At 68.6% G+C, this 179,421-nt stretch carries 169 protein-coding genes, 7 tRNA genes, 1 other RNA gene and 1 pseudogene (1 of these 178 cut by a window edge); 53 read left to right on the top strand and 125 right to left on the bottom strand.

What is annotated here, in order from left to right; all coding sequences use genetic code 11:
- Window positions 1-108: 108 nt before the first annotated feature.
- The 4 genes from OSC27_RS09245 to OSC27_RS09230 form a co-directional block, all read right to left on the bottom strand.
- Complete coding sequence (locus OSC27_RS09245; RefSeq protein WP_267181142.1) at window positions 109-351, bottom strand: hypothetical protein; 243 nt, start codon at window positions 349-351, stop codon at window positions 109-111.
- 151 nt (window positions 352-502) lie between these two features.
- Window positions 503-577 (bottom strand) — tRNA-Val (locus OSC27_RS09240).
- A 29-nt stretch (window positions 578-606) separates the two neighbouring features.
- Window positions 607-680, bottom strand: a tRNA-Cys gene (locus tag OSC27_RS09235).
- Between the two features lie 56 nt (window positions 681-736).
- Window positions 737-808 (bottom strand) — tRNA-Gly (locus OSC27_RS09230).
- A 228-nt stretch (window positions 809-1,036) separates the two neighbouring features.
- Here OSC27_RS09230 and OSC27_RS09225 point away from each other — a divergent pair.
- A tRNA-Val gene (locus OSC27_RS09225) sits at window positions 1,037-1,109 on the top strand.
- A gap of 96 nt (window positions 1,110-1,205) precedes the next feature.
- Here OSC27_RS09225 and OSC27_RS09220 read toward each other — a convergent pair.
- Complete coding sequence (locus OSC27_RS09220; RefSeq protein WP_267181141.1) at window positions 1,206-2,261, bottom strand: tellurite resistance/C4-dicarboxylate transporter family protein; 1,056 nt, start codon at window positions 2,259-2,261, stop codon at window positions 1,206-1,208.
- Between the two features lie 87 nt (window positions 2,262-2,348).
- Here OSC27_RS09220 and OSC27_RS09215 point away from each other — a divergent pair, with 87 nt between their 5' ends.
- Window positions 2,349-3,104 carry a hypothetical protein gene (locus tag OSC27_RS09215; RefSeq protein WP_267181140.1) on the top strand — a complete coding sequence of 252 codons (756 nt, stop codon included), beginning with the start codon at window positions 2,349-2,351 and terminating at the stop codon, window positions 3,102-3,104.
- An 83-nt stretch (window positions 3,105-3,187) separates the two neighbouring features.
- Here the strand turns inward: OSC27_RS09215 and OSC27_RS09210 are convergent, their stop codons facing one another.
- Complete coding sequence (locus OSC27_RS09210) at window positions 3,188-4,429, bottom strand: ammonium transporter (protein ID WP_267181139.1); 1,242 nt, start codon at window positions 4,427-4,429, stop codon at window positions 3,188-3,190.
- A 42-nt stretch (window positions 4,430-4,471) separates the two neighbouring features.
- Between OSC27_RS09210 and OSC27_RS14500 the strand changes: the two are divergent.
- Window positions 4,472-4,543: pseudogene (locus OSC27_RS14500) on the top strand (hypothetical protein); the annotation flags it as partial.
- Here OSC27_RS14500 and zapE read toward each other — a convergent pair.
- Window positions 4,543-5,601 carry a cell division protein ZapE gene (gene zapE / locus OSC27_RS09205; RefSeq protein ID WP_267181138.1) on the bottom strand — a complete coding sequence of 353 codons (1,059 nt, stop codon included), beginning with the start codon at window positions 5,599-5,601 and terminating at the stop codon, window positions 4,543-4,545. The pseudogene OSC27_RS14500 and the gene zapE overlap by 1 nt on opposite strands.
- A 148-nt stretch (window positions 5,602-5,749) precedes the next feature.
- Between zapE and OSC27_RS09200 the strand changes: the two genes are divergently transcribed.
- Window positions 5,750-6,649 carry a sulfurtransferase gene (locus OSC27_RS09200; RefSeq protein ID WP_267181137.1) on the top strand — a complete coding sequence of 300 codons (900 nt, stop codon included), beginning with the start codon at window positions 5,750-5,752 and terminating at the stop codon, window positions 6,647-6,649.
- 33 nt (window positions 6,650-6,682) lie between these two features.
- A complete protein-coding gene (locus tag OSC27_RS09195; protein ID WP_267181136.1) occupies window positions 6,683-7,129 on the top strand; it encodes a SufE family protein in 447 nt (148 codons plus the stop codon).
- A 58-nt stretch (window positions 7,130-7,187) separates the two neighbouring features.
- Here OSC27_RS09195 and OSC27_RS09190 read toward each other — a convergent pair whose 3' ends face one another.
- Window positions 7,188-8,375 carry an alpha/beta hydrolase family protein gene (locus tag OSC27_RS09190; RefSeq protein ID WP_267181135.1) on the bottom strand — a complete coding sequence of 396 codons (1,188 nt, stop codon included), beginning with the start codon at window positions 8,373-8,375 and terminating at the stop codon, window positions 7,188-7,190.
- Between the two features lie 103 nt (window positions 8,376-8,478).
- Between OSC27_RS09190 and OSC27_RS09185 the strand changes: the two genes are divergently transcribed.
- The 4 genes from OSC27_RS09185 to OSC27_RS09170 all read left to right on the top strand — a co-directional run bounded on the left by OSC27_RS09185 (window position 8,479) and on the right by OSC27_RS09170 (window position 13,676).
- The gene (locus tag OSC27_RS09185; RefSeq protein WP_267181134.1) at window positions 8,479-9,075 is read left to right on the top strand and encodes a DUF3000 domain-containing protein; all 597 of its coding nucleotides are present in this window, start codon (window positions 8,479-8,481) and stop codon (window positions 9,073-9,075) included.
- A complete protein-coding gene (locus OSC27_RS09180; RefSeq protein ID WP_267181133.1) occupies window positions 9,068-10,264 on the top strand; it encodes an HRDC domain-containing protein in 1,197 nt (398 codons plus the stop codon). Before OSC27_RS09185 ends, OSC27_RS09180 begins: the two co-directional genes overlap by 8 nt.
- Window positions 10,265-10,339: 75 nt before the next feature.
- Entirely contained in the window at window positions 10,340-11,536 is a 1,197-nt protein-coding gene (locus OSC27_RS09175; RefSeq protein ID WP_267181132.1) for a thiolase family protein, read from the top strand.
- Between the two features lie 4 nt (window positions 11,537-11,540).
- Entirely contained in the window at window positions 11,541-13,676 is a 2,136-nt protein-coding gene (locus OSC27_RS09170) for a 3-hydroxyacyl-CoA dehydrogenase NAD-binding domain-containing protein (protein WP_267181131.1), read from the top strand.
- Between the two features lie 93 nt (window positions 13,677-13,769).
- On the opposite strand, the gene dxs is transcribed toward OSC27_RS09170, so the two are convergent.
- The 5 genes from dxs to dut are packed head-to-tail and all read right to left on the bottom strand — an operon-like array spanning window position 13,770 to window position 20,495.
- Window positions 13,770-15,695, bottom strand: coding sequence for a 1-deoxy-D-xylulose-5-phosphate synthase (gene dxs / locus OSC27_RS09165; RefSeq protein ID WP_267181130.1), 1,926 nt, complete (start codon window positions 15,693-15,695; stop codon window positions 13,770-13,772).
- A gap of 39 nt (window positions 15,696-15,734) precedes the next feature.
- A complete protein-coding gene (gene acnA / locus OSC27_RS09160) occupies window positions 15,735-18,548 on the bottom strand; it encodes an aconitate hydratase AcnA (RefSeq protein WP_267181129.1) in 2,814 nt (937 codons plus the stop codon).
- 41 nt (window positions 18,549-18,589) lie between these two features.
- Window positions 18,590-19,408 carry a DUF3159 domain-containing protein gene (locus OSC27_RS09155; RefSeq protein ID WP_267181128.1) on the bottom strand — a complete coding sequence of 273 codons (819 nt, stop codon included), beginning with the start codon at window positions 19,406-19,408 and terminating at the stop codon, window positions 18,590-18,592.
- An 11-nt stretch (window positions 19,409-19,419) separates the two neighbouring features.
- Window positions 19,420-20,040, bottom strand: coding sequence for a DUF3710 domain-containing protein (locus OSC27_RS09150; protein ID WP_267181127.1), 621 nt, complete (start codon window positions 20,038-20,040; stop codon window positions 19,420-19,422).
- The gene (dut, locus tag OSC27_RS09145; RefSeq protein ID WP_267181126.1) at window positions 20,037-20,495 is read right to left on the bottom strand and encodes a dUTP diphosphatase; all 459 of its coding nucleotides are present in this window, start codon (window positions 20,493-20,495) and stop codon (window positions 20,037-20,039) included. The genes OSC27_RS09150 and dut overlap by 4 nt, the downstream gene beginning before the upstream one ends.
- A 39-nt stretch (window positions 20,496-20,534) precedes the next feature.
- On the opposite strand from dut, the gene OSC27_RS09140 reads away from it, so the two are divergent.
- On the top strand, window positions 20,535-20,993 hold the full coding sequence (locus tag OSC27_RS09140; RefSeq protein ID WP_267181125.1) for a DUF3093 domain-containing protein: 459 nt from the start codon (window positions 20,535-20,537) through the stop codon (window positions 20,991-20,993).
- Here OSC27_RS09140 and OSC27_RS09135 read toward each other — a convergent pair.
- Window positions 20,990-21,283 (bottom strand): DUF4193 domain-containing protein, encoded by a 294-nt coding sequence (locus tag OSC27_RS09135; RefSeq protein ID WP_267181124.1) that lies wholly within the window; start codon window positions 21,281-21,283, stop codon window positions 20,990-20,992. The two genes, OSC27_RS09140 and OSC27_RS09135, sit on opposite strands and share 4 nt — an antisense overlap.
- Window positions 21,284-21,512: 229 nt before the next feature.
- On the opposite strand from OSC27_RS09135, the gene sepH reads away from it, so the two are divergent.
- Window positions 21,513-22,634, top strand: a complete 1,122-nt coding sequence (gene sepH / locus OSC27_RS09130; RefSeq protein WP_267181123.1) for a septation protein SepH — start codon at window positions 21,513-21,515, stop codon at window positions 22,632-22,634.
- Window positions 22,635-22,652: 18 nt separating this feature from the next.
- On the opposite strand, the gene OSC27_RS09125 is transcribed toward sepH, so the two are convergent.
- The gene (locus OSC27_RS09125; protein ID WP_267181122.1) at window positions 22,653-23,798 is read right to left on the bottom strand and encodes an alkaline phosphatase family protein; all 1,146 of its coding nucleotides are present in this window, start codon (window positions 23,796-23,798) and stop codon (window positions 22,653-22,655) included.
- Window positions 23,799-23,879: 81 nt separating this feature from the next.
- Between OSC27_RS09125 and OSC27_RS09120 the strand changes: the two genes are divergently transcribed.
- Window positions 23,880-26,360 (top strand): DNA gyrase/topoisomerase IV subunit A, encoded by a 2,481-nt coding sequence (locus OSC27_RS09120; RefSeq protein ID WP_267181121.1) that lies wholly within the window; start codon window positions 23,880-23,882, stop codon window positions 26,358-26,360.
- Between the two features lie 24 nt (window positions 26,361-26,384).
- Here the strand turns inward: OSC27_RS09120 and OSC27_RS09115 are convergent, their stop codons facing one another.
- Complete coding sequence (locus tag OSC27_RS09115; protein ID WP_267181120.1) at window positions 26,385-28,466, bottom strand: DNA gyrase/topoisomerase IV subunit B; 2,082 nt, start codon at window positions 28,464-28,466, stop codon at window positions 26,385-26,387.
- Window positions 28,467-28,695: 229 nt separating this feature from the next.
- On the opposite strand from OSC27_RS09115, the gene OSC27_RS09110 reads away from it, so the two are divergent.
- Window positions 28,696-28,932, top strand: a complete 237-nt coding sequence (locus OSC27_RS09110; RefSeq protein ID WP_267181118.1) for a hypothetical protein — start codon at window positions 28,696-28,698, stop codon at window positions 28,930-28,932.
- A 64-nt stretch (window positions 28,933-28,996) separates the two neighbouring features.
- On the opposite strand, the gene OSC27_RS09105 is transcribed toward OSC27_RS09110, so the two are convergent.
- From OSC27_RS09105 to OSC27_RS09075, 7 genes are all read right to left on the bottom strand, one after another.
- Window positions 28,997-30,088 (bottom strand): alanine racemase, encoded by a 1,092-nt coding sequence (locus OSC27_RS09105; protein WP_267181117.1) that lies wholly within the window; start codon window positions 30,086-30,088, stop codon window positions 28,997-28,999.
- The gene (gene alr / locus OSC27_RS09100) at window positions 30,085-31,254 is read right to left on the bottom strand and encodes an alanine racemase (RefSeq protein WP_267181116.1); all 1,170 of its coding nucleotides are present in this window, start codon (window positions 31,252-31,254) and stop codon (window positions 30,085-30,087) included. Before alr ends, OSC27_RS09105 begins: the two co-directional genes overlap by 4 nt.
- The gene (locus OSC27_RS09095; protein ID WP_267181115.1) at window positions 31,241-31,990 is read right to left on the bottom strand and encodes a type 1 glutamine amidotransferase; all 750 of its coding nucleotides are present in this window, start codon (window positions 31,988-31,990) and stop codon (window positions 31,241-31,243) included. The genes alr and OSC27_RS09095 overlap by 14 nt, the downstream gene beginning before the upstream one ends.
- Window positions 31,987-33,291: a MurT ligase domain-containing protein gene (locus OSC27_RS09090; protein ID WP_267181114.1), complete on the bottom strand. Its 1,305-nt coding sequence runs from the start codon at window positions 33,289-33,291 to the stop codon at window positions 31,987-31,989. The genes OSC27_RS09095 and OSC27_RS09090 overlap by 4 nt, the downstream gene beginning before the upstream one ends.
- Window positions 33,284-34,621, bottom strand: a complete 1,338-nt coding sequence (locus OSC27_RS09085; protein WP_267181113.1) for an RNA polymerase sigma factor — start codon at window positions 34,619-34,621, stop codon at window positions 33,284-33,286. Before OSC27_RS09085 ends, OSC27_RS09090 begins: the two co-directional genes overlap by 8 nt.
- 200 nt (window positions 34,622-34,821) lie before the next feature.
- On the bottom strand, window positions 34,822-36,153 hold the full coding sequence (locus OSC27_RS09080; RefSeq protein ID WP_267181112.1) for an MFS transporter: 1,332 nt from the start codon (window positions 36,151-36,153) through the stop codon (window positions 34,822-34,824).
- A gap of 63 nt (window positions 36,154-36,216) precedes the next feature.
- A complete protein-coding gene (locus tag OSC27_RS09075; protein WP_267181111.1) occupies window positions 36,217-37,146 on the bottom strand; it encodes a proteasome assembly chaperone family protein in 930 nt (309 codons plus the stop codon).
- Between the two features lie 108 nt (window positions 37,147-37,254).
- Here OSC27_RS09075 and OSC27_RS09070 point away from each other — a divergent pair, with 108 nt between their 5' ends.
- From OSC27_RS09070 to sucB, 3 genes are all read left to right on the top strand, one after another.
- Window positions 37,255-38,733, top strand: a complete 1,479-nt coding sequence (locus OSC27_RS09070) for a leucyl aminopeptidase (protein WP_267181110.1) — start codon at window positions 37,255-37,257, stop codon at window positions 38,731-38,733.
- A gap of 105 nt (window positions 38,734-38,838) precedes the next feature.
- The gene (gene lpdA / locus OSC27_RS09065) at window positions 38,839-40,212 is read left to right on the top strand and encodes a dihydrolipoyl dehydrogenase (RefSeq protein WP_267181109.1); all 1,374 of its coding nucleotides are present in this window, start codon (window positions 38,839-38,841) and stop codon (window positions 40,210-40,212) included.
- A 68-nt stretch (window positions 40,213-40,280) separates the two neighbouring features.
- On the top strand, window positions 40,281-41,888 hold the full coding sequence (gene sucB / locus OSC27_RS09060; protein WP_267181108.1) for a 2-oxoglutarate dehydrogenase, E2 component, dihydrolipoamide succinyltransferase: 1,608 nt from the start codon (window positions 40,281-40,283) through the stop codon (window positions 41,886-41,888).
- A 15-nt stretch (window positions 41,889-41,903) separates the two neighbouring features.
- Here sucB and OSC27_RS09055 read toward each other — a convergent pair whose 3' ends face one another.
- The gene (locus OSC27_RS09055; RefSeq protein ID WP_267181107.1) at window positions 41,904-43,481 is read right to left on the bottom strand and encodes a protein kinase; all 1,578 of its coding nucleotides are present in this window, start codon (window positions 43,479-43,481) and stop codon (window positions 41,904-41,906) included.
- A gap of 111 nt (window positions 43,482-43,592) precedes the next feature.
- On the opposite strand from OSC27_RS09055, the gene lipB reads away from it, so the two are divergent.
- The 3 genes from lipB (at window position 43,593) to OSC27_RS09040 (ending at window position 46,160) form a co-directional block, all read left to right on the top strand.
- Window positions 43,593-44,318 (top strand): lipoyl(octanoyl) transferase LipB, encoded by a 726-nt coding sequence (gene lipB / locus OSC27_RS09050; RefSeq protein WP_267181106.1) that lies wholly within the window; start codon window positions 43,593-43,595, stop codon window positions 44,316-44,318.
- 71 nt (window positions 44,319-44,389) lie between these two features.
- Complete coding sequence (gene lipA, locus OSC27_RS09045; RefSeq protein WP_267181177.1) at window positions 44,390-45,409, top strand: lipoyl synthase; 1,020 nt, start codon at window positions 44,390-44,392, stop codon at window positions 45,407-45,409.
- A gap of 49 nt (window positions 45,410-45,458) precedes the next feature.
- Window positions 45,459-46,160 (top strand): DUF4191 domain-containing protein, encoded by a 702-nt coding sequence (locus OSC27_RS09040; protein ID WP_267181105.1) that lies wholly within the window; start codon window positions 45,459-45,461, stop codon window positions 46,158-46,160.
- 60 nt (window positions 46,161-46,220) lie between these two features.
- On the opposite strand, the gene OSC27_RS09035 is transcribed toward OSC27_RS09040, so the two are convergent.
- On the bottom strand, window positions 46,221-46,664 hold the full coding sequence (locus OSC27_RS09035; RefSeq protein ID WP_267181104.1) for an RDD family protein: 444 nt from the start codon (window positions 46,662-46,664) through the stop codon (window positions 46,221-46,223).
- Window positions 46,665-46,802: 138 nt separating this feature from the next.
- Here OSC27_RS09035 and glnA point away from each other — a divergent pair, with 138 nt between their 5' ends.
- Complete coding sequence (gene glnA / locus OSC27_RS09030) at window positions 46,803-48,227, top strand: type I glutamate--ammonia ligase (RefSeq protein WP_267181103.1); 1,425 nt, start codon at window positions 46,803-46,805, stop codon at window positions 48,225-48,227.
- A 9-nt stretch (window positions 48,228-48,236) separates the two neighbouring features.
- Here the strand turns inward: glnA and betC are convergent, their stop codons facing one another.
- Genes betC through OSC27_RS09015 form a run of 3 tightly spaced genes read right to left on the bottom strand, consistent with a single transcriptional unit; the run spans window position 48,237 to window position 54,097 of the window.
- Complete coding sequence (gene betC, locus OSC27_RS09025) at window positions 48,237-49,721, bottom strand: choline-sulfatase (RefSeq protein ID WP_267181102.1); 1,485 nt, start codon at window positions 49,719-49,721, stop codon at window positions 48,237-48,239.
- The gene (locus OSC27_RS09020) at window positions 49,718-52,726 is read right to left on the bottom strand and encodes a bifunctional [glutamine synthetase] adenylyltransferase/[glutamine synthetase]-adenylyl-L-tyrosine phosphorylase (RefSeq protein ID WP_267181101.1); all 3,009 of its coding nucleotides are present in this window, start codon (window positions 52,724-52,726) and stop codon (window positions 49,718-49,720) included. Before OSC27_RS09020 ends, betC begins: the two co-directional genes overlap by 4 nt.
- 30 nt (window positions 52,727-52,756) lie before the next feature.
- Window positions 52,757-54,097, bottom strand: coding sequence for a glutamine synthetase family protein (locus OSC27_RS09015; protein WP_267181100.1), 1,341 nt, complete (start codon window positions 54,095-54,097; stop codon window positions 52,757-52,759).
- A gap of 54 nt (window positions 54,098-54,151) precedes the next feature.
- Between OSC27_RS09015 and panB the strand changes: the two genes are divergently transcribed.
- Complete coding sequence (gene panB, locus OSC27_RS09010; RefSeq protein WP_267181099.1) at window positions 54,152-54,985, top strand: 3-methyl-2-oxobutanoate hydroxymethyltransferase; 834 nt, start codon at window positions 54,152-54,154, stop codon at window positions 54,983-54,985.
- Between the two features lie 27 nt (window positions 54,986-55,012).
- Here the strand turns inward: panB and OSC27_RS09005 are convergent, their stop codons facing one another.
- Window positions 55,013-55,201, bottom strand: a complete 189-nt coding sequence (locus OSC27_RS09005; RefSeq protein WP_267181098.1) for an SPOR domain-containing protein — start codon at window positions 55,199-55,201, stop codon at window positions 55,013-55,015.
- Between the two features lie 12 nt (window positions 55,202-55,213).
- Here OSC27_RS09005 and map point away from each other — a divergent pair, with 12 nt between their 5' ends.
- A complete protein-coding gene (map, locus tag OSC27_RS09000; protein ID WP_267181097.1) occupies window positions 55,214-56,080 on the top strand; it encodes a type I methionyl aminopeptidase in 867 nt (288 codons plus the stop codon).
- A 17-nt stretch (window positions 56,081-56,097) separates the two neighbouring features.
- Window positions 56,098-56,886, top strand: a complete 789-nt coding sequence (gene ppgK / locus OSC27_RS08995) for a polyphosphate--glucose phosphotransferase (RefSeq protein ID WP_267181096.1) — start codon at window positions 56,098-56,100, stop codon at window positions 56,884-56,886.
- Window positions 56,887-56,949: 63 nt separating this feature from the next.
- Here the strand turns inward: ppgK and dhaK are convergent, their stop codons facing one another.
- From dhaK to OSC27_RS08945, 10 genes are all read right to left on the bottom strand, one after another.
- Complete coding sequence (dhaK, locus tag OSC27_RS08990; protein WP_267181095.1) at window positions 56,950-57,945, bottom strand: dihydroxyacetone kinase subunit DhaK; 996 nt, start codon at window positions 57,943-57,945, stop codon at window positions 56,950-56,952.
- Between the two features lie 65 nt (window positions 57,946-58,010).
- Window positions 58,011-58,661, bottom strand: a complete 651-nt coding sequence (dhaL, locus tag OSC27_RS08985) for a dihydroxyacetone kinase subunit DhaL (protein ID WP_267181094.1) — start codon at window positions 58,659-58,661, stop codon at window positions 58,011-58,013.
- The gene (locus OSC27_RS08980) at window positions 58,658-59,458 is read right to left on the bottom strand and encodes an HAD-IA family hydrolase (RefSeq protein ID WP_267181093.1); all 801 of its coding nucleotides are present in this window, start codon (window positions 59,456-59,458) and stop codon (window positions 58,658-58,660) included. The genes dhaL and OSC27_RS08980 overlap by 4 nt, the downstream gene beginning before the upstream one ends.
- 2 nt (window positions 59,459-59,460) lie before the next feature.
- Window positions 59,461-60,321, bottom strand: coding sequence for a class II fructose-bisphosphate aldolase (locus tag OSC27_RS08975; RefSeq protein ID WP_267181092.1), 861 nt, complete (start codon window positions 60,319-60,321; stop codon window positions 59,461-59,463).
- 125 nt (window positions 60,322-60,446) lie between these two features.
- Complete coding sequence (locus OSC27_RS08970; protein ID WP_267181091.1) at window positions 60,447-61,976, bottom strand: LuxR C-terminal-related transcriptional regulator; 1,530 nt, start codon at window positions 61,974-61,976, stop codon at window positions 60,447-60,449.
- A gap of 12 nt (window positions 61,977-61,988) precedes the next feature.
- Window positions 61,989-62,246 carry a hypothetical protein gene (locus OSC27_RS08965; RefSeq protein WP_267181090.1) on the bottom strand — a complete coding sequence of 86 codons (258 nt, stop codon included), beginning with the start codon at window positions 62,244-62,246 and terminating at the stop codon, window positions 61,989-61,991.
- Between the two features lie 178 nt (window positions 62,247-62,424).
- Window positions 62,425-62,819: RNase P RNA component class A (gene rnpB / locus OSC27_RS08960), an RNA gene on the bottom strand.
- 29 nt (window positions 62,820-62,848) lie between these two features.
- Entirely contained in the window at window positions 62,849-63,583 is a 735-nt protein-coding gene (locus OSC27_RS08955) for a zinc ribbon domain-containing protein (protein ID WP_267181089.1), read from the bottom strand.
- 40 nt (window positions 63,584-63,623) lie between these two features.
- Window positions 63,624-64,493 (bottom strand): Nif3-like dinuclear metal center hexameric protein, encoded by an 870-nt coding sequence (locus tag OSC27_RS08950; RefSeq protein ID WP_416348840.1) that lies wholly within the window; start codon window positions 64,491-64,493, stop codon window positions 63,624-63,626.
- Between the two features lie 71 nt (window positions 64,494-64,564).
- Window positions 64,565-65,287, bottom strand: a complete 723-nt coding sequence (locus OSC27_RS08945) for a hypothetical protein (protein ID WP_267181087.1) — start codon at window positions 65,285-65,287, stop codon at window positions 64,565-64,567.
- Window positions 65,288-65,355: 68 nt separating this feature from the next.
- Between OSC27_RS08945 and OSC27_RS08940 the strand changes: the two genes are divergently transcribed.
- Window positions 65,356-66,195 carry a thymidylate synthase gene (locus tag OSC27_RS08940; protein WP_267181086.1) on the top strand — a complete coding sequence of 280 codons (840 nt, stop codon included), beginning with the start codon at window positions 65,356-65,358 and terminating at the stop codon, window positions 66,193-66,195.
- Window positions 66,196-66,247: 52 nt separating this feature from the next.
- On the top strand, window positions 66,248-66,793 hold the full coding sequence (locus OSC27_RS08935) for a dihydrofolate reductase (RefSeq protein ID WP_323374009.1): 546 nt from the start codon (window positions 66,248-66,250) through the stop codon (window positions 66,791-66,793).
- A gap of 43 nt (window positions 66,794-66,836) precedes the next feature.
- Here the strand turns inward: OSC27_RS08935 and OSC27_RS08930 are convergent, their stop codons facing one another.
- The 30 genes from OSC27_RS08930 to OSC27_RS08785 form a co-directional block, all read right to left on the bottom strand.
- Entirely contained in the window at window positions 66,837-67,082 is a 246-nt protein-coding gene (locus OSC27_RS08930; RefSeq protein ID WP_267181085.1) for a carbon storage regulator, read from the bottom strand.
- Window positions 67,083-67,107: 25 nt separating this feature from the next.
- Window positions 67,108-68,013 carry a hypothetical protein gene (locus tag OSC27_RS08925; protein ID WP_267181084.1) on the bottom strand — a complete coding sequence of 302 codons (906 nt, stop codon included), beginning with the start codon at window positions 68,011-68,013 and terminating at the stop codon, window positions 67,108-67,110.
- Window positions 67,988-70,042: a flagellar biosynthesis protein FlhA gene (locus tag OSC27_RS08920; RefSeq protein ID WP_267181083.1), complete on the bottom strand. Its 2,055-nt coding sequence runs from the start codon at window positions 70,040-70,042 to the stop codon at window positions 67,988-67,990. Before OSC27_RS08920 ends, OSC27_RS08925 begins: the two co-directional genes overlap by 26 nt.
- Window positions 70,043-70,059: 17 nt before the next feature.
- Window positions 70,060-71,142 (bottom strand): EscU/YscU/HrcU family type III secretion system export apparatus switch protein, encoded by a 1,083-nt coding sequence (locus OSC27_RS08915; RefSeq protein WP_267181082.1) that lies wholly within the window; start codon window positions 71,140-71,142, stop codon window positions 70,060-70,062.
- Window positions 71,142-71,900 (bottom strand): flagellar biosynthetic protein FliR, encoded by a 759-nt coding sequence (locus OSC27_RS08910; RefSeq protein ID WP_267181081.1) that lies wholly within the window; start codon window positions 71,898-71,900, stop codon window positions 71,142-71,144. The genes OSC27_RS08915 and OSC27_RS08910 overlap by 1 nt, the downstream gene beginning before the upstream one ends.
- Window positions 71,897-72,175, bottom strand: a complete 279-nt coding sequence (gene fliQ, locus OSC27_RS08905; protein WP_267181080.1) for a flagellar biosynthesis protein FliQ — start codon at window positions 72,173-72,175, stop codon at window positions 71,897-71,899. Before fliQ ends, OSC27_RS08910 begins: the two co-directional genes overlap by 4 nt.
- Window positions 72,175-72,927, bottom strand: coding sequence for a flagellar type III secretion system pore protein FliP (gene fliP, locus OSC27_RS08900; RefSeq protein ID WP_267181175.1), 753 nt, complete (start codon window positions 72,925-72,927; stop codon window positions 72,175-72,177). Before fliP ends, fliQ begins: the two co-directional genes overlap by 1 nt.
- 89 nt (window positions 72,928-73,016) lie before the next feature.
- Window positions 73,017-73,544 (bottom strand): flagellar biosynthetic protein FliO, encoded by a 528-nt coding sequence (gene fliO, locus OSC27_RS08895; RefSeq protein WP_267181079.1) that lies wholly within the window; start codon window positions 73,542-73,544, stop codon window positions 73,017-73,019.
- 2 nt (window positions 73,545-73,546) lie between these two features.
- Complete coding sequence (gene fliN, locus OSC27_RS08890; protein ID WP_267181078.1) at window positions 73,547-74,248, bottom strand: flagellar motor switch protein FliN; 702 nt, start codon at window positions 74,246-74,248, stop codon at window positions 73,547-73,549.
- Window positions 74,245-75,156: a flagellar motor switch protein FliM gene (locus tag OSC27_RS08885; protein WP_267181077.1), complete on the bottom strand. Its 912-nt coding sequence runs from the start codon at window positions 75,154-75,156 to the stop codon at window positions 74,245-74,247. The genes fliN and OSC27_RS08885 overlap by 4 nt, the downstream gene beginning before the upstream one ends.
- Before the next feature lie 78 nt (window positions 75,157-75,234).
- On the bottom strand, window positions 75,235-76,098 hold the full coding sequence (locus OSC27_RS08880) for an OmpA/MotB family protein (RefSeq protein ID WP_267181076.1): 864 nt from the start codon (window positions 76,096-76,098) through the stop codon (window positions 75,235-75,237).
- Window positions 76,095-76,859, bottom strand: a complete 765-nt coding sequence (locus OSC27_RS08875) for a motility protein A (RefSeq protein ID WP_267181075.1) — start codon at window positions 76,857-76,859, stop codon at window positions 76,095-76,097. Before OSC27_RS08875 ends, OSC27_RS08880 begins: the two co-directional genes overlap by 4 nt.
- The gene (locus OSC27_RS08870; protein WP_267181074.1) at window positions 76,859-77,173 is read right to left on the bottom strand and encodes a flagellar FlbD family protein; all 315 of its coding nucleotides are present in this window, start codon (window positions 77,171-77,173) and stop codon (window positions 76,859-76,861) included. The genes OSC27_RS08875 and OSC27_RS08870 overlap by 1 nt, the downstream gene beginning before the upstream one ends.
- Before the next feature lie 121 nt (window positions 77,174-77,294).
- Window positions 77,295-78,470: a flagellar hook protein FlgE gene (locus OSC27_RS08865; protein ID WP_267181073.1), complete on the bottom strand. Its 1,176-nt coding sequence runs from the start codon at window positions 78,468-78,470 to the stop codon at window positions 77,295-77,297.
- Window positions 78,471-78,482: 12 nt separating this feature from the next.
- Window positions 78,483-78,947 (bottom strand): flagellar hook assembly protein FlgD, encoded by a 465-nt coding sequence (locus OSC27_RS08860; protein ID WP_267181072.1) that lies wholly within the window; start codon window positions 78,945-78,947, stop codon window positions 78,483-78,485.
- A 15-nt stretch (window positions 78,948-78,962) separates the two neighbouring features.
- Window positions 78,963-80,654 carry a flagellar hook-length control protein FliK gene (locus OSC27_RS08855; protein WP_267181071.1) on the bottom strand — a complete coding sequence of 564 codons (1,692 nt, stop codon included), beginning with the start codon at window positions 80,652-80,654 and terminating at the stop codon, window positions 78,963-78,965.
- On the bottom strand, window positions 80,651-81,355 hold the full coding sequence (locus tag OSC27_RS08850; protein ID WP_267181070.1) for a C40 family peptidase: 705 nt from the start codon (window positions 81,353-81,355) through the stop codon (window positions 80,651-80,653). The genes OSC27_RS08855 and OSC27_RS08850 overlap by 4 nt, the downstream gene beginning before the upstream one ends.
- Window positions 81,352-81,780 (bottom strand): flagellar FliJ family protein, encoded by a 429-nt coding sequence (locus tag OSC27_RS08845; protein ID WP_267181069.1) that lies wholly within the window; start codon window positions 81,778-81,780, stop codon window positions 81,352-81,354. Before OSC27_RS08845 ends, OSC27_RS08850 begins: the two co-directional genes overlap by 4 nt.
- Complete coding sequence (locus OSC27_RS08840) at window positions 81,780-83,111, bottom strand: FliI/YscN family ATPase (RefSeq protein ID WP_267181068.1); 1,332 nt, start codon at window positions 83,109-83,111, stop codon at window positions 81,780-81,782. Before OSC27_RS08840 ends, OSC27_RS08845 begins: the two co-directional genes overlap by 1 nt.
- A complete protein-coding gene (locus OSC27_RS08835) occupies window positions 83,112-83,726 on the bottom strand; it encodes a FliH/SctL family protein (RefSeq protein ID WP_267181067.1) in 615 nt (204 codons plus the stop codon).
- On the bottom strand, window positions 83,716-84,735 hold the full coding sequence (gene fliG / locus OSC27_RS08830) for a flagellar motor switch protein FliG (protein WP_267181066.1): 1,020 nt from the start codon (window positions 84,733-84,735) through the stop codon (window positions 83,716-83,718). The genes OSC27_RS08835 and fliG overlap by 11 nt, the downstream gene beginning before the upstream one ends.
- Complete coding sequence (fliF, locus tag OSC27_RS08825) at window positions 84,732-86,336, bottom strand: flagellar basal-body MS-ring/collar protein FliF (RefSeq protein ID WP_267181065.1); 1,605 nt, start codon at window positions 86,334-86,336, stop codon at window positions 84,732-84,734. The genes fliG and fliF overlap by 4 nt, the downstream gene beginning before the upstream one ends.
- On the bottom strand, window positions 86,336-86,641 hold the full coding sequence (gene fliE, locus OSC27_RS08820; RefSeq protein ID WP_267181064.1) for a flagellar hook-basal body complex protein FliE: 306 nt from the start codon (window positions 86,639-86,641) through the stop codon (window positions 86,336-86,338). The genes fliF and fliE overlap by 1 nt, the downstream gene beginning before the upstream one ends.
- 2 nt (window positions 86,642-86,643) lie before the next feature.
- Window positions 86,644-87,033: a flagellar basal body rod protein FlgC gene (locus tag OSC27_RS08815; protein WP_267181063.1), complete on the bottom strand. Its 390-nt coding sequence runs from the start codon at window positions 87,031-87,033 to the stop codon at window positions 86,644-86,646.
- Window positions 87,033-87,374 carry a flagellar basal body rod protein FlgB gene (locus OSC27_RS08810; RefSeq protein WP_267181062.1) on the bottom strand — a complete coding sequence of 114 codons (342 nt, stop codon included), beginning with the start codon at window positions 87,372-87,374 and terminating at the stop codon, window positions 87,033-87,035. Before OSC27_RS08810 ends, OSC27_RS08815 begins: the two co-directional genes overlap by 1 nt.
- A gap of 152 nt (window positions 87,375-87,526) precedes the next feature.
- Entirely contained in the window at window positions 87,527-87,865 is a 339-nt protein-coding gene (locus OSC27_RS08805; RefSeq protein WP_267181061.1) for a hypothetical protein, read from the bottom strand.
- The gene (fliS, locus tag OSC27_RS08800; protein ID WP_267181060.1) at window positions 87,858-88,274 is read right to left on the bottom strand and encodes a flagellar export chaperone FliS; all 417 of its coding nucleotides are present in this window, start codon (window positions 88,272-88,274) and stop codon (window positions 87,858-87,860) included. The genes OSC27_RS08805 and fliS overlap by 8 nt, the downstream gene beginning before the upstream one ends.
- Before the next feature lie 11 nt (window positions 88,275-88,285).
- On the bottom strand, window positions 88,286-89,668 hold the full coding sequence (gene fliD, locus OSC27_RS08795) for a flagellar filament capping protein FliD (RefSeq protein WP_267181059.1): 1,383 nt from the start codon (window positions 89,666-89,668) through the stop codon (window positions 88,286-88,288).
- Window positions 89,669-89,925: 257 nt separating this feature from the next.
- On the bottom strand, window positions 89,926-91,077 hold the full coding sequence (locus OSC27_RS08790; RefSeq protein WP_267181058.1) for a flagellin: 1,152 nt from the start codon (window positions 91,075-91,077) through the stop codon (window positions 89,926-89,928).
- A 140-nt stretch (window positions 91,078-91,217) separates the two neighbouring features.
- Entirely contained in the window at window positions 91,218-92,057 is an 840-nt protein-coding gene (locus OSC27_RS08785) for a sigma-70 family RNA polymerase sigma factor (RefSeq protein ID WP_267181057.1), read from the bottom strand.
- Window positions 92,058-92,445: 388 nt separating this feature from the next.
- Between OSC27_RS08785 and OSC27_RS08780 the strand changes: the two genes are divergently transcribed.
- From OSC27_RS08780 to OSC27_RS08765, 4 genes are read left to right on the top strand one after another with little or no spacing between them, the layout of a single operon-like run.
- Window positions 92,446-92,931: a flagellar protein FlgN gene (locus OSC27_RS08780; protein WP_267181056.1), complete on the top strand. Its 486-nt coding sequence runs from the start codon at window positions 92,446-92,448 to the stop codon at window positions 92,929-92,931.
- 5 nt (window positions 92,932-92,936) lie between these two features.
- Window positions 92,937-94,355: a flagellar hook-associated protein FlgK gene (flgK, locus tag OSC27_RS08775; protein ID WP_267181055.1), complete on the top strand. Its 1,419-nt coding sequence runs from the start codon at window positions 92,937-92,939 to the stop codon at window positions 94,353-94,355.
- Window positions 94,356-94,359: 4 nt separating this feature from the next.
- Window positions 94,360-95,244 (top strand): flagellar hook-associated protein FlgL, encoded by an 885-nt coding sequence (gene flgL / locus OSC27_RS08770; RefSeq protein ID WP_267181054.1) that lies wholly within the window; start codon window positions 94,360-94,362, stop codon window positions 95,242-95,244.
- Window positions 95,241-95,666: a flagellar assembly protein FliW gene (locus OSC27_RS08765; protein WP_267181053.1), complete on the top strand. Its 426-nt coding sequence runs from the start codon at window positions 95,241-95,243 to the stop codon at window positions 95,664-95,666. The genes flgL and OSC27_RS08765 overlap by 4 nt, the downstream gene beginning before the upstream one ends.
- Window positions 95,667-95,873: 207 nt before the next feature.
- On the opposite strand, the gene OSC27_RS08760 is transcribed toward OSC27_RS08765, so the two are convergent.
- The 4 genes from OSC27_RS08760 to OSC27_RS08745 all read right to left on the bottom strand — a co-directional run bounded on the left by OSC27_RS08760 (window position 95,874) and on the right by OSC27_RS08745 (window position 97,351).
- Complete coding sequence (locus OSC27_RS08760) at window positions 95,874-96,287, bottom strand: CBS domain-containing protein (protein WP_267181052.1); 414 nt, start codon at window positions 96,285-96,287, stop codon at window positions 95,874-95,876.
- Between the two features lie 89 nt (window positions 96,288-96,376).
- Window positions 96,377-96,679, bottom strand: a complete 303-nt coding sequence (locus tag OSC27_RS08755) for a hypothetical protein (RefSeq protein ID WP_267181051.1) — start codon at window positions 96,677-96,679, stop codon at window positions 96,377-96,379.
- Between the two features lie 89 nt (window positions 96,680-96,768).
- Window positions 96,769-96,841 (bottom strand) — tRNA-Val (locus OSC27_RS08750).
- 39 nt (window positions 96,842-96,880) lie between these two features.
- Window positions 96,881-97,351: a peroxiredoxin gene (locus tag OSC27_RS08745; protein WP_267181050.1), complete on the bottom strand. Its 471-nt coding sequence runs from the start codon at window positions 97,349-97,351 to the stop codon at window positions 96,881-96,883.
- A gap of 194 nt (window positions 97,352-97,545) precedes the next feature.
- Between OSC27_RS08745 and aceE the strand changes: the two genes are divergently transcribed.
- The 6 genes from aceE to OSC27_RS08715 all read left to right on the top strand — a co-directional run bounded on the left by aceE (window position 97,546) and on the right by OSC27_RS08715 (window position 105,322).
- Window positions 97,546-100,272, top strand: a complete 2,727-nt coding sequence (aceE, locus tag OSC27_RS08740) for a pyruvate dehydrogenase (acetyl-transferring), homodimeric type (protein WP_267181049.1) — start codon at window positions 97,546-97,548, stop codon at window positions 100,270-100,272.
- Between the two features lie 14 nt (window positions 100,273-100,286).
- The gene (locus tag OSC27_RS08735; protein ID WP_267181048.1) at window positions 100,287-101,489 is read left to right on the top strand and encodes a PucR family transcriptional regulator; all 1,203 of its coding nucleotides are present in this window, start codon (window positions 100,287-100,289) and stop codon (window positions 101,487-101,489) included.
- 228 nt (window positions 101,490-101,717) lie between these two features.
- On the top strand, window positions 101,718-102,632 hold the full coding sequence (locus OSC27_RS08730; protein ID WP_267181047.1) for an ACP S-malonyltransferase: 915 nt from the start codon (window positions 101,718-101,720) through the stop codon (window positions 102,630-102,632).
- Between the two features lie 47 nt (window positions 102,633-102,679).
- The gene (locus OSC27_RS08725) at window positions 102,680-103,684 is read left to right on the top strand and encodes a beta-ketoacyl-ACP synthase III (RefSeq protein WP_267181046.1); all 1,005 of its coding nucleotides are present in this window, start codon (window positions 102,680-102,682) and stop codon (window positions 103,682-103,684) included.
- Between the two features lie 42 nt (window positions 103,685-103,726).
- Complete coding sequence (locus OSC27_RS08720; RefSeq protein ID WP_267181045.1) at window positions 103,727-103,975, top strand: acyl carrier protein; 249 nt, start codon at window positions 103,727-103,729, stop codon at window positions 103,973-103,975.
- 108 nt (window positions 103,976-104,083) lie between these two features.
- A complete protein-coding gene (locus tag OSC27_RS08715) occupies window positions 104,084-105,322 on the top strand; it encodes a beta-ketoacyl-[acyl-carrier-protein] synthase family protein (protein ID WP_267181044.1) in 1,239 nt (412 codons plus the stop codon).
- A gap of 268 nt (window positions 105,323-105,590) precedes the next feature.
- Here the strand turns inward: OSC27_RS08715 and OSC27_RS08710 are convergent, their stop codons facing one another.
- Window positions 105,591-106,094: a DUF3145 domain-containing protein gene (locus tag OSC27_RS08710; protein WP_267181043.1), complete on the bottom strand. Its 504-nt coding sequence runs from the start codon at window positions 106,092-106,094 to the stop codon at window positions 105,591-105,593.
- Between the two features lie 254 nt (window positions 106,095-106,348).
- Here OSC27_RS08710 and OSC27_RS08705 point away from each other — a divergent pair, with 254 nt between their 5' ends.
- The 3 genes from OSC27_RS08705 (at window position 106,349) to OSC27_RS08695 (ending at window position 110,573) form a co-directional block, all read left to right on the top strand.
- Window positions 106,349-106,972, top strand: a complete 624-nt coding sequence (locus OSC27_RS08705) for a PadR family transcriptional regulator (RefSeq protein ID WP_267181042.1) — start codon at window positions 106,349-106,351, stop codon at window positions 106,970-106,972.
- Between the two features lie 89 nt (window positions 106,973-107,061).
- On the top strand, window positions 107,062-107,751 hold the full coding sequence (locus OSC27_RS08700) for an ABC transporter ATP-binding protein (protein ID WP_267181174.1): 690 nt from the start codon (window positions 107,062-107,064) through the stop codon (window positions 107,749-107,751).
- Window positions 107,748-110,573 (top strand): FtsX-like permease family protein, encoded by a 2,826-nt coding sequence (locus OSC27_RS08695; protein ID WP_267181041.1) that lies wholly within the window; start codon window positions 107,748-107,750, stop codon window positions 110,571-110,573. Before OSC27_RS08700 ends, OSC27_RS08695 begins: the two co-directional genes overlap by 4 nt.
- A 44-nt stretch (window positions 110,574-110,617) precedes the next feature.
- On the opposite strand, the gene OSC27_RS08690 is transcribed toward OSC27_RS08695, so the two are convergent.
- Complete coding sequence (locus OSC27_RS08690; RefSeq protein ID WP_267181040.1) at window positions 110,618-111,466, bottom strand: DUF1684 domain-containing protein; 849 nt, start codon at window positions 111,464-111,466, stop codon at window positions 110,618-110,620.
- 105 nt (window positions 111,467-111,571) lie between these two features.
- Entirely contained in the window at window positions 111,572-113,266 is a 1,695-nt protein-coding gene (locus tag OSC27_RS08685) for a bifunctional 3'-5' exonuclease/DNA polymerase (protein ID WP_267181039.1), read from the bottom strand.
- A 103-nt stretch (window positions 113,267-113,369) separates the two neighbouring features.
- Here OSC27_RS08685 and OSC27_RS08680 point away from each other — a divergent pair, with 103 nt between their 5' ends.
- Both OSC27_RS08680 and OSC27_RS08675 read left to right on the top strand, forming a co-directional pair.
- Window positions 113,370-113,696, top strand: coding sequence for a 4-fold beta flower protein (locus tag OSC27_RS08680; protein ID WP_267181038.1), 327 nt, complete (start codon window positions 113,370-113,372; stop codon window positions 113,694-113,696).
- Window positions 113,697-113,788: 92 nt separating this feature from the next.
- Window positions 113,789-114,490, top strand: a complete 702-nt coding sequence (locus OSC27_RS08675) for a helix-turn-helix transcriptional regulator (protein ID WP_267181037.1) — start codon at window positions 113,789-113,791, stop codon at window positions 114,488-114,490.
- Between the two features lie 104 nt (window positions 114,491-114,594).
- On the opposite strand, the gene OSC27_RS08670 is transcribed toward OSC27_RS08675, so the two are convergent.
- The 7 genes from OSC27_RS08670 to OSC27_RS08640 form a co-directional block, all read right to left on the bottom strand.
- Window positions 114,595-116,274 carry a sensor histidine kinase gene (locus OSC27_RS08670; RefSeq protein WP_267181035.1) on the bottom strand — a complete coding sequence of 560 codons (1,680 nt, stop codon included), beginning with the start codon at window positions 116,272-116,274 and terminating at the stop codon, window positions 114,595-114,597.
- 65 nt (window positions 116,275-116,339) lie between these two features.
- The gene (locus OSC27_RS08665) at window positions 116,340-116,741 is read right to left on the bottom strand and encodes a response regulator (protein ID WP_267181034.1); all 402 of its coding nucleotides are present in this window, start codon (window positions 116,739-116,741) and stop codon (window positions 116,340-116,342) included.
- A complete protein-coding gene (locus OSC27_RS08660; RefSeq protein WP_267181033.1) occupies window positions 116,738-117,118 on the bottom strand; it encodes a response regulator in 381 nt (126 codons plus the stop codon). Before OSC27_RS08660 ends, OSC27_RS08665 begins: the two co-directional genes overlap by 4 nt.
- Window positions 117,115-118,125: a response regulator gene (locus OSC27_RS08655; protein ID WP_267181032.1), complete on the bottom strand. Its 1,011-nt coding sequence runs from the start codon at window positions 118,123-118,125 to the stop codon at window positions 117,115-117,117. Before OSC27_RS08655 ends, OSC27_RS08660 begins: the two co-directional genes overlap by 4 nt.
- 134 nt (window positions 118,126-118,259) lie before the next feature.
- Window positions 118,260-118,333, bottom strand: a tRNA-Ile gene (locus tag OSC27_RS08650).
- The gene (locus tag OSC27_RS08645) at window positions 118,324-119,568 is read right to left on the bottom strand and encodes a glycosyltransferase (protein WP_267181031.1); all 1,245 of its coding nucleotides are present in this window, start codon (window positions 119,566-119,568) and stop codon (window positions 118,324-118,326) included. Before OSC27_RS08645 ends, OSC27_RS08650 begins: the two co-directional genes overlap by 10 nt.
- A 151-nt stretch (window positions 119,569-119,719) precedes the next feature.
- Window positions 119,720-120,616 carry a DMT family transporter gene (locus OSC27_RS08640; protein ID WP_267181173.1) on the bottom strand — a complete coding sequence of 299 codons (897 nt, stop codon included), beginning with the start codon at window positions 120,614-120,616 and terminating at the stop codon, window positions 119,720-119,722.
- A 65-nt stretch (window positions 120,617-120,681) separates the two neighbouring features.
- On the opposite strand from OSC27_RS08640, the gene def reads away from it, so the two are divergent.
- Window positions 120,682-121,248, top strand: a complete 567-nt coding sequence (gene def / locus OSC27_RS08635) for a peptide deformylase (protein ID WP_267181030.1) — start codon at window positions 120,682-120,684, stop codon at window positions 121,246-121,248.
- Between the two features lie 59 nt (window positions 121,249-121,307).
- On the opposite strand, the gene OSC27_RS08630 is transcribed toward def, so the two are convergent.
- The 4 genes from OSC27_RS08630 to OSC27_RS08615 form a co-directional block, all read right to left on the bottom strand.
- A complete protein-coding gene (locus tag OSC27_RS08630) occupies window positions 121,308-122,219 on the bottom strand; it encodes a sensor histidine kinase (RefSeq protein ID WP_267181029.1) in 912 nt (303 codons plus the stop codon).
- Window positions 122,220-122,290: 71 nt separating this feature from the next.
- Window positions 122,291-122,644 (bottom strand): SHOCT domain-containing protein, encoded by a 354-nt coding sequence (locus tag OSC27_RS08625; RefSeq protein WP_267181028.1) that lies wholly within the window; start codon window positions 122,642-122,644, stop codon window positions 122,291-122,293.
- 147 nt (window positions 122,645-122,791) lie between these two features.
- A complete protein-coding gene (locus OSC27_RS08620; RefSeq protein ID WP_267181027.1) occupies window positions 122,792-123,454 on the bottom strand; it encodes a response regulator transcription factor in 663 nt (220 codons plus the stop codon).
- Window positions 123,451-124,647 carry a sensor histidine kinase gene (locus OSC27_RS08615; RefSeq protein WP_267181026.1) on the bottom strand — a complete coding sequence of 399 codons (1,197 nt, stop codon included), beginning with the start codon at window positions 124,645-124,647 and terminating at the stop codon, window positions 123,451-123,453. The genes OSC27_RS08620 and OSC27_RS08615 overlap by 4 nt, the downstream gene beginning before the upstream one ends.
- 114 nt (window positions 124,648-124,761) lie before the next feature.
- Between OSC27_RS08615 and OSC27_RS08610 the strand changes: the two genes are divergently transcribed.
- Both OSC27_RS08610 and OSC27_RS08605 read left to right on the top strand, forming a co-directional pair.
- The gene (locus tag OSC27_RS08610; protein ID WP_267181025.1) at window positions 124,762-125,085 is read left to right on the top strand and encodes an ArsR/SmtB family transcription factor; all 324 of its coding nucleotides are present in this window, start codon (window positions 124,762-124,764) and stop codon (window positions 125,083-125,085) included.
- Window positions 125,082-125,564: an SRPBCC family protein gene (locus tag OSC27_RS08605; RefSeq protein ID WP_267181024.1), complete on the top strand. Its 483-nt coding sequence runs from the start codon at window positions 125,082-125,084 to the stop codon at window positions 125,562-125,564. The genes OSC27_RS08610 and OSC27_RS08605 overlap by 4 nt, the downstream gene beginning before the upstream one ends.
- Window positions 125,565-125,615: 51 nt before the next feature.
- Here OSC27_RS08605 and OSC27_RS08600 read toward each other — a convergent pair.
- The 11 genes from OSC27_RS08600 to dusB all read right to left on the bottom strand — a co-directional run bounded on the left by OSC27_RS08600 (window position 125,616) and on the right by dusB (window position 138,345).
- Window positions 125,616-125,688, bottom strand: a tRNA-Asn gene (locus OSC27_RS08600).
- A gap of 127 nt (window positions 125,689-125,815) precedes the next feature.
- Entirely contained in the window at window positions 125,816-126,823 is a 1,008-nt protein-coding gene (locus tag OSC27_RS08595; RefSeq protein WP_267181023.1) for an NAD(P)-dependent oxidoreductase, read from the bottom strand.
- The gene (locus OSC27_RS08590; RefSeq protein WP_267181022.1) at window positions 126,820-127,677 is read right to left on the bottom strand and encodes an ATP-binding cassette domain-containing protein; all 858 of its coding nucleotides are present in this window, start codon (window positions 127,675-127,677) and stop codon (window positions 126,820-126,822) included. Before OSC27_RS08590 ends, OSC27_RS08595 begins: the two co-directional genes overlap by 4 nt.
- A complete protein-coding gene (locus OSC27_RS08585) occupies window positions 127,674-129,365 on the bottom strand; it encodes a dipeptide ABC transporter ATP-binding protein (protein ID WP_267181021.1) in 1,692 nt (563 codons plus the stop codon). Before OSC27_RS08585 ends, OSC27_RS08590 begins: the two co-directional genes overlap by 4 nt.
- Window positions 129,362-130,426 carry an ABC transporter permease gene (locus OSC27_RS08580; RefSeq protein WP_267181020.1) on the bottom strand — a complete coding sequence of 355 codons (1,065 nt, stop codon included), beginning with the start codon at window positions 130,424-130,426 and terminating at the stop codon, window positions 129,362-129,364. Before OSC27_RS08580 ends, OSC27_RS08585 begins: the two co-directional genes overlap by 4 nt.
- 2 nt (window positions 130,427-130,428) lie before the next feature.
- Window positions 130,429-131,538, bottom strand: coding sequence for an ABC transporter permease (locus OSC27_RS08575; RefSeq protein WP_267181019.1), 1,110 nt, complete (start codon window positions 131,536-131,538; stop codon window positions 130,429-130,431).
- A gap of 101 nt (window positions 131,539-131,639) precedes the next feature.
- Window positions 131,640-133,268, bottom strand: a complete 1,629-nt coding sequence (locus OSC27_RS08570) for an ABC transporter substrate-binding protein (RefSeq protein WP_267181018.1) — start codon at window positions 133,266-133,268, stop codon at window positions 131,640-131,642.
- Between the two features lie 157 nt (window positions 133,269-133,425).
- Window positions 133,426-135,336, bottom strand: coding sequence for a DNA primase (dnaG, locus tag OSC27_RS08565; protein WP_267181017.1), 1,911 nt, complete (start codon window positions 135,334-135,336; stop codon window positions 133,426-133,428).
- 56 nt (window positions 135,337-135,392) lie between these two features.
- Window positions 135,393-135,860 carry a DUF4282 domain-containing protein gene (locus OSC27_RS08560; RefSeq protein WP_267181016.1) on the bottom strand — a complete coding sequence of 156 codons (468 nt, stop codon included), beginning with the start codon at window positions 135,858-135,860 and terminating at the stop codon, window positions 135,393-135,395.
- Between the two features lie 9 nt (window positions 135,861-135,869).
- Window positions 135,870-137,165 carry a deoxyguanosinetriphosphate triphosphohydrolase gene (locus OSC27_RS08555; RefSeq protein WP_267181015.1) on the bottom strand — a complete coding sequence of 432 codons (1,296 nt, stop codon included), beginning with the start codon at window positions 137,163-137,165 and terminating at the stop codon, window positions 135,870-135,872.
- A complete protein-coding gene (dusB, locus tag OSC27_RS08550) occupies window positions 137,155-138,345 on the bottom strand; it encodes a tRNA dihydrouridine synthase DusB (RefSeq protein WP_267181014.1) in 1,191 nt (396 codons plus the stop codon). The genes OSC27_RS08555 and dusB overlap by 11 nt, the downstream gene beginning before the upstream one ends.
- 35 nt (window positions 138,346-138,380) lie before the next feature.
- Between dusB and OSC27_RS08545 the strand changes: the two genes are divergently transcribed.
- Entirely contained in the window at window positions 138,381-138,866 is a 486-nt protein-coding gene (locus OSC27_RS08545; protein ID WP_267181013.1) for an aminoacyl-tRNA deacylase, read from the top strand.
- A gap of 55 nt (window positions 138,867-138,921) precedes the next feature.
- Here the strand turns inward: OSC27_RS08545 and OSC27_RS08540 are convergent, their stop codons facing one another.
- The 5 genes from OSC27_RS08540 to leuA form a co-directional block, all read right to left on the bottom strand.
- Window positions 138,922-139,080 (bottom strand): hypothetical protein, encoded by a 159-nt coding sequence (locus tag OSC27_RS08540; protein WP_267181012.1) that lies wholly within the window; start codon window positions 139,078-139,080, stop codon window positions 138,922-138,924.
- Entirely contained in the window at window positions 139,077-139,745 is a 669-nt protein-coding gene (locus OSC27_RS08535; protein WP_267181011.1) for a DsbA family oxidoreductase, read from the bottom strand. The genes OSC27_RS08540 and OSC27_RS08535 overlap by 4 nt, the downstream gene beginning before the upstream one ends.
- A 183-nt stretch (window positions 139,746-139,928) precedes the next feature.
- Window positions 139,929-140,744 (bottom strand): isoprenyl transferase, encoded by an 816-nt coding sequence (locus tag OSC27_RS08530; protein ID WP_267181010.1) that lies wholly within the window; start codon window positions 140,742-140,744, stop codon window positions 139,929-139,931.
- Entirely contained in the window at window positions 140,741-141,484 is a 744-nt protein-coding gene (gene recO / locus OSC27_RS08525; protein ID WP_267181009.1) for a DNA repair protein RecO, read from the bottom strand. Before recO ends, OSC27_RS08530 begins: the two co-directional genes overlap by 4 nt.
- A 49-nt stretch (window positions 141,485-141,533) precedes the next feature.
- On the bottom strand, window positions 141,534-143,306 hold the full coding sequence (gene leuA / locus OSC27_RS08520) for a 2-isopropylmalate synthase (RefSeq protein ID WP_267181008.1): 1,773 nt from the start codon (window positions 143,304-143,306) through the stop codon (window positions 141,534-141,536).
- Between the two features lie 195 nt (window positions 143,307-143,501).
- Between leuA and OSC27_RS08515 the strand changes: the two genes are divergently transcribed.
- From OSC27_RS08515 to OSC27_RS08500, 4 genes are read left to right on the top strand one after another with little or no spacing between them, the layout of a single operon-like run.
- Entirely contained in the window at window positions 143,502-146,927 is a 3,426-nt protein-coding gene (locus OSC27_RS08515) for an ABC transporter permease (RefSeq protein WP_267181007.1), read from the top strand.
- Entirely contained in the window at window positions 146,924-149,662 is a 2,739-nt protein-coding gene (locus OSC27_RS08510) for an FtsX-like permease family protein (protein ID WP_267181006.1), read from the top strand. The genes OSC27_RS08515 and OSC27_RS08510 overlap by 4 nt, the downstream gene beginning before the upstream one ends.
- Window positions 149,659-150,564 carry an ABC transporter ATP-binding protein gene (locus tag OSC27_RS08505; RefSeq protein WP_267181005.1) on the top strand — a complete coding sequence of 302 codons (906 nt, stop codon included), beginning with the start codon at window positions 149,659-149,661 and terminating at the stop codon, window positions 150,562-150,564. Before OSC27_RS08510 ends, OSC27_RS08505 begins: the two co-directional genes overlap by 4 nt.
- A complete protein-coding gene (locus OSC27_RS08500; protein ID WP_267181004.1) occupies window positions 150,554-151,231 on the top strand; it encodes an ABC transporter ATP-binding protein in 678 nt (225 codons plus the stop codon). Before OSC27_RS08505 ends, OSC27_RS08500 begins: the two co-directional genes overlap by 11 nt.
- 256 nt (window positions 151,232-151,487) lie before the next feature.
- Here OSC27_RS08500 and OSC27_RS08495 read toward each other — a convergent pair whose 3' ends face one another.
- From OSC27_RS08495 to hrcA, 12 genes are all read right to left on the bottom strand, one after another.
- Window positions 151,488-152,891, bottom strand: coding sequence for an ABC transporter permease (locus tag OSC27_RS08495; RefSeq protein ID WP_267181003.1), 1,404 nt, complete (start codon window positions 152,889-152,891; stop codon window positions 151,488-151,490).
- Window positions 152,888-153,649 carry an ABC transporter ATP-binding protein gene (locus tag OSC27_RS08490; protein WP_267181002.1) on the bottom strand — a complete coding sequence of 254 codons (762 nt, stop codon included), beginning with the start codon at window positions 153,647-153,649 and terminating at the stop codon, window positions 152,888-152,890. Before OSC27_RS08490 ends, OSC27_RS08495 begins: the two co-directional genes overlap by 4 nt.
- Before the next feature lie 90 nt (window positions 153,650-153,739).
- Window positions 153,740-154,417, bottom strand: a complete 678-nt coding sequence (locus OSC27_RS08485; RefSeq protein WP_267181001.1) for a response regulator — start codon at window positions 154,415-154,417, stop codon at window positions 153,740-153,742.
- 2 nt (window positions 154,418-154,419) lie between these two features.
- A complete protein-coding gene (locus tag OSC27_RS08480; protein WP_267181000.1) occupies window positions 154,420-156,234 on the bottom strand; it encodes a sensor histidine kinase in 1,815 nt (604 codons plus the stop codon).
- 82 nt (window positions 156,235-156,316) lie between these two features.
- Complete coding sequence (gene era / locus OSC27_RS08475) at window positions 156,317-157,210, bottom strand: GTPase Era (RefSeq protein ID WP_267180999.1); 894 nt, start codon at window positions 157,208-157,210, stop codon at window positions 156,317-156,319.
- The gene (locus OSC27_RS08470) at window positions 157,207-158,475 is read right to left on the bottom strand and encodes a hemolysin family protein (protein ID WP_267180998.1); all 1,269 of its coding nucleotides are present in this window, start codon (window positions 158,473-158,475) and stop codon (window positions 157,207-157,209) included. The genes era and OSC27_RS08470 overlap by 4 nt, the downstream gene beginning before the upstream one ends.
- A gap of 46 nt (window positions 158,476-158,521) precedes the next feature.
- Window positions 158,522-158,983 (bottom strand): rRNA maturation RNase YbeY, encoded by a 462-nt coding sequence (gene ybeY / locus OSC27_RS08465; RefSeq protein WP_267180997.1) that lies wholly within the window; start codon window positions 158,981-158,983, stop codon window positions 158,522-158,524.
- 3 nt (window positions 158,984-158,986) lie between these two features.
- Window positions 158,987-159,997, bottom strand: coding sequence for a PhoH family protein (locus tag OSC27_RS08460; RefSeq protein WP_267181172.1), 1,011 nt, complete (start codon window positions 159,995-159,997; stop codon window positions 158,987-158,989).
- A gap of 49 nt (window positions 159,998-160,046) precedes the next feature.
- Window positions 160,047-160,403: an HIT domain-containing protein gene (locus OSC27_RS08455; RefSeq protein ID WP_267180996.1), complete on the bottom strand. Its 357-nt coding sequence runs from the start codon at window positions 160,401-160,403 to the stop codon at window positions 160,047-160,049.
- 21 nt (window positions 160,404-160,424) lie between these two features.
- On the bottom strand, window positions 160,425-161,150 hold the full coding sequence (locus OSC27_RS08450) for a 16S rRNA (uracil(1498)-N(3))-methyltransferase (RefSeq protein WP_267180995.1): 726 nt from the start codon (window positions 161,148-161,150) through the stop codon (window positions 160,425-160,427).
- Window position 161,151: 1 nt separating this feature from the next.
- Window positions 161,152-162,255 (bottom strand): molecular chaperone DnaJ, encoded by a 1,104-nt coding sequence (gene dnaJ / locus OSC27_RS08445; protein ID WP_267180994.1) that lies wholly within the window; start codon window positions 162,253-162,255, stop codon window positions 161,152-161,154.
- A gap of 30 nt (window positions 162,256-162,285) precedes the next feature.
- Entirely contained in the window at window positions 162,286-163,308 is a 1,023-nt protein-coding gene (gene hrcA / locus OSC27_RS08440; RefSeq protein ID WP_267180993.1) for a heat-inducible transcriptional repressor HrcA, read from the bottom strand.
- Window positions 163,309-163,457: 149 nt separating this feature from the next.
- Here hrcA and OSC27_RS08435 point away from each other — a divergent pair, with 149 nt between their 5' ends.
- Window positions 163,458-163,991, top strand: a complete 534-nt coding sequence (locus OSC27_RS08435) for a DUF4870 domain-containing protein (RefSeq protein ID WP_267180992.1) — start codon at window positions 163,458-163,460, stop codon at window positions 163,989-163,991.
- Between the two features lie 153 nt (window positions 163,992-164,144).
- Window positions 164,145-164,522: a DUF4870 domain-containing protein gene (locus OSC27_RS08430; protein WP_267180991.1), complete on the top strand. Its 378-nt coding sequence runs from the start codon at window positions 164,145-164,147 to the stop codon at window positions 164,520-164,522.
- 16 nt (window positions 164,523-164,538) lie between these two features.
- Here OSC27_RS08430 and hemW read toward each other — a convergent pair whose 3' ends face one another.
- Genes hemW through OSC27_RS08410 form a run of 4 tightly spaced genes read right to left on the bottom strand, consistent with a single transcriptional unit; the run spans window position 164,539 to window position 168,259 of the window.
- Window positions 164,539-165,759, bottom strand: a complete 1,221-nt coding sequence (hemW, locus tag OSC27_RS08425) for a radical SAM family heme chaperone HemW (RefSeq protein WP_267180990.1) — start codon at window positions 165,757-165,759, stop codon at window positions 164,539-164,541.
- Window positions 165,759-166,406 carry a DUF1990 family protein gene (locus OSC27_RS08420; RefSeq protein WP_267180989.1) on the bottom strand — a complete coding sequence of 216 codons (648 nt, stop codon included), beginning with the start codon at window positions 166,404-166,406 and terminating at the stop codon, window positions 165,759-165,761. The genes hemW and OSC27_RS08420 overlap by 1 nt, the downstream gene beginning before the upstream one ends.
- A 9-nt stretch (window positions 166,407-166,415) precedes the next feature.
- Complete coding sequence (locus OSC27_RS08415; RefSeq protein WP_267180988.1) at window positions 166,416-167,099, bottom strand: response regulator; 684 nt, start codon at window positions 167,097-167,099, stop codon at window positions 166,416-166,418.
- Entirely contained in the window at window positions 167,096-168,259 is a 1,164-nt protein-coding gene (locus tag OSC27_RS08410) for a sensor histidine kinase (protein ID WP_267180987.1), read from the bottom strand. Before OSC27_RS08410 ends, OSC27_RS08415 begins: the two co-directional genes overlap by 4 nt.
- Window positions 168,260-168,435: 176 nt before the next feature.
- Between OSC27_RS08410 and OSC27_RS08405 the strand changes: the two genes are divergently transcribed.
- Window positions 168,436-169,137 (top strand): hypothetical protein, encoded by a 702-nt coding sequence (locus tag OSC27_RS08405; protein ID WP_267180986.1) that lies wholly within the window; start codon window positions 168,436-168,438, stop codon window positions 169,135-169,137.
- Window positions 169,138-169,177: 40 nt separating this feature from the next.
- Here OSC27_RS08405 and lepA read toward each other — a convergent pair whose 3' ends face one another.
- Together lepA and OSC27_RS08395 are read right to left on the bottom strand one after the other, a co-directional pair.
- Complete coding sequence (lepA, locus tag OSC27_RS08400) at window positions 169,178-171,028, bottom strand: translation elongation factor 4 (RefSeq protein ID WP_267180985.1); 1,851 nt, start codon at window positions 171,026-171,028, stop codon at window positions 169,178-169,180.
- A 77-nt stretch (window positions 171,029-171,105) separates the two neighbouring features.
- A complete protein-coding gene (locus OSC27_RS08395; RefSeq protein WP_267180984.1) occupies window positions 171,106-172,323 on the bottom strand; it encodes an amidohydrolase in 1,218 nt (405 codons plus the stop codon).
- A 121-nt stretch (window positions 172,324-172,444) separates the two neighbouring features.
- On the opposite strand from OSC27_RS08395, the gene OSC27_RS08390 reads away from it, so the two are divergent.
- Both OSC27_RS08390 and rpsT read left to right on the top strand, forming a co-directional pair.
- Window positions 172,445-173,323 carry an NAD-dependent epimerase/dehydratase family protein gene (locus OSC27_RS08390; protein ID WP_267180983.1) on the top strand — a complete coding sequence of 293 codons (879 nt, stop codon included), beginning with the start codon at window positions 172,445-172,447 and terminating at the stop codon, window positions 173,321-173,323.
- Between the two features lie 175 nt (window positions 173,324-173,498).
- A complete protein-coding gene (gene rpsT / locus OSC27_RS08385; protein WP_267180982.1) occupies window positions 173,499-173,759 on the top strand; it encodes a 30S ribosomal protein S20 in 261 nt (86 codons plus the stop codon).
- A 111-nt stretch (window positions 173,760-173,870) separates the two neighbouring features.
- On the opposite strand, the gene holA is transcribed toward rpsT, so the two are convergent.
- From holA to leuS, 4 genes are all read right to left on the bottom strand, one after another.
- Window positions 173,871-174,851, bottom strand: a complete 981-nt coding sequence (holA, locus tag OSC27_RS08380; protein ID WP_267181171.1) for a DNA polymerase III subunit delta — start codon at window positions 174,849-174,851, stop codon at window positions 173,871-173,873.
- Window positions 174,743-177,391, bottom strand: a complete 2,649-nt coding sequence (locus tag OSC27_RS08375) for a ComEC/Rec2 family competence protein (protein WP_267180981.1) — start codon at window positions 177,389-177,391, stop codon at window positions 174,743-174,745. Before OSC27_RS08375 ends, holA begins: the two co-directional genes overlap by 109 nt.
- A 22-nt stretch (window positions 177,392-177,413) precedes the next feature.
- Complete coding sequence (locus tag OSC27_RS08370) at window positions 177,414-178,142, bottom strand: ComEA family DNA-binding protein (protein WP_267180980.1); 729 nt, start codon at window positions 178,140-178,142, stop codon at window positions 177,414-177,416.
- Between the two features lie 100 nt (window positions 178,143-178,242).
- Window positions 178,243-179,421 carry the end of a leucine--tRNA ligase gene (gene leuS, locus OSC27_RS08365; RefSeq protein ID WP_267180979.1) on the bottom strand. It continues 1,350 nt past the right edge of the window, so the window shows 1,179 of its 2,529 coding nt (coding positions 1,351-2,529); its start codon lies beyond the right edge, outside the window — the gene reads right to left on this strand; its stop codon occupies window positions 178,243-178,245.

Genomic DNA, 179,421 nt, shown 5'->3' with positions numbered 1-179,421 from the left:
CGGATACTCCGACCGGTGCTCCCGCACCAACCGGACAGCGCGCTCACGCAACGCAGAATCGATCTTCTTAGGCATGACATACATCCTTCAACTCAAAAGGATGCGGCATCAAACCCGGGACGCTTCAGCGTCCCGTGGCGAGCACGCGCGCGTGTCGATGAACACGCCCGGGTTCTCGGCCGCCTCGTGCAGGGCGTCATCGAGGGCGGCGAGCTGGTTCGCGGTCTGGCGTGCGGCCGCGGCGGCCGAGTACTCGGCCCGGGCCAGGCACAGATCGATACGAGATGCCGGATCGCAGTCCATCGGCGGGACCGCCTCGGCCTCGCTATCGAACTCCTCGATCTCGTCCATGAACCAATCCAACACCCCACCACCGACATTCCAGCCGGCAGCAGCAACCGCAGGGCACGGAAGCGTCACAAGACCCGCGAACGAGCGCGTGCGATTGGGAAAGAGCAACGCGATCGCCTGTTGGCGCTCACGCTGGTTCGGTACAAGTTTGTGGTGGGCGATACTGGGATCGAACCAGTGACCTCTTCCGTGTCAGGGAAGCGCGCTACCGCTGCGCCAATCGCCCATTTCCCGAACAGTACATGTTGCCGGGAATGGAGGTGGATACGGGATTCGAACCCGTGTATACGGCTTTGCAGGCCGCTGCCTCGCCTCTCGGCCAATCCACCGTGTTGGGTTCACCACCAAATGAAGAGAACCGCACCCGAGAGTGCGATTCCATTCGAGCGGATGACGAGATTCGAACTCGCGACCCTCACCTTGGCAAGGTGATGCGCTACCACTGCGCCACATCCGCGTTGCGCGCATTTCTGCGTGCTTTGAGACTCTAGCCGATTGCCCACGCCATATTCAAACCGACACGGGCGTCATTTCGGCAGCCTCCCAGTTTTCGCGAAGCCGCCTCTGGAACGCTCGGCCGAGGCGACCGAAGGGGCGCGCGTGAGCCCGGCATCGATGTGCGCGACGACACGAACCTCGGCTAGTATCTACACGCGCCTCGGCTCACCGAGCGGATGGCGCAGACGGGCGATTGGCGCAGTTGGTAGCGCGCTTCCTTCACACGGAAGAGGTCATCGGTTCGAGTCCGGTATCGCCCACCCTCATCATCATCATCATCATCATCATCATCATCTCCCGGGGGTACGGGCGACCATGCCGCGCCTCGTGCACCGGCCATCGGCTCGGCTGGCGCGTCATCCGACTGCCGTTGGTGCACGGAGCAGCGACCGAACGGCGCGCGCCGCCATCGCGCCGAACACCAGCAGCCAGGCGATGCCGGCGACTCCGGCGCCGACGGTGCCGAGTCCTACCATGAGCGGCAGGTGCTCCACGCGACCGAAGTGGATGCTCGCGACCGCGAACATGCCGAGCGGGAACACGATGCTCCACAGCGACGTGTCATAGCGCAGACGCACTCGCCGCACGGCGTGCCGCCAGACGCCGAACACGACGAGCAGCGGAATCCACCAGAGCCCGAACGCCCACAGCACGTAGGTGAGCCCCGAGACCACAGACCGCGTGGCGGCGACGATGGGCAGGTCGCTGGGCAGCGTGAGGATCACCGAACCAGCCAGCACGGTGATGGCTGTTGCACCCATGTAGATCCAGTACGACGGGTTCAGCGCCCCCGGTGACGCCGACGCCGCGAGCAGCCGCAGGATCACGAGCGTGGCCAGCATGAGGTACAGCATCACGCCGATGCCCCACAGGGCGACCGCGAACGCGGCGAGGAACTCCGCGTCGTCATGCACGGCCACCGTGCCGACCGCGGTCGCGACCGATTGCGTCGCCACTACCCACAGGAACCAGCTGCCGTCCGCCGATGCCACGGCCGAGCGTGTGCGCCGCTGCAGGATCAGCGTCGCCGGAACGCCGTAGCCGAGCAACAGCCAGAGAGGCACGCCGAGAAGTGTCAGGGCGATGGCGGCACCCGCGGCATCCGCCCCATGCAAACGCACCGCGACCACGTTCACGGCCGCCACGATGGTGAGGAACCCGAACGCCCGCGACGGGCTTCGCACGTCGGCTCGCAGGCGCGCCGGGGCGATCGCCGCCCGCCATGCCAACGCGATCGCCAGTGCCGCTCCCCCGACGACGGCCACCACGAGCAGCGCGATCGAGAGCACGCCGGCCCCCACCGTGTTGAGCGCCGTGGAGACGATTCCGGTGGCCATCACGAACGCGAACGAGCCCGCGGGCAGGCGCGTGACGGCCTCTCGCAGTGACGCTACGGCGGATGCTCCACTCACCTCTCGAGTATGCCAGCCGTCCCCGCACCCCTTGCGGTCGGCGCCAGAACGCCTTGACTGGAGGCAGGAACGAGAGGGGAAGATCCCATGACTACACCGGAGCAGCGTGACCCTGCGGAGCGACGGGCGGCCGACGCACGGGCGGCCGACGCACGGGCGGCCGACGCACGGGCAGCCGACGCGCGAGTGGCGGACTCGCGCGATGACGACACCGTAGACACCGTAGACACCGGAGACCACCGCCATGCCGCGGCGCCCGTGCCATCGGGGGCCGCGATTCGCGAAGACGTCGTCGCCCGCGAGGAGGCCCGCTTCGGCGGTGTCAAGGTCGGCTCGGCCTTCTTCGGCTGGCTCGCCGCCATGGGCATCGCCGTGCTGCTCGCCGCCCTCGTGGCCGCAACCGGCGTCGCGGTCGCCCTCGGTACCAACAACGGCAACAGCGACAAGGCGGGCCAAGCCGCGAGCGACAATGCCGCCTCGGTCGGCATCGGCGGCTGCATCGCCCTCATCGTCATCGCGCTGATCGCGTACTACTGCGGCGGCTACGTGGCCGGCCGCATGGCCCGCTTCAACGGCATCCGCCAGGGCTTCACGGTCTGGCTGTGGGCCGTCGCCGTGGCGATCATCGTGGCGATCATCGGCGCCATCGGCGGCGCGCAGTACAACATTCTCGGATCGGTCAACGCGTTCCCGCGTATCCCGATCGACGAGGGCACGCTCACCACGCTCGGCGTCATCACGGCCGTTCTGGTCGCCATCGCGAGCCTGGTCGGCGCTATCGTCGGCGGGCTCGCCGGCATGCGCTACCACCGCCGAGTGGACCGCGCCGGGTTCGGCGGCTGAAGCACCGAACACGGGCACGGGCACGGATGCGTGAGGGCGCCCCGCCGCGGCGGCGCGCCCTCACGGAACGTGGCAGGTCGGGATCACACCCGGTCGAGCACGTACCCCTCCTCGCCGTGAACGGCCGTGTCGACACCCGCCAGCTCGTCTTCATTGCGGATGCGGAAGCCCATCGTCTTCTGTATGACGACCCCGATCACCCACGCGATACCGAACGAGTAGATCATGACGCCGAAGGCCGCGAGGGCCTGTACCCACAGCTGCACGAGCGAGCCCGTGTAGATGAGGCCGATGCCGGTGCCGAAGATTCCGATGTAGATGGTGCCGATGAGGCCGCCGACCAGGTGGATGCCGACGACATCGAGCGAGTCGTCGAAGCCGAACCGGAACTTCAGGTCGATGGCGAGGGCGCAGACGGCACCCGCGATCACCCCGAGCACGATGGCCCATAGCGGCGTCAGGATGTTGCAGGCGGGCGTGATGGCGACGAGACCCGCCACGGCCCCTGAGGCCGCGCCGATGGAGGTCGGCTTGTCGTCGCGGATCTTCTCCACGATGAGCCAGCCCAGCGTCGCCGCGGCCGGTGCCGCGAGCGTATTGATCCAGGCGAGCGCCGCGATGCCGTCGACGGCACCCTCGGAGCCCGCGTTGAAGCCGAACCAGCCGAACCACAGCAGCGCCGCACCGAGAAGCGTGAGCGGCACGTTATGCGGCTTGTCGAAGCCCTTGCGGAACCCCACACGCTTGCCGAGCACGAGGGCGAGGGCGAGCCCCGCGGCCCCGGCGTTGATGTGCACGGCGGTACCGCCCGCGAAGTCGTTGACGCCGAGAGAGACTGCCCATCCGTCTGCCAGATTGAAGACCCAGTACGCGACCGGGAAGTAGACCACCGTCACCCAGATGCCGGCGAAGACCAGCCACGCTCCGAACTTGGCCCGGTCGGCGATGGCACCCGAGATCAGGGCGACCGCGATGATCGCGAACGTCGCCTGGAACCCGGCGAAGGCCAGCCCGTTCAGGTCGGGGCCGTTCGGCCCGCCGACCAGGTTCTGCAGCCCGATCGCCGAGAACGGATCGCCGAGCCAGTGCGGGATCAGCGGCTTGCCGAACACGAGACCGTAGCCGTAGACGACCCAGATGACGCCGACGAGCGCCATGGCGCCGAAGCTCATCATCATCATGCTGACGACGCTCTTCGCGCGCACCATGCCGCCATAGAAGAAGGCGACGCCCGGCGTCATCAGCAGCACGAACGCGGCCGAGACGAGGAGCCAAAGCGAGTCGAGACCGACCGAAGCCGTTTCGGATGCTGTGTGTAACACCATGGATCTCCCTTGCGTCTGCAGTACCGATCAATTGCTCAGCGGATGCGCCCCGCCGGTTCCGTCAGTCTGCCCGCGGCGCGTTTCGCTCCTCCTACGCCGGTGTTTCCTGCTCGTTACGAATCGTGCGGGGGAATCTCTCCGTTCGTCAAGGCGATCATGCGTGAGACGGCCCGCAGGTACTTCTTGCGATAGCCGCCCTGCAGCATCTCTGCGTCGAAGATGTCGCTGAGCGGCGTGCCGGACGCGATGAGCGGGATCTCGGCGTCGTAGACGCGGTCGATGAAGGCGACGAGCCGCAGCGCGTCGGTCTGGTCGTGCAGAACGGTGACGTCAGACAGGGCGATCACGTCGAGGCCGGTGATGAGCCCGGCGTACGCGGCGGGGTGCACGGAGGCGAGGTGTGCGATGAGGGAGGCGAACGCATCCGTGCTCACTCTCTCGCCACGCTCGGCCAGCGCGGCGACGGTGCGGTTCAGCTCGTCATCGCCGACAGCGTGCGCACCCGACTCAGTGTCGCGCCTGCGGTAGTCGAGGCCGTCGATGCGGATGGTCGTGAAGTTCGAGGAGAGCGCCTGGATCTCACGCAGGAAGTCGGCGGCCGCGAACCGGCCCTCGCCGAGCGCGTTCGGCGGCGTGTTCGAGGTCGCCGCGACACGGGTCCCCGACGCGACGAGCTCGCCGAGCATCCTGGTCATCATCATGGTGTCGCCGGGGTCGTCGAGTTCGAACTCGTCGATGCAGATGAGGGTAGAGCCGGTCAGCAGCGTGACGGCGCCCGCATACCCGAGCGCGCCGACGATGGCGGTGTACTCGATGAACGTGCCGTAGAACTTGGGGCCCGGCGCCGCATGCCACAGCGCGGCGAGCAGGTGGGTCTTGCCGACCCCGAAACCGCCATCGAGGTACACGCCCGGCAGCCGGTCGTCATCGCCCCGGCGCCGGGCCCAGCTGAAGAGCCCCGACGGCCTGGCAGGCTGCCACGACGCCGCGAATTCCTTCAGCTCCGCCACGGCGGCGGCCTGCGATGGGTAGTCACGATCGGGGCGGTAGCTCTCGAAGCTCGCGTGGGCGAACTGCGGCGGCGGCACGAGCTCCTTCGCCATCGCGGTGCCGGAGATGCGGGGAGAAATCTCGGTCAGGTGCGTCGGGCGGGCGATGGCGGCCTCGGTCATGGATGCGGCGGTACCTTTGTGTCGTAGTCTTACGGATCCATGCACGCGCGTCGGCGCGGTGCGTATGGTCGATAGTGGATCCGGGCAGTCAAAGCCTAATCCGAGACCAGCCACACACATCCGCCCCACGGGGCGCAGGAGGTAGAAGATGTCCGTTGATCGTGACCCGTCGCCGGAGTTCGCACAGTACGCGCACCCGGAACGTCTGGTGAGCGGCGACTGGCTCGAAGCGAACCTCGGCGCGCCGTCTCTGGTTGTCGTCGAGTCCGACGAAGACGTACTGCTGTATGAGACGGGGCACATTCCCGGGGCGGTCAAGATCGACTGGCACACCGACCTCAACGACCCCGTCGAGCGCGACTACGTGCAGGGTGAGGCGTTTGCGCGTCTGCTGGGATCAAAGGGCATCGCCCGCGACGCCACGGTGGTCATCTACGGAGACAAGAACAACTGGTGGGCCGCATACGCGCTGTGGGTCTTCACCCTGTTCGGCCATGAAGACGTGCGCCTGCTCGACGGCGGACGCGACAAGTGGATCGCCGACGGCCGCGCCATCACGACGGAGGCCTCCACCCCCACGCCCGTCGAATACCCCGTCGTCGAGCGCGACGACAGCGTCATCAGGGCCTTCAAGGAGGACGTGCTCGCCCACTTCGGCAAGCCGCTCATCGACGTGCGCAGCCCCGAGGAATACAGCGGCGAGCGCACCGAGATTCCCGGCTACCCGACCGAGAACGCGCTGCGCCCCGGCCACATCCCCTCCGCCGCCTCGGTTCCGTGGGCGCGGGCCGCGGCCCCCGACGCCACATTCAAGCGGCGCGAGGAGCTCGAGGGCATCTACCTCGGCGACGCTGGTCTGAAGGAGGGCGACGACGTCATCGCATACTGCCGAATCGGTGAGCGCTCGAGCCACACGTGGTTCGTGCTGACCCATCTGCTCGGCTTCGAGAACGTGCGCAATTACGACGGGTCGTGGACAGAGTGGGGCAGCGCCGTTCGTGTGCCGATCGCGCTGGGAAGCGAGCCCGGCGAGGCGCCGAGGCGCTGAGGGCTCGCGGCATCCGGTGGAATACTGGAGACGATGACTGAGAGAGACCTGCCGCCCACTCTCGCGCAGATTCGCGACGACTTTCTCGAGCTGGAACTGCAGACACGGCTGCAGTTGCTGCTCGAGTTCGCGAACGAGCTGCCCGAGCTGCCGGAGACGTACCGCGAACACCCTGACCTGCTCGAGAAGGTCGAGGAGTGCCAGTCCCCCGTGTACCTCTTCGTCGAGGTGGGCGACGACCGCGTGGTACACCTGTACGCCACCGCACCCCGTGAGTCGCCGACGACGCGCGGCTTCGCGTCCATCCTCGTGCAGGGGCTGAGCGGTCTCACGGTCGAAGAGGTTCTCGCCGTTCCCGACGACTACCCGCAGATGCTCGGCCTCGCGCAGGCGGTCTCGCCGCTGCGCGTGCGGGGCATGAGCGGCATGCTCGGCCGCACGAAGCGCCAGGTCACGGTGAAGGCCGCCGCACTCTCCTGACGCCGGCGATGCTGCGCTGTGCTGGCAGAGGTGCCGTGCCGTCAGAGGTGCCGTGCCGTCAGAGCTGCTGTGACAGCCAATCACGGATGCCGGAGCTCCATCTCTGCGCGTCGTAGTTCCACAGCCGAGTGTGCCTGGCGGTCGTGAACGTCATGAGCGTGACGATGTCGGGCCGCAGTGCTGCCAGCAGGTGCGAGGCCGTTGCCGGAACGTAGCCGTCGTCGTCGCTGTGCATGATGAGCACGGGCAGCGACAACTCGTCGGCGCGCGCGACGAAGTTGAGAACAGGCAGGTCGACGACGGCGCTCTGGCCGGTGAGCGGCCGCGCCCACGACGAGCCGATCAGCCGCATCGCTCCCCGCGTCACCGGGGCGGGAAGGCGCATCAGCTGCGCCTGGAATATGAGCGTGTCGACCCAGTCGACGACCGGCGAGTCGAGCACGACGGCACGCACGGCGTCGCGGTTCGCCGCACGCATGACGGTCTGCAGAACGATGGCGCCGCCCATCGAGAAGCCCATGAGCACGACGCCGGTGGCGCCCTGCGCGACGGCGTATTCGATCGCGGCCTCGACGTCGTGCCACTCACTCTCGCCGAGGCCGTAGCGGCCGTCCGCACTCGCGGGCGCCTCACCATCGTTGCGACACGACACGAGCAGCACGCTGCAGCCCGACTCGAGCAGCGGCTGCACGGCGCGCAGCCCTTCCTCACGCGTGGCCCCGCGGCCGTGCACGACGATCGCCCACACGTCGGCGCCGGCAGGCTGCCGGATCAACCACGCGGGCGCCTCACCGAGTTCGCCCTCGATGCGTACATCGTCATACGGATGGCCCAGCTCCGAGGGCGAGCGGTAGTAATAGCCCCACCAGTGGGCGCGGTCCCCGGCGTGGATGCGCCCGCGCTCGACGCGCTCGAGCGTGCGCGTCACCGATGACCCCGTGCTGCGCCGTACGCCACCGATGCGGGCGTATGCCGCCTCGCCCGCAGTCAGAAGCCCATAGCGGCCGGGCACGACGGTGTCGGCCGTGCGGGAAAGGGTGATCTCACCGGCATCCGTGTCGATATCGAGAACGTCGATGTCGTAGTCACGCCGCCTGGCGGGAATGGTGACCATGCGGGCGACCCGCACCATGACGGCGCCGATCGCCAGCGTCGCCGCGCCCACGATGGCGAGCGTGGAGACCAGAGCGACGAGCACACCCGGCCTCGCCGTGCCCGCCCGACCGCTTCTCGCCAGCTGCCTCACCCGCGTGTCTCCCCTCGTGCCGCATCGCCCGATGCGCACCCGCAGCGCCCCGTGGCGGCGTGGCTCAGCCGATCCGTCGCCGTAGAACTCTAGTCTTCGATACGTGCCGAATTCACCGTCAGCGCCAAACGTACCCGCGGAGTTCGCCGCCGCGCTCGAGTCGATCAGGCGAACCGAGTCGCGAGACGACCTGGCGATCACCGAGATTCCGGCGCCGGGCCAGCTCGCACCATACTCCGCGGCGCTCTCTGCCGACGTGCGCCCCTCGCACCACGGCACCGACTCCGACCTCGGCACCGGCCGCTTCGTGCTGCTCTACGACCCCGAAGGGCAGGAGGCGTGGGGCGGTCGTTTTCGCGTGGTGTGCTTCGCGCAGGCACCACTGGAGACGGAGATCGGGCTCGACCCGTTCCTTGCCGATGTCGCCTGGTCATGGCTCGTCGATGCGCTCGAGGAGCGCGGTGCCAAGTACAGCTCGGCGTCCGGCACCGCCACGAAGATCATCTCGACCGGCTTCGGTGAGTTGGCCGCCCAGGGTGACGGGGCGCAGATTGAGCTGCGCGCATCCTGGACCCCCCTTGAGGCGGATGTCTCGGCCCACGTGGCAGGCTGGGGTGAACTGCTGTGTATGCTCGCAGGCCTGCCACCCACGACCGAGGGGGTGAGTCTGATGAAGACCCGAAGGAGCGCGCGTGACTGATCGCGACGTCGTCGACACACCCGAGGCGTACGCCCTCGCGATCGAGGCTCTGGCCTCGGGTCACGGGCCGCTCGCCGTCGACGCGGAGCGCGCCTCCGGATTCCGCTACTCCCAACGCGCTTACCTCATTCAGATCTTCCGCCGAGGCTCCGGCACGTTCCTGCTCGACCCTCCCGCACTGGGCCGCCTCGACGACCTGAACGCCGTCATCGGCGGCGACGAGTGGGTTCTGCACGCCGCAAGCCAGGATCTCCCCTGCCTGCGTGAGGTCGGGCTCGACCCGCACACCATCTTCGACACCGAGCTCTCGGCTCGGCTGCTCGGCATGCCGCGCGTGGGCCTCGGCACTGTTGTGGAGGAGCTGCTCGGCATCCATCTCGCCAAGGAGCATTCGGCAGCCGACTGGTCGACACGGCCGTTGCCGCAGTCCTGGCTGACCTACGCCGCTCTCGACGTGGAACTGCTCGTTGACCTGCGCGACATCGAGGCAGAGATGCTGGATGCCGCGGGCAAGGCCGAGATCGCGGCGCAGGAGTTCCAGGCCGAGCTCGACAAGAAGCCGAAACCGGCCAGGGCGGAGCCGTGGCGCCGGCTCTCAGGCGTGCACTCGATCCGCGGGTTGCGCTCGCTCGCCGTCGCCCGCTCGCTCTGGGAGGCGCGTGACCAGCTTGCCCGCGAACTCGACGTCTCGCCGGGGCGCCTTGTGCCGGATGCCTCGCTCACCGCGGCAGCCATCGCCATGCCGGCCTCCAAGCGTGACCTTGCCGCACTGAAGGCATTCAGCGGCCGCGCCAGCCGCACGGAACTGGACCGGTGGTGGGCGGCCATCGAAGAAGGCGTATCGACTGACGACCTGCCGGTGCTGCGCCCGCACGCCGACACGATGCCGCCCCCACGGGCGTGGGCCGAGCGCAATCCCGAGGCGCACGAGCGCCTGAAGCATGCACGCGCCGCGCTTGCCGCCATCTCCGAGGAGCGGTCGATTCCGGTGGAGAACCTGTTGCTGCCGGAGGCCGTGCGCCGCCTGTGCTGGTCTCCCCCGGCCGAGCTGACGCCCGCTGCTCTCGCGGACGCGATGCGCGAGCACGACGCTCGTCCGTGGCAGATCGAGGCGTGTGCGCAACGCTTGAGCCAGGCGTTTGTCGAAGCCAGCCAAAGCGCTGCGGAGCCCGCCGAAGACGCTTCGTAGGTTCAGGCAAACGATTCCGTCTGGCCTCTCGCCCTCCTTAGGATCGAAGAAGATCCGAAACACGTAGGAGGCAGAGTGGCCGAGAGAGCTGACGTCGTCTTCGTCGACGGGGTGCGTACCCCGTTCGGCCGAGCAGGCGAAAAGGGCATGTACTGGAACACCCGGGCCGATGATCTCGCCGTCAAGGCGATCATCGGGCTCATGGAGCGCAACCCGGCCGTGCCGAAGGAGCGAATCGACGATGTCGCGATCGCGGCGACCACCCAGCAGGGCGACCAGGGCCTGACACTCGGCCGCACTGCCGCGCTTCTCGCCGGCCTCCCCAAGTCAGTGCCGGGGTTCGCCATCGACCGCATGTGCGCCGGGGCGATGACCAGCGTGACCACGATCGGCAGCGGGATCGGCTTCGGAGCGTACGACCTCGGCATCGCGGGTGGTGTGGAACACATGGGCCGTCATCCGATGGGCTTCGGCGCCGACCCGAACCCGCGATTCCTCGCCGAGAAGCTTGTGAGCGGCGACGCGCTGAACATGGGCATCACCGCCGAGCGCATCCACGACCGCTTCCCGCACCTCACCAAGGAACGTTCTGACCGATTCGGAATGCGCAGCCAGCAGAAGGTCGCCGCGGCATACGAGGCCGGCAAGTTCCAGCCGGATCTCGTTCCCGTCGCGATTCGCAGCGAGTCGGGCTGGGGCCTGGCCACGCGTGACGAGGGCATGCGGCCCGAGACCACGATGGAGGGCCTGGCGAGTCTGCGCACGCCGTTCCGCCCCCACGGCCGGGTGTCGGCTGGCAACGCCTCTCCCCTGACCGACGGCGCCACCGTGAGCCTGCTCGCCAGCGGCGATGCGGCGAAGGAGCTGGGCCTCACGCCCAAGATGCGCATGGTCGGCTTCGCATTCGCCGGCGTCGAACCCGAGATCATGGGCCTCGGCCCGGTGCCATCGACCGAGAAGGCGCTGCGCCGCGCCGGGCTCACGATCGACGACATCGGCCTGTTCGAGCTGAACGAGGCGTTCGCCGTGCAGGTGCTGTCGTTCCTCGACCACTTCGGCATCGATGATGAGGACCCCAGGGTCAACCAGTGGGGCGGTGCCATTGCGATCGGGCACCCGCTGGCGGCATCCGGTGTTCGTCTCATGATCCAGCTGGCGGCGCAGTTCGTCGAGCACCCCGAGGTGCGCTACGGGCTCACGGCCATGTGCGTCGGCCTCGGCCAGGGCGGCAGCGTGATCTGGGAGAACCCGAACTGGAACGGAAAGGCGTAGGCACGTGACGGACTACAGCACCATCGATTTCACTCCGCTCATCGAGGTCTCGAGCGACGAGGTCGTGACGCACTCCTTCGTGAAGGATGTCGCGCTGCCGAGCGGGCGCACGCTCGCGCTGATCACCCTCGACAACGGGCGGGACCACACCAGGCCGAACACGCTCGGCCCCATGACGCTGCTCGAACTGCGCGACACGCTCGGCGAGCTGCGACGGCGCGCCTCGGCTGGCGAGATCGACGGGGTCGCGCTCACGGGCAAGCCGTTCATTCTCGCGGCCGGCGCCGATCTGTCGCGGGTCAGCGACATCCCCAACCGGCAGGTGGCGGCGCTGCTGCCGCAACTCGGCCACCATGTTCTTGGCGGACTCTCCGAGCTGGGCGTTCCGTCGTTCGTGTTCATTAACGGCCTCGCGCTCGGCGGCGGCCTAGAGATCGGTCTCAACGCCGACTATCGCACGGTCGACCTGACGGCGATGGGCATCGGCCTGCCCGAGGTCTTCCTCGGCCTGATTCCCGGCTGGGGCGGCGCCTACCTGCTGCCGAACCTCATCGGTATCGAGAACGCACTGAAGGTCGTCATCGAGAACCCGCTCAAGATGAACCGAACGCTGCGCGGGCCTGACGTGCTCGAACTCGGCATCGCGGATGCCGGCTTCGCCGGAGCGCGGTTCCTCGAGGAGTCGATCCTCTGGGCCGACGCGGTGCTCGGCGGATCGATCCAGGTCAAGCGACCCAACCAGCCGGGCAAGCTCGAGCGCGCCGTGAAGTGGGATGCCGCCATCGCGATCGCCCGCAAGGCCGTCGCGTCGCGTATCGGCGAAATCGCCCTCTCGCCGTTCACGGCGCTCGACCTGCTCAAGGCGGCGAAGAGCGGCACGAAGGCCGAGGGGTTCGAGCGCGAGGATGCGGCCCTGGCGGACCTCATCTCCGGCGACCAGTTCCAGGCGAGCGTGTACGCGTTCAACCTCGTTCAGAAGCGGGCGAAGCGGCCGGCCGGCGCGCCGGACAAGTCGCTCGCCAAGCGCGTGAGCAAGGTCGGCGTGATCGGGGCGGGCCTCATGGCCAGCCAATTCGCGCTGCTGTTCGTTCGGCGCCTGCAGGTGCCGGTTGTCATCACCGACCTCGACCAAGCGCGCGTGGACAAGGGTGTCGCCTACATCCACGACGAGATCGGCACGCTTCAAGCCAAGGGGCGCATCTCGGGCGACGAGGCCAACCGGCTGCGTGCGCTCGTGACCGGCACGACCGACAAGAACCTCTTCGCGGACTGCGACTGGGTCATTGAGGCGGTCTTCGAGGAACTGGGCGTGAAGCAGCAGGTGTTCGCCGAGATCGAGAAGTACGTCTCGCCGGAGGCGATCCTCGCCACGAACACCTCGTCACTCTCTGTCGAGCAGATCGGCGCGCGGCTCGAGCACCCGGAACGTCTCGTGGGCTTCCACTTCTTCAACCCAGTCGCGGTGATGCCGCTCATCGAGGTCGTCAAGGCGCCGGCGACCGACGAGGCTACCCTGTCGACTGCCATGGTTACGGCGAAGAACCTGAAGAAGAACGCCGTGATCACCAGGGACACACCCGGCTTCGTGGTGAACCGGGTTCTCGCCAAGCTGCTGGGCGAGGCGATGCGCGCGGTCGACCTCGGTACGCCGTTCGAGTCGGTCGACAAGGCCCTCGCGCCGCTTGGACTGCCCATGTCGCCATCCGTCCTTCTCGACCTCGTCGGGCTGAAGGTCGGTGCGCACGTGCTCGACACCCACCACGCCGCGTTCCCGGATCGGTTCTACCGCTCAGAGAACCTGCATAAGCTCGCGGATCACGGCACGCTGCTCGAGAAGGACTCGAAGGGCAAGGTCAAGGGCATCGATAAGGGCGCCCTGAAGGCGATCACCGTCGGCAAGGACCCCGTGTCAGAGGACGAGCTGCTGCGGCGCGTGCAGGACGGCCTCGCGGATGAGATCCATCGGATGCTCGAGGACGATGTCGTGCACGCAGCGGAGGACATCGACCTGTGCATGATCCTCGGCGCGGGCTGGCCATTCCAGATGGGCGGAGTCACGCCCTACCTTGACCGCGTGGGCGCGAGTGAGCGGGTCTTCGGCTCGACGTTTCACACACCGCCGATCGCGGGCGTGCAGTAGGCACCGGTGGTCGAGTAGCGCGAAGCGCGTGTCGAGACCCGGCGAGGGGTCTCGACACGCTCGCGTGCACGAGCTACTCGACCGCAGAGAGGTCTACTTGCCGATGCGCGCCTCGTCGGGCAGCGGTCGGGCCTTCGGCACCCTGCTTCCGAGAACCTGGGCGACGAGATCCCGGGTGATCTGCTGGGAGGTGAGCCCGGCGTCGGCGAGGATCTCCTCGCGGGAGGCGTGCTCGAGGAACTCGTCGGGCAGGCCGAGCTCGTCGACAGCGGTGTCGACGCCGGCGGCGCGCAGATCCTGTCGCACACGGGTGCCGATGCCGCCGACCCGAATGCCGTCTTCGATGGTCGCGACGATTCGGTGCTCCCTGGCGAGGTCGATGATGCTCCGGGGAACCGGTACAACCCAACGCGGGTCGGCGACGGTGGCGCCGATGCCCTGGGCCTCAAGCCCGGCGGCGACCTCGAGGGCCAGCGGCGCCATCGCGCCGACGGGCACGATGAGCACGTCGCGTGAGGCCGCCTCGTGCAGAATGTCGACGCCGTCGTCGAGTCGGCGCAGCGCGGTGATGTCCTCACCGACCGCACCCTTCGGGAAGCGCAGCACCGTGGGAGCGTCATCGACCCGTACGGCCTCCGCGAGCTCCTCACGCAGACGCGCGTCGTCGCGCGGGGCCGCAATGCGAATGTGCGGAACGACCTGCAGGATCGCGAGATCCCAGATGCCGTGATGGCTCGCGCCATCCGGCCCCGTGACGCCGGCGCGGTCGAGCACGAATGTCACTCCGGCGCGGTGCAGGCCGACATCCATCATCATCTGGTCGAACGCCCGGTTCATGAATGTCGCGTACATGGCGACGACGGGGTGCAGGCCGCCGAAGGCGAGGCCTGCTGCGCTCGTGACGGCGTGCTGCTCGGCGATGCCGACGTCGTGCACCCTCGCGGGGAACCTCTCGGCGAAGCGATGCAGGCCGGTGGGTCGCAGCATGGCAGCGGTGATGCCCACGATGCGCTCATCCTCGCCCGCGAGCCTCAGGATCTCGTCCGAGAAGACGCTCGTCCAGGAGTGCCCGCCAGGTTTCGTCAGCGGTTCGCCCGTATCCGGGTCGATCCGGTCGACGGAGTGGAACTGGTCAGCTGTGTCGCGCAGGGCCGGCTCGTACCCGCGGCCCTTCTGGGTGATGGCGTGCACGATGACGGGTGCACCGTAGCCCTTCGCCTGACGCAGGGCCTCTTCCATGGCCTCCAGATCGTGTCCGTGCACCGGGCCGATGTACTTGATGTCAAGGTTCGAGTAGAGGGCCTCGTTGTTGCTGAACCTGCTGAGGAACCCGTGCAGGCCGCCGCGCACCCCGCGATAGAAGGCGCGGCCGGGCGAGCCGAGCCGGTCGAAGACGCGACGGCTGCCATGGTAGAGCTTGCGGTACCCCCGCTTCGTCCGCACGGTGTTGAGGAACCGGGCGATGCCGCCGATCGTCGGGGCGTAGGAGCGGCCGTTGTCATTGACGACGATGATGAGCTTGCGCGAGTTGTCGTCGGTGATGTTGTTGAGTGCCTCCCAGGTCATGCCGCCGGTGAGGGCACCGTCGCCGACCACCGCGATGACGTGGCGATCGGTCTGCCCCGTCATGGTGAACGCGCGGGAGATACCGTCGGCCCACGAGAGCGAGCTTGAGGCGTGGGAGCTCTCGACGATGTCGTGCACAGACTCGGATCGCTGCGGGTAGCCGGCGAGCCCGCCGCGACGCCGCAGGCCGCTGAAGTCCTGCCTGCCGGTGAGCAGCTTGTGCACGTAGGACTGGTGACCGGTGTCGAACACGATCGCGTCTCGCGGCGAGTCGAACACCCGGTGGATGGCGATGGTCGTCTCGACCACGCCGAGGTTCGGGCCGAGGTGCCCGCCGGTCTTCGCCACGTTGGCGACGAGATACTCCCGTATCTCGCCCGCCAACGTGGCGAGTTCCCGCTTCGAGAGCCGATCGAGGTCACGGGGACCGTGGATCGTCTCGAGAATCGTCATGCGCTCGAGTCTAGGCGCGCCGCTCGGGCGTGCCATCCGTCATGCAGCGAGCGAGCGCAGCACGTACTGCAGAATGCCGCCGTTGCGGTAGTAATCGGCTTCTCCGGGGGTGTCGATGCGCACGACGGCGTCGAACTCGATCCTCTTCGCGCCCTCGGGTGAGTTCGCACTCGGCTCGGCGACCACATGAACGGTCTTCGGCGTCGTGCCCGCATTGAGTTCCTCGAGGCCAGTGATGCTGATGACCTCGGTTCCGTCGAGCCCGAGCGACTGCCAGCTCTGCCCCTGCGGGAACTGCAGCGGAACGACGCCCATGCCGATCAGGTTCGAGCGGTGAATGCGCTCGAAGCTCTCGGCGATCACGGCGTGCACACCGAGCAGCGTGGTGCCCTTCGCCGCCCAGTCGCGCGACGAGCCGGAGCCGTACTCCTTGCCGCCGAGGATCACGAGAGGAGTGCCCTCGGCCTGGTAGTTCATCGACGCGTCGTAGATGAACGACTGCGGGCCGTCCGGCTGCGTGAAGTCACGCGTGTAGCCGCCCTCGACGTCGTCGAGGAGCAGGTTACGCAGGCGGATGTTCGCAAACGTGCCGCGGATCATGACCTCGTGATTTCCACGACGTGACCCGTATGAGTTGAAGTCCTTACGGGCGATGCCGTGCTCGGCCAGGTAGTGCCCGGCCGGGCTGTCTGCCTTGATCGCGCCCGCCGGGCTGATGTGGTCGGTCGTGACGGAGTCGCCGAGGGTGGCGAGCACGCGCGCGCCCGAGATGTCGCTCACGGGCTCGGGGTTGATCGTCATGCCCTCGAAGTACGGAGGCTTGCGCACATACGTCGAGGAGGGGTTCCACTCGAACGTCGAGCCGGTCGGCGTGGGCAGCGAGCGCCACCGCTCGTCGCCGTCGAACACGCTCGCGTACTCGTGCTCGAACATCTCCTTGTTAATCGACGAGTCGATGGTGGCCTGCACCTCACCGGCGTCGGGCCAGATGTCCTTCAGGAACACGTCGTTGCCGTCGGAATCCTTGCCGAGCGGGTCGACCTCGAAATCGAAGTTCATCGACCCGGCAAGCGCGTACGCGATGACGAGCGGCGGGCTGGCGAGGTAGTTCATCTTGACGTCGGGGTTGATGCGGCCCTCGAAGTTGCGGTTGCCCGAGAGCACCGCGGTGACCGCGAGGTCGTTCTGCTGCACCGCCTGCGAGATCTCGTCGATCAGGGGCCCCGAGTTGCCGATGCACGTCGTGCAGCCGTAGCCGACGAGGTAGAAGCCGAGATCCTCGAGGTAGTCGGTGAGGCCCGCCTTGTCGTAGTAGTCAGTGACGACCTTGGAGCCGGGCGCGAGCGTGGTCTTCACCCACGGCTTGACCTTCAGGCCCTTCTTGCTCGCGTTGCGGGCGAGCAGGCCCGCAGCGAGCATGACCGACGGGTTCGACGTGTTGGTGCACGACGTGATCGCCGCGATCGCGACGGCACCGTGGTCGATGGTGAAGTGATCCCCCGCGGCGAGCGTCACGTCGGTCGGCGTCGAGACCGATGCAGGCGCGTGGCTGCGGTGGTGGTGCTCGTGGTGGCTGTGCGCGTCTTCCGGGCTGAGTTCAGGCGAATCGGATGCCGGGAAGGACTCGGAGATCGTCAGGTCGACCAGGTCGTGGTCGACCTGCGCGTAGTTGACGAGGTCGCGCTCGAACTGCGACTTGGCCTCGGTGAGCTCGATGCGGTCCTGCGGGCGCTTCGGCCCGGCGATGGATGGCACAACGGTGGAGAGGTCGAGTTCCATGTACTCGCTGTAGTTCGGCTCTGCGGCAGGGTCGTGCCAGAGCGTCTGCTCCTTCGAGTACGCCTCGACGAGCGCGATCTGCTCTTCGGTGCGACCCGTGAGGCGCAGGTACTCGAGTGTGACGTCGTCGATCGGGAAGATGGCGGCGGTGGAACCGAACTCCGGGCTCATGTTGCCGATGGTGGCACGGTTCGCGAGCGGCACCTGGGCGACACCGTTCCCATAGAACTCGACGAACTTGCCCACAACGCCGTGCTCGCGCAGCATCTGAGTGATCGTGAGCACCACGTCGGTTGCCGTGACCCCGGAGGGAATGGAACCGGAGAGCTTGAAGCCGACGACGCGCGGGATGAGCATGGAGACAGGCTGGCCGAGCATGGCCGCCTCGGCCTCGATTCCGCCGACGCCCCAGCCGAGAACCCCCAGCCCGTTGACCATGGTGGTGTGCGAGTCTGTGCCGACGAGCGTGTCGGGGTACGCCTGCACGACGCCGTCGAGCTCGCGCGTGAACGTCACACGTGCGAGGTGCTCGATGTTGACCTGGTGCACGATTCCGGTGCCGGGCGGTACGACCTTGAAGTCCTCGAATGCGCTCTGACCCCAGCGCAGGAACTGGTATCGCTCGCCGTTGCGCTCGTACTCGATATCGACGTTGCGCTCGAAGGAATCGGCCTGGCCGAAGAGATCGGCGATGACCGAGTGGTCGATCACCAGTTCGGCCGGGGCGAGCGGGTTGATCTTGTTCGGGTCGCCACCGAGCTCGGCGACGGCCTCGCGCATGGTTGCGAGGTCGACGATGCACGGCACGCCCGTGAAGTCCTGCATGACGACGCGCGCCGGCGTGAACTGGATCTCGGTCGACGGCTCGGCGTCGCTCTCCCAATTGCCAATGGCCGAGATGTGCTCGGCCGTGATGTTGGCGCCGTCTTCGGTACGCAGAAGGTTCTCGAGCAGAATCTTGAGGCTGAACGGCAGCTTCTCGTGGCCCGGTACCGCGTCGATGCGGTAGATCTCGTAGTCGCGCGAGGCGACTTTCAGCGTGTCCTTCGCGTGGAAACTGTCTCGTGCAGCCACAATGCCCTCTCCCAAACTATCTTGACGTCGAGATAATTCTATCAGTCGCTGCCCGGCGCCTCGGTCCGTTTGCCGAAGACCGCGCGAACCGCCAGCCATGTCAGCAGCAGAAGCGGCGCGTACAACGGAATGCCCATGAGCAGCTTGGCGATCGCAAGCGCCTCGATGTTGCCGGCAAGGTACAGCGGGAACTCGACGGCCAGCCGCGCGACGAACATCAGCACCCAGACGAACGTGATCAGCTGCATGACGCGCATGGGGCCCTTGTGCTCGCGCCAGGCCGTGCCCTGATCCATCAGGAATCCAGCGACGAGGCCGATCAGGGGCCATCGCACGAGCATCGAGATGAGAAGCGCGAGCGCGAAGACCGCGTTGGTGATCAGCCCGGGCACGAAGTTGTCTTCGCCGCGCCCGGTGATCAGGGCGAGAATGGCGGATGCGCCGACGCCGATGAGGCCGGCGACGGCCTGCGTCACCGGAGTGCGGCCGATGAGCCTGACGATCGTGAACACGGCGGCGACGGCGACGGACGCGGCGAGGGAGATCGGCACGTTCTTCGTGAACGTGTACAGAACGAGAAAGACGAGGCCGGGCAGGATGGTCTCGGCCAGGCCACGCACTCCGCCGAGCGCCTGAAGCATGGCACGCCCGGTCGGGGTCTCGTCTTCGGCGAGGGTGCCGATGCCGCTTCGCCGGGCGGCGGACGCGAGCGACTGGCCGAGCGCCGCCGACAGGGACGGCTGCTCGGCTGTCGGCTGGTCGGCTGCCGGCTGGTCAGCTACGGGCTGCCCGAGCGCCGGTGTGCCGCTGTCGTCGGCCTCGTGCGTCCGGCCGTCACCGTTCCGGTATGTCTCCGTCATTCGGCGCTCAGTCAGATCTGCTCTGGGGCCGCGGGGCCGCTGCCGGAGGGCATCCGAAGCGGAATCAGGTCGCGCGGAGGCATGGGCGTGTTGCCGCGAACGACGACAATGCTGCGGAAGAGATCCTCGACGGCCGAGGCCGCGTCGGGCGAGACGGCTCCCTCACCGGCGATGACGCCGCGCAGGAACCAGCGCGGACCGTCGACACCGATGAATCGCGCGAGCCGCGCATCCGTCGCCCCTCCTGGAGCCTGTGCGACAGGGATCTCTGCCAGGAGTTCCGGGCCGAACACGCCGTCTCTCTCGGTTGCGCGGCCGCCCTGCCGCTCCACCTGGTCGGCGATTTGTGCGCGGATCTCGTGCCACAGGCCGCTGGAGCGCGGCGCCGCGAACGGCTGCACCTGCAGGCTCGAGTTCGCGTAGTCGAGGCCAACGGCAACCACGCGCTGGCTCTCCTCCTCAACCTCGAGACGCAGATGCAGTCCCTCGCGAGGCAGGATCTTCACCCCGCCGAGATCGACGTACGGCCGCACGGGATTTGCCTCGTTCTCGTCGAGCGGCCCTTCCTCGGCCCGGTCGGCGGGGGCGGACTTTTCCCAATTGGCAGCGTCGTCGCTTCCGACATCACTCACGCGTGTTCTCCTGTCTGAGAGACGGTGTAGCCGCTCGAGCCGAAGCCCGACGTGCCTCTCTGGCTGTTCTCAAGTCGTTCGACCGGCACGAATGTCGCCCGCGCCACCGGCATGACGATCAGTTGGGCGATGCGGTCGCCCACCGCAATGTCATACGACTGATTGCGATCGGTGTTCAGCACCGTCACGCGGATCTCGCCACGGTAGCCCGCGTCGACGGTTCCGGGCGAGTTGACGATCGTGAGCCCGTGCCGGGCAGCGAGGCCGCTGCGCGGGACCACGAAACCGGCGTAGCCCTCCGGCAGCGCGATGGAGACCCCCGTGGGGATCGTCGCGCGCTCGCCCGGACCCAGTTGCACGGCCTCGGCCGCACAGAGGTCGGCCCCGGCGTCGCCCGGATGCGCGTATGCGGGCGACATCGGCGCAACGATCGGCACCTTGACGGAATCGGTCACGTGTCGAGGGTAGTGCAGAATTCTGATCGAATAGGGAGTATGGACCTGTATCGAGAGCGGCTGTGGGCCGCCCCGTGGCTGTACATCGCAACCGCATTAGTCATTCCGGCGTGCCTGCTCGTCTTTCTGCCGATCAACCAGATCGTGGGCATCATCACGGCGCTCGTGCTGTACGGCGGCATCGTTGCCATGCTCATCGCCTCGTCTCCCGTCATCGAGGTCACGGAGCGGGAACTCCGTGCGGGGCGGGCACACATCGGCCTCGAATTCGTCGGCGAGGCGACGGGGTTCGACGGCGAGCACGCCGTCCTCGAACGAGGCAGACTGCTCGACGCGCGTGCCTGGCTGCTGATCCGGGGTTGGGTCAAGCCCGTCGTGAAGGTCGAGGTGCTCGACGCGGAAGATCCCGCGCCGTACTGGCTCATCTCATCAAGAAGCCCGGACAAGTTGGTCCGGGCTCTCGATGAGGGGCGTCGTCGGGTGCAGCAGCGCCTTTAGGCTGCGCACTCGTGGCAGATCGGCCCGAGCTTGGACTCGTGGTCGATCTGCGAGCGGTGCTTCACCAGGAAGCAACTCACGCACGTGAACTCGTCCGCCTGAGGCGGAAGAACGACGACGTCGAGATCGAGGTCGGAGAGGTCGCTGCCCGGCAGCTCGTAGCCACCGGGATTGTCCGCGTCGTCGACGTCGACTACACCGGACATCTTGTCCGGAACCCGCTCCTTCAGCGCCTCGATCGACTCAGAGTCGTCGTCGGTCTTACGCGGTGCGTCGTAATCGGTTGCCATGCCCATCCACTTCTCGTCCGGCTGCCGATTCTTCGCGATCGGCGGCCATAGTTTGCATCAATCCGCGACGAATAGCAAACCATTCATTCGCGGCGGCTTCGGCGGCCTCAATCGCTCACCATCGCCTGCGCACGTCAACTTGTGACGCGCCCACAGTATTCCCCGCGAAACCGGGCGTCTCATGAGACTCTTGCCTCGTACGGGAAGCAGCGGCGGAGGCGTGTCGAGCATGCAGGAATTGACGGTCATCGGGGTCGAGAACGGCGCCATACTCGCGGCGAGCGACGACGGTGAGCGCTATCGCATCGCCATCGACGAGGTTTTGCAATCGCGGCTGCGCCAGAGCAGGTCCGAGAGCGGCACGGGCGCGCCCAAGCTGTCGCCGCGCGAAGTGCAGGCGTACATCCGCTCCGGCATGTCGGCGGCCGATGTCGCAAGCCTCACCGGTGCCGACCTCGAGTACATTGCCCGATACGAGGGCCCCATTCTGGCCGAGCGGGAGCACATCGTCGCGTCGGCGCTCAGCGTGCCAGTGCGCGCGAGCGCGGATGTCGACCCCCTCGGCGAACAGGCGACGTTCGGCGAGGTGATCCGCGAACGGCTCGCCTCGCTCGCCGCCAGCGGGGAACGCTGGGCCAGCTGGAAGGAGCAGGAGGGCGGCTGGATCGTGAAGCTGGCCTTCACGGTCGACGAGATCGACCACGACGCGAGATGGTCGTACGACCCGCGTGGGCATGCGCTGACTCCCGCGAACTCCGAGGCCACCACGCTCTCCCAGCAGGGCGAGTTGCAGGGTGGGCTGATCCCGCGCCTGCGCGTCGTCACGCCCCGCCCGAGCGAGCCGGACGACTCGCGCTTCGACAGCGGCGCCTTCACGTTCGTCGAGGGCGGAGACGACACTCACCGCAGCGGGCCGATTCTCGAGAAGATCGCGTCGAGCCGGCCTGGCCAGGTCGCCAGTAACTCCATCGCCGTCACGGCGATCAAGCGCTCGACGGACGACGGACAGGGCGAGAACCACCAGACGGCAGACCTGCTCGAGGCTCTGCGGAAGAGACGCGGGGAGCGAGAGGCGGCGTCGTATTCCGACGCGGATGCTGCTGACGACACCGTGGATCGCAGCCAGACGCCTCGACTCGTCGACGTGCCGCTCGACACGTTCGACACGCACGACGAGGTCGCGGGTGGCGCCGCGTCGGGCGCCGGATCGGCACCGGGCGCGGGTCCATCGCCCGCTCAGGCGCAGCCGGCCCAGCACCCCGCATCGTCGGGGCGTCGAAAGGGCCGCGCATCGATGCCGAGCTGGGACGAGATCGTATTCGGGGCGCGCACGGACGACGACCCGGCGTAAGGGCGTGGGCCCGGGCACTCAGCGGGCGGCGGCGCCGAGGCGGATCAGGGGCACGCGAGTCTCTTCTGGCGTGAGAGAGCCGTGCTGGCCGACCATGCGGCGGCTGGTCGCATCCGCTCGGGAGTCGTAATAGGCCACGCGGCGGCGCGCGGCGACCAGCACGTCGCCGATGCGCGGCCGTACCTCGGCGTCGACGCTCTCGCCGAACCAGCCGGCGGCGATGGCCTCGTCCCGCGTGGCGATCCAGGCGTTGTCGCCCTCGTGCTCGCGCCAGGCGGCGGTCAGCCCGGCTGCATCGCTCGCCGTGGCCGACGGCTCGAGGTAGAGCTGAAGGCAGCGGGGCTCTCCGCCGACGTGGCGCACTCCGTCGATCAGCTCGGGCACGGCATCGAACAGCACATGCGCGTGCGCGGGCACATCGAGAACGCCGTGGTCGGCCGTGACGATGACGGCCTCACCCGGCCGAAGCCCGGCCTCGAGGGCGGCCAGCTCGGCGTCGAGCGTCTCGAGTGCAGTGAGCCACGCATCCGATTCGCATCCACTGGCGTGCCCGGCGACGTCGAGCTCCTGCACGTAGAGGTAGGTGAGCGAGCGGCCGCCGAGCGCGAGAACGCGCCGGGCCTGCGTGAACCGGGCCCCCATGCGGTCGGCGCCGACGTATTCGGCACCGCGCAGCACCGCGCGGGTGAAGCCGGAATCGCGGTAGCGCGTCTGACCGATCGCGAACGTCGGCACCCCGCGACCGCGCGCCGTCTCGAAGACCGTCTCGCGACGCTGCCAGACCTCCGGCACCATGTCGGCATCCCACCCCGACAGCTGGTTGACGATGCGGTCCCGAGCGATGTCCCGCACCCGGTAGCCGACAAGCCCGTGCGCGCCCGGCCTGGCACCCGTCGTGAGGCTCGCGATGCCCGCCGCCGTCGTCGTGGGGAACCCGCTCGTCATCGTCGAGGCGCGGCCAAGGCGAGGGCTGAGGAAGCGGGCGTGGCCGGCGCGGGCACGCAGCGCGGATGCGCCGAGCCCGTCGACGAGCACCACGATGGCGCGGTCGATCCCGCTCAGTGCCAGTGCGTTCGGCTCATGCTCGATGGCCGCGAGGCAACTTGGCAGAACATCGGCAAGGCTCACGGGGCCGCCATACGCCGCCGGTAGCATGGGATCCATCGGGCACAGTCTGCCACAGGCCGCGCGCCCGACCCCTTCAGCCGAACCCGTCCGCACCCCAGTGCCGCACAGAATGCCCATATGCCGAAAGACGAAAGCACCTCACTGCCGCCCACCGAACGCATCGAAGACGTCGATGTCACGGCCGAGATGCAGGGCTCGTTCCTCGAATACGCGTACTCGGTCATCTATTCGCGGGCGCTGCCGGACGCGCGCGACGGCCTGAAGCCGGTTCAGCGGCGCATCCTCTACCAGATGAGCGAGATGGGCCTGCGCCCCGACCGTGGCCACGTGAAGTCGGCGCGTGTCACAGGTGAGGTGATGGGCAAGCTGCACCCGCACGGCGACAGCGCCATCTACGATGCGCTCGTTCGCATGGCGCAGGACTTCACGCTGCGTGTGCCCCTCATCGACGGCCACGGCAACTTCGGTTCGCTCGACGACGGCCCCGCCGCTGCCCGCTACACCGAGGCGCGGCTCGCCGCACCGTCGCTCGCCATGACGGAAGACCTGGGCGAAGACGTCGTCGATTTCGTCCCGAACTACGACAACCAGCTCACCCAGCCGGAGGTTCTGCCCTCCGCGTTTCCGAACCTGCTCGTGAACGGTGCCAGCGGCATCGCGGTGGGCATGGCCACGAACATGGCGCCGCACAACCTGATCGAGGTCGTCGGCGCTGCCAGGCACCTCATCGTGCACCCCGACGCGAGCCTCGACGAACTCATGGAGTACGTGCCGGGCCCCGATCTGCCCTCCGGCGGAACGATCGTGGGTCTCTCTGGTGTGCGCGACGCCTACGAGAGCGGGCGCGGCAGCTTCAAGACGCGCGCGAAGGTGGCGATCGAGCCGATCACGGCGCGAAAAAGCGGGCTGATCGTCACCGAGCTGCCATACATGGTCGGCCCGGAGAAGGTGATCGAGAAGATCAAGGACGGCGTCACGTCGAAGAAGCTCAGCGGGATCGCCGACGTCACCGATCTGAGCGACATGACGCGGGGCCTCAGGCTCGTGATCGGCATCAAGACGGGGTTCAGCCCGCAGGCCGTGCTCGAACAGCTGTATCGCTACACCCCCCTCGAAGACGGCTTCAGCATCAACAACGTCGCCCTTGTCGAGGGCGGGCCGCAGACACTGGGGCTGAAGCAGCTGCTGCAGGTCTACGTCGACCACCGCATTCAGGTCGTGACGCGTCGCTCGCGCTACCGGCTCGAGCGGAAGAAGGAGCGCCTGCACCTCGTCGAGGGGCTGCTCGTCGCCATCCTCGACATCGACGAGGTCATTCAGGTGATCCGCTCGAGCGACGACACGGATCAGGCGAGAACACGCCTGATCGAGGTGTTCGACCTCTCCCGGGTGCAGGCCGAGTACATCCTCGAGCTTCGACTGAGGCGCCTGACCCGTTTCGAACGCATCGAGCTCGAGGCGGAGCGTGACGCGCTTCGCACGCAGATCGAGGAGCTGACCGCCCTGCTGGCGAGCGAGGCCCGCATTCGCGAAGCCGTCTCCGACGAGCTGCTCGCGGTCGCCGAGAAGTACGGCACGCCGCGACGTACACTCCTGACCGAGGCGAAGCCCTCGATCGCACAGCTCGGCAGCGCGAAGGGCCAACCGGCGCTCGAGGTCGCGGACGCGCCGTGCCGCGTGTTCCTGAGCGCCACGGGTCGCATCGCACGCGTCGACCTGCTGCGCGACGAGTCCGGCGCGCTGCAGTCGATCGCGACCCCGGGCAGGCGCAGCAAGCACGACGCGGTGCGCAGCGCGCTGACCACGACGAGCCGCACCGAGATCGGCGCCATCACGTCTCGCGGCCGGCTGTTGCGCTTCTCCCCTGTCGATCTGCCGGTCATGCCGGCAAACTCAGTGCAGCTGGGTGCCGGCGTGCGGGTCGCCGATTACGTCGGGCTCGCCGATCGCGCTGAGAAGGTGCTCGCGGTCGTCTCGCTCACGGCGGAAGCCCCGATCGTGCTCGGCACCGCCGCCGGCGTGGTCAAGCGCGTCACCCCCGGCGACTGGGCCAACAGGCCCGAGTTCGAGATCATCTCGCTCAAGCCGGGCGACGAGGTTGTCGGCGCCGCCGAGGGGCGCGACGACGACGAGCTCGTGTTCGTGTCGTCGGATGCGCAGCTTCTGCGCTTCGCGGCTTCCTCGGTGCGCCCTCAGGGCCGCGCCGCTGGCGGCATGGCCGGCATGAAGCTCTCCGCCGGTGCCCGCGCGGTGTTCTTCGGCCGAGTGCCCGCGTCGTCGGCTGACTCGACGTGCGTCGTCAGCATCGCAGCAGGGAGTCAGACCCTCGAGGGCACCGATCCGGGCAGCGCGAAGGTGAGCGACTTCAGCGAATTCCCCGCCAAGGGGCGGGCGACGGGCGGCGTTCGTGCGCAGCGCTTCCTGAAGGGAGAAGACCACCTTCAGCTCGCCTGGGTCGGGCCGATTCCTCCGCTCGCGGTGGCGCCGGACGGCGCCGGCCGGGCGCTGCCGGAGGGCGGCGCGCGGCGCGACGCATCCGGTCAGCCTCTCGACGCGGTCGTCGGCGCGGTGGGAGTGGCCGTCCCCGCGCTGGACTGACCGCGAGTGCCGCGATGGGCGACTCTATGCGTCGATGCGCTCTCGGCTCAGCTGGTCTGAGCTCTGCACCAGGAACTCCTTGCGCGGGGCAACGTCGTTTCCCATGAGCAGTTCGAACACGTTCATGGCCTGCTCGGCGTCGGAGACGCGCACGCGGCGCAGGGTTCGGTGACGGCGGTCCATCGTGGTCGCCGCCAACTGGTCCGCATCCATCTCGCCGAGGCCCTTGTAGCGCTGGATCGGCTCCTGGTAGCGCCGACCCGACTTCTTGAGCCCGGCCAGCACGGCGTTCAGTTCGGCCTCGGAGTACGTGTAAATCGTCTCGTTCGGCTTCGTGCCCGGGTTCACAACGACCACGCGGTGCAGCGGCGGAACCGCGGCGAACACCCGCCCCTCCTCGATCATGGGCCGCATGTAGCGGAAGAACAGGGTGAGAAGAAGGATGCGGATGTGCGCGCCGTCGACATCGGCGTCGCTCATGATGATGATCTTGCCGTAGCGCGCCTGGGTGATGTCGAAACTTCGCCCGCTGCCCGCGCCGATCACCTGGATGATGGAGGCGCACTCCGCGTTTCCGAGCATGTCGGAGACCGACGCCTTCTGTACGTTGAGGATCTTGCCGCGGATCGGCAGCAGCGCCTGGTGCTCGCTGTCGCGCGCACGCCTGGCCGTGCCGAGTGCCGAGTCCCCCTCGACGATGAAAAGCTCACTGTTGCCGACGTCGCTGGAGCGGCAGTCGACGAGCTTCGGCGGCAGCGACGATGTCTCGAGCGCGTTCTTGCGCCGCTGCGTCTCCTTGTGGGCTCTCGCCGAGATGCGGGACTTCATTTCAGCGACGACCTTGTCGAGCACGAGGGCCGACTGCGTCTTGTCGTCGCGCTTGCTCGAGGCGAATCGCTCTCCCATGGCCTTCGCCACGACCTGGGAGACGATCGCACGCACGGCCGGGGTGCCGAGCACCTCCTTGGTCTGGCCCTCGAACTGCGGCTCCGGGAGCCGCACCGTGAGCACCGCGGTGAGGCCGGCGAAGATGTCGTCCTTCTCGAGCTTGTCGCTTCCCGCCTTCAGTCGCCGGGCGTTCGCCTCGACCTGCTTGCGCAGGAACTTGACGAGGCCGGCGTCGAACCCGGCCTGGTGGCTGCCGCCCTTCGGCGTGGCGATGATGTTGACGAAGCTGCGCATGACGGTGTCATACCCCGTGCCCCAGCGCAGTGCGATGTCGACCTCGCAGCGCCTGCTCAGCTCGGTCGGCACCATGGCGCCGGTGGGCGAGAGAACGGGCACTGTCTCGGTGAACTCGCCCTCGCCATTCAGGCGCCACGTGTCGGTGATGGCCGTGTCTGGCGCGAGAAAATCGACGAACTCCGAGATGCCGCCGTCGTAGCCGAATTCGGTCACGCCGTGCTCGCCCGTGCGCTGGTCGCTGATCTTCAGCCGCAACCCTGGAACAAGGAAGGCGGTCTGTCGCGCCCGGCCGAGCAGATCCTCGAGCTGGAACTCGGCGCCCTTGGTGAAGATCTGGCGGTCGGCCCAGTAGCGCACGCGCGTGCCGGTCACACCCTTCTTCGTCTTGCCGACCACGCGCAATTCACTCTTCTTCTCGAAGGGTGTGAACGGCGCGTCCGGGCTCGGCTCGCCGGTGTCGGTGAAGACGCCGGGCTCGCCCCGATGAAACGACATGGCCCACGTCTTGCCGTCACGATCGACCTCGACGTCGAGCCGCTCCGAGAGCGCGTTGACGACGGAGGCGCCGACGCCGTGCAGGCCACCGGATGATGAGTACGAGCCGCTGCCGAACTTGCCGCCGGCGTGGAGCTTGGTGAAGACGACCTCGACACCGCTGAGACCGGTCTTGGGTTCGGCATCGACAGGGATGCCGCGGGCCGTGTCCCGCACCTCGACGCTGCCGTCCTCATGCAGCACCACGTCGATGTTGGTGCCGTACCCGCCGAGAGCCTCATCGACCGAGTTGTCGATGATCTCCCACAGGCAGTGCATGAGGCCGCGGGAGTCGGTGGAGCCGATGTACATGCCGGGCCGCTTTCGCACGGCCTCCAGACCTTCGAGTACGGACAGATGCCGAGCTGAATAGTCCGAGCTGGCCACTGATTCTCCTTCACGTCGGTTCGGCGCGGGACGGGGACGCGCCCGTGACGCCTCTCAAGCGTAGTTGGCTCAACGACTCGCCCCGGCTACCGACACCCGGTCGGGGGGAGGTGCCGACGCATTGCTACGCGTACAGCGAAAAAGGCGGCCGTTCGCACGTACGCAGGGCCGGAACGTGCTTGACTGAAGGTAACCGCACCGGTTGATCGAGCATTTAGGAGGAGGACTCATGTCAACGATTACCGCCAGGAACGATGCCGTCGACGAGTTCCCCACCGAGCAGCAGCTGACGGCTGCAGACCGCTGCGACGCGTGCGGAGCCCAGGCCTACGTGCGAGCCGTCGTCAACGACAGCGAGCTTCTGTTCTGCGCGCACCACGCCAAGAAGCACCAGGAGAAGCTCTCGGCCATCGCAACCAGCTGGCACGACGAGACCGCTCGACTGTTCGAGGAACAGCGCGCGTAGCCCTATTCGGGCTTGGCCCGGTTCGCGCCGTGCTCTGTAGCGGCCACGTCAGTTCGCGGCTGGGTCAGTTCGTGCCTGAGTAGATGCGCGGCACGCGCGCACCGACCCGGCTGACGATCTCGTCGCCGAGGGTGCCCGTGCGGTCGCCCCACTCGCGCACGGTCTGCTCGCTGTGCTCCCCCGTGCCGAACAGGTACACCTCATCGCCGACCGCAATGTCACTGCCCGTGACCTCGACGAGCGTCGAGCTGTGGCCGATCTCGCGATCGAGGCCGACGCGGCGACCGCGAATGGCCACGGACACCCGCCCTCGTGACTCTCGCGGAATCCCGTCGAGGAAGCCGGCCGCAATCTCGGCCAGCCGCACACCGCTGGCTCGCTCCGCCACCGCGGTGACACGACTGACAAGGGTCATCACGGGGATCAGCCCCATGTCGGCCGGCGTCACGCCGTCGAACGAAGGAATGCCCCAGCAGTGGCCGCCGATGCGTACCATGTCGTAGCGCACGTCGGCCCGACGGAACGCCGCCGAGCTCGCCGCCAGGTGGCGCACCGAGAAGTGGACCCCGTGCGTTGCTGCCACCGCGATCGCGTCGTCGAAGCGACGCATCGCGAGCGTGTCTTCATCTTCCGATGCCTCGGCGATGTGCGTCCAGACTCCTTTGACACGGATGCGGCCTGCCGCCTCCAGCACGGCCGCCCGGCTCATCAGCGCTGGCCAGGTCTCGGCCGTCGCCCCATTGCGGTTGAGCCCCGTATCGATCTTGAACTGCACCACGGGAACACGCGATGAGCGCGAGCCGGCGATGCGGTCGAGTTCGGCCACCGTCGACGCCGTGAGCTCGATGCCGGCGTCCACGGCCTCGGTGAAGTCCTGGGACGGCATGTGCAGCCAGGCGAGTACGGCGCTGTCGCTCGGCAGCCCCGCCGCCAGCACCGTGAGTGCGTTGGGGATGTCGAGTGCACCGAAGTTGCGCACCCCGCAGGCCGCGGCCGCCTGCGCAACGGGCACCGCGCCGTGGCCGTACGCATCCGCCTTCAGCACGATCATGAAGTCGGCTGGTGCCGCGCGTTCGCGCAGCACTCCGATGTTGTGCTGCAGGGCGCCGAGATCGATGTGTGCGGTCGTCAGAGCGGCCGCCGTGAGGCCGCTCATGCGATGACCCTGCGCACACGCGTCGTGAGCCGGGCCACGATGTCGAGCGAGCTGGTCTGAAGTGCCGCCGCCCAGTCTTCCGCGCTCCACGCGCCGGCGTCGGGCGAGCCGATCAGCTGCGCAGGCTCGCCGATGCTCACCGTGGCAGAGCCGGCCTCGGCGGCTGCTCCGGCGTCGACGACAAGCGCGTCCATGGCGACCCTGCCGATGATCGGGCTGTTGACGCCTCCGATGCCCGCCCTTGTGTGGTTGCCGCTGCGCCGGGGAATGCCGTCGCCGTAGCCAAGCGGCACGAGCGCAAGCGTCGTCGGCCGCTCGGTGACGTGCGTGTAGCCGTATGAGACGCCCACACCCGCTGGCGCGTGCTTCAGCCCGAGCACCGGCGCAGTCAGGGTGAGCGCGGGTTCTAGCGCCGCGACGTCATGAAGCGGATGCGCGGCCGCATGCCGGCCGACGTGCGCCTCGTATGCGCTCAGCCCGTACAGCGCAGCGCCCAGACGGACCGCCGATGCCGCGTCGTGCTCGAGCCCGCGAGCGGGCTCGTACTCGCACACGTGCACCAGCTCCGGGCGGAGGCCGGTTTCGCGAGCGCGGGCGACTGCCGCGTCGATGCGGGCGAACGCGGCGTCGTCACGCTCGGGGACGGTCGCCATGATTCCCGTGACGCTCGGGCCCCCGGCGTGCTCGCGCTCGGCGAGCTCGGCACACAGTGACGGCCACGCGTCGTCGGGGATGCCCAGCTGCTCTCCCCCGATCTCCGGGACCAGCTGGACCGCGCGCACGCCGGCGGCGGCCGCGGCGCGCGCGAGCGCAACCGAGTTCACGGCGGGCGTGACGTCCAGCCGCACCGCCTCGACGAAGTCCTCATCCGCAGCGTGCTGCCAGGTGACGATCGGGGCGGTGATGCCGGCCATGCGCAGCGGCTCGGCCTCGGCGAGCCGCGCAACCACGAGCGCCTCGGCCCCCGCCTCCAGCGCCGCCAGGGCCACCGGCACGGCACCGTGTCCGAACGCGTCGCCGGTGACGACGGCGAGAACGCGCGGCATCCCGGCGGCCTCGCGCAGCGTCAGGAGGTTGCGCGCGATGGCACGCGTGTCGACGAACGCCTCCCTGCCCCCGCTCTCGCCCGGGGACGCCGCCCCGGGCTGAGCCTCAGGCCTCGCCACGGGCCCGGGCGACCGCGCCGGACGGGTCGAGGTGGGCGCGCGTCGCGGCGGCGAGCGTGTCGAGTCGTGCGTGCGCGTCGTTCGTGACGTACTCGAGGCCGTGTGCGGCGGCGGCCACGCTCAGCATGTGGTCGGCGACCGCGGGATTCATGGCGAGCATTGGGCCGTGCATGTGCGTGCCGATCGCTTCGTGCGCCCTGGCGCCCTCGAAGCCGCCTCCGTCGTTTCCACGGCCGGTGACCGCGCGCCCGAGCGCCCGTTCGCCCGCTCCCAGCGCGGTGACGGAGCCGTGGTTCTCGATGCCGACGAGCCGGCCGAGGTCGCTGTCGACGACGAAACAGGCCGTGACGGCGCGGGAGGCCGCGGCATCCGTCACGGCATCGAAGACGCCGAGGCCTTCGATCGGCTCGGCGCCCAGGCCGGTGATGCTCGTGCCGCTGAGCTGGTAGCCGCCGCCGATCGCCAGGAATGGCACGTTCGAGTCGACCCAGCCGCGAACGGTGCCGGCGATGCGGGCGACATCGTCGGCGACGGCCCGCAGCGCAGAGGACGGGCCTGATCCCATCGTCACCAGGTCCACCTGCTCGGGCAGCTCGTCGCCCGGGTTGTAGCGGGTCACCTCCACGTCGATGCCGGCGAGGCGCGCGCGCTCGGTGAGAACGAGCGTGTTGCCCATGTCGCCGTTGATCGCGAGATGGCGCGTGTAGAGCTCGACGAGCTGAAGTGCGCCGCTCATGCTGCGCCCGCCTCGAGGTCGCGATAGCCCAGCATCCGGCGCGTCAAAATCATCTGGTCGTAATCGAGGATGAAGGTGCGCTGGCCGCTCGGCGGCACCGGCTTGTCGAGCATGAGCTTCACGGCCTTCTCGATGTCCTCTTCGACAACGTCGAACGTGACGCCCGCGTACGCCAGGCGCAGCGCGATGAACGACGCCTTCGGCCCCGAGATCACGTCGACATGACGCAGCTTCGAGAAGTCGGCCGCGTACAGCCACGACGGGTCTTTGCTGCCCTCGTCGAGCGCGAACAGAACGGAATCGGGCGTCTGCTCGAGGTAGTCGAGGTTCATCTGCAGGCTCGCGAGGTTCTTGAGCAGCAGGATCTCGATGGGCGCGTCGTCGCGCGGCAGGATCTCGCCTCGCCCGTACACCGTCTTCGACGACTGCAGGGCCTCGAGAGCGACATCGAGCCTGAAGTCACCGCCGAGCGTCTTCTCGCTCAGGCTGAGCGCGGCCGCGGTGTCGACCGCGTAGTGCAGGCCGCGGGTGGGCATGCGAAGCGGATGCTCGGCGCCATGCGTCGCGATCGTCGCATCCCGCCCGGCGAGGGCCGTGATCTCGGCGACGACGTGCGCAGGGGGCACGCCCGCGGCATCCGTCGTCTCATTTCCGTAGTCGGTGGCCGTGACCAGACCGTGAGGGGCTGCGGCAAGGATGTCGGCCGCAACCCCGAAGTACGAGACGTCGAGGCGGCCCTCCGCCTCCAGTTCGCGGCCGAGACCGCGCAGGAACTGGTCGTCCCTGTTCAGCACCATGCTGGTGCTGATCGTCGCCGCGATGTCGCGGAACATGCCCGCGACGCGCTCGGGCTCGAAGAACCGGTAGATCTGGTCGATCTGCAGGTTCAGGATCACGCCGGCGTGCGGGTGCAGTTCGTCGCAGATCACCCGGCCGAACGCCTCGTCGACCTCGATCACGCCGACGTCCGCCGCGAGACGGCCCGTGAGCGACGCCTCGGCGAGCAGTGACGACGCGATGCCCTGCGGCAGGTTGGCGCCCGACGGGTTGGTGAACACGCGCAGGCCGTGCGCCCGCATGATTCCGGTGACCATGTTGGTGGTCGTCGACTTGCCGTTCGAGCCGAGCACCACGACGATGCCGTGCGGCAACTGCGCGACGACCTCGCTGATGAAGCGGGGGCGGAGCTTGCGCACGACCCAGCCGGGGAATGCCGAGCCGCCGCCGCGCAGCCGCGTCACCAGCCGCACGAGGCGGCCGATGATGATGGGAAATACCAGTGCCCTGCCGGGCCTACTCAAGGTAGTCCCGGAGAGACTGCGAACGGGACGGGTGACGCAGCTTGGCCATGGTCTTCGACTCGATCTGGCGGATGCGCTCGCGGGTCACACCGAACGTGTCGCCGATCTGGTCGAGCGTCTTCGGCATGCCGTCGCCGAGGCCGAACCGCATGCGGATCACGCCGGCCTCGCGCTCCGAGAGCGAGTCGAGCAGGCTCTCCAGCTGCTTCTGCAGCATGGTGAAGCCCACGGCGTCGGCTGGTACGACCGCCTCGGTGTCCTCGATGAGGTCACCGAACTCGCTGTCGCCGTCTTCGCCGAGCGGGGTGTGCAGCGAGATGGGCTCGCGGCCGTACTTCTGCACCTCCACGACCTTCTCGGGCGTCATGTCGAGTTCGCGGCTCAGCTCTTCCGGGGTGGGCTCGCGGCCCAGGTCCTGCAGCATCTGGCGCTGCACGCGGGCGAGCTTGTTGATCACCTCGACCATGTGAACGGGAATGCGGATGGTGCGGGCCTGATCGGCCATGGCGCGAGTAATCGCCTGGCGGATCCACCACGTGGCGTAGGTGGAGAACTTGAAGCCCTTCGTGTAGTCGAACTTCTCGACGGCACGGATCAGGCCCAGGTTGCCCTCCTGGATGAGGTCGAGGAACTGCATGCCACGCCCCGTGTAGCGCTTCGCCAGCGAGACCACGAGACGCAGGTTCGCGCCGAGCAGGTGGCTCTTGGCGCGCTGGCCGTCGCGGGCGACCCACTTCAGCTCGCGCTGCAGCTCCTTGGTCATGTTCGGCGTGTTGGCCAGCTTGTCCTCGGCGAACAGGCCCGCCTCGATGCGCATGGCCAGCTCGACCTCTTCGGCCGCATTCAGCAGGGCGACCTTGCCGATCTGCTTCAAGTAGTCCTTGACGGGGTCGGCCGTGGCGCCGGTGATGGTGGTCGAGTAGACGGGCACGTCGTCGTCTTCGTCGACGGCGCGCAGCACGAGCGCACCGGTGGGCAGCGGCTCATCCGCACTCTTGCCCTTGGGCTGCTCTGCGTCGTCGTCGGTGTCGTCGCCCGACTCGTCCGAGGCCGTCTCGTCGACGGTCTCCGTCTCGTCTGCACCCTCTTCGAGCTCGACCTCGTCGTCGGCCTCGTCGTCAGCAGCGCCCTTCTTGTTCTTGCCACGGCCCTTCGGGGCCGCCTCGGCCACCGGCGTCTTCTTCGCGGCAGGCTTGCGCGCCGCCGTCTTCTTCGCGGCGGTCTTGCCTGCCGCGGCGCCTGCCGCCTTCTTCGCGGTGCTCGTCTTCGTCGTGGCGGTGGTCGTCTCAGCCTCCTCGGACGGTGCAGATGTGGTAGCTCGGGTTGCCATGGAAAACCTTTCGTGCCGGGCGGAAGTGGTCTCGTAACGAGTCGCCGATGCCTGGCTCAGGTTGTTTGCGGACATTACTAAGACCCATGTCAAGTCCTCAGCGGCCGCACGCGGATTCAATCGCGCCGTGCCGAGCCCAAGAGGATATGAACGGGTCCAACGTTAATTATTGCATGCTTTGAGTTCGGATGCCGTCTGGCTCACGACCGGCGCCGTCTGCGCCAACTCCCCATCAGTGCAACCCAGAGAGGGCCAACCAGAATTCCCTCGTCGTCAGAAAGCTGGCGTCTGGTTCGCCGTCTGGCCCGCACGAGGGCGATGACGCCGACCCCGATGACGACGAACTCCACGAGGAACGCAATGCGGAACGAGTCGAAGCTGTAGAGGCGGTCCGCTCCCCCGCCGGCGACATGCAGCGAGTGCACCGTGTCGAGCACCGCGCCGATGAGGAACATCATGACGAAGCTCGCGAGGAATCCGCCGACGTTCACGATTCCGTTCGCCGAGCCCAGGCTGTGCATCGGGTTGAACGTGCGCGCGTAGTCGAACCCGATGAGGGAGCCCGGTCCGCCGATGCCCATCGCGACCAGCAACACGAGGATGAGCCAGAACGGCGGGATGCCCGGCCAGGCGAGGACGACGGCCCACACCACGCCCATCACCGCGACCACGCCGAGCACCAGGTTGCTGCGACGCAGCGGGAACCGTGCCGTCAGCAGGCCGAGGATGGGTCCGATCACCACACCGGCCGCAACCATGACGATGAGCAGCGACGCCGCGTCCTGCGGCGCGTAACCGAGTGCGTAGACCATGAACGGGTAGCCCCACATGAGACTGAACACGGTGCCGGATGACTGCGTGGTGAAGTGCGACCAGAAGCCGAGCTGCGTGCCGGGGCGTTTCAGGGCGATGCCGAGCAGGCGTATGGCCTCGCGCCAGCTCGCAGGTCTGGGGCCTTCGACGGATGCCGAGGGGCGATCGGTGATGGTCAGCACGATCCCGGCCAGCGCCACGACCGACAGCCCCGCCGCCGAGAGGAAGGCCGGCGTCCATCCCGCCTCGTGCAGCAGCATGGCGAACGGCACGGCCGAGAGCACCTGGCCCAGCTGCCCGATGTTGCCGATCCACTGCGAGAGCTGAGGCACAATACGACCCGAGAACCACGAGCTCGTCAGACGCATGAGCGAGGTGAACACGGTGGCGTCTCCGGCGCCCACCAGAATCCTGCCGAGAATGGCGATGCCGATGGTCGGCGCGACGGCCACGGTGACCTGCCCGATGACCATCAGTGAGGTACCGACGGTCATGAGCCAGCGCGGCCCGATGCGGTCGATGAGCACGCCGACCGGCACCTGCATGGCCGCATAGACCACCAGCTGCAGCACGGCCAGCGTCGAGAGCACCGATGCGGAACTGTGGAACCGGTCGGTCGCCGCAACACCCGCGACCCCGATGGTGGTGCGCTGCATCACCGCGACGAGATAGCCGAACACCCCGATCGAGAAGATCAGCCAGGAGCGACGGGAGTTCACTCCTCCAACCTTAACCGCTGACGGCGAGCCGTGCCGCGCTCAGCAGCCTCCGGTCAGCCGGCCTCAGCGAGTCTGGCCGCCCTCGTCGTCACCATGTCTGCGGAACGCGAGGAAGTTCTCGAGCTCGGCCGCGATCTCGTCGGCGGACGGCAGCGACCCGTCGACATCCGCCAACGGAGAATTCAAAGGGCTGTCCTCCATATAGCTGTCGTGCCGCTCCTCGAGCGCGCCGACGAGCTTGCCGAGTTCGGCGTTCGCGGCGACCTGGGAGTCGATGTTCGCGATGAACTCCCGATCTTCGCCGCGCAGGGTCTCCGTCGGGAAGATAAGCCCGGTGGCGGCGCTGACGCTCTCGAGCGCACGCACCGCGGCGGCCGGGTACTCAGTGTCTGAGAGGTAATGCGGCACAAGCAGAACGAACGCCGCCACGGGCGATCCCTGCTGCTGCAGGCGGTATTCGATGAGGTGCAGGGCGTTCGCGGGCACCTGCGTATGCGGCCGCCACACCGACATGCGGTCGATCAGCTCCTGGCGGTTGCCACTCACAGTGACGCCGATCGGCCGCGTGTGCGGCACGGGCATGGGGATCGCGTGCACCCACGTCACGCTCTTGACGGCGAACCGGTCGATGAGCCCGAGCACCGAGGAGGCGAAGGCCTCCCAGCGGAAGTCCGGCTCGAACCCCGTGAGCAGCAGGAACGGCTGGTGCAGCTCGTCCCTCGCGAGGTAGAGCTTCAGAACCGGCGCCGAATAGTCGGTGAGGTGGTCCTGGTCGAAGTAGACAGTCGGCCTGCGCGCCCGGTAGTCGAGAAGCACGTCGGCATCGAAGGTGGCGACGACCGTGTGCGAGAGGGTGCCGAGCAGGTGCGCGCTGAGCTGGGTGACCGCGGCACCCGCGTCGGCGAACCCCGTGAGGCCGGCCACGAGATGCAGCCCCTCCGGCACATCGCCGAGGGACGGATTCAGCTCGTACAGAGCACCGCTGTCAGGCATGCCTCAACTCTAATCGCCGCACCCCGACGCATGCCGCGAGAACGGCCCGGCGCTGCCATGCCGAGAGCGAACACCGTCGAAACGGCAGCGAACAAGTAGATTCGCCTCATGAAACCTGCGCAGCTGAACCTCGGAACCGAACCCGCCGACGCCGATGTCGTGCTCGTCGCCGCGAGCGTGACGGCAGGCGAATTCACGGTGTGGGCAGGCGATGAGAACGGCGACCTAGCGCGGCAACTCGCTTCGATCGGGTTCGGTGGAAGACGGGACGAACTCGTGCGACTGCCCGGCGCCGAGGGCGCTGCAGGCGTGGCCGTGATCGGCATCTCCTCCACGCCGAGCACTGACGACATCCGCTACGCGTCCGGCTCGGCCGTGCGGCAACTCGCGGGCGTTCGCCATGTGGCGATCCGGTTCGCCCTCGACGACGACGCGGCGATCCTGGCCGCACTGGAAGGCGCGGCGCTCGGCTCGTACGCATACGAGGGGCTACGTTCCAGGCCGCGCCCTGCCGAGCTGCGGCCCGTGCAGGAGGTGACGGTGCTTGCGGCGAACGGAGCGGCATCCGCTCTCGTGGCGCGGGCCTCGGCGACCGCACAGGCCGTCGCGCTGGTGAAGGACCTCGTGAACACGCCGCCATCGCATCTCTACCCCGAGACGCTCGCGCAGGCGGCGACCGAGGAGGCGGACGGACTCCCCGTAACCGTCGAGGTCTGGGACGAGAAGCGACTGGAAGAGGACGGATTCGGCGGCATCCTCGGCGTCGGGCGCGGCTCCGTGCGGCCGCCCAGGCTCGTCAAGGTCTCGTACGAGCCCGCCGGCGCGGCGCGGCACCTCGCCCTGGTCGGAAAGGGAATCACGTTCGACACGGGCGGGATCTCGCTGAAGCCGCCGGTGCCGATGGTCGGCATGAAGTACGACATGACGGGCGCCGCCACGGTGCTCGCTGTGGCGCTCGCATGCGCACGCCTCGACCTGCCTGTGCGGGTGACCGCCTGGCTCTGCATCGCCGAGAACATGCCGTCGGGCAGCGCGATGCGGCCAAACGACGTGCTGCGCATTCATGGCGGCCGCACGGTGGAAGTGTTGAACACCGACGCGGAGGGGCGTCTCGTGCTCGCCGACGGGCTCGCCGCCGCGAGCGAAGAGAAGCCCGACGCGATCGTCGACGTCGCTACGCTGACCGGCGCCGCGATGGTGGCGCTCGGCACCCGGTACGCGGCGGTCATGGGCGAGGATGCGCTGGTCGAGCGCGTGCTCGCGGCCGCGAAGGCGTCAGGCGAGCTGCTGTGGCCCATGCCGCTGCCCGATGAGTTGCGCGCGAGCCTCAACACGGATGCCGCGGACATCGCCAATGCCACGCCGGGCAACACGGCCGGCGGCATGCTGCTGGCCGGCGTGTTCCTGAGGGAGTTCGTGGGAACGCGAAGCGACGACGAGGATTCGCCGCGCATCCCGTGGGCACATCTCGACATCGCCGGACCGGCGAAAACGCCGTCGGCTCCGTTCGGGTTCACGGGCAAGGGCCCGACGGGCGTGACGGTGCGGGCGCTGCTCGCGTTGGCCGAGGAATTCGCCCTGCGGTAGTAAGGTCTTATGGGCGGGAAAAGCCTGCCGATCATGCCGCGTTCGCGGGTAACCGAATCCTTCGAATGCGCGTGACACAACCTTTTGGGGCAAGGGAGTTGCTGGGTGTCCGAACAGAACTTTGACATTGTCGTTCTCGGCGGGGGAAGCGGGGGCTACGCGGCGGCGCTTCGGGCCACTGAGCTCGGTTTCAGCGTCGCTCTCATCGAGAAGGACAAGGTCGGCGGCACATGTCTGCACCGCGGCTGCATCCCGACGAAGGCCCTGCTGCACGCGGCAGAGGTCGCCGACTACGCCCGGGACTCCTCGAAGTTCGGTGTTTCCGCCACGTTCGAGGGCATCGACATCCAGGCGGTCACGGCGTACCGCGAGGGCGTGATCGCGAAGAAGTACAAGGGCCTGCAGGGGCTGGTGAAGGCGCGCGGCATCACGACCGTCGCCGGTGAGGGCAAGCTCGTCTCGGCGACCACCGTGCAGGTCGGCGACGACACATACGTCGGCAAGAACGTCATCCTCGCGACCGGCTCGTTCTCGAAGAGCCTCCCCGGCCTCGAGATCGGCGGCCGCGTGATCACGAGCGAGCAGGCGCTCCAGCTCGACTTCGTGCCGAAGAAGGTCGCGGTGCTCGGCGGCGGCGTGATCGGCGTCGAGTTCGCCAGCGTCTGGAAGTCGTTCGGCGCCGACGTCTCGATCATCGAGGCGCTGCCCCATCTCGTGCCGAACGAGGATGAGACGATCAGCAAGTCGCTCGAGCGTGCGTTCCGCCGCCGCGGCATCGACTTCCGTCTTGGCACGCCATTCGAGTCGGTCACGCAGGATGACAACGGCGTCGTCGTCAAGCTCACGAACGGCGAGACGGTCGAGGCTGAGCTGCTGCTCGTGGCCGTGGGCCGTGGCCCCGTGACGGCGGGCCTCGGCTATGAAGAGGCCGGGGTGAAGATGGACCGCGGATTCGTTCTCACGAACGAGCGCCTCGAGACGAGCGTGCCCGGACTCTACGCGGTCGGCGACATCGTTCCCGGCCTTCAACTCGCACACCGCGGCTTCCAGCAGGGCATTTTCGTTGCCGAGGAGATCGCCGGGCTGAACCCGATCATCGTCGAAGACGTCAACATTCCCAAGGTCACGTACTGCGACCCCGAGGTCGCCTCCGTCGGCCTCAGTGAGGCGAAGGCGGTCGAGAAGTACGGTGCAGACAAGGTGTCGAGCTACGACTACAGCCTTGCGGGCAACGGTCGCAGTGAGATTCTCGGCACGAACGGTTCCGTGAAGGTCGTGCGTGTCAACGACGGCCCCGTCGTCGGAATGCACATGATCGGCGGTCGCGTAGGAGAGCTCATCGGCGAGGCGCAGCTCGTGGTCAATTGGGAGGCGTACCCGGAGGACATCGCGCCCTTCATCCACGCTCACCCGACCCAGAACGAGGCTCTCGGCGAGGCGTTCCTATACCTCGCAGGCAAGCCGCTGCACACGCTGTAGCCGCCCGCTGAGACGACCGCACGCTGCACTAGGCTAATTGTCAAGAGATCTTTAAAGGAGACGAACTCATGAGCGAATCCGTCAGCCTCCCGGCACTCGGCGAGAGTGTCACGGAGGGCACGGTCACCCGCTGGTTGAAGAATGTCGGTGATCGCGTCGAGGTGGATGAGCCGCTGCTTGAGGTCTCGACCGACAAGGTCGACACGGAGATTCCGTCTCCCATTTCCGGAGTTCTCGAGGAGATCCTCGTGCAGGAGGACGAGACGGTAGACGTCGGAAGCGTTCTTGCTCGCATCGGCGACGGCTCGGGCGCCGGCCAGGAGGGCTCCGCGCCCGCTCAGGAGTCCGCCGCCGAGCAGGCGCCGGAGCCGCAGGCAGCCGAGCAGCAGGCACCGGAGCAGCAGGCACCAGAGCAGCAGCAGGCGCCGGTTGCCGAGCCGCAGTCGGCCGAGGTTCCCTCGACCGAGGCACCCGCGCAGCCGGCGACCGAGGCACCTGCCGCCGAGGCGCCCGCGACTCCTCCTGCGCCGGCGGCCGCGGCGCCCGCACCTGCTTCGCCGGCTGAGCCGCAGGTGCAGCAGCAGACGCAGCAGGAGGAGCAGCAGCAGGCCCCTCGTGAAGCCGCCGCGCTCGCCCCGCAGCAGTCAGAGCAGTGGGCTCCGCCCGCCCCCCCGCAGCAGCCGTCGGAGTCGGCACCGGCCCAGGCGGAGGCAGCACAGCCCGCGGCCTCGCAGCCGGATGCACAGCAGCCCGCCGCGCCCCGCGGACCCTCGCATTCCAGCGGCACCGGTTACGTGACGCCCATCGTCCGCAAGCTTGCCAATGAGCAGGGCGTGGACCTCGCCTCGATCACGGGCACGGGCGTGGGCGGTCGCATCCGCAAGGAGGACATCCTCAGTGCGAGCGCCGCATCGGCCCCCGCTGCGCAGGCTGCGCACGCGCCGGAAGCAGAAGTCTCGCCGTTGCGCGGCACGACCCAGCCGATGTCCCGCCTGCGCAAGGTCGTCGCGGAACGCGCCGTGGCCTCGATGCAGGCGTCCGCCCAGCTCACGACAGTGGTCGAGGTGGATGTGACGGCCGTGGCTGCCCTGCGCGACCGGGTCAAGGAGCAGTTCCGTGAGAAGACCGGCGCCAAGCTCTCGTTCCTGCCGTTCTTCACGCTTGCTGCCGCCGAGGCGCTCAAGACCTATCCCGTGATCAATGCGACGATCGACGGGGACTCGATCGTGTACCCGGACCACGAGAACGTCTGCATGGCCGTGGACACCGAGCGCGGTCTGCTGACGCCGGTGATCCGCGACGCGTCATCCCTCACCATCGCTGACCTCGCCACAGAGATCGCCGACCTCGCCGAGCGCACACGCGACAACCGCCTGAAGCCCGACGAGCTTTCCGGTGGCACGTTCACGGTCACGAACACGGGATCGCGGGGCGCGCTCTTCGACACGCCCGTCGTATTCCTGCCGCAGGTCGCGATTCTTGGCACTGGCGTCGTCACGAAGCGGCCGGCCATCGTGTCGGTTGACGGTACCGACGCCATCGCCGTGCGATCGACCGTGTACCTTGCGCTGTCGTACGACCATCGCATCGTCGATGGTGCGGATGCCGCCCGGTTCCTCGGCGCGGTCAAGACCAGGCTCGAGCAGGCCGCATTCGAGGAGAATCTCGGCATCTGATCACGCCTTCGCCGCTCAATCGGCGAAGATCTCTCGAAGACGCCAGCCGGTCTCGCCCTGGATCACCAGGAGCGAGGCCGGCTTTTGCGTCTGCCTGCCAGGGGCGTCGGATGCCGGTGGCGCGAGCTCGATCAGCGCCGAGCCGCCCGTGCGCTGAATGAGGGACACGGCGTAGCCGTCGTAGGTCACCGCTGAGCCGGGCTCATTGCCACGCGCGGTCTGCGCTGCTCGCGTACCCAGATAGCGGCGGTCCGACTCGAGGAGCGGTGAGAGCGCGTCGTCGACGCCGTCGAGACAGGCGAGCGCGGCGTCTTGCCTGCTCAGGCAGGCGCGCCGTTCTCCCAACAGAGCGGTGGCGGCCGCGACCGGATCGTCGGCGGCGATGGCCGGGTTCGCGGTAGGGCCGGGGCGAGGGGGCGCTGTGAGTTTCGACCCGGAGGTTCGGGCAGGTGCACCCCCGGACACCGATGGCGCAGGCGTTGCGGCGCGAGCGGATGCCGAGCCGCGTGCGCTCTCGTGCGCTGCAGACGGCGGCACGAGAGCGAGCACGAGCACCAGGAGCCCGCCGCCGAGGATCGAGGCGACGATGAGTGGACGGCGCCGTGCGGCCAGGCGTCGCAGCAGCGAGGCGCGCACTGAGGAGAGCAGCGGACGACCCTCGAGCAGCCCGTGCGCGGCGCTGGCGACACGCCGTATGCCCGACGCGATCATGCCCGGCTCGGGTTCCCGCAATGCCTTCCTCGACGGCGGCTGTTCGAGCGGTGCGGCGGGCTCACCCGCGACGGCCGTGCGGTAGCGCACGCGCTCCGGCGACGCTCTCGGTACGGCGAGTGCTGCATCGATCAGCGCACGTGGCGCCGCCGATGAGAACAGACGCTCCTCCAGCGCTGCCCGCCAGTCGCCGGGCAGTGGTACTGCCGTGCTGCTGAGTGCGCGCATCCATGCCACCGTTCGTGCAAAGTGGGCCCGATCGCCGGGCGCGAGGAACAGGGCGAGGTCGTCGACCAGTTCAGCGAGAGCGGCGAGGCAGCGGCGTTCTGCGTCGTGCTGCTCCGAGCGGCCCCGGCCGAGTGCCGCAGCATGACCAAGTCCGGCGACGACGGGTCTGCCATCGTGCGCGAGAAAGACGCAACCGAGACGAAGCGCTTCGTGGCTGAACCCGGCGTCGAGGAGGTCGCAGACGCCGCGACACACCGAGATCGCGATGGTGACCGCTTCACCGGGCAGCAGCGTGCGTGAGCCGAGCACCGCCGCCACGGGCGTCGCGTCGAGCCGCTCGAGCACAAGGCAGGTCGGCCGTTCGGGGCCGGAGTCCACGTCGATCAGTTTGACCACATGCTCGCTCTCGACGCGGTCGAGCGCCTCGAGCTCCACGTCGATGCTGCCGCGATCCGCCCGCTCGGAGAAGACTTTCAGCGCCACCTGCGCCGGCGCGGCGTCGTTCGACTCCCCCGCGTGACCGAGGTACACGGTGGCGCGGCTGCCGGCCCCGAGGCGACGCAGCACGCGATAGCCGGCCAGCCATGCGCCGTCGGCGCCATCCGTCGTCTCGCCTCGTGCCGTCTCAGGTTGCTCTCGCGGTCGTCGTCTCACAGGCGACAGTCTTGTGCGCTGACGCGGCCGCAACCCGCGCAGAGCCCGGTTTGTGGATGCGCGGACGAAACATTCCGTCGTGCAGAGTGAGCGCTCGGTTAGGCTTGCACGGTGGTCGACTTCGTCGTCACGGGGCTAAGCGCCAACTCCGTGCCGTACATCGAGGCCCTCGAGCAGCAGCGTGCCCTGCACGCCGCCGTCGCCGAGGGCCGGGCGCCAGACACCGTCATGCTCCTCGAGCACCCCAGCGTCTACACCGCGGGCAGACGCACCGAGGATTCGGAAAGACCCCGAGACGGGTCACCGGTGATCGACGTCGACCGCGGCGGCAAGATCACCTGGCACGGGCCGGGCCAACTCGTGGGCTACCCGATTCTGAAGCTGCCCGAGCCGGTCGACGTGGTCGGCTACGTGCGACTGCTTGAGCGGGTACTCATCGACGTGCTCGGCGAGTTCGGTATCGCGGGCACGCAGGTCGAGGGCAGAAGCGGCGTCTGGATCACCGGAAAGGGCCCCGACCGCAAGATCGCCGCCGTCGGCATCCGCACGGCCAGAGGCGTCACGATGCACGGCTTCGCGCTGAATTGCGACAACTCCCTCGAGCCGTACGAAAACATCGTGGCCTGCGGGATCGCGGATGCGGTCACGACCACCATGAGCGTTGAACGGGGCAGGCCCGTATCGCCCTGGGCCGTCGCACCGGTTCTCCGGCGCGTCTTCGCCAAGGCCTGGGATGCGTATACGGCCGGAGCGCTGGTGTCGGCTGGGCAGGTGGCGGCGGCTCAGGCAGCACCAGCGCAGGCAGCAACAGCGCAGGCTCGGGCGGGGCAGGCATGACCGGGGCAGGCATGACCGGGGCAGGCATGACCGGGGCAGGCATGACCGGCGCAGGCATGACCGGGGCAGGCATGACCGGCGCAGGCACGAGCAGCACGGGTGCAGGTGCCGTGGCGCACGGCCGCAAACTGTTGAGGCTCGAGATTCGCAACGCGTCGACCCCCATCGAACGCAAGCCCGAGTGGATCAAGACGCGTGCTCGCATGGGTCCGGAGTACCGGCAGCTTCAGGAGCTGGTGAGCACGGAGAACCTGCACACGGTATGCCAGGAGGCCGGCTGCCCGAACATCTTCGAGTGCTGGGAGGACAGGGAGGCCACGTTCCTGATCGGCGGCGCCCAGTGCACTCGCCGCTGTGACTTCTGCCAGATCGACACCGGCAAGCCCGCCGCGTTCGACGAAGACGAGCCTCGGCGCGTAGCGGAGTCGGTGGCCGCGATGCGGCTGCGCTACGCGACGGTCACGGGCGTGGCGCGCGATGACCTGCCCGATGAGGGCGCGTGGCTTCACGCCGAGACGGTGCGGCGCATCCATGCCCGGAATCCGGGAACGGGTGTCGAGCTGCTCGCCACCGACTTCTCCGGCAAGCCCGAGCTGCTGAATGAGGTGTTCGAGGCGCGGCCCGAGGTGTTCGCGCACAACGTGGAGACGGTGCCGAGGCTGTTCAAGCGCATTCGGCCGGCGTTCCGTTACGAACGCTCGCTCGACGTGATCGGGCAGGCGCGCGCGGCGGGGCTGATCACAAAGTCCAACCTGATTCTGGGAATGGGCGAGGAGCGGCACGAGATCAGCCAGGCGCTGCGGGATCTTCGGGACGCAGGCACCGATATCATCACCGTGACCCAGTACCTGCGACCCTCGCCGCGACACCTGCCCGTCGCCCGCTGGCTCCCGCCCGCGGAGTTCGTGGAGATCCGGACGGAGGCCGAGGAGATCGGGTTCCTCGGCGTGCTCGCCGGGCCGCTCGTGCGTTCGTCATACCGCGCCGGTCGCCTCTGGGCGCAGTCGATGGTCGCCTCGGGGCGCGAGATCCCGAGTGAGCTCCGCCCGCTCGCCGACGCCACAACCGGGTTCAACCAGGCCGTCTCCTGAGGGCGAACGTGCGACATGGGGGCCATCCGCAGCCGGTATCCTTGTGACCATGGCACGTAAGGATACGTCTGCGACGAAAGAGCCCGGCCGCCTGAAGCAGATGTGGCAGGTCTTCCAGATGACACGGCGGTACGACAACCGCGCCATCTGGTATATCGCCGCAGGATTCTTCGGGCCGGTGATCGTGGGCGTGCTGCTCGCACTCTTCTTCTCCGAGGGCAACGTGCTCAACGTGGTGCTCTGGGTGCTCGTCGGCGTCATGGCGGGAATCCTCGCTGCCCTCATCATTCTGGGCCGGCGCGCCGAGAAGGCCGCGTACTCGCAGATCGAGGGCAAGCCGGGCGCGGTGGGCGCCGTGCTGCGCAGCTCGTTGAAGCGCGGCTGGCGGGGCAGCGAAATGCCCGTCGCCGTCAACGGCAAGACACAGGACGCCGTGTACCGGGCCGTGGGCCGCGGTGGCGTGGTGCTGATCGGCGAGGGTCCGGCGAGCCGCACGAACCGCATGGTTGACGAAGAGCGACGCCGTGTCGCAAAGGTTCTGCCGAACGTGCAGGTGACGACGCTGAGCGTCGGGCCGGATGCGGACGCCGTGCCGCTGCACAAGGTCGCGCGCCGGCTCGCGAAGATCAAGCCCCAGCTCACGAAGACCGAGGTGCTCGCCGTGAGCAACCGGCTCGAGTCGCTGCCGGGCAAGCAATTGCCGATCCCGAAGGGCATCGACCCCCGTAAGGTCCGCGCCAAGCGCGCCTGAACCGGGCCCGCTGCTCGGCTCCTGCGTCCGAGAGCCTGTCTGCGCTGCGAAGCGCACAGGTCAGCCGCGGATCAGCGCCGTTCCCGCCACCTTGTCGTGGAAGCCGCGCTGGTCGGAATCCCACACGAGCGCGGGAATCACGATCGCCAGAAGCGCCGTTCGCACGACCGGCCGCCACACGCCGACCCAGCCGCCGCGCACGTTCACCACGCGAAGGCCGACGATGCGGTGCCCGATGCCACCGCCGATGGTCGGAATGAAGACGACCTGGAGCGCGGCGAAGACGAGCAGCGTCGCCCAGGAATCGAGGTCGGCCCACGACCGGTTCGAGAAGAACAGGAACGAGACGACCGTTGCGATCGCCCAGTCGATCGCGAGCGCTGCGATGCGCCTGCCCGCGCGGCCGATCGAATGGCGGCCGTGATCGGGCAGGCCCAACCGCTCCCCTGGGTAGCTGCTCGGTGCGATGGCGGCGCTGGATCTTGACGCTCTGGTACTGCTCACCCGTAGAGTCTAAGAGCAGCCACTGTACGTAACATGCCGGAAACATCGGTGATACGGTCGGGAAATTCTCGCGTCGTACGCTCAGGGGCGAGCCGCACGCCGGTCTCGAAATCAACTCAATCACTGGGAGACATGTACATGTTCCGCGATTCCTCAGAGGTGCTCGCCTTCATCAAGGAGACGGACGTCAAGTTCCTCGACATCCGCTTCACCGATCTGCCTGGCGTGCAGCAGCACTTCAACATCCCGGCCTCGACGGTCGACGAGGAGTTCTTCACGGTCGGGCAGCTGTTCGACGGCTCATCCATTCGCGGATTCGCGTCGATCCACGAGTCGGACATGCAGCTGATCCCGGATGTCTCGACGGCGTACGTCGACCCCTTCCGCGCCGAGCGCACACTCATCATGGTGTTCGACATCTACAACCCGCGCAATGGTGAGGTCTACGGCAAGGACCCGCGCCAGGTCGCGAAGAAGGCCGAGAAGTACCTGGCCTCGACCGGCATCGCCGACACCGCGTTCTTCGCGCCCGAGGCGGAGTTCTACATCTTCGACGACGTGCGCTACGAGGTCAACCAGCACTCCAGCTTCTACGCCGTCGACTCCGAGGAGGGCGCCTGGAACACCGGCCGCACCGAGGCGGGCGGAAACCTGGCGAACAAGACCCCGTACAAGGGCGGGTACTTCCCCGTGAGCCCCGTCGACAAGCAGGCCGATCTGCGTGACGACATCAGCCTCAAGCTCATCGGCGCCGGCCTGGAACTCGAGCGCGCACACCACGAGGTGGGCACGGGAGGGCAGGCCGAGATCAACTATCGGTTCGACACGATGGTGCATGCGGCTGACGACATCCTCAAATTCAAGTACATCGTGAAGAACACGGCAGAGGAATGGGGCAAGACGGCCACGTTCATGCCGAAGCCGCTGTTCGGCGACAACGGCTCGGGCATGCACACCCACCAGTCGCTGTGGAACGACGGCAAGCCGCTGTTCTACGACGAGGCGGGCTACGGCGGCCTCTCTGACCTGGCGCGCTGGTACATCGGCGGACTGCTCAAGCACGCCCCGGCGGTGCTCGCGTTCACCAACCCCAGCGTGAACTCGTTCCACCGTCTGGTGCCGGGTTTCGAGGCGCCCGTGAACCTCGTGTACTCGGCCGGCAACCGCTCGGCGTGCATCCGCATTCCCATCACCGGCACGAACCCGAAGGCGAAGCGCATCGAGTTCCGTGTTCCGGACGGCTCGAGCAACCCATACCTCGCGTTCGCGGCCCAGCTCATGGCCGGTCTCGACGGCATCAAGAACCGCATCGAGCCGCACGAGCCGGTCGACAAGGACCTGTACGAGCTTCCGCCCGAGGAGGCGAAGAACATCCCGCAGCTTCCTGGCACGCTGAGCGAGGCTCTCGACGCGCTCGAGGCAGACCACGACTTCCTGACGGCCGGCGGCGTGTTCACGCCCGAGCTGATCGAGACGTGGATCGACTACAAGCGCGAGAAGGAGATCAAACCGCTCGCGCAGCGCCCGCACCCGTTCGAGTACGAGCTCTACTACGGCGTGTAGGGCTTCGACTCAGCGCACGTATTGCCAGGTGGCGTCGGTGCGCGGCTGGTAGTCCCAGTGCGTGCCGTTCGCCGCCATCCCGTCGCGCACAATGACACGGTCACGGATGCTGGCAGCGCCTCGCGCCGCCAGTGCCTCGGGGTCGAAGCGGTCGAAAATGAGCGCACGAAGCTCCGCAACGAGGCCCGCGTGCGCCGGATCGACGGCGAGATCGTGCCACTCCCCCGGGTCGTTCTCAAGGTCGAAGAGCCGTTCGTCGTGCCCGTGGATGTAGATGTACTTGTGACGCCCTCGGCGCACCATGAAGCACGGCGCGTGCACCTTCTCGAGGTGGTATTCGGAGAAGACCGGGACGGTGTCTGGCGTGACACCGGGCTCGGCTGCGGCGCCGTCCATGAGGCCGACGAGGCTGCGGCCGTGCAGCTCCGCCCGCACCGCGGGCGCGACACCGGCGAGATCCAGCAGCGTCGGCAGCACGTCGACGAGGGAGACCGGCTGCGGCACGCGCGTTGCCGCGAGGGCGGCCTGCGGCATCCGCAAGACAAGGGGGACGCGCACCGACCACTCGTAGAACGCGCGCTTCTGCACCATGCCGCGCTCGCCCAGCATGTCGCCGTGGTCGCTTGTGAAGAGCACGACGGTGTTCTCGAGCGCGCCGGTTACCGCGAGGGTGTCGAGCAGTTCGCCGAGCTTGCGGTCCACGTAGCTGAGGGCGGCGTAGTAGGCGTGCCGAAGGTGGCGCATGCTCTGCTCATCGCGCACGTCGTACACGTCGGTCTCGTGCGCGTCGTTCGCCCAGCGGTCCATCGCCGAGTACGTCTGCTCGAGGTCGTCGGGGTACTCGGGCAGCGGCATGTCGGCGTCGTCGTACAGATCCCAGTACTCCTGCTGCACATGGAACGGGTCATGCGGGTGGTGGAAGGAGACGACCATGCCGAACGGCTGCTGGGCGTCGGTGCGGTGACGCTCGCGCAGGTATTCGAGGGCGCGGAACTGGGTCTCCTCGTCGTAGGCCATGAACATGGTCCAGTCGCGCACGCCGGGATCGGGGTCGACGTAGTGCCGCGCGTGGCCGCCCGCCGGGAAGCGGCCGTTCTCGTCGAGGGTGGGCACCCAGTCGACGCCGGCGGGGAACACGTCGGTCGTGAGCCGCCGGTCGAATCCGTGCAGCTGATCCGGACCGACGAAGTGCATCTTGCCGCTCGCGAGCGTGTCATAGCCTGCGGCCGCAAGGTAGTGCGCGAGGCAGGGCTGGTCGGCGGGGAACACCGACGCGTTATCGAAGCAGCCCATGGAGGACGGATAGCGACCGGCGACAAGCGCCGCTCGCGACGGGGAGCAGAGCGGGGCGGCCGTGTACGCGGCCTCGAACGTGACGCCCTCGTCGGCGAGCCGCTGCATGGCCGGCGTCTTCGCCACGCGGTCGCCGTACGGCGAGGTGAGGAAGGGGACCACCTGGTCTGCCATGACGATGAGAATGTTGGGTGCGGTCATGGCGTCACGACTTCCGGGTAGAAGAGGCGCTCGAAGACGGAGCGGGCGCGGCGGGTGACGGCCAGATAGTCCTCCTCGAGACGGCTGGCGGAGCCGGGCGGGTACTCCAGCAGACGGGCGACACCCTCGAGCTGCTGCCGGTCCACCGGCAGCACATCCGCTGTCTTATTGGTCCACAGGGTCATGGCGGAGCGCGCGCGTGAGGCGAAGATCCACGCCTCGCGCAGGCGGTCGGCGTCGTCGGCTCGGATCAGGCCGCTCTCGACGCACACGGCGAGGGCGTCGAGCGTCGAGGGCGTGCGCAGCGCCGGCTGCCGCCACGCGTGCTGCAGCTGCTGCAGCTGAACGAGCCATTCGACGTCGCTGAGCGATCCACGCCCGAGCTTCAGGTGGCGAGACGGGTCTGCGGCCTGCGGCAGCCGCTCGCTCTCGACACGGGCCTTGATGCGCTTGACCTCGCGCACGGCCGCATCATCGATGCCCTCCGGGTAGCGCACCGAGTCGGCGAGCAACTCGAAGTCGCGCCTGAGGTCGTCGTCGCCGGCGATGCCGCGGGCGCGCAGGAGCGCCTGGGCCTCCCACGTGAGCGACCAGCGGCTGTAGTAGGCGCGGTACGCGTCGAGCGAGCGGGAGACGGGCCCGTTCTTGCCCTCGGGGCGCAGACCCGCGTCGAGGTCGAGGGGCAACGCGGGGTCGGCCGTGAGCCGCACGAGCTCGGCGACGATCGCGTTGGCGACGGGGGCCGCCGTCTGCGCGTCGCCGTCTGACGAGCGGAAGACGTAGAGCACGTCGGCGTCGGAGCCGAGACCGAGCTCCCTGCCGCCGAGGCGCCCCATACCGATGACGGCGAACTGCAGGGCGTCGGCTCCCGGCACGGTGCGCCGGGCGACGGCGAGGGCGCCGGAGATCACGTTCTCGGCGATGTCGGTGAGGCCGCGCGCAAGTTCTTCAACGGTGCACGAGCCGAGGATGGCCGCGAACGCGAGCCGCAGCACCTCGCGGCGGCGGGCCGTGCGCAGAGCCGCGGCGGCGGCATCCGCCTCATGGTGGCGGGCGAGGAGCGCGCGCACCTCGTCGCTCAGCACCTCGCGCGCACGCGGGCGCAGGTCGGCGTCGCTCTCGAGCCAGGCGACGCCCTCAGGGATGCGGCCGAGCAGCTCGCCCACGAAACGCGAGCCCGCGAGCACCCGCGTGAGGCGTTGCGCCGCGCCGCTCGAGTCCCGCAACATGCGCAGAAACCAATGCGTCGAACCCAGGTCTTCGCTCAGGCGTCGAAACGTGACCAGCCCATAGTCGGGGTCGGCCCCGTCGGCGAACCACTGCAGCATGACGGGCAGAAGGTGCTGCTGGATCGACGCGCGACGCGAGACCCCGGTGGTCAGGGCGCGGATGTGCACCAGCGCCCCGGCCGGATCCCGGAACCCGATCGCGGCGAGTCGCGCCTCCGCCTGCGCGCTTGTGAGGTTGAACTCCTCGCTCGGGGTCGCCGCGACGGCGGAGAGCAGCGGCCGGTAGAACAGGCGCTCGTGCAGCCCTCGCACGCGCTGTTTGATACTCGACCACACCGACGTGAGGCCGGCGGCATTGACGGCCAGACCCGTCGCACGCGCGAGCACGCGCATATCCGCCTCGTCGCGCGGCATCAGGTGCGTGCGGGTCAGCGAACGCAGCTGGAGCCGGTGTTCAAGCAGCCGCAGCGTGCGGTAGTCGCGATCGAACTCGGCCGACTCGCTGCGGCCGATGTAGCCCTGGCCGGCGAGGGCGTCGAGCGCACCCAGGGTGGAGCGCTGGCGCACCGCGTCGTCGGTCTGGCCGTGCACGAGCTGCAGCAGCTGAACCGTGAACTCGATGTCGCGCAGGCCGCCGGGCCCCAGCTTCAGCTGGTAGTCGAGCTCGTCGTCGGGAATGTTGTCGGTGACGCGTTCGCGCATGCGCTGAACCTGATCGACGAAGTTCTCGCGCGACGAGCTGTCCCACACGAGCGGCGCGAGCGCGTCGACGTAACGCCGGCCGAGCTCGGCGTCCCCTGCAAAGCCGCGCGCCTTGATGAGCGCCTGGAACTCCCAGTTCTTCGCCCACCTCTCGTAGTACGCCACATGCGACTCGAGACTGCGCACGAGGGCGCCGTCCTTGCCCTCGGGTCGCAGGTTGGCATCGACCTCCCACAGCCCGGGCTCGATGGCGGCCGCGCTGAGTCCGCGCATGGTGAGCACGGCCAGTCGCGTCGCAACGTCGACCGCGCGGGCGTTGGAGAGCCCGGCCTCCTCGTCGCCCTCCGCCACGAAGATGACGTCGACGTCGCTCACGTAGTTGAGCTCGCCGGCGCCTGCCTTTCCCATGCCGATGATGGCGAATCTCGTGTGCGAGACCTCGTGCGCGCTGAAGTGGCCAGGGCCCGCTCCGATCACGTCGCCCCTGGCCACCGCAAGTGAGGCCTCCATGGCGCCGGCCGCGAGATCGGCAAGAGAACGCGCGACGAGGTCGACGCCCTCTACCTGATCGTCCTGTTCCAGGTCGAAGACCGCGAGCTGCGTGAGCAGACGCCGGTAGCGCACGCGCAGCGCCGACCACGCCTCCTCCTCGCGCAGCGCGGCCACGGGTGCGGAGGCGGCCACGTCGTCGACGCCGACCGCGTCGAGAAGCTGGGCGCGCAGGTCGGCGGCATCCGCTGTGCCGGTCAGCGGCTCGTCGAGCGCCGCCAGCTCGTCCGGGTGGCGCACGAGGAACTCGGCAAGGCCATCGGATGCGCCGAGAAGGCGCACCAGCCGGCTCGCCTGCGGCTCACGCCCCAGCCGGACGGCGACGGCGTCGTGGTCGAAGCGCAGCAACTGCAGCACCCAGTCGAGGGCTTGATCGGCGTCTGCCGCGACGCGGAACAGCTCGAGGGCGCGCTCCTGGGGCATGTCGGTGAGGCGGGTGAGCTCAGCGAGCCGCTCGCGCACCTCACTGAGCCGGGCGAAGCCGGCGGCGGCAAGCGTGCTCAGGGCTGTCTGCTCACGCGCCATGCCGTGCCTCCAAGCGGGTCGGGGCGGGCGTCAGAGCGCCTGCAGGTTGGTGCGCAGCTCGAACGGCGTCACCTGCGCCCGGTAGTCGTGCCAATCCTGACGCTTGTTGAGCAGAACGTAGTTGAACACCTGCTCCCCCAGCGTCTCGGCGACGAGCTCGGAGCCCTCCATGATCGAGACGGCGTGGTCGAGGCTCGCGGGCAGCTGGCTGTAGCCGAGGGCCCGCCGTTCGGAGTCGCTCAGCGCCCACACGTTGTTCTCGGCCTCGGGCGGCAACTCGTAGCCCTCCTCGATGCCGCGCAGCCCTGCCGCGATCATGAGCGAGAACGAGAGGTACGGATTCGCGGCAGAGTCCAGCGCCCGATACTCGACGCGCGAGCTCTGCTGCTTGTTGGGCTTGTACAGGGGCACGCGCACGAGAGCCGAGCGGTTGTTGTGGCCCCAGCACACGAAGCTGGGCGCCTCGTCGCCGCCCCACAGCCGCTTGTACGAATTGACGAACTGGTTCGTGACGGCCGTGATCTCCGGGGCGTGCCGCAGCAGACCGGCAATGAACTGCCGTCCCGTGCGCGAGAGCTGGTACTGGGCTCCCGGCTCGAAGAACGCGTTGTGGTCGCCCTCGAACAGCGACATGTGGGTGTGCATGCCGCTGCCCGGCTGGCCGGAGAGCGGCTTCGGCATGAACGTGGCGTACACGCCCTGCTCAATCGCCACCTCCTTGACGACCGTGCGGAAGGTCATGATGTTGTCTGCGGTCGTGAGCGCATCGGCGTAGCGCAGGTCGATCTCGTTTTGGCCGGGGCCGCTTTCGTGGTGGCTGAACTCCACCGAGATGCCGAGGTCTTCGAGCATGCGCACCGAACGCCGGCGGAAGTCGTGGGCCGTGCCGCCCGGCACGTTGTCGAAGTACCCCGCCGAGTCGACCGGCGTCGGATGGCCGTCGACGTCGAGCTTCGACGACTTCAAGAGGTAGAACTCGATTTCGGGATGCGTGTAGCAGGTGAATCCACGGTCGGCAGCGCGGGCGAGGGTGCGCTTGAGCACGTTACGCGGGTCTGCGACGGCCGGCTGGCCGTCGGGCGTCGTGATGTCGCAGAACATGCGGGCGGTCGGGTCGATCTCGCCACGCCACGGCAGGATCTGGAACGTCGCGGGGTCCGGGTGCAGCAGCACGTCGGCCTCGTAGGATCTCGTGAGGCCCTCGACCGACGAGCCGTCGATGCCGACGCCTTCGGCGAAGGCGCCCTCGACCTCGGCGGGGGCGATCGCCACCGATTTCAGCGTGCCGACGACGTCGGTGAACCACAGCCTGACGAACTTGACTCCGCGTTCCTCGATCGTGCGAAGAACGAAGTCCCGCTGCTTGTCCATCGGTCCCCTTTCCGGCCTTCTCTAGGCTAGTGGCTCGCGCCATAGACTGTCCGCATGTCAGACACGTCTGCCGCACCGTCGCTGCCCCAGTTGAAGAGGGTGCGAACCAGGCACTTCCAGTCGGCCAAGGATCAGGGAATCACGATCACGGGCCTCACGAGTTACGACATGCTCACGGCGCAGATCTTCGACGACGCCGGCATCGACTTCCTGCTCGTGGGAGACTCGGCCGGAAACAACGTGCTCGGCTACGACACCACGCTTCCCGTCACCGTGGACGAACTCATCCCACTGGCCCGCGCGGTCGCCGGCGCCGTCACGCGCGCCTTCGTCATCGCCGATATGCCGTTCGGTTCATACGAGACGGGGCAGGAGGAGGCGCTGCACACCGCGGTGCGCTTCATGAAGGAGACCGGCGCCCACGCGGTCAAGCTCGAGGGCGGTATTCGCAGTGCCGAACAGATCCGGCGCATCGTCGACGCCGGCATCCCCGTGATGGCGCATATCGGCTTCACCCCGCAGAGCGAGCACGGACTCGGAGGGCACATCATCCAGGGCCGCGGCGCGGGCGTCGAGCAGCTGCTCGCTGACGCGCACGCCGTCGAAGACGCCGGGGCCTTCGCTGTGGTGCTCGAAATGGTGCCGGCCGCCAGCGCGGCGCTGGTGACGAAGGAGCTGCGCATCCCGACCATCGGTGTCGGTGCCGGGCCGGATGTCGACGGGCAGCTGCTCGTGTGGACCGACTGGGCCGGGCTCACCACCGGGCGCGTGCCCAAGTTCGTGAAGAAGTACGCCGACCTTCGGCAGGTTCTCGGTGATGCCGCAGCGGCGTACAAGGCGGATGTGACGAGTGGGCAGTACCCGAGCTCTGAACACAGCTACGAGTAGCGCTGGCGCGCGGCTTCGCGGTTTCTGCTAGCGGTCTTCCGCCGCGTCGTCCTCGGCCCAGCGCCGGCTGTTCTCGCGCAGCGTGTCAAGGGCGTGTGCGGCCTCGTCACGCGTGGCGAACGGCCCGACGCGATCGATCGACGGTGACTGGAAACCCTGCTCCACCTCGCCGGTCTTCTGGTTGTACCAGTACTGATGCTCGATGTCCTCGGCCATAAGCTTGATCCTATGCCCAAGGATTCTCACGGCCACCTGGTACCCGGAACCGTCTCGCCCGAGCGGCCTGTGCCCGCCTCGATCGAGCGACCGGAATACGTCGGCCGACCGGGGCCGCGCGCCTACACCGGCGACAACATCTACCCGGCCGAGAGCATCGAGCTGATCCGCGAGGCCGGGCGCATCGCCGCGCGGGCGATCGCGCTGGTCGGCGAGGCGGCGCAGCCCGGAGCGACGACGGAGGAGCTCGACCGCATCGGTCACGACTATCTTGTCGAAAACGATGCGTATCCCTCGACCCTGGGCTACCGCGGTTACCCGAAGTCGATCTGCAGCTCGGTGAACGAGGTGATCTGCCACGGCATCCCAGACGACACCGTGCTCGAGGATGGCGACATCGTCAACATCGACATCACCGCGTACAAGAACGGGGTGCACGGCGACAGCAACCAGACCTTCGTCGTGGGACAGGCGAGCGACGAGGTCACCCAGCTCGTGGATCGCACGCGGGAGGCGCTCGCCCGCGGCATCCGTGCCGTGGCACCGGGACGTCAGGTGAACGTGATCGGGCGTGCGATCGAGTCGTACGCGAAGCGCTTCGGCTACGGCGTCGTGCGTGACTTCACCGGCCATGGTGTCGGCGAGGCGTTTCACTCCGGGCTCATCATTCCGCACTTCGACTCGGCACCCGTCTACGACACCGTCATGCAGCCCGGCATGGTCTTCACGATCGAACCCATGCTGACGCTCGGCGGCATCGAGTGGGACATGTGGGACGACGACTGGACCGTGACGACGCGCGACAAGTCGCTGACCGCGCAGTTCGAGCACACCCTCGTGGTCACCGAGCGCGGCGCGGAGATCCTCACCCTCCCGTGACGATAGATTGGGGAGCTATGACCCCTGGAACGACGGCCATCGGAATCGACATCGGCGGAACGGGCATCAAGGGGGCCGTGGTCGACCTCGCCACCGGCGAGTTGGTGAGTGAGCGCGTCAAGCTCGCGACTCCCGAGCACGGCGAGCCGGACGACATCGTCGAGGTGACGAGCCAGATTCTCGCGACGCTCTCAGACATCGCCACCAATGTGCCGGTCGGCATCTGCTTTCCTGCCGTCGTGCGGAACGGGCGCACCATGTCGGCCGCGAACGTGTCCGACGCCTGGATCGGGCTGGAGGCCGAGAAGCTCTTCGAGAAGGCGCTCGGCGTCGACATCCAGTTTGTCAACGATGCGGATGCTGCCGGTTACGCCGAGTCACGATTCGGCGCCGCGTCCAACCAGCCGGGCGTCGTCATGGTGACGACTCTCGGCACGGGCATCGGAACCGCGCTGCTCTACAACGGTGTGCTGGTGCCGAACACGGAGTTCGGCCACATCGAGCTCGACGGCCACGACGCTGAGCGCAAGGCGGCGTACTCGGCGAAGGAGCGCGACGACCTCAGCTGGTCGAAGTGGGCCAAGCGCCTGCAGAAGTACTACACCGCTCTCGAGAAGCTGCTCTCACCCGACCTCTTCATCGTGGGCGGCGGCGTCTCGAAGCACTCCGACCAGTTCCTGCCGCTGCTGAGCCTGAAGACCCCGATTCTGCCCGCGGTGCTGCGCAACAACGCGGGGATTCTCGGGGCGGCCGCGCTTGCCGCAAACGACGCGCCGGTACGCGGGCGCGGGGGCCATCCGCTCTGATGCGTTACATCGGCTCGGCGCTTTACATCGGCTCGGTGCTTTACATCGGCTCGGCGCTTCAGATCAGAAGATGCGCGCCCCGATCTCCGCAGGTGCGGCCAGGAGGTCTTCTATTTCGTCGTCGAGACGCACGAGCGTGAGTGATGCTCCGGCCATGTCGAGCGATGTGCAGTATTCGCCGACGTAACTGCGTGCGACGGTGATGCCCTTCGCGGCGAGCTGCTCGTGTGCGCGGCCGTACAGAATGTACAGCTCACTGATCGGAGTACCGCCAAGTCCATTGATCATGAGCGCCACCCGGTCTCCGTTTTCGAATGGCAGATCCGCGACCACCGGCTCGAGCAACTCATCGAGTAGATCGTTCGCCGGGGCGATCGTGGCGCGGCGGCGCCCTGGCTCGCCGTGGATGCCGACGCCGATCTCTATTTCGTCGTCGCCGAGTTCGAACAGCGGAGCGCCCTTCGCCGGCGGCGTGCAGGCGCTGAGGGCAAGTCCCATGGTGCGGGTGACGGAGTTGACCTTCTCGCCGATGCGCACGATCTCGTCGAGCTCCGCCCCGGCCTCGGACGCCGCGCCGACGGCCTTCATGACGAAGAAGTTGCCGGCGACGCCGCGTCGCCCGACCGTGTACGTCGAGTCCTTCACAGAGACGTCGTCGTCGATGAAGAGCGTCTTGACCTTCACGCCATCCGCCAGGCTCATCTCCTGCGCCATATCGAAGGCCATACGGTCGCCCGTGTAGTTGTTGACCAGCAGAAGCACGCCTTTCGGCGAGGCAAGCAGCTTGGTGGTCTCATAGACGTAATCCATGGGCGGCGCCGCGAAGACGTCACCCGGGCATGCTCCGTCGAGCATTCCCTTGCCCACCGTGAGCACGTGAGCGGGCTCGTGGCCGGAGCCCGAACCCTGGATGATCGACACTTTGTCGTCGTGCGGCGCGTCCGCCCGCATGATCAGGTTGTACTCGGGCACGTATCGGAGCGTGTCCGGGTTGGCCAGGGCGATGCCCTTGAGCATCTCCGGAACGTAGTTCAGCGGGTCGTTGACGAACTTCTTCATGTCTCTTGCTCTCCTCGAATTCGACGCACGGATGCGTGTCAAGCGGTCCCGACGGGCTTCCCCCGTCAGGTCGTCGCAGAGCGACTCCCCCAGCCCTCGGCGAGACGTTCCAGGATCACCGCGACCGCGACGGCGCCCGGGTCCGGTGAGCCGATGCTGCGCTCTCCCGTGTACGCGGCGCGGCCTCGACGCGCCTGCATCGAGACGGTGGCATCGGCCGCGCTTCGCGCGCTCACGGCGGCAGCGGCGATGATCGCGTTTGTATCGTCCCCTCGCGCGAGCGCCGCCTCGACGGCGTCGGCCATCGGGGCCAGCGCGTCGAGCAGGGTCTTGTCACCGAGCTCTGCGTTTCCCCGTGCCTTGATTCCCTCGATGGCGCTGCGCAGCATCCGCACGACATCGCTGCCCGAGACCGTATCGTGCCCCTTGGCGATAGCGGCCGCGCGCAAGAACGCGGTTCCCCAGATCGGCCCGGACGTGCCGCCGATGCGGCCGGTGATCACGACGGCGATCTTCTGCAGGAACGTGCCGATGTCACTGCGGTCGTAGCTCTCCCAGTCGGCGAGGACGATCTCGAACCCGCGGGCAAGCGAGAACCCGAAGTCCCCGTCACCGACGACGGAGTCCAATTCGCCGAACGCCTTCTCGTTGTCTACGGCAGTTTGCGCGATCGTTCTGACGACGAATTCGACTGCGGCGAAGCTGGGGGTCGTCATCGGTTCTCCTCGGTAGTGCTGAAAGGACGGGGCCGTTCAAGCACGGCTCGCAGGTCATCGAGCCCGACGATCGCGGCGGGATGCACGCCAAGCGGGTCTTCGATCACGGTGGCCGGCTCGCCATCGTCCCCGAGCGAACTGAGGACGAGCGAGGCCCCGGAAAAGTCGTCGCCGCCGGTGTAGGCACTCGCGGTCACCACCGTGCGGAGGCCCGCCCCGATGGCTGCCCGCACGCCAATGCCACTGTCCTCAATGACGACGCCGTCTTCCGGGCTGATGCCAAGGCGGGTCAGCGCCAGTTCGTAGATGTCCGGCGCCGGCTTCTTGTGCTCAACGATGTCGCCCGCGAACACGTCAAAATGCGCCGCCAGAGCGTCACCGACGGCGTGCTGCAGCACGGCGCGCACCGACGGAGGCGCCGATGTCGAGGCGACGGCCAGCCCCCATCCCGCTGCGTGAGCCTCCCCGGCGAGGCGGGCGATGCCGGGGCGCGGCGGCAGCGCTCCCGCGTTCACCATCTCGGTGTAGATCGCGGTCTTCCGGCGGTGCATCTCTGCGACGAACGCGCGCCGCGCCTCCGTGTCAGCCGGTAGCCCGTGCTCTGCGGCGAAGGCCGCAGTCAGCACGCTCGCCATGCGCTCCTTGCCCCCACCGATGAGCACCTTCTGCGCATAGTCAGCATCGCTCCACTGCACTGGCACGTTGTATTCGGCGAAGGTCTGGTTGAAGGCCGGCAGATGCCCGCCTCGTTCAGTGTCGGCGAGCACTCCGTCGCAGTCGAAGATGAGGTGCGGCACGGTCACCACGCTTTGCCAGCGCTGCCGAAGGTGCGGGCGAGCCCCGTCGTGAGGCCGATGATGTGCTCGCGCACCTCGGCGAAGAGCGAGGGCGGATCCCAATGGTCTCGCTCCTCAGCCCCCGTGAGGTAGCTGAGGCTTGACCGCATGAACTCAATCTTGAGGGCAGTGGAGATGTTGACCTTGGCGCAGCCGCGCGCAATCAGGTCGGCGAACTGGGCATCGGTCATTCCGCTGCCGCCGTGCAACGCGATGGGAGTACGGGTGGCCTGAACGATGTCGGTGACCCTCTGGAAGTCGAGGTCGGGGGTGCTCGAGTACACGCCGTGGGCGTTGCCGATGGAGGGGGCGAAGACGTCCACGCCGGTCTCGCGAATGAACGAGACCGCGGTGTCCAGGCTCGCCCGCACCGAAGCCGTGTCGGAACCGATGCCGTCTTCCACCCCACGGATCGCCTCAATCTCGCCCTCCACATGGGCACCGTATCGGCGTGCCTCGGCGACGACCTCCACGGTCTGGCGCTGATTCTCTGCGACGTCGAGTGTCGAGGCATCGAAGAGCACCGAGTTCCAGCCCCGCTCGAGGCATTCGGTGATCACGGAACGGTCGGGGCAGTGGTCGAGATGCAACGCAACCGGCACCGTGATGCCCGCGGTCATGCCCTGCCACATGGCGAAGAGCACACCGGAGCCGATCGAACGCACCGTCTTGACCGATGTCTGAACGATCAGCGGCGAGTTCGCCTCAACCGCACCGGCGAGAACGGCCTCGAGGGTCAGATCATTCACGATGTTGATCGCGGGAACACCGTAACGCTCGTCGAACGCGTGATCGACGATCTCCTTCAGCGACACCACCGGCACGGCAACCTCCCTGTTGACCCGAGGCAAGCCTAGGCAGGTGCGAGGCGCGACCACCATGCGCATTTCCCCCACCGCTCGGTAGGGATTCCCTCCACGTTGAGCGTCAATCGAGCGTCAGGCGAGCGTCAGTCGTGCAGCGAGGCGAGCACCGCGAGAGCCGTGCGATTGGCCGCTCCTGTCTTGCGCAGGATCGAGCCAACGTGCTTCTCGACGGTTTTGACCGATATTCCGAGAATCAGCGCGATGGCCTTATCCGGCAGCCCCTGCTCGAGCTGCGCGCGAACCTGCCGTTCACGCGCGGTCAACCCAGCTGCCGACGGCACATCGAGATCGAGCGCGTTCATGCTGCTGAACAGCTGCGACGTCATCACAGACTCGCCCCGGGCTGCGGCAATGACGGTGCGGGCAAGGCCCGCGGCATCCGTATCACTGCCTACAAAGCCCACTGCGCCACCCTGCGCCGCGTGGCGCACCCGATCGTCCGCTGGTGAGTCGACGAGGAGCACGACCGCTGCGGCGGGATCGGCGGCACGCAGGAATGACGTCAGGCGTACGCCATCGATGTGCGGCATTCCCAGGTGCACTAGCACGACATGCGGGCGCAGCAGCTGGTAGGCGTCGACGACCTGCGCCGAATCGCCGAGTTCGCCAACAACCTGCACGTCGGGTTCGGCGAGGTCCAGCATGCGAACCAGGCCCGCGCGAACGACGGCGCTCTCGTGTGCCACGAGCACCTTCCAGCGCGGCAGCTCCCGCGGGGCGAGCCCGGCCGGCACCGACGGCAGTTCGACTCGGAGCCTGGTTCCCCAGCCGACGGTCGAGTCGATGTGCACGGCACCGCCCAGGTGCTCAGCGCGAGCGATCAACCCCTGCAGGCCGAGTGGGCGAGTGGCGGGGTCGGATGCGCGCGTTCTCAATTCGGCGACGTCAAAGCCGCGGCCGTCATCCTCAATGATGGTCGTTATGCCGCGATTGCCGCTGACGAGTCCCACGCGCAGATGGCTGGCTCGCGCGTGCTCGACCACATTGACGAGCGCCTCCTGGATGATGCGGAAAAGCTGACGGGCAGCCTCAGGCTCGACCTGCTGGTGCTCGCCGAGTACGGTCAGCCTGGTCTTCACCGCTGAGGTCGACTCGACCCACGCGAGCTCCAAAGCGACTGCCTCTGTCAGCGAACGGCCGTCGAGCATGGCCGGGCCGAGGCCGAGGACGCTGCGGCGCGTCTCGCTGAGAGCCGAACGCGCGTCGGCTCTCGCAAGACAAATCGCCTCTCGAGGGTCGCGGCCAGCCTCGTGCTCCGCCTCAGCGCGGTCCAGGCGAAGCAAAAGCGCGGCAAGGCCGCGGCCCACGGAATCGTGGACGTCTCGCACCGAGCGCTCACGCTCGACCATGATCGCGGCCTCGGCCGATCGCTCCGCGGCCAAGGCGTGCAATCGTGCGTTCGTCATTGCGATCGCAGCGTGCGTGGCGAACATTTCGAGAAGGGCGGTATCGGCCGGCCCAAACCGGCGCTGCACCGACCGGGAGAAGACGACGCAACTGCCGATGATGCTGCCGTTCCACCGAATGGGCACGCCGATGACGGAATGCACCTGTTCGCGTTCGCCCTCCGGTATATGCCCACCCCGCACCTGCGAATAGTCGTCGAAGACCACCGCGCTGCGCGCTCAGACGACCTCACCCGTCACACCCTCGTCGAGCGGGAATGTCTGCCCCGAGAGGCAGCCGACTCCGAGGTCGATCTCCTTGCGGTAGGTGCCCGCCGCCTCGTCCACGGTGCAGATCGAGCCGCTGTCGCAATCGAGAAGCTCCATGCTGTGCCGCAGGATGCGTTCGAGCAGTGGCTCCAGAGAAAATTGGCCGGCGAGATCGATCGCCATCGCTCCGAGCACGTCGAGCTGAGCGCGCAGGCTCGCCGCTTCCATGCTGGGGAATGCCAACGCGGGTTCGGGTGGCGACGCTTCCATCGTTCGACCTTGAGAGAGGGGCGCAGGCGCCTGCTGATGCCTGTGAAGCCATCCTCTCGCCGAATACGTCCCCGCGCCAGCGTGCAGCCGGCGGCAGTGAGTTCGGCAGTGCGTTCGGCAGTGCGTGATGATGTAACGAATGGGCCGGCTGATACGCCGGGTTCTGTTCACGCTCGAAAGCGCTGGACGGCCATCTCTCTCGGGACTACGTTGCCGCAGCCCTCTAGCGGTCTACCCGGAAACGAGACGAGCAGCCTCATAGTTCCCTGTCTGACCTTGCTCCGGACGAGGTTTGCCGAGCCGACCGGGTCACCCCGGTCGCTGGTGGTCTCTTACACCACCGTTTCACCCTTACCTTTAGGCGCGGCCCGAAGGTCTCGCCTGAGGCGGTCTGCTTTCTGTGGCACTGTCTCGCGGGTTGCCCCGGGTGGGTGTTACCCACCGTCCTGCTCTGCGGAGCCCGGACGTTCCTCGGCGCCCGTTCCGGCTGGCGAGAGCTGAGACAGGCGACGCGACCGTCTTGCCGGCCCATTCGCGCCTCACAGTCTACTTGGGTCGCTTCAGAGCCCAGATTCCTCGTCGCGGATGAGGATGCAGCTGCTCTCCGGGCACAGCACGACGTCGTCGGGCGCGGCCTTGCGAATCGCGTCGAGGTCCGTCGGGTTGAGTGCCGTATTGCTGCCGAGCGACACGCCGCGCTGCAGCAGCGCCGCGCCGATGCCGTACCTGGCACGCTGCTTCTCGTAGAGCCCGAGAAGGTCTGCCGGCACGGTGTTCGCGATTGTCACGCGATCCGCGGCCAACGCGCGCCGCTTCGCCTCAATGCCTGTCAGCTCAGTCTGACGCGCATCCTCGAGCAGGCCGGCCTGGCCCTGCAGCTCGGCGCGACGCGCCTCGGCCTGAGCGAGCGCCGCCTCCAGCTCCTCGATGCGCTCCATGACGTTCAGCTCGATCTCCTCGAGATCGCCGCGTCGCTTGCGCAGCGACGCGAGTTCGGCCTCGAGACCCTGGATGTCCTTGACCGAGGCCGTCTGCTGCACGCGAGCGGTGTCACGAGCGATGCGGGCCTCGACCACCTCGACATCGGATTCCGCCCGCTTGAGCTCGGCCCTGGCATCCTCGAGCTCGCCCGTGCGCGCGACGTGCTGCGCCCGAGCCTCCTTCAGCTCCGGGGCGAGCGCCTTCAGCTCGCCGTTCTGCGGCAGGTTCGCCTCGGCGTGATCGAGTCGGGCGAGGCCGTTGTCGATCTCCTGCAGCCGCAGCAGTTCACTCTGATCGGCGGGCGATGCTTTCACGTGTGCTCCTGGATGGGGGTTCGAAGAATGGTGTCGGCGCTCACTGTACGACCTGGAAGTCCCAGGGGTCGGTGCGCAGCTCACTCACTGTGACCGTCACGCCCGGCAGTTCCGCCCGAAGAGCGCCGGCCGCGGTCTCCAGCCACAGCCACTCGCTCGCCCAATGCGACACGTCGATGAGGGCGGGCCCGCCATCGATGCGCGCCTGCTCGCGGGCCTCGGAGGCCGGGTGATGCCGCAGATCCGAGGTGATGTAGACATCGGATGTCGCCACCTCCGCCGTACCCAGCAACGAGTCGCCCGCCCCACCGCACAGCGCGACCGTGCGCACGGGGGCGTCGTACTCCCCCGCAACCCGCACGCCGGAGGCAGTGGGCGGCAGGATTTCTGCGAGCGTGCGGGCGAGGCGGCCGAGGGTGGTGGGTTCGGGCAGCGTACCGACGCGGCCGATGCCCTCGCCCTCGGCGCCGCCCGGTGTGATGGGGCGGGTCTCCGTGAGGCCGAGGCGGCCAGCGAGCACGCCGCTTGTTCCGTCATCGACGACGTCGGCGTTGGTGTGGGCGGCGATGAGGGCGCAGCCCGAGCGGATGAGGCGCGCAAGCAGCGCGCCCTTGTACCGGTCCTCGCCCACGGAGGTGACCCCGCGAAGCAGCAGCGGGTGGTGCACCAGCAGCAGGTCTGCGCCGACCGTTACCGCCTCGTCGACCGTATCGGCGACGGGGTCGACGGCGAGCAGGATCGAGGAGATGCGCGCCGCCGGGTCGCCGGAGAGAAGCCCGGGCGCATCCCACCCCTCTGCACCGGATAACGGCCAGAGCCGCTCGATCACGGCGCGGACTTCGGAGAGCGTGTACTGCACGCGTACGAGCCTACTTGCTGACGGATGCCGGGGCCTCACGGTCGGGCACATCACCGGCGTTGCGGGTATTGCCCTGGTTCAGTGCCCGAGTGCCGCGGGCTCAGTGCCCGAGCAGCGCCGGCTCAGTGCGCGAGCAGCCAGAAGCCTGCGGTTGCGCCGCCGCCCAGGACCACGACGAGAATAATCGACCAGGCAACAACGGCCCCCGGGGGACGCGCGCGTGCGGCAGTTTGATCGGCCCCGCGGTCGTTGCCCGGCGTGCCGTCGAACGCAGCCGCATCGACCGTGTCGACGGGTTGAGTGATGAGGCTGTCGAATGACGGTCGAGGCGCGGCCTGCCAGACAGGGAGACCCGGCTCCTCCGCTCTGGGCGCGGGCGGTTGCGGCACGGGGTGCTCGAGGACCGGCTGCTCCGGCACTTCGGGTTCGAGAACTGTCCGTTCGACCGCGGGCGGTTGCGGGATGGGCAGTGCTCCCGTTGCGGCGCGCACTGCGAGGGCCTGCTCGAAGCGCTCGATGGCGTCGAGCGTGGACGTGCGGTGTGCGAGTTCGTCGGCGAGAGCGCGGGCCAGCTCGTCGTCGCTCACGTCGGGCGCCAGTTCAGCCGCCAAGGTCAGCGGAGAGACCGGAGCAGCAGCGTCACCTGCCGGTTCAGCAGCGTCGTCCGCCGGTTCGTCAGCAGCGTCGTCCGCCGGTTCGTCAGCCACGTCCGCGCCCGCGAGCAGAAACTCGGGCAGCACGCGCGGGCCGTCGGCAGGCGGGCGGTACGTCGAGCGTCGCCGTGCGGGCAGCAACTCCTCCGCGGGTACGGCGACGCCTTCGGGCGGCGCCTCATCCGTCTGCATGCCACGAGTTTAGCGGCTCACGGGCCCGTTCGGCCCGGCGGCGCACGGTTCGTCGTAGCATCGTCTGGATGACTGAGACGACGGCGGGTGCACGCGCGGAGAGCCGCGTGATCGCCACCCCATATGAGGACTTGCTGCGCGACGTGCTCGAGAACGGCACGCCCAAGACCGATCGAACGGGCACCGGCACCCGAAGCGTCTTCGGCCGCCAGCTTCGCTTCGATCTGGCGGAGGGGTTCCCGCTGATCACGACCAAGCGGGTGCACTTCAAGTCCGTGGCATACGAGTTGTTGTGGTTCCTGCGTGGGGACGGCAACGTGCGCTGGCTGCAGGAGCACGGCGTGAAGATCTGGAACGAATGGGCAGACGAGAACGGAGATCTCGGCCCGGTTTACGGGGTGCAGTGGCGCTCCTGGCCCGCCCCTAACGGTGAGCACATCGACCAGATCTCCTCAGTGATCGACACCCTTCGCTCGAACCCCGACTCGCGACGCATGCTCGTCTCGGCATGGAATGTTGCTGATATTCCCGAGATGGCACTTGCCCCCTGCCACGCCCTGTTCCAGTTCTACGTCGCCGACGGCCGGCTGTCATGCCAGCTGTACCAGCGCAGCGCCGACCTGTTCCTAGGCGTGCCGTTCAACATCGCGAGCTACGCCCTGCTCACGCTCATGGTCGCCGATCAGGTCGGCCTCGAGCCCGGTGACTTCGTGTGGACCGGCGGCGACTGCCACATCTACGACAACCACGTGGAGCAGGTCACCGAGCAGTTGAGCCGGCAGCCGTACGCGCCGCCGACGCTCACTATCCGCACACGGCGCCCCAGCCTCTTCGACTACGAGTACGACGATTTCGTCGTCGAGGGCTACCAACACCACCCCGCCATTTCGGCACCGGTCGCGGTGTGAGCGCTGGTCCCGGTGTGAGCACTGGCCGCGCTATGCCGACCACGATGAGCGGATGGCCCGGGCCCCGCGCGTGATCGGTCTCATCTGGGCCCAGTCCCCCACCGGCGTCATCGGCGCCGGCGGCGCGATCCCATGGCGCGTGCCGGAGGACATGGCTCACTTTTCGGCGCTCACGACCGGCTCGGTAGAAGGCGCGGGTCCCGCACCGGCCCGCTCGACCGTGGTCATGGGGCGGCGCACGTGGGATTCACTGCCGGAGCGCTTTCGCCCGCTTCCCGACCGACGGAACGTGGTTCTCACCCGGCAGCGGGACTGGACGGCGACGGGCGCGGAGCGCGCGGCATCCCTCGACGACGCCCTGAGCGTGCCCGGCGATGTATGGGTCATCGGCGGGCAGCAGCTGTACGAGGCGGCAATCGGCCTGGCCGATCGGCTCGAGGTGACGGACGTGGAGGTCGCGGTGGAGGGCGACACACATGCGCCGGTGATCGGACCGGAGTGGCGTGAGGTCGAGGGCGACGGGTACGGGGTGTGGCGAGAGTCTCGCTCGGGCGTTCGCTACCGATGGCGCCGCCTCGAGAAGAGCGCGGTCGGGTAGAGGGTCTCGATACGCGCTTCGCGCTACTCGACCGGAGGGAGCGCTACTCGGTCGGCGGCGTGGCGATGCCGAGGCGCTCCTTGAGCAGGCGCTCGGCCTCGACGTCGGCGGAGGCGGCCTGGATGTTCGCCTCGGCGACCTGCCGAACGACCTCTTCGCGCTGAATGGTGATGCCTCGCGGAGCGTCGATGCCGATGCGCACACCGTCTCCGCGAGAGTCGAGCAGCGTGATCACGATGTCGTCGCCGATGAGGATCTTCTCCCCCGGCTTGCGTGTCAGCACCAGCACGTGGCTACCCTATCGCAGGCGCCTGTCACAAACGCGCCGTGGGTGACGGCAAGCCGTTCAGCCAGCCGATGGGAATCTGCAGGTCGTTCACGCTCGCCGGGCTGGCCGTCATGTCCGTTCCCTCCACGGCGAGGCCATGCACCGGTGTGGCTGCGGCGATGGCGGTGACCCAGCGTGCGGTGTCCTCGCTCTTGCGCCCGGCATCGACCGCGAGCCACAGCTGGTCGGCCCCGATGCGCGTGAGCGCGGTGATCGCCGAGCGGGAGATCCCGAGCCCGCTTCCGAGCCCGTATGCCACGATGACGCATGCCTCCAGTTGCACCCCGTGCGCTCGGGCTGCGTTCGCCGTTCGGCGATCGCAGACCGCATCCGTCTCCTTCGAAAGCGCACCGGAGAGCAACACCTCGGCGTACACCGCCGTGTTCGACATGGAGTGCGCTATGCGAGCCGCGTCGTCCGCCATGCCCGCGACGACGATGAGATCGCCTGGTCGAACGAGCGGCGGCGCGGCCGGCGTTGGAGCGGCGGGGCGAGGCGGTGCCTGCGGTGCTCCGGCCTGCTCCTGGCCGTCGGAGGTGTTGAAGATGAGGTCGTCCATGATGGCCGCGAAGTTCGGCTCCTGGGTCGACACCGACGGCTCCGGGCGCGCCTCGTTCGCGCCGGTGAAGTGGGCCTCTTCCGCATCCGCCTCGTCGAGCAGCGCGGCGAGTCCGACGCGTGCGGGCACGTCGAAGAGCACGTGGGCAGGCGGCGACGGCTCGTCGAGTTCGACGGTGGCCTCATAGTGGTGCCGGGCGAAGAACCCGCGGATGCCGCCGACGGTCACCTTCTCCGCCTGCACGACGCGGGCTCGCGGCCCGTATTCGGCCAGCACGCGCTCCCTCAGCTCGATGAGCGAGGGCGCCTCAAGCCGCAGCAATCTCGGCGACACGGACCACCCCCACCGTCTCGATGTTCACGTTCGCGCTCGTGACCTCCTGGTACGACAGCACCGGCAGCGTGCCGAGCTGGGCGGCCACGAGCTTGTGCACGGCCGCCCGCAGCGCCGGTGCGCATACGAGAACGGCCGTGAGGCCGCTCGCCTCGGTGCGCGCGACCGACTCGCGCAGCGAGGCCACGATGGCGTCGAGTCGCTCTGGGCTGAGAATGATCTGGCTGCCGTTCTCGCCCTGGCGCAGGCCCTCGAGCAGGCTCTGCTCGAGCAGAGGATCGATCATGATCACGCGCAGCACAGAATCCTCCGCATACAGGGCGCAGATCGCGGGCCCGAGCGCCTGCCGGGACGCCTCGACGAGCCCTTCCGGGTCTGCCGAAACCTTGGCGCGCAACAGCAGAGCCTCGTAGATGCGCCCGAGGTCGTTGATGGGGATCTGCTCGGCGAGCAGCCCCTGCAGCACGCGCTGCACCTCGGCGAGCGACATGACGTTCGGAACGAGCTCGTCGACCGCGGAGGGGTTCACCTGCTTCACGCCCTCGGTGAGCACGCGCACGTCTTCACGGCTCAGCAGCCGGGCCGCGTTCGTCGAGACGATCGAGGAGAGGTGGGTGACGAGCACCGACACGCGGTCGATCACGGTGGCGCCGGCCATCTCTGCCCCGTGGCGCAGCTCGCTCGGAACCCACTTGCCGCTGAGCCCGAACACGGGCTCAACGACCGCCGATCCCGGCAGCGCATCGAGGTTGTCGCCGAGCGCGAGCACCTTGCCACTCGGCGCAATGCCGCGACCTGCCTCCACCCCCGCGATACGGATGACGTAGGTGGCGGCGGGCAGCTCGACGCTGTCTCTCGTGCGCACCGGCGGCACCACGATGCCGAGTTCCATGGCGATCTTGCGCCGCAGGGCTCGCACGCGCCCGAGCAGGTCGTCGGAGGCGCCCGTGACCAGGTCGACCAGGTCCGGCGCCAGCTGGATCTCGAGCGCCTGCACGCGCATCTGCTCGATGAGATCGTCCGTCGTCTCCGAGCCCGGAGTCGCCGCACCCTGCGCCGCCAGCGCCGTCTCGCTCGCCTCCTGCGCCTTGCGGTTCGCCTTGAGCCGCTGCGCGACGAGGATCAGCGCGCCTCCGATGAGAATGAACGGAATCATCGGCATGCCCGGGATCAGTGCGAGCACGATGGCTGCGCAGCCCGCAATGGTGAGCGCCGTCTGCGACTGCGTCAGCTGAGCGGATGCGCTCGAGCCCATGTCGGTGTCGACATTCGAGCGGGTCACGATCATGCCCGTGGAGACCGCCATCAAGAGCGCCGGGATCTGGGTGACGAGGCCGTCGCCGATGGTCAGCAGCGTGTAGGTGCCGACGGCGTCGCCGATATCCATTCCGCGCTGGAGCATGCCGATGGCGATGCCGCCGACGATGTTGATGATGATGATGATGATCCCGGCGATCGCGTCGCCCTTGACGAACTTGGATGAGCCGTCCATGGCCCCGTAGAAGTCGGCCTCGGCGGCCACGGCGGCGCGGCGTTCGCGCGCCTGCGTGTCGGTGATGAGGCCGGCGTTCAGGTCGGCGTCGATGGCCATCTGTTTGCCGGGCATGGCGTCGAGCGTGAAGCGCGCTCCCACCTCGGCCACACGCTCGGCGCCCTTGGTCACGACGACGAACTGGATGACGACGAGGATCAGGAAGACGACCGCCCCGATGATCATGGAGCCGCCGACCGCGACGTGGCCGAACGAGGCGATCACCTGGCCCGCGTAGCCGTCGCCGAGCACGAGCCGGGTGGAGGCCACGTTGAGGCCAAGCCGGAAGAGGGTCGCGACGAGCAGCAACGAGGGGAATACCGAGAAGTCGAGCGGCTTCTTCACGAACATCGTCGTCAGCAGAATGACGAGCGCGAACAGGATGTTCACGATGATGAGCACGTCGAGAAGCCACGCGGGCACGGGCATGATCAGCAGCATGATGATGCCGACGACGCCGACGGGCACCGCCAGCTTCGACAGATTGCGTGTCTTCATGTCAGTTCACTCTCTTCTCACGCGGCCGCGGGGGCCATCGTGTGGGTGCCGTATGCGGCGCCGCGCGTGCGCAGCGCCATGACGAACGCCAGCACGCGGGCGACCGCGTTGTACAGCTCGACGGGAATCTCCTGGCCGATCTCGCACTGCGCGTGCAGGGCACGTGCCAGCGGAATGTCACGAACCATGGGAACACGGTCGCTTTCGGCCTGTTCACGGATGCGCGTGGCGATCGTTCCCTGCCCCTTGGCGACGACGCGGGGTGCCGACTTGCCCGGCTCGTAGACGAGCGCGACGGCGATGTGCGTGGGGTTGACCACCACGACGTCGGCGCTCGCGATGGCGGCGATCATGCGGTTGCGGCTCATGGCCATCTGACGGGATCGGCGCTGGGACTTGATGAGCGGGTCGCCGTCCGAGTTGCGATGCTCGTCCTTGACCTCGCGCTTGGTCATGCGGGTCTTCTTGCGGTTGCGACGCAGGATGACGAAGACATCGATGCCGGCAATGACGAGGCCCGCGGCGACGGCCACGCGCAGCATATTCGCAATGCCCTCCCCCGCCTCGTCGAGAACGGCGGAGACCGACATGCCGCCCGAGGCGGTGAGCACCGGGATGAGTCCCTGGACCACCGCGTAGAGCACCGCGCCGACGACAACGGTCTTCAGCAGGGCCTTCGCGCCCTCCCACAGCGCGTTCATGCCGAAGGTGCGCTTCAGGCCGCTCACAAGGTTGAAGTGCTCGAACGATGGCTTGAACTTCTTGACATGCAGTCCGCCCTGCACCACCGATCCGCCGACGACGGCGATGACCACGACGACAAGCATGGGCGTCATGGTTGCCATGACCGAGGCGAGTCCGTCACCCAAGGCGGCGAGAGCGACCCCGGTGTCGGCGGTGGCGATCGCGGAACGCACGGCCGCAAACTGCTGCTCACCGGCATCCGCTGCTGCCGTCATGGTGGTGGGGATCATGATGGCCGCCGCGCCGACGCCGAGCCACGCCGTCAGGTCCTTGGACTTGCTGAGCTGGCCCTTGGAGCGCACCTCCTTCATGCGCTTGTCGGTCGCCTGTTCGGTGCGTTCGCCCGCGTCTGACATCAGTTCACCCCCGAAACGAGGCCGACCGCCTGGCCGGTGAGGGCGGCGATGATGCCGGGCAGGGCCACAAACACCACGCCGGCGAGGCTGACCGTCAGGAGGATCTTCAGCGGGAAGCCGAGGGCGAACGCGTTGAGCGCCGGGGCGACGCGCGTGATGAGGCCGAGCCCGGCATCCGCGAGGAAGAGAACGACGATGAGCGGGCCGGCGATCTGCACGGCGGCGAGCATCATCTGCGTGACCCCGGTGAGCGCGGCCTCGGCGAGATGGCCCGTGTCGATGGCCGCACCGAGCGGCAACGCCGTGAAGCTGCGGGTCAGGCCGCCGAGCACCAGCTGGTAGCCGTCGGAAGCGAAGAGCAGCGCAAGTGCGGTCATCTGGAACAGCCGGGTGAACTGCGCGCCGTTGACCATGGCCTGCGGGTCGTAGCCCTGGGCGAGCTGGAAGCCGCCGAACTGGTCGATGAGCGTTCCCGCCGACTGGATGGCCGAGAACACCAGCATGACCAGGAAGCCGAGGGCGGCACCGGTGACGGCCTCGAGAACGAGGGCGAGAAGGAAGCCCGCCGTATCCGGTGCGTGGAAGTCGTGGGTGACCGCCGGCGAGACCGCGAGGGCGAGCCCGATCGCGACCATTGCCTTTACGCGGGCCGGAAACGCGTTGTACGAGAACGGCGGCGCGATGACCACGAACGCCGTCATGCGCACGGCCGCCAGCATGACCGCCTCGATCCACGACTGGTCGATGTCGAAGCTCATGAGCCACCGCCCAGCAGCATCGGGATCTTGTCGAACATCTCGTTCGTGAACGTGACGATCTCGGAGATCATCCAGTGGCCGGCGATCAGCAGGGCCACCGCGACGGCGACGGCCTTCGGCACGAACGACAGCGTCACCTCCTGGATCTGGGTGATCGACTGCAGGAGCGACACGGCGAAGCCGACGACGAGCGCCGTGATGAGAATGGGCGCGGCGAGCTTCGCGGCCACGATGAGCCCCTGCATGCCGATGTCCATGACCATGTTGGTATCCATCAGCCGCTCCCGTAGCTCTGGATGAGGGCGGTGATGATGATGCCCCAGCCGTCGACGAGGATGAACAGCAGCACCTTGAAGGGCAGCGAGATCATGACGGGCGGCAGCATCATCATGCCCATCGACATGAGGGCGGCCGACACGACGAGGTCGATGATGAGGAACGGCACGAAGATGACGAAGCCGATGATGAACGCGGCCCGCAGCTCCGAGATCATGAAGGCCGGGATGAGCGTGGTGATGCCGACGCTCGCCGGATCCTTGGGGTTGGGCAGGCCCGCCGCGCGCGTCATGAGCGCGAGGTCCTCCTGCCGGGTGTGCGCGATCATGAAGCCGCGCAGGGGGCCGGAGGCGGCCTGGATCGCCGCGTCGAACGTCATGTGACCGGCAAGATACGGCTGTACCGCGTGCGTGTTGATATCGGTGAGCACCGGGCCCATGATGAACAGCGACAGGAACAGCGCGAGGCCCGCCAGCACCTGGTTGGGCGGAATCGACTGCAGGCCGAGCGCATTGCGCGTCATGGCCAGCACCACGAAGATCTTCGTGAACGAGGTCATCATCATGAGCGCGGCCGGGGCCACCGACAGCAGCGTGATGCCGATGAGGGTCACGACGGCTGACGACGGCGTGCCGTCCGGCCCGTTGATGCTCACGGTCAGGTCGCCGGAGTCGGTCGGCGCGGTGGGGGTCGGCACCGGGGTGGGCGGGGTCGGGGCGGCGTGCGCGGCCGTCGTCGCGACGCAGACCATCACGACCACGGTGAGCACGCCGATGGCGGTGAGGATGGCCGGCCGCACCCAGCGGGGCGACGCCGCCGTCGCCGTGGCAGCCACTGGACTCACCGCCCCTGCCGAAGCGCCGCGCCGGTCTGCTTCCACGTCGCGGGCGAGAGGATGGATCCGCCGAGCTTGCCCTGCGGGGCGCGATCGCGCCGCGGACGCAGCATGGCGACGGGGGCGGGCTCGAGGGCGGCGTGCTGCGGGCCCTGCGATGCCGGCGCGTGCTGCGCAGCATCCGTCGCCTGCGTGCCTCTGACCTGGGTGCCCTCGAGCGCGATGCCCTCGCGACGGGCGTTCTCCAGGGTGCGCGAGAACTCGTCGGCGCGCAGCACGGTGCTGCCGATGTCTTCGCTGTGCAGCACGTTCACGGACTGCTCGGTAACGCCGAGCAGAAGACGCTTGCCGTCGCTCTCGACCATGACGACGGAAGCGCGGCGGCTGAGCGCCTGGCGACCCACGACCTGGATGCTGTTCGTGCGCGCACGCCGGCGCGGGCGACGCTCGAGCTTGCGGCGCAGAAGCCACAGAAGCGCGAGCACCGCCGCGAGCGACAGCACGACGCGAAGAGCGAGGACGAGGGTGTCCATGTTCAGGCGATGCCGTCCGCGACGTCGAGGATCTGGGTGATGCGAACCGCGTACTCCTGGTCGACGACGACGACCTCGCCGTGCGCGATCAGGCGGCCGTTGAGCAGGATGTCGGCGGGCGAGCCCGCCGAGCGGTCGAGCTCGACGACGGCGCCCGGTTCGAGCGCGAGCAGGTCGCGGACCGACATGCGAGTGCGGCCGATCTCGACCGCGAGAGCCATCTCGACGTTGCTGATGCGGCCGAGCTTGCCGACCACCGAGCGGTCGACATCGCGGTCGGCCGAGACCGTGCCGTTCTGACGGATGCGCACCGCGACCTCGCCCGCAAGGCGACCGTCGGCCTCGAGCAGCCGGAAGCGAACGGCGTCGGCGTCGGAGAAGAGCGACGAACGCTCCTCGAGCCTGCCCTCGCCGAGCACGCCGCTGCCGAGCGGGCCGGTCGCGGCCTCGAGCGCGGGCCGCAGCACGTCGACGAGTGACACCTGCGGAGCGTCTCCGCCGGCGGGCGCGAGGGCCTCGGCGTCGAGCAGCGCGATGGCGAAGTCTGCCGAGGTCGCCCCCACGAACGCCGCCACGACGGCGGCCGTCTCGGGGGCGGCAGCCCCGTCGGAGATGCGTTCGGCGTGTAGCGCCTGCGCCGTGGGAAGCTGCTCGACGAGTGCGTCGACGCTGGCGGCGTGCAGGTCTTGCGTGACGGTGGTCATGATGGGTTCTCCTCGGTGTTCACGACGACGCAGGCGAGTCGGGACCCGTTGGATCCGACCGCGGCGCGAGCCAGCTGCACTCCGTCGACAATCAGCGCGAACGGCCGGTGTGCGGGGTGCGGAAGCGGAATGAGATCGCCCGCGGCGAGCGAAAGGATGGTGCTCGGCCGCACCATGGCGGGCGTGACCTGCAGCGCGACCTCGACGGGCACCTGTGCAAGCTGGTCGTGCAGCAGTTCCCGCACGTTCGCGGCGCTCTTGGTCGGGCTGGCCGCCCCAAGCTGCGGCAGAAGCACCTCGGAGGGCATGGCGAGCGTGGCTGGTGCGATCTCGTCGCCCATGCGAATGGTGAAGGACGCGACGATCATGAGGTCGCGGGTGGCCGCGGCCTGAGCGAATTGCGAGTTGTACTGGATGCCGCTGACGCCGATTCCCGTGACTAGAAGCGGGCCGAGCGAGTACCGCAGGTCTTCGAGCGCGTCGTCGATCAGGCGTCGCACGAGCACCTGCTCGAGCGGGGTGAACTTGCGCTCAGGCAGGTCGTGAGCGGCACCGTTGCCACCCAGCATGTGCGTCACCCACGACAACGCCGCCGTCGTGGGGAACTGGATGACGGCCTTCGGCTCGGTGTCGGCGAGTTCGCATAGCACCATCGCGGTGTGTGCAGGCAGTCCGGCGGCGTACTCGTCGTACGTCACCATGGTGACCTGCTCGCAGGTCACCTGGGAGACGAGCCGCACTTTCGCGGTGAGCTGGGTGCCCCACTGGCGGGCGAACGTCTCGAACGCGAGCTCGAGCACGCGTGAGTGTTCGCGGGCGAGCGTGGTGGGTCGGCGGAAGTCATACAGCTCAACGGACTTCGCCGCCGCTGAGGGCGCGCGAGACACCGTGTGTTCCTGGACCGTCACGAAGCACACTATCGGCCGCCGTCGGCCGTGCGTTAGGCACGCCTGGGCCGGGCGCCATCACCTTTCACCGCTACATCGTCATGGTCCGCTCGAGGCCACCCCCGCGGTTGCCGCTGCCTGGCGCTCCTGGAGGATGCCCGGGATGAGGGCCCGCACCTCCTCCGGCTGCGTCGAGAGCACCACGATGTCGACGCGGCGGTTCTTGGCGAGGTCCGCCGGAGTGGTACCGGTGGAGAGCGGGCGTGTGTCTCCGAAGCCCACCGCGGAGATGCGGGTCGGCACGATTGCGTCCTGCTCCACCAGGTGCCGCAGCACCTGGGTGGCGCGTCCCGACGAGAGCTCCCAGTTTGTGGGGTACGGGTAGGCGGCGCTGCGCGCATCCGCGTGGCCCTCGACCGAGATCGAGTACGGTGTCTCGCGGAGCGGCGGCGCGACCGCGTCGAGCACACGCACGGCCTTGTTGCTCAGATCGATCTTGTTGGTCGCGAAGAACGTCTCAGACCCGATGAGCCGGATCGTGAGGCCGCGCTCGTCCAGCTTGAGGTCGACAGAGCTCGCCAGCTGCTGGGCGGCCAACGCATCGTGGATCTTCTGCTCGAGCGCGGCGAGGGAGTCGAGCTCCTGCTCGGCGAGCTCGCGATCCGTCATCGCCTTCTGCTCGACCTTCGTGAAGCCCTGGGCGTCCTTGTTCAGAAGGTCCTTGGGCAGAACGACACCCTGGGCCGAGTCGATCTTCTCGGTCTTCGTCGTGCCGAAGCCCGTGGCGAGCGAGTTCTTGAGTTCCTGGAACTTGTCCTTGTCGACCACCGACATCGAGTACAGCACGATGAACATGCACATGATGACGGTGACCATGTCCATGTACGACGCCATCCACCGTTCGCTGGTGTCGTGCTCCGGTTCGCCCTCGCCGAGATTGCGGCGACGGGGCCGGGTGCTCATGCGGCCTGCGGCAGGGCGTACGACGGCACCATCGCCCGCAGCCGCTCCCCCACCAGGCGGGGTTGGCTCCCTGCCTGAACGGCGAGGATGCCTTCCATCAGGAGCGTCATGCGCTCCACTTCCAGCTCACTGAGCCGCGCGAGCCGCGTGCCGATCGGCAGCCACAGGAAGTTGGCCGACAGCAACCCCCACAGCGTGGCGACGAACGCACTCGCAATGGCAGGGCCGAGGGTGGCCGGGCTGTCGAGGTTCTCGAGAACGTGCGTCAGCGAGACGACCGTGCCGATGATGCCGACGGTCGGGGCGTAGCCGCCCATCGCGGCGAAGAACTTGGCGGCCACCTTGTTGGTGCGTGCCTGGGTGGCGATCTTGTCCTCAAGCAGCATGCGCAGCTCGTCGGCGTCCGTGCCGTCGGCTATATTCTGCAGCGCCTCCTTCAGGAACGGGTCGTCGACCTGATCCGCCTCCTGCTCGAGCGCCAGCAGCCCTTCGCGCCTGGCCTTCTCGGCGAGGGAGACGACCTGGTCGATGATCTCCTGCGGAGGGCTCACCTTGCCCTTGAAGGCACGCGGCACTGCCTTGACGGCGAGCACCGCATCCTTCAGGGTGCCGCTCGCGATGCCGACGGCGATCGTGGCGCCGAGCACGAACACCATGGGGGCGGGAATGAGCAGGGCGGTCACGCTTGCGCCGTCCATGACGATCATGGCACCCAGGGCGCCGAACGCCATGAGGATGCCGATGATGGTAGCCGGATCCATCAGTTCTTCCCTACCCGCGGCGCGGTGGGAACCGTGTTCCGAGGCGCCTGATCGCTGGTGTCGTCCTCGCTCGTGACAAGACTGAGCCGCTGGGCGCCCGGGTGCACCGGCGCCGACGGCTGAGCGTTGGCGAGCGAGATCACATGCGCGCGATACTGAGCGATCATCTCGATGACGTCGCTCATCGACTCTGTCACGATGAAGGTGGAGCCGTCGACAAGCACGAGAGTGGTGTCGGGATGGGCGTGTATGCGCTCGATCAGGTCAGGGTTGACCGCGAACTGGCTGTCGTTAAGCCGCGTGACTACGATCATGACTCATCCCTGATGATTGCTTGCGGATCCCATCCATAGGCTCCTCACACACCACTGTCGGCCGCTCCCGGATGCGCGTTAGGCATCGGGAACGGCCGACAGGCCGAGCGATTGTGCGTTATCAGCGCTTCAGGCTAGTAAGCTCCTGCAGCACCTCGTCGCTGGTGGTGATGATGCGCGCGTTTGCCTGGAAACCACGCTGGGCGACAATCAGGTTGGTGAACTCCTGCGAGAGGTCCACGTTCGACATCTCGAGGCTGCCCGCGGTGAGCTGGCCGAGGCCGTCGGAGCCGGCGCTGCCGAGGGCGGCCGTTCCCGAGTTGACCGTGGCGCGGTACTCGGACGAGCCCGCCTTCTCGAGGCCGCCCGGGTTGATGAAGTTCGCCAGCGCGATGCGGCCGATGGGCTCGGTGTCGCCGTTGCTGAACGTACCGATGAGCGTGCCGTCCTTCGACAGGGTGAAGGTGTCGAGCGTGCCGGCGGCGCGGCCGTCCTGGTCGGCAATGCTGACGCTCGTGATGCCCGCGTATCCGGTGAGGGAATCCATGTTCACATCCACGCCGCCGATGTTGATCGGTCCAGGAGGCGTCGTGAGCGCGCCGCTGGCGAACGGAAGGCTCGCCACCGTTGCGCCGGCCTCGTCGGTCACGGTCCAGCTCTGCGCCGGCGCCGCATCCTTCGTGAAGGTCAGAGTGAGGTTGGAGGCGTTGCCCGAGGCGTCATAGATCTTGATGTCGCGCGTGAGCGCCGTGCCGTCCGCGGCGTCGTCGGGCAGGTTGCCGGTCACGGTGGCTGTGGTGGTCTGCGCGGAGGGCGAGACCGCCTTCAGCGGCAGCGACAGGTCGCCGATGGCCCCGCCGGAATTCACCACGCCGTTCACGGCTGGCCAGCCCTGCAGAATCGCGCCATCCGGGGTCACCAGACGCCCCTGCGGGTCGGGGCTGAACGATCCCGCACGCGTGTACAGCGTCTCGTTGCCGACCTTGACCGTGAAGAATCCGTCGCCCGAGATCATCATGTCGGTCGGCTTGCCGGTGGCCTGCGCCGACCCCTGAGTGAAGTTGGTGGCGATGCCCGCCACCTGCACGCCGAGCCCGACCTGCGCGGGGTTGGTGCCGCCGACCTCGGCCTGAGGCCCGCTCGCACCCTTCTGCATCTGCGAGAGCGTGTCCTGGAACTGGGTCGACGACGACTTGAATCCGATGGTGTTGACGTTGGCGATGTTGTTGCCGGTCACGTCGAGCATGGTCTGGTGCGACCGGAGGCCCGAGATGCCGGAGTACAGAGAACGAAGCATGATGCTCGCCTTTCAGTTGGTGGTTGACGTTGAAGAGGTTGAGGTGGCGGTCGGTGTGGTGCTCGCCGGGGTACGGATGCCGCTGATGGCGTCGAGGGCGACCTCGACCCCGTCCACGGTCACCTGCGGCACCGGCCCGGCGAAGGAGACGGACGAGGCGATGCCGCTGATCGCGTCTCCATCGGAGTTCGTGTAGCTCACCTGCTGGCCCACGAGGCCCGCGGCGGCAATGCGCATCTGCAGTGAGAAGTTCTCGTTGCTCGTGGTCGTCTGCTTGGTGATCTGCTCCATCATCGCCAGCTGCGTGGTCTGCGAGATCATCTGGCCCGTGTCCATGGGCGAGCTCGGGTCCTGGTTCTTCAGCTGGGCCACGAGCAGGTTCATGAACGCGTCGGCGTCGAGCGTCTGCTTGGGCGCGCGCGTCGGCGGAGTCGCGTACAGCGCTCCGGACGCGCTCGCCACGGTGTCGATCGGCATGGTGTTCTCCTTCTCTCAGACGAGCAGGTCGAGGGTCGATGTCGCCAGGTGGCGCGGTCTGGGGGTTCGCTCACTCTCGTCGCCCACCGCAAGGTCGGTGCGTGAGCCCGAGGCGCGCTCCGTTCGGGGTGCGAGCGACTGGCGGCCGTCGGCCTGCGCATCCGCGGGCTGGTTCTGCGATGACAGGTCGAGCTGAGCGTTTGCGCCGGTGGCGGAGAGGTCTCGGCGCAGGTCGCCGAGGATCGTGCGCAGGGCGTCGCGGCCGGCGTCGGTCGGGGCGAAGAGCTCCACGTGCATGCCCGCCGCGGTGACGTGCGCGCGTACCGTGACCGGTCCGAGGTTCTCTGGCGTGACGTTGAGCGTGAGCGTGTGCTCGCCCGGCTTGGCACCGGCGAGGGTGAAGATGGGCGTCGCGAGCTGGGCCGCGAGCGGCAGCGCGGGAGCCTGGGGAGCCGGCTGCGCGGCCGCGGTCGGCGCGGTAGCCTGTGCTGCGGGCGCCTGGGTCACCTGCACTGCGGCCTGGGGCATGGCCGAGCCATCGACTGGGAGGGCCTTGGCAATCGGCGCCGCAGGTGAGCCAGAAGCGGATGCGGCCGACGCCGCTGCGTCGCCCGTCACGCCCGCACCGTTCGCGTTCGCGCCGCCACCGTTCGTGGTTGTCGTGACGACGCTGCCGTTGCCCGCGGACGCTGCCGCGTGCAGCCCGCCCGCCGCCTCCCCCGCCTTCGGGGTCGCCGTCGTCGCTCCGGTCGCTGCCGTCGCGGCACCGGCAGCGCCGGCCGTGGTCGTGGCGACGGCGTTCGTGGCCGCTGTCGGCACGGTGGTTGCCCCCGCTCCGGCGGCCTGTGCGGTGCCGGGCGTTGCTGCGGTACCGGGCGTTGCTGCGGCGGCGCGTGCGCTCGAGGCGGCGGCGCCGGTCGAGGGAGCGGGACGGGGCGCGGCGGCGACGGCTGCGGCGGTCGCGGGTGCGGTCGCCCCGGCCTGTGCGCCCTGAAGTGCCGATGACGGTGTGCTGCCGCTCGCCGGGGCGGTGGCGGATTGGGCGGCGGTGGCCGCGGGCGACTGGCCGGTCGTCGGCGATGATGCGGAAGCGGCGGCGGCGTGGCCGGCGACCGTCGACGTGATCGTGGCGGACGCTCCGGTCACGGGCACGGTCGCCGCTGCGGTAGCGGCAGCAGTCGCCGTCGCGACAGGCGATCCGGTCGCCGAGACAGAGATGGCGGCGGCGGCGGCGGTGGCCGCCGAGACAGCGGCCGCGGCGCCGGTCGTCGCCTGCGAGGACGATGCGGCGGCGGCATCCGCTGTGCCGCTCTGCGCCTGGGGCGTCGTGGCGGCGCTCGTCGATGCCTGGGCGGCGTCTGTCGACGGGCCGCTCGCGTCGGTCGTGGCGCCCTGCTGGGTCGCGGCGGTCGTCGCGGCGTTCGCAGTGGAGTCGTCGTGCGTGTGCCTGTGGTCGCCGCGCGTGGCCGCGCTCGCGTGGCCTTTGGCGGTCGCTGGCGCACCGTCGGAGCGGCGCCGCTCGCCCGCATCCGCGGGTCGGTCAGCAGGCCCGTCCGCCGAGCGGTCTGACGATGGACCGCGCGGCGCGAGGCGGTCGACCGCGCCGCGCATGGCGGAATCGAACCCGCCGGCGTCAGATGAACGGTGTGCCGCTCGCCCCGGCGTGGCAGCCGGTGCCGGCGGCGGCGTGGAGATCTGCATGGTCATGACGTGGCTCCGCTCGTCAGTGCGGCGCGCAGCGCCGCGGAGAGGGTGGTGCTATTCGAACCGGCCAGCGACGACAGGCTCGCGAGGGTGGTGCTGTTCGAACCGGCGAGCGACGACAGGCCCGCAAGACCGGTGGACGCTGCCGCGTCGGACGCCGACGGCACGATGCGCCGGATCGTGGCGATCTGGCTGTCGTTCATCCAGGCGTTGGCCACCTGCACGTTGCGGCCGGCGCTCGGCGCATGGATGACTTTGCCGTCGCCCGCGTAGATGACGATGTGATCCTCGCCCTTGAGCACGATGAGGTCGCCCGGCTGCGCCTGCGCGAGGGAGGGCACTTCGACGCCCATCTTGGCCTGGTCCGGCACGACACGCGGCAGCGTGATGCCGAGGTCGGCGTAGACGCGCTGCACGAGCCCGGAGCAGTCCATGCCGCTCGCGTCCTCCCCGCCGAACACGTAGGGCACGCCCAGGTATTTGCGGGCATCGGCCACCACGTCGGCGCCGGTGGCGCCCAGCGGGTTGGCGACGCCGGTGGACGACGAGACGGCGCTCGCGCCGGCGAGGCCGTTCGCCTGTGCGAGGGCGGAGGCGAAGGTGGTGTCCGAGGTACTGTCGGTCGCACTCGTCTTAGGGCCGAAGAGCTCGGAGAGCCGGGACTGGATCTGCTGGATCGAACCGACCGCGTCGGTGACGCTCATGATTCGCCCTCCTTCCTGTGCCACGATGTCGAGGCGATCTCGTCGATCACGGCCTGCTCCTCGCGCAGCTCTTCGTGCACCACGAGCGCGTCGTGCTTCGCCTCGAGCTTCTCGAGGCCGATCGAGCGCGAGCGCGCCTCCTCGTAGGTCTCCTGCGCGTCGGCGACGGCACTCTCGTGCACCCGGCCGAGCGCACCGAGCTCCTGCACCATGCCGAGCGTCGAGGCACGCGCCGCGGCGATCGCCGAGAGCGCCGCGACACTCGTCGGGTCGCTGGCGGTGTCGCGCAGCGCGGCACGCACACGCGTGTGGCGCTCCGAGTTCTCGCGCAGCAGTGCGTGTGCGGCGCCGAGCGATGCGGCGGCCTGGTCCTGCTGCAGGTGGCGCAGGCGCAGCAGACCGGCGAGGGAGAAGCGCGGCGCCATCAGGCCACCCCCATTGCGGTCGTGAGCGCGGCGAGCGTCGCCCACGACGTCTCCGCATCGACCTGCTCATCCATGCCCTGGCGCAGGAACGCGTCGATCGCCTGCTCGTGCTCGATGGCGGCGTCGACGAGCGGGTTCGTGCCGCTCTGGTAAGCGCCGACATCAAGCAGGTCCTGGGCCGATCGGCGGGCTGAAAGCACGCGGCGAAGAGCGCTGGCGAGGGCGGTTCGCTCCCGGGGGTTCACGCGCGAGGCGACGCGCGATACCGAGCCGAGCGCGTCGACCGAGGGAAAGTGGCCGACGACGGCGAGCTTGCGGTCGAGCACGACGTGGCCGTCGAGAATGGACCGGGCGGCATCGGCCACGGGCTCGTTGTGGTCGTCGCCGTCCACGAGAACCGTGTACACGCCGGTGACAGAGCCACGCGCATCCGTGCCTGCCCGTTCGAGCAGTTTGGCGAGAACCGAGAAGGTCGAGGGCGGGTAGCCCCGCGTCGCGGGCGGCTCGCCGACCGAGAGGCCGATCTCACGCTGGGCCATGGCCACGCGCGTGAGCGAATCCATCATGAGCATCACGTCGGCGCCCTCGTCACGGAACGACTCGGCGATGCGCGTGGCGACGAAGGCGGCGCGCAGCCGCATGAGTGCGGGCTCGTCCGAGGTGGAGACGACCACGATTGAGCGCGCAAGGCCCTCCTCGCCGAGGTCGTCCTCGAGGAATTCGCGCACCTCACGGCCGCGCTCCCCCACGAGTGCGATGACCGACACCTGGGCGTCGGTGCCGCGCGCCACCATGGAGAGCAGGGAGGACTTGCCGACGCCCGAGCCCGCGAAGAGGCCCATGCGCTGCCCCTTGCCGACGGTCGTCAGCGTGTCGAGCACGCGCACGCCCAACTGCAGCGGGGTGTCGATGCGGGCGCGGTGCATGGCAGAGGGCGCGGCATGATCGAGCGGCACCATCGCGGACGTCTCGAGCGGCCCCTTGCCGTCGATCGGGCGACCGAGCCCGTCGAGCACGCGACCGAACAGCCCGTGACCGGTCGGCACGAGCACGGGGGTTCCCGTAGAGCGCGCAGGCGCCCCCGCCCGTAGTCCGCCGAGCGTACCGAGGGGCATGCAGCGGATGCCGTCGCGCGTCGCGGCGACGACCTCGGCCTCGATTCCGGGGTGCTCGCCGACGCGAACCATGTCGCCGATGGCGCAGTCGAGGCCGTCGATCTCGATGCCGAGACCCACGACGGAGGAGACGACGCCGACCCGCTGCGGGCGCGCGGCCCTCAGCGCATTGCCGAATCGGTCGGCTCGGGGCCGCGTGGCGCTCACGTTGCTCATCTACGCCCCCTCGCCGAGCGCGGCACGAACGCGTGCCAGCGAACTCGTGATGCGGGCGTCGAGATACCCCGCCGGCAGCTCGGCGATGGCGTCGCCGCGGGCAAGAGCAGGGTCGGCCTGCAACGGGATGCTGAGGGCTCCGGTCGCCTCGTCGCCGAGGGAGCGAAGATCCGCCAGGTCGGCCGGGTTCAGCCGCACGGCGATGACATCGTCGGCCTCGGCGTGGTCGAGCGCGCGACGCAGCGCCGAGCGGGCGGAGTCGGCGCCATCCGCCAATTCGCGCCCGAGAATCGCCTCGGCGATGTCGACAGCGGCGGCCGCGAGCGAGTCCTGCGCGTCGTCGAGCACCGGGATGAGGCACGAATCCAGAGCCGCCCGTGCGGCGGTGAGAGCGGCAACAGCCGCGGCGACTCGAACCTGTTCTGCCGCTCGCGCCGTGTTGAACTCGTGCTCAAGCGCAGCGCGGCGCTCGTCGAGTTGACGCTGCGCGGCCTTGAGCCCGGCGGCATAGCCGGCTGCGTGGCCCTGCACACGAGCCTGCGCTTCGATGTCGTCGCGGCGGGCGTCGTTCAGTGCGGGAAAGCTGAGGCCCGAGAAGCGAGTGTCAGTAGACATACTCCTCCTCGTCTCCGCGCTGCAGGGTGATCGTGCCCTGAGCCTCGAGGTCGCGGATGGAGCGCACGACCTCCGCGCGTGCCTCCTCCACCTGGCTGACGCGCACTGGGCCGAGCGCCTCGAGCTCCTCGTTGAGGAGTTCCCGGTTGCGCTCGGAGAGGTTGGTGCGGATGGTCTCGACGACCGTCTCGGCCGATCCCTTCATCGCGAGGGCAAGAATGGCGGCGTCGATGCCACGGAGCACCTGCTGCACGTCCTTCGCCTCGAACTTCACGATGTCGGCGAAGGTCAGCATGCGCGAGCGAACCTCTTCGGCAAGCTCGGGGTCGCGCTCGTCGAGGCCGTCGAGCAGGGCGCGCTCGGTCGCGACATCGGAGCGGTTGATAATCTCGACGAGCGGCTGCACTCCCCCGATCACCTCGCTCGACTCGCGCGCTGTCACGACCGCACCGGCGCGCGCCTTGAGCGTGTCGGCCACGACACTCACGGCCTCCGGCGTCGCCGTGCCCATGGTCGCGATGCACTGGGCGACGTCGGTGCGGAGCGGGTCTTCGAGGCTCGCCAGCACGGCGGATGCCTGGTCGGGCCGCAGGTACGCGAGCACGAGAGCGATGGTCTGCGGCAGTTCGCCGTTGAGCAGGCTGGAGATCTGGCCCGATTCCGCGCCGTCGAGAAACTCGAAGGCACGGCCCGCGATCGATGACGCGACCCTGCTCATCACGCCGGCCGCTCTCTCGGCGCCGAACGACGCCTCGAGCAGGCCGGAGGCGAAGTCGCGGCCGCCGCGCGGGCTCCAGCCGCCCTGCAGGGTGAGCTCGTGGAACTCGAGAAGGGTGGCCTCAGCGGCGTCCTTGTCCACCTTGCGCAGCCGCACGATCTCTGCCGCGATCTCCTCAGCCTCGGTCTCGCTGAACTCGCGCATGACCTGCGCGGCACGCTCGTGCGACATGTTCATGAGTACGACGGCCACCTTCTGCGTGCCGGTCAGCACGGTGGTCCCGCTGCTCATGCGTTCTGCCGTTCATCCATCATGCTGCGCAGGAAGTCGGCGGCACGCGACGGATCCTGCTCTGCGAGGGCGCCGATCTCGGCGCGGCGACGTTCGACGTCGGAGGCCTCACCCAGGCTCGGAAGAGTGGGAGCGGCAGGAACGGCGGCGGGCTGCGCGGCAGGCGCCGTGAGCGGCAGAGTCGCCGCGCCCGAGGCGAGAGACGGCACGGCCTCTGTGAGCGTCCAGTCCTCCACCGTCTCGCGGTGCTGCCTGCGCGAGCGGCGTGCGTACAGGATGAGCCCGAGTGCCAGCGTGATGAGGATGCCGAGGGTGATGATGACCGTCTTCACAATGCCGGCGAACTGGTCGGCGGCATCCTGCGCCTTCGCGGCGTCCAGGGCTTTCGCCGCCTCCTTTGCCGAGGCGTGGCTGAAGTCGACGACCTTCACGGACACCTTGTCTCCGCGTGCCGTGTCGACGCCGGCGGCGGCCGAGACGAGGGAGGTCAGGTCGGCGACGTTGATCCCCTTGGCGGCCGCCGAGTCGACCGCGACCGACACGGTCTGCCGCGCGATGGCGCCGGACGGGATGTTGCGTGTCTCCGTCACCTGGTCGATCGCGTTGTTCTTGGTCGTGCTCTCCGAGTTGTACGAGCCGTCGGAGGTCGAACCGTTCGGCACCGCGATGTTGTCGGGGCCGAGCACGCCGCTCGAGCCGGCGCCGGTTCCCGAGTATGTCTCCTTCGTCGTGGATTCGTTGATCGACGGCGCGCTCGTCGGCTGCGAGTAGCTCGTCTCGGTTCTCGTCGCCGATTCCTGGTTGACGTCGGCCGCCACCACGACGGTCGCATTTCCGGTGCCGACCACCTTGTCGAGCATGCTCTGCACCGCGGTGCGCACGCGCTCCTGGTAGTCACCCGCCTGCTGGTCGGTCGAGCCGTTGACTCCGGTGCCGACGGCCGAGAGCACGGTTCCGCGCGAGTCGATGACCGCGACATCCGTGGGCTTCATGTCGTCGATCGATGCGCTGGTGAGGTGCACGATCGCCTGCACCTGGTCGGTCGTCAGGCTCACGCCGGCCTGGGTCTCGATGAACACGGATGCCGTCGGGTCCGTCTTCTGGGACGTGAACACGGTCTCCTTCGGAATCGCCAGCTGCACGGATGCCGTCTGAACGCCCTTCATCGCCGAGATCGTCTTGGCGAGCTCGCCTTCGATGGCCCGCTTGTACGTGACCGACTGCTGGAACTCGCTCGAGGTGACACCCATCTTGTCGAGAAGCGCGTAGCCGCCCGTGCTCGACGACGGCAGGCCCGCGGCCGCCGCCTTCAGACGCTCGTCGTACACCGACGCTTCCGGCACCAGCACCGTGCCGCCGCCGTTGGCGAGCTCGTACGAGACGCCGTCGGTGCGCAGCTGCTCGACGATCGCGTTCGCGTCGGAACCGCTTAGGCCCGAGAACAGCGGCGTGTACGAGGGCTTCGCGAGCCAGCTCGTGAGCGCGATGGCGCCGAGCACGACGACCGCGATACCGATGATCGCAATGGTGCGCTGGGCAATGCTGAACCCGCGGATGGTCGCGCCGAGGCGCGACAGCACGGAGGTGACTGCAGCGGGCATCAGGCCTGCATCCTCATGATCTCGTTGAACCCGTCAACGGCCTTGTTACGAATGGCCGCGGCGAGTTCGAGGGTGACCTGCGCCCTCGTTGCCGCGATCGTGGCGTCGTGAATGTCGGTGAGGTCACCCGTGACCGCCTTGATCGCCAGGGTGTTCGAGGTCGACTGCAACTGCTGCAGGTTGTCGACCGCGCCGCCGAGCGCGGTCGCGAAGCCGGAACCGTCGGTGGAGTTCGTGGCGGTCGTGGCCTGGGTCGCGGCGGTGCCGGCGATCGACTGGATGGCTCCGAGAGCGGGAATCGGCATGATCAGCGTCCGATCTGCAGTGCGGCTTCGTAGGTGGTCTTGGCTCGGTCGACGACGGCGGCGTTGGCCTGGTATCCGCGCTGGGCCATGATGAGCTCGCCCATCTGCTCGCCCATGTCGACGTCGGGGTAGCGCACATTGCCGTCGGCGTCCGCAAGCGGGTTGTTCGGGTCGTTGACGATCACGCCCTGCGCGTCGCCGTACGCGACGCCGGCCACATAGGCGCCGGAGGTCCCCTCCCCTGCCTGCGCCACGATGTAGCGGGCCTGGAAGGCCGCGTCGCTCGTGCGTGTGGCGTTGTTGGCGTTGGCGAGGTTGTCGCTGATGGCGTCGAGCCACTTGCGGTGCAGGGTCAGGCCGGTTCCGGCGATGCCGATCGCGTCGAAGGTCATCAGGCCGTCCTCATCGCCGCGCGCACGCCGTTGAAGAGGTTGCCCTCAGCCTGGGTGGCGAACTGGTACCGCAGCACCGTGTCGATGTTCGAGAGCGTCTCGGTGTCGAGGTTGACGTTGTTGCCGTTGAGGCGGGTCGGCTCGAGTGAGTTCGCGGTGGTGGCGGCGACTGTGCCGTCTCCGGCCTTGACCGAGGCGGCAAGCGCATCCTCGAACTGCACGCGCTTGGCGTGGTAGTTCGGCGTGTTGACGTTGGCGATGTTGTCTGCGATGGTCCGCTGGCGCAGGGCGAGCGCGTCGAGCGCGCTCGTCAGTGCGGCAGACGTCACGGATTCAAGCACGACGGCCGTCCCCTCACGAAGAGTGTGATTGGCCGATCCGTGGCCTCAAGAGTCGAGCGATCCGTGCTCGCTACAACCTCTCGGCATGCTCGACGGTTTCGTTAGGCAACGCACCGTATTGGAGCGGCCGGGATACTCCTCGAAGCGATGCGTCAGCCGACGGCATCCAGATACACGGATGCGCCACGGCCACTGACCTGTGGGACCGAGCGCACAGCGGCGATATGCCGGCTGGTCGACGCCAGCGCCTGCTGCAGGTGCGTGAGGGCCTCAGTCTGTGCGTCGAGCACCCGCTGTGCGCGTGCCACGAGGTGCGCCGGAATCGGGCCGGAGACGCGGGGAAGCGCGCCGGCCGGGAAGGCGAGGCGCGCGGTCGTGGCCGCATCCGCTCCGTTGGTCTGAAGAAGCGTGAGGTCGCGCTCAAGGCCGGAGAGAATGCTCTCCCATTCGCCGAGGACCTTCTCGTCGGTCTGTGTCTCGTACTCAGGCAACGCCGAGCTCCCCTCCGCTGTTCTGCGCAGCGGCGACGGGCAGCGAGTTGGCCGCCTCGTGCCAGGCCTGGCGCAGGGGTTCGAGCAGGTCGATCGCCTCGCGGGTGCGCGCCGGATCCCGATGGATGTTCGCGTTGATCAGGGCGGTCGACAGGTACGTGTAGAGGGCCATGATGCCCTCGGCGCCGTCCCAGGCGTCGGGCCGCAGCGAGGTCTGCAACTCGGCGATGATGGCCTGCGCGTGCTGCAGGTTCTCGTTGGCGAGCGGCCAGTCTGCGCCCAACTGGGCCTCTTCTGCCCGGTTGAGGTCGAGCAGCAGCCGGTCGTAGAGCATCGTCAGCAGGCGTGCGGGACTTGCCGAGAGGACCGCATCGCGTGCGTACTGAGAGCGGAGGGTGGTGTTTGCCATGGTCATCGTCATCAGCCGCCCGTGGAGAGGCCGGCGAGCTGGCCGGTCAGCCAGTTGGATTGCGATTGCAGGTTGCTCAGGTTGACCTCGAGCGTCGCATACGTCTTCTCGAGAGCCGTGCGCTGGTCGGCGAGGCGCAGGTCCCAGTCGCTGATCTGCTTGTTGTAGTCGGTGATGAGCGACTGCTGGCCCTTGATGGTGCCGGTGAGCGTTCCGTTGTACTGGTCGGAGACGACCTTGCCGGCATCCGCTACCCGCTGTGCAATCGCCTGGAGCGTGCTCTGGGCGAACGAGGGATCCTTTGCGAGGGCCGCGGCGAACTTGTCCGAGTCGAACGCGATGGTGCCGTCCTCGGCGATGCTGATGCCGATCTCGGAGGGCGAGTGCCCGTTGATCGGCATGGTTGCCGCCGTCATCATCTTCTGGTTCACGTCGCGCACGATCGATTCACCCGAGAGCACGCCACCCGTGACGACCGTTCGGCCGGTGTCGGGATCCGTGGAGGTGGTCGTCGCCGTCTGCTGGGTGATGTAGCCGAAGATGCCGTTGAGCGAGTCGACGAGGTCGCTGGCCTTCTTCGAGACCGCGGCGGTGTCCTGCTGGATCGAGAGGGTGACCGGTGTCGCGCTCACCGAGTTCACGGTGACGGAGACGCCGGGGAAGAGGTCGGTGAACGTATTGCTTGCCGAGCTGATCTGCTGTTCGGCTGCCGTGCCGGCCCACAGCGTGACGGTGGCGTCCTGGGCACTCTTGATCGTGGCTGATCCTGCCACCGTGCTCAGGTCGGTCGCGGTACCCGCCGTGACGTCGGCCTTGGAGCCCTGATACACCGTGAACGCGGCGTCCGCGCCGGTCTCCTTCGAGCTGAACTGCAGACGGAAGAGCGGATTGCCGGCGCCGTCTGTGCCCGAGGCGACCTTCATGGCCGTCACCCCCGAGCCGGCCGCGTTGAACGCGGTGACGACGTCATCGAGAGCGGTGCTCGCGGCAGTGACCTCGGTCGTGGTGCCGTCGGCGCCGACGACCGTGAGCACGGGCGGGTCAACGGGCCAGGCGCTCATCGTCGCGGTGACGCTCACCTGGCGCTGCGCCATCTGGCCCACCGTGAGGTCGATCTGGCCGGCGCTGGCGCCCGCCGCGACGGTGACGCTCACGGCGCTTGAGCTGCTGGAGGCTTTGTAGAGGTCGAGGGCACCGGGCTTGGCTGTCGCGTCGGCGAGCGAGCCGAGCGTCGCGGCGCGGGTGTTCAGGCTCTGGAAGGCCGAGACCAGGCTTTGCGTGGTCGAGACCTTGTTCTTCAGCATGGTCTGCGGCTGCGCCTCGACCTGCATGAGGCTGTTGATCAGGCTCGTGGTGTCGAGCCCGCTGACGAGGCCGTCGATTCCCACTGTCATGATCGGTTCCTCTCGCGGGGCGTGTCAGGCGCTGAGCTGGTGTTCGGGATAGCGGTGATGCGGTTCGGGATGGTGCGGGGCGGTTATTCGGGGTGGTGCTTCGGGGTGATGCTGGGCGGTGCTTCGGGGTGGTGCTGGTTTTGCGATGGTGCTGGTTTTGCGATCGGGCGGTGAATGACCGACGGCGGCCGAGAGCGAGGTCCAGTTCCCCCTCGGCCGCCGTCGGACGGCTTTCACCGTGCGTCAGTCAGTGACGACTAGCGCAGGAGCTGCAGAACTCCCTGGTTCGACTGGTTCGCCTGAGCGAGCATCGCGGTGCCGGCCTGCGACAGGATGTTCGCGCGGGTGTAGTTCACCATCTCTGAAGCCATGTCGGTGTCGGTGATGCGCGACGACGACGCGGAGAGGTTCTCCTTGCTGACGTTCAGGTTGTTGATGGTGTGCTCGAACCGGTTCTGGTCAGCACCGAGCTGCGCACGAGCGGTCGAGACCTTCGTGATCTGCGTGTCAAGCAGCTTGATGGCTGCCTGGGCGCCCGTAGCACTGGTGAAGTCGAGACCACCCGTTGCTGCGGCCGGCTGCGTGGTCGCGGCGGTGAGGCCGGTACCAGGTGCCGCGGCGACCGAGACGGTTCCGCCGGTCAGTGACTTCACGTTGAGGTCACCGGCGGCGTTCACGGTCGCGATGAGGTTCGCCGAGAACGTCTTGTCGGCGTTCAGGGCGTCGGCGACATCGCCAGCGGTCGCGTACGTGCCACTCAGCGCAGCGGTCGTCACAGCCGTGACGGACCCGTCGCCGTTCGCGACGCTGAACGCCTGAGCTCCAGCAACGGTGGCGGGCGCAGCGGTGAAGTTGCCACCCGTGTTGCCGACTCCGAGCGCGCTAGCGATCGTGGCGACGTTCGCGCTGCTGAGGTCGACCGTGATCTGGTCTGCCGCAGTACCGTTCGCGCCGACCTGGAAGGCGAGCTTGCCGTTCGTGCCGGCGGTGCCGTCGAGCAGGTTGATGCCGTTGAAGTTGCTCGACTGCGAGATGCGCGTGAGCTCGTCGTTCAGCGCGCTGGCCTCCGTGCTGATCGCCTTGCGGGAATCCGCGTTGTTCGAGTCGTTACCGGCCTGAACAGCGAGGTCGCGCATGCGCTGCAGGATCGACTGAACCTCGGTGAGCGAACCTTCAGTCGTCTGAATGACGCTGATGCCGTCCTGAGAGTTGCGGGCGGCGACTGTGAGGCCACCGATCTGCGACTTCAGGCCCTCCGAGATGGCCAGTCCTGCTGCGTCGTCCGCCGCGCGGTTGATGCGAAGGCCGCTGGAGAGCTTCTCAAGCGACTTCGACAGGTCGTTCTGCGTGTTGGACAGGTTCCGGTACGTGTTGAGTGCCGAAATGTTGGTGTTGATTGTCATACCCATGATGAATTCCTCCGTGACTGGGTCCTAAGTCGGCCATCCATGGCCTGACACTGGTAGCTATCGGCATCCCGCATCCGTGCGTTAGGCGCCGTGACGAAAACAGGAGGCTGTGTTGCGGCCGGCGCGGGACGAGGGCAGCGTCAGCCGGCGCGGCCGACCGCGACGCCGACGCGCGGCGCCTGCGCCATCGCGGGGCGCGCCATGCGGCTGAGACCGGCGGCGGCCTGCTCGGCCACCCGGGCCAGGTACGCCTCGCGGCTCACCGGCGAAATGCGCGACTGCGGCGCGTAGTCGGCCTCGGGAACGTCTGCGTAGTGCGTGCCGAGCCCGTCGCGCAGCAGGCGGATCGCCTCGGAGCGCTGCTGGGAGACCGCGGAGTGCGTGGTGCCGAGCTCCTCGGCGATCTCCTTGACGGAACGGTCCTCGAAGTAGATCTGCTCGATGACATACCGCATCTTCTCGGGCAGTGCCGTGACGGCGGTGCGCAGGTAGCGCAGCTGCTCGCCCTCGAGCAGCGTCTCCTCCGGAAGCGGCGTGGTGGAGGCGAGGAACTCCGAGGTGGTCTCATCGAGCGTCGTGAGCGTCCTGGCAGCATCCGCTAGGGCATCGGTCGCGATGCTGCGCTCGACGCCGAGCGCGTTCGCGATCTCGTCGACCGAGGGCGTGCGACCAAGAGCGGCGGTCAGCGTCTCCTGCACCGCGAGCGTCTCCTTGATGCGCTTGCGAGCCGAGCGGGTGGCCCAGTCCTCCGCGCGCATCTCGTCGGCGAAGGCGCCGATGATGCGCTTGCGCGCATACGCGCCGAAGGGAATCCCGAGCTCGGGCTTGAATGCCTCGGCGGCAGTGATGAGGGCGATCGATCCGGCAGACGCCATGTCGTCGCGCGACAGGTGCGTGGCCCGGGCACACAGATCTGAGACGAGGTAGCCCACCAGGGGCAGGTTCTCGACGACCAGTGCATTGCGTTCGGTTCGATTCACGGCAGGACCTCTTGGACGCTCGTAGGCGGAATTACTCAGTGAGGGCAAGCTGTTTGGAACAGGTGAAACTCGGGTGGAACGCTAGGTGTTGCTCGGGTGTGGTGCGGTGGTGCTCGGGTGTTGTGAGCGAGGAGATCGGGCATCTCTGCCGCTCATGACTTACCTTTTCAAACTCTCAGCAGATATGGAGGGTAGACGCGCCCCCACTAAGGGTGTGTCCGCTCCCCCAGTACGGGGGTGCATCGTTTCAGCCCGCGCGGCCTGCACATTCTCGGGCAACGCATCGGGTGTCCCCCTAACATGGGCGGCGAGGGTGCCGACAGTGGTCTGAAGAACGACGCCGGCACTTCCGCCGTCACCGTCCCGTCAAGAATCGAGTGGAGGAGCCATGGGCGCGCAAGAGCTGTCAGCCCTGCTCTGGCGAGAGCGTGAGTTGCTCGAACTGCTGACCTTCAAACTCGAGGAGGAGCAGCTGCTCCTCACCGCCGGGCGCACGCGCTGGGTGCAGCACGCCACGCGCGAGGTCGAACAGGTCATGGAGCGCCTTCGGGTGACCGGTCTCGCTCGCACGGTCGAGGTGGCGCAGGTCGCCACCGAATGGGGCACGGATGAGGGCGCCACCCTGCGCGAGCTCGTCTCACACGCCCCCGCCGGCCCGTGGGCCGAGATCTTCAACGGACACCTCTCCGCGATGACCGGCCTGACCGCCGAGATCAAGCAGCTGCGCGATGTGAACGAGCAGTACCTGCGCGCCGCGGTGCGCTCGACGCAGGAGGCGCTCGCCGGCGCCGAGAGCGAGGCGCGCACCTATGACGCGCACGGCACGAGCGAGCTCGTCGGCGGCCGCGCCCAGTTCTTTGACGCCAGGCTGTAAACGTCATGAGTACATTCAGTGGACTCAACACGGCCTACACGGGTCTCGTTGCGGCCCGGCAGGGCCTCGACGTCGTCGGCCAGAACATCGCCAACGCGTCGACCACCGGCTACACCCGGCAGCGCGTCAACACCTCGGCGATCGGCCCGGTTGCCAGCACGGGCCTGTTCTCGGCCGGGGTGACTCCCGGCCAGGGCGTCTCGGTCGACAGCATCACACGGCTTGCCGACGGATTCCTGGATGCACGGGTGCGCACCGCAGCATCCGCCGATGGGTACTGGAGCGCCCGGTCGAGCGGCATGACGACGCTGGAGACAAGCCTCAACGAGCCCGGATCGAATGGCATCTCGACGCAGCTGCAGAACTTCTGGTCTGCCTGGAGCGACCTGTCGAACAACACCTCGCTTCCCGCGAGCGGCGGCGTCGTGCTGCAGCAGGCCTCCGTGCTCACGGCACAGATCGCGCAGGGCTACACCGCGGTGACCAACCAATGGTCCCAGACCCGCACGACGGTTTCGAGCCTCGCCGATTCGGTGAACCAGGCCGCGGCGCAGATCGCCGACCTCAACGGACGCATTCGATCGACAACGGCGGCGGGAGGCTCGGTCAACGAGCTTCTCGACCAGCGCAGCCTGCTGACCACCTCGCTTGCGAACCTCGTCGGTGGCACGGTGCGCGACGTCGGCGACGGAACCGTCGATGTGCTCGTGGGTGGCAACGCCCTCGTGTCGGGCGACCGGGCCCGCAGCATCACGGCGGTCGGCTCCCAGGAGCTGGCAGGGGCCGCAACGGACCCCGTGCACCTCGAGTGGGCGGACCGCCCCGGCACCGCCATCGAGCTCAGCGGCGGCACGATCGCCGGGAGCATTTCGCTGCTGGCGCCGGCTTCCGGCGGAAGCGGTGGCGCGTTGGCCGAGGCCGCCGAGTCGTACAACACGCTGGCGAAGACGATCGCCGACCAGGTGAACGCGGTGCACTCGACCGGCGTGACGTCCACGGGCACGGCAGGCGGCGACTTCTTCTCCTACGATCCCGCCAACGCGGCGCTCAGCTTGAGCGTCGTTCCGACCTCGGCCGACCAGATCGCCATCGCCAACCCCACCGCGGGCAATCTCGACGGCAGCATCGCCGACGCCATCTCCCAGCTCGGCGTCGCCAAAGACTCCCCCGACCACCTGTGGTCGACCATCGTCACCGGCATCGGCGTGGCGTCGAAGACCGACGGCCAGCAGGCCTCTCTCTCCGGGCTCGCCTCGACGAATGCGAGCAGCATGCAGCTCTCGAATGCGTCCGTCGACATGGACGAGGAGAACATGAACATGCTCATGTTCCAGCACGCCTACCAGGGCGCCGCCCGCGTCATGACCGCGGTCGACGAACTGCTCGACACACTCATCAACAAGACCGGACTGGTCGGAAGGTAACAACGTGATCACACGCGTGACGAACCAGATGCTGATGAGCTCGGCGCACCGCAACCTCCAGGCGAACATGGTTGCGCTGGCCAAGCTGCAGGAGCAGGCGTCGAGCCACAAGCAGATCCAGCTGCCGTCGGACGATCCGCTTGGCACGGCGGCGAGCCTCAGCATCCATTCTCAGCAGAGCGCCAACGCACAGTATGGGCGCAATATCGGGGATGCCGACTCGTGGCTCACCATGGTCGACTCAACGATCTCGGCCGGCACCACCGTGATGCACCGGGTTCGCGACCTCGTCGTGCGCGGCTCCAACGACGGTTCGATGTCGCAGAGCGCCAAGAACGACATCGCCACCGAGCTCGACAGCCTGAAGAGCGAGCTTCTCGGCCAGGCCAACACCTCGCTGCAGGGCCGCAACATCTTCGCGGGCAACTCGACGGCTGGCGCGGCATTCGCACCGGACTACACCTACACGGGCGCCTCGGGCAGCACCGTGCAGCGCCGCATCGACGCGTCGACGACGGTGCGCGTCGACGCGGACGGCTCGGCAGTCTACGGCGACGGCGACGCGTCGGTGTTCGCTCTGATCGACAAGATCACCACGGATCTGCGCGCCGGCACCAACGTGAGCGGCTATCTCACGCAGATCGACGACCGCATGAGTTCCATGCTCACGGTGCAGGCCTCGGTCGGCACGCGGCAGAATCAGGTGGATCGAGCCCAGGAGGCGAACATGCAGAAGGCAACATCGCTCGAGGCGCAGAGGTCGGGTGTCGAAGACATCGATATTGCGAAGTCGATTCTCGACCTGCAGACGCAGCAGACGACGTATCAGGCGGCGCTCGCCACGACGGCGCGTGTGCTGCAGCCGACACTGATGGACTTCCTCAGTTGAGCGCGGCGACCGTGACCGACCAGCAGAACTCTGCGCCGCTCAGCGCGACGCTCGCGTTCGTGGAACCGCCGTTCGGCCTCGAGCCGACGACGGCGTTCACCCTCACCGAGGTCTCCGGGAGCGCCGGACTGTTCTCGCTTCGGGCCGAGGATCAGGGCGGCATCCGCCTCTTCGTGCTCGATGCCGGCCAGTACCTGCCTGACTACACGCCCGAGCTGACCGACGAGCAATGCGACGCCATCGACGTGAAGGCGCCGGAGGACGTTCTGCTGCTCGTGGTGGCGAACCCCGGCGCAGACGGCATCACGGTCAATCAGCGCGCGCCCATTGTGGTCAATGTGCACACGGGCGCCGCGGCGCAGGTGATTCTCGAATCGGATGCGTGGCCGCTGCGTGCCGAGTTGGCTGCGCGCACGGCCTGAGGCTCCTGACGGACTGCTGCCGCCTGCCTACTTGTCGTCGCGGTAGGGTGCTTTGGCGAGCGCGCGCCCGGCCGCGATGAGCTCGACGCCACCGATGACGACGATCGCTCCGATGATGCTCCACATGACGATGTCCATGCCTCAAGTATGGCATCGTGCGGGCGCGCCGGCTGCCCCGGCAGCGCGCGCCAACGCGCCCGCGAGCCGTTAGAGCGACAACTTCTCCAGCAACTCGCCTACCCGGTCGTCGTCGATGTTCAAGGCGATGTCGGCCTGACTCACCATTCCCACCAGATCGTGCCCGTCGATGACCGGCAGGCGTCGCACCTGATGCTGCTTCATCGTGTCAAGCGCCTCCTCGATCTCATCGTCCGCTCCGATGGTCACGGGCTTGCCTTGTGCGAGGCTGCCCGCGCTGGTCTCGCGAGGGTCCCCGCCGTCGGCGAGGCATTTCACGACGATGTCGCGGTCGGTGAGGATGCCCGTCAACCGGTTGTCGTCTCCGCAGATGGGCAGTACGCCCACGTCGAGGTCGCGCATCTTCTTCGCTGCGGCCTCGAGACTCTCGTTCTCGCCGATGCATTCGACGCCCGGGGTCATAATGTCTTTCGCGGTGGTCATGGCGGTTCCTTCCGTGTCGCGGTTGGCCGTCACGGTAACCCTGGCCGCGAGAACCCGTAACCCCCCTGCTGGGTAGAGGAGGGGAAAGGCTACGCGTCGTCCACGGCGACCTGCTGAAGCAGGAGGAACCCTTCGGGAACGGCAGCGCGCAGTGCCGCCGCGGCCTCCGTCTGCGTGACGCCGTCGGCCTCGACGTCGCGTACGTCGCCGCTGCGTGCGATGGCACGCATCGTGACCGGCTCGCCGGGCTTCGCGCTCACGGTCGTGACGTCGACCAACTCATAGCCGTCGGGCATGCCGCTGATCGCCACCGCTCGTGCCTCGGATGCGGTCAGGCCGCTGCCCTCGTTGGTCCAGCTCTTCGTCGATCGAATTGTGCCGCGCAGTTTCACAGGCTCAAGGCTACGACGTGCGCGGCTGATGGAGCCTCCGATCATCACCGGGCGGGAGCGAGCCACCGATGCGACATCGGAGAACTAGGTGGGCCCTGCCGGGATCGAACCGACGACATCCACGGTGTAAACGTGGCGCTCTACCAGCTGAGCTAAAGGCCCATCGCGCAAGCGATGCCCTGCAATAGTAGCGGGATGCGCCTATGCCGCGGGCTGCAGGCTCTCGAGCGCGGCGCGGTATGCCGCGAACGGGCGCGGCTCCCCCGGCGCCGTGATGAAGCTCGCGCGAATCACGCCGCCGGCGTCGATGAGGAACGTGGCCCGGTTCGCGAACCCCTTGTGCTCGAGAAACACGCCGTACTCCTTCGCCACCTGGCCGTGCGGCCAGAAGTCGGCGAGCAGCGTGAAGTCGTAGCCCTCCTGCTCGGCCCAGGCGCGCAGCGTGTGCTTCGAGTCGACCGAGATGCCGATGAGCTCCACGCCGTCGGCGCGAAACAGGTCGATGTGGTCGCGCAGTTCGCACAGCTCGCTCGTGCACACGCCCGAGAAGGCCAGTGGGAAGAAGACGAGCGCGACCGCCCGCCTGCCCTGAAAGTCGCTCAGGCGAATCGTCTCGCCATGCTGGCTGAGCAGTTCGAAGTCCGGAGCCTGGGTGTCGTTCTCCAGCGCCATGAGGTGTTTCCCTTTCCTCGCCCGCGCACGGTGGCGACGCGCAGGCACGGTCACAAAGCATAGACCGGATGCGCGACAAGGCCAATGTCCGCGACGCACGTATGCACTCGCTAGGCTGACGATGGCTCGCGAGTCGCAACCCGGCGCCGGCGGCCGATGGACGACCCGTTCCCACGCACAGAAAGAGGTCGAGGGTGACCGTCAACGACCAGGACCCTTACTCGGTGGACAACATCGACGCCGATCCCGACGAGACCGCCGAGTGGAACGAGTCGCTCGACGCCCTCGTCGCCGCCCACGGGCGCCAGCGTGCGCGCGAGATCATGCTCAGCCTGCTCAAGCGCTCCAAGGAGCTGCACCTGGGCGTGCCCATGGTGCCGACCACCGACTACGTCAACACGATCGCACCCGAGAACGAGCCTGACTTTCCCGGCGACGAGGAGATCGAGCGCCGCTATCGCCGCTGGATCCGCTGGAACGCCGCCATCACCGTGCACCGCTCGCAACGCCCCGGCATCGCCGTCGGCGGGCACATCTCGACCTACGCGTCCTCCGCCGCTCTGTATGAGGTCGGCCACAACTACTTCTTCCGCGGGCCGGATGCCCCGGGCGGCGCCGATCAGGTCTTCTATCAGGGCCACGCCTCCCCCGGCATGTACGCTCGCGCCTTCCTCGAGGGCCGGCTCGGCGAAGTGGATCTCGACGGCTTTCGCCAGGAGAAGTCGCATGCGCCGCACGGCCTGCCCTCCTACCCGCACCCGCGGCTCATGCCCGAGTTCTGGCAGTTCCCCACCGTCTCCATGGGCATCGGGCCCATCAACGCCATCTACCAGGCGCAGCTCAACAAGTACCTGACCAACCGCGGAATCAAGGACGCGGGCGACCAGCACGTATGGGCGTTCCTCGGCGACGGCGAGATGGACGAGGTCGAGAGCCGCGGCCAGCTACAGGTCGCCGCCAACGAAGGCCTCGACAACCTCACGTTTGTCATCAACTGCAACCTGCAGCGTCTCGACGGCCCCGTGCGCGGCAACGGCAAGATCATCCAGGAGCTCGAAAGCTTCTTCCGCGGCGCCGGCTGGAACGTCATCAAGGTCATCTGGGGCCGCGAGTGGGATTCCCTGCTCGCCGCCGACACCGAGGGCGCCCTGCTGAACGTCATGAACATGACACCGGATGGCGACTACCAGACGTACAAGGCCGAGAGCGGCGCCTACGTCCGTGAGAACTTCTTCGGTCGCGACCCGCGCGCTCTCGAGCTCGTGAAGGACTACTCGGACGAGCAGGTCTGGAACCTCAAGCGCGGCGGCCACGACTACCGCAAGGTCTACGCGGCATTCAAGGCGGCGACCGAGCACAAGGGCCAGCCCACCGTGATCCTCGCAAAGACGGTCAAGGGCTACGGGCTCGGCCCGTCGTTCGAGGGCCGCAACGCGACGCACCAGATGAAGAAGCTCACGCTCGACAACCTGAAGACGTTCCGCGATGCCATGCGCGTGCCCATCACCGACGCTCAACTCGAAGAGAACCCGTACCTGCCGCCCTACTATCACCCGGGCCGGGACGACGAGGCGATCGAGTACCTGCACGAGCGCCGGCGTGCGCTCGGCGGCTACCTGCCCGAGCGGCGGGTGCGCTACCAGCAGCTCACCCTGCCCGAGGATTCGGCCTACGCCATCTCGAAGAAGGGGTCGGGCACGCAGGAGATCGCCACCACGATGGCGTTCGTGCGCCTGCTGAAGGATCTGCTGCGGGTGAAGGGTTTCGGCCACCGCATCGTGCCGATCATCCCGGACGAGGCGCGCACGTTCGGCATGGACGCGTTCTTCCCGAACGCCAAGATCTACAACCCGAACGGCCAGCACTACACGTCGGTCGATCGGGAGTTGCTGCTCGCGTATAAGGAGAGCGAGCAGGGGCAGATCATTCACGTCGGCATCAACGAGGCGGGGGCGACCGCCGCGTTCACCGCCGTCGGCACGTCGTATTCGACGCAGGGCGAGCCGCTCATCCCCGTCTATATCTTCTATTCCATGTTCGGCTTCCAGCGCACCGGAGACGCGCTCTGGGCCGCGGGCGACCAGATGACGCGCGGCTTCATCATGGGCGCCACCGCGGGCCGCACCACGCTCACGGGCGAGGGGCTGCAGCACGCAGACGGCCATTCGCCGCTGTTGGCGTCCACCAACCCCGCCGTCGTCGCGTACGACCCGGCGTACGGGTACGAAATCGGCCACATCGTGCGCAGTGGACTCGAGCGCATGTACGGCGGGCAGCATGCCGACCCCAACGTCATGTACTACCTCACGGTGTACAACGAGCCCATGGTGCAGCCCGCCGAGCCGGAGGGGCTCGACGTCGACGGTGTCGTGCGCGGCATCTATCGGCTCAGCGAGGGCCAGACCACCGGCCCGAAGGCGCAGCTGATGGCCTCCGGCGTCGCAGTGCCGTGGGCGCTCGAGGCGCAGCGACTGCTCGCCGACGACTGGGGTGTCTCGGCCGACGTCTGGTCGGTCACCTCGTGGTCCGAGCTGCGTCGCGACGCGCTCGACGCCGAGCAGCACAATTTCATGAACCCGGATGCCGAGGCGCGGGTGCCGTACCTGACCACGAAGCTTGCCGGCGCATCCGGTCCCTTCGTCGCAACGACCGACTACATGCATGCGGTGCCGGATCAGATCCGTGCGTGGGTGCCGGGCGACTACGCGACGCTCGGCGCCGACGGCTTCGGATTCTCGGACACGCGGCCCGCGGCACGGCGCTTCTTCACGATCGACGGCCCATCGATGGTGGTGCGCACGCTGGAGCTGCTGTCCGCTCGGGGTCAGGTTGCGGCATCCGTGCCCTCTGAGGCGATCGCGAAGTACCGGCTGCACGACGTGAACGCCGGCACGACCGGCTCCGCCGGCGGTGAGAGCTGATTCCCGCGACGACCGTGCCGAAGACCAAAGAGGAGACGCTCGCCTGGCTGCGCAAGATCTCGGGCGAGCTCGCGACAACGACCCTGAAGAGGCTCGAGGAGACGCTGCCCTGGTACGGCGACATGCCGCCGGGGCGGCGCTCGGCCGTTGGCCTGGTCGCACAGGCCGGCATTTCGTCGTTCATCTCGTGGTTCGACGACCCCCGCTCGACTCCGTGGATCGCCGCCGACGTGTTCGGTGCGGCGCCGCGAGAACTGTTGCGCAGCGTGAGCCTGCAGCAGACGCTGCAACTCATCCGCGTGGTCGTCGAAGTGGTCGAGGAGCGCGTCAAGGACGGCGGCGAGCCGCTGCGTGAAGCCATCCTGCTCTACTCTCGCGAGATCGCGTTCGCCTCGGCAGACGTGTACGCGCGCGCCGCAGAGGCACGCGGACTGTGGGATGCGCGCCTGGAGGCGCTCGTCGTCGACTCGATCCTCACCGGCGAATACGACGACGAGCTGCCGAGCCGCATCGCCGCGCTCGGCTGGCACGGCCACGGCGAGGTCAGCGTGCTCGTCGGCACGGCACCGCCCGTGCTCGACGTGGACCAGCTGCGGCGCACGGCCCGACACATGTCGGCCGACGTGCTGATCGGCGTTCAAGGCAACCGTCTCGTGCTCGTCATCGGCCGCGCCCGCCCGAGCGAGGAGGAGCCGGATGAGACGATCGGCGCCGAGCCGCTCGTGAGCTTCCTCGAGATGGCCGGACAGCTCGAGTACGGGTTCGGCCCCGGCCACCTGGTGCTCGGCCACGAGGTGCCGAACATCGTCGACGCGTCCAAGAGCGCAAAGGCCGCGTTGGCGGGCTTCGCGGTCGCACGCGCCTGGCGCAACTGTCCGCGGCCCGTGCACGCCGACGACCTGCTGCCCGAGCGGGCCCTGGCCGGCGACCCGCTCGCCCGCGGCACGCTCGTGGGACGCATCTATCGCCCGCTGCATGAGCACTCGACCGAACTCATGACCACCCTGTGGTGTTACCTCGACAACGGGCGCTCGCTCGAGGCAACTGCCCGCGAGCTCTTCGTGCACCCGAACACGGTGCGGTATCGGCTGAAGCGGGTCTCCGACGTGATCGGCTGGGATGCGACGGGGGCGCGCGAGGCGCTCATTCTGCAGACCGCGCTCATCGTCGGCTCCATCAACGACCCCGACGGCCCCGCACGCCCCCGCCGCCGCTGAGCAGGTTGAGGAGCGGCCGCAGGCCTCGTCTCGAAACCCCGTCGCCGCACTGGGTTTCGAGACGGCCGCTTCGCGGCCTCCTCAACCCGCTCACGCCGCCTTGGGTTTCGAGACGGCCGCTTCGCGGTCTCCTCAACCCGCCTCCTGTGGGGCACGAACAAACGTTCGCCGCATTCTTCGTGCAGTGTCGACACCGGCGGCATCCGATCAGTTGGCAGACTAGAGGGCGTGATCGTCATCGCCTGCCCGGGTCAGGGCTCCCAGACTCCCGGCTTCCTCTCCCCCTGGATCGCCGAAGAGAGGTTCAAAGACCAGCTCTCCTCCATATCGGATGCGGTCGGGCTCGACCTCATCGCCCATGGCACCACGAGCGACGCCGACACCATTCGCGACACCGCCGTCGCCCAGCCGCTCATCGTCGCTGCGGGCCTCCTGGCGCTCGGAGTGCTCCTCGAGGACGGCAGGCGTGAGCGCGTCGGCGGCATCGCCGGGCACTCGGTCGGCGAGCTCACGGCCGCGGCCGGAGCCGGCGTGCTCAGCGAGAACGACGCCGTCGCGTTCGTGCGCGAGCGCGGGCGCGCCATGGCACAGGCCGCCTCTCTCGAGCCCACGGGCATGAGCGCCGTGATCGGCGCCGACGAGGCCGAGCTTCTCGAGAAACTCGCGGCTCTCGGGCTCTCCCCCGCCAACTACAACGGCGGCGGCCAGATCGTGGTGGCGGGAGCGCTCAATTCGCTTGCTGCGCTGGCTGAGGAGCCGCCTGCGCGCGCCCGCGTCATCCCGCTGCAGGTTGCCGGTGCGTTCCACACCCGCTACATGAGGCCGGCCGTGGACGGGCTGCGCGACTTCGCCGCCGCCCTGCCTGTTCAGGACCCGACAGTGCGACTCTGGAGCAACCACGACGGCACCGTCGTCGATGACGGGCGCCGCTTCGTCGATCTGCTGGTCGGCCAGGTGTCTTCGCCCGTACGCTGGGATCTGTGCATGCAGTCGTTCCAGGCTGCCGGCATCACCGGGCTCATCGAGGTGACCCCGGCCGGTGCGCTCAGCGGGCTCGCCAAGCGCGGGCTGAAGGGCGTGCCGACCGTCGCCATCAAGACACCGGACGACCTGCCTGCCGCGCTCGAACTGCTCGACGCGTAGGCGTAGGCGTAGTGAGCAGCCCAGACGACAGGCACAGAGAGAAGGCCATGAACCAGCCCCAGATCCACGCGCGCGAGGGCGCTCGGCACACCCGCATCCTCGGCCTCGGCGCCGCACGTGGCGACATCGACGTGCCGAACGATGACATCATCGGCCCCATCAACTCGTCTGACGAGTGGATCCGCCAACGCACCGGCATCATCAGCCGTAAGCGGGCGAGCAAAGACGTTCTCGCGGTCGACCTCGCCACCGAGGCTTCGCTCGAGGCGATCGAGCGAAGCGGCGTGCGCCCGGAAGAGATCGACCTCGTGATCGTCGCCACCATCAGCAACTCGATGCAGACGCCGTCGATGGCGTCGCTCCTGGCCGAGCGCGTGCGTGCGGCGCCCGCGGCGGCGTACGACATCAGCGCGGCATGCGCCGGTTACGCGTACGCGACCGCGCAGGCCGACGCGCTGATCAAGGCGGGCGTCTCCAACTACGCGCTCGTGGTCGGCGCCGAGAAGCTGTCCGACATCATCGACCCCACCGACCGCAGCATCTCGTTCCTGCTCGCCGACGGCGCGGGCGCGGCGGTCATCGGCCCGAGCGAGACCCCGGGCATCTCGCAGACCGTGTGGGGCTCCGACGGCTCCAAGTGGGATGCCGTGGGCATGAACGGCACGCTGCAGGAGTTCCGGCGTGGCGAGGTCGAGTGGCCGACGCTGCGTCAGGAGGGTCAGACGGTCTTCCGCTGGGCCGTATGGGACATGGCGAAGGTCGCCGCTCAGGCGCTCGTCGTGGCCGGCATCACGAGCGACGACCTCTCCGCCTTCATCCCGCACCAGGCGAACATGCGCATCATCGATGAGCTTGCCAAGCAGCTCAAGCTGCCGGATTCTGTTGTGCGCGCGCGGGATATCGAGACGATGGGAAACACCTCAGCCGCATCCATACCGCTTGCAACCCACCGCCTGCTCGAGGAGCATCCGGAGCTGAGCGGCGGCCTCGCCCTGCAGATCGGCTTCGGCGCCGGCCTTGTGTTCGGGGCGCAGGTAGTAGTCCTCCCGTAAGATAATCAACGGTCACTCGACACCATCCAAGGAGAAAACAACATGGCATTGTCCACCGAAGAAGTTCTTGCCGGCCTGGCCGAACTCATCAACGACGAGACCGGCATTGCAACCGACACGGTTGAGCTGGACAAGTCGTTCACCGACGACCTCGACATCGACTCGATCTCGATGATGACCATCGTGGTCAACGCCGAGGACAAGTTCGACGTGAAGATTCCCGACGACGAGGTTAAGAACCTCAAGACCGTCGGTGACGCCGTCGACTTCATCGTCAAGGCCCAGGCCTAACCACCTTCGATCCGCGCCGTCCGTCCGGGCCGCCCGGGCGGACGTCGCGTGTCTTTCGCACGATCGCCATAACGTTCGCTTCTTGCTCGACCACGGAGAGTTGCCGTCATGACCCCCAAGAAAATCGTCGTCACCGGGCTGGGTGCGAGTTCTCCGCTCGGTGGGAACGTCGCCGACACCTGGAAGGCGCTGCTCGCCGGCGAGTCCGGCGTTCGCTCGCTGACGCACGACTGGATCGACCAGTACGAGCTTCCCGTCACCTTCGCCGCCGAGGCGAAGGTGCGCCCGGAGGAGGTCCTGGCCCGACCCGAGGCGAAGCGGCTCGACCCCTCATCGCAGTTCGCCGTCATCTCGGCGCGCGAGGCCTGGGCGGATGCCGGGGAGCCCGACGTGGAGCCTGAGCGACTCGGCGTCGACTACGCGACCGGCATCGGCGGCCTCTGGAGCCTCCTCGACGCCTGGGACACCCTGCGCGAGCGAGGCCCGCGTCGCGTGCTGCCCATGACGGTGCCGATGCTCATGCCCAACGCGGCCTCCGCGGCCATCTCCATGAGCTTCCACGCGCGCGCGTTTGCCCGCACGGTGGCGTCGGCCTGCGCATCCAGCACCGAGTCCATTGCGAACGCGTACGAGCACCTGCAGCTCGGTCTCGCCGACGTCATCATCGCCGGTGGCACCGAATCCGCCATCCACCCCATCACCCTCGCGGCGTTCTCGTCGATGCAGGCGCTGTCGAGGCGCAACGACTCGCCGGAGACAGCCTCACGTCCGTACAACGTCGACCGTGACGGGTTCGTCATGGGCGAGGGCGCCGCCAGCATCGTGCTGGAGACCGAGGAGCACGCGCTCGCCCGCGGGGCGCGCATCTACGCCGAACTCGCCGGTGGCGGCATCACGGCCGACTCGTACCACATCACCGCGAACGACCCCGAGGGGCTAGGCGCCTCCCGCGCTATTGCCCTCGCGCTCGACCACGCGGGAGCCAGTCCCGCCGACGTCGCACACATCAACGCGCACGCCACCAGCACGCCCGTGGGCGACGTGGCAGAGTACGCCGCGTTGAAGGTGGCCTTCGGGGATCGGCTGCACGACATCCCGGTCTCTGCGACGAAGGGTGCCACCGGCCACCTGCTCGGCGGCACGGGCGCGCTCGAGGCCATCTTCACGATCCTCGCACTCCACGAGCGCACGGCACCGCCGACGATCAACCTGACCGATCAGGATCCGGCGATCCCGCTTGATGTCGTCACGTCGCCGCGTGCGCTGCCGTCGGGCGACCTGCTCGCCATCAGCAACTCGTTCGGCTTCGGCGGCCACAACGCTGTCGCCGCGTTCCGCACAGCCTGACGCCGTCGCGGGGCCCCGCAACCCGCGCCGCCGGTTGAGGAGGCGCGCAGCGCCGTCTCGAAACCCGATGCCCCAACACAAGAGATCCCGACCGGGAAGCCACCGGTCGGGATCTCTTCTTGTTCCAAAACGACGGTGATTTCGGCTGCTCGCGGCCGGGAAGCCATCCAACTCGCGTGCTGCGCGCCATATTGCCATCGTTTTGAGTCTGTGTGTTGTTCTGAGTGTTCCTCGCGTTCCTTGGCTTTGCTGCTGAACGGGCTGAGAGTCAGCCGACCTTGTGCAGCCAGACGACCGCCGTGTCATCGCCCGCATAACGGAAGGGCTCGAGCTCGTCGTCCCAGGCCTGGCCGAGGGCGAGGCGAAGCTCTCGATGCAGTTCCAGCGCGTTCGATCCGGCGACCTCCATGGCGTAGCGCACCCGGTCCTCCGGGATCACGAGATTGCCGGCCGTGTCGGTCTGCGCGTAGAAGATGCCGAGGTCGGGCGTGTGCACCCAGCGAGCGCCGTCGGTGCCGAGCCCGGCATCCTCTGTCACCTCGTAGCGAAGGTGCTCCCACCCTCGCAAGGCGGAGGCGATGGAGGCGCCAGTTCCGGCGGGGCCCTCCCAGTAGAACTCGGTGCGCTGGGCGCCCTTCAGAACGGGCTGCTCTTCCCACGTGAAATTCACGGCACGCCCGAGAGCGCGCCCTGCAGCCCACTCAACATGTGGGCAGAGCGCGCGAGGAGAGGAGTGCACGTAAAGCACCCCTCGCGCTGTCTGTGCCGTCATGGTTTTCCTCCGTTCGATCAGGTGCGTCTTCCCCTACGACCCGATGACCGGAACCTCACGGCAACTGTTATGCAATTGTCACGACTGACGTCGTTACCTGCATTATGCCGCAGCGAGCCTTGAAATCACAACACTGTAGTGCCTCGGCGGGTCACGGCGACGACACGCGCACCGCGCATCCTTGACTCGAGTGCATGTCGGGTATATCAATTCCCTGTACCTATTTACTGGGCATTCATTTTTACGGAGGCACGATGTCGATCCGCCAGAGCCTGCTCGCCATACTGGATCAGGGCCCGTGCTACGGCTACCAGTTGCGCTCCGAGTTCGATCGGCGCACCGGCTCGACCTGGCCGCTCAACGTCGGTCAGATCTACAACACGCTTGATCGTCTCGAGCGGGACGGTCTCGTCGAGAAGGCCAACACCGACGACGCGGGCCACGTGTATTACGCGATCACGGATGCCGGCAGAGCAGATGTCGTCCGCTGGCTCGGCTCTCCCGTGGTGCGTGCCGGCAACACCCGCGACGAACTCGCCATCAAGCTCGCGATCGCGGTTACGCTGCCCGGTGTCGACATCGCGGACGTCATTCAAGTTCAGCGCGCTGCCAGCCTGCGTGTGCTGCAGGACCTGACCAAAGCGAAGAACGCCGTTACCCAGCCGGAATCGGCCGACGATCTCGCTGGCCTCCTCATCATCGACTCGCTCATCTTCCAGGCCGAGGCCGAGGTGCGCTGGCTTGACCATTCCGAGTCGACGCTGGCGCGGGCGGTCGCGGCCGGCGTCGCCGGAGCCCTGCCGCTGAGCACCGAGACGCCCAAGCGCGGGCGCCCCGTGAAATCGGTCGAGCCTCGACCGGCAGGCGGCGAGCGATGAGCGCCAGGCGAGCGACGTTCGCTCCCGCCGACGAGGCGTCGCCGCGCCCCGACGGACGTGACGAACTGCTGCGGCTTGACGGCGTCGCCATGCACTACGGCAAGGGCGAGACGTCGGTCACCGCACTCGCGGGAATCGACCTCACCGTGTCGCGGGGCGAACTCGTGGCGGTGATGGGCGCATCCGGTTCGGGAAAATCGACGCTGCTCACCATCGCCGGCGGGCTCACCACGCCCACCAGCGGCGAGGTGATCATCGAGGGGCAGTGGATCTCGGACATGCCCGCGTGGAAGATCGCGATGCTGCGTCGGCGCACCCTCGGGTTCGTGTTTCAGGACTTCAATCTGATTCCCGCCCTCACCGCGCTCGAGAATGTGACACTCCCCCTCGAGCTCGACGGATGGCCGCACCGCAAGGCCCGCTCGGCCGGCCTCGACGCACTCGCCGCAGTTGAACTCGACGACCGTGCGGATCGGTTTCCCGACGATCTCTCCGGCGGTCAGCAGCAGCGTGTCGCGATCGCCAGAGCGATCGTCGGCACGCGCCGGCTGATCCTCGCTGACGAGCCCACCGGCGCGCTGGACTCGACGACCGGCGAGATCGTGCTGCGCATGCTGCGCACGAGAGTGGATGCCGGAGCAGGCGGCATCCTCGTGACCCACGATGCACGGCACGCGGCATGGGCCGACCGCATCGTCTTCATTCGAGACGGCCGCATTGTCGACCACAGCACCGCTGACACCGCCGAGTCACTGCTCGCCGGCAAGCACACCGCATGAGTGCCGTCTCGCGCCTGCGCATCGCCCTGCGAATCGCGCGGCGGTCGAGCAGACGCGCGCCAGGCCGCAGCGCCCTGATCGTCGCACTGATCGCCCTTCCCGTCGCCGGCATGGCGGCCGTCATGCTCGTGCTACCGAGCACACATGCGACGACTGCCGAGCGCGTGCGGGTGCAGCTCGGCGAGACGCAGGCATACGTTCAGGTCGTCAGCTCGCCCGGGAGCGGCGTTGAGCAGGATCCGTTCTCTACCGGGTGGGGCAGCAGCGGGGAACAGGGCACGAGTTCAGAACAGAAGACGCTCGATGAGCTCTTCGCCCCGGGCACGCCGATGATTCCCGTGCGGCAAAGCAGCGTCACCGTGCGCACCAAGGCCGGCGTCGGGGTGATGAACGTCACCGAGGGCGAGACCTGGAGCCCCACGCTACGTGGCGCGTACAAACTCTCCACTGGCCGCGCGCCAGAAGGCGCCGACGAGATCCTCGCGACCCAGGGCGCGCTGAAGCGACTCGGCGCCACGGTGGGCGGTCGTGTCGATCTCATCGCACCTGTCGCGCGAGAGGTGACGGTTGTCGGCGTGCTGGATGACCGGGCACGACCGTCGTCGATGGAGCAACTGTTCGGCCAGCCTGCCGCATTCGGCGACCAGGCCGACCTGCTTAGCGACCCACAATCAAGCGCGTACCTTCCGAACACGGTGCTGGACTGGGATGCCGTCAAGCACTTGAATACGCAGGGCGCCGTCGCGGTCTCGCGCCATGTCGCGTTTCATCCGCCGAAGCCTGGCGAGTACAACATGTCCTCCGGCGATGGCGGCATGGGCAGCCAGTTGCTGATGGCCGCGATCATCATCGGTTTCGCTCTGCTTGAAGTGACGCTGCTCGCGGGTGCCGCGTTCATGGTCGGCGCCCGGGCGCAGGAACGCTCGCTCGCAACCGTCGCCAGCGTCGGCGCTCCCCGCTCCACCCTGCTCTCGATCATCACGAGCAATGGTCTCGTTCTCGGGGCGGTCGGCGGAGTCGTCGGCGTCGGCGCGGGAATCGGGATCGGCTCCGTGTTCATGGCCATGACCGACAACGGCAGTGCCACTCGCTACTGGGGCTACCACCTCTCGTGGCCCATCATGGCGGGCGTCGCGCTCGCCGCCGTCGCGATCGGCTGGCTGGGCGCCCTTGTTCCCGCTGTGCGTGCCTCACGCATCGACATCGTCGCTGCGCTGCGGGGCGCCAGGCGGCCGTCGCCGATTCGGCGCCGTCGCCCGATCGTCGGAGTGGTTCTCATGGCACTCGGCGTGGCCGTGTCGTTGGCCGGCGGCGGTCTCCTGCTCGTGGCCAACCGAGAGAACCAGGGCAACTCACTCCTCAGCTGGGCATCGGTCGGCGCGCTGGTGGGCGGCCCGATCATCATCCAGCTGGGGCTGATCCTCTGCTGTGGCCTCATCCTGCGTGTGCTCGCCCGCGTGTTCACCCGCGGTGCCGTCTCTGGCCGCCTCGCCGCGCGTGATGCGGCGCGCAACCCGGGGCGCAGCGTTCCCGCGCTCGCCGTCGTCATGACGACGGTATTCGTTGCCGTGTTCGCGATGGCGATGATCAGCAGCACGGAGGTCACCGGCAGAGCGAACTACGAGTACCAGGCGCAGATCGATCAGGTTCGTATGCGACTGATCTATTGGGACGAGAACACGGTGAAGCCGATCGACGCGGCTGACGCCGTTTCGGCTGTGCGCACGGGGATGGACGTGGACGCTATCGCGACGCTGAAGGCCGTCTCGGACCCCCGCACAATGGCGTCACAGGGTGAATTGCCCGAGGGAGCCACACCGAAGACTCTCGTGCCGTCGCTCGCGATCCCTGACGCGAATCAATGCGCTTTGGATTACGGCTCCGTCAACTACGACATGGCGGCTGCGGAGAACGGCACTACAGAGAATGCGAAGGCGCTCGCCGACTGGCGGTGCCAGGATCGGCACGCCCTGCAGGGGTCGTGGACCGACGGAGACGGGCAGATTTGGGTCGGCACCGCCGCAGACCTTGCCGTCGTCATCGGGGCAAAGCCGAGCGCGGAAGCCCGCGCGGCTCTCGCCGCTGGCGACGCCGTCGCATTGCACCCGCAGTACCTTGAGAATGGCCGGATCACACTCGAGTGGCGCGCCATGGCGTACTGGCAGGATCCCGAGCACCTGACAAAACATCCGGCCGCCGCGCGAACAGCGCATGTCAATGGCGTACTCCAGAAGACCGACCACTCGCTGCCGTATGGGGTCTTCATCTCGGCGAAAACCGCCGAGGCGCTCGGCCTGCACTATGAGAACGAGCTCGTGCTCGCGTCGACGGCTTCTCCCCCGACGCAGGAACAGATCGACGCGACGAACGCAGCCATGGATACCGTGACCGGCATCCCCGGCGGCTACTACACGAATGTCGAGAGGGGGCCATCGTCGATGGCGAGCGGGTTCGCTTGGGCCCTGCTCGCGCTGGCAGGAGTCGTCGCGATCGGAGCTGCCGCTGTTGCCATCGGTCTCGCGCGTGCGGACGGTCGAAAGGATCAGGCGGCGCTCACGGCAGTGGGAGCGAGTCCCTTCGTGCGGCGAGGCTTCGGCTTCTGGCAGGCGATCATTCTGACGGGGGTCGGCTCGGTGCTCGGCGCCGCGGTCGGCCTTGTTCCAGCCCTCGCGCTGACCTTGCCCGGATCGCAGACGACGTTCGCCGCGCCATGGCTGCAGATCGTGGCAACGGCGGTATTGATGCCGCTAGTAATCGGCGCCGGCACGTGGGTGTTCAGCGGGCGGGGCGGGCAGGAGTTTCGTCGGGCCGCCATCGAGTGACCGGGCGGTGGCAAATAGCCTGCGGTGGCCGCTCCTCAACCCGCTTACGGGTGCAGGAGAGCGCCCTGCGTGTTGAGCACGTTCTTCTCGCCGGCCTCGATGGGGACCGCGAAGCGGTTCTGGCGCGGGGGCATGGGGCAGTTGAAGTTGTAGCTGAAGGCGCACGGCGGCAGCACGGCGCGGTTGAAGTCGAGCGTGATCGTGCCGTCGGCGTTCGGAGCGACGAAGAGGAAGCGGCCGACCGAGTACGAGGTGTCGCCGCTCGTGGCATCCGCGAAAACCAGCTGCAGGGCCCGGCCCGCCTTGAACGCGGCGAGGTTGTAGTCGACGCCGTCTTTGCTGAACGTGATCTCGCCCGGAATCACCATCTCGCGCGTCTTGCCGTCATCTTTCAGGTGCTCGAAGCCGATGGTGGTGCCCTCGGGGTTCTGCGTGAACCGCCCTTGAATGACCCACTCGCGGTTGTAGTCGAAGGTGTCGATGCTGCCGAAGTTCTGGATGTCTTCCGATGCGGCATCCCACACACGCAGGGCATAGCCCTCGTCGCCGTGGATGACGAAGCCCGTGACCGTGTCGCTGAAGACGACGCTGCTCGGCGCCGCATCGTCTTTGCCCCGAACAACCGCCTCGCCATCGACGACCTCACCGTCGACCACGATGTTGTCTGATGCCGCAGCCGTCACCTTCAGGCCGGACCGGCCCTCCGGCAGCGGCGACCAGAGACCAGGAACGCCCCACACGGCCTGCCCCGCGACATCCGCATCGCCGGTGATCCACTGCGTGTTCACGAGCGCCAGGTTGCCCTGCGGCTGCGTGACCGCAAGCTCGCGGCGCGCTCTGTAGACCGCCAGGAGCGCGGCGGGGTCGGTGGTCGTAGCGGTGGATTCGGTCATGGGATCCATCCTCTGTCAGGCCACCGACATCGGACAACTCGACACGCATGGTCATGGCGGCACGGCCTGGGTCGTCACGGATCGCGGTCGTGCTCGAGCCAGCCGCTATTTGGCGTCGGCGTACGAATCGACGATCGCGGTAGTCACCGGGAACTCGACGGGGAAGCCACCGAAGAGCAGCCTGCCCGCCGCAGCCGCGCACTGTGAAACCGCTTCGGCCACTCGGTCGGCCAGAACCTCCGGGGTGTGCACCATGACCTCGTCGTGCAGAAAGTACACCAGATGCGGCCCCTGCTCGACGGGCGTACCGGCCGGCACCATGTCGGCCAGCCGCATGCGCAACTGCGCCATCCAGCACAGCGCCCACTCGGCCGCGCTCGACTGCACGATGAAGTTGCGGGTGAAACGCCCCCACTCCCTGGCCTGGCTGCGGGCGCGGCGCTCGTCGTCGGGCCTCGACGATTCAACGGATGCCCGAGACTGCGCCTCGACCCACTTCGCGCCGGGCCGCGGTGAACTTCGCCCCAGTCTCGAGGTCACGACGTCACCTCGCTCACCGGCGCGGGCCGCCTGCTCTACGAGGCGGATCGCCCGGGGAAACGCGCGTGTGAGCGCCGGCATGAGCCGAGCGCTCTCCCCCGTGGTCGCCCCGTACATGGCGCCGAGCATTGCCACCTTCGCGTGCGCGCGCTCGGCGACCGCCCCGCTTTCGACGATTCCCGTGTAGAGGTCGCGTCCACGCCCCGCGGCCGCCATCGCCTCGTCGCTGGCGAGCCCGGCGAGCACGCGGGGTTCGAGCTGGGCCGCGTCGGCGACCACGAGCTTCCAGCCCTCGTCGGCGACGACCGCGTGCCTCACCTGTTTGGGCAGCTGCAGCGCTCCCCCGCCCCGCGCCGCCCAGCGACCCGTGACGACGCCGCCTGGCATGTACTCCGCGTGGAAGCGACCGCCCTGCACCCACGCATCCTGCCAGGCCCACCCGTTCGCGCTGAGCAGGCGGGCACGCTTCTTGTACTCCAGCAGCGGAGCGATGGCGGGGTGTTCCAGCTTCTTCAGCTCCCATGAGCGGGTGCTGGTGGCGTTGAGCCCGGCTACGCGCAGTGCCTTCAGCACCTCGGCCGGCGAGTCGGGGTTCAGCTGCGGCGCGCCGAGCGCAGTGCGCACCTCGTTCGCGAGCGACTCCACCTTCACCGGCCTCTCACCCGCTCGCGGCCGTGGCCCGAGCGTGTCGGCGAGGAACGCCTCATGTACCTCGTGCCGCCACGGCAGCCCCGCGTGCCGCAGCTCGGCGGCGACGAGCGCACCCGCCGATTCCGCCGTGAGCAGCAGCTGCAGGCGCGCGGGCTGGGATGCGCCGGCAACGGCGGAACACTGGGCGGCGAATTCAGCGACCGGATCGAGCGTGCCCGCGGCATCCGTCATCTCGGCGGCATCGTCGACCTCGAACAGCGCCTCGTGCCCGCCGATGGGCTCGGCGCCCGCGGGCGAAAGCGCATCCCACCGACATGGGGGTGCCAGGGCCAGCTCAGAGCCTGCGCTCAGTGACGAGTGGCGCAGGATTGCGTGGCACAGCCGCAGGTCGACGCAGCGGCCGACCCGCACTCCCTGGCGCAGCAGCGCCGGGTACCACGCGGTCGTGTCGTGCCAGACCCAGCGGATGTCGCCGCGCTCCTCGTCGCGCACGTACGCCGCGAACGTGGCCGCCGGCACCCGCCGCGCCTCGCCGGTCGGCGCGCCTCGCTCACTGACGCGGGTCGCCTCAATGACGCCTCCGGGAGCCGCCGCGACACAAATGAGCACTCCCTCATTCTCACCGCACCGGCCGACATTCTTGATTTCGGCCGATAATGCGAGGATGATTCAGTTAACTGTGAGGCAGGAGATGAGAGGGCGGACCCGAACCGTGATCACACACCTCTATGACCTCGCGGGCAACTGGATTGCTTTTCGCACGACGTTCGACGGTAAATACCTGTTCGACACGAATGGCGAATGGCTCGGCTGGTTCCCGTGGGGAGATGAAGACGCCGTCGACCGTGACGGCGAATACCTCGGCACTGTCGTTGAGAACAGGCTGCTGCGTTACCGCGAGCCGCACTACCGCGTGAACCCCGGATACCCGGGGGCGCCCATCTACCCGGGCCACGTCGGGTATCCCGGCTCCGTCGGGTACTTCGGCAGCGCGTTCGACTACGTCGACGTGCCGATCGAGAACCTGGTGCCAGCCTGACCCTGAGGGCCGGGCGCAGCATCCGTCTACCTCGTCGCCGCAATGCGACGATTCGCTCGCGCGCTTTAACCGGAAGCGGCTAGTCTTAATCAATGACAACCGTGAGCAATAGCGAGAGCCAGCATGCAGCCCTCGCCTCACGCACCCGGCGCGAGATTCTCGAGGCGATCGCGGCATCGCCGACACCCCTCGGTGCGCTGGAGATCGCCGACAGCATGCGCCTGCACGTGACCACCGTGCGATTCCACCTCGACCAGCTCGAAGCCGCGAACCTCATTCGCCGCAACATCGAGCGTGAGGGCCGACGCGGTCGACCCCGCGTGGTGTATGCGGCAGCAGCGGTTCACCACGAGCGCCAGGCCAACCGTCAGCTCATCGACGTGCTCGCCGGCGCCCTCGCCTCAGACGCCGACGGCGGCAAGTCCCGCGCCATCGACGCCGGGCGCGACTGGGCCGAACACCTGCTGGCAGGCGCAGAGCAGGCAGCGCAGAGCGACGACCGCGACGCCCTGGCTCCGCTCATGGGCGTGCTCGACAGTGTGGGCTTCGAGCCCGAGCTGGACGCGCAGCCGCCTCTGCCCGCCCCGGGCGAGAGCGCGGGTCGCGCCATTCGTCTGCTCGCGTGCCCGTTCCGCGAGGCGGCTCTCGATCACCCGGCGGTAGTCTGTTCCGTGCACCGCGGTCTCATTCGGGGCACGCTTGAGCATTTCGGGAACGACGTGGATGATGCGTCGCTGAAGCCGTTCGTGCAGCCAGAGCTGTGCGCGGTGACGCTGCGCGGGGCGCTCGGATAGGGTTTCGAGACGCCGGCTTCGCCGGCTCCTCAACCCACAAGGGCACGCCTCAACCCACAAGGGCACGCCTCAACCCACAAGGGCACGCCTCAACCCACGGCAGGCTATTCGACGAGGGCGCCGACCGCGAGCGGGAGCGTCATCTCGAAGGTCGTGCCGACGCCCTCCTCGCTTCGCACCGCCATCTCCCCGCCATGGGCGTGGACGATTGCGCGCGTGATCACGAGGCCGAGGCCGACTCCCGGCACGGCGTTCTTTGTCGCAGTGGTCGCACGGAAGAACCGACCGAAGAGCTTGTCGAGCTCGTCCGCGGGAATGCCGATGCCGGTGTCGGAAACCGAGATGCAGGCGTTGCCCGCATCCGTCGAGATGCCCACGGTGACGGTGCCGCCCCGGGGGGTGAACTTGACGGCGTTCGAGATGAGGTTGTCGAGCGCCTGGCCCAGGCGCACGCTGTCGCCCGCGAGCACGATCTTCTCCGGGATTCCGTCGCCTTCAACCGTGACGCCGGCGTTCGCGGCGACCGGACGCGACGTCTCGATCGACGCGCGAATGATCGCCGACATGTCGACCTCGCTCTTGTCGACCCGGAACTTGCCGGAGTCAACCTGCGCTGTGAAGAGAAGGTCACCCACGAGGCGAAGCAGCCGGTTGGCGTTGCGCTCGGCGACGCTCAGGTACTGCAACTGGTTCGACGACAGCTCGGTCTCGTCGTCGTCGCGCATGAGTTCGAGGTAGCCGAGGATCGAGCTGAGGGGCGTTCGCAGTTCGTGCGAGATGAGCCCGATGAACTCGTCCTTCAGCCGGTTGACCTCACGCTCACGAGTCAGGTCACGGCCGATGAACAGGTACCCGACGGGAACGCCGGAGTCGTCCATGCGCGGCGTCACCGAAAGGTGCACGGGGAACGTGCTGCCGTCGGCGCGGACGTAGGTCCACTCGCCGGCGTCGGGGTCGCCCTGTCGCGCCCGGTCGATCAGGGCCGCGAAGCGGGGGTTTGCAACGGTCTCCCACAGCGGGAAATCAAGCGCCTCGGCGCGTTCGTCAAGCTCGGTCGTGAGGTGAAATTCCTCGATATACCGTGCCTCCGCGAGCGGGTCGATGTGCGCGCCGAGGATGCGTGTGGCACCGCGGTTCCACACGTCGATGAGGCCAGTAAGGTCGGTACCGACGACGATCTGCTCGGTCGCTGCCTCCCACACGTTGCGCATCAGGCCCTCGAGCTCGCGAAGATGCGCTTCACTTGCCGCGAGGGCACGGGTGTGGTCCCGGGTCTCGTCGAGCATCTCTTCGCGTTCTGCCGCGAGCTGCCTCATCGAATCGAGCCGATATCGTGCCTGACGCGACACCTCATTGACGATAGCCGCCGCGAGACCGAAGGTGACCGGGCTAATAATCGCTCGCAGCCATTCCGAGGGATCGTGCAGCAAATTCTCGCCCACGATGAGCGGGAGGAAGAGCGCGATCGCGGTGCCGATCATCGCGTAAAGCGCGTTCTGTCTGCCGTCCTCCATGGCGAACCAGATCACCGGCAGGATCACGTACGCCGCGAACGCCGATCCGGGACCTCCTGTTCCATAGCGCAGGAATCCGAGCGCGATGAAATCGACGGAGGGAACGATGAGCGCAAAATGCCAGAGCGATGGCCGAGTTGAGAAGATCGCGGCAAGAACGGTTGCGGCGGCGGCGAGAAAGCCGCTGACCACGAACGAGTACAGTTCGTGAACGACAAGGCCGCTCTCGAGCGCTCCGAGCGTGATCGCGATCACAAACATCGCGGCCATTGGCGCCTGTTTCGCGAGCGGCGAGACCTCACCCAGCGTGTAACGGTGAGTGAGAGATCCGAGGGTCACACCGACGCCTCATCCTGCCTGGCGAACTGCGACAGCCTTTCGCTCAGGCCTCGAGGGCTGAACGGCTTGATGAGGTACTCGTCGGCTCCCGCCTCGTACCCGATCGCCTGATCGCGTTCCGACACGGCAGCGGACAGCAGCAGGATGCGCGTGCGATCGAGTGTCTCGTCCGCCTTGATCAACCGGGTGACGTCGATACCTGTCATACCGGGCATCGCCACATCGAGCAGCACGATGTCCGGCTTCGCCTCGCGGATCGCCGCCCAGGCGCTCTCGCCGTCGCCGAGTGCATCGACGAGTTCGAGGCCGGCACGTTTGGTCGCAATCGAGACGAGGGCCCGGATATCCGGGTCGTCGTCGGCGATCACGATGCGCAGGGATGATTCGGGTTCATTCATGGCGCCACCCATCTTGGGACACATCGCATCAGGACATCGCGAACACTCGCTCGGCTGACCGGTTTGGGTAGCACGGCCTTCGACTGCGGGTAGTCGCGTGAATCGAGCACCGACGTGATGGCGACCGCGGTGTGCGGGCGCTCCAGACGCATGCGCTCGGTGAGTGCCCAGCCGTTCATGCCGGGCAGGATCAGGTCGATGACGGCGAGGTCGTGCTCCGCCGTCGCGTACGCCTCGATCGCGTCTTCGGCGGATGCGGCCAGCGTGACCTCGCAGCCCGCGTGCTCGAAATGCGCCTTCAGCAGAACGCGCAGGTCTTCGCTGTCATCGACGACGAGCACCTTCACCTTCTCGTCTGCAGCGGTGGCCGCGCTCATGCGACGTCGGCCGCATCGCGTATGAGCTCGAGCGGCTCGCAGAACGTTCCCGTGCCGAACCGGGACCAGTAGCGCGCCACGGCCTTCACGAACCCGCCTTCGAGATATCGAGGGCGCTTCTCCGCGGTGGCGAAGCAGTCGAGCATGGCGGCCTTCACGTCAATGTGGCCGTCAATCGACACGAATCGGCTGGGCCGGAAGTCGACGGTCGCCGTCGACGACTGGTAGCACGCAAGCGTGCGCACACTGCCGCACGCCTCGAGCGCGGCCTCGTGCACGGCGCGGTGATCGGGGCTGCGGTCGTTGCGGCTGTGCACGTACACGGTCGTGGGCGACAGCTCCTCGACGACGCGGCGGATGACGCCCAGGGTCGGCTCGGTGGGCGTGAGTGCCTTCTCCTCGCTGTCCTCGAGAACGAGCGTCGCGCCGATGATCTCGGCGGATGCCGAGCCCTCGTTCCACGCCACGCGGATGCCGCCGACGCGGTCGCCCTTGGAGAGCGTGAGGATCGTGACCTGGTCCCCGGCGGCGCGATGGGCGGCGAGGATGCCGCCGACGCCGATCTCGACGTCGTTGGGGTGCGCACCGATGGCCAGAACGACTTCGCCAGCCCCGACCCGAGCGCGCTCGGCGCGCGCGGCATCCGCGAGTCGGCTCACGTGGGCGACGAGGTCGGCCGAGGAGACGGGCTTGGTGAGGAACTCGTCTGCCTGGTTGCGTAGCGCCGTGACGGCATACTCGACGGAGACGTGTGCGGTCATGACGATGACGGGCGTGCCGGGCTGCTGCGTGCGGATCTCAGCGATGAGATCGAGGCCGGATGCGCCGGGCATCTCGATGTCGGTGATGACGACATCAGGGCGCAGTTTCTCGACGGCCGCGCGTACGAGCGACGGGTCGGAGAGCGCGAGAACCTCGCATCCGATGCGCTTCTCGAGCACCGTCTTGGTATAGAGAGCGACGTCGAGATCGTCCTCGATGACGAGGACGCGGTACGGCTCGGACATTCATACTCCCTGTGGACCTGACAGAACTACATCTGTACTGTAGAGGGCTTCAGAGCCGATGTGGAGAGGCGACGCGCCCCCAATGGTGGTGTGATGCGGGCGTTGCACCTCGCCTGCGCGAGCCTTCGAACCGGTAGGGCGGACGGGACTTGAACCCGTGACCGGCGGATTATGAGTCCGATGCTCTAACCAGCTGAGCTACCGCCCCTTGCGCCGCTCGTCGGCGGCCGTGGTGGGCGATTCCGTCTCCGGGTCCACCACCGGCTCACCACGATACAGGCTTTCGAACGTCGACAGCGTGGTCTGGATATCGTGCGCGGAGACGATGCGCAGCGACGCCCGCTTCATGGCCTCAAGCTGGTCAGCGGGCGCACGGAACACCTGCTCGAGCTTCGCCGCGAGCTCGGCCGCGTCACCCGGGGTGAACAGGTAGCCGTTCTCGCCGTCGTGCACGAGGTGCGGCAGCGCCATGGCATTTGCGGCGACGACGGGCAGCCCGCTCGCCATCGCCTCCATCGTGACGATCGACTGCAGCTCGGCGATCGAGGGCATGGCGAGCACCGTCGCCCGGGTATATGCCGCCCGAAGCTCCTGCTCGGTCACGTACCCGGCGAACGTGACCCGATCGCCGAGCCCCAGTGTCTCCGACAGGTGCTCGAGATTCTTCTTCTGGTCGCCGCCGCCCACGATCTCGAGCTTCGCGTCGAGCTCACGCGGCAGCAACGCCATGGCGTGCAGCAGCACGTCGATCTGCTTCTCGCCCGTCACCCGGCCGACGAAGATGACTCGGTTCTCGCTTCGCGGCGAGAAGTCGGCGGTGTACTTGTCTGCGTCGATGCCGCACGAGATGGCGTGCACGCCTTTCAGGCCCGTGTACTTCTCCAGGAACTCCGCCGCCTTCTTCGTCGGCGACGTGACCGCCTCGGCCCGGGCGAAGCTGCGCCGGGCCGCACGCCAGGCGAGCCCGATCGCCCATTCCTGCATGGGCTTGGGGATGCCCGTGAACTCGAGCATGTTCTCTGGCATGAAGTGGTTGGTTCCGATGATGCGGATGCCGCGCTTCTCCGCCTCGACCGAGAGCCCCCGCCCGGTGACGATGTGGGACTGGAAGTGCACCACGTCCGGCTTGACCGCGTCGAGGATGCGTGCGCTGTTCTGCTTGATGCGCCACGGGAGAGCGAAGCGAAGCCAGTCGTGCGGGTACCAGCGCCAGCTGCGCAGGCGATGCGCCGTGACCGTCTGGCCCTCGTACGTCTCCTTCCAGGTGCCGTGCTTGCGGGATGCGGCGGGCGCGACGACGTGCACGTCGTGCCCGCGTGCCGCCATCCCCGCCGCCAGCCTCTCGGCGAAGCGGGCGGCACCATTCACGTCGGGCGAGAAGGTGTCGGCGCCGATGACGATGGTCAGAGGCCTGTTGCTGTCGGGGCCGCGCGAGTCGGTCAAGAGGCGTGTTCCCTACGTGTCGTGGACGTGTGTGCCGCCGGCGTCGAATGCCCGGCTCGGTGACCTCGCTGCCACCCGATCGGGGTGTGCAGAATGTCGCGGCTCAGTCTATGCCGTGGGGCCCGAGGGGCGCTGATTGCGGCCGCGCGCGTCACTTCACCTGTGGATGGTGCTTGGCGAGCAGGAACACGCCCCAGATGGCGAGCAGGCCGGCAACGACGAAGACGATCGAGGCCCAGAGCGGGGCCTGCGTTGCCTCGTTCAGAATGACGATGCCGATGGTCACGGCCACGAGGGGGTCGATCACGGTGAGGCCCGCGATCACCAGGTCTGGTGGGCCGGAGGCGTACGCGTTCTGCACGAAGTAGGCGCCGGCGACGACGCCGAGAAGGATTCCGAGAATGCACAGCACGAGCATCCAGCTGCCGTCGCCGTGCGTGACGCGCGAGATGACGACCTTGGCGAGCGTGGCGACGAAACCATAGAGCACGCCGGCACCGACGATGTACATGACGGCCTTGAATCGGTGGCGAAGCGTGACGAAGAGCACGCCGAACAGAATGAGCACACCGAGGAGGATCAGCAGCACCTCGACGAGCGCGTCGTCGCTCACGACGACATCACGCGCCGTGAACGCCGCGGTGAAGACGAACACACCCACGCCACCGACGCAGAGGCAGATGGCGATGATGGAGTTGCGGTTGAGCCGGATGCGGCTGACGCGCGCGTTCACGATGGCCGTCAGCACCAGCGAGACCGCCCCGAGCGGCTGCACGACGATGAGCGGCGTGGGAACGAGGGCGGCGAGCTGGAACACGATGGCGAGCCCGAGCATGAGTGTGCCGATGACCCACGATGGCCTCGCGAGCAGCAGCCGCAGCTGGCCGACGTTCAGGCCGCCGTCGCTCGCCGCCGTGTTCTCGCCCACCCGCGCCACGCCGCGATGCTGCAGCTGGGCGCCGATCGAGAGGAAGACTGCGCCGATGAGCGCGATGGGGATGCCGAGGAACTGACTCGCCTCGAGCGGCTGAATGGTCAGATCGGCCAACGCCTGCCCCCATTGCCCGTTCACGTGAGAACCCTACCGAGATTCTGGCCGATATTCTTGAGCGCATGGCCGTGCTTCCGATCCTCATCTCCGGCGACCCCGTGCTGCACCAGCGTGCAGCGGAGGTCACGGAGTTCGACGACGACCTGAAGAGGCTCGTCGCCGACATGAACGACACGATGCACGCCGCCCCCGGCGTCGGGCTCGCCGGGCCGCAGGTGGGCGTGCCGCTGCGCCTGTTCGTGTACGGCTGGAGCGACGACGACGAGGTGCGGCACGAGGGTGTCGCGATCAACCCCGAACTGTGGATCAGCCCGGTACCGACCGGTGCGGCCGACGAGGAGGACGAGGCGGAAGGGTGCCTGTCGTTCCCCGGCGAAAGGTTCGCGCTGCGACGCGCGGAACGCGCCATCCTCACCGCCGTCGATGAGGACGGCGAGCCGTTCGAGGTGCACGCCGAGGGCTGGCTGGCCCGCATCTTCCAGCACGAGTACGACCACCTCGACGGCGTGATCTACGTAGACCGGCTCGAGTACCCGCTCGCCAAGGCGGCCGCGAAGGCCGCACGCAAGAACGGATGGGGCGCCGAGGGCAACAGCTGGCTGCCGGGCCGGGACCACCTGGAGGACTGAGGCACTCGAGGCTCGTCCCAGCGGCCTCGTCTTAGCGCCCTCGTCTCAGTGCCCTCGTCTCAGCGGCTCAGGTCGACCCCATGCACGCCGTTGTGGAAGCGCAGCGTGGGGAACGCCACCGACACCGTGAAGCCCACGCCGGGAACCGGGTGCGCGTCGAGCGCTCCCCCGAACAGCGCCGCGCGTTCGCGCATCTCGGTGATGCCTGCCCCGGTGATGGACTCGGTGAGCGCCTTGAAGTCGTCGTCGATCGTGTACTGCGTCTCGCGGTTGATCTCCTCGCGATCGAGGCCGCGTCGGCGCGCCGCCGACCGGATGCCGTCGTCGTCGACGCCCAACTGCAGCCCCTCCCGCGTCCACGTGAAGCCGACGCGCACACGGGTGCCGGTGCCGCCATGCTTGAGCGCGTTCTCGAGCGTGCCCTGAAGAATGCGAAACACCGCGAGCTCCGCGCCGCGGCGCAGCGTGAAGCGTTCGCCCGTCTCCTCGAAGCTGATCTCCAGCCCCGCCTCCCGCATCACCTGGAACAGGTCCTGCGCCGACTGAAGCGACGGACGCGGTGCCGAGATCTGCTCCCCCTCACGCGCCACCGTCAGCACGCGGCGCATGTCGCCGAGAGCCACCCGACCGCGCTCCACCAGGGCAGCGGATGCGCGAATCCCCGCCTCGGGGTCGCTCTCGCCGGCGTACCTGGCGCCCTCCGCCTGCGTGATCAGCCGCGAGAGCGACTGCACGGCCACATCCTGCAGCTCGCGGATGATGCGCAGCCGACCCTGCTGCTCGGCCAGGTCGAGCTCGCGGTCGATGCGCGTCCACTCCGTCTCGGTGCGGTCGTCGGCCAGGCGGCGGCGGGCGTGCCGGGCGTGCAGCCACAGCACAAGGAACAACACGGTCGTCACGAGCAGGGCGGTCGCGGCGATGACGAGACCGATCATAAGGGCGCCCGAGTTCTCCTGCAGCCAGCCGTTCACGAACGTCTCCTCCCGGGCGTGGCCAGAGGCCTGTTCCCGAGAGGAGACTCTACCGCGTGCCGCTGACGGTGCTATTCGCCCGACGGCCGGTTGGCGCGCAGCACCTCGAGCCTCGCTCGGTACTCGACCTCGTCGATGTCGCCGTGGGCGAAGCGCTCGGCGAGCGTCTGCTCTGCCGAGCGCGTGGGGTCGTGCGGCCGTCCGTCACCGCGGCCGTAGCCGACGCCCGGGCCGAAGCCGGGCCCGTACCCCGGGCCGAAGGCCCGCATCCGCCTGCGAGAAATGAAGGTGAAGAGCAGCACGAAGAACGCGATCCAGAACAGGGGGATCACGAGGAAGAGCCAGCCGAATCCGCCCGCCCAGGGACCGCCCCAGTGGGCGACGGCAACGGCCGGTGCGATGGCTGATGAGAATGCGGTGAGCATGAGGATCCTCTCGTCGGTGACGGGCGCCACTGTCGCGCCCTCAGAACGAGAATCGCGGATGCGGGGCGGCGCCGAATCTGCCGCCGGGAGTGAATGCGGCTAAGCCCGGCGGAGTAGCCGGCGCGGTGGCCGGCCGCCCGCCGTGGGCTACCGCCAGCCCGGTGTCACGAGCCCGGTCTCGTACGCGACCACGACGAGATGCACCCTGTCGCGGGCGCCCAACTTCGTCATGATGCGCGACACGTGCGTCTTGGCGGTCAGCGGGCTGAGAAACAGCGCCACGCCGATCTCCGTGTTGGTGAGGCCCTGGCCGACGAGGCGCAGCACCTCCACCTCGCGCGGCGTCAGCGCCTCGAGCACGCTCGTCTGCTGGGGCTGCCGGATGCCGTCGGAGACACGCGCCAGCAGGCGCCGGGTCACGCCAGGCGACAGCAGCGCGTCGCCCGCCGCCACGACCCGCACCGCGCGGATCAGCTCGGTCGGCTCGGTGTCCTTCACCAGGAAGCCGCTGGCGCCCGCCAGGATCGCCTGCACGACATAGTCGTCGAGCTCGAAGGTCGTGACGATCACGATGTGGGTCGCGGCGAGCTGCGGGTCGCCGACGAGCTGCTCGGTGGCCCACAGCCCGTCGCCCTCCGGCATGCGGATATCCATGAGAACGACATCCGGATGCTCGGAGCGGGTCACGGCGACCGCGGTCTCCCCTGTCGCGGCCTCCCCCACGACCTCGATGTCGGTCTCGGATTCCAGGAGCGCGCGAAAGCCAGCACGCACGAGCTGCTGGTCGTCGGCCAGTACGACGCGGATCATGCGCCGAAGCCGTCGTCGCGGGTGCGTGGTCGCGAGGGGATGCGCGCGTGCACCCGGAACCCGCCGTTGTCGCCGCGCCCGGCTTCCAGGGTTCCCCCGAAGAGCTCGGCACGCTCGCGCATGCCGAGCAACCCGCGGCCTTCTCTGCCGCCGGTCGGGGGCCCGCCGCCATGGTCGATGATGGTGGCCTCGTACCAGCCATCCGCTGCTGCCAGCACGACCTCGGCGCGGCCGGTGGCCGCGTGCCGGGCGGTGTTCGTCAGGGACTCCTGCACGATGCGGTAGAGAACGAGCTGCGCCGCGGGCGGCACGTCGTCGCCCAGTTCGTTGAGCACACTCACGGTGAGCCCGGTGGAGGCGAACGATTCCACGAGCGCCGGCAGCGATGCAAGGCCCGGCCCGGGCGTACGGGTTGGCGAGGTGCCTTCCTCGCGAAGGAAGCCGAGCACGCCGCGCACTTCGTCGAGCGCCTGTCTGCTCGTGGTCTTGATCGACTCGAGGCTCTCTTTCGCGCGCTCGGGCTGGCTGTCGAAGAGATGCAGGCCCACACCGGCCTGCACGCTGATCTGCGAGAGGGAATGCGCGAGCACGTCGTGCAGTTCTCGGGCGATGCGCACGCGCTCGGCCTCTGCTTCGCTCTGACGCTGGACGGCGATGCGGCGCGAGATCTCGCGGAAGCGCTCACGCCGTGTGCGGATCGCCTCGCCGATGCCGACGAGAAGCGAGAGGACGAGGACGATGGCCAGCACGCGCACGATCGACAGCCGGGCCCCGGAGACGGCCATCACGACGAGAGGCTCCGCCACAGCGAGCGAGGCGATGGTCACCCACACGGCCAGCCGGAGGCCGTGCACGACCGCGATCACGATGGCGATAGCCAGCGGCAATGCCGGCGCCGGCGGCCCGCCCACCAGCGCGATGGCGGGCAGGATCATGACGGCGATCGTCGCGAGCACCGTGACGGGCCTGCGCCGAACGAAGAGAAGCGCGAACGACGCCGCGAAGGCCAGCACGAGCGCGAGCACGACCGGCAGCGGGGCGTGCCGCGCTCCCGCGATCACCAGCGCCGGCAGCTGCGCCACGGCCGCGACGACCGCCGGGATCCAGCGCTGAACGCGGCGCCGCCGCTGCCGTTCCTCCGCGCCGTGCGGCTGACCGGCGCCAGCCCACGGCGGCTCGGGGTTCATCGGCATCCCCCAATGCTAGCCAGCGACGACGCGCCCGGCGTGGGCCCGGGGAACCGACGGCGGGTACTCCCGTCGGAGTAGGCCTTGACACACCTCATGGTAAGGGCTAACTTACCGTTCGTGGACACTTACCAAACCGATCGCGGCTGGGAAGCTCTGGGCGATCGAACCAGACGCAGCATTATCGAATGCCTGGCCGAGCGGCCGAGACCCGTCGGTGAACTCGCCGCTGAGCTGCCGGTCAGTCGTCCCGCTGTGTCTCAGCACCTGAAAGTGCTGAAGGATGCCGGGCTGGTCATCGAGCGTGCGGTCGGTACCCGTCGCATCTATCGGCTCAATCCGGTGGGGGTAAGCGCGCTGCGTGACCAGCTCGACACCTTCTGGGACCGGGCGCTGATCGCATACAAGAGTGTCGTCGAACAACCAACCAAGGAGAGATCATGACCAAGACAGCAACCGCGGTCGTCCGCAGGGAGATCGTGGTTGACGCACCGATCGAGCGCGCCTTTACAGTCTTCACCGAACGATTCGGCGACTTCAAACCGCCCGAGCACAACCTGCTCGACGTGCCGATCGCCGAGACCGTGTTCGACCCGAAGGTCGGCGGCTACATCTGTGATCGGGGCGTCGACGGCAGCGAGTGCCGATGGGCTCGCGTCCTCGCGTACGAACCACCTGATCGTGTCGTGTTCAGCTGGGATATCGGACCGCAATGGCAGCTCGAGACAGACCATGAGGCCACCAGCGAGGTCGAAGTGCGATTTGTCGCCGAAGCGCCGCAGCGCACCCGCGTCGAGCTGGAACACCGCAACATCGACCGGCACGGCCCCGGCTGGGAAGCCGTCAGCAACGGCATCGCGAACGACGCCGGCTGGCCGCTGTACCTCGCCCGCTTCGCCGCCCTGGCCGAGAAGGCCAGCTGACGCAGAGAACAAGAAAGCCCCCAACTTCCGCAGAAGTTGGGGGCTTTTTCGCTCCCCGACTTGGACTCGAACCAAGAACCTGCCGGTTAACAGCCGGCTGCTCTGCCAATTGAGCTATCGAGGAATGCGTGTTCAGCGTAGCAACTTTATCAAAGGATTTCGCCTCGCCAAATCGGCGGCGACCCGCCGAGCGGCGCGTCGGGCGCGCACGGTGATCAACGGGCGGACGGGGCCGCACGGCCCCGCATCCGTCAGTACCCGGCGACGGGGTCGACGATGCCGACGAACCGGCCGTCTCCGAGCAGCGCTTCGACGTTGAGTTGGATGCGCTCGGCCAGCAGAGGCGCGGTCATGTCCGGCGTGTCGGCACTGTGCGGCGTGATGATGCATGCGGGCTCACTCCACAGCGGGTGGCCGTCGGGCAGGGGCTCCGGGTCGGTGACATCGAGGCCCGCCCCGGCGATGCGGCCGTCGTCCAGCGCGCGAACGAGCGCGGCAGTGTCGACGAGGCTGCCACGGGCGATGTTGACGAGCACGGCATCCTGCCTCATTGCCGCGAGCTCGCGCTCGCCGATCAGCTGTGCCGTCGCATCGGTGGCCGCCGCCGCCACGATGACGACGTCGGCATCGGCAAGCGCCTCGCGCAGGCGGTCGACCTGGACCGTCACGTCGGCGCCGTCGACCGGCGACGCGCTGCGGCGCACCACCGTCGTCGTCACGTCGAAGGGCGTAAGCAGGCGCAGCAGCTCAAGAGCGATGCCGCCCGCGCCGATGATGGTGACATTCAGCCGGTACAGCGACCGGCCCTCGGCCACCGTGCTCCAGCTGCGGGCGCGCACGCGGGTCGGAATCACCCTCAGCAGCGCGAGGGCGAGCGTGAGCGCGTGTTCGGCGACCGGCTCGGCATACGCGCCCTTCGCGCTCGTCCACACGAGCCCGGGCCGCGCCTCGGCCGCGATGACGTCGGCGAACGCGTCGACTCCCGCCCACGGCAGCTGCACCCAGCCGATCCCGGGGTGCGAGCGCAGCGCCTCGGCGAGTTGCTCCGGATGCTTCGACGACAGCCAGATCAGCCCTCGCGTGCGCTCGGAGAGCTCCTCGACAACGCCGCCACCGGCAGCGACCGCGTCGGCGAACGCCTCCTTTGGTCTGGGCAGCAGCGCGATGGGGCCGGCCTCGGGCCGCTCGCCTTCCGGCAGAGCGACCGCCGGCGCGGAGAGCACGGCACGATGCTGGCGAGAGGATCGGTGAATCGTCATGCTTCGATCCTGCCACCGTCGTCGGCGCTCGGCCCCGGCGCGAAGGCGCGAGCGAGTGAGGCGACATACGGATGCGGCGGGTCCCGCAGCAGCTCATCGAGCGGCCCGAGCCCCACCAGGCGCCCCGCCTGCAGCACCGCGACACGCGAGGTGACCGATCGCAGCAGCGGCGCATCCTGACTCACAAGGATCGCAGAGAACCCGTTCTGACGACCGAGCGTGGCCAGCACGTCGATGACGGCCTGCCGCACCGTGACATCGATGCCGGTGGTGGGTTCGTCGGCGATGAGCAGGTCAGGGCCGAGAACCAGTGCACGGGCAAGCGCGACGCGCTGGCGCTGCCCCGCGCTCAACTCGTAGGGAAACGACGAGAGCAGGCCGAGCGGAAGCAGCACGGCCTCGAGCAGAGCCGCGACGCGCTGGCCGGCGGCCCGGCGGTTGTAGTGCCGGTCCCGCTCGAAGATCGGATCGGCGACGATCTCGCCGATCGTGCGGTCCGCGGGCAGCGTCGCGGCGGCATCCTGGGCGAGGTAACCCACATGGAAGGTGAGGCGGGCCCTCGAGCGGGCGCTGAGACGACGCAGCCGGAAGCCGCAGACGGTCGCGTCGCCGCCTGTGATGCGCGCGTTGACCGCTCGGCCTCCGCCATCGGCCCGCCCGGCGAGCAGGCGCGCAAGCGTGCTCTTGCCCGAGCCGGATTCGCCCAGAACCCCGAGCGTCTCCCCCGGCTCGAGATCGAAGCTGACTCCGTGCAGCGCGACGCAGGCCGCGCTCGCGCCGTGTGCGGCGTATTCGACAGACAGGTCGCTCACGCCGACGACGGGCTCCTGCTGCGCGGTCGTGGCGTCGGTCATGCCAACGGCGCCCTCAGCTCGTGCAGTCTCTGGCGCCGTTGCGCCTGCACTGCCGGGTCCGGTACCGGGAGCGACGCCAGCAGTCGCTGGGTGTAGCGGTCCTTCGGCGACTCCAGCACCGCCTCGCCCGTGCCCTCCTCAACGAGCCTGCCCTGATACAGCACTCCGATGCGATCGGCGAGAAGGTCGACCACCGCGAGATCGTGGCTGATGAAGAGCGCGGCGAAGCCCAGCTCGCGTTGCAACTCGGCGAAGAGCTCGAGCACGCGGGCCTGAACCGACACGTCGAGCGCCGAGGTGGGCTCGTCGGCGATCAGCAGCTGCGGGTCGAGCGCCAGGGCGCGGGCGAGGCTGGCACGCTGTCGCTGGCCGCCGCTCAGCTCGTGTGGGAACCGCTCGCCGTACGCCCGCGGCAGCTGCACGGCCTCGAGCAGCTCGTCGACCCGCGCACGTGCGGCCTGCGGATCGCGCGCGCGGCCGTGAACGATGAGCGGCTCCGCCACGCATTCCGCGATAGTGAGCAGCGGGTTGAAGCTCGACGCCGGATCCTGGAAGACGAATCCGATGTCCTTGCGAGACTTCCTGAACTCCCGTTCCCGGATTCCGTTCATCTCGTGACCGAGCACCCGAAGGGAGCCGCCGGTCACCCGGGTGAGGCCCGCAATGGCCCGCCCCGTCGTGGTCTTGCCGGATCCGCTCTCACCCACAAGCCCGAGCACCTCGCCGGGCAGAATCTGGAAGCTCACGTCGTCGACGGCGACGAAGCCGGGCCTGCCGAGGCGCCCGGGGTACTGGATGCGCAGGCCCTTCGCCTCGACGACGGGCGCCTGACCGCTCCAGCCCTCGGCACGGGTGTCCGCGCGCTCGCGCGTGATCGCCCGGCCCTGGCCGACGTGCGGCACGGCCGCAAGGAGGCGCTTGGTGTACTCCTCGCGCGGCGCGCTGAACAGGGTGCGCGAGTCGGCCTGCTCAATGACCTTGCCCTGGTACATGACGGCGACGCGGTCGGCGAGGTCCGCGACCACACCCATGTTGTGCGTGATGAGAACGATGGCGGCGCCGAACTCGTCGCGGCATCGGCGCAGCAGGTCGAGGATCTCCGCCTGCACGGTCACGTCGAGCGCCGTGGTCGGCTCGTCGGCCACGATGAGCCCGGGGTTCAGCACGAGCGCCATCGCGATGACGATGCGCTGCTTCTGGCCGCCCGAGAACTGGTGCGGATAGTACTTCACGCGCACCTCGGGCTCGGGAATGCCGACGAGCCGCATCACCTCGATCGCCCGCTCGCGCGCCTCGGAGCGGCTGTAGCTGCCGTGTGCGCGCAGCCCCTCGGCGATCTGCCAGCCCACGGGATAGACGGGGTTCAGCGCGGTCGACGGCTCCTGGAAGACCATGGCGACGTCGCGACCGCGCACCTCGCGCAGGCGTTGCTTGCTCACGGCGATGACGTCGGTGGTGGACTGGTTGTCGCGGCTGGTGAGCAGCACGGCGCCAGACGCCGTCGCCGTCTCGGGCAGCAGGCCCAGGATCGTCTTCGCCGTCACGGTCTTGCCGCTGCCGCTCTCGCCGACGATGGCGAGCACTTCGCCCTCGGCGACCGTCAGACTTACGCCGTCGACGGCCTTGACGGCGCCCGCGTCTGTGGCGAAGGAGACGCCAAGCTCTTCGATCTCGACCACGTTCGTCACGATCGCACCTCGATTCCGTCGTCACCGAGCAATCCTGCGCCCTCCAGCTCGCCGACGCCGCCGGGTGCCGCAAGCGTTCCGCCGGGCACGACGGATGTCTCGGCGACATCCCCCGACGCCTTGGCCACCGCGCGGCGACCCCGCAGGCGCGGGTCAGCGAGGTCGTTGAGGCTCTCGCCGACGAGCGTCACGCCGAGCACGACAAGGACGATGGCGAGGCCGGGGTAGAGCGCGGTCCACCAGATTCCGCTTGTCACGTCGGAGAGCGCCTTGTTCAGGTCGTAACCCCACTCGGATGCCGCGGTCGGCTCGATGCCGAAGCCGAGGAAGCCGAGCCCGGCGAGCGTGAGGATCGCCTCGGACGAGTTGAGCGTGAAGATCAGCGGAAGCGTGCGGGTCGCGTTGCGCAGCACATGCCGGAACATGATGCGCCCGTTGCCTGCCCCCACCACGCGGGCCGATTCCACATAGGCCTCCGCCTTGATGCGCACCGCTTCTGCCCTGATCACGCGGAAGTACTGCGGAATGAAGACGACCGTGATCGAGATGGCCGCCGCTAAGATGCCGCCCCACAGCTTCGACTGGCCGCCGCTGATCACGATCGACATGACGATGGCGAGCAGCAGAGACGGGAACGCGTAGACGGCGTCGCAGACGACCACGAGCACGCGATCGAGCCAGCCGCCGAAGTACCCGGAGACGAGGCCAAGGAAGATGCCGGCGAAGATCGAGAGCACGACCGAGACGACGATGACGCCGAGCGCCGTCTGCGAGCCCCAGACGACCCGCGAGAAGACGTCGTAGCCGCCGACCGTCGTTCCCCAGATGTGCGCGGGGCTGGGCGGCTGCTGGGCGCCGAACGAACCGGAGGCATCGTGCAACTGCGAGAAGCCGTACGGGGCGATCGCCGGCGCGAAGAACGCGGCGATGAGGAAGATGCCGGTGATGGCGAGGCCGGCGAGCAGCATGCCGCGCTGCAGGCCGACGCTCTGCCGCACCTGATGCACCACGGGGATGCGCGAGAGCAGCGGTCGCTTGCGGGAGACGGAGACCGTGGGCATTCTCAGTACCTCACCCTCGGGTCGATGAGCGCGGCGATGATGTCGACCACGAAGTTGGTGACGGCGACGATCACGGCGAGAAGGGCGACCATGCCCTGCACCGCGACGAAGTCGCGCGCCTGCAGGTAATGGGCGAGCTCGAAGCCGAGCCCCTTCCACTCGAAGGTCGTCTCAGTCAGCACGGCGCCGCCGAGCAGCAGCGCGATCTGCAAGCCGATCACGGTGATGATCGGGATCAGCGCCGGCCGGTAGGCGTGCTTGCGCACCAGCCGGAACTCGCCCACCCCGCGTGAGCGGGCCGCATCCACGTAGTCGGTCGACAGCGTGCCGATCACGTTGGTTCTCACGAGACGCAGGAACACGCCGGCCGTGAGCAGGCCGAGCGCCACCGCCGGCAGCACCGCGTGCTGCAGCACGTCGCCCACGACCGCCATGGAACCGGTCTGGAACGCATCGATCAGGTAGATCCCGGTCTTGTGCGGCAGCAGCTCCATCTGCAGCTCCGACCCCGTGGAGGCGCGGCCGGCCACCGGCAGCACGTCGAGCCAGATCGAGAAGATCAGCTTGAGCAGAAGGCCCGCAAAGAACACCGGCGTCGCGTAGCACAGGATCGCGAAGACGCGCAGCGCAGCATCCCTGCCGCGGTCACGGAAGTATGCGGCGACCATGCCGAGCGGAATGCCGACGATGAAGGCCACGATGAGCGAATAGAACGCCAGCTCGAGCGTGGCGCTGCCGTAGTGGGTGAGGATCTCGGTCACGGGCTGGTTGTCGCTGAGGGTCGTGCCGAAGTTGCCCGTGAAGATCTGGCCGAGGTACTCGAAGTACTGCACGAGCAGCGGCCGGTCGTAGCCTGCGGCATGGATGCGCACCGCCAGCTGGTCGGGAGTGAGCCTGCCACCCAGAGCCGCCGTGATGGGGTCGCCGGTCGACCGCATGAGAAAGAAGACCAGGCTGACAAGAATGAAGATCGTCGGCAGGATCAGAACTGCCCTGATGACGATGTATCGCGCGAGACCGCCCGACGAGCGTCGTCTGCGTCTTCTGGCGGATGCCGGAGCCGATGGCTCCGGACCCGTCGGCGCCTTCGCGCCCGTGACCGTCGTTGTCATAACTACCTAACGCTTGAAGACCCCGGGCATCGAGGGGGGCGACCCGCCGAAGCGAGCCGCCCCCTCGTGCCAGGGTGAGCCGATTCTACCGGCTCGCCTGCTTATCCCTTGGCGAGTGCCGCGTACCGGAACTTGAACGACGCGTCGAGCGTGTCCTGCGTTCCCGTCACGTCCTTGCCCGTCACGGCAACCTGCGCGCCCTGCAGGAACGGCAGCGTCGACAGGTCGGCCGCCTCCGTGTCCTGGATCTGCTCGATCAGCTTGGTGCGCGCTGCGGCGTCGGTGGTCGTGCGCTGCTGGTCGATCAGCGCCTGCACCTTCGGGTTGTCGTAGTGGTTGCCGAGGAAGTTGTCCTTGACGAAGAACGGCGACAGGTAGTTGTCGGCGTCGGAGTAGTCCGGGAACCAGCCGAGCTGGTAGGCCGGGTACACGTCGGCGACGCGATCCTTCGAGTACTGCACCCACTCGGTCTGCTGCAGGTTGACCGTGAACAGTCCGCCCTTCTCCAGCTGGTCCTTGATCAGTGCATACTCGTCAGACGACGACGGGCCGTAGTGCTCGTTGTTGTACTGCAGATCGAGCTTGACGGGCACGCTCACGCCGGCGGCCTGGAGGGTCGCCTTGGCCTTCTCGAGGCTGGGCCCGCCGTCGCCGTCGCCGTACAGCGGCTTGAGCGACTCGGTCGCGCCCGTCAGGCCCGCGGGAACATAGGAGTACAGCGGCGTGTAGGTGCCCTTGTAGACCTGCTTGGCGATGGCCTCGCGGTCGATCAGGTCGGCCGCTGCCTGGCGAACAGCAAGCGCCTTCGCCGGGTCGGCGTCGGCCGTCTTCGCGCCGAACGGCTGCGTGTTGAAGTTGAAGACGATGTAGCGGATCTCGCCGCCGGGGCCATCGACGACCTTCACGTTGTCGTCCTTGCGCAGGCTCTCGATGTCGGTCGCCGACAGGCTGCGGAACGCGACGTCGATGTCACCCTTCTGCACGTTCAGCTTCAGGTTCGACGACTCTGCGTAATACTTGACGTTGATCGTCTCGGTCTTCGCCTTGCCCAGCAGCCCCTGGTAGTTGGGGTTCGCCTTGTACGAGATCAGGTTGTTGAAGTCGTACGAGGTGATGTCGTACTGGCCGGCGAACGCGTGGCCCTTCACGATGTCCTTGTCGCTCGTGAGCTTGTCTGGCGAGAACACCTGCTCATCGACGATGGGACCGGCGGGGCTCGAGAGCACCTGCGGGAACGTCTGGTCGTTGTCGCTCTTGAGCTTGAAGACCACCGTCAGCGGGTCCGGCGCCGAGACACTGTCGAGATTGGCCAGCAACGAGGCCGGGCCGTTCTGGTCGTTGATCTTCACCTCACGGTCGAAGGTGAACTTCACGTCGGAGGAGGTCAGGTCGTGGCCGTTGGCGAACTTCAGGCCCTTCTTGAGCTTCACGGTGTACTCGTTCGGCGCGGTGAAGCTCGCGGATGTCGCGATGTCCGGTTCGACGTCGGGGCTGCCGTACGGCGTGTTCATGAGGAACGGGAACACCTGGTTCATGACGGCGAACGAGCCGTTGTCGTACGAACCTGCGGGGTCGAGCGTGGTGACCTTGTCGGTCGTGCCGATCGTCAGCGTGCCGCCTGACGTGGAACCTTTGGGGCTCGCCGAGCAGCCGGCAAGCACCAACGCGGTGGTGGCGAAGGCCACGGTGACGGCGGCAACTCGCCGGCGTGTCACGGAAACGGGTCTCATTCTTACCTCTTCCTGATGGAGAAAAACGTCGGCTGCGATCGATTCTGAGTGCAGCGCCAACGTTATTGTTCACAGTCCTAACACACGGGACCTTCTCGGCCGGGCCAGTCTGCCACGAAGTCGTGAAAGTTTATGCGAATGCAACGAAAGAGCAGCGCTACTCCTCGCGCAGCCTGCGCCGCTCGGTCTCGACCGCGAGCAGCTCCTGCTGTATTGCCCGGTAGGCGGCGGCATCCGCCGAGTCTGCCCTCTGGAGCCGGCCGAGCAGCTCGGCTTTGCGGTGCAGCAGATCCTTGTCGATGAGACCCGAGACGACGCCTCTGGCATACATCGTGAGCTCTCGCTCGCTGCGCTCCGGTATCGGCGCGACCGCCAGCTCCTGAACGAGGCCCGTGAACGGTGCCGGCGCCTCGGCGATGATTCGCGAGATCCAGTCGGCGGCCTCCAGGGCGTCGAGGGCGCCCGCCATGGCGTCTCGCACTACCGCCAGGGCCGGGTTCGTCATGCCGGAGCGCACGGCGCGCGCCGCCAGGTCACGCCCCACGAGCGTCGGATGCTGCACCAGCGCCTGCAGGGCATCGCGCTCCAGGCGCGTGGCCGGGTCCACCGGCAGCGTCACGATCGATGCAGGCGGGGGTGCGGCCACGGATGCGGCGTCACCGCCGGAGGGCGCGCCGTCGGACGAGCGGCCGCCACGCGCCTGCGCGGCGCCGTGCTCGGGGGTGCGGGTGCGCGTGCCGGCGGCATCCGCTCGCCTGGCCCCGCCCGCTACCGCGCGGGTGACCTCGGCGAGGTCGACGCCGAGCATGCGGGCGAGCTCGCGCGTGTAGCCGGGGCGCAGCGATGCGTCGCGGATCTCGGCGACGAGGGGCGCGGCGGTGCGCAACGCCGACACGCGGCCCTCGACCGTGTCGAGGTCGAAGCGGCCGAGCACCTGGCGGATCATGAACTCGAACATGGGCTTCTTGTTCTCGATCATGCTGCGAACGGCACCGTCGCCGTGCGCCAGTCGCAGGTCGCACGGGTCGAGGCCCTCCGGCCCGACGGCGACGTAGGTCTGGGCGGAGAACCGGCGCTCCTCGGCGAACGCGCGCATGGCCGCCTTCTGGCCGGCGGCGTCCGGGTCGAACGTGAAGACGACCTCGCCCTCGCCTGAGTCGTCGCCCAGCACGCGGCGCAGAACCGTGATGTGGTCGGCGCCGAAGGCTGTGCCACAGGTCGCGACCGCGGTCGTGATGCCGGCGAGGTGGCAGGCCATGACGTCGGTGTAGCCCTCGACGACGACGACGCGGTGGGTGCGGGAGATGTCCCGCTTGGCCAGGTCGAGGCCGTACAGAACCTGCGCCTTGTGATAGATGGGCGTCTCGGGCGTGTTCAGGTATTTGGGGCCCTTGTCGTCGTCGGTGAGGCGGCGGGCGCCGAAGCCGATGGTCTGGCCCGTGACATCCCTGATCGGCCAAACGAGTCGGCCGCGGAAGCGATCGTATGCGCCGCGGTCGCCCGTGGAGACAAGGCCGCTCGCCGCGAGCTCCTCTGCGCTGAAGCCGCGGCCCTTCAGGTGGTTCGTCAGGGCGTCCCAGCTTTTCGGCGCGAAGCCGACGCCGAAGCGGTCGGCGGCGTCACGGTCGAACCCGCGTTCGCCGAGGAAGCGGCGGCCGATCTCCGCCTCGCCCCCGCCGAGGGCGTCCACAAAGAACTCGGCGGCCGCGGCGTTGGCCGCGATGAGCCTGGCGCGGTTGCCGCGGTCTTCGGCGGGGCCGCCGTCTTCGTAGGTCAGCGCATAGCCGATCTTCGCCGCCAGCCGCTCGACGGCCTCGGCGAACGTGACGTGATCCATCTTCTGCAGGAACGTGTAGACGTCGCCGCTCTCGCCGCAGCCGAAGCAGTGATAGAACCCCACCTGGGGGCGCACATGGAAGCTCGGGCTGCGCTCGTCGTGGAACGGGCAGAGCCCCTTGAGCGAGCCGACGCCGGCCGAGCGCAGGCTCACATAGTCGCCGACGATGTCGCCGATGTTCGTGCGGGCCTTGACCTCTTCGACATCACTCTGACGAATACGGCCGGCCATGCCACGAGTCTAGATGGAGCCGCCGTCCAGCGACGCTTCGTCTAGCGACGCTTCGTCTAGCGACGCTTCGTCTCGCGCCTGGCGCGCGCGGGTCGCGGCCGCGTGTTCTCGGCGATGGCGACGATCGCAACGAACACTTCGATGGCGACGCGCAGCAGCAGCACCGCGAGCATCGCGCCGACGATCGTCAGCACCACACCGAAGAGGAACAGCAGGACTCCCCACGGGGTGTGCGTGGCAACGGCGGCGCCCAGGCTCACGATGAGGCCGTAGATGACGCTCAACGCGATGACGGCGAGGCCCACGATGTACACCGGGCCGGCGAGCCGGCGGGTGACGTACTTCGTGAACGTCACATCGAACAGCGCGGAGAAGAAGCCGCCCTCGTCGAGCCGGTCGGCGAAGGCCGCCGCGGGCGAAAGGGGAGCCTGGTAGGCCCCGGCCTCGTCGTCGACGGCCTCGTGATTCTTAGGGGCGCCCGCGCCCTCAGGGGCGCCGGCATCGTCGGGCGTCGTACCGCTCATGAGCCCAGCCTATCCGCGCACGAGTCGGTCGTACCATGCCAGTGCGGACTGGTCGGTGAGACTTGCGACCTGGTCGACGACGACGCGTCGCCTGCCCTCGTCGTCGTTTGCGGCGTCCCAGTCCTCGGCGAATCCGGCGTCGAGCGCGTCTGCACCGCGCGCGTACAGAACGTCGGCGAGGCCCGTGAGAACGTCCCGCTGCTCGGCGTAGATGGGCTGGCGGGTGTTGCGCGACATGACGAAGGTGGCGACGATGCCCTTCAGCACGGCGATCTCGGCGCGGATCTCCTCGGGAACGACGACGCTCGCGGCGAACCGGGTGAGGCACTCGTGCGGGTACGCCTGCCGGGTCGCCCGGGTTGCCGCGCCCGCGAAGCGGCCGATGAGCTGGCTGGTGAGGTCTTTCAACCGCGCCTGGGTTCGCCTGCCGGCATCCCATTCGGTCAGCCACACCGTCATGGCCGCGAGCCGGTCGAATGCGGCGATGAGCGCGTCGTGGTCGAACTCGCCGCCGATCCACTCGTACATCGAGTCGACGAGGTCGCCGTGGTCGATGCGGGAGCCGAGCGCCGTCACGTCGATGTAGCCCCCGACGACGGCATCCTCGAAGTCGTGCACCGAATAGGCGATGTCGTCGGAGAGGTCCATGACCTGGGCCTCGATGCAGCGAACGCGCTCGGGAGCGCCGGCGCGCAGCCAGCGGAACGCGGCTTCGTCGTCGGCGTAGAAACCGAACTTGGCGCGCCCGCTCGGGTCGGCTACAGAGTGGGAGGCCGGCCACGGGTACTTGCAGCTCGCGTCGAGGCTCGCCCGGGTGAGGTTGACCCCGTAGGTGCGGCCGTCCGGCCCGAAAACCTTCGGCTCGAGCCGGGTGAGCAGGCGCAGCGTCTGGGCGTTGCCCTCGAAGCCGCCGATGCGCTCGGCCCAGGCGTTGAGCGCGCGTTCGCCGTTGTGCCCGAAGGGCGGATGCCCGATGTCGTGCGCCAGGCACGCCGTGTCGACGACATCGGGGTCGAGGCCGAGGCTCGTGGCGAGTTCACGCCCGACCTGGGCGACCTCGAGCGAATGCGTGAGCCGGTTGCGCGCGAAGTCGATGCCGGCCGTGGGGCTCAGAACCTGCGTCTTCGCGGCGAGGCGGCGAAGCGCACTCGAGTGCAGGAGCCTGGCACGGTCGCGGGCGAAGTCGCTGCGCCTCGACGAGTGCTGCTCGCCCAGCCAGCGCTGCCTGTCGTCGTCGGTGTAGCCGGCAGTGACGGTGGCGGCCCGGCCGGAATCGGTCGCCGGCGACGCCGCCTCATCCGCCACTGGTGTCGCCCTCGCCCTCGGTGAGGTTCGAGCGCTGGTCGCCGACAAGGTCTCGGCTCGCGAGCCAGCCGTCAGGCAGCGCCGTTCGCTTCGGGCTTCCCGCACGGCCACGCGGGCCCTCGGCGCCCTCGCCGGGGTACGGCTGGTCGCCGTCGAGCGTGTCGAGCAACTCGTCGAGCTGCTCGAGCGTCTGCACCGTCGCGAGACTCGCCCGCAGGTCGCCGCCAACCGGGTACCCCTTGAAGTACCAGGCGACATGCTTGCGGATGTCGCGGCAGCCTCTCTCCTCGCTCTCGAAGAACTCGACGAGCAGTTCCGCGTGGCGGCGGAAGGCGGCGGCGACCTGGCCGAGGGTGGGCCTGGCCTGGGCTGCGGATGCGGCGTCCGCGTCGATGATGCCGGCGCGGGCGTGGAAGGCGGCGGCCAGGTCACCGAACAGCCACGGGCGCCCGAGGCAGCCGCGGCCGACGACGACGCCGTCGCAGCCTGTGGAGTCGACCATGCGAATGGCATCGTCGGCCGACCAGATGTCGCCGTTGCCGAGCACCGGTACGCTCGTGACCGTCTCTTTCAGCCGCGCGATGGCCGACCAGTCGGCCTGGCCGGAGTAGAAGTCGGCGGCCGTGCGCGCGTGCAGGGCGATCGAGGAGACACCGGCGCCTTCGGCGGCCCGGGCGGCCTCGAGGTAGGTGAGGTGGTCGCTGTCGATGCCCTTGCGCATCTTGATGGTCAGCGGCAGCGGGCCGGCCGCGTCGACGGCGGCCTCGACGATGGAGCGGAACAGCCCGAGCTTCCACGGCAGCGCGGCTCCCCCGCCCTTGCGCGTGACCTTGGGCACGGGGCAGCCGAAGTTCAGGTCGATGTGGTCGGCGCGGTCTTCGGCGACGAGCATGGTGACGGCCTCGCGCACGGTCTTCGGGTCGACTCCGTAGAGCTGGATCGAGCGGGTGGTCTCAGAGGGGTGGTGTGTGATGAGCCGCATCGACTCGCGTGTGCGCTCCACGAGAGCGCGCGAGGTGATCATCTCGCTCACGTAGAGCCCCGCACCGAACTCGCGGCACAGTCGGCGGAACGCCGTGTTGGTGATGCCGGCCATGGGCGCGAGCACCACGGGAACGTCGAGGGCCAGCGGGCCGATGGCCAGCTGGGGGGAAGGGCTTATCGTCGTCGTGGGAGTCATGTGTGTCTCAATTCTCCCAGAAAGCGGGCGCGGGCATGAATGGCACTGTGGAACCGGGCGGGCGACAGCGAGCCGTGGCCGACGCCGAACGGCGCGGCCTGAGCATCGACGTGATCTCCCGCCCGCACGCGCACGGCCTCGATGAGGCAGCGGCGGCCCTCGGTCTCACCCCCGGCGAGATCGTCAAATCGCTCGTCGTGAAGCGCCGCGACGGCAGCTTCCTGTTCGCCCTCGTGCCCGGCGGCAGACGCATTTCGTGGCCCAAGCTGCGTGCGGTCGTTGGGGTCAACAAGCTTTCCATGCCGGATGCCGCCATCGCCCTCGACGCGACCGGCTACCCGCGGGGCGCCATCACGCCGCTCGGCAGCAGCACGGCGTGGCCGGTCTTCGCGGACTCGCGCGTGCCGCCCGGCCGCGTCGGAATGGGCGCAGGCGAGGTAGGCTACAGCGCCATCGTGACCGGCGCGGCACTGCTCGAGAGTCTGGGCGCGACGATTGCCGACATCAGCGAGCCGGAGTAGCGCAGGCCGGAGCAGCGCAGGCCGGAGCAGCGCAGGCCGGAGCAGCGCAGGTTGCCTATTCGCTCGCGCCCGGCTGGGTGGCGGGGATCACGCATGCGTCGCCCTCGCAGGCGGCCGCGTCGCCGCCGAGCATGGCGAGCCCGCCGGCCCGGGGCGGGGTGAGCGGGGTGTCCGCGTCGACGGAGGCGTTCGCCGCGGCATCCGTCGCCCTCATGCGACTGCCTCGCGTTCGCTCCAGACCTGCTCGAGCACCTGCGTGAAGGTTTCAGCGGCCTGTGCGCCCGAGACACCGTACGCGCCGTCGACGACGAAGAACGGCACGCCCTGAATGCCGTACGCGGTGGCCTGCGCCTGGTCGGCGCGTACATCGGCGAGGTACTCATCTTCCTCGAGCGAGCGGATGACGTCATCCCGGTCCAGGCCGACCTGCGCCGCGAGATCCGCCAGCTCGGCGATGCGCCCCACGTGCCTGCCCTCGGTGAAGTAGGCGGAGAGCAGGCGCTCGGTCGCCTCGAGCTGCTTGCCGTGCGCCTTCGCGTAGTGCAGCAGCTGGTGCGCCTTCACGGTGTTGGTGTGCTGCAGCGCGTCGTAGTCGTAGTGCAGGCCGACGCCCTCGGCCATCTGCGTGACACGGTCGAGCATCTGCTGCACCTGGTCAGGGGCGATGCCTTTGTGGCCCGCGAGGAAGTCGGTCTCGGAGCCGTCGAAGTCGACGGGCGTGTCCGGGGAGAGCTCGAAGCTGTGGTACTCGAGCTCGACCTCGCGGCCATCGCCGCCCGCCATGAAGGCGGTGGAACCCGCCTCGAACGTGCGCTTGCCGATGTAGCACCACGGGCACGCGATATCTGACCAGACGTCGACCTTGATGGGGTTGCTCATGCTGGGTGCAACCCGCAGCGTGCGCCGGGCATTCCCGTCGTCGAGCTGGTTGAGGAGCGGCCAAAGGCCGCGTCTCGAAACCTGCGTCGGGCGATGGGTTTCGAGACGCCGCTTTGCGGCTCCTCAACCCACGCGACACCGCTTTGCGGCTCCTCAACCCACGCGACGCCGCTTTGCGGCTCCTCAACCCACGTGGGGGGCGTCGGGGGTGTCGACGGCGGCGCCGAAGCGACGGTTGCGGCCCGCGTAGAGCTCGACGGCGTGCCACAGATCTTCGCGCGTGAAATCGGGCCACAGCCGGTCGAGGAACACCATCTCGGCGTACGCGCTCTGCCACAGCATGAAGTTGCTCGTGCGCTGCTCCCCCGAGCTGCGCACGAACAGGTCGACGTCGGGCAGGTCCGGCGCATACAGGTGCTTCTGGATGGCGCGCTCCCCGACGGCTGAGGGCTTGAGCCGGCCCGCCGCGACCTCCTCGGCGATGCGGCGAACGGCATCCGCTATCTCGCCTCGCCCGCCGTAGTTGACGCACATGGTGAGCGTCATGGTGCTGTTGCCGGCCGTGAGCTGTTCGGCGTACTGCAGCTCCTTGATGACCGATGCCCACAGCTTCGGCCGGCGGCCGGCCCAGCGCACCCGCACACCCCACTCGTTCAGCTGGTCGCGGCGGCGATGCAGCACGTCGCGGTTGAAGCCCATGAGAAAGCGCACCTCGTCGGGCGAGCGGCGCCAGTTCTCGGTCGAGAAGGCGTAGACGCTCAGGTGCTTCACGCCAATCTGCACGGCACCGGCGACGACGTCGAGAAGCGACGCCTCCCCCGCCCGGTGGCCTTCGACCCTGGGCAGGCCCCGCCGGTTGGCCCAGCGCCCGTTGCCATCCATGACGATGGCGACGTGGTTCGGCACGGCACCGGCCGGCAGCGCGGGTGGGTAGAGGCCGGTCCAGTCGAGCGGGCGGAACGGCACCGCATCCCGGTGCGTGTATGGCTTGGGGCTCATGCACCGGCTCCCTGGGGCCGGCGGTCGACGTGCGCGAGCGAGCGCAGTCCCCGCTCGAGGTGCCACTGCACGTACGCGGCGACGATTCCCGTCGCCTTCGCCCGCGTCGACAGGTCGGACCCCTCGGCCTGCGCCCACGCACCAGCAAGAAGAGCGCCCAGGTAGCCGATCGTCGACGCGTCGAGCCGCGGCGCACCCGCCGGCGCGCACTCGGCGCACACCACGCCCCCGAGCTGAACCACCACCGTCTCGTGCGGGCCCGGCGTTCCGCAGCGGGCGCAGTCGAGGAAGCTCGGCGCCCACCCCGCCATCGACAGTGCCCTCAGCAGGTACGAGTCGAGCGTCATGCCCGCATCGTGCTCACCACGGGCCAGCGAGCGCAGCGCCCCGACGAGCAGCAGATACTGCTGCAGTGACCCCTCGGACTCGCTCAGACGATCCGCCGTCTCGACCATGGCGTTCGCCGCCGTGTACCTGGCATAGTCGGCCGCGATCTCGGCACCGTACGAGCCGAGCGACTCCGCCTGCGTGATGACGTCGAGGCTGCGGCCCTCGTACAGCTGCAGGTCCGCGACCATGAACGGTTCGAGCCGCGAGCCGAACTTGGAACCCGTGCGGCGCACGCCCTTCGCGACCGCGCGCACCTTGCCGTGCTGGCGCGTCAGCAGGGTGACGATGCGGTCGGCCTCGCCGAGCTTGTGCGTGCGCAGCACGACACCTTCATCACGGTAGACGGGCACCTGACGATTATCCCCTTCAGCGGATGCGCGTGGCCGCACACACGCCGACTCAGACCCCGACGGGCTGCCTCGCTGGCGCACTCGTGCCGCTCGACGCGCGCACCGCGCGGTTCACCGCCGAGATGACCGCCTTCAGCGACGCCGTCGAGATGTCGGCGTCGATGCCGACGCCCCACAGCCGGTTGCCGTCGACGTCGAGATCGACGTAGGCCGCGGCCACGGCATCGCCGCCGGCCGAGAGCGCGTGCTCGGCGTAGTCGTACAGCGTCACGGCGACGCCCCGTGCGTTGATGGCCCCCAGGAACGCGTCGATCGGGCCGTTGCCGGATGCCTCGATCACCGTGGCCTCGTCGCCGTCACGCAGGTCGACGCTCAGCGCCAGCGTGCCGTCCATCGCACTCGCGGTACGGATGCCGGTCAGCTCGAACCGACCCCACTTCTCACCGGGCTGGGCCGAGGGCAGGTACTCGTCCTGGAAGATCGCCCAGATCTCGTCGCTCGTGACCTCGCCGCCAGACGCATCCGTCTTCGCCTGAACGACGCCCGAGAACTCGATCTGCAGCTTGCGCGGCATCTCGAGCGCGTGGTCCGTCTTCAGCAGGTACGCGACGCCGCCCTTGCCCGACTGCGAGTTGACGCGGATGACCGCCTCGTAGTTGCGACCCAGATCCTTCGGGTCGACGGGCAGGTACGGGACCGCCCATTCGAGTTCGTCGACCGTGACGCCCTGCCCCGCGGCATCCGCTGCCATGGCCTCGAAGCCCTTCTTGATCGCATCCTGATGCGATCCGCTGAAGGCCGTGAAGACCAGGTCGCCCGCCCAGGGGCTGCGCTCGTGCACGGGCAGCTGGTTGCAGTACTCGGCGGTGCGCTTGACCTCGTCGATGTTGGAGAAGTCGATCTGCGGGTCGATGCCTTGCGTGAACAGGTTGATGCCCAGTGCCACCAGGTCGACGTTGCCCGTGCGCTCGCCGTTGCCGAACAGGCAGCCCTCGATGCGGTCGGCGCCGGCCATGTAGCCCAGCTCGGCGGCCGCGATGGCCGTGCCCCGGTCGTTGTGCGGGTGGAGGGAGAGAATGACGTTCTCGCGGTGGTTCAGGTGCCGGCTCATCCATTCGATGGAGTCGGCGTACACGTTGGGTGTCGCCATCTCCACCGTTGATGGCAGGTTGACGATGACGTTGCGCTCTGCCGTCGGCTCGAAGACCTCGAGCACCTGGTTGCAGATGTCGACTGCGAATTCCAGCTCGGTGCCGGTGTAACTCTCGGGCGAGTACTCGTAGTACACGGTGGTGCCGGGCACGCTCTGCTCCATGCGCTTGCAGATGCGGGCGCCGTTCAGGGCGATGTCGATGATGCCCTGCTTGTCCTGCCGGAACACCACGCGGCGCTGCAGCACGCTCGTGGAGTTGTAGAGGTGCACGATGGCCTGCTTCGCGCCCCGGATCGACTCGTAGGTGCGCTCGATCAGGTGCTCGCGCGCCTGGGTCAGCACCTGAATGGTCACGTCGTCGGGAATGGCGTTCTGCTCGATCAGGCTGCGAACGAAGTCGAAGTCAGTCTGGCTGGCACTCGGGAAGCCGACCTCGATCTCCTTGTAGCCCATTTTGACGAGCAGGTCGAACATGATGCGCTTGCGTTCGGGGCTCATCGGGTCAATGAGGGCCTGGTTGCCGTCACGCAGGTCGACGGCGCACCAGCGCGGAGCGGCAGCAATGCGCGCATCTGGCCACGTGCGATCAGGCAGCTCGACGCGCAACTGCTCGTGGTACGGCCGATACTTGTGGATCGGCAGGGAACTGGGCTGCTGGTTGTTCTTCATGGTCTTCTTCTCTCCTCCTCGCAAAAGCTTTCAGCCGACGACAAAACTCCGCGACGAGGGAGGCCTGGGATTAGGACTCGTCGCGGCAGCTAAGGAGGAGCAGACCGTGCAGCACGAATTCAGAATAGCACTCTGCCGATAGCATGCTCGAAGCACGTGCGCGACGGCTGCCGCGTGACGAACGGAGGAGCTTACGTGAGACGAGAGGCGCAGGCGGGCCATGAGGCCGCCGCGCCCCGCCTGCCGCGCTCCTGGCTCGTCGGTCTTACGCTGCGCCGCTGGCGCACGCAATGGCGGCTGATCGTGGCGGTCACGCTGGTCGCCTTGGTCGCCTGCACTCTCGTGACCGCGCTCGGATTGCTCGTCACGGCGAGCGAGCGGGCCGGGGTGCGCGGCTCGCTCGCCGCCCTCGATGCCGGTCAGAGTGCGCTCGACGTGCGCATCCTGAAGCCAAGCGGGTCGGTGGAACACACGCGAACCTCACTCGAGAAGGCGGTCGGGCGCGTGCTCGGCGATGCCGGCACCGCCGATTCACGGGCGCTCGCGTTCTCGCAACCGACCCAGGTGACGGCGCCCCTTCCCATCGCCGCCTCGAGCGGGGCAGACACGTTCGCGTACTTCGGTGAGCTCGACGACGTTACCGACCACGCCTCCCTCATCGCGGGCCGCTGGCCACGCTCGGCGGACGCGAGGGGCCCGCTTCCGGTAGCCCTGCCGCAGGCAGCGGCGCAGGTGTTCGGGCTCACCGTGGGGAAAACGGTGGCCGTCGCCAACGCCGACGGCACGACAACGACGGCGACGGTCGTCGGCGTGTACCGTGCCACCGACGCCGCAGGCGAGTACTGGTCACGCGACGTTCTGCACGGCGACGGCGAGAACCCGGTACTGCCCAGGCCTGGTTCATCGTTCGGCGACCCGATCGACGCGTTCGGGCCGCTCGTGACCGCGCCAGGCGGCCTCGACGAGGCCGGCATCGCGGCATCCGTCGTCGATGTGAGTGCCACGCCTCGGTTCCAGGCGGTCACGGTCGACCAGCTGGCGCCGCTGATGGCGAGGCTCGATTCGGCCGATGTCGACATCGCGCGGTACGCCGGCAACATCGCCTCCGGCATCTACTACAGCTCGAGCATCGACACGGCCGTCAGTGGCGTGGTTTCGGGCCTCGTCGTCACCAGGGCCACCGTGACCGTCGTGAGCCTGCTGCTCATCGTGCTCGCCGTGGCCGCAATGACACAGATGGCGCGCGTGTACACGGATGCGCGCGAGAGCGAGCGCCGCCTGATGCGCTCGCGGGGTGCGTCGACGCGCGACATCGTGGCGCTCACCGCGATCGAGGCGGGCGTGATCGGCGTCGTGACGGCTCTGGCTGCGGCGCCGCTCGCCGCACTCGTTTACCGTGCGCTCGCCGCGCAGCCGCCGATGGTCGCTGCCGGCATGCCGGCGGATGCCGCGCCCACGCCGCTCACCTGGCTCAGCGCGTTCGGGGTCGCCGCGCTATTCGTTCTCGTGCTGCTGCTCCCGCTGTTCCGTGCCCGTGGCGAGGCCGAGAGCGGCGCGGACCGACGGCAGCGTCTCTCGCCCCTCATGCGCTCGGGCCTCGACGTCGGCGTGCTCGCCCTCGCCGTGCTCGCGTACTGGCAGCTACAGCTCTACCGGTCCCCCGTGCGCGGTGAGGGCGAGCTCGGCGTCGACCCGGTACTCGCGCTCGGCCCGGCGCTGCTGCTTCTCGCCGGGGCCCTCATCGCGGCCCGGCTCATTCCGCTCGTGTCTGTGCTGGCCGACCGCCTCGGCTCTCGTGTACGGGGCGCGGTGCTGCCGCTCGCGGCGTGGGAGATCGGCCGGCGCGCCAGGCGCGCCACGGCGGCCGTGCTGCTGCTCAGCCTGACGCTCGCGGTCGGCACGTTCTGCCTCTCGTTCCTCGCCACTTGGAAGCAGTCGCAGCTCGACCAGGCGGCGCTCGCGGTCGGCGCGCCCGTTCGCGTCGCCGCCGACCCGGCCGAGGCAAGCCGTCAAGCCGCGCGGCTCGCCGTCGGTGCCGCCCGTGCCCCGCAACCGGTGATCCACGATGCGGGGCGCGTGGCCGGCTCTGATGCCGACGCGGGTGACGGCGGCTCCACCGGCGTCGCCGTGCGCGTGCTCGGGCTCACCGAGCCGGCGCGCGCGATGCTCGATCGCGGCAGGGTCGGCGCCGAGGGAGGCACCAGAATCGCCTCAACGCTGCACGCATCGAGCGAGGGATCGCGCCGCATTGCTCTGCCTTCCGATGCCAGCGCCATCACGGCGAGAGTGAGCGTTGCGCGCCTCGACGGGGTGACCGCCGACGTGCGGGCCATCGTCGAGGATGTCGATGGGCTGCTTCGGACGGTGGACTTCGGAGCGGTGGATGCCGATGGTTCGGCGTACGACGTGTCGGCGTCCCTGATTCCGGCGGGTGCCGATGACGCCGCCACGGCGACGGAGGCGGCCGGTGCGGCACGACCGCCCGCAAGCGCCATCGTCGGATTCCAGGCGGAGCTCGCGACGACGTCAGGCGAGTCGGGCGGCTCCGCGGCGAAGCTGAGCATCACGGTAGGCGACCTCGGCGTGCGCGGCGCGGGGCAGGCATCCGCTCGTGTGCTGACGGTGGGCGACGCGTCGCCCTGGTACGCGACGATGGACGGCGTGCTGAGCCGCGACGTGCGCGCGACGCCGCCGCCACCGGGATGGCAGTACGCGATCGAGGGTGAGTTGGCCGGCGGCGTCGGCGCGCGCGGGGCGACCGTGGTTCTCGCAGGCTGGGAGCCTTCCACAATGCTGAGGGCCGTCGTGCCGCACGCGTTCGCCTCGAGCCTGTCGCTGACGACGGGCGAAAGCCTCACGTTGCTCGTGCACGGCCGCGAGCTGCCGATCAGGGTGGCCGGAACTGCGGCGCACATACCCGGCGCGGCGACGCTGGCCGAACTTGCGGGCGAGACGGCGTCAGCCGGCGCTTCGTCCGGCCCCAGCGCCACCGTGGTCGTCGACGAGGTCGCCCTAGCTCGCGCGCTCGCGCAGGCCGGCGTGACCGGGACGCTGGCGAACGAATGGTGGGTGGACGTTCCCGCCGCCCACGCCACAGCGTACGTGCACGCGCACACACAGGGCACGGATGCGCCCGCCGCCGCCAGCGCCGCCGGGCTTGCACTCGCGCTGCAGCAGGCGCCCCTGCGGGTGGCGACGCAGGCTGCGCTGTGGCTCGGCGTGATCGCGAGCGCGGTGCTCGCCGCCATCGGCTTCATGGTGCACACCACGCAGTCGCTGCGCACCCGTCGGCTCGAGCTCGGGCACCTGCGGGCGCTCGGGCTCTCGCGCCGGGCGCTCACGGCCCTCGTCGCGCTCGAGGCGACACTCCTGTGCGTGCTCGGCACCGTGTTCGGCGTGGGCCTCGGCCTGCTGCTCGTGAACCTGGTGGGGCCGCTCGTCGCCGTCTCCCCCACCGGGGCGCCGACCGTTCCGTCTGTCGTGATCGCGACACCGTGGGCGCAGATCGGCATGCTCGCGCTCGAGATCGCCATCGTGCTCGCGGCGCTCGTGGCGCTCATCGCCCAGCTGCAGCGCACGGTGCGCCCCGCCGAGCTGCTGCGGGAAGGGGGCGAGCAATGAGCGGGGCGCGGATCGGCTTCCGCAGGGCCAGGCGCGATGCGGGAATGCTCGCCGCCTTCGTCGCCCTCGTCGGCTTCACGGTGTTGCTCGCCGCACTCATGCCCGCGCGTGCGCAGACGGCCATCGACGACGGCGCCGCCGAGGCGGTGTCGCACGCGGGCCGTGCGGCCGACATCGTGCTCGCCACCGACGTCGGCTCACCAAACGGATCGGTGCCGCGCGCATCCGTGGACGACCTGCTCACCCTGGCCCGCGAGCTTCCGGCGCGACTGCCGCGCATCGTGCGCGAGACCACCGGGCAGCCCGTCGTCACCGTGCTCAGCCCCGCGTTGAGCGGGGTCGCCGATACCGGCGCCGGCTCGCGCCTGTCGGTTCAGGTCGGCCTGGCGACGACGCAGCAGACGCAGCAGTTGCGGGCCCTCGAAGGGACGGCCGCGATCGGGCCGGGTGCGCCGGGCGAGGTCGACGTGGTGATGTCGGCGGCGGGGGCGCGCGCGGCATCCGCTCATGTCGGTTCGGTGATCATGCTCGAGCCGACCGCGGGCGCCGAGGAGCAAACCCCGCTCGCGCTTCGCCTCGTCGGAATCGTCGCCCGGGCGCCGGGTGCGGAACGCGCAACCGACGCCCTCTGGGCCGACATGCCCGGCATGTGGCGGCCGACGGATGCCGCGGGCTCCCGCCGTGCCCCCGAGATCACGGTGCTCACCGCGCCAGAACAGGTGGCGAGCGTCGAGGCGCTCACGTCGGAATCGCTGACGAGGCGCCTGCGGCTGCCCCTCGAGGCGGCCGCGTTCACGCAGGAGCGGGTCGACGCCCTGATGCGCGAACTGCCCGCCCTCGACCTGCACCTCAGCCTCATCACCGGCGACTTCCGCGGCCAGCTCACGGTGCGAAGCGAATTCGAAAGCGCGCTGAAGGGATACGGCGAGAAGGCGTCGGCGGCCAACGCACAGATGTCACTCATGGAGGCCGGCGTGCTGGGTGCCGGCGTCGCCGTGCTCGTGCTGCTCGCCGGCCTCGTCGTCGATGGGCGCATGCGCGAGACAACGCTCATGCGTGCTCGAGGGGCCTCGCTCCCCCGCCTCGTGGGGCTCGCGGCGGCGGAGTCGGCTCTTCTCACGGCCGTAGGGGCGGCACTCGGCGCGGGTGCGGCGCGGCTCGTCGCCCCGATCGAGCCGGCGGGAATCGGCGCCGCCTCGATCGTGGCGCTGGCGGCGTTCGTCGCGATGCCGGCGCTGGTTCTCGTTCGAACGGTGCCGCTGTGGGCCGGCCGTCGCCGCCGGCTGAGCCGGGCGGAGCGTGCCGCGGGCCGGCGCACGGCGCGTCTTCGCCGCCTCGCGCTTGAGGTGCTCGTTCTTTCTCTCGCGGCGGGAGCGGTTCTCTCGCTTCGCGTGCGCGGGCTCGGCACAGTGCCCACCGGCCGGGCCGATCCGCTCGTCTCCGCGGCGCCGCTGCTGTTCGCTCTCGCCATCGCGGTGATCCTGCTGCGCGTGTACCCGTGGCCCGTGCGTGCCGCCGCTGCCCTGGCCCGGCGATCCCGCGGCGCCCTCGGTGTGCTCGGATCCGCCCACGCGGCACGCGCCCTGAGGGTTCTGCCGGTGCTCGCGCTCACGCTGGCGGTGGCGCTCGTCGTCTCCGGCGGCCTCATCGTCGAGACCGTGCGGGCAGCCCAGGTCGACGCCTCGTGGAGCCGCGTCGGCGCCGACGCGCGCGTCGAGGCACACGTGAGCGCCGCGGACGTCGCGCGCGCCGCCGAGGCGCCCGGGGTGCGGGCGGCCGCGAGTTTCACCGCACACGACCAGGTGGATCTGAGCGATGGGCCCCTGCGCATGCTCGTCTCCGCTCTCGCGGTCGACCACCGGTACTCCAGTGTCGTCGACGCGCTGCACCACGAGGCGGGGGTCGGCAACGCGCGGGACGCCGCCGCGCTGAGGCGGCTTGCGGCGGCATCCGCTGGCGTGACGCCCACGGAGCGGCTGCCCGCGCTTCTCGACAGTCGGCTCGCGTCGCGGTTCGCCTCGCACGAGCTCGTGCTGGGACTCGGCACGCACAACGTTCGCCTGAACGTGATCGGCACGGTCTCGGGCGGGCCGAGCGGCTACCACGACGGCCCCTTCGTGTACGTCGACCTGGCGGCGCTCGCCGCTCGCAACCTGCCCGCCGAGACCACGGCAGCCACCACACTGCTGCTGGTGGGGCCGGGCGCGGCCACCGCTGGGCGCGGGGTGTCGGCCGACGACGCCGTCGTGCACGCGCGAGACGCGTGGCTGCAGGCGCAACAGCACTCGGCCCTCGTGGCCGGCGTGAACCAGATCACGACCATGGCCGTCGCCGCGGTGGCCGCGCTCGCGCTGCTCGCCCTGATCGCGTCGGTGCTCGCCTCGGCCCGTGAGCGCGGGCGGTCGCTCGCGTTGCTGCGCACGCTCGGCCTGCGCGTGCGGCACGGCTGGTGGCTGGCGCTCGCCGAGACGGCCCCTGTGCTTGCCGCGGCCCTCGTGGGCGGCATCGCGGCGGGCGTGGGCATCGTCGTGCTCGTCGCGCCGACGCTCGGCCTCGCCACGCTCGGCGGGGCGAGCGCGCCAGGCGCGGCAGGTGAGCCCGTGCTGAACGGCTGGCTGATCGCGGGCGTGGCGGCATCCGCTGTGCTGATGCTCGCGGTGGCGATGGCCGTGGAGGTGGCCGTGCACCGCCGCGACCGATTGAGTGAAGTTCTGCGAGTGGGAGGAACGCCATGACCGCATACGGCGACGAGGCGCTAATCGTCTGCGACAGCCTGGTTCGCATCTACCAGGTCGAGAAGATCGAGGTGCAGGCGTTGCAGGGGCTCGACCTGCTCGTCGACCGGGGCGAGATGGTGGCCATCGTCGGCGCTTCCGGTTCGGGCAAGTCCACGCTGCTGAACATTCTCTCGGGGCTCGATGCGCCGACCGCGGGCCGCGTGCGTGTGGGCGAATGGGACCTGCTCGACATGTCGGCGAAGCAACGCCTCGCGTACCGGCGCAGCATGGTCGGGTTCATCTGGCAGCAGACGGCCCGCAACCTTCTGCCGTACCTGAGCGTCGCCGAGAACGTGGCTCTGCCCATGTCATACGCGCGGATGCCGCGGGCCGACCGCCGTCGCCGGGTCGGCGACCTGCTCGAGGTGCTCGGCATGGGCGGCAAGGCGCACCGTCGGCCGAAGGAGCTCTCCGGCGGCGAACAGCAGCGGGCGGCGATCGCGGTCGCGCTCGCGAACGACCCGCAGGTGCTCTTCGCCGACGAGCCGACCGGCGAGCTCGACAGCCAGACCGGGGGCGCCGTGTTCGATGCGCTGCGCTCGGCGAACACCGAGCTCGGCACGACCGTGGTGATCGTGACGCACGACGCCGAGGTGTCGTCGCAGGTTCAGCGCACGGTGGCGATCCGCGACGGGCGAACCGCATCAGAGGTGCTGCGGCACGAGGAGGTCGACGAGTGGGGAGACGCGTCGGTGATCGCACGCGAGTACGCGGTGCTCGACCGGGCGGGGCGGCTGCAGCTGCCTGCGGGGTATCGATCGGCGCTCGGGCTGCGCGGGCGGGTTCGGTTGGAGCTGGAGGAGGATCACGTGGGAGTGTGGCCGGGCGAGGCCAGAGAGGCGGTCTCCGATGAACGATGACGCGATGGTCGCGGTCGACGGGCTGAGCCGCACCTACCCGTCCGCCGCGGGCGCCGTGCACGCCCTGCGTGACGTATCGTTCCGCATCGCCCCCGGTACGCTCGCGGCGCTGGTTGGCAAGTCCGGCTCGGGCAAGACGACGCTGCTCAACTGTGTCGGCGGCCTCGACCGGCCGAGTGCCGGGCGGGTGACGATCGGCGACGCGGACGTGACGGCGCTCGATGAGGCGGGGCGCACGGCGTTGCGCCGATCCACCGTGTCATTCGTCTTCCAGACCTTCGGTCTGTTGCCGATGCTCTCCGCGGCCGAGAACGTGGGCCTGCCGCTGCGTATGCGGCGGCTGCCTCATGCCGCCAGGCGTGAGCGTGTGGCACAGCTGCTCGAGCTGGTCGGTCTCACGGCGCACGCCGAGCAGCGGCCCGGCGAGCTCTCGGGCGGGCAGCAGCAGCGCGTGGCGATCGCCCGCGCCCTGGCGAACTCGCCGCGTCTGCTCATCGCCGACGAGCCGACGGGCCAACTCGACGCCGAGACCGGGGCTTCGATCATGGACCTGCTGCGCACCGTCGTGCGCACCGAGGGAACCACCGCCATCATCTCGACGCACGACACGACCCTGCACGACCTGGCCGACCAGAGGCTGCACCTGGCCGACGGCGTGCTCGTGTAGGCGTGCGCCGCTCCCCGTGCGCCGCTCGCCGCTCGCCGTGCGCCACTCGCCGCTCGCCGTGCGCCGCTCGCCGCTCGCCGTGCGCCGATTGTCGTCGCCCGGTTCATCGGTTCGGGGCAGAGTGCGTGTGCTGTTCGAGAACACCCGCAATACGCCCCGACCCGTGCATGAAGCCGCGCACGACGCCGCGCACGAAGCCGCGCACGAAGCCGTGCACGAAGCCGCGCACGAAGCGCACACGAAGCCGCGGCCGACCCTACTCGACGGCGAGGGCCGCGACGGGCGAGAGGCGCGTAGCCCGACGGGCCGGCGCCACCGAGGCGACGAGCGCGAGCGCCGCAGCCGCGAGCACGGCCGCCACGATGAGAGCCCACGGCACGCCGGGCACCACGATCCCCGGACTGCCGAGCATCGAGCCGAGGAGTGCCTGCGCCCCTGCCCAGCCGTAGAAGACGCCGAGCACGAGCCCGGTGAGCACAGCCGCGGCGGTCAGCGCGGCGCCCTCGGCGAGGATCATGCCGCGGATCTGTGCCGAGCTGAACCCGAGCGCCCGCAAAAGCCCGAGCTCGCGCGTGCGCTGCATCACGCTGAGCGACAGGTTGTTCACCAGGCCGACCGCGGCGATGACGCCGGCGAAGCCGATCAGAACGCTGAAGACCGTGACGGTGACGTTCAGAATCTCTTCCACGCCCTGGAACTCCTCCGGATGCGACTGCTGCGCCGCGGTGATCATGTCGCGATACGTCTGCGTCGCGACCGCGAACATCGTGATCAGCGTGACTCCGATGACGACGCCGATGGTCGTGCGCGACGAGCGCACCGGGTAGCGCACGGCGTTGGCCGCGGCCAGCCTGGCGGGGGCGGATGCGCCGAACAGCCGGCCGGTGAGCCTCAGTACGGGCGGCATGATCAGGTGCGCGGCCAGCACCAGCCCCGTGAACGAGACGATTCCGCCGACGAGGCCGATGAGCACTCCCAACGGGCTGACGAGGCCCGCGAGCACGCCGAGCACGAGCAGGAAGACACCGAGCGCAATGAGCGTGATGGCGACGGCGTTGCGACCGCGACGCCGCATCCCCTCGTCGAGGCTCGGCTCCTCAGCGGCGCCCGTCGCCTGCATGGGCGTGACGACGAGAACGCGGCGAGAACCCAGCCACGACGCCAGCCACGTGGTCAGGATCACGGCGATGATGGGAAGCACGATCGCGGGTGAGAAGTACGGGTAGTCGATGGCGGGCAGCACGCCGACCGCGACGAAGGAGCCTACGCCGATGAGCACGCAGGCCTCACCGATCGCCGCGCCCACGAGCGCGCCGACAATGCCGACCATGAGCCCCTCACCCGCGACCGCGCGGCGCTGGGAGGCGGCACTGGAGCCGATGAGCCGCATGAGGGCGATGGTGCGCGTGCGCCCGGCGATGATGGTGGCGAACGTGTTCGTGGTCACGATGGTACCGACGTAGATGGCGATGACGATGAAGACGACCGACACGATGGCGAGCATGATGCCGACGGAACGGTGCTCCGAGACGCTGTTGCGACCGATCGCGGCGGCCAGCACGGCGCTCGCCTCCAGCAGCGCCACACCGAACGCCGAGCTGAGACCGGCGACGAGAACGCTCGAGCGATGCTCGCGCGCCGGGAACGTGACGGAATTCATGCGCGCTGCTCCATCCCGAGCATGATCGCCGAGATCTCCTCGGCGCTCGATCGCGCGCGTTCGTCGACGACCCTGCCATCGGCGAGGAACAGGATTCGGTCTGCGAAGCCTGCGGCGATGGGGTCGTGGGTGACCATCGCGATGGACTGCCCGTAGCTGCGGCTCGCGGCCGCGAGCAGTGCCAGCACCTCGCGGCCCGAGCGCGAGTCGAGGTTGCCGGTCGGCTCGTCTGCGAAGATCAGGTCGGGGCGCGTCGCAAGGGCACGCGCAATGGCGACGCGCTGCTGCTGACCGCCCGAGAGCTCGTGCGGCCGGTGCCGCAGCCGATCCGTGAGCCCCAGGGAGCTGACGAGGTGGTCGATCCACTCGCGCTCTGCGCTGGTGGGGCGCCTGCCGTCCAGCTCGAACGGCAGCTCGATGTTGCCGCGGATGTCGAGCGTCGGCACCAGGTTGAACGCCTGAAAGACGAAGCCAACCCGGCGCCGGCGCAGCACGGTCAGTTGCCGGTCGCCGAGCGCGGTGATCTCGGTGTCGCCGAGCCAGACCCGCCCGCTCGTGACGCTGTCGAGGCCGGCCATGATGTGCATGAGCGTCGACTTGCCCGATCCGCTCGGCCCCATGATGGCGGTGAATTCGCCGGAGCGGATGCCGATGGAGACGTCGTCGAGGGCGGTGACGGCGCTCGAGCCGGCGCCGAAGGTCTTGGTGGCGTTCGCGACGCGCGCGACGAGCCCCAGGTCAGTGCTAGAGATGTCCATGCCCCAACGCTAGAAAACGCTCGCACGGCGCGAATCGGGCCCGATGATGATCGGCGTCATCCTGCCGAATGATCCGCGCGTGCCGCGCCGTCAGCCCACCAGCCCGTGCTCGAACGCGTACACCACGAGCTGCACTCGATCGCGCAGCGTCAGCTTGCTCAAAATGCGGCTGATGTGCGTCTTCACGGTCGCTTCACTCAGGTACTCCCCCGCGGCGATTTCGGCGTTGCTCATGCCGCGCGCGGCGAGCAGGAAGATGTCGCGTTCGCGGGCGGTGAGCGCTCCATAGGCGACAGGCGCGGATGCCGGGCGCTCGACGCGCCCGGGCCCGAAGTGTTCGAACAGCTCCCGTGTCGCGCCCGGAGCGATCACCGCGTTGCCCGCGTGCACCGTGCGGATCGCCGCGAGGAGGAACTCCGGCTCGGCATCCTTGAGCACGAACCCGCTCGCGCCCCCGCGGATCGCGCGTGCCGCCGCCTCATCGAGGTCGAACGTTGTCAACACGATGATGCGCGGGGCCCTCACCCCGCGCTCGGCCGCCGTGCCGAGCACGCGCTCGGTTGCCGCGATGCCGTCCATGACCGGCATGCGGATATCCATGAGCACGACGTCCGGCCAGCTGCGCTCGATGAGGTCGGCGCCGGCGAGCCCGTCGCCCGCCTCGCCGGCGAACTCCAGGTCGGGCTGAGATCCGACGAGCATGCGGATTCCGGCCCGGAACAGCGCCTGGTCGTCGACGAGTGCCACGCGGATGCGTGCTTCGCTCATTCTCATTCCCCTCGCGCCGGCGCCGCCGGCAGGTATGCGGTTATCGTGAACACGCTCTCGCCCTCGTCGATGCTGAGCCATCCGCCCGCCAGGCTCGCGCGCTCGCGCATGCCCGGCACGCCGTGCCCCGGCCGGTCGCTGCTTCGCTCGGCACCGGCCACAGCATCCGCATCGGGCGCTTTCACGGCGTTCGTCACCTCGATCTTCACACCGTCGGCGCTCCACGCCATGGCGATCGTTGCACCCTGCGTGGTGTCGCCGTGCCGCAGCGCGTTCGTGAGAGCCTCCTGCGCGATGCGATACACGGCGATCTGCGTGCCGGCGGCGAGGGCCGCGCGCTCCCCCTGCTCGGTGAAGCGGATGGGCAGACCCGCCGCTCGCAGCTGCTCCACGAGCCGCTGAAGGTCGTCGAGATCCGGCTGGGGGCCGCCGCCCTCGCTGTGGCGCAGCTCGGCCAGCAGCAGCCGCACGTCGCCGAGCGCCTCGCGCGCGGTGCTCGAGATGGTTTTGAGCGCGGCGTCGAGCGCATCCGGGTCGCTCTCGCGCGCGTAGCGGGCGCCATCCGCCTGGGCGATGACGACGGCAAGCGAGTGTGCCACCACATCGTGCATGTCGCGGGCGATGCGGTTGCGCTCCTGCTCCACGACGACGGCCTGCTCGGCGCGACGGTGCTCCTCCTCGGCCAGCATCTGCGCCTGGCGGCTCGCACGGGCGTTGCGCCAGGTGCGCGCCAGCAGGCCGAGCACCCACGACAGGCCAAGGACCGTCGCGGAGACGACGGCGAGGAACACGAATTGCAGCGCCAGCTGCCCGATGCGCGCCGAGAACGCCTGGTAGTAGAGCTCCGAGATGCCGTTTGCCAGCGTGAGATAGAGGGCGGCGACCACGGAGCCGAGACCGGCCGAGACGAGGCCCGCCCAGCGCGTGGCGCGGTCGCCATACGACGCGGTGGCGTACAGCACCGCGAGCACGGCGATGTCGGCCGGCGTCACACCCTGCAGCAGAAGCATCTGGCCGATCGCCGCGAACCAGGCGAACGCGAGTGAGATGGCAGGCGAAAGCCGGCGAAGGGCGACGGCGACGGCGAAGCCGATAATCACCAGAACGCCCGCGCCCGAGGTCAGGTTGTAGCCGGCGACCGCAACGAGCAGGAAGAAGGCGGCCGCGACGAGCATGTCGGTGGCGCGCTGGCGTGCGGTGAGCCGACGCACGAGCGGGTTCTCGGAGTCGGCGGATGCAGCGCTCTCCGGCTGGGCGAGCCACACGAGCACGGAGGGCCGGGCGAGAGTCATGTCGCGCCGCATGCGGCCGATCATGAACCCGAGCAGCCACGCCATCGTCTGCCCGATAGTCAGAACCAGCGCGACGAGCACCACGCCCACCGCACCACCCGCGCCGGCCGATCTACTCGTCGATTCGCTGAGCGGAAGGTCGCTCACCGACAGGAACGCGCCGAGCGGGCCGACAAGGATCGCGGCCGCCAGGCACAGCCACCGCGTGAGCGCGCGGCCGTGCGCCGCGATGCCGACGACCGCGAGGATCAGCAGCAGGTACGCGGGCCACTGGCCCACGCGATGCAGGCTGCTGGTGTCGAGCACGTCGAGGCCGGCGCCGATGGCGCCAAGAGCAAGGGCGGCGGCGGGCGCGATGCGGGAGAGCGCCAGGGCCGCCGCGAGAACCACCATGGTGACGACGGCGCCGCCGAGACCGATGCGGGCGCTCGTTCCGATACCCGCGGCCACGATCCAGCCGAGCAGAATGAGCACGCCGAGCGCAGGCTCGAGTACCCAGCGGTACTTCACGAGAGCCTCAGACACCCCTCAACCGTATGTGCTGGGGGCGGGTCATCCGCTCATCGCGGCGGCGAAATCATTCTGCAGGTGTATGCAGCCACATCTGTCAGAAGCCGAGGCGGCCGAGCTGCTTGGGGTCGCGCTGCCAGTCGCGCGCGACCTTGACGCGGATCGACAGGAACACGTGACGCCCCAGAAGCTGCTCGATCGGGGCGCGCGCCTTCACGCCGATCTCACGCAGCCGCCCGCCAGAGCGCCCGATCACGATGGCCTTCTGGCTGTCGCGCTCGACGAACAGGTTCACGTACACCTCGACCAGGTCTTTGTCGTCGCGCTCGATGATGTCGTCGATCGTGACCGCGAGCGAGTGCGGCAGCTCGTCCCTGACGTCTTCAAGAACCGCCTCGCGCACGTACTCGGCGATGCGATCCTCGAGCGACGCGTCCGTGATCGCGTCTGACGGGTAGAGCGGCTGGTCCGACGGCGGGAGCAGGCGCATGAGCTCCGTGCTGAGCGTGTCGAGCTGGATGCGACTGGTCGCCGACAGGGGAACGATCGCCTCCCAGTCGCGCAGGTGCGAGACCGCCAGCAGCTGCTCGGCCGTGGCCGGCCGAGACGCCGCGTCGATCTTCGTGACGATCGCCACCTTCTTCGCGCGCGGGAACGCGTCGAGCTGCTCGTTGATGAACCGGTCGCCCGGCCCCAGCCGCTCGTTCGCCGGCACGCACATGCCGATCACGTCGACATCGGCCAGAGTGGACTGCACGAGCGTGTTCAGCCGCTCGCCGAGCAGCGTACGCGGTCGGTGTATTCCCGGGGTGTCGACGAGGATGAGCTGGCCGTTCTTGGAGTGCACGATGCCACGGATCGCGCGTCTCGTCGTCTGCGGCTTCGAGCTCGTGATGGCCACCTTCTCACCGACGAGAGCGTTGGTGAGCGTGGACTTGCCCACGTTCGGACGCCCCACGAACGACACGAATCCCGCGCGATAGTCCTTCATGGCTGCTGGCGCCCCTCTCGTTCCACAATCACCGTACTGAGCCTGCCGCGCCTGCCCTCGGTGCGTTCCGCCGTGAGCGTGAGCCCGCGCGTCTGCGCGACCTGCCCTCGCTCCGGCAGGCGCCCCAGCAGCTTCGCCACGAGACCGCCGACCGAGTCGACGTCTTCGTCGTCGAGCTGCAGGTCGAACAGCTCGCCGAGTTCGTCGACAGCGAGCCGGGCGCTGACGCGGAAGCGGCCATCGCCCAGCTCCTCGACCATGGCCACCTCCCGGTCGTACTCGTCTGAGATGTCGCCCACGAGTTCCTCGATCAGATCTTCGAGGGTGACGAGGCCGGCGATACCCCCGTACTCGTCCACGACCATGGCGAGGTGGTTGGACTCCAGCTGCATCTGGCGCAGCATCTCGTCCGCCTTCTTCGACTCGGGAACGAAGAGGGCGGGCCGGGCCAGTTCCGCGGCGGTGAGGCCACCGGCATCCGCTCGTGACTCGAAGCTGCTGCGTGCCACGTCGCGCAGGTAGAGAACGCCCGTGACCTCGTCTGCGTCGCCGTCGACGACGACGGGGATACGTGACACGCCTCGCGCGAGCAGCAGCCCCATGGCGCTCTCCAGGGTCGCCGACGCGTCGATCGTGACCATGTCGGTGCGGGGAATCATGACCTCGCGAACGAGGGTGTCGTTGAACTGGAAGATCGAGTGGATGAGCTCCCTGTCGTCCTCCTCGAGCACGTCGAGCGCGGTCGCCTCGTCGACGATGCTCAGCAGCTGCTCCTCGGAGTCGACGGCAGCGGAGCGAGCACGCGAGGGCGTGACGCGGTTGCCGAGCGCCACGAGAGCGTCGGCGAGCGGGCCGAGCAGCACGCGCAGGGCGTGGATCAGGGGCGCGGATGGTCGCAGCAGCGCCCGCGCGTGGGCCCGCCCGACGCTGCGTGGGCTCGTGCCGACGAGCACGAACGAGACCGCCGTCATCATGAGGGCCGAGATGAGCAGGGCCAGCCACCACGTGTCGAGCAGCGTTGAGAACGCGAGCGTGACGAGCACCGCGGCGGTGGTCTCGGTGGTGATGCGCAGGAACGCCATGGCGTTCAGATGGGCGCCGGGATCCGCGCTGATCTCTCGAAGCGACGCCGGGAACCGCGCGCCCTGGGCGAGGTCGAGGATGTCGGCACGCGATTGCACCGTGATGGCCGCGTCGAGCGCCGTCAGCAGGCCTCCCGCTGCCACGAGCACGAGGGCGATGATGAAGAGGACGGTGACGAGCATGACGCCTAGGCGTTGACGGTCGGGGGCATGTTCTTTCTCACGCGCCCTATCGTCGTCGTTCGTTCATGGCGAAGCCGATGAGGATGTCGCGCTGAATGCCGAACATCTCCTTCTCTTCGTCGGGCTCGGCATGGTCGAAGCCGAGCAGGTGCAGCAGGCCGTGCGCCGTGAGCAGCTGAAGCTCGTCCATCATGCTGTGGCCCGCCGTCTCCGCCTGCGCTCTGGCGACCTGCGGGCACAGCACGATGTCGCCGAGCAGGCCGGCCGGGGTGGGGTCGTCTTCGGTGCCGGGCCGCAGCTCGTCCATCGGGAAGCTGAGAACGTCGGTCGGCCCCGGCTCGTCCATCCACTGCACGTGCAGCTGCTCCATGGCCGCCTCATCGACCAGCACGATCGCAAGCTCCGCGTCGGGGTGAACATGCATGATCTCGAGCGCGAAGCCGGCGAGCCGCTGCAGTGCCGCCTCGTCGACGGAGATCGCCGACTCGTTGTTGACTTCGATCGACATGGCTCAGCGCCCCCGTTTCGGCAGCCGGTCGCGCGGTGTCGCCGCTCGCCGCTCTGCCCTGTTCGCGAATTCGTGCGCCTCGGCGCGCTCGTAGTGCTGGGCCTGCCGCCTGGCGTCGTACTCCGTGTATGCGTCGACGATGCGGCCGACCAGATTGTGCCGAACCACGTCGTCGCTCGTGAGCGTGGTGAAGTGGATGTCGTCGATGTCGGCGAGCACCTTGGTGACGAGGCGAAGACCGCTTGCCGCGCTCGGCAGGTCGATCTGCGTCACGTCGCCGGTGACGACCATCTTCGAGCCGAATCCCAGACGCGTGAGGAACATCTTCATCTGTTCGGGCGTGGTGTTCTGCGCCTCGTCGAGCACGATGAACGAGCTGTTCAGCGTGCGCCCGCGCATGTAGGCGAGCGGTGCCACCTCGACGGTGCCTGCGGCCAGCAGCTTCGGCACGATCTCGGGATCCATCATCTCGTTCAAGGCGTCGTAAAGAGGCCTCAGGTAGGGGTCGATCTTGTCGGTGAGGGTGCCGGGAAGAAAGCCGAGCCGCTCGCCCGCTTCGATGGCAGGCCGGCTGAGGATGATGCGGTCGACCTCTTTGCGCTGCAGGGCCTGCACCGCCTTCGCCATGGCGAGGTAGGTCTTTCCGGTGCCCGCGGGGCCGATGCCGAAGACGATGGTGTTCTCATCGATCGCGTCGACGTACTGCTTCTGCCCGGCCGTCTTCGGCCGGATCGATCGGCCGCGGGAGGTGAGAATGGGCGCGCCGAACAGATCGGCGAGGCCCGATGCACCCGAGTCGATGAGCCGGGCCGAGGAGGCCACCTGAACCGCGTCCAGGTCTTGTCCGCCGCGCACGAGCTCCTGGAGTTCGGTCACCAGTCGTTCGGCGGCACGCACCTGCTCCGCATCGCCGATCAGGGAGATCTCGTTGCCTCGAACGTGAACCGAGACGCGGGGGTACTGCTTCTCAATCGTCGTCAGTAGCCGGTCCTGCGGCCCGAGCAACCGCACCATCTCGACCCCGTCGACATGGAGGGTGACGGTCACGTAGCCACCCGGCTGGTCATCGTCGGCCAAGTGTTCCCTCCTCGAGGCCCCCGCCGAGCACGTGGGCGTGCACGTGGAAGACGGTCTGGCCACTTGCCGCCCCCGTGTTGAAGATGAGCCGGAACTCGCCGCCGCAGTGTTCGTCGGCCAGCTGCTGCGCCACGCCGACCAGCCCGGCGAGCAGCGCCGGATCGGCTGCGGCAAGCTCGGTCACGTTGCGGTACTCGCTCGTCTTCGGCACGACGAGCAGGTGTACCGGCGCCTGCGGGTTGATGTCGCGGAACGCGATGAACCGCTCGTCGTCATAGACGACGTCAGCGGGAATCTCGCCCGCGATGATCCTCGTGAAGACCGAACGCTCGTCGTCTGCCATTCCTCTATCTTAATCGTCTGGTCACCAGCGGCCGAGTACGGCGCTGATGAGGGCAAGCGCGGCGGGTCCCGCCGTGGAGGTGCGCAGCACGGTGTCACCGAGGCGCACGGCTTCGGCGCCGGCATCCGTCAGCGCACTCAGCTCGTTCGGGGCGATGCCGCCCTCCGGGCCGACCACGAGCGTCACGTTTCGCCCGTCTGCTTCGACGGAGCTCAGCCGCGTCAGCGCCGTCGGCTCGAGAACGAGAACGCGGGATGCCCGTGAGGCGACGAGGTCGCCGGTGTGGGCAAGCGGGCCGACCGCCGGCACCCACGAGCGGATCGACTGCTTCGACGCCTCGCGCACGATCGTTGCCCAGCGCTCGCGGCCGCGTTCGACCTTCTGGCCCTCCCACCGGGAGACCGACCTCGCCGCCGCCCACGGCACGACCTCGTCGACGCCGAGCTCTGTGGCGGCCTGGATGGCGAGTTCGTCGCGCCCACCCTTGGCGAGGGCCTGCACGAGTGTGACGCGCTGGGAGGGCTGCGGCTCGGTTCGGCTGGCGGTGACCTCGAGCTCGACCACCGAGGGCGAGACGGCCGTCGCCACCGCGGTGACCAGCAGGCCGCGCCCGTTGCCGACCAGAACGCTCTCGCCACGGCGGAGGCGGTTGACGCTCGCGGCGTGCTTCGCCTCGGCCCCGGTCAGGGCAATCGTGTCGCCGATGCCCGGGGCCTCCAGATCGTCGCGCAGGTAGAGGGAACTCATCTCACACGCGAAGGAAGCGGTCGCGGAGTTTCGCAAACAGGCCCTGCTGGAACTGCGCGAGCGTGGGCTCCTGCTGCCGGCGACCCGTCGCGAACTTTGCGATGAGCTCTCGCTCCTTGTGGTCGAGCTTGGTCGGCGTGATCACCTGCACGCCGATCTTCAGGTCGCCGCGGCCGCTGCCGCGCAGGTGGGTGATGCCCCGGTCTTTCACCGTGATGATCTCTGCGCTCTGCACTCCCGGGCGCAGCTCGACGTCGATGTCGCCATCGAGGGCCTTGATCGTGGCGTTGGTGCCGAGAACGGCATCGGTCATCTCGACTTCGAGCGTGCACAGCAGGTCGTCTCCGTCTCGGCTGAAGACGTCGTGGTGACGCACCTTGATCTCGAGATAGAGGTCGCCGTTGGGGCCGCCGGCCGGGCCCGCCTCGCCGCTTCCCGGCATCTGCAGCCGCAGCCCGGTGTCGACGCCCGCGGGGATATCGACCGGAACGGTACGGCGGGCGCGCACCCGACCCTGGCCCTGGCAGGTGGCGCAGGGCGTTGCGATGACGGTTCCGTAGCCGCGGCACGTGCCGCATGGTGACGACGTCATGACGTTGCCGAGCAGGGAACGCACGGCACGCTGGATCTGGCCGGTGCCGTGACAGATGTCGCACGTGACCGGGGCGGTGCCCGGCTGGCAGCACGAACCGTTGCAGGTCTCGCACACCACGGCCGTGTCGACCTCGATGTCGCGGTGAGCGCCGAAGATGACCTCGTCGAGGTCGACCTCCACGCGCAGCAGCGCGTCCTGGCCGCGCTCGCGGCGAGAGCGGGGGCCGCGCGTGCCGCCGCCACCGCCGAAGAAGGTCTCGAAGATGTCACCGAAGCCGCCGAAGCCGGCGCCGGAGAAGCCCTGTTCTGCGCCCCCCATGTCGTAGTTGCGGCGTTGTTCGGGGTCGCTGAGCACGTCGTAGGCGTGCGTGACGTGCTTGAACCGCTCCGACGCATCCGGGCTCGGATTCACGTCGGGGTGCAGCTCGCGGGCGAGGCGTCTGTACGCCTTCTTGATCTCTTCTGCGGAGGCGTCTCGATCGACGCCGAGGACTTCGTAATGGTCGGCCACAGGCCAGGCTTCCTTCGTTCTTCGGTCAGGTCAGCTCTCGCCGAACAGGCGGGAGAGGTATCGGGCGACGGCGCGCACCGCCGCCATGTTGCTCGAATAGTCCATGCGCAGCGGGCCGAGCACGCCGACGCGGGCGGTGGAGCCCGCCTGCGAGGCGTATCCGCTCGCCAGCACGGAGGTCTCGGCGAGGCCGAACGACGCGTTCTCGCGCCCGATGCTCACCGAGACGCCGTGCTGGTCGGCCGCCATCTCGCCGAACAGGCGCAGCAGGATCACCTGCTCCTCGATCGCCTCGAGCACCGGGTAGATGCTGCCGGTGAAGTCGTGCTCGCCGCGCACCAGGTTGGCCGCGCCGGCCATGACGAGCTTGTCCTGCCGGTTGGCGGCGATCTGATCGATGAGCGTGTCGATCACCTGGCGCACCGTCTCGCGGTCAGCCGCGTGGAACCGCTGTTCGACGCCTGCGAGCGCACCCGCGGCGTCGGCCAGGGGCAGGTCGACGGTGAGCTCGTTGATGACGGTGCGCATGCGCGCGACGAGCTCGGCGTCGAGATCGTGCGAGGTGTCGAGCACTCTCTGCTCCACCGCGCCGGTCTCGGCGATGAGCACCGAGAGCATGCGGCGGGGAGCGAGGATGACGAATTCCACGTGCCGCACCCGGGAGCGGGAGATGGAGGGGTACTGCACGAGCGCCACCTGGTGCGTGAGCTGCGAGAGCAGGCGCACCGTTCGCGCGAGCACATCGTCGAGGTCGAACGACTGGCCGAGGAACGCCTCGATGGCCTGGCGCTGCGCGCTCGTGAGCGGCTTCACGTCGGCCAGGCGGTCCACGAAGAGGCGATACCCCTTGTCGGTCGGCACGCGGCCGGATGAGGTGTGCGGCGCCGCGATGAGCTCCTCCTCTTCCAGCGCAGCCATGTCGTTGCGGATCGTCGCAGCCGAGACGCCGAAGTCGTGCCGCTCCACGATGCGCTTGGATCCGACCGGTTCCTTGGAGGCCACGTAGTCGTGAACAATGACCCTCAGCACGTCGAGACCGCGTTCGGAGACCATGTGCCTGCACCTCTCCTCACCGTCGTTCACGAACAGCCCGGCACTGCCCGCTCGGCACAGGGGTTAGCACTCACTGCACCTGAGTGCTAATCATACCGTGCGACGACCAGAGACGAGCATTGCACCCGCTCGCGTGTGAGCAGTACCTTATGGGTAATTGCACGCACGGTCGCATGCAGCACTCGTCGTTCGGCGACGTGTATCTGGCGCCCGGCGCGCAGATCACCATACGTCTGAAAGGCACGATGATGACCGACCCCAACGCCCAATCGCCCTACCAGCCCACGCCGAACCAGCCCGCAGCGGCACCCGGCGCGCCCCTCACCGCCGAGCAGGACAAGCAGTGGGCCATGTGGTCCCACATCGGCGGCATCATCGGGTTCCTGCCCTCGCTCATCATCTTCCTCGTCTTCAAGGACCGCGGGCCGCGCACCGCGCAGGAGTCGAAGGAGGCGCTGAACTGGCAGATCACCTTCACTATCGGCTACATCGTGCTGTGGATCGCCGTGAGCGTGATCAACAGCGCCCTGTGGCTGACTCCGCTCTTCGGCCTGACATTCCTCATCGGTCTCGTGCCATTCGCCTGGTGGATCATCAACGTGATCTTCTCGGTCATGGGCGGCATGAAGGTCAACAGCGGGGGCAGCTACCGGTACCCGTTCACATTCAGGTTCATCAAGTAGCACGCCGCCTCGCTGCACCCGCCTCGCCGCGCTCACCCCATCCGGCGCCGCTCGCGCAACACGCGTCGGCGCCGCCTGATGACATGGGCGCACAGCGTGCTCTAAGGTTGGCTCGTCAACACACGGCCGCATGGCCCGACGTCTAGGAGAGAAATGTCGAACGCAACGCCTCCCCCACCGCCCGGCCCGTACCAGCCGAACGCGCCCCTGAACCCGTCTGACGAGAAGCTGTGGGCCACCCTGATCCACATCGGCGGCATCTTCTTCTCGTTCATTCCCGCGCTCATCGGCTACCTCGTGCTGAAGGACCGCGGCCCGTTTATCCGCCAGCACGCGGCGACGGCGCTGAACTTCCAGATCACGATGGCCATCGCATCCATCATCGGCTCCATCCTGATCATCGTGATCGTCGGCATCTTCATCGTCATCGCGGTGGGCATCGTCGTTCTGATCTTCAGTATCATCGCGGCGGTCAAGGCCAACCAGGGCCAGGCGTACACGTACCCGATGTCGATCAAGTTCGTCAGCTGAGCGCTCGCCGCTCACGTTACGTCAGCCGGCGCACCACCGCGTCGGCCAGCAGCCGCCCTCGCAGGCTCAGCACGATCGAGCCCGCGAGGGCGGCTTTCGCGTCGATGAGGCCCTCGGCAATGAGACCCGCAACCTGAAGACGAGCGGATGCGCCCAGCGCGTCGATGGCGAGCCCGTCGGCGAGGCGCGTGCCGAGCAGCACCGCCTCCATCGCCCGCGTCTGCTCGTCCAGCAGCTCGCGCCCGGCCGCCGGTGACGTGCCCTGCGCTATCCGGCCCGCGTACGCCGCCGGGTGCTTCACGTTCCACCAGCGCACGCCGCCCACGTGACTGTGCGCCCCGGGGCCGACGCCCCACCAGTCCTGCCCCTGCCAATAGGCCAGGTTGTGCCGCGAGCGATGCTCGGTGCCCCGCGCCCAGTTGCTCACCTCGTACCAGCCGAATCCGGCCGAGGCGAGCAGCTCATCGGCCAGCTCGTACTGCTCGGCGGCGAGATCGTCGTCGACCGGCGCCACCTCGCCGCGCCGGATCTGCCTGGCGAGCTTCGTGCCCTCCTCGACGATGAGGCTGTACGCGCTCAGGTGGTCGCTCTCCTGCGCGATCGCGACCTCGAGTGAGCGGCGCCAATCGTCGAGGCTCTCACCCGGAGTGCCGTAGATGAGGTCCAGGCTCACGTCGAGCCCGGCCTCCTTCGCCCACCGCACCACGAGCGGAATGCGCTCCGGATCGTGCGTGCGCTCAAGCGTCGCGAGCACATGAGGCACGGCCGACTGCATGCCGAACGAGACGCGCGTGAATCCGGCCTCCGCGAGCGAGGCGAGGTACGCGGCGTCGACCGAGTCCGGGTTGGCCTCCGTCGTGACCTCGGCCCCGTCGGCGAGGCCCCAGGCGTCGCGCACGCTGCGCAGCATCCGCTCGAGGTCGCGTGCCGGTAGCAGCGTGGGCGTTCCCCCGCCGAAGAAGACCGTCGATGCCGGGCGCGCCGGTACGCCAGAGGCGGCCAATGCGTCGGCGGCGAAGCGCACCTCGGCGCTCGCCTCGTCGGCGTAGTCGCTCTGCTTCGCGCCGCGCAGTTCCGTGGCGGTGTACGTGTTGAAGTCGCAGTAGCCGCAGCGCACCCGGCAGAAGGGCACATGCAGGTACACGCCGAAGGTGCGCTCGTTGGCCCCTTCAGAAGCGGATGCCGGCAGCCGCCCGTCTTCCGGAGCCTTCTCGCCGAGCGGAAGCGCCGACGGCATCAGGCGATGCGCGCGGGCAGGAGGGCCCGCAGGTACCGGGTGGCGATACGGCGCTGCGCGATGCGCACGAGAGGGGAGGCGAGCCGGTAGTACCAGGTCGCCGGGCGGGAGAGGGAGCGGATGACGAGCCACACGCTGTCGTCGTCACGGTGCTCGAGCACGAAGGCTTCCTCACCGCTCACGGGGTGGCCGGCCATGGTGCCGTACGCGAAGCCCACCCGACGCTCCTCGTCGATCACGTAGACGACCCGTACGGGCGCCGCGAAGCTCAGGATGCCGGTGCGCACGTGCAGCGTCGCCGACATGCCGTTCGTGATGAACGGGGTGCCGTCGTCGGCGAACACCTGCTCGCTCTCGCGGTGCTCCTGCAGCTCGGCCGGCGACCCGTCGTCGTTGAAGCGCACGCCCGCGTACTGCTCGCCCGTGCCCTCGTGCAGGTCGGTGACACGCATGCCGCTTGCACGCTGAATGCCCCACGACATGAGGGAGCGGCCGGCCGTCTCGAAGCGTTCGGAGCCGCTGCCGATGCGAATGGATCGCTCGGTGGGCCGGTAGCCCTTCGGCGGGTAGCCAAGCAGGTCGGGAGCCTGCGTCGCGCCGATCGCACCGTACGAGACGGGCCGGTCGGTGAAGGTGGATCGACGCATGCGCCAAGTCTACGGCGGGCTCATGGGCGGTCGCGGTGCGCCGCCTGGCGCGACGACGCCCGACTCGTAGGCCGCGATGACCGCCTGAACACGATCGCGCAGGCCCAGCTTCGCGAGCACGCGGCTCACGTGGGTCTTCACGGTGCCCTCGGAGACGTGCAGGCGCACGGCGATCTCGAGGTTGCTGAGACCCCGCGCGAGCTGGCCGAGCACCTCCCGCTCTCGATCGGTGAGCGCGCCGAGCGCGGCGTCGGCATCGGCAATCAGGGCGGGACGCCGTGCGAAACTCTCGACGAGCCTGCGCGTGACGCTCGGGGCGAGCAGCATCTCGCCCGCCGCGACGATTCTGATGGCGGCGATGAGCTGCTCAGGTGTGACGTCTTTGAAGAGGAACCCGCTCGCGCCCGCCCGAAGCGAGTCGTAGATGACACGATCGACATCGAAGGTGGTGAGCATGATCACCCGGGTGTGCGGGCTGTCGCCCAGCACCGAGCCCGCCGCGGCGACCCCGTCGATGCCCGGCATGCGGATATCCATCAGCATCACGTCGGGCTGCCTGTCGCGTGCGAGCGCCACCGCGGCGACGCCGTCCTCCGCCTCGCCCGCCACGCGCAGGTCCGGCTGCGATTCGACGATCATGCGCAGGCCCGCCCTGATGAGAGGCTGGTCGTCGACGATGGCAACCGAGATCATGCGAGTTCCCGCTCGAGAGGCAGCTCGACATGCAGCAGGAAGCCGGCGGCGTGCGCGCCGGCGCCGAACGTTCCGCCGGCGAGCAGCACCCGCTCCCTGATGCCCGCGAGCCCACGGCCGGCGCCGGGCAGCGGCGAGGGCGCGGCCGGCCCCGTGCTCGAGACGTCGACCGTCAGAAGCGCGGGTTCGAGGATATGCCGGATGCGCACCCCCGTCTCGGCGGAAGGCGCATGCTTCATCGCATTGGTCAGTCCCTCCTGCACGACGCGGTACGCCGTCAGTTGCAGCCCGAGCGGGAGGGCGGAGGTGTCGCCGTCGGTGACGAGCTCGACCGCGAGGCCGAGCCCGCGCATCCGCTCGCATAATGCCGTGACGTCGGCGAGCGTCGGCTGCGGTGGCATGCTCGTCGCCTCGCCGTCGGCGCGCAGCAGGGGAAGCAGCGTGCGCAGTTCGGCGAGGGATGCGCGGCCCAACTCCTCGATCTGGGCCAGCGTGGACGCCGCGATGGCGGGATCAGTGGCGGAGGCGAGCCGGGCGCCGCCCGCCTGCATGACGATGACCGTGATGGTGTGGGCGATGACGTCGTGAAGTTCCCGGGCGATGCGCGCCCGCTCGGCCTGGCTCGCCCGCTCCTCGGCGACCGCGCGCTCGGCCGCCTCGCGCAGCGAACGCTCGCGGTAGCCGGTCCAGCTGCGGGCGAGCAGGCCGATGCCGAACGCGACGGCCAGCATCAGCGAGTTGTAGAGGATATCGCCGGCGTTGCGCATGTCGGCGAACTCGAACGGCAGGATCGCCATGCCGACGGCGGCGACGCCGAGACCCACGAAGGCCCAGCCGCGTCTAAGGTGGCGGCCGCACGAGTAGACGGCGATGACCAGGGTCATGAACTCGTCCCAGTACGTGAGGCTGGTTGGCAGCACCAGGGGCGGCAGCAGCACCGCGAGCAGAATGATGACGACGGTTGTCAGGGGCCGGTAGCGCCGGATCAGCAGGGCGAGGCATGCGATCGCGCCAGGCAGGATCGCGGTGACCGCCGGCGCCGAGCCCACGACGATCGCCAGCGACTCGGTGAACACGTCGATGAGTCCGAGGGCGAGCAGCACGACCGGAGGCGCGACGTCGTACAGCAGATTCCGCCATCCCCAACGCCAGCCGCGCATGTGCTCACGGTAGTGCACCGGCGAGCCCGGCGGCATCCGTCTCACGACAGATATGCCGCCTCCCCCGTTCGACAGACCGATTCTGGCCTGACGGCAGACGCGCCCGGCCACCGCCGCGCCCTACCGTGAACGTGTTTCCACTCGGCAATCGAGCCGACCAACAAGGAGGAACCACCATGCATTGGACACGAACCGACACGGCACGACGACGGATCGTCGTGGCCGGCCTCATCGCAGGCCCGCTGCTGCTCGTGCTGTCTGTCGCGATCAACCTGACGGCGCCGGCCGACTCGATGCAGGCCGAGTTCGACGCCATGGCTACGCGCGGCACCCTGATCGTGGCAGAGGCACTGCTTGAGAGTGTCGGCTTCATGATCGTGCTCGCGTGTCTGGCGGGCACCGCCCACGCCCTGCGCCACCGCGGCGGTGCGCTCGGAACCTGGGGCGCCGCCCTCTCGATCCTGGGCATCGTCGGGTTCAGCATGTCGAACGCAAACGGCTTCACGCTTCCTGCCCTGGCCGCGCTGCCCGACCACAAGGTTGCCTACGACACCGCAAAGGCGCTCATGTCGAGCGACATCATGTCGACCATAGGCACCGTGACGATGGCCCTGGAACTCGCCGGCCAGGCTGGAATCGTTCTGGTGATCGCCGGCCTGATTCGTGCCAGGCTCATCAGCTTCTGGGTGCTCATCCCGGTCGCCCTGGGCATCGTGCTGAACTTCGTGGGCGGCATCATGCTGACCACCCTGATCGCCGACGCGCTGCTCGCGGTGACGTGCACGTGGATCGCGGTCCGCCTGGTGCGGGCCCCGAGGCAGGCCTGGCTCGGAGAGCCCGTGGTCGCAGCCCCGTCTCGAACGGCTCAGCCCGCCTGAGCCTCGCCCAGCTCGGCGGATGCGCCCGACATCCGCCGAGCTACTTCTTGTCCTTCTTCTCGACGTCGCCGGAGAGCGCCGCGATGAACGCCTCCTGCGGCACCTCGACCCGGCCGACCATCTTCATGCGCTTCTTGCCCTCTTTCTGCTTCTCGAGCAGCTTGCGCTTACGGGTGATGTCGCCGCCATAGCACTTGGCCAGCACATCTTTGCGCATGGCACGGATGGACTCGCGCGCGATGATGCGTGCGCCGATCGCGGCCTGAATGGGCACCTCGAACTGCTGCCGCGGGATCAGCTCGCGCAGCCGGCCCGTCATGAGCACTCCGTACGCATACGCCTTGTCGCGGTGCACGATGGCACTGAACGCGTCGACCTGCTCGCCCTGCAGCAGAATGTCGACCTTCACGAGGTCGGCCTCCTGCTCGCCGGCCGGCTCGTAGTCGAGCGAGGCGTAGCCGGCGGTCTTCGACTTCAGCTGGTCGAAGAAGTCGAACACGATCTCGCCGAGCGGCATCGTGTACTTGATCTCGACGCGATCCTCACCCAGGTACTCCATGCCGAGAAGGGTGCCGCGCCTGCCCTGGCAGAGCTCCATGATGACGCCGACGTAGTCCTTCGGGGCGAGCACGCCTGCGGTCACGATCGGCTCGCGCACGCTCGCGATCTTGCCGCCGGGGAACTCGCTCGGGTTGGTGACCGTGATGGTCTTCTTGTCTTCCGTGACCACCTGGTAGATCACGCTCGGCGCCGTCGTGATGAGGTCGAGGCCGAACTCGCGCTCCAGCCGCTCCGTCACGATCTCGAGGTGCAGCAGCCCGAGGAAGCCGCAGCGGAAGCCGAAGCCAAGCGCCACGGAGGTCTCGGGCTCGTAGTTGAGCGCGGCATCCGAGAGCTTGAGCTTGTCGAGCGCCTCGCGCAGTTCGGGGTAGTCGGCGCCGTCGATCGGGTACAGGCCCGAGAAGACCATGGGCAGCGGCTCGGTATAGCCGGGCAGCGCGGTCGTTGCCGGTTTCGCCGCGGTCGTGACCGTGTCGCCGACCTTGGACTGGCGCACGTCTTTCACGCCCGTGATGAGGTAGCCGACCTCGCCGACGGCGAGACCCTTGCTCGGTGAGGGCTCCGGCGAGCTGACGCCGATCTCCAGGATCTCGTGGGTCGCCTTCGTCGACATCATCTGGATGCGCTCACGCGGCGCGAGCCGGCCGTCGACCATGCGCACGTACGTGATGACGCCGCGGTAGGCGTCGTAGACGGAGTCGAAGATCATGGCGCGCGCCGGCGCGTCCGGCTCGCCGACGGGCGCCGGCACCAGGCGTGTGAGCCGGTCGAGCAGTTCCTCGACGCCCTCGCCCGTCTTGCCCGAAACGCGCAGCACGTCGTCGGGCGAGCCGCCGATGAGGCCGGCGAGTTCGGCCGCGTACTTGTCGGGGTCGGCGGCCGGCAGGTCGATCTTGTTCAGCACGGGGATGATCGCGAGGTCGTTCTCGAGCGCCAGGTAAAGGTTGGCGAGCGTCTGCGCCTCGATGCCCTGCGCGGCATCGACGAGCAGAATCGCGCCCTCGCATGCCGCGAGCGACCGGCTCACCTCGTACGTGAAGTCGACGTGGCCCGGCGTGTCGATCATGTTCAGGGCGTACGTTTCGCCGTCGACGCTCCACGGCATCCGCACCGCCTGGCTCTTGATCGTGATGCCGCGCTCGCGCTCGATGTCCATGCGGTCGAGGTACTGCGCCCGCATCTCGCGATCGCTGACCACGCCCGTGATCTGCAGCATGCGGTCGGCGAGGGTGGACTTGCCGTGGTCGATGTGCGCGATGATGCAGAAGTTGCGGATGAGCGCGGGGGCGGTCGCGGCGGGCTCGAGGGCCGTGTGAGCTCGTGGTGACATGGTTCGGCAATTCTCCCATGCTTGAGAGGGCAACGCGGCTACCCGACGCCGCGCTCACGCCATTGCGGCGGCTCGGCTCAGGCGAAGCGCTCCGAGCGCTCGACGACGACCCCGTGCCCGTCGCGCCACGTGTACACCTCGCGGCCCGAGATGAAGACGCGCTCGGCCCGCGAGGTGACATCGAGCGGATCGCCGGACCACACCACGACGTCGCCGTCGAGGCCCTCGCGCAGCGCGCCGACGCGGTCGCCGAGGCCGAGGAAGGAGGCGGGGTTGACGGTGAGCGCCTCGAGCGCGATCGTGCGGTCGAGCCCCTCCTTGACCGCGAGCGACGCCTGGTGCACGAGGAAGTTGATGGGAACCACCGGGTGATCCGTCGTGATGGCCACCCGCACGCCGGCAGCGGCGAGCACCCCCAGGTTCGCGATCGCGCGGTCGCGCAGCTCGACCTTCGAACGCGTCGTGAACATGGGGCCGAAGATCACGGGCACATCGCGCTCGGCGAGCACATCGGCGAGTTTGGCGCCATCCGTGCCGTGATTGATGACGAGCCGGTAACCGAACTCGTCGGCGAGGCGCAGCGCCGTGGCGATGTCGTCGTGGCGGTGCACGTGCTGGTCCCACGCGAGCTCGCCGCTCAGGACGCGGGCGAGCGTCTCCTTGCCGAGGTCGCGGGAGAACGCGCTGCCGTCGGCCGCCGCCTTGTCGCGAGCCACCACGTAGTCCTCCGCATCCCGGAACGCCTGCCGGATGATCATGGCGACACCGAGGCGCGTGCTCGGGGTCTGCTTCTTGTCGCCGTAGACGCGCTTCGGGTTCTCGCCAAGCGCGGACTTGACGCTCACCGCGTCGCTGATGACCTGTTCGTCAATGGTGCGGCCGCCCCACGTCTTGATCGCCACCGTCTGGCCGCCGATGGGGTTGCCGCTGCCGGGCTTGACGACCACCGAGGTGACGCCGCCGCTCAGCGCGTCGCGGAACCCCTCGTCGTCGATGTTGACCGCGTCGATCGCGCGCACCGCCGCCATGTCGGGGCCGGTCATCTCATTGGTGTCGTCGCCGGCCCAGCCCTGCGCCTCCTCGTCGATGCCGACGTGGCCGTGCGCCTCGATGAAACCGGGCAGCACCCACCTGCCGGCCGCGTCAATCACCTCGATTCCCTGGGGCGGCTCGACGCCGGGACCCACCGCAGTGATCACGCCGTTCTCGATCACGATCGTGCCGTTCTCGACGGGCGGCGACGAGACGGGAACGATGTAGGCGTTGACAAGGGCGACGGATGCGCGAGAACTCATGCTTTCGACACTACGACGGCGGCGCCCGCCGCGCGCGTGCTCGGGTGCCCGCGTGCCCGAGGGCTCGTGCTCTGCTCTGGTGCCAACGGAATAGGGTGCGCGCGCATCGGTTGAACCGATCATGAGCATTCTTCTGACCGGCGCGACCGGCTACATCGGATCATCTGTTCTCACGGCCCTGCTCGAGCAGGGGCACGCAGTGACCGCCCTCGTGCGCGACGACGCGAAGGCGGAGAGCGTACGAGCGGCCGGGGCCACGGTGCTCATCGGCGACGCGACGAATTCCGCGCTCGTCGCAGAGGCCGCCGGCACGAGCGACGGCGTGATCCACCTCGCGTCCGCGGAAGATGTCGATCCGGCGTTGATCGACGCCGTGCTGAGCGGGCTGGGTACGTCGGGCAAGCCCTTCGTGCACACCGGTGGAATCTGGTCATACGGATCGAACGACGACATCACCGAGGATGCGCCGAATCAGGCGCCGGCGCTGACCGCCTGGCGCGCTGACAACGAGGCCAGGGTTCTCGCCGCCGGCGGCGTTCGCGGCATGGTCGTCGTGCCCTCCATCGTGTATGGGCACGGCGACGGGCTGGCGAACGTGGTCACCGGGGCACCGCGCAGCGCGGACGGCGAGCTCGTTCTCATCGGTGACGGATCGCAGCATTGGGCCACCGTGCACGTGGATGATCTCGCCGCGCTCTACGTGCTCGCCCTCGAACTGGGCGATCGCGGCGGCGTGTACATCGGGGCGAGCGGGGGAAACCCGACGGTTCGCGAACTGGCCGAGGCGGCGCAGGCCGCTGTCGGCGCACGGGGCGTCACGGCGCAGAGCGTCGGCGACACCCGGGCCAGGATCGGCGAGGCGCTCGCGGATGCCCTGCTGCTCGATCAGCAGGCCCGCGGGTCGAAGGCGCGCATCGACCTCGGCTGGGAGCCGAATCAGCCGACACTCGTCGAGGAGATTTCCTCGGGAGGCTACGCGTCGCGGCAGGGTCTGGCCTGAGCCTCGGTAGTGCCTGATGTGGAACCTGGCCTGATGTGGAGTTTTGCCTGACGCCTGGCCGCTGGTAGAGTCATTTGTTGGCTTGCGTGTCGGTTCCGTCCGCACGACTGCCGCCCGGCGCCCTCTCTCGCTCGGCGGTGAATCCGAAGATCACTACAAACGAAAGCAATCACCCGTGGCAAACATCAAGTCGCAGATCAAGCGCATCGGTACGAACAAGAAGGCGCAGGAGCGCAACAAGGCCGTCAAGAGCGAGCTCAAGACCGCCATCCGCGCCACGCGCGAGGCCGTCGCCTCAGGCGACAAGGACAAGGCCGCCAGCGCGCTGACGGTTGCCGGCAAGAAGCTCGACAAGGCCGTCAGCAAGGGCGTCATCCACAAGAACCAGGCCGCGAACCGCAAGTCGTCGATCGCGAAGCAGGTCTCGAGCCTCTAGCTCGCCGCACATCGCTGGAAGGGTCCTCACCATCACGGTGAGGGCCCTTCCGGCGTGTCGGGCGGTTCCAACGTTTCGGGTGGTTACGGCCCGGCAGACGGCGCCGGCGTGTCAGACGGTGCCGTGGGCGGCGACGACGCGCACCAGGCGTTCGAGCGAGAAGACCGGGTCGCGACCCGCGCCCTTCACCTCGGCGTCGGTTGCCGCGAGCACCTCGATGCATCGGGCGAGCCCCGCCTCGTCCCACCCACGAAGGTCACGCTGAGCGCGCTCTACCTGCCAGGGTGCGAGTCCGAACCGGGAGGCGAGCTGGCCGGAACCGCCGCGGACACCCGCGATTTTCGCCATCGTACGGATCTTGCTCGCGAACGCGGCGACCATGGGCACGGGGTCCGCACCCGAGGCGAGCGCGTGGCGCAGGGTGATCAGCGCCTCGCCGTGCCGACCGGCGATGGCGGCATCGGCCACTCGGAAGGCGTTGGCCTCCACTCTGCCGCCGTAGTACTTGTCGACGGTCGCCTCGGTGATCTGTTCGCTCGAGTCGGCGATGAGCTGCTGGCAGGCCGAGGCGAGCTCAGCGAGGTCGTCCGCGAAGGCCGCCGTGATGGCGTTCAGGGCAGCGGGCGCGATCTTCTTGCCCGCGCGGGCGAACTCGGCCCTGGCGAAGTCGTACTTCTCGCTCTCGCGTTTCAGCTCGGCGCACACCACTTCGATACCGCCGCCCCGGCCGCCCCGCACCGCGTCAAGCAACTTCTTGCCGCGCACGCCGCCGCCGTGCCGAAGGAGCACGACGGCTCCGTCTGCCGGCTCCTCGAGGTAGGCCAGCATGTCGGTCATGAACGCGTCGGTGCACTTCTCCACACCCTCCACGCGGATCAGCCGAGGCTCAGCGAACAGGGACGGGCTCGCCATGGTGATCAGCTCGCCCGGTGCGTAGTCGCTCGCGCTGATATCGCTGACCTCGAGACTCGGGTCGTCACGTTTCAGGCCGTCGCGCAGCAGGCGAACGGCACGATCGGCGAGCACCTGCTCGGTGCCGGAGACCAGCACGACCGGTGCGGGACGCACCGCATCCCATGACAGCTGTGGGATCGCGACGGCGACCTTGCCTTTGCCCGCGGCGTTGGCGGCCGGCCTCGCCCTGCCGCTCGTTCGTGTTGCCACGCTCCTCCTTCGTCGCGCGATAAGCCGTCGCCGGACAAGCCTATCCGCGCGATCGTCACGCTATCGGCGACCGCCGACGGTGAGGCCGACGGTGTCGGTGAGACCGACGGTGCCGGCGAGATGGACGCCGAGCGCTGCGTCCACACTGTCAGCGCCTCGCCACTGCCACCCGAGGCCGGCGCGATCATGACCATTCCCGAAAGATCGGTGCGAAGCGCGCGCGTGCCCACCGTACGCAGAATCCCCAGCAGCCGCGGTGTCGGGTGACCGTACGTGTTGTCCGCGCCCACCGAGATGACGCCGAGCGTGGCGCGCAGCGCGGCGTACAGCCGCTCGCTCTGGTCCGCCGAGCCGTGGTGCGCGACCTTCACCACGTCGACGTGGCCGATGCCGCCCGCAGCGAGCAGCGCCTCCTGCGCCCGCTCGTCGAGGTCGCCGAGAAAGATCGAGCGGATGCCGGCACCCTCGAATGCGACCGTGACCGACCCCTCGTTGCCGGTCTGCATGAGGCGGGAGCCGGCTCGAGGCCAGAGGACTCGCCACGTCAGGGCGCCAAGTGTTCCGTGATCGCCGCGCACAGCGCCCACGACGTGTGCGCCACCATCGACGAGTGCCCGCACCTTCCTCTCGTCCTTCGCGGTCTCCGGCCGCCCCACGAGCGCCGTTCCCACGTGACCGATCACGGCCTGCAGGCCGCCGACGTGGTCCATGTCGTAGTGCGTCAGCACCAGCAGGTCGATGCGCGCGATGCCCAGCGTCTTCAGGCACGCAGCGAGTGGAACGGGGTCCGGCCCCACGTCGACGAGCGCGTGCAAAGTCCCACTTCGGACCAGCACCGCGTCGCCCTGGCCGATATCGCAGGCGGCGATCTGCCAGTCAGAAGGGATCGACCGCGCCTGGCCGATCGGGGCGCCGACGAGCGTTCCCGCGTAGACCCCCGAGAAGGCGAGAAGCATGACGGTCGACGCCGTGACGAGCGTGCGGGCCCTGGGATGATTGCGCGCAAAGACGACGATGAGCACGAGAACGGTGAGAGCCGTGAGCACCAGCACACCGGCCGCGCCGCCCAGCCAGGGCAGGTTGCTGGCGGGCAGAGAGACCGTGACGCGGGCAACTGCGGCGATCCACGCCGATGGCACCCACGCGACCTGAGCGAACGCGAACGCCACGCCGGGCAGCACGGGCATCAGCAGGCAGGCGATGAGCCCAAATCCGGTGCCGAGCGGCGCAGCGGGCTCTGCAAGCATGTTGGCGGCGACCCCGTAGAGCGGGATCGTGGCGTTCAACATGATGAGCACGGGCTGACAGAACAGCTGCGCCGCCAGTGGCACCGCGATCACCGTCGCGAGCGTGCGCGGCAACAGCCGCGCCAGAGTGCCGGCCAACGGTCGGGCGAACACGAGCAGGCCGGCGGTCGCGAGCACCGAGAGAGCGAACCCGTAGTTCCTCGACATCCAGGGATCCGCCACGAGCAGCGCGATCACCGCGGCGGCGAGCGCAGGTACCCCACGGCCAGGCCGACCGGCCGCCGCGGAGGCGACCACGATCACGGCCATCACCGCGGCTCGCAGCACGCTCGGGCCGGGTGTGACGAGAATCACGAACCCCGCAAGCGACACGAGGGCGAGCGTCACCCACACGCCCCTGCGCAGCCCAAGCGCCGCACCGCCAAGCATCACGATGCCGATGATCATGGCGCAATTGGAACCGGAGACCGCCGTGAGGTGACTCAGCGAACTGGCCTTCATGTTGGCGTCGAGCACCGGGCTCACCTGCCGCACGTCGCCGATCGCGAGCCCGGCCAGCAGGTCTCCCCCGTCGCCAGGCAGCCGTGCCGTCGCCTCGGAGAAGCGTTCGCGCAGGCCGTTCGCCCATGCCAGCCATGCGGGCGCCGCCTGAGAAACGGTGGGCGTCTCTGGCGCCATGACGAGGAATGCCGTCTCCTCCTCGTCGGCGAGGGCGACGACGGTCGCGCGCACCTCGACCACATCGCCGATCTGCAGCGCCGCTCCCCCGGTTGCCGGCACGAACACGAGCACGGGAGCCGACAGTCGGTACAGCGTGCCGGCATACTCGACCCGCCGCATGGTGCCGGTGAACTGCTCGCGCTGGGTGGCGCCGAGCGAATCGCCGTGCGACGCATGCGGGGCGGATTGCACGGCGATCTCAGCGGTCACCGTGCGGGCGCCGCGCGCCACCTGGGCTAGGGCGAGCGGATGGCGAGTAGGCGCGACAACCGCTATCGCGGCCGCACCCACTCCCGAGACGGCCAGGCACACGCACAGCAGAGCCAGGGAGCGGGCGAGGCTGCGGCGGCTGCGCAGCGCGAGCCCTGCCGCGACGACGACCACGGCCCCACCCCACATCCCGATGGCGGCCCACATGGCCGCCCCCGGAAGCGCAATGAGGATGCCGCACGCGAGCCAGCAGGCGGTGGCGACCACCGCCAGGCGCAGGTCGAGGCTCACCCGGCGGCCCCATCCTCAACCCTCACACTGTCACCTGATCCTTCAGACCGTCGAAGGTCTTCTGGCCAATCCCACTGACGTTCATGAGATCCTCGACGCTGCGAAAGCGCCCGTTGGTGGTGCGCCAGTCGAGAATGCGCTGCGCCATCGATGGCCCGATGCGCGGCAGCGACTCCAGCTGGTCGAGGGTGGCCGTGTTGAGGTTGACGACGGCAGGCGCCGCGGAACCGCCGCCCGCGACGCCCGGGGCACCGGGCGGCGCGGCGGCGGCATCCGCTGCCTCACCGATGTGCGGCACGACAAGCTGCTCGCCATCGGCCAGTTCTCGGGCGAGGTTCACGCCGCCCTGCTCTGCGTCGGCGACGAAGCCGCCCGCCGCAGCGATGGCGTCGACCACCCGGGCGCCCGAGTGGAGCCGGTAGAGACCCGGTTTCGCGACGGCGCCGAGCACGTGCACGTACAGTTGCACGCTCGCGCCCTCACCCGTCGAGCCGGAGCCGGCCGCGCCCGTCGGCCCGTGCGGCGCATCGCTCGAGGCCACGCCCGGCGCCCCCGTCGCGGCCGTGACCGCGGTCACGCGCTCGGTGCCGCCCGACGGGCTGAACGCGGTGACGGCGGCCGCGACGACGAGCGACGCGATGAGGAGCACGACGGCCGCGCCGATGCCGAGGCGAAGCCGCACCCGGGGCGAGCTCCTTCTGGCGCCGGCCGCCAGCGATGCCAGGTCATCGGGCTCGTGCTGCGCATCCACCCGGGAAGACTAGGGCGACGCCATGCGCCCGCTGCGCCGAAGCCGGCTCAGGTGGGGAGAAGCCCCCGGCGGGTGCCGGCGTGCAGGAGAGCGGCCCCTCTCACGCCCGCGGCCGGGTGGCGATGTTCACCACGCGCGGCGCCCGCACGATGACGTTCACGATCTCGCGATCCGCGACCGTGCGCTGCACCGCCTGGGATGCGCGGGCGAGCGCCTCAAGCTCTTCCGCGTCGATGCGCGGGGACACCTCGAGGCGGTCGCGCACCTTGCCGTCGACCTGGATGATCGAGGTGACCGACTGCTCCACGAGCAGCGACGCATCCGGCGCAGGCCACTGCGCGAGCGCGACCGACGGCTCGTAGCCGAGGCGCTGCCACATGTCCTCCGCCGTGTACGGGGCGAAGAGGTTGAGGGCCAGGGCGATCGTCTCGGCGGCCTCACGGACGGCCGGATCTGCCGCGCCCGCGCCGGTGTCGATGGCCTTGCGGGTCGCGTTCACGAGTTCCATGAGCCGGGCGACGACCACGTTGAATTTGAACGCCTCGACCAGCGAAGGGGCATCCGCCAGAAAATGATGCGTGACGCGTCGCAGGGCGGCGTCTCCCGTGGTCCGGTCGACGTCGGGTGCGCTCGTGACGTCGTCGCCGACGCGCCAGGCGCGCGCGAGGAACTTGGCGCTGCCGGCGGGAGACACGTCTGCCCAGTCGATGTCGTCTTCGGGCGGCCCGGCGAACGCCATCGTCAGGCGCACCGCGTCGACGCCGTGCTCGTCGAGCTGATCCGACAGCCGCACGAGATTGCCGCGTGACTTGCTCATGGCGGAGCCGTCCATGAGCACCATGCCCTGGTTGAGCAGCGCGGTGAACGGTTCGCCGAAGTCGATATACCCGAGATCGTTCAGCACCTTCGTGACGAACCGCGCGTACAGCAGGTGCAGGATCGCGTGCGTGACGCCGCCGACGTACTGGTCGACGGGCGCCCACTTCTTCGCCTCGGCGGGGTCGAACGCCTGTGTGTCATCGTGCGGCGAGAGGAACCGCAGGAAGTACCACGAGCTGTCGACGAACGTGTCCATGGTGTCGGTATCGCGCTTGGCGTCTCCCCCGCATGACGGGCACGACACGTTCACCCACTCCTCGGCGGCGCCGAGCGGGCTGGTGCCCTTCGGCTGCAGGTCGAGCCCCTCGGCCGACGGCAACTCGACCGGCAACTGGTCTTCAGGAACGGGAACCTCGCCGCACGCAGGGCAATGAATGATCGGGATGGGCGTACCCCAGTA

It is taken from the genome of Microbacterium sp. STN6 (genome assembly GCF_026410545.1).
Taxonomy (GTDB): Bacteria; Actinomycetota; Actinomycetes; order Actinomycetales; family Microbacteriaceae; genus Root112D2.
The sequence above is the reverse complement of the archived record's forward strand: the minus strand, read 5'-3'. Positions and strand labels throughout refer to the sequence as shown.

What these genes read in the sequence shown, in the direction of transcription:
- leuA (WP_267181008.1), bottom strand. Translation starts at nt 143,306, where the DNA reads ATGAAGAACAACCAGCAGCCCAGTTCCCTGCCGATCCACAAGTATCGG.
- ybeY (WP_267180997.1), bottom strand. Translation starts at nt 158,983, where the DNA reads ATGTCGATCGAAGTCAACAACGAGTCGGCGATCTCCGTCGACGAGGCG.
- OSC27_RS08690 (WP_267181040.1), bottom strand. Translation starts at nt 111,466, where the DNA reads ATGACCGAATCCACCGCTACGACCACCGACCCCGCCGCGCTCCTGGCG.
- fliQ (WP_267181080.1), bottom strand. Translation starts at nt 72,175, where the DNA reads ATGGATACCAACATGGTCATGGACATCGGCATGCAGGGGCTCATCGTG.
- hemW (WP_267180990.1), bottom strand. Translation starts at nt 165,759, where the DNA reads ATGCCGTCGGCGCTTCCGCTCGGCGAGAAGGCTCCGGAAGACGGGCGG.
- sucB (WP_267181108.1), top strand. Translation starts at nt 40,281, where the DNA reads ATGAGCGAATCCGTCAGCCTCCCGGCACTCGGCGAGAGTGTCACGGAG.
- OSC27_RS08595 (WP_267181023.1), bottom strand. Translation starts at nt 126,823, where the DNA reads ATGACGATTCACCGATCCTCTCGCCAGCATCGTGCCGTGCTCTCCGCG.
- OSC27_RS08850 (WP_267181070.1), bottom strand. Translation starts at nt 81,355, where the DNA reads ATGAGCGTCACCGACGCGGTCGGTTCGATCCAGCAGATCCAGTCCCGG.
- OSC27_RS08655 (WP_267181032.1), bottom strand. Translation starts at nt 118,125, where the DNA reads ATGTCCGAGCCGTACCGCGTCCTCGTCATCGAGGACGATCTCGACGTC.
- OSC27_RS09125 (WP_267181122.1), bottom strand. Translation starts at nt 23,798, where the DNA reads ATGGATCCCATGCTACCGGCGGCGTATGGCGGCCCCGTGAGCCTTGCC.
- OSC27_RS09075 (WP_267181111.1), bottom strand. Translation starts at nt 37,146, where the DNA reads ATGCCTGACAGCGGTGCTCTGTACGAGCTGAATCCGTCCCTCGGCGAT.
- lepA (WP_267180985.1), bottom strand. Translation starts at nt 171,028, where the DNA reads ATGTCACCACGAGCTCACACGGCCCTCGAGCCCGCCGCGACCGCCCCC.
- OSC27_RS08450 (WP_267180995.1), bottom strand. Translation starts at nt 161,150, where the DNA reads ATGAGTTCCCTCTACCTGCGCGACGATCTGGAGGCCCCGGGCATCGGC.
- OSC27_RS08620 (WP_267181027.1), bottom strand. Translation starts at nt 123,454, where the DNA reads ATGATCCGCGTCGTACTGGCCGACGACCAGCAGCTCGTGCGTGCTGGC.
- OSC27_RS08720 (WP_267181045.1), top strand. Translation starts at nt 103,727, where the DNA reads ATGGCATTGTCCACCGAAGAAGTTCTTGCCGGCCTGGCCGAACTCATC.
- OSC27_RS08625 (WP_267181028.1), bottom strand. Translation starts at nt 122,644, where the DNA reads ATGCTCACCGCATTCTCATCAGCCATCGCACCGGCCGTTGCCGTCGCC.
- OSC27_RS08865 (WP_267181073.1), bottom strand. Translation starts at nt 78,470, where the DNA reads ATGCTTCGTTCTCTGTACTCCGGCATCTCGGGCCTCCGGTCGCACCAG.
- OSC27_RS09095 (WP_267181115.1), bottom strand. Translation starts at nt 31,990, where the DNA reads ATGAGCGGCGCACTTCAGCTCGTCGAGCTCTACACGCGCCATCTCGCG.
- OSC27_RS08870 (WP_267181074.1), bottom strand. Translation starts at nt 77,173, where the DNA reads ATGATCGTAGTCACGCGGCTTAACGACAGCCAGTTCGCGGTCAACCCT.
- fliP (WP_267181175.1), bottom strand. Translation starts at nt 72,927, where the DNA reads ATGGTCTGCGTCGCGACGACGGCCGCGCACGCCGCCCCGACCCCGCCC.
- fliN (WP_267181078.1), bottom strand. Translation starts at nt 74,248, where the DNA reads ATGACCACCGTCACGCAAGACCTGCACGCCGCCAGCGTCGACGCACTC.
- OSC27_RS08790 (WP_267181058.1), bottom strand. Translation starts at nt 91,077, where the DNA reads ATGGGTATGACAATCAACACCAACATTTCGGCACTCAACACGTACCGG.
- OSC27_RS09020 (WP_267181101.1), bottom strand. Translation starts at nt 52,726, where the DNA reads ATGGCGCGTGAGCAGACAGCCCTGAGCACGCTTGCCGCCGCCGGCTTC.
- OSC27_RS08405 (WP_267180986.1), top strand. Translation starts at nt 168,436, where the DNA reads ATGCATTGGACACGAACCGACACGGCACGACGACGGATCGTCGTGGCC.
- dusB (WP_267181014.1), bottom strand. Translation starts at nt 138,345, where the DNA reads ATGACTCCCACGACGACGATAAGCCCTTCCCCCCAGCTGGCCATCGGC.
- OSC27_RS08390 (WP_267180983.1), top strand. Translation starts at nt 172,445, where the DNA reads ATGAGCATTCTTCTGACCGGCGCGACCGGCTACATCGGATCATCTGTT.
- OSC27_RS08575 (WP_267181019.1), bottom strand. Translation starts at nt 131,538, where the DNA reads ATGACAACGACGGTCACGGGCGCGAAGGCGCCGACGGGTCCGGAGCCA.
- OSC27_RS08570 (WP_267181018.1), bottom strand. Translation starts at nt 133,268, where the DNA reads ATGAGACCCGTTTCCGTGACACGCCGGCGAGTTGCCGCCGTCACCGTG.
- OSC27_RS08485 (WP_267181001.1), bottom strand. Translation starts at nt 154,417, where the DNA reads ATGAGCGAAGCACGCATCCGCGTGGCACTCGTCGACGACCAGGCGCTG.
- OSC27_RS09085 (WP_267181113.1), bottom strand. Translation starts at nt 34,621, where the DNA reads ATGGCAACCCGAGCTACCACATCTGCACCGTCCGAGGAGGCTGAGACG.
- OSC27_RS08875 (WP_267181075.1), bottom strand. Translation starts at nt 76,859, where the DNA reads ATGGATCCGGCTACCATCATCGGCATCCTCATGGCGTTCGGCGCCCTG.
- OSC27_RS08725 (WP_267181046.1), top strand. Translation starts at nt 102,680, where the DNA reads ATGAACCAGCCCCAGATCCACGCGCGCGAGGGCGCTCGGCACACCCGC.
- dhaK (WP_267181095.1), bottom strand. Translation starts at nt 57,945, where the DNA reads ATGAAGAAGTTCGTCAACGACCCGCTGAACTACGTTCCGGAGATGCTC.
- dhaL (WP_267181094.1), bottom strand. Translation starts at nt 58,661, where the DNA reads ATGACGACCCCCAGCTTCGCCGCAGTCGAATTCGTCGTCAGAACGATC.
- fliD (WP_267181059.1), bottom strand. Translation starts at nt 89,668, where the DNA reads ATGACAGTGGGAATCGACGGCCTCGTCAGCGGGCTCGACACCACGAGC.
- dxs (WP_267181130.1), bottom strand. Translation starts at nt 15,695, where the DNA reads ATGACGATTCTCGAGACGATCCACGGTCCCCGTGACCTCGATCGGCTC.
- OSC27_RS08860 (WP_267181072.1), bottom strand. Translation starts at nt 78,947, where the DNA reads ATGCCGATCGACACCGTGGCGAGCGCGTCCGGAGCGCTGTACGCGACT.
- map (WP_267181097.1), top strand. Translation starts at nt 55,214, where the DNA reads ATGCCCAAGGATTCTCACGGCCACCTGGTACCCGGAACCGTCTCGCCC.
- OSC27_RS08815 (WP_267181063.1), bottom strand. Translation starts at nt 87,033, where the DNA reads ATGACCTTCGACGCGATCGGCATCGCCGGAACCGGCCTGACCCTGCAC.
- dnaG (WP_267181017.1), bottom strand. Translation starts at nt 135,336, where the DNA reads ATGGCCGGCCGTATTCGTCAGAGTGATGTCGAAGAGGTCAAGGCCCGC.
- OSC27_RS08915 (WP_267181082.1), bottom strand. Translation starts at nt 71,142, where the DNA reads ATGTCAGACGCGGGCGAACGCACCGAACAGGCGACCGACAAGCGCATG.
- OSC27_RS08705 (WP_267181042.1), top strand. Translation starts at nt 106,349, where the DNA reads ATGTCGATCCGCCAGAGCCTGCTCGCCATACTGGATCAGGGCCCGTGC.
- OSC27_RS08945 (WP_267181087.1), bottom strand. Translation starts at nt 65,287, where the DNA reads ATGCAGACGGATGAGGCGCCGCCCGAAGGCGTCGCCGTACCCGCGGAG.
- OSC27_RS08460 (WP_267181172.1), bottom strand. Translation starts at nt 159,997, where the DNA reads ATGGTGCGGTTGCTCGGGCCGCAGGACCGGCTACTGACGACGATTGAG.
- lipA (WP_267181177.1), top strand. Translation starts at nt 44,390, where the DNA reads ATGACCGGCGCAGGCACGAGCAGCACGGGTGCAGGTGCCGTGGCGCAC.
- OSC27_RS08920 (WP_267181083.1), bottom strand. Translation starts at nt 70,042, where the DNA reads ATGAAGACACGCAATCTGTCGAAGCTGGCGGTGCCCGTCGGCGTCGTC.
- betC (WP_267181102.1), bottom strand. Translation starts at nt 49,721, where the DNA reads ATGACCGCACCCAACATTCTCATCGTCATGGCAGACCAGGTGGTCCCC.
- OSC27_RS08605 (WP_267181024.1), top strand. Translation starts at nt 125,082, where the DNA reads ATGACCAAGACAGCAACCGCGGTCGTCCGCAGGGAGATCGTGGTTGAC.
- OSC27_RS09200 (WP_267181137.1), top strand. Translation starts at nt 5,750, where the DNA reads ATGTCCGTTGATCGTGACCCGTCGCCGGAGTTCGCACAGTACGCGCAC.
- OSC27_RS08420 (WP_267180989.1), bottom strand. Translation starts at nt 166,406, where the DNA reads ATGCGTCGATCCACCTTCACCGACCGGCCCGTCTCGTACGGTGCGATC.
- OSC27_RS09215 (WP_267181140.1), top strand. Translation starts at nt 2,349, where the DNA reads ATGACTACACCGGAGCAGCGTGACCCTGCGGAGCGACGGGCGGCCGAC.
- OSC27_RS08940 (WP_267181086.1), top strand. Translation starts at nt 65,356, where the DNA reads ATGACTGAGACGACGGCGGGTGCACGCGCGGAGAGCCGCGTGATCGCC.
- OSC27_RS09135 (WP_267181124.1), bottom strand. Translation starts at nt 21,283, where the DNA reads ATGGCAACCGATTACGACGCACCGCGTAAGACCGACGACGACTCTGAG.
- hrcA (WP_267180993.1), bottom strand. Translation starts at nt 163,308, where the DNA reads ATGGTCTCCGAACGCGGTCTCGACGTGCTGAGGGTCATTGTTCACGAC.
- OSC27_RS08780 (WP_267181056.1), top strand. Translation starts at nt 92,446, where the DNA reads ATGGGCGCGCAAGAGCTGTCAGCCCTGCTCTGGCGAGAGCGTGAGTTG.
- OSC27_RS08505 (WP_267181005.1), top strand. Translation starts at nt 149,659, where the DNA reads ATGACCGCATACGGCGACGAGGCGCTAATCGTCTGCGACAGCCTGGTT.
- OSC27_RS09210 (WP_267181139.1), bottom strand. Translation starts at nt 4,429, where the DNA reads ATGGTGTTACACACAGCATCCGAAACGGCTTCGGTCGGTCTCGACTCG.
- OSC27_RS08715 (WP_267181044.1), top strand. Translation starts at nt 104,084, where the DNA reads ATGACCCCCAAGAAAATCGTCGTCACCGGGCTGGGTGCGAGTTCTCCG.
- panB (WP_267181099.1), top strand. Translation starts at nt 54,152, where the DNA reads ATGTCAGACACGTCTGCCGCACCGTCGCTGCCCCAGTTGAAGAGGGTG.
- OSC27_RS08615 (WP_267181026.1), bottom strand. Translation starts at nt 124,647, where the DNA reads ATGCCGATGAACCCCGAGCCGCCGTGGGCTGGCGCCGGTCAGCCGCAC.
- fliO (WP_267181079.1), bottom strand. Translation starts at nt 73,544, where the DNA reads ATGGACACCCTCGTCCTCGCTCTTCGCGTCGTGCTGTCGCTCGCGGCG.
- fliG (WP_267181066.1), bottom strand. Translation starts at nt 84,735, where the DNA reads ATGAGCAGCGGGACCACCGTGCTGACCGGCACGCAGAAGGTGGCCGTC.
- OSC27_RS08430 (WP_267180991.1), top strand. Translation starts at nt 164,145, where the DNA reads ATGTCGAACGCAACGCCTCCCCCACCGCCCGGCCCGTACCAGCCGAAC.
- OSC27_RS08415 (WP_267180988.1), bottom strand. Translation starts at nt 167,099, where the DNA reads ATGATCTCGGTTGCCATCGTCGACGACCAGCCTCTCATCAGGGCGGGC.
- OSC27_RS08500 (WP_267181004.1), top strand. Translation starts at nt 150,554, where the DNA reads ATGAACGATGACGCGATGGTCGCGGTCGACGGGCTGAGCCGCACCTAC.
- OSC27_RS08710 (WP_267181043.1), bottom strand. Translation starts at nt 106,094, where the DNA reads ATGACGGCACAGACAGCGCGAGGGGTGCTTTACGTGCACTCCTCTCCT.
- OSC27_RS08580 (WP_267181020.1), bottom strand. Translation starts at nt 130,426, where the DNA reads ATGCCCACGGTCTCCGTCTCCCGCAAGCGACCGCTGCTCTCGCGCATC.
- OSC27_RS09140 (WP_267181125.1), top strand. Translation starts at nt 20,535, where the DNA reads ATGGACCTGTATCGAGAGCGGCTGTGGGCCGCCCCGTGGCTGTACATC.
- flgK (WP_267181055.1), top strand. Translation starts at nt 92,937, where the DNA reads ATGAGTACATTCAGTGGACTCAACACGGCCTACACGGGTCTCGTTGCG.
- def (WP_267181030.1), top strand. Translation starts at nt 120,682, where the DNA reads ATGGCCGTGCTTCCGATCCTCATCTCCGGCGACCCCGTGCTGCACCAG.
- OSC27_RS08510 (WP_267181006.1), top strand. Translation starts at nt 146,924, where the DNA reads ATGAGCGGGGCGCGGATCGGCTTCCGCAGGGCCAGGCGCGATGCGGGA.
- OSC27_RS08935 (WP_323374009.1), top strand. Translation starts at nt 66,248, where the DNA reads ATGGCCCGGGCCCCGCGCGTGATCGGTCTCATCTGGGCCCAGTCCCCC.
- OSC27_RS08530 (WP_267181010.1), bottom strand. Translation starts at nt 140,744, where the DNA reads ATGAGCCCCAAGCCATACACGCACCGGGATGCGGTGCCGTTCCGCCCG.
- OSC27_RS08435 (WP_267180992.1), top strand. Translation starts at nt 163,458, where the DNA reads ATGGGTAATTGCACGCACGGTCGCATGCAGCACTCGTCGTTCGGCGAC.
- OSC27_RS08840 (WP_267181068.1), bottom strand. Translation starts at nt 83,111, where the DNA reads ATGAGCAACGTGAGCGCCACGCGGCCCCGAGCCGACCGATTCGGCAAT.
- OSC27_RS08845 (WP_267181069.1), bottom strand. Translation starts at nt 81,780, where the DNA reads ATGGCGCCGCGCTTCTCCCTCGCCGGTCTGCTGCGCCTGCGCCACCTG.
- OSC27_RS08670 (WP_267181035.1), bottom strand. Translation starts at nt 116,274, where the DNA reads ATGGCCGCGATGTTTGTGATCGCGATCACGCTCGGAGCGCTCGAGAGC.
- OSC27_RS09005 (WP_267181098.1), bottom strand. Translation starts at nt 55,201, where the DNA reads ATGGCCGAGGACATCGAGCATCAGTACTGGTACAACCAGAAGACCGGC.
- OSC27_RS09040 (WP_267181105.1), top strand. Translation starts at nt 45,459, where the DNA reads ATGGCACGTAAGGATACGTCTGCGACGAAAGAGCCCGGCCGCCTGAAG.
- fliE (WP_267181064.1), bottom strand. Translation starts at nt 86,641, where the DNA reads ATGCCGATTCCCGCTCTCGGAGCCATCCAGTCGATCGCCGGCACCGCC.
- fliF (WP_267181065.1), bottom strand. Translation starts at nt 86,336, where the DNA reads ATGCCCGCTGCAGTCACCTCCGTGCTGTCGCGCCTCGGCGCGACCATC.
- era (WP_267180999.1), bottom strand. Translation starts at nt 157,210, where the DNA reads ATGAAGGACTATCGCGCGGGATTCGTGTCGTTCGTGGGGCGTCCGAAC.
- OSC27_RS08965 (WP_267181090.1), bottom strand. Translation starts at nt 62,246, where the DNA reads ATGGAAGCGGCGAGCCTGCGCGCTCAGCTCGACGTGCTCGGAGCGATG.
- OSC27_RS08540 (WP_267181012.1), bottom strand. Translation starts at nt 139,080, where the DNA reads ATGAGGGCGACGGATGCCGCGGCGAACGCCTCCGTCGACGCGGACACC.
- OSC27_RS08590 (WP_267181022.1), bottom strand. Translation starts at nt 127,677, where the DNA reads ATGACCGACGCCACGACCGCGCAGCAGGAGCCCGTCGTCGGCGTGAGC.
- OSC27_RS08490 (WP_267181002.1), bottom strand. Translation starts at nt 153,649, where the DNA reads ATGGACATCTCTAGCACTGACCTGGGGCTCGTCGCGCGCGTCGCGAAC.
- OSC27_RS08470 (WP_267180998.1), bottom strand. Translation starts at nt 158,475, where the DNA reads ATGCTCGTCACCGTCCTCTTCATCATCGCCCTCGTGCTCGTGGCAGCG.
- OSC27_RS08700 (WP_267181174.1), top strand. Translation starts at nt 107,062, where the DNA reads ATGCACTACGGCAAGGGCGAGACGTCGGTCACCGCACTCGCGGGAATC.
- OSC27_RS08835 (WP_267181067.1), bottom strand. Translation starts at nt 83,726, where the DNA reads ATGTCTACTGACACTCGCTTCTCGGGCCTCAGCTTTCCCGCACTGAAC.
- OSC27_RS08535 (WP_267181011.1), bottom strand. Translation starts at nt 139,745, where the DNA reads ATGAGCAACCCCATCAAGGTCGACGTCTGGTCAGATATCGCGTGCCCG.
- OSC27_RS08495 (WP_267181003.1), bottom strand. Translation starts at nt 152,891, where the DNA reads ATGAATTCCGTCACGTTCCCGGCGCGCGAGCATCGCTCGAGCGTTCTC.
- fliS (WP_267181060.1), bottom strand. Translation starts at nt 88,274, where the DNA reads ATGGCAAACACCACCCTCCGCTCTCAGTACGCACGCGATGCGGTCCTC.
- OSC27_RS09195 (WP_267181136.1), top strand. Translation starts at nt 6,683, where the DNA reads ATGACTGAGAGAGACCTGCCGCCCACTCTCGCGCAGATTCGCGACGAC.
- OSC27_RS08560 (WP_267181016.1), bottom strand. Translation starts at nt 135,860, where the DNA reads ATGAGCGGTACGACGCCCGACGATGCCGGCGCCCCTGAGGGCGCGGGC.
- OSC27_RS09155 (WP_267181128.1), bottom strand. Translation starts at nt 19,408, where the DNA reads ATGACGGAGACATACCGGAACGGTGACGGCCGGACGCACGAGGCCGAC.
- OSC27_RS08855 (WP_267181071.1), bottom strand. Translation starts at nt 80,654, where the DNA reads ATGACCATGCAGATCTCCACGCCGCCGCCGGCACCGGCTGCCACGCCG.
- OSC27_RS08545 (WP_267181013.1), top strand. Translation starts at nt 138,381, where the DNA reads ATGAATGGCACTGTGGAACCGGGCGGGCGACAGCGAGCCGTGGCCGAC.
- OSC27_RS08695 (WP_267181041.1), top strand. Translation starts at nt 107,748, where the DNA reads ATGAGTGCCGTCTCGCGCCTGCGCATCGCCCTGCGAATCGCGCGGCGG.
- OSC27_RS09105 (WP_267181117.1), bottom strand. Translation starts at nt 30,088, where the DNA reads ATGAGCGGCCTCACGGCGGCCGCTCTGACGACCGCACACATCGATCTC.
- OSC27_RS08665 (WP_267181034.1), bottom strand. Translation starts at nt 116,741, where the DNA reads ATGAATGAACCCGAATCATCCCTGCGCATCGTGATCGCCGACGACGAC.
- OSC27_RS09015 (WP_267181100.1), bottom strand. Translation starts at nt 54,097, where the DNA reads ATGGACAAGCAGCGGGACTTCGTTCTTCGCACGATCGAGGAACGCGGA.
- OSC27_RS08455 (WP_267180996.1), bottom strand. Translation starts at nt 160,403, where the DNA reads ATGGCAGACGACGAGCGTTCGGTCTTCACGAGGATCATCGCGGGCGAG.
- OSC27_RS08675 (WP_267181037.1), top strand. Translation starts at nt 113,789, where the DNA reads ATGACAACCGTGAGCAATAGCGAGAGCCAGCATGCAGCCCTCGCCTCA.
- OSC27_RS08950 (WP_416348840.1), bottom strand. Translation starts at nt 64,493, where the DNA reads ATGTGCCCGACCGTGAGGCCCCGGCATCCGTCAGCAAGTAGGCTCGTA.
- OSC27_RS08910 (WP_267181081.1), bottom strand. Translation starts at nt 71,900, where the DNA reads ATGAGCTTCGACATCGACCAGTCGTGGATCGAGGCGGTCATGCTGGCG.
- OSC27_RS09245 (WP_267181142.1), bottom strand. Translation starts at nt 351, where the DNA reads ATGGACGAGATCGAGGAGTTCGATAGCGAGGCCGAGGCGGTCCCGCCG.
- OSC27_RS09120 (WP_267181121.1), top strand. Translation starts at nt 23,880, where the DNA reads ATGCCGAAAGACGAAAGCACCTCACTGCCGCCCACCGAACGCATCGAA.
- OSC27_RS08410 (WP_267180987.1), bottom strand. Translation starts at nt 168,259, where the DNA reads ATGCGCGGCTGGCGTTGGGGATGGCGGAATCTGCTGTACGACGTCGCG.
- OSC27_RS08880 (WP_267181076.1), bottom strand. Translation starts at nt 76,098, where the DNA reads ATGAGCACCCGGCCCCGTCGCCGCAATCTCGGCGAGGGCGAACCGGAG.
- OSC27_RS08745 (WP_267181050.1), bottom strand. Translation starts at nt 97,351, where the DNA reads ATGGCGCTGGAGAACGACACCCAGGCTCCGGACTTCGAACTGCTCAGC.
- OSC27_RS08395 (WP_267180984.1), bottom strand. Translation starts at nt 172,323, where the DNA reads ATGAGTTCTCGCGCATCCGTCGCCCTTGTCAACGCCTACATCGTTCCC.
- sepH (WP_267181123.1), top strand. Translation starts at nt 21,513, where the DNA reads ATGCAGGAATTGACGGTCATCGGGGTCGAGAACGGCGCCATACTCGCG.
- OSC27_RS09110 (WP_267181118.1), top strand. Translation starts at nt 28,696, where the DNA reads ATGTCAACGATTACCGCCAGGAACGATGCCGTCGACGAGTTCCCCACC.
- glnA (WP_267181103.1), top strand. Translation starts at nt 46,803, where the DNA reads ATGTTCCGCGATTCCTCAGAGGTGCTCGCCTTCATCAAGGAGACGGAC.
- OSC27_RS09070 (WP_267181110.1), top strand. Translation starts at nt 37,255, where the DNA reads ATGAAACCTGCGCAGCTGAACCTCGGAACCGAACCCGCCGACGCCGAT.
- zapE (WP_267181138.1), bottom strand. Translation starts at nt 5,601, where the DNA reads ATGACCGAGGCCGCCATCGCCCGCCCGACGCACCTGACCGAGATTTCT.
- OSC27_RS08660 (WP_267181033.1), bottom strand. Translation starts at nt 117,118, where the DNA reads ATGAGCGCGGCCACCGCTGCAGACGAGAAGGTGAAGGTGCTCGTCGTC.
- OSC27_RS08760 (WP_267181052.1), bottom strand. Translation starts at nt 96,287, where the DNA reads ATGACCACCGCGAAAGACATTATGACCCCGGGCGTCGAATGCATCGGC.
- ppgK (WP_267181096.1), top strand. Translation starts at nt 56,098, where the DNA reads ATGACCCCTGGAACGACGGCCATCGGAATCGACATCGGCGGAACGGGC.